Raw genomic sequence first — 230,686 nt, 5'->3', positions numbered from 1 at the left:
ACAGGCCATCGAAATATCGCTGCGTGCGGACACGCTCGCGCAGCGCGTCCTGTGGCAACCATTCCCATGTCACGCCATAGTGCTTTGCCAGCAACTCCTGGCGCTGGCGCAGCACGCGGGGATCGCGGAACCAATTGGCCCAGATCACGCCTTCATCCACCGCGTCGCATGGAATGTCGTAACGCGTTACCAATCGTCGAATGCGTTCCACTGCATCCGTCGTCAGGCGAAACAACGCCTGGGCGGCGCCTTCGCCTCGCTGATCGAGCAATGTTTGCTCGCCCAACGAATAGCCCGCGAAGACGAAACCGCCGTTGCGACCGGAAGCGCCAAACCCCACCTGTTCGCGTTCCAGCAATACGACGTCGCGGACACCCCGCTCGGCGAGGCCAAGAGCGGTATGCAAGCCTGCAAAGCCACCGCCGATGATGACCACACGTGCGTCCGTCTTTCCCTGTAACGGGGCGTACGGCGCATAGGGCGTTGCGGTAGCGCGATAGTAGGAGGATGCCGGTGACGGGGTCATGCGATGTGCGTACACGTCTCTCGGTGAAGATAGGCAAGTCTAGCGCAGCCCGCTCGCATCCCCGGGGCATGACGATTGGCAGGGCACGCACCTATTCGACCAGGCTGACGCCTAATGGCCGCACATCACTGCGGCCACGATCGTCCACCACGCGAATTTCGTAGTTGCCCGCGGCCGTGGGTTGCCAGAACATCGATTCACCCGGTGTACTGCGCCCGACATAAGCATCGTTGACGAACCAGTACATCTCGCGCACCGAGGCGTCGGCATTCGCGCTGAAAGCGATGCGATCGTCCCCTGTCCGTTTCAGGCGCATCGCATAAATGCTGCCGCGCAACGGGGACGTGATGGCCGGCGGCTCGCCATCGATACCGGTGTCGCTACAGGCATCGTTGCGTGGCGGCGTGCGGCGCGGAATGCCGGCCTGCACGAAAACGCGCTGTAATTCCGACGGCCAGAATTCGTAGATCTCTCTATGGGTGCGCTTGCCCACATAAGGTGGGCAGGCCGGCTGACCCGTTGCATCGTCGATCACCACCGGCCTATGCACCTGGCTGACTCTGATCGGCGACTTGCCCGGAATGAACCACGTCATGCCGCGCTGGGGACACCACTGGTTGGGCAGATCGCCACTGGCCAGGCAGATTTCCACGCGCCGCAAGTGGGCCGGCATGTGTCGCAGCGGTTCGCTCATCTGCGGTTGGGCGGCCCGTAAGGCATCGACGATCTGGAAAAACAGTGGTGCCGCCGCTTCCGCGCCGACGAATGCCTGGTTGCTGCTTCCGTCGAAATTGCCCACCCACACGACGAGCACATAGGGACCGAAGCTGCCGGCGGTCCAGGCATCGCGGAATCCCCACGACGTACCCGTTTTCCAGTACGCCGGAAGACGACTGGGCTGCGCGCCGGTGGTTTCGTCGGGGCGAGGATTTTGCCGCAACATGTCCATCACCATGAAGCTCGCCTCGTCACTGAGCACGCGGGTGCCGGACGTTGGTGGATCGCCCACGAGCAGACGCAACGGACGAAGCTCGCCGCGATTGGCGAGCATGGCATACAGGCCGGCTAGCTCCTGCATGGTCACTTCGCCACCGCCGAGCACCAGGGCAAGACCATAGTGCTTCTCACTGGCCATGCGGCTGATGCCGGCATCGCGAAGGAACTGGTAGAAGGTCGGCTGCTGAAGTTGCGAGGCCACCCACACCGCAGGGATGTTGCGGCTACGCACGAGCGCCTCGGTCGCGGTGACCGGCCCGAGGAAATGACCGTCGAAGTTCTCTGGCGTGTAGGGACCGAACGCCGTAGGAACATCGCGCAGCACCGTCTGTGGATGTAGTACGCCCTGGTCAAAACCCAGGCCATAGATGAAAGGCTTGAGAGTCGAACCTGGCGAACGCTTGGCCAACGTGCCATTCACTTGGCCCTGGATATCCGCGTTGCCGTAGTTGGCCGAGCCCACCAGCGCCTTCACTCCCATGTCCCGGGTGTCGACGAGGATGGCCGCCGCGTTGCGAATGCCCCGCCCTTCGTTGCGCTCGATATACCGACCGACCTGGCGCTCCAGCACATGCTGCATATCCATATCCAGCGTGGTGATGACGCGACTGTCCTCACTCTTGGATTCCATGCGCCGCAACGCCAGCACCTGGTCCACCGCATGCGGCGCTTCGAACGGTAGTTGCGAGAGCGGACGCAGACGCAACGGCAACGCGAACAACGGCTGCAACGAGGCATCCTGCGGATGACGGATCTTCCAGCGCCCGTAGAGCCGGTTGCGCGATGCACTCAATCGAGCGCCGATCACGTCCACCGCATCGATGCTTGCCTGCAGTCGTCTGGATGGATCCTGCGGAATCACCGCCAGCGTCAGCGCTTCCGGCAAGCTGAGCGCAACGGCAGGCTTGTCGAAGTAAGCCAAGCTGGCTGCACCGACACCCTCCACGTTGCGGCCGTAAGGCGCATCGTTGAGATAGGCCTCCAGTATCTGGTCCTTCGAATAGAACAGCTCCAGCTGCACGGCATGAGCCACCTGGCGCAATTTGCCGAGCGGCGTACGCGTATTGAGCCGCCAGAGCAGCCGCGCCAGCTGCATGGTGATGGTGGATCCGCCCTGGCGGTTGCCATGACTCACATAGGTGACCCAGGCACCGCGCGCCAAACCATACGGGTTGAAACCCGGATGCCAGCGATACCAACGGTCTTCGTGCAGCAGCACACCCTCGACCAACGATGGCGAAATGTCCTTGAGCGGCACCCACAGCCGATAGCGATCATCGCTGGCCAAAGTCAATCGCAGCAGGTGACCGTGCGCGTCATACACCGCGGTGGACGAAGGCAACCAGTCGCGCAGTGGCCGATGCGGCCACAGGCGAAAACCTGCCAGCACCGCAGTCACCAGCGCCAATCCCACCAGCCAGTTCTGCCAACGATAGAGCCAGCGCATGAGAGCGCGGACGCAATGGGTGATGGGTGATGGCGAGGTCATGCGGTGGCGGTGTCGGCGCGCCCTCCATGCGAGAGGGCGCGCCGCACTCCTCAGGGCTGACGTACTACGGTGAGCGTCGCTCCGCCGGCAGTACGTGCCTGCACGCGCCGGTCGTACAACGACTCGCCATAGGCCGGCGGAACGATGAACTTGCCGGCATTCGTCGCCTTGATGCGATAGACGAACTCACCTACATCCGGCAACACCGTGCCATAGAGCACAACGCGATCCTCGCGCACATCGGCGTATTCCAGACGCCAACTCGATTCGCCGACACCGATTGGCGAGCGCCACTCGCTGGCCTTCACCGTACTGTCGCCGCCGGTATCCTCTTGCGCGTTGCCGTCGCCCTGCCGGTCGGTGACTACAGGCGCCGGCTGAATGACCGGCTCGAAGCCACCCGGCAACAGATCCACGATCGCCACGTTGCCCATGCCGTCATTGCCAGTGGCACGGACCTTCAGATGAACGTCGATCTCCTGCCCGATGGTGACCTGGTCGATCGCCTTGCCATGAACGTCGGTGTAGTCGCGGGTGATCTCCAGGCCATTCTTTATGGCTTTGCCCGCGACATCACGGTCGTAACCACCTTGGCTGACGACGCGCCAAGCAGGCAACGTGCCTGCGTTGGTGAAGCGCAGGCGATTGACCGCGGCGTCCCAGCTGCCGGCCTGCAACAAGTTGCCTTGCAGGGCAGAGATCCCCTTCACGCTGCCGTCGGCGTGCACTTCGTCGATTCGCAGCTTGTCCAACTCGCCCCCCATCTGCGTCGAGTAGGTATCGAGCGCAAGCAGCGTCATGGACGAAGACAGCGTGTTGTACCAACCGTGCGCCAACGGCCAGGAAAGGTTCTCCATCACGCGGGGCGACAGAGTCTTGGTGCGCTCTGGGAAATGCTTGCCGAGCAGATACAGCGTGCTGGCATCGCGGATCAGCGAGTCGTAGTAGTAGCCGTAGGTGTAGTCCTTGTCTGCAGCAGTACGCTCCAAAAGCTTCTGCGGTCCCGCCATCAGCTGAGCCGCCTGCTTGTCCTGCTTAAGGAGCTGGTATGACGCGGCCAGCCACGCGGCCGCCAGGTCGTTCTTCCACTGTTCCGGATACGCCTCCTGCAGGCGCTTCTGCACGGCCGCCAGATCGTTGGTGGTGACATTGCCCTGGCGGGTCAGCAGATAGACGGCATAGGCCCGCTGGCGGAGCAGATCGAGCCCGTCCAGGCTGTCGTCGGCTGCAAGTTGATGCAGGTACTTGTTGCCGGCATCGAACATGTCGCGCGGCACGGTCACGCCGCGCTCGCGTGCCTCCAACATGAAATGCATGGCATAAGTGGATACGAACGGATTGGCATCAGGCGTGGCCGCCCACAAGCCGAAGCCACCCTGCCCGTTCTGGCGGGCATGCAGCACGTCGAGGAATTGTGCCAACGCTTCGTCGTTGCTGAGCTTCTTGCCCTCCAGCTTAGGTTGCAGGGCATCGGCGAACACCTTCACCTGCGGCCACTTGGATAGCACCAGCCGCGGCATCGCCGAGCTCACGATCTGCTCGCTGCAATAGTGCTGGTAGTTCACCAGGTAGGTCGTCAGCCCGCTTGAGAGTACGACCGGTACGTTGGAGATCGCTGCATCTCGCGATGCGTATTCGCCGAACATCCGGCGCAGGTCCGGCTGGTCCACCTTGCTATTGGTGTCCACGCGGCCCACGTCGACCTGGGTGCGATAGGCAGAAGCCGGGCGCACCGATACGTCGACGCTCTGCCGTGCAGACTTGTCGCCATAGCCGGCCACGAAACTCAGGTTGCCCGAGCCCAGCTTGTCGGTGGCCTTCACACGAAACATGACCACGCCTTCGCGCATTTCGCCGAGGCTCACGTTCTGCGTCGCCGCGCCAAGCACCTGCAGCTGCGGCCCCGTCTTGAGCGTGACTGCCACCGGCACTTGTTTGCCGCCCAAGCCGGTAAGGTTATTGGCCACACCCACGCTGACCTCCACTTCGTCACCCGGCGCCAGCGTAGTCGGCACATTCGGAGACAGCACGAAATCACCGCGCACCGTGGTAGACCCTTCAAACGTGCCGATACGGTCGGACGATACGGCCACCGCCATCACGCGCAGCTTGCCGTTGAAGTAGTCGGGCACCTGGTAACGCAGTTCCGTTTCGCCGTTCACATCGACGATGCCAGACCAATACGCTACCGGCTTGTCACGCTTGCGCTTGAACGGATTGAGCTGGCGACCGATGGCCGCATCCGCATCACCACCGGGCGCAGCCATCGCCATCAGTTTCTCGAAATCCGGCAGGATCAGGTCGAGGATCTGCGAGGTGCCCACTTCCAGCATGCGCTTGCGGAAGAAGAACTTCAGCGGATCGCCCAGCTTGTAGCGAGCCACCTGCAGGATGCCTTCGTCCACGGCGAACACCACCGCACGCGTAGGCTGCGGTGAGCTCAACTTGAGCGTGACCGTCTCGCCCGGCTTCACCAGCGCCGGCGACTCCACCTTGATGGCATTGCGTCGTGCATCCAGGTTCACCGAGAACGGCACGACGCCGTAGCTCAGCGGGCTCATGAAGATCTCATCCGAGGACGGATCGCGGATGTACTGCACGTTGATATAGCCGTTGCCCTCGAAGTCAGCCGGCACAGTGATGTGCTGCACCGAACTGGTGGTATCGGCATGGAACCAGGCGTGCGCATAGACCTTGTCGCGCTCGATGGTGATCAGGCCGCTGCCCGCGTAGGGCGCACGGATGGCCACGTCGACGGCTTCGCCCGGAGCGTAGTCCTGCTTGCTGAGATTGAGCTGCAGCTCGGCGTTGCGATCGAGCGAGCGCGACACGTTGGCGGCGCCAGCCACCGAGTACTCCACGCGGTTCACCTCGATACCATCGCTGCCGCGCAGGATGACAAGCGCGTAGTTGCCCGGCTTGTCGGTCGGCAGTGCGTAATCCATGCCGTCGGCCGGGATGGTCAGCGCCTGCTCGTTGACGGTAACTTCCTTGAGCTTGGACTGGTATTTGTAGACGCCTGAGTCCTGCCTGGTCAGCACCGAGATATAGCGACGATCGACCAGGCGCGCCTTCAGTTCCTTCAGTGGGATGGACTTGGCGGTGTGATCGATCGCCACCAGATGCACCTTGCGCGGTGCATCGCGGTTGACGTAGTCGAGGTTGTCCACTGACTTGTAGCCAACCAGCCAGTCGTTGCTTGACACCAACGTCTGCGCCGCGGCGGCCACGCTGCGTCCGCCTTCCGGTTCATAAGCCTTGGCCAGAAAATACAGCTGATAGGTAGCGTCGGCGTATTTCTTGAGATCGAGGTCGAACTCGGCATGGCCCTTGTCGTCAGTCTTGCCGTCTTGCAGCGATTCCTCGTAACCCTCCTTGGCGCGGCGCACGTCGTAGAAGTGGTAGTCAGGCCAGCTGCGGAATGCCGGCCATGCCGGACGCAGTGTGAGCGACGCTTCCACCCTGCGATCCGCCGCTGGCGTGCCAAACAGGTTCATCGCATCGACGATGCCCTTGACCTGATCGGGTTTCACCCAGCCTTCGGTCACCTGGCCGCTCAGCTTCGCCTCGACTTTCATGCGATCGGGCAGGAACTCCTTCACCTGCACCGTGGTGCTGCCGATCTGCGCACCTGCCTTGCCGTCCTTGACGATGTACAGGTTCACCGTCCAAGTGCCGGTGGGCGCTGTTTCAGCCGGCGCGTATGCGAGCTCGCCGAAACCCGACGCATCCATCGACATCGGCAGCTGTTTCACTGTCATGCCGCGCGGGTCGACAATTTCGGCTTGCAGCGGAATGCCGACTACGCTGCGCGTCCAACTGGCCGCTCGCACGATCAGGCCGACATGGAACGTATCGCCCGGGCGATAGATGCCACGATCTGAGAACAGGTACGCCGACAACTGCCCTTCGTTCTGCGCGTTGCGCTCGCCGCCCACGTCGAAGCGCGAAAAGTCGAGCTTGCGTTCGTTGCTGCTGTAGCCGCCGATGGGCAGGAACGACAGATCGTCGGCCTTCTTCACGACGTAGAGAGTCGGTTGCTTCTCGCGCTCCAGTCCCTTGAAGGTCGGGAAATGCACCATGCCATCCGCGGACGTGGTCTCGCTGTAAAGCGTTTGACCATTGACGGCGAGTACAGCGACATTGGCGCCGGCGACCGGTTGACCGCTGCGGATGGACTGCACGAACACGTCCTGGCTACCGTCCAGCGAACGCTTCACCAGCATGCCAAGGTCGGTGACCACGATCATGCGAGTGTCGGCGGGACGGGGCGTATTGTCGTCGGCATCGCCTTCTGACATGCCGCCCTCATCACCCTCCGACTCCGCATCGGATGTGTCATTACGCGGCGCGGCCTGCGGCTCGTTCTCCGCAGCCTTCCTGGCCTCTTCCTTCTTTTTCTCGGCGACAGCGTCGTAGCTCGACAGATGCAGCAGAAAAACGCCGCGCTTACCGTCTTTCAGATACTGGCCCAGATCCACGCCCTCGTAGTGAGCCTTGGCCGGATCGCCCTTTGGGAAACTACGCTTCTGCTCGAAGCGCTCAACGATGTGATCTTCGCTGAAGGCGTAACTCAATTCAGGGTGCGCGTAAGTACCTTGGTTGAGACTTACCAGATGCTGCAGTTGATCGGGCAACACGCGCCCGATTTCCATACGCATGCCGGGCAGGTTGCGCGACACGATGGAGATGCGCTTGCTGCCGGTGATCGACAACAGCGAACCGTCGGCCATGAAACGCAACAGTTTGGGATAATTTGGTACGGTGACCGCCGCTGCATGCGGTTTGCCAAGGATGTAGCCGCCGAACGACTTCAGCCCCTTGTCCACACGCACATAGATGCGCTGGCCAGGTTCGGCGTGATACTTGAAGCTCTGCACTGCTTCGAAATCATTCTCCGTCGGCACAAGTTCGAGCTTGAGTGGTTGCGACTGGCGCAACTGCGCCTCGCCTACTTCGGAGACATTCCAGCTGTAGGGTGGCTCGTCGTCGCCCTGCTCCACACCCGGCTTGCGTGCGGGCAGCACCCACGCCCTGGTCAGGCCGGCCAGCTCACTGTCTCGCACACTGCCGCCGACATTGAGCACCAACACCTGCTCAGGTTCGTATTTTTCGTTGTCTACCAGAGTGGGATCGATACCGTTGATGGACAGGCTGTAGAGACCCGGCACACGCACCTGGACCTTGATCTCGCTAGCAATGCCATCACCTCCGCGTACGCTACGCACGCCCTTGCCGATGCTGTAGCGCACGCTGCTCTCGTCGCGCGGCAGCGACAGCGGCTGCGAGTGAATCCATGCGTGCAGCTTGGTCTGATCGTAGGTGACGGTGTATTTGAGCGCCGCGTCGCGGCTGCCCTGTTGCCCGAGCTCGACTGCTATGCGCTTCTCGAAATCAGCGGTGTCGACCGGATAGTTGAAGGTCAGCGGCAGGATGGTCTTCTTGGCGGTAGCATCCTGCGGGTCCTGATAGAACTCGCCGTTTTCAACCTTTGCTTCGAAGGCTGGCGTATCGAAGCTGAAATGGTCATCGGCCATCAGCACATGACTGGCGAAGGCCTTGGACGTATCGAAGCGGACTTCATAATGGCGCCCTATTGGCCAGTCCTCGGCGGGTACGAAACGCAGGGTGTGGTCGTCGATCCAGGCCCACTGCCCTTTCGTCGCAGGCTGCATGACGATGCCGTTGGTCACCGGCTTGCCGACCAGTTCGATCGGCGCGGCTGACTGAGAGAACGTCACCGTCAGCGGATGGATGACGATCGGCTGTTGCGTGTAGTCCGTAATCGCCGGGCCCTCGGCGGCCAGCGTGATGCGCGAAGGCTCCACTGGCTGGGGCCGATTCTTGTACCACTGCCAGCCGAACCAGCCGCCAGCACCCAGGATCAGAACCGCTACCAGCAGACTGACGGCATGTATCGGGCGGCGGCGAATCCATCCGCCGGTGGCCGGCAACCATGATGGCTCCGACCAGCTGACTTGCCCCAACAAGGGACGCAGCAGCAGGCCTATGCCTGCGAACAGGCCGCGCAACAGACGCAACGGCAGTAAGAGCAGAAACCGCAACAGATCCATGATGCTTCCCTGGCTTTCATCCGATGAACACAAAGACGGCGTCGCGCCGGCCCTGGGCCAAGACCGGATGCGTCAAAACGCCCGCCTCTTGCGAAGCGGACCTCACGACTACCGGTGTACCCATCACCATGCTGCGCGCCGAACATGGCGGAACGCGGGAGGGATTCTGGCATGCGTCCGTCAAAGACGCATGGGGATATGTCTGACTCTTACAAGGCCGCCATCCCTCTGCCTTGCACAAGAGGGAATTAGCGGCTGACCGCCAATGGAGCCGGACCGGTAGTCCGGCTTTGCATCCACAGACCACGGACCCAGTGGGCCGATGGCCTGTGCAGGACCTTAGAGCGTGGCGGCCAACTCGTGCACCACCGGCGCAAGCTTGGGATCCTGCAGCGCCATGTGCATGGTGGCGCGAACCAGGCCAGCCTTGTTGCCGCAATCGAAGCGGGTGCCTTCAAAGCGATAGGCCAGCACCTTGCCCTGTTCCTTGAGCAGCGCTTCGATGGCGTCGGTGAGCTGGATCTCCCCACCTGCGCCCGGCGTGGTCTGTTCCAGCAGCTGGAAGATACGACCCGGCAATACATAGCGGCCGACCACGGCGAGGTTGGACGGCGCATCGGCCGGCTTGGGCTTCTCCACCATGTGGCGGATCTGCGCACTGCGCTCGTCGATCGGCGTGGCGTCGACGATGCCGTACTTGTCGGTGTCGTTGCGCGGTACTTCCTCGACAGCGATGACGCCGGCGTTCTGTGCCTCGGCCAGTTCTGCCATCTGGCGCAGAGCGCCCTTGCCCTTGTTCCAGATAAGGTCGTCCGGAAGGACCACACCAAACGGCTCATCGCCGACGACAGGCTTGGCGCAGAGCACCGCATGACCAAGACCCAACGCCTCGGGCTGGGTCACGAAAATAGCGCGCACATGCTTGGGCAACGTGCCCTGCACCAGCGCAAGCAGTTCGTCCTTGCCCTTTTCCTGCAGCTTCGCTTCCAGCTCGTAGGCCTTGTCGAAGTAGTCCGCGATGGCGTGCTTATAGCGATTGGTGACGAATATCAGGGTATCGGCACCCGCATCCACTGCTTCGTCCACGGCGTACTGGATCAGCGGGCGATCCAGCACCGGCAGCATCTCCTTGGCGACCACCTTGGTGGCGGGCAGGAAACGCGTGCCCAGACCGGCCACCGGAAACACCACCTTGCGCAACGGCTTGCTCACTTACTTTTCTCCTGATTCATTGCGGCGCAGCGCCACCACGTTGCCCGGCTGCACCGATTCGCTCCAGCGGAACGACGGCAGCAGGTTGGACACGCATTGGCGCAACACATCCTCGTCATAAGTGACCACGGCGTCGGCGGCCTTGGCCAGCTGTGCATTGAGTAGATCCCATTTCACCGGACGATATTGGGCGAGAAAAATCTTCGCGTGCGTCGTCTCGACATAGTTTTCAAGCGGGTGGAACAATTCCTCGAACAGTTTTTCGCCGGAACGCAGCCCCGTGTAGACAATAGGGATCTCGGTGCCCGGCTTGCGACCGGCCAGACGAATCATCTGTTCGGCCAGATCGCGGATCTTGATGGGCTCGCCCATGTCCAGGGCGAAGATCTCACCACCCTTGCCGATACTGGCCGCCTGCAGGATCAGCTGGCAAGCCTCGGGGATGGTCATGAAATAGCGCGAAATTTCGGGGTGCGTGATGGTCAGCGGGCCGCCATTGCGGATCTGCTGCCGGAACAACGGCACCACCGATCCTGCCGAGTCAAGCACGTTGCCAAATCGCACGGTGATGAAGTGCGTATCCGAATGCTCATTGAGGTTCTGACACCAGATTTCCGCCATGCGCTTGCAGGCACCCATAACGCTGGTCGGGTTCACTGCCTTGTCGGTGGAAATCAGCACAAAGCATTCAACGTGATGACGGTCGGCCAGGTCCGCGACATTGCGCGTCGCCAGCACGTTGTTGCGGAACGCGGAACGCAACTGCCCTTGCAGCATCGGCACATGCTTGTAAGCCGCCGCGTGGAACACGACCTGTGGCTGGTATTCGCCAAACAGCTTGCGCATGGCAGCCGGATCACCGCAATCGGCAAGGATGGCTTCGTAAATGAGCTCCGGATACTCCGCGCGCAGTTCCTGCGAAATCCGGTACAGATTGAACTCGCTGTTATCCACCACGCACAGCGACTGCGCCCCCAGGCGCGCCACCTGCCGGCAGAGCTCCGAACCGATCGAGCCACCGCCACCAGTCACCAGCACACGCCGGCCGGTGAGCGTGACTCGGATGGCCGTCCAGTCCAGTTCGACCGTATCGCGGCCGAGCAAGTCCTCGATGGCCACTTCCTTGATCTCGTTGAAATGCGCGCGGCCCGAGACAACGTCTTCGAGCTTCGGAACGGTGCGATAAGGCAGACCGCTCTGGTCGCACAATTCCACTACGCGACGCATTTCCTGAGTGGACGCACCCGGCATGGCGATCAGCAGCATCTGAGCCGCCACCTCGCGTGCCAACTCGGGGATCTGGTCCAGGCGACCAAGCACGGGGCGGCCATTGATGCTGGCACCACGCAGGCTTTCCTTGTCGTCTACGAAGCCCACCACCGTGTAGCCGTTGTCGCGATGCAAGTCTCGGGACAACGCCTCACCGGCGCGATCGGCGCCCACGATAAGCACGCGCTGCATGGGCTTGGCCTGAAACAAGTCCAGGCGACTGTCTTTCCAGAAGCGATAGGCCAGCCGGGGCGTACCCAGCAACACGGAAAGCACCACCGGATACAGCAACAGCACCGAACGAGGAACGTCTACCAGACGGTTGTAGAGCATCAAGGCTGCCGCGATCGCCAGCGCACCAAGCACAGCCGCGCGAAAAATGTTCCACAGGTCAGGCAGGCTCGCAAAACGCCACACGCCCTTGTACAGCCCGGTCCAGCTCAGCACGGCTCCCTGCACCAGCAACACGAGGGGAAACTCAAGCGTGTGAAAGCTGATCGCCGCGTTGTCGATAAGGGCGTAACGCAACGCCTTGGCGACCCACCAGGCCAGCGCAGCCATCAACAGATCGTGGAGCACCACGGCCGTTCGCGGATGGATGACACCGATCAGTTTACGAAGCGACATGACGACCCTTGTGCAAAATGCGCTGCAGACACCAGCGCTTCATGAGTATCCATACGACGATCGCTAGCAGGTACGTGCCGATAAACACCGGCACCGACCACGCTTGCCGGAACCACGCGAGCGCGGCAAGCGGTGCCGCGACCAGCAGATTCCAGGCCAGATAGCACGTTCCCCCCGCGGCATGCGTGTATCCACTGCGAACCAACCACTGATAAAGGTGTTCGCGATGCGCAGTGTACCAACGCCGGCCACCAGCCATACGGGCTAACAGGGTAAGGGTAGCGTCCGCTACAAAAGATGAACTGAGGGTCAAGGCCGGCCACAGCAGGCGCCAGTCTGCCCGCCACAGCAGGGCCGTGAGGGCAAACAGCAACAGCCCCATGGTGCCGCTGCCTACGTCCCCCATGAAGATGCTGGCTCGCGGCCGGTTGTAGTACCAGAAGCCCAACGCGGCAGACGCCAGGCAAGCGGCCGCCCACGCCAGCGCCGGTTGGGCGGCCGCCCACGCCAGCATGGCTAACCCGACTCCCACGAAGATCACCTGCTGCGCCAGCAGGCCATCGATGCCATCCATGAAGTTGTGCAGGTTGATGCTCCAAGCGCCGCCCAGTACCAGCGGCGGCACCCACCACCAGGACATGCCATACATGGCCAGTGCGATAGCGACCAGGGTCGCCGAAAGCAGTTGGATGCCCAATCGCGGCAACACCGGCAAGGAGCAATGGTCGTCCCACCACCCCACTGCGGCCACCAGCAATGTGGCCACGACCAGGGCACCCACGATCGGTGCGGGCCAGGATGCTGGCAACAGGCCCAATGCGGCCGGCATGGTGAGCAGCACCGCAATCACGATGCCGATGCCACCACCGCGCGGCGTGGGAATCACATGCGAACGGCGTTGCCCAGGCAGGTCCATCATGCCGCGACGATGGGCGTAAGCGATGGCTCCACGCACAACAGCCAAAGCGATCAACAGCGAAGCCAGCACCATCCCTATCGCCAGCGAAGTCGGGTTCATCCCTGCCTCATTCGTTGGCGACGCCGTGGATCGGGCGGATCGTGCTCCAGTTCTTGCAACTGGGGCATTGCCAATGGTGCGCCTTCGCACCGAAACCGCAGCGGCTGCAGCGATACATTGCCTGGCCTTCGAGCAGTTTCTTGGTGAGGTCACGCAGAATCAGGAAGTTCTCGCGAGCCTCGCCCTCAATCTTGTCCATGGTGGCATCGATCAGCGCCATCAGGCCACGGACCGAAGGCCGCTGGCGCAACTGCGAGGTGAGGAACTCGATCGCCATGCGCTCGCCATCACGCTGCTGGTAGAGCCGCGTCAGCGCGAGCACCGGCGATATGCCGTGGTACCTATCGAGAATATCGCGCAGAAAATGTTCGGCGTGCTCCATCTGCTGAGAGCGCGCGTAACTGTTGAGCAACGGAGGAAGGATCTCTGGCACGAAGGCAATATCCGCCTCCACCGCCTGCTCATAGACCTTGGCCGCTTCTGCATGCTGACCTTCTTCGGCATACAAACGGCCAGTCAGCATAAAGGCGCGCACGCAATCGGGTTGGCAAGCAAACGCCTGGCGCAGGTATTCGCGCGCCTCCTGACGAGCACCGTGTTGACGCGACTGTTCGGCTAGTTCGCAATAGAACTGCGCGATCATGCCGGCCTCATCTTCGCCAGTCATCGCCTCCAGGCGACGCGCGTGTTCAATCGCCTTGTGCCAGTCGCGCTCGTGCTGGTAGATCGCGATCAAATGGCGCAGTGCAGACGGAGCATGCGCGTCCATCGCCACGAGATCGGAGAACAGCGTTTCAGCACGATCCAGCAAGCCCGCACGCATGTAGTCCTCACCCAGCTCGAGCAAGGCCACGGTCTTCATTGCATCGGAAAGGCCCGGGCGCGACACCAGATGCTGGTGCAGACGGATCGCCCGATCCACCTCGCCACGGCGGCGGAACAGATTTCCCAGCGCCAGATGAGTCTCCACTGTGTCGCGGTTGTACTCGGCCAGCTTGAGGAACACCTCAATGGCTTTGTCCTGCTCCTCGTTGAGCAGGTAATTCAGGCCACGGAAGTAGTCTGAGGACAGCTCACTGACCTGCGCGCCCGAACGTCGCGCGCCCGCCTTCCGTGCGGTCCACCAGCCACTGGCAAATGCTGCGGGTACCAGCAGGATGAGTACGTACAGAAGCGCGCTCATGCACCAGCCGGGGAAGTCTTGGACTTGCGGCCCGCCTCGACGGATGTCTGACGGCGCTGGCGACGATGCCTGGTGCTCACACCCAGCCAGGCGGTAAGCCCGCCGAGTAGCCAGCCGATCACCAACGCCAGCAGCAGGGCTGCGCCTTTGGGCAACGCAAGCCGTACGAATCCCAAGTCATAGTCGACCAGGTCGGCGTTGAGCGCCCCCAGTGCGACACCGATGGCAATGAATAGCAGGAGGATCAGAGTCACGATCAATCGCATGTGGCGACTTTACCCGATTGCTGATGACCGTCACAGGCGCGCGTTCGCCCGTGCGTCTGAAAGCGGGCGAGATGCTCATTTCTTTGGGGGGGCACCGCTCGGGTTGCCGCCACCAAAAAAGAAGGCAGGACTGGCTTAACGCCACCTGCCTTCGCAATTTCCTGCCGTGACTCTCTAACCGGGAAATCAGTCCGTGAGCAGGTTGACGCGCTCGCGCAACTCTTTGCCCGGCTTGAAGTGCGGGACATGCTTGCCCGGCAGCGCCACCGCGTCGCCCGTCTTGGGATTGCGGCCCATACGCGGCGGACGGTAATGCAATGCGAAGCTGCCGAAACCGCGGACCTCGATGCGCTCGCCATTGGATAAGGCATAGCTCATCTGCTCGATCACGCTCTTGACCGCCAATTCCACATCGGCGAACGCGAGATGGGTCTGACGCCGTGCCAGCGCCTCAATCAATTCGGATTTGGTCATGGGTCCCCAATGTCCGTGACGTTAACCAAGCGGGGCGGCCGTGAGGCCGCCCCGCCCTTGCTTCCTCAACTAAGCTTAGTCGGCCTTGTTGAGCTGCTCCTTGAGCAGCGCACCGAGCTTCGTCGTACCGCTGGAGGCGTTCGAGTACTCGGCCATGGCGTCGTGCAGATCTTCTTCGTCCTTAGCGCGGATCGACAGCTGCAGCTGGCGGCCCTTGCGGTCCATGCCGGTGAACTTGGCTTCGACCTTGTCGCCCACCTTCAGATGCTGCGTGGCATCGTCAATGCGCTCCTTGGCGATGTCGTTGGCGCGGAGGTAACCCTCAACACCCTCGCCCAAGTCGATCACCGCACCCTTGGCGTCGACTTCCTTCACGGTACCGTTGACGATGGTGCCGCGCGGATTGGTCGCCATGAACTGGCCAAACGGATCTTGCTCCATCTGCTTGATGCCGAGGGAGATGCGCTCGCGCTCCGGATCAACTGCCAGCACCACGGCCTCGATCTCGTCGCCCTTCTTGAAGTTGCGAACGAGGTCTTCGCCGGACACCTGCCAGGAGATGTCGGACAGGTGGACCAGACCATCGATGCCGCCGTCCAGACCGATGAAGATGCCGAAGTCGGTGATCGACTTGATCTGACCGGACACCTTGTCGTTCTTCTTGTGCATCGCTGCGAAGGCTTCCCACGGGTTCGAGCGAGTCTGCTTGATACCCAGCGAGATGCGGCGACGCTCTTCATCCACGTCCAGGACCATGACCTCGGTCTCGTCACCGACCTGAACCACCTTGGCCGGGTTGACGTTCTTGTTGGTCCAATCCATTTCGGAAACGTGCACGAGGCCTTCGACGCCCGGCTCAATCTCAACGAAGCAACCGTAATCGGTGACGTTGGAGACCTTGCCGAACAGACGGCTGCCGACCGGGTAGCGGCGGGCGATGGCGACCCACGGATCGTCACCCAGCTGCTTCAGGCCCAGCGACACGCGGTTGCGCTCGCGGTCGTACTTCAGCACGCGGACGTCCAGCTCGTCGCCGACGTTGACGACTTCGGACGGATGACGCACGCGCTTCCACGCCATGTCGGTGATGTGCAGCAGGCCGTCGATACCGCCCAGGTCCACGAATGCGCCGTAGTCGGTGAGGTTCTTGACCGTACCCTTGACCACTGCGCCCTCGGTCAGGCGCTCAAGCAGCTTCTCGCGCTCCTCGGAGAACTCGGTCTCGACGACGGCACGGCGGCTGACCACAACGTTGTTGCGCTTGCGGTCGAGCTTGATGATCTTGAACTCGAGGTCCTTGCCTTCCAGGTAAACCGGATCGCGGACCGGACGCACATCGACCAGCGAGCCCGGCAGGAATGCGCGGACGTCCTTGATGTCGACGGTGAAACCGCCCTTGACCTTGCCGGAGATCTTGCCGGTGATGGTCTCTTCCTTGTCGAAGGCCTGCTCGAGGTCGTCCCAAACCATGGAACGCTTGGCCTTCTCACGGGAGAGCTTGGTCTCGCCGAAACCGTCTTCCAGTGCGTCGAGGGCAACCTTCACCTCGTCGCCCACCTGCACTTCCAGCTCTCCGTTCTCGTCCTTGAACTGCTCGATCGGGACGATACCTTCGCTCTTCAGGCCAGCGTTGATCACGACGACGTCGTTGCGGATTTCCACAACGATACCCGTGACGATCGCGCCCGGCTTCAGCTTGGAGATAGCCTGTTGGCTCTGTTCAAACAGTTCGGCAAAACTTTCAGTCATGTTGATTCCAGAAATGAGAAAAGGCTTTAGATCCTGCGCGTGCCATCGGATGGATAGCGCACGGATTGTTGGCCCACCGGCTATGGGTGACGCGGGACAGATCCCTTGGCACCGTTGACCAAAACCCCCAGCCGCAGCTAAGGGCACCAAAAGCCGCCGGCAGCCCCTTCAGGACTGCACGACAGCCAATACTTTCGCGACGACGTCGTCGATGCCCATGCCGGTGGTGTCGATGAAAACCGCATCCGCGGCCGGCTTGAGCGGCGCAACTGACCGCGATGCATCGCGGGCGTCACGCGCTTCGATCTCGCGCTGAAGGGTAGCAAGTGTAACGCTGAGTCCCTTTTCCTTCAACTGCTTATAGCGTCTTTTCGCGCGTTCGGCGGCACTTGCGGTCAGGAACACCTTAAAGGGGGCATCGGGGAAGATCACGGTACCCATGTCCCTGCCGTCAGCGACCAGACCGGGGGCCTTGCGGAAAGCCAGCTGCATGTCCACAAGTGCCTGACGCACCGAAGGAATCGAGGCGATGGCGGAGGCCGCCGCGCCGGCGGTTTCGGTTCGCAGTTCGTCCGTGGCGTCATGGCCGTTGACCAGTACCCGGGTGTCGCTGCCGTCGGTTGCGGCACGGAAACGGATCTTGGTGGTCTCGGCACAACGGGTCACCGCCTCGTTGTCGGACAAGTCCAACCCCTCCGCACCCGCCGCGTAACCCACGGCCCGGTACAACGCGCCCGAGTCCAGCAGCCGCCAGCCCAGCTTATCCGCCACCAGGCGGCTTATGGTGCCCTTGCCCGATCCCGACGGTCCGTCGATGGTAAGCACAGGGACGGACGACGATGGGTTCATGGGGGTTCCTGACGGGGGCGAGAGAAAACGCATATGCTATCGCGTTGGTCCTCGCACGGAACGCGGGAATTCCAGTTGCCCTTTTTCAATCCGTCAGGCCCATGCACGTCCCAACCATGAACGAACTGCGTCGCGAATTCGAACAAGCCGCCGAAGACATCCAGCAGCTTGGCCAGCGACCGGACAACGACACCTTGCTCAAGCTCTACGCCCTCTACAAGCAGGGTTCGGAGGGTGATGTCCACGGCGAGCAGCCAGGCTTCTTCGATTTCGTTGGCACCGCCAAATACGAGTCGTGGGCTCAGTTGCGCGGCATTTCCGGAGACGAAGCCATGCAGCGTTATATCGAACTGGTGCGCGACCTTCTGGCCTGACCAAGCACTCGGCAAGCCCACCTAGCGCACGCCCGCCTCACCGTCATCCCCGCGCAACCCGGTATGACGGTCTGAAGTCCCGACCCAGTCGAAATCGGGATGCGGACGAAATTCCTTGCTTTCAAACGGCCCCACCGGGCACATTCATACGACCGTTTGAACCACTCGGTCCGTATGAACTATCCACGCTTGTTCTCCCCGCTCGATCTTGAGCACACCACCCTGCCCAACCGCATCCTGATGGGTTCGATGCATACGGGCCTGGAGGACAAGTCCAGCGACTATGACAAGCTGGCCGCCTATTTCGCTGAGCGCGCCCGCGGCGGCGTAGGGCTGATGGTCACCGGAGGCATCGCGCCCAGCATTGAAGGCTGGCTGAAACCGTTCGGAGGCCGCCTGACCATGCCCTGGCATGTGGCCCGGCACCGAAAGCTCACCCGCGCAGTGCATGCCGAGGGCGGCAAGCTTTGCATGCAGATCCTGCACGCGGGGCGCTATGGGTATCACCCGCTGTCTGTGGCGCCGTCGAAGCTGAAGTCACCGATCACACCATTTACGCCACGCGCCCTTTCCGCGGGTGGCGTCGAACGCACCATTCGCGACTTCGTGCGCTGCGCCAAGCTTGCGCAGGATGCCGGCTATGACGGCATCGAGGTGATGGGTTCGGAAGGCTATTTGATCAACCAGTTCCTCACCGCTCGCACCAACGAGCGCAATGATGCGTGGGGCGGCGATGCCACCAAGCGCATGCGTTTTCCGCTGGAAATCGTGCGCCGCACGCGCGAGGCTGTGGGCCGCGACTTCATCATCATCTATCGCCTGTCGATGCTCGATCTCGTGGACAACGGGCAGGACTGGAACGAGATCGCCACGTTAGCCAAAGCCATCGAGAAGGCAGGCGCCAGCATCATCAACACAGGTATCGGCTGGCACGAGGCGCGTATTCCTACCATTGTCACCAGCGTGCCGCGTGCGGGCTTTGCGTGGGTCACCAAAAAGCTCAAAGGCGAGGTGACCATTCCGCTGATTACCACCAATCGCATCAACATGCCTGATGTGGCCGAGCAGATCCTCGCCAGCGGCGAGGCCGACATGGTGTCGATGGCGCGCCCATTGCTGGCCGATCCGGAATGGCCCAACAAGGCCAGGGCGGGTCGCAGCGAACGAATCAATACCTGCATCGCCTGCAATCAGGCCTGCCTGGACCATGTGTTCCAGAACCGTCGTGCAAGCTGCCTGCTTAATCCCCGTGCCTGCCACGAAACCGAACTTCGGATCGAGCCGTCTGCAAACCGCAAGCGCCTTGCAGTGATCGGCGCTGGGCCGGCGGGCCTCGCCTGTGCAAGTACGCTCGCGGAGCGCGGTCACGCCGTTACCTTGATGGACAAGGCCGGCGAGATCGGCGGCCAGTTCAATTACGCCAAACGCATCCCCGGCAAGGAGGAATTCCACGAGACGCTGCGCTTTTTCCGGCACCGCCTCGACGACACCGGCGTGACCGTGCAGCTCGGCCAGGTAGTCAATGCCGCTTCGCTGACAGCCGCAGGCTACGACGAGGTGGTGGTCGCCACCGGCATTACCCCGCGACGGGTGATTTTCCCCGGCAGCGACGACCCGCGCGTGCTGAGCTATCTGGACGTGCTCGCCCACAACAAGCCGGTGGGCCAGCGCGTTGCGATCATTGGCGCCGGCGGCATCGGCTTCGATGTGGCGGAATTCCTGGTCCAGCACGCGCCCTCGCCCACCCTCGATATTCCGCGCTGGTCACGCGAATGGGGCGTGGACATGCAGCTCGACACTCGCGGCGGCCTTGCCCAAGCGAGGCCAGAGGGTCCCGCACGGCAGGTATGGCTGCTCCAGCGCAGCGACGGGCGCCCCGGCGCGCGCCTGAACAAAACCACTGGCTGGGTACACCGCGCCACGCTCAAGGCCAAGCAAGTAGCCATGCTCGGTGGGGTCACCTACGAACGCTTCGACGACCAAGGCCTGCACATCACGATGGATGGCAAGCCACAGGTGCTGCCAGTGGACAACGTGATCATCTGCGCTGGCCAGGAACCGAACCGCAGCCTGGCTGATGCCCTTCAGGCGGCCGGCGTGAAGACTCACGTTATCGGTGGCGCCGACGTCGCCGCTGAGCTGGACGCCAAGCGCGCCATCGACCAGGGTACGCGCCTGGCGGCGACGATCTAAGTGCCTGTTCCCAAACGACAACGCCCGGCCAGAGGCCGGGCGTTGTCGTGAAAAAGAAAGCGCCCCGCTGGGCGACGCGTCGATATGGGTCAGGGGGGAGGGAGACCAGATATCGCGGGGGTAGCGTCGCAGCGGGGCGAGGGTCGCCGCCACCTGGGGGGAGGGGACGGTGGCGGGACGAAAGAGATAATATGATCGACGGGTTATAGAAACAAATATATATTTAGGTCGACACTTATTCGAAATCCATATTAAAGCCCCTCATATGTTCGACTTCCGTCAGCTTCGTTACTTCGTGACCGTGGCCGAAGAGCTCAGCTTCACCCGCGCTGCCCAGCGGCTGTACATCTCACAGCCCCCTCTTTCCCAGCAAATACAGGCTCTTGAGAACGATCTTGGGGTTCGTTTGCTGGAGAGAAACAAGCGCAACGTCGCCCTGACCGAGCCGGGCAAGCTGTTCCTGGAACAGGCCCGCCAGATCCTGGACAAGGCGGAAGAAGTCCGCGCCCAGATGGCCGATGCCGCCACCGGGTTCAGCGGCAAGTTGCGGCTGGCCTATACCGTGTCAGTGACCTTTCACCCCGCCCTGCCCCAGACCTTGCTGCGCTACCGCAGCTTCGCCCCGCAGGTGCGCCTGATCCTCAGCGAGATGTATACCGAAGCCCAGTACGCCGCCCTGCTGGCCGGTGAACTCGACGTGGGCTTCGTGCGCGACGAGCCACGCCATGAAGGCATCGCACGAGGCCTTCGCCTGGATGTCATCGACCACGAACCGCTATTGCTGGCCCTTCCCTCCAATCATCCGCTGGCCGGCAGGGAAAGCATCTGGCTGCGAGAGGTCGCCATGGAAGCCTTCGTGGTACAGCCGCGAGAGCTGGCGGCCACGTTGTTCGATCGCCTAACCCAGATTGCCGCCAAGGCCAACTTCCACCCACTGATCCGCCAGCATGCCCAGCAGATTAACGGCCTGCTGGTGCTGGTGGCCGCCGGCATGGGCCTGGCGCTGGTGCCCGCCTCGATGCGCACGGTGAGCCTGCCGGGGGTGAGCTATCTGCGGCTGGAGGATCCGGATGCCTACATGCTGCTCGCCCTGGCCAGCCGGGCCGATGATCCCTCGCCGGTAGTGCAGCGATTCCTGAGTGCCATGACTGAACCGGAATAATCGCGGACTTGTGCCAAGCCATTCCGGCGGTTACAATTCCGTTCTTGTCTTTTCTCTTTCTATTTGTTTCAGGAGCTGGCCGTGAAGGTGCTTTCCTCTTTGAAGTCCGCCAAGCAGCGGCACCGTGACTGCAAGGTTGTGCGCCGTCGCGGCAAAGTGTTCGTGATCTGCAAGAGCAATCCGCGTTTCAAGGCTCGTCAGCGCTAATCCATCAGCTGCGATGAGTGCAAAAAAGGCCGCGAAAGCGGCCTTTTTTATTGCCCACAACATACGACGGGCTATTCTTTTTGCAGGATCGCACCCTGTGCGCGACAAACCGGCAGGATGACCGGTTTGCACAGCGAAAGCTGCTGAAAAGCCTACGAAGCAGCAACGACGAAACTCTGCGGTCGCGCACAAGGTGCGCTCCTACAAAAGCCGCGCGTTACTCAACAGAAAGGGCCGTGAGCGGCCCTTTCTGTTACCTGCAAAAACACCAGGCCAATCAGGCGTAGCGCACACCGGTGATCTCGTAACGCTTCACACCATTGGGTGCCTTGAACTCGAAGCTGTCGCCTTCGCTCTTGCCGATCAAGGCACGCGCGATGGGCGAAGACACGGCGATCAAGCGTTGCTTGATGTCGGCTTCCAGGTCGCCAACGATCTGGTAGGTCACGGCCTCACCGCTTTCCTCTTCCTCCAGATCCACCGTGGCGCCGAACACCACGCGGGTGCCTGCAGCCAGGCGGCTGACGTCAATGACTTCGGCCGTGGATAGCGCCGCTTCCAGCTCGGCGATACGACCTTCGGCAAAGCTCTGCTGCTCACGCGCCGCGTGGTACTCGGCGTTCTCCTTGAGATCGCCATGGGCACGTGCTTCCGCGATGGCTGCGATGATGCGCGGACGATCGGTGAACTTCAGTTTTTCCAGCTCGCCGCGAAGACGCTCTGAACCCGTCTTGGTGATGGGAGCTCGACTCATGCTTTCAGTTCCTTATGCAGTTCCTGCAGGCTGTGCACCTGGCCGTCGCCGTGGTAATCGAGCGAATGCACCAGAGCGCGGGCACCTGCCACCGTGGTGGAGTACGTGACGCGCTGCTGCAAGGCCTCGCGCCGGATCGAGAACGAGTCGGCGATTGCCTGCTTACCCTCGGTCGTGTTGACGATATAGACGATTTCGCCGTTCTTGATCAGGTCGACGATGTGCGGGCGACCTTCGATCACCTTGTTGATGCGCTCGCAAGCCACGCCGTGCGCACCCAGATAGGCGGCCGTGCCTTCAGTGGCGACCAGGCTGAAGCCGCGCTCCAGCACTTCGCGTGCAACCGGCAGCAGGCGATCCTTGTCTGCATCGCGCACCGACACGAACACCTTGCCCTTCGGCGGTGTCTTGATCGCAGCGGCTTCGTGACCCCGCGCAAACGCCGCACCAAAGCTGCGGCCAACGCCCATGACTTCGCCGGTGGAACGCATCTCGGGGCCAAGGATCGGATCGACGTTCTGGAACTTCAGGAACGGGAAGATCGCTTCCTTCACCGAGTAGTACTCGGGAATCACTTCGCGCGTGGTGCCCTGCTCGATCAGCGAACGACCCGCCATGGCACGCGCGGCGATCTTGGCGAGCGGCACGCCGGTGGCCTTGGACACGAATGGCACCGTGCGCGAGGCGCGCGGGTTCACTTCGAGGATGAATACCGTGTCGCCCTGAATGGCGAACTGGGTGTTCATCAAGCCAATAACCTTCAGCTCCTTCGCCATCATGGTGACCTGACGACGCAGTTCATCCTGCACTTCGGCGGTAAGCGAGTACGGCGGCAGCGAGCAGGACGAGTCGCCCGAATGCACGCCAGCTTCCTCGATATGTTCCATGATGCCGCCGATCAGCACGTTGCCTTCGGCGTCGGCGATGATGTCCACGTCCACCTCAACCGCGTGGTCAAGGAAGCGGTCCAGCAGCACCGGCGAATCATTGGACACCTGCACCGCTTCGCGGATGTAGCGCGAGAGATCGGCATCGCTGTAGACGATTTCCATCGCACGACCACCGAGCACGTAGCTCGGACGCACCACCAGTGGATAGCCAATCTGGCCTGCCAGCGCGAGCGCCTCGTCCGCGCTGCGCGCGGTGCGGTTCGGCGGCTGCTTCAGGCCGATCTTCTCGATCATCTGCTGGAAGCGCTCGCGATCCTCAGCGAGGTCGATGCTGTCCGGGCTGGTGCCGATCACCGGCACGCCGGCAGCTTCAAGTGCGCGCGCAAGCTTGAGCGGGGTCTGGCCGCCGTATTGCACGATCACGCCCTTGGGCTTTTCCAGATCGACGATTTCCAGCACGTCCTCGAGCGTGAGCGGCTCGAAGTACAGGCGATCGGAGGTGTCGTAGTCGGTGGAAACGGTTTCCGGGTTGCAGTTGACCATGATGGTCTCGAACCCGTCCTCACGTAGCGCCAGCGCCGCATGCACGCAGCAGTAGTCGAACTCGATACCCTGGCCGATGCGGTTGGGACCACCGCCAAGCACGATGATCTTGTCGCGATCGGTCGGGTTCGCTTCGCACTCTTCCTCGTAGGTCGAGTACATGTAGGCGGTGGTGGTGGCGAATTCCGCCGCGCAGGAATCCACGCGCTTGTACACCGGGCGAACGCCCAGCGTGTGACGCAAATGACGCACGCCGTTCTCGTCCGAACCCAGCAGTTCTGCCAGGCGCGCATCCGCGAAGCCAAGGCGCTTGAGTTCGCGCATGCGTGCGGCGTTCAGCGCAGTGATGCCCTGGGCTTGCACTTCCTTTTCGGTCAGCACGATGTCTTCGAACGCGGCAAGGAACCAGGGGTCGACGCGGCTGAGGCCATAGACCTCCTCCAGCGACAGCCCGGCGCGGAAGGCATCGGCCAAGTGAAACACGCGATCCGGACGCGGCTCGCGCAGCTCGCGCTTGAGCGCATTCAAGCCATCGTCGGTGGTGAGATCCAGACCCGTCGGGTTAAGGCCAGTCTTGCCGATTTCCAGGCCACGCAGCGCTTTCTGCAGCGATTCGTGGAAGGTGCGGCCCATGGCCATCACTTCGCCCACCGACTTCATCTGCGTGGTGAGGCGTGCATCGGCCGACGGGAACTTCTCGAACGCAAAGCGCGGAATCTTGGTGACGACGTAATCGATGCTCGGCTCAAACGACGCCGGCGTGAGGCCGCCGGTGATGTCGTTCTTGAGCTCATCGAGCGTGTAGCCCACGGCAAGCTTGGCGGCGATCTTGGCGATCGGGAAGCCGGTGGCCTTGGAGGCCAGCGCCGACGAGCGCGACACGCGCGGATTCATCTCGATGACCACCACGCGGCCATTCTCGGCATTGATGCCGAACTGCACGTTGGAGCCGCCGGTATCCACACCGATCTTGCGCAGCACCGCGATGGAGGCATCGCGCAGGCGCTGATACTCCTTGTCGGTAAGCGTCTGTGCCGGCGCGACAGTAATCGAGTCGCCAGTGTGCACGCCCATCGGATCGAGGTTTTCGATCGAGCACACGATGATGCAGTTGTCCGCCTTGTCGCGGACCACTTCCATCTCGAATTCTTTCCAGCCGAGCACGGATTCCTCGACCAGCACCTCACCGACCGGCGAGAGGTCCAGACCGCGCTTGACGATCTCCTCGAACTCTTCGCGGTTGTAGGCGATGCCGCCACCCGAGCCACCGAGCGTGAAGCTGGGACGGATGATGGTCGGATAGCCCACCTTGACCTGGGTGAGCAGCGCCTGTTCAAAGGTGCGCACCACTTCCGCCTTCGGGCAGTCCAGGCCGATCTCGGCCATGGCCACGCGGAACAGCTCGCGGTCTTCGGCCATGCGGATGGCTTCGCGCGAGGCGCCAATCAGCTCGACGTTGTATTTGTCGAGTACGCCGTTGTCGGCCAGATCGAGTGCGCAATTGAGGCCGGTCTGGCCGCCCATCGTCGGCAGCACCGCATCCGGGCGCTCCTTGGCGATGATGCGCTCCACCGTCTGCCAGTTGATCGGCTCGATGTAGACGGCGTCAGCCGTCTCCGGGTCGGTCATGATGGTGGCGGGGTTGGAGTTCACCAGGATGACGCGGTAGCCCTCTTCCTTCAGCGCTTTGCAAGCCTGCGCGCCGGAGTAATCGAACTCACAGGCCTGACCGATGACGATCGGGCCGGCGCCGATGATGAGAATGCTCTTGATATCGGTACGCTTGGCCATCTCAGCGGGCCTCCTGCATCAGTGCGGCAAAACGGTCAAACAGATAACCGATGTCGTGCGGACCTGGACTTGCCTCAGGGTGACCCTGGAAGCAGAACGCCGGACGGTCGGTGAGCGCGAAGCCCTGCAACGAACCATCGAACAGCGACTGATGCGTGACGCGCACGTTCGCCGGCAGCGTGGCCGGGTCGACCGCGAAGCCGTGGTTCTGCGAGGTGATCAGCACGCGGCCGTCGTCCAGATCTTTCACCGGATGGTTCGCGCCGTGGTGGCCGAACTTCATCTTGAGGGTCTTGGCGCCCAACGCCAGACCCATGATCTGATGGCCCAGGCAGATGCCGAACAGCGGAATCTTGGCGTCGAGGAATTGCCTGGTCGCTTCGACGGCGTAATCGCAGGCTGCCGGGTCGCCGGGGCCGTTGGACAGGAACACGCCATCGGGCTTCATCGCCAGCACATCGGAAGCCGGCGTCTGCGCTGGCACCACGGTGATGTCGCAGCCCTGCTCGGCCAGCAGGCGCAGGATGTTGTACTTCACGCCATAGTCGTAAGCGACAACCTTGAATCGTTTGGACGGCTGATTGAATGCGGTGGAGTCGAGGTCGTACACACCCTCGTTCCACTTGTACGACTCACCTGCGCTGACCACCTTGGCCAGATCCATGCCGTTGAGGCCAGGGAAAGCGCGTGCCTTGGCCAGCGCGACTTCGGCATCCACCTGCTCGCCAGCCATGATGCAGCCGGACAGGGCGCCCTTGTCGCGCAGGATGCGGGTAAGCCGGCGGGTATCGATGCCAGCAATGGCCACGATGCCATGGCGGTTGAGGTAATCGGGCAGGCTTTCCGTGCTGCGCCAGTTACTGGCCCGACGCGGCACATCGCGCACGATCAGGCCGGCGGGGTGCACCGTATCGGACTCGGCGTCCTCGACATTGACGCCGGTATTGCCGATGTGCGGGTAAGTCAGTGTGACGATCTGTTTGGCGTACGAGGGATCGGTGAGGATCTCCTGGTAGCCGGTCATGGCGGTGTTGAAAACCACCTCGCCAACGGTTTCACCAGTCGAGCCCACGGCGTGACCGTGGAACACGCTGCCGTCTTCGAGGGCAAGCAGAGCGGGAATAGGCATGGGGAGGTCCGCCTTTTAGGTGCAGCAAAGTCCGCAAGCCGCAGCATTGCTGGCTTGTGGACCTCAGTCGAGGAATGTCTCAGGGCGGGTCGCAATGATAGGTGCAAGCCCCCTTGGTGTCCACCAAAAACAGCTGAACATCGCCCTCAAAAGGGCCTAACGACAGCCATCACGGGCGCTACACTAGCCGCGCCCAGCCCACGACCGGACCTTCATGAACGCAGCCGCACTGCTCGATCCCGCCCGCCTCGACCGACCGGATACGGATGTACGGCAGGAGCCGTTCCCGTTCCTGATCGCGCATGGGCAGCTGCCGGATGAGGCGCGCGGCGACCTGGAGCGTGACTTTCCGCGTTACGCGAGCGCCGGTTTCTTCCCCTACGACACCAGCGACTGCGGCCCATCGATCAATACCCTCGTGCATCGCCTGAGCTCGCCCGAGTTCGCCAGCGCCATTGGCCAACGGCTTGGTATTCCCGATCTCGGCCAATACCCAACGTTGATCACGCTGTGCCGCTCGCTGAACAAGCGCCACGGCACCATCCATACCGACAGCAAGTCCAAGGTGGCCACGGCCCTGCTCTATCTCAACAATCTGTGGCCGGACAGCAGCGATGGCTGCCTGCGATTCCTCAGCAGCATCGACAATATCGACAACATGGTGGCGCCAGAGCTCAAGCCGCTGTACGGCGAGTTTGCCGTGTTCAAGCGTTGCGACAACTCTTTCCACGGCCACTTGCCTTACGAGGGCGAGCGACGAGTCATCCAGGTGGCCTGGCTCACCAGCGAAGAAGAGAAGCTGCGCAAGACCAAGCGGGGCAAGTTCGCACGCTCGCTCAAGAACCTGTTCGGCTCGCTCGACCGCAAGTTGGGCGCCGGGCGCGACCGCAACGCCTCGCACAAGGACTGAGTGCCCGCGGCCCGAGAGATTCCTCCGGGCACCTGCGGTGACGTAGCATTCGTGGCTTCCGAGTGGTTGCATCCCAAGGAAAAGGCATGCCCTTCGTTTTCCTGTTGTCCATTGCCCTGCAGGTGGCCTGCGCCATCCATGTCGTGCGCAGCGGTCGTCCGCTGTACTGGATCTGGTTGATCCTGATCGGCTCGTACCTTGCCGTGCTGGTATATGTGCTGGTAGCGGTAATTCCCGACCTGCGACACGACCCTCGCGGGCGCAAGGCGGCCAGCACGGCCATGCAGGTCATCGACCCGCAGCGGCGGCGACGCGAGCTCCAACGCCAGATCGAGCTGAGCAATACGGTGGACAATCGCCGCCGCCTGGCCGAGGAAAGCCTGCGATTGGGCGACTACGGCAATGCGCAAGAGCTCTACCAGAGCCTGCTCACCGGCATGTACACCACCGAGCCGGACTTCATGCTTGGCCTTGCCCAGGCGCAGGCCGGCGACGGTAATCACGCCGCGGCACGGCAAACCCTGGAGGCGCTGATCAAGGCCAATCCTGGCTACAAGTCCAGCGACGGGCACCTGCTTTATGCGCGCTGCCTGGAAGAACTCGGCGAAACTGACGCCGCACTGGACGAATACCGCGTACTGGCCGACAGCTATCCGGGCGAGGAAGGACGCTTCCGCTATGGCCGCCTACTCGCCAGAACCCAGCGCCACGCCGAGGCGCGCGACATATGGCGGTCCCAGATCCGACGTGCCGAGCTGATGCCGGGTTACTACCGGCGCAAGGAGCAGCCCTGGCTTAAGGCAGCCAAATTAGAGCTGGCGCAACTGGGCGATCCCTGAGCGCCAGCTCGATCGGGGCAACCTGCCGCAGCATTAGCCCTGGCTACTGAAATGCCAGGCAACGTACGCCGCAAATACGCCATACAGCAGGCCCACCGGCAGCAACCAGCGTGCATCCACATTGCCGCGCCGGAAGAGACGCCACAGGAACATCACAGCCACGCCGGTAAGCACGCCAGCCACCATCAGCGGCGCATCGAACAGCCACGGTGTGGCGAACAGTGCCAGCGAGCTGGGAATGGTCGCCTGGATCATCATGGCGCCGGAGATGTTCGCCAGTGCGAGCCGCTCCTTGCCCTGACGCACCCAGATCAGCGCGTTTACCGTCTCCGGCAGCTCCGTGGCGACGGGGCTCAACACCAGCGCGACCAGATGCGGCGACAGTTGCAGTGCCACGCCAATCGCTTCGATCTGCTTGACGAAAGTATGCGAAGCAATCGCGATCACTACCAACGCCAGCACGCTCTGCAGGATCACCCGCGATAGCGCGGGGTTGGCCGAATGCGGTTGGAACTTCAGCGGCTCAAGCACTTCTTCTTCGGGCGCGGTGTCATCGCTGCGCAGCTCGCGCCAGACATAAAGCGCATAAGCCGCGAGAAACAGCACCCCAAGCCAGGGCTTGAACGCGAACGCCACCAGGCCCAGGCCACACTTGACTACGAAGATCGCCAGGAACCAGGCCTGATCGCGGGCCAGGCGGCCATGCTCGACACGCACCATGCTGTCTGTGCGCATCAGTCGTCGACGATTGGCCCACAGCGCCAGACCCACGACGGCGTAGGCAATGGTCGCCAGCACAAGCGGACCGCCCAGCGCCGCTCCCACGCCGATGTCCTTCTGCTCCGGTGTGCGCCCCAAGACCACAGCGACAAAGGTGACCGCGCTCTCCGGCAGCGCCGTGCCGAAAGCGGCCAGGATGGTGCCGGTGGCGGTGGCACCCAGGCCAAGCTTCTGGCCGAACCATTCCACGCCGTTGACGAAGTACTCGCAGGCGAAATAGATGGCACCAGCTGAAAGCAGAAACCACAATGCGATTAGCATGTTTATTTCCATAGCCGAGCGAGCGGAAACCCATTGGCGCAACGACGCACGCTCGCCCGGCATAGGTGAGCACGTCGTGGCCAAAGGTCTCGCCGGGCTGCCGGCACCGGTCGGTGTGCGGCGGCCATCCACGCCATGAAGCCGAAGCTTCAAGTCTGTTGACGTGGATTCCTCTGGAGTCGCAAACCGAAACGGCTCGCGAAGGGGGTGAGGATGGCTACTCCCCAATGACAATGGCGGGCATGTTAGCGGCCGCGACCAGGGTGAACAAGTGAACCCGTTGCCCAGCCGTCAACGCACAGCACGCTCGGCAAGCATGGCTTCGAGGTCGTAGCTGCCAGCAGGACACCCGGCGAGCCAGTGAGCAGATTCCAGCGCACCACGCGCGAAAATGGAGCGGTCGGTAGCGCGATGCGCCAGCTCCACCCGCTCGCCCCGCCCCATCAGCAGCGCAAGGTGTTCACCAACGATGTCACCACCGCGCACCACCGCAAAACCGATCGTGCCGTGCTCGCGCGGTCCGGTGCGGCCTTCACGTGTATAGACAGCGCTCTCCGCCAGCGTGATGCCACGCCCGCTGGCCGCGGCTTCGCCGAGTGCCAGGGCCGTGCCGGAGGGTGCGTCCTCCTTGCGGCCATGGTGCGCCTCGACGATGTCGAGATCCCAATCAGGCAGCGCCGCCGCCGCTTCGCGTAGCAACCGAGTCAGCACCGCGACACCGAGGCTGAAATTGGCAGCTCGCAATACCGGGATGGATTGCGCAGCGTCGCGCAGGCGTTCGTCCAACTCGACGCCGACACCGGTTGTCCCGGTTACCAGCGGCACGTGATGCGCAGTGCAGTAGTCAATCGCCTTGGACAATCCAACGGGTGTGCTGAAATCCACCACCACGTCCAACTGACCGGATTCGCCCCAGCTCGTGCCGAAAGTGAGTTTCTCCTGGGGATCCATGGGGAACACGGATTGCCCGATCAACCCGGAGCCATCACCTACCAAGGCCGCTCGAACGGCGAACCTCCGATCAGCACGCGCCAGATCGAGCACTGCGCGCCCCATGCGTCCGGATGCGCCATTCATCGCCAGTCGGATTGGAGAATCCATGAGGCTCCCATGCACCTGCTGTAAAGGAGCTCAAGATTAACGCACTGAACGCCGTATCGCCTCGGCTCGGCCATCGGCCAAAGCATTACCGAGAAGATACAAAAGGTCGTCATTCCAGCGAACGCTGGAATCCAGCGCCTTCAGCACCTTGCAAAGGCACTGGACTTAGCGTTCGCTGGGATGACGAACAAGGGCTAGTGAAGATTTCACCCGCGCACCGAGCGCGTTACTCCATTCCCAAAGTTATCCGCGCACCCCAGGTGCGCTGTGTGGCCCAGCTGTCATGGCCACACAACGCGGCCTGGAACGTTATGGGCTAATTCGGTAAATGCGAATCTCGACGCGCCGGTTGGGAGCCAGGCATGCGATCAACTCGTTGCGGTTTTGCTGGTCACATTGCACCCGCGGCTCACGCTTTCCTTCCCCCAGCGAACTGATCTGCACATGGGGAGCACCGCTTTCCTGCAAAGCGTGCTGCAGATAGTGCTGCACTGTGGTTGCGCGCATGGCTGACAGGCGATTGTTGTACGTATCGCTGCCCAAGCGATCCGTATAGCCCACGATCTCGATGTGCTGGATGTTTGCTTGGCGTCCCAGCTCTAGGGCCAGTGCACCGAGCGCCTCCTTGCCCCTGGACAACAATCCCGCCTCGTCGCCACGGTCAAACTGGAACAACGCATCCGCCTTGAGGGTGCGAATAACCGGAACAGGCGTCTCGACCACTCGCGCAGGGCATTGATCGATCTTCGCATCGATTTCCTGCATGGCGCCTGTTACGGCATCGACGCGCCTCTCCGCCTTATCGAAGCTGCGACGCCATGCTTCATGGCCCGCATGCATCAACTGCACCTCACTGCAGGCGAGCATGCGCTGCGCTTCGTCACAATCTTTCTTGCCGTCGACCTTATGTTTGGCCGACTTGATCTTTGCCCAGAGGTCTGGGCGCACTTCGGAGACCGTGCGCAGCTTGGGGTTGTCCGGGGTTAGTGCCTGCCTACGCTCCAATCCACGCAATAGCCGATCGGCCTCGCCCATCCCCTCTTGTACAAAACCCCACTGATTACCGAATGCGTATTCTTCCCTTGAAGCGGCGATCCAGCATTGCGCCTTGGAGCCGTAATAGCCCGAACCTTCGCTGCCGAGCGCGCCCAGGCGCTGCTCCAAGTTTGGCAACATGGCCTTGGGATCCATGTGCTGATAATTGGCAAACCATTCGTCAGTCGGAGCGCCGGCCTCGACACTCTGTTTCGCGTCCGCCCCGGCTTCCAGCACGGTCGGATCTTGCACATTCAGACGATCACGCGCCTGGTGACTGGCGCAGCCGGCCGTAAGGCCGGCAAGGGCCAGGAACATTGGATAACATTTCATGGGTCGTCTCCGGCCAACAAAGGGGCGGATACCCCGCCCCTCTACTGTTGGTGCTCTCCTTAGTCGCCGAGCACCATGCCCACGCCCACCCGGAACACAGGCTGGTCGTTGCGGGCGGCGGAGATACCCGCGTTGAAGTTCACACGACCGCTGGCGTTCCAGCGCGACACGCCCACACCCAGCGCGGTCTCGCCGCGATAGCTGGCCATACCGGCGTTGATCATCGTGCGACCCGGCATGTACGGCGTAGCATTCACCAAGGCCGAGGCCGCGGCGATACCGCGACTAGCTTGGCGGCTCGCCTGATTGATCTTGTTGTTCATCTGGCTGAAGTCGTCGTTTAGACGGCTATCCAGATTGGTGAGTGCATCGCCGACGTTGTTGTAGGTATTGCCACCCACGTGGTAGCTCGGACCCACGACGTCGCCATTGTTGTTGATCGTGGAACCACCACCTAGAGCATCGGTGACGCCCGTGAGCTGTGACACGTTCACGCCATCGGTCTGCTGCACGCCAGCCTGTACGTTGGTGATCTGGCGCTCCCTGCCCGTCGAACCGACCGACACCGTGTTCGCGCGGTCAGCCACCGAACTCTGACCAAGCGCCACCGCATTGGTGGCCTGCGACTGCACGGTTGCACCCTGACCAACCGCTGTGCCCGAAGCCGCGCTTACCTTCGAGTCGGCACCCACCGCCACCGCATTCGTGGCCGATGCGCTTGCGACCTGCGCGTTGGCGCCCACCGCTACGCTGCCGTCGGCATGGACTTTGGCATTGCCGCCCAGCGCCGTGTCATTCGCACCGGCCGCATACGAGTCGTTACCGACCGCCGTGCCGTAAGAGCCCAAGGCGGTGGCGTTCTGACCGACCACTGAGGAGTTGTCGCCCGAGGCGTCGGAGTTGTAGCCCAGGGCAACGCCGGCCGAATTGCCGACTGCTGCTTCGTGGTTGCTGTCACTACCGCTGTTGCCGCTGAGGTAGGGAATGTTCGTGCTACCGCCACCGTTGTTTTCGATGTTGGTGACACGGCCGTCTATGTTGGTCACCTGGCTCTGCAGCGCATTGAGCTGGTTCATGTTGACCGCATCCGTGCCCGCCAGGCCCGGCGCCACGTTATGCAAGATGACCGGCGTTGTCGAACCCATGCCGCCAAAGGTCACCGAGCCGCGATTCGTACCCGGGTCATACACCACGGCATCCAGTGAATTGCCGTTGTCGTCGATGATGCCCGATGCCTTCAACTGCGACATGTTCACCGCGTCGCTGTCGTCCACACCACGAGCCACGTTGGTGATCTTGGTGCCGCCCGTCTTTGTGGTCGCGTTGTAGGTGTCGCCGCCCAGCGTGATGCTGTTGTGGGTGCTGTCGTCGTACGACACCACATCGCCCAACGTTGTGTTGATTTTGGTGATGTCGGTGGTGTTCTGCGTGGTGCGGCTGTCGATGTTTTCGATGGCGTCGGTCACGTTGTTGAAGGTCTGGCCATTGTCCACCGTGATGGTCGGGGCGTTGATCGAACCATCCGGATTGATCGTCGACCCACCGCCAATGGCATCGGTTACGCCGCGGAGCTGGGAGACGTTGACTCCGTCGGTACCGGCCATGCCTGCGTCGAGGTTGACGATGCGGCGCTGCGTAGTGGCATTGCCCACCGAAACCGTATTGGCTTGATCGGCTACGGACTCGTAACCCAGGGCAACGGCATTTGCGCCTGTCGTGGAACTCCAGTCACCAATAGCAAGAGCGCCATCAACGGAGGCACTTGAGCGGCTGCCCACCGCGGTGGCATGAACGCCGGTAGCATGGGCGTATCCGCCGATGGCCGTGCTTGAATCGGCAGTGGCGGAACTGGAAACGCCAACACTTACGGCAGAGCGGTCGGTTGCTTTAGCACCACCACCTAGCGCCAAGGCCCATGCACCACCGGCGACCGAATAGTTTCCCATCGCAATACCGCCGGTAGATCCAACGGTCACGGATGCGTTGCCACCCAGCGCGACGGCACTCGCTGCTGACGCCTGCGAACTTTGTCCAATAGCGGTCGCCAAGTTGCCCGATGCGTGCGCATACATTCCAATGGCCATACTCTGCGGGCCATCGGCTATAGATCCATGGCCCACTGCCACCGCGTAGTTCGAAGTCGCGGCCGCACCGTATCCCACAGCGGTAGACCAGCCGCCGGATGCCGTGGCTTGCGTGCCGACAACCGTCGCCTGATCTCCAGCGGCCGATGCATTGTTGCCTACCGCAATACTGGTTGATCCCGATGCTTTGGCGAGATACCCGAATGCCGATGCGCCAGAGCCACTGGCAATGGCTTGCCAGCCGAGCGCCATGGACGAATCGCCCGATGCCGTCGCTCCATCGCCGCAAACCAGCGCGTTTGCGCCGGTAGCAGTGGGAATGGTTGTCCATGTGCCATCGACAAGACATACCTGTCCGGCCTGCGCTGTTCCGACGCCCCCCGCCAAAGCCAGTGTCGCAAGCAAGGCGAGCTTGGCCACGGAACCGCCCTTCTTACGGCCCTTAGCCATCTCGGAGGCCACGATCCAGGTGTTGAGGGTCTTGCTCCAAACGATTCGATAGCACTTGTTCATGAGACGTCGCTCTTCGATGAGAAATGTGGGCTGATCGAAGCGCAGCGATGCCGTCAGGCTGTCGTCCTGATGCATTCCGTAGCGGAGGGCGTGTTGGCCAACGAGCGTTGAAGCTGTCGCGGCCTGCCTGGCAAGGCGTACTTCGATCTGGCTGCTGGCACAAGCAGCACATTCACAAGGGTATGGAGCGAACCATACGCAACACATAAGACGAGTCTGAAAACCATGTCGCGGCGCAATGTTTCGCGCACCAAAAGCGATTTTCAGAACATTCTCAATCGCAGGCGAAACGCCAATGTCGTGGCGAAGGTTGTAAAGGTTGTACGCGCAGCAGGAGTGCTTCTACATAGTCCACGCTGGCCTTTTCAACACGAAGCCAATGCATACAAAAACGCCGCCCCGTTTCCAGGGCGACGTCTTGTGTATCTAACCGATGGAATCGCGTGTCAGGACGTGACGCGCGACCAGAAGTTCTTCACGCCGTCGAGCCAGGAGCTGGCTCGCGGCGAATGATGCGCCACACCTTCGTCACCGACGAAGGTAGCATCGAACTCGTCCAGAAGTTCGCGTTGGCGCTTGGTCAAACGCACGGGTGTTTCGATGACGACGCGGCAGATGAGGTCACCGGTGTGACGACTGCGCACCGACTTCACGCCACGACCGCGCAAACGAAATTGCTGACCCGACTGCGTTTCCGGCGGAATGTTGATGCTTGCTTCGCCATCCAGCGTCGGTACTTTCAGTTCGGCGCCGAGTGCGGCCTGGCCGAAGCGAATGGGCGCTTCGCAGTAAAGGTCATCGCTCTCGCGCTGGAAAATGGTGTGCTGGCGCACGCGCACCTCCACGTACAGATCACCGGCTTCCGAGCCCGCCGGGCCGGCTTCGCCCTGCCCGGAAAGGCGGATGCGGTCGCCGTTGTCCACGCCAGCAGGAATGTTCACTGACAGTGCGCGGGTTTCTTCCAGACGGCCTTCGCCGTCGCATGCCTTGCACGGCTTCTCGATCACCTGGCCGTTGCCGCCGCAATGCGGGCAGGCCTGTTGGATCGAGAAGATGCCGTTCTGCATGCGCACGCGACCGTGCCCCTGGCAGGTTTTGCACATGACCGTCTTGCCGTCGTCCGAACCCGAGCCATTGCAGTGATGGCAATTGACCTGGGTGGGAATCTCGAACTTCTTATCGACGCCGAACACGGCTTCTTCGAGATCCAGTTCCATGATGTAGCGAAGATCCGATCCACGACGCGCGCGGCCACCACGACCGCCGCCCATGCCGAAGATGTCGCCAAAGATGTCGCCGAAGATATCGCCCATGTCGCCGAAGCCGGCGCCACCGCGACCGCCCATGCCGTGCTCGAAGGCGGCATGACCGTGCTGGTCGTACATCGCGCGTTTCTGCGCGTCGGACAGCACTTCGTAGGCCTCCTTGGCCTCTTTGAATTTCTCCTGGGCGTGCGGATCGTCCGGGCAGCGGTCGGGATGGAACTTCATCGCCTGACGGCGAAAAGCCTTTTTCAGCTCGACCTCGGTCACCGTGCGTTCGACGCTCAGGACTTCGTAGTAATCACGCTTGCTCATTGTTGCATCCGACATGGACTGCTCTCTTCCACATGAATCGAGCGATCCATGTCTCCTCAGCAAACAGCCCGCGCCTGGGTCGAGTCCCGGGCGCGGGCTGCGTTAGATCGGCAGCGCCGACCGGCACATATTACTTCTTGTCGTCTTTGACTTCAGTGAACTCGGCATCGACCACGTCGTCGTTGCCGGCCGAGCTGCCCTGCGGGCCAGCCTGGTGCGCACCGGCATCCGGCTGGGCGCCGCCACCCTGGGCCGCGGCATACAGCGCCTGGGCGACCTGCTCGAGCTTTTCGATCTTGGACTCAATGGCTGCCTTGTCGTCGCCGTCCTTGACCTTCTCCAGGTCGGACAACGCGCCCTCGATGCTGCTGAGCTGATCGGCCGGCACCTTGCCGCCGTGATCCTTCAGCGCGCTACGGGTGGCGTGCACCAGCTGGTCGGCCTTGTTGCGGGTGCTGACCATCTCGTGGAACTTCTTGTCCTCTTCCTTGTTTGCCTCGGCGTCGGCCACCATGCGGTTGATCTCGTCCTCGGACAGGCCCGAACCGGCCTTGATCTCGATCTTCGTTTCCTTGCCGGTCTTCTTGTCCTTGGCCGACACATGCAGGATGCCGTTGGCGTCGATGTCGAAGGTGACCTCGATCTGCGGCATGCCACGCGGTGCAGCGTCGATACCCTGCAGATCAAACTTGCCCAGCGACTTGTTGGCGCTGGCGCGCTCGCGCTCACCCTGCAGCACGTGAACGGTCACGGCGGTCTGGTTGTCGTCGGCAGTGGAGAACACCTGCGAGGCCTTGGTCGGCACGGTGGTGTTCTTTTCGATCAGCTTGGTCATCACGCCACCCATCGTCTCGATACCAAGCGACAGCGGGGTGACGTCCAGCAGCAGTACGTCCTTGACGGTGCCGCCCAACACGCCGCCCTGAATGGCTGCGCCCACGGCGACGGCCTCGTCCGGGTTGACGTCCTTGCGCGGCTCCTTGCCGAAGAAGTCCTTCACCGACTCCTGCACCTTGGGCATGCGGGTCTGTCCACCGACGAGAATCACGTCGTTTATGTCGGACACGCGCAGGCCTGCGTCGTTGAGCGCGGTACGGCAAGGCTCGATGGTGCGCTTGACCAGGTCTTCCACCAGCGCTTCGAGCTTGGCGCGGGTGAGCTTGATGTTGAGGTGCTTGGGACCGGAAGCATCGGCCGTGATGTACGGCAGGTTCACTTCGGTCTGGTGGCTGGTCGACAGCTCGATCTTGGCGCGCTCGGCGGCGTCCTTCAGACGCTGCAACGCCAGCGGATCCTTGCGCAGATCCATGCCCTGGTCCTTCTTGAACTCCTCGACGAGATAGTCGATGACGCGCATGTCGAAGTCTTCGCCACCCAGGAAGGTGTCGCCGTTGGTGGCCAGCACTTCGAACTGCTTCTCGCCGTCGACTTCGGCGATCTCGATGATCGATACGTCGAAGGTGCCGCCGCCCAAGTCGTACACGGCGATCTTGCGGTCACCGCCCTTCTTGTCCAGGCCATAGGCCAGGGCAGCCGCGGTCGGCTCGTTGATGATGCGCTTGACGTCCAGGCCCGCGATGCGGCCGGCGTCCTTGGTGGCCTGGCGCTGGCTGTCGTTGAAGTAGGCCGGCACCGTGATCACGGCTTCCGTGACCGGCTCGCCGAGGTAATCCTCAGCGGTCTTCTTCATCTTCATCAGCACCTTGGCAGAGATCTCCTGCGGAGCCATCTTCTTGCCGTCGGCGGTCTCCACCCAGGCGTCGCCATTCTCATGCGCGACGATGCCGTAGGGCACGATGTGCAGGTCTTTCTGTACTTCGGCGTCAGTGAACTTGCGGCCGATAAGGCGCTTCACCGCGTAGAAGGTGTTCTTGGGGTTGGTCACGCTCTGGCGCTTGGCCGGCGCGCCCACGAGGACTTCGTTGTCCTTGGTGAAGGCGACGATCGACGGTGTGGTGCGATCGCCTTCCGAATTCTCGATGACCTTGGCTGTGTTGCCGTCCATCACGGCGACGCACGAGTTGGTCGTACCCAGGTCGATACCGATGATTTTGCCCATGTCTATTGCTCCCGAATTTTCTGTGCGACGTCTAGGCCGCGAATGGTTTTCAGATGGGGCCCTGTGGCTGGCATCTCAATGCCGACAAGACCTCCGATGCTTGCCGCCGGTGCCGGAAGGGGACGCTGTTCAGGCGTCCTCGACCGCCGACACGGCGGTTAATCCTTGGCGACCGCCACCAGCGCAGGGCGCAGCAGGCGATCGTTCAACACATAGCCCTTCTGCAACACGTTGACGACCGTGTTGGGGGCGGCGCCGGGAGCTTCCACCATGCTCACGGCGTGGTGCCTTTCCGGATCCAGTGGCTGGCCCAGCGGATCAACCTGGACCAGGCCGTTGTTCTCGGCAATCTTCAGCAGCGACTTGAGCGTGAGCGCGATGCCTTCGCGCACGCTGGCCACATCGCCGCTCTCCACCTGCAGGCCACGTTCGAGGCCGTCGTACACCGGCAGCAGTTCGTTCAAGAGCTTTTCGTTGGCGAAACGACGGGCCTGCTCCACATCGCGGTGCAAGCGGCGGCGCTGGTTCTCGATCTCGGCTTTTTCGCGCAGCACGGTTTCGCGCAGCTCGTTGTTGCCGGCCTCAAGCTCGGCAATGCGTGCCTTGAGTGCTTCCAGTTCGGCATTGGGCGAATCGCCCTGGCCGCTGCCCTGCGTCTCGTTGGACGCCGTCGGATCGTTGCTCTGCATGAATGACTCCAAGCCTCTTCCATGGCCGGCGCGAACGCGCCAGCCGTCAATACCTGCGGGCAAATCCCGCCTCCCGACCGCGTTATAGGGTCGTAGCGACGCGATTCAAGGCGTCGCTGAGCAATCCGGCCGTTGCCTGCACCACCGGGATCACCCGTTCATAGGCCATGCGGGTGGGGCCAATCACACCCACCGCCCCCAATACACGCCCCTGGGCGCCGTAGCTGGCGGTCACCACGCTGCAGCCATCCAGCGCGGCAAAACCCGATTCCTCGCCAATGAACAGCCGCACGCCGGGGGCCTTGGCACAGACCTCCATCAGCTGCAGCAGCTCGTTTTTCTTCTGGAACGCCTCGAACAGCTCGCGCAGGCGATCCAGGTTGGCCAGCTCCGAATACCCCATCAGATTGGTCTGGCCGCTGACCAGCACGTCGTCGCTATCGCTCTGTGGGGCGAATGAGGCCGCCGCGAGCTCCACGGCGCTGGACAGCAGCTGGTTGATCTCGCTTCCCGCTTCGCGCAACTCGCGCAGCAGGTGGACCCGGATGTCGTCCAGGCGCAGACCGGCAAACTGGCTGTTGAGGTAATTGGCAGCCTGCTCCAGCTCGCGGCCGTCCAGCGGCTTGGCCAGCTGCACAATGCGGTTCTGCACCTGGTTGTCGGAAAACACCAGGATCACCAGCACGCGGGCATCGGGCAGCGGTACGAAATCGATGTGGCGAAGCGGGAAGTCAGCTTGCCGCGGCACGGTTACGACGCCAGCGAAGCGGGTCATGGCCGACAACAGGGTCGAGACATTGCCCAGCAGGTCGCGAGTGGTGGTCGGCCCGGGTGGCAGCTCGCGGCGCAGTCGTGCCATCTCATCGAGCGGCAGCGGTTGCAGCTCGATCAGGCTGTCCACGAACAGGCGCAGACCTCGCGGCGTAGGCACGCGGCCCGCCGAGGTATGCGGCGAGGCAACCAGGCCAGCCTCTTCCAGGTCGGCCATGATGTTGCGGATGGTGGCAGGGCTCACATCCAGCCCGGAAGACCGCGATAGCGTGCGCGAGCCCACAGGCTCGCCATCGGCCAGATATTGGGCGATCAATGTGCGCAACAGACGACGTGCGCGGGCATCGAGTTCCGAAGTGGGCATGCTGTAGCAATCCGTGAGACACAAGAGAAATAAGGTCTAGGACAAAAGTTTGCAAGAAATGTCGAAGGGGGCATGGTCGCGGGGGCATCAAAACCGTTCAACGTCGCATTCCCGTGGTGCCCCACTATCCGTCCCCCATCCCCTGCCCCTTACAATCGACCGACTTCACCATACCTTCGCCCATGCTCACTTCGCTCTACGTTCGTCATTTCGCCGTCGTCGAAGAAGCCGAGATCGCTTTCGGTCAAGGCCTTACTGTGGTCAGCGGCGAGACCGGCGCCGGCAAGTCCCTGCTGGTCGATGCCTTGATGCTGCTGGCTGGCGCCCGCGCCGACAGTGGCATGGTGCGCGCCGGCAGCGACCGTGCCGAACTCACCGCCGAGTTTGACCTGACCGACCTGCCCGAGGCTCGCGACTGGCTGCGCCGCGAGGAACTGGACGAAGAGGACACGTGCCAGCTGCGCCGCGTGATCCGCGCCGAGGGCAGCTCGCGCGCCTGGATCAACGGCCGTCCGGCCAATGCCAGCCAACTGGGTGAACTGGCTACGCTGCTGGTCGAGATTCATGGTCAGCACGAGCACCAGGCCCTGCTATCTCGCGCCCATCAGCTCGAACTGCTCGATGCCTACGCAGGCAACGAAGGGTTGGTAGCGCAGATTCGCGAACTGGCCCAGCAATGGCACGAACTCGGCCAGCGCATCCGCAAGCTCAGTGGCGGTGACGACCGCGAACAGCGCATTGAACTGCTGCGCCATGAGCTGGGCGAGCTGGAGAAATGGGCGCTGCCTGCGACTGAACTCACCGAATTGGAAGCGAGCCACAAGCGCCTGGCCAATGCCGGCCGCCTCGCCGAAGGTGCGGGTGGCGTGGTCGAGCTGCTCGATGGCGAGAGCGAATTTGCACTGCGCCGAGCGCTGGGCCGCGCCCAGCTCGAGATGACCAAACTGGCCGCGCTGGACGACAAGCTGGCACCGATGCTGGAACTGCTGGACAACGCCTCGATTCAGCTCAGCGAAGCTGCCGATGGCCTCGGTCGCTATGCACTGGACGTCGACCTGGATCCGGGGCGCTATACCGAGGTGGATACCCACCTGGCCAGGCTGCATGAACTGTCGCGCCGCCATCGCGTAGCGACGACCGAATTGCACGACAAAGTCGGCGCGTTGCGCAGCGAGCTGGATGAACTGGAAGGCGCCGGCGATGCACTTGAGCAGCTCGCCCGCCAACGCCAGCAGCTGCAACAGCGTTACGACGAGAACGCCGCCAAGCTCAGCCAATCGCGCCATGCTGCCGCCACTCGGCTCGGCGAAGAGGTGAGCGTGCTCATGGCCGAACTGGGCATGAGCGGCGGCCGCCTCGTGGTCGAATTGGAAACCTCGGACGAAGGCGAGCCCGACGCTCAGGGTCGCGAGCGTTGCGAGCTGCTGGTCAGCGCCAACCCCGGCCAGCCGCCGCGCCCGCTGCGCAAAGTGGCTTCCGGTGGTGAGCTGGCTCGTATCAGCCTGGCGATCGAAGTGGCCACGCTGGGCAAGGACACTATTGGCACCATGGTGTTCGACGAAGTCGATACCGGTATCGGTGGCGCCGTGGCCGAAGTGGTCGGCCAGAAGCTGCGTTCGCTGGGCGGCCAGCGTCAGGTGTTGTGCGTCACGCACTTGCCACAGGTTGCTGCCCAAGGTCATGCACACTTGCGCGTCAGCAAGGCCAGTGACGGCGAATCCACCCGTACGCGCATCGAAAAACTCGATGCCAATGGTCGCCGCGATGAACTGGCCCGCATGCTGGGTGGCGTCGAGATCACCCGCGAGACGCGGGCGCATGCCAAGCAGATGCTGGAGCGGGCTCAGGCTTGAGGGTTGCTCCCTCTCCCTTCGGGCGACCCGAAGGAAGTCCCTGTGGGAGAGAGGGTTGGGGTGAGGGGACAACCTCGTTGTACCGTCTGGCAAAAGCGGGCTTTTTTGAATGTCCCCTCGAGCACCCGCCCTTTACCACCTTTAGGTGCCTCACGTCAGTCCTCTCCCCTGCGGGCAGAGGAAGCTAGTTCCGCTGCGGCAGCAGACCGCGTTCGGCCGCCATGCGATAGAGATCCAGCTCCGAACCCGCACCCAGCTTGCCCATCAAGCTCGCGCGGTGGATGTAAACCGTTTTCTGCCCGATGCCCAGCTCACCCGCCACCTGCTTGGGCGCACGCCCCGCCGCCAGCAACAGGAACACCTCCCGCTCGCGTGCAGTCAGGCGATGAATGGGATCGCGTGATTCGCTCGGCCTCTCGGCGCGTCGCTTGCGCAAGTCGGAACTGAGGAAGCACTCGCCCTGCATCACTGCGCGCAGGCCAGCCACCAGTTCCTCCGGCGCGACGCCCTTGGTCACGTAACCACTCGCGCCGCGACGCAACGCCTCGGATACATAGGGCTCACCGTCGTGCATGCTCAGCACGACGATGCGCGTATCGGCCGCCACGCTGCGCAGATGCTCGATCAACGGCAGCCCGCTGCCATCGGGCAGTGAGAGATCGAGCGCCACGAGATCAGGCCGTCGCAAGCCAACCGCTTCTACCGCATCGTCGGCGCTGCGGCACTCCGCAACGACCTCCAGATCCGGTTCCAGTTCGATCAGCCGCTTGAACCCCTCGCGTACGATGGCATGGTCATCGACCAGGACAATGCTGTACATGGCTGCATGTATAGCAGTCCTAGGGATGGCCGCCTATACCCCTCGACGCCGACATGTAACATCGGCCGCATGCCATCAAAATCTCCTGTGCTTTCTGGTACCGGTTTCCTGCTTGGGGTCGGTTATTTCCTGCTCTGGCTACTGCTCTGGCCGACTGAACAACCTTATTGGATGCTGCCCTACGGCCTGCGCTTTGGGGCCCTGCTGCTCGCGCCAATGCGGATGTGGCCCTGGCTGCTGGGCGCTGAGTTTGCCGCGACCGGGCTGATCGCCGCGGTCCACGGCCTGCCTCTGGGCTGGATCGGCTTTCTGTTTGGGGAACTGCCCGAGCCCACGGTGGTGGCGATTTGCCTGTGGTTGATGCGGCGCGCCAACCTCCATGCCAGCCTGCGAGACCCGGAGGACGTCGCACGCCTGCTCCTGTCGGCTGCATTTACCGTGGCCGCCACCACCGCGACCGACGCCGTGCTGCTTGCGCTGGTCCATGCCAGCCCGACCACCGACCTCATGGTGCAGGCGCTGGGCCAGGACCTGCTTGGAAACTACGTCGGCGTGCTGTTGGTGGTGCCATTACTGGTCATGCTGCTGCGGGCAAGGTTGGGCAAACGAGCGCTGGGCCGGCTGCTGATGGACGGCCTGCTGGTACTGATGCCTTCGCTGGCGATCCTGATGGTGCTTTCTTCGCACAGCGCCCCGCAGCCCCAATTCGCCCGCGTACTGTCGCTGGCGCCGGTCCTGTTCTTCGCGTTCCGCCATGGCTGGCGCGGCGCGAGCCTGTCCATGCTGATTTCCAGCCTGGGGATGACCCTGGTCGACCATATTTCGGGCCATGGCATCCCCGGCGCCGCCGGCGAACTGTTTCTGGCAGTGGCCGGTACCGGCGCCCTGATGCTTGGTTCAGCCACCGATGCGCTGCGCCGCAGCAGCGAGCGCGTGGCCGAACAGAATGTCTATCTCGCCGCCGTCAATCGCCGCCTGGACCACCTCGCGCGCCAACTCCGCGATGCGGCACGCGGCAACCTGCAAGCGGAAGAAAACCAGCGCCGGCACATGGCGGCTGAACTTCACGACGAGCTTGGGCAGAACCTCACTGCCATCCAGACGCATCTGAAACTGGCGCAGTCCCGGCTGGCCCAGGCCGGCATGGACGATATCGGCGTTTCGATCAACGCCATTCTTGGCCACATGAGGCGTGCCCTGCATCGCATGCTCGACGATCTGCGCCCTGCGGTGCTCGACGAGTTTGGCTTGTTGCGTGCCCTAGACGAAGGCCCGATCCGTGATTTGCTCAATGCTGCGGGTGTCGCGTATCGCACTGAATTGCGTGGCGATCCGCGCCTGCTCGACGACGACACCCGCACGGTGATCTATCGCCTGGTGCAAGAGAGCGCCACCAATGCGGTCAAGCACGCACATGCCGATGTCTTTCAGCTGCGCCTGCGCATCGGCGAGCGTCAGGGCGTGGCATTGGCCCTGCTTGATATTCGCGACAACGGCATCGGCCTGCCGGCGCGCATGCCACGCGGCGGTCGTGGCATGCAGGGCATGCGCGATCGAGTGACTGCACTGGGCGGCCTGTTTCGCGTGCGACCCGAGTCGCAAGGCGTGCACCTGCGCATTTTGTTGCGGAGCAGCATGCAAACTGGTGACGTGGCGCGCACTTAAGATCGTTACATAGGAAATTTTCCGATACCGGCCTTGTGAAGGGTTCGTTAGTCTCGTTCCATCGATGTGGGGGAGCCACCATCGCAAGATGGTGAGCCTTGCCAACCGTGGGGACGGTGGGCAAGAAGAGCGGCAGGATGCCGTTCCGCCGGAATCGGTGGCATACCCAGGCTGAGCGAGCAACTCGCCATCCTCTGGAGCCATCCGGTAACGGATCAGCCGCTGGGCGGACAGGAGTCCACCCGCGGCTTTTTTTATGGGCGAGTGTCAGCCCGGCCCAACAAAAAGGCCGGCAACGTTTCCGCCACCAGCCTTCAATACCTGCCCCGACAAGCTCTTACTTGGCGCGATGCTTCGGCCGCACGTACAGCACCAGGCTGTGATCCTCAATGACGTAACCGTGGCGCGCAGCGATTTCGTGCTGCAAGCGCTCGATCTCTTCGCTGACGAACTCGATGACCTTTCCGCTGTCCACATCAATCATGTGGTCATGATGCTTGCCGCGGTCCAGCTCGTAGACGGCCTGGCCACCCTCGAAGTTGTGCTTGACGACGATGCCGGCCGCCTCGAACTGGGTGAGCACCCGGTAGACCGTCGCAAGGCCGATGTCTTCCTGGTGGGCAAGCAGCTTTTTGTAGACGTCTTCGGCGGTGAGGTGGTGAGCCTCCTCGTCTTCGAAGATCTGCAGGATGCGCATGCGGGGGTGAGTGACCTTGAGCCCGGCTTTGCGCAGTTCTTTGGTTTCCTGTTCCATAGCAAGCTCCACGCACACGGCGCCATGAGGCCGTTAGTGTATCATCCGACACCTTTACGATCCGGACGCAACACGCATGCACAAGCTGATTCGCACGCTGGGTTTCGCCATGCTGGCCCTCTCGCTGGCCAGCTGCCGTCTCATCTACACCCCCGACGTGCAGCAGGGCAACCTGCTCGACAAGAAAACCGTGGATCAGCTGCAGCCAGGCATGACCAAGCGCCAGGTACTGGTACTGATGGGTTCACCCTCGGTGAACTCGCCTTTCAGCCAGAACGAGTGGAACTACGTCTCCACCCAGCAGCACCGTGGCGGCGACATCAAGATCCGCACGCTGACGCTCGCGTTCAACAATGACGTGCTGGTGCGCACCGATGGCGATTTCTTCGCTGAAGACGCGCAGAAGCTCGTGGACGACACCAAGAAGTACCACGCCAACTATCCGGTGGAAGAAACCAAGGGTGACAAGGCCACCGGCGGCTCGTCCGACGGCAAGGACGGCAAGGATGGCAAGGACGGCGGCGGTAACGACGGCCACTGATGCCGTCGCGCCGGCGTCAGCCCTCGTGGGCGCGGCGCCGGCGGGCTTCCTTCGGATCAAGCGTAAGCGGCCGGTAGATTTCCACCCGGTCGCCCTCGCCCACCACCTGGTCAGGCGCCACCTTGTGGGAGAAGACCCCCAGCCGCGTCGGATCGATGAGCAACCCGGGAACCATCTGGGCGATGCCTGAAGCTTCGATGGCCTGAATCACCGTGCTGCCCGCGGGCAGCGTCACGCGACACACGACCTGGCGCGACGGTTCGGCATAAACCACTTCGGCGGTGACCAGCTCAGTCATAGATGCGCTCCGCCTCGCGGCAGAAGTCGTCGACCATGCGCCCGGCCAACCCCTGGAAACCCAGCTTGAGCGTGGTGCCACCGAGCTTGCCCGCGTAGTCGAAGTCCAACGCAAACGATATCTTGCAGCCAGCGTCGCCCAGCGCGATGAACTCCCACAGCCCATCAAGGCTGCGGAACGGTCCATCGACCAGACTCATGTGCAGGCGCCGTGGACGAACCGTGGTATTGCGGGTGGTGAAGCTCTGGCGGAAGCCGGCGTACTTGAGATCCAACCGCGCCACCAGCACATCATCACTGCGTTCGAGAATGTCGGCGCCGACACACCAGGGGAAACGCTTTGGGTATGCTTCGACCTCATTGACCAGGTCGAACATCTGGGTCGGCGAATATCGCACCAGGGCGCTGCGGCGGATCTCGATCACATCAGCCTCTTATCAGAATCATCAGGATCCATGCCTGTGTGGCCGGATCATCATCAGGGCAAACAGCCCGAAGTTTAGCGGACATGGCCAAGGCTAAGGACAAAGACAAACACGCTGGCGGCACCATCGCGCTCAACAAGCGCGCGCGCCACGAGTACCACATCGACCAGCGCTTCGAAGCCGGCGTCGAGCTGCAAGGCTGGGAAGTGAAGTCGTTGCGCGCCGGCCGTATCAATTTCGGCGATAGCTACGCCATCGTCATCAAGAACGAGATCCAGCTGGTGGGCACATCCATCCCGCCGCTGATCAGCGCCTCCACCCATGTGGTGGCGAACGATCGCCGCACGCGCAAGCTGCTGTTGCATCGCGCGGAGATCGACACGCTCATCGGCGCCGTCGAGCGCAAGGGCTACACCCTCATCCCCATGGCCATGTACTGGAAGGGCAACAAGGTGAAGGTGGAAATCGGCCTGGCCAAGGGCAAGCAGGACCACGACAAGCGCGATGCCGAGAAGGAACGCGACTGGCAGCGCGAGAAGCAGCGCACCATGCGCGCGCACAACCGCTCGGCTTGAGCTACGGGTCGCGCTTCTCGCAGGAGCGCGACCATCGCCCTCATTCCAGCAGCATGCTCATCGCATCAACCGTGGTGCGGAAGCCAAAACGCTTGTAGAGACCATGCGCTGCGGCTGTCGAATGCAGGCTCAATGCATCCATGCCCTGCTCCCGCGCCGCGGCTCCCACCGCGGCCAGCAATGCAGCCGCAATACCTTGCCGTCGGCTGGCCGGTTTCACATAGACATTGAGCAGGTACCAACCCACGCCTGCCTTGAATTGTGCCGAAGGCAGATGGGGATACGGGTTGACCGCTGCGCATCCCGCTATGCGCCCTTCACGCTCGGCCAGCCAAAACAGCAGACGGCCATTCTGCACGGCCTCTTCTATCCAGCCTCGCAAGTGGTCGGCAAAGCCGTCGGGCAACTGCTGGCCCAACTCATCTTCCAAAAACGTGCAACGCAGTTCGGTCATCACACCCGCATCGGGCAGCCCCGCCTGTCGTATCCGCACCATATGCGCTCCCTTCGGTGGTCGCTGAGCCAACCATAGAGGCTGAAGCCCCACCGTGCGCGGCCTTGATGTATGTGGACATATCTCCATATACTGACTGACCAGCAATACGATCTTCCCCGGGGGTGTCATGGCTTCGACGGGGGTAGTGAGATGGCTTGGTGCATGCCGAGGGGGCAGCTTTCCTCGTTAATCCAGCAGCAAACTTATAGTTGCCAACGACGACAACTACGCTCCCACCGCTCTCGCAGCCTAATAATCTGCGATAACGGCATGGTCATCTAAGACCGAGCCCCAAACCTACTTGTGTCTGTGCTCGTAGCAATTTGGGTCACTATCACGGAATCGCCCGAAACTGCCGCCTGTCGGTTAGGGCTAAATCAAGCAGGCTGGTCCTTCGATGCGCTTCGCACATCGTGCTGTCGCGGGACGAGATTTAACGGTGAGCTAAGCATGTAGTACCGGGCGTCAAGCGCCTTCGGACGCGGGTTCGACTCCCGCCACCTCCACCAATACGGCCATCTAAGTTATTGATTAACTTAGGTGGCTTTTTTATGTGTTGGTCTGCATTGGTCGGTTTTGGTCGTGGTTTGGTCAGTTTTTGGAGCCAACGCGCCATGACAAAAACCGTTCGGTGGTTGTCGCAAGGATAACTAAGGATGCGAGATGACGATCAAGAGCATTCAAGATAACGAGACCCTCCGCCAACTATTAGCCGAGCTCGAGGAAGTACTTCGCACAGCTCCGCTCCGTGCAACCGCCAGGCATGAAACCCCGGATAATCTCGCCTGGCTGGGAAGGGCGGCGGCGGCCATAGGGCGCTGGAGTCCGGCTCGGGCTATAGCCTTCAATGGACATATCGCCCAATTAGGCCAAACCTTGGCCGCGCCAGCTGGTGAAGGCTACCGAGGAATAGTCACCATCCTTCACGAAGCGCAAAACGACCTGCGTTTCCGCGTCGTTGGCCCGAAGGGCGAAACATTCAATGTCGGCGCCGTTTTCGACTTCTTTGATTCAGTCCGGCAACGAATGGCCGAGGCGCGCACGGAACTGTTCTTCGTCGACCCGTATCTTCACCCCGATTTTCTCAGTCGGTTCCTACCGCATGTGCCGGATGGAGTTTCTGTGCGACTGCTCACTATGCAGAACGGAAAGTCGACCGAGGCGGCGCTGGCCGTCTTCAAATTGCAGAATCCGGTGATCGCAGAGCTTCGCCTAGCGGAGAAATTTCACGACCGTTACCTGTTCGTCGATCGTGGATCCGGGTGGCTGTCGTCGGCGTCGTTTAAAGACGCAGCCGGGAAATATCACTCGACCATTACTCCCCTGACCGACACCCTCAACGCTACGCTTGATACTTATGAAGGGCTTTGGGCGGGAGCTAGCGTCATCACATAGCTCGAAATCAGGCGTCCGTGTAAGCGTACCGTGGGTTCGAATCCCACTCTCTCCGACAAAGAATCCAGGGCTTGCAGCGATGAACTAACCGCCGGGGGTCAGTTGAATTGGTGGGACGCACCCTGGAATTTTCTTGCCTTTGGCATCAACGCAAGTCACTAGCTGCGCACTCTTCTCTTGGAAGCGAGGATCGACAAACTTAAGCTCAATACTGTTCTTGGCTGCAGAAGAGTTTGTCTGTTCCGCACCAAGCGAAACGATGTCCTTTATCCCAATGGTCCCGTTGGCCTTTTCCTCAGTGCTTGCGGAGATTTCAAGAGTTAAAGTCGCTTCCGACAGATACAGCCCGGATTCGCATTTCTTATCATCCGTCTGGCATTCCTGCCGAGCCTTCATCAACGAAGCACGAACTTTGGAAATCGCATCATCCAAGGTTACTGATGGCGACGTCTTTATCGGCGTCTGGCAGCAACCTGCAATAACCATGGTCGCCGCAACGACGATCAATCGATTCATGGCAGCGTCCCCATTGCGCGAAATGCGCTGGGGAAATGCTACGCCGCTTGAATCATAGAACCGTCAATCTCCGATATCCCAAAAGACCGATGGAAACTCTCGCAGTAGAATGCAAGGCGTGCATCGCCTGATGCAAAAAAGCCCCGCCAGGTGGCGGGGCTTTCTGTAGTGGGTCGTTTGACTAGGCGCGAGTATCCGGGAAAAAAGTCTGGATACAAGCCTTTCTCTTAAACGAGGTCCGACAAGAACGAGCCTCTAAAATGCAACTCTTGGCCGCCCCCACCAATGAGCTGCCCCTTGCCTGAGATTCCGTCGCCATAATTGGTTCCGGAAATGGCGAGCGTGACAGCTGCTGTTGTGCCAAACACATTGGTTCGACCAGGGCGCCACTGCTTGACCACCAGCTGGCCGGCGAAATCATTGCCATCAATCGTCAGCTTTCCCTGATAGAGAAAATTCATGTCACCGCCGTTGACCGCACCTTGACGAACGGTAATGAGACCGTCGCCAAAGTCCCCGGGGGCTTGAAAATCGAGCTTGTAAATGCCGTCTTTCATGAAACGTTCCTTGTGCTGATCGGGAGAGCCGAGCTCATCGGCCACGCCCATTACAACAGCCCCCAAAACGTTGTAAAGAGTTTGGCAATCAGCTGGCCATAGGCAATTCGACCGATGCAGAGATGCGCAGCCATGCCGCAACGTGCACCCGGGCAAGCCAGAGCTCGTCGTAGTACTTCGTGCACCCCATTGGCAGGCCGATGTGCCGTAGAGCTTGGAGTTTGTGGTCCTCGGCGGCCGACTTCATCCAATACTCAGCGCGCAGCACGCGCGCGGCCCGATAGCCGCCCTTCTGCTTTTCCAAGGCAACCACTGCCGCCTCTACTTCATCCGCCGGGGTCTTCGCGCTTGAGCTTCGGGGATTGAGCCCCTGCGGCGCTGGATCGTGATAGACGATCGCATTGTGTAGCCAAGACTTGGACGCGTAGCCGATGTTCTCGCATTTGCTACCGGCAAACTCATCCGCCCACGCCCGCAAACGACTCTCCAACTCACAGCTTCGACGCATATCACTCCAGTTGCCCCAGCAACGGAAGCGGTAGCTAACGTCCATTCGTCCAGCGGCGAGATCACTGCATAAGCGGAAATTGCTCGACGATCTTCCATCGTCGCCTCTCGCTCACCAGTAGCGTCACTTCCTCACACCAGCAGTACACGGGGCCATAGTCAGCCAACCTTGCCTTGAGCTCGTTGGTGATCGCCTCTTTCTCGCCATCGCGGACACTGCGCGCCGTGGTGAGGTGTGGGACGTATTCGGGGAATGCGCCGCCGCCCTTTGGGCAATCAGGGAAAGCAGCTTCCAGCGCCGTTGCGAGGCTGACGATCTGCCGGGAGGGCTCGGGAGCCAACCAGACGACCGATGGAAACGTACTTACCTGGGCAAGTCGGAACATCGGCGCGGGTTGGCCGGCAACGACCTGACGCAAACGAGTCAACGTCGCTGGGGATAGCCAATCGCTTTCGAGAAAGGGGTAGATCAGGGTGATATGAGCACCCAGGTCACGCTTGGCTGCAGAGTCGTATTGCTCGCGGAAACTTCCGACTACCGGCTCGGCCTCAGGGACCATGAGAGCGAGCAAGGTGCGGCTCACGCCTGCCTTTCCATATAGCCAGCATCTGCGTATCTCTCATAGCCGCACAGCACAGAGTGCCGGCCCGGAAAACCGAGACCGGACCTGATTTTCTCTGGTCTTGATGGGGCCGACATCGGGAATAACGGTACTCCGCCCGCCATTTCGATCCAATTTAGCATTGAAATTCGCCCTGCGGCCTCGTGCCACAGCTGGCCTCGCGGGCCACGGAAAGCCACAATTCTTCAAGCCGTTGGCTACGTGCATGTTGTCCTTATGGTTGAAACAACGGCAGGGCCGGTCTTGCGTCATGGTCGGGTCGATATAACATGCATTTACCGTACACATTAAAGGCCAGCGCGATGCGTTTGAACGTATTCACTGATTACTGCTTGCGCACCCTTATGTATGTCGGGCTCAACGAATCGACGCTGACGACACGCAGTGACATCGCCGCTGCATACGACATTTCGGACAACCACTTGATGAAGGTGGTGAACTGGCTCAGCCGCCAGGGCTATATCGAAACCGTGCGAGGCAAAGGGGGCGGTATGCAGCTGGCCCGCGAGCCTCGTGCCATTTCCATTGGGGAACTTGTTCGCGCCAGCGAAGCTTCCATCCCCTTGGTGGAGTGCTTCGACGCATCCACTTCCTGCTGCCGCATCGCTCCCGTCTGCCGCTTGAAGGGAATCTTCGACGAGGCGATGGAGGCCATGTACAAGGTGCTGGACAGCTACACGCTGGCCGACCTTCTGTTCAAGCCGCGCCCACTCGCGGCCGTGCTGCAAATCGCCTAAACAGCCTCCTCCTTCCCTTGCCCCTCTCTGTGGGGCGCCTCTGAGAGATCGTTAAAAGATGGATATCGAATACATCTACCTTATAAGTTGTATTTTTCATACATATTATTAATAGCAAAATCTATCTTCACGCAGGAGAAAGCAGATGCAATCAACGCGGAAACTGTGGCGCTGGCTCGCCATCATGTTCTTTGCGTCCTTCGCCATCCTGGGATGGCTAGGGCGGGAGATCTATCTGGCAGCGCCGCCTATTCCTCAGCAGGTCGTCACGCCCGACGGCCGGGTGATCTTCACCGGCGAGCAGATCGAGCGAGGCAAGGAGGCGTGGCTGCAAGCCGGCGGCCAGCAGCTGGGAACTGTATGGGGCCACGGCAGCTATATCGCACCCGACTGGTCTGCTGACTGGTTGCATCGCGAAGCGCTCACGCTGCGCGATCTATGGGCTCAACAGCGCTATCACCAGTCGTTCGACGTGCTCGATGCGGAGGAGCAAGGGGCACTCAGCTCGCGCCTGAAGTCTGTCTTGCGTGGCAATACCTATGACGGCGCCACCGGCACTCTCACCGTGAGTGCCGATCGCGCCGCAGCGATTGAAGCAGTGGCTCGTCACTACGAGGGACTGTTCGGCAATGATCCGGCTCTGGACCAGCTTCGCGAGCAATACGCGATGATGCCCAGCTCGTTGACCAAGACGCAGGATTTAAAAGCCTTGCCGGCCTTCTTCTTCTGGTCGGCATGGGCTGCGGCAACGAATCGGCCAGGCGAAACCCATTTGTCGTACACCAGCAACTGGCCACACGAACCGCTGGTCGACAATGTGCCCAGCACGGCGAATGGCCTATGGTCCATTGCCAGCATCATCGGTCTGATTGCCTGCATTGCAGGCATGGTCTGGTATCACGTGACCCACCATGAAGAAACCGATCCCACGGCGCCCAAGGCGGACCCCCTGTTCGATCTAAAGCCTACGCCCTCGATGCGCGCCACGATGAAGTACTTTTACGTCGTGATCGGGCTCATGCTGTTACAGATTTCCATGGGTGTGATTACCGCCCACTATGCGGTGGAAGGCCAAAGCTTCTTCGGCATCCCATTGGCATCAATCCTGCCCTTCGTCGTCAGCAGAACGATCCATACCCAGCTAGCGGTGCTGTGGATTGCTACGGCATGGCTGGCTACCGGCCTGTACATCAGCCCGGCGCTCTCGGGACATGAACCGAAGTACCAACGACTCGGCGTCAACGTGTTGTTGGGTGCGCTGGTCTTCGTCGTGGTGGGGTCGTTGCTTTGCGGCTGGATTGGCACCATGCAAAAGCTTGGCTTCCATTACGCCTTCTGGCTCGGCAATCAGGGTCTTGCGTATACCAGCATGGGGCGCGTGTGGCAGATCCTGTTGTTTATCGGCCTGATGTTCTGGCTGCTGCTGATGGGACGTGCGCTATGGCCCGCGCTCATGCGTCCTTCGGAAAGTCGCGGCCTGATCGCCATGGTGTTTGTCGCCGCCACCTGTATTGGCCTGTTCTACGCAACCTCCCTGGTGTGGGGAGAGCACACGCACTACTCCATGATCGAGTACTGGCGCTGGTGGCTGGTGCATTTGTGGGTGGAGGGTTTCTTCGAGGTATTCGCTACCGCGGTCATCGCACTTATCTTCTCGCGCCTTGGCCTGATACGCGCAGCGACCGCCAACACGGCCATCGTGCTTGAGACCATCGTGTTCCTGTTTGGCGGCATTCTCGGCACCTTGCACCATCTCTACTTCACCGGAACACCTACCGCGGTGATTGCTTTCGGTGCGATGTTCTCGGCGCTCGAAGTGGTACCGCTGGCTCTCGTGGGCTTTGAGGGATATCGCAACTACCAACGCAGCAAGGCGGCGCCGTGGGTCGCTTCGTATAAGTGGACCATTCTGTGTTTCATCGCCGTGGGCTTCTGGAACACGGTGGGTGCGGGCCTGCTTGGCTTCACCATCAATCCCCCGATTTCGCTGTACTACGTGCAGGGCTTGAACCTGACGCCAGCGCACGGTCATGCCGCTCTCTTCGGCGTCTACGGCATGCTTGGTATCGGTCTGACGCTGTTCTGTTTGCGCGGACTTGCCCCACGGGGAAATTGGTCCGACCAGTGGCTGAAGCCGATGTTCTGGTTGCTCAATATCGGCTTGGCCATGATGGTGTTCCTCTCACTGGTTCCATCGGGCATCTATCAGGCCTGGACCAGCGTCGAGTACGGCTTGTGGTACGCGCGATCGCCGGAAGTCGTGCATTCCTCGCTCATGCAGGCGCTCGTGTGGCTACGGGTTCCTGGTGACATCGTATTCACGCTCGGCGTTCTTTGCCTGGCCACTTTCGCGATGAAACTGCTCAGCCAGCGCCGCGGGCGGCTGAGCCATCTGGCTGCCCAGCAAAACTAGTTTTGCATGAGGGCCAGTTCGGCGTTGACGTTGAACTGGCTCTCCCCATCTGGCGGTGGCAGGGCAATATCATCGAGCTTGGCCAACGGCACTTCAGCGGTATCGATCACCAGGCAGCGCGGGGGGAGCCTTTGTGCCGTACCCCCTTCTCAGATCACTCCCGTCTTCCCGCCATCCATCGGGATCATTGCGCCGGTGACATAGCTGGCAAGCGGTGACGCCAGGAACACTGCAACGTTGGCGATTTCCTCTGGCTCCGCCATGCGTCCCATCGGAATTTCCGCCAACTGTTCTGCAAGCACTTCATCGGTGGTCCGGCCACTCGCGCGCGATGCAGCGTCGAGTCCTTCCTGCACGCGACCGGTGCGAGTGATGCCGGGATTGATCGCGTTCACGCGCACACCTTTTGCTGCGTACGCGCTGGCGTAGCCAACCGATGCAAGCATCAATGCTGCATTGGCAGCGCCACCGCCGATATGCACGGGATTGGCCTGTTTGCCGCCCTGCCCCACTACGTTGACGATGCTGCCGTGGCCGCGTGCGGCCATGCGGCGGATCACCGGGTCGATGATGTGCATATAGGTGAAGTATTTCGCCTGCATCGCTGCGTGCATGGCTTCGGCATGCAAATCAGCGATGGGTGTGCGCTTGGCGGCGCCGGCGCAGTTGACCAGCACGTCAATGGGGCCGAAGTCGTTCTCGATGTACTCGACCACCATTTGCGCGGCCACGCTGTCGCGAAGATCCGCAGCGGCCACATCCATGTGCAGGCCTTCGCGTTGCATGTCGTGTTGTGCGGCATGCAGATGCGAGATATCTCGCGATACGCCCACCACCTTCGCGCCTTCGCGCGCAAACGCAAACGCGCATGCCAGGCCCATGCCCTTGCTTGCACCGGTGATGACGACGACACGTCCGGCCAAACCGACATCCATGGTTCGAATCCTTTCTCAGTGATGGCGACATTGAACCATGGCCGTCACCCACGCGACGTGAGGTGATGCCTGTCACCTGCGATGGCTGATGACCGCTTCTGCCCCGAAGGCAGCCGTGAGCGGAGCATGCCTGTCAGCTTTCGGGCCCAGGCCGCCCCGAACACTCGTTCAGCTTTATAGGCCATCAGTCATGTTGCGAATTTTCGCCTTAGCTATTGACGATTTCGATTGTGGTGTTATAGTTCACTACAACACCGGTTCACGAGATCACTAAAGGAGCCTCGTCATGAAAGCGAACAACCTACTAGCTCTGACCGCCGCCGCCCTGTTCACCACGGTTGGCCTGGCCGCCATCAACTCCAACGTCAAGAGTCTCCCTGTCGGTGAGATCAACGGCGTCAAGGTCATCACCCTGGCTCCGATCGATGTCCGCCCGACAGCCGAGGACATGCGCGCCGCTGCCCTGTATGCCGACGCCAGCGTCGCCACCCTGACGGTGTCTCCGCTGCTTCGCCCGGAAGCTGTCGCCAGCCATGGCGTGCTCGGGGCACAGCTGGCCATGCCCTACTATTCGTTTGGCACGCAGTTCGGCCGTATCAGCAAGGATTAACCGTATGACCATTACCTGGAACGACAGCGTCCCGATCTACCGCCAGCTACGCGAACGCGTTGTGGCGATGATCCTGGACGGCGCCTTGAACGAGGGCGACCCGCTGCCGTCAGTACGCCAGGTCGCTGCGGATTTTCAAATCAATCCGCTGACTGTCTCCAAGGCGTATCAGGAACTGGTCGACGATCAACTGGTGGAAAAAAGGAGGGGGTTGGGCATGTTCGTGATCGATGGAGCCAGGGATGCACTGCTCAAGTCCGAGCGCGAGCGCTTCCTGAGTGAAGAATGGCCCGCGCTCTTCGCCAGGCTGCAGCGTCTCGGGCTGGATCTGAAGACCCTGATGCGTGAAGTGCCGGATTCGACGGGGAGCCAGCCATGAACGCTGTTGTGACCGCCACCCGCCTGTCCAAGCACTACAAGAACACCATGGCGCTGGATGAGGTGAATTTCCGCATCGAGTCCGGTCGCATCGTGGGGCTGATTGGCCCCAACGGTGCGGGCAAGACCACGGCGCTGAAGGCCATCCTGGGCCTCACCGATTTCCAGGGTGAACTGAACGTGCTGGGCTTTGACCCGCGCACGCAGCGCGACCGCCTGATGGAACAGGTGTGTTTCATCGCCGATGTAGCGGTGCTGCCGCGCTGGATTCGGGTACGCGAAGCCGTCGACTTCGTCGCCAACGTGCACCCGCGATTCAACCGAGCCAAGTGCGAGGCCTTCCTGGCGCGCACCAAGCTCACGCCGGACCAGCGCGTAAAACAGATGTCCAAAGGCATGATCGTGCAGCTGCACCTGGCGCTGGTAATGGCCATTGACGCTCGCCTGCTGGTGCTGGACGAACCCACGCTCGGCCTGGACATCCTCTACCGCAAGCAGTTCTACCAGAGCCTGCTGGAGGACTATTTCGACGAGAACAAAACCATCATCGTCACCACGCATCAGGTGGAAGAGATCGAACACATCCTCACCGACCTGATGTTCATCCGCGACGGCAAGATCGTGCTGGATGCCGACATGGATGCCGTAGGCGAGCGTTTCGCCGAAGTGATGGTCAGTGCCGACAAGGCCGAAGCCGTACGCAACCTCAAACCACTGGACGAACGTCAGGTGTTCGGCAAGAGCATCTTCCTGTTCGACGGCGCCGACCGCGCCGTGCTCGAAGGCATGGGTGAGGTGCGACGACCCACCGTCAGCGACCTGTTCGTCGCCACCATGAAGGGAACCTACGCATGAAAACCTTCTACTGGCTGGTCAAACGCGAATTCTGGGAGCACCGCGGAGGCTTCCTGTGGGCACCGGTGATCACGGGTGTGATCTTTCTGGTACTCAACATCATGGCCATCATCACCGCTGAAGTGCTTGGCGCACGCCATGGCATGGAAATCGGCGGCAGCAATCTGCACATGATGATCGCCAAGGCCGATCAAGGCGACCTCGCGCAGATCGGCACGGGCCTGGACATTGCCATGATGTCCTCGATGGGACTGATCAGCATCGTCATGGGCATCGTGGTGCTGTTCTACTGCCTCGGCACGCTGTACGACGATCGCCGCGATCGCAGCATCCTGTTCTGGAAATCGCTGCCGGTGTCCAACACGAGCACGGTGCTGTCCAAGGTGGTGAGTGCCACAGTGGTGGCTCCGGTCATTGCGGTCGCCGTGGGCATTGTCATCGGCATCGTGCAGTTGGTGATGTTCGCACTGGTACTGTCGATGCACGGCGTCAATGCCTGGCACCTGCTTAGCCTGGCTCATCCGTTCCGCGCCATCGCCACGCTGATCAGCAGTATCCCGCTGTACACCTTGTGGGCCATTCCGTCGGTGGGCTGGTTGATGTTCTGCTCGGCCTGGGCACGCACCAAACCGTTCCTGTGGGCTGTGGCAGTGCCGGCGGTGTTGGGTCTGCTGGTGAGCTGGTTCGGCATCATGGGTCTGTTCAACCTGCCCACGGTGTGGTTCTGGAAGAACATCGTGCAGCGCGCACTGCTCAGCGTGTTCCCCGGCTCCAGCATCGTCTACAACGACAGCGCGCTGGAAGCCACCGCTGACCTCGGCGACAGCCACAATCCGCTGAGCCTGCTTTCGCCGATGCACACGTACACCTTGCTGGGTTCGGCAAACCTGTGGCTTGGCTTGCTGGCCGGTGCGCTGCTGATCGCCGGCGCCATCTGGTACCGCCGCGTTCGCGACGACAGCTGACCGTTCTTGCCCCGCCTGCACCTTCCGCATGGATGCGGAGTGCAGGTGGGGCATCTCTTTATTCGTGGGGTTGGAAGAGCGATATTCCGCAGGATCACCCTGCACAGCCCTTCCATTTCCAATCCGAGGAGTCCGCACCATGAACCGTCGTCATTTGCCCTGGCTACTCGCACTGGCTGCCCTGACAACCGCATGCAGCGGTGGCTCAGGGAGTGATGTACAGGTGTTCGGCGGCAACACGGACATCATCAACAGTCGGATCACCTTGCATGACGGCAGCGTCACCATCAAGGCTGCCGGCGTACCGGATGCCACCGTCGATGCAACTGGCCAGCTGAGCATCGATGGGCACGCCGTCGCGACGAATGACGCGCAGCGCGCCCTGCTGCAACGCTACAACGCATCCGCACAGACCATGCGTGCGGATGCCATCGCGACCGGCAAGGCCGGCCTGGCGACGGCGACGCAGGCCATGGGCGCCGCGGCCGGCAAGATCACCGGTGCGGAGAGCGCCGATGCGGTGAAGGAAAAGGCGCAAGCGGCGGCCGATAACGTGAAGCAGGCTGCAGCGAAAATCTGTAACGACCTGGCAGACATGAAGTCCGCGCAGGACGAGTTGGCTACGCAACTGGACGCGTTCAAGCCGTACGCCGGAGCCCTGTCCGATACGAACGTCGAGAAGTGCCGGAAAGACACCGCGCACTGAGTGCCATTCTGTAGGAGCGCACCCTGTGCGCGACCGCGCAGCCACGGTGCCATCGCTCCGTTGGCTGGTCGCGCACTGGGTGCGCTCCTACAGAAAGCCGACCATGCGGCTCAACCGCCCCCGCCACCACCGCCATGGATGCCGCCGCGTGTGAGTGTCATCGGGTCGAGCAGCTTCTGCAGCTCGGCCTTCGAGAGTCCTGTGGTTTCCAGCGCCACGTCGAGAATTGGCCGCTTTTCCTTGTATGCCTGTTTGGCGGTCGCCGCGCCCTTCTCGTAGCCAATCACCGGATTGAGCGCGGTGACAAGAATCGGATTCTTCGCCAGCGCTTCCTTCACCCGTGCGGTGTTGACCTTGAAGCCGGCGATGGCCTTGTCGGCCAACAGCATGCTGACATTGGAGAGAAGGCCAATGGATTGCAGCAGGTTGTGCGCGACCAGCGGCAGCATCACGTTGAGCTGGAAGTTGCCAGACTGCCCTGCGATGGTGATGGACGCATCATTGCCAATCACTTGAGCGGCCACCATCGCCGTCGCCTCGGGAATCACCGGATTCACCTTGCCCGGCATGATCGAAGAACCCGGCTGCAGCGCAGGCAGTTCGATCTCGCCCAGACCGGCAAGCGGCCCGGAGTTCATCCAACGCAGATCGTTGGCGATTTTCATCAGCGCGACCGCCAGCGTCTTGAGTTGGCCTGACAGTTCCACCGACGCATCCTGCGAGGCCATGCCTTCGAAGAAGTTTTGCGCGGATTCGAAACGCACACCGGTCAGCTTCTTCAGCTCACGCGCCACCGTGGCACCGAACTTCGGATCGGCATTGATGCCAGTGCCTACTGCCGTACCACCCAGCGGCAACCGATGCATGCGCTTGAGGCTGTCTTCGATGCGCTCGATGGCCGACCCGATCTGCGCGGCCCAGCCCGACAGCTCCTGCCCGAACGTGACCGGCATGGCATCCATGAGGTGCGTGCGCCCTGTCTTGGGTACGTTGCGCAACTCGCGTGCGCGACGCTCGATGGTGCGCTTGAGATGCCTGAGCGCTGGCAGCAACTGCTGGCCCGTGGTCAGCGCGGCACTGACCTGGATGGTGGTGGGAATCACGTCGTTGGAACTTTGGCCGTAGTTGACGTGATCGTTGGGGTGGATCTTGCCGCCGGTCCGGCTGGCCACGTGCGCGATCACCTCATTGGCATTCATGTTGGTGCTGGTGCCCGAGCCGGTCTGGAACACATCGATGGGGAACTGGTCGTCGTACGCACCTTCCGCCACGGCCAGCGCGGCCGTGCGGATGGCGTGCGCCTGGCCTTTCTTCAGGTATCCCAGCAGAAAATTGGCGTCAGCCGCGGCGGCCTTGACCAGCCCCAGCGCACGAATGAAAGCGCGCGGCATGTGCAGGCCGGAAATGGGGAAATTGTCCACGGCACGCTGGGTCTGGGCGCCGTACAGCGCCTTGGTTGGCACCTTGAGTTCGCCCATGCTGTCGTGCTCGATGCGGAACTGGCTCATGTCCGTGCGATTCCTGGCCTGAAAGATGGCCACGACTATAGGACCGCTTTCGTTAGCGCGCCGCCAAGGCGTGCCGGAACGGAGCCGAGGGCGCCTGTTGTAAAATGGCGGCTTTCCCGTCTCTGGAACGCCCCCGATGTCCTCCCATGCCCTGACCGCCCTGTCGCCGCTGGACGGCCGCTACGCCAGCAAGGTCGAAGCGTTGCGTCCGATCTTCAGCGAATTCGGACTGATGCACCGCCGCGTGCACGTGGAGATCGAGTGGCTGCTCGCGCTGGCTGCCGACAAGGGCATCGCGGAGCTTCCGCCGTTCTCGCCGGCGCAGGTGGAAAAGCTCAAGGGCATCTCGGCCGACTTCAGTGTCGACGACGGCGCGCGCATCAAGACCATCGAGGCCACCACCAACCACGACGTGAAGGCGGTGGAGTACTTCATCAAGGAACGCATCGGCAACGACGCGTCGCTGGCCCAGGCCAAGGAATTCGTGCATTTCGCCTGCACCAGCGAAGACATCAACAACCTCTCCTACGCGCTGATGTTGCGTGACGCGCGCGACCAGGTGCTGCTGCCGACCATCGACGGCATCATCGCTCAGTTGCGCACGCTGGCACATACGAATGCCGCGCTGCCGATGCTCTCGCGCACGCACGGCCAGACCGCTTCGCCGAGCACGCTGGGCAAGGAACTGGCCAATGTCGTCGCTCGCCTGGAGCGCCAGCGCAAGCAGCTCGCCGCGGTGGAGGTTCCGGGCAAGATCAATGGCGCCGTGGGCAACTACAACGCCCATGCCATCACCTTCCCGGAGCTGGACTGGCGCGCGTTTTCGCAGCGCTTCGTGGAAAGCCTGGGCCTCGACTACAACGCCTACACCACGCAGATCGAGCCGCATGACGGCGTGGCCGAGTACTGCGATGTCGTGCGTCGCGCCAACATCATCCTGATCGACCTGGCACGCGACATCTGGGGCTACATCTCGCTGGGCTACTTCAAGCAGTCGTTGAAGGCCGGCGAAGTAGGTTCATCCACCATGCCGCACAAGGTCAATCCGATCGACTTCGAGAATGCCGAAGGCAACTTCGGTCTCGCCAACGCCCTGCTCGGCCACTTCGCCGAGAAGCTGCCGATCAGCCGCTGGCAGCGCGACCTCACCGATTCCACCGTGCTGCGCGCCCTGGGCACCGCGTTCGGCCACTCGCTGGTAGCGCTGGAATCGCTGAAGAAAGGCCTTGGCAAGCTCACCGTGAATGCTGACCGCCTCGCGGCCGACCTCGATGCGAGCTGGGAAGTGCTGGCCGAAGCCGTGCAGACAGTGATGCGCCGCTATGGCCTGCCGGAGCCGTACGAGCAGTTGAAGGCGCTGACGCGCGGCCAGGGCATCACCAAGGATTCGATGCGCACTTTCATTACCGGCCTCGATCTGCCGGCCGACGCGAAGCAGCGACTACTGGATCTCACGCCGGGCGGCTATATCGGGTTGGCGGAGCCGTTGGCGCGAGATATCTGACGCCACGCCACTTCTCCCTTTCCCCTGTCGGGCGACCCGAAGGTAGTCCCCGTGGGAGAGAGGGCCGGGGTAGGGGCCAGTCTTGCGACGACGTTGGATCCAAGCTCGCTTTGTAGAAACCTTGCCGCGAGCACCCGCCCCTCACCTCAATCCTCTCCCCCATGGGGGAGAGGAAGTTAGAGCGTCATTCCGCGACTTGGATGTGAGGCTCAGGCCGCCTTGATCAGGCCTTCAACCTCCATCGCCGCCTGCACTTTCGGCCGCGCTGCCACGCGCTTCTGAAATGACAGCAGCGCCGGGAACTCCGAAAGATCGAGTTCCACATGCTTGGCCCAGTTGGTAACGGTGAACAGATAAGCATCAGCCACGGTGAAGTGGTCGCCTACCAGCCATGGATGCTGCGCGAGGTGCTGGTCGAGCAAGGCATAACGCTTGCGCAAATACTCCTTGCGTTCCTGCCGCGTCACATCCGGGGTTTCTGGCTTGAACAGCGGTGAATAGGTCTTGTGCAATTCGGAATTGATGTAACCCAGCATTTCCTGCAACTGGTAGCGCGCCACCGTGCCGTTCGCGGGCGCCAACTGGGTTTCCGGCTTCAGGTCGGCCAGGTACTGCACGATGGCCGGGCCTTCGGTCAGCAGCTCGCCGCTGTCGAGCACCAGCGCCGGCACATAGCCCTTGGGGTTGATCGTCCAGTAATCCTCGCTGCTCGCAGTGCGCTTGGCCTTGGTATCGACCTTCTCCAGTTCCAGCGCGATACCGGCTTCCTGCGCGACGATGTGTGGGGAAAGCGAACAGGCGCCAGCTGCGTAGTAGAGCTTCATGGTGTTTCTCCAGGCGTGGTGAGGGACAAACCTTCGATGCGACAGTCCAGTCGTGAAGGAGACGCCATGCTAGCCAGACCCGGTTACTGTTGGATACCACCTAACTCCCAGTTGCACCTAAAATCCGGTAACCGTCCGGTTACCGGATCTTCTCGATGCGAGACGCCATGGGCTTGCCTGTTCGCAAAAGCAAAGTCGCCCCACCGCCGACCTGCCCGTTGAGCGAAGTGCTGGGCTTGTTGCGCGGCGCGTGGGCGCCCAACGTCGTTTGGCTATTGAGCGGCGAGCCACGCCGCTTCGGCGAATTGCGGCACGACTTGCCGCGCATCTCGGCGCGCGTGCTGAGCGCTCGCTTGCGCGAACTGGAATCGCGCGGACTGGTGACGCGGCGAGTGCTGCATACCTCGCCTCCATCAGCGGAATATGCGTTGACGCCACTGGGGCGCGAACTGCTACCGGCTATCAATGCGCTCGCTTCGGTGGGACAGAAGCTGATTGCGGAGTGGGAGACGTACGGTCAGCGTACCGCCGCACGATGAGGCACTGGTCGCGCACAGGGTGCGCTCCTACAGAGTCGCGTTCTTTCTAGGAGCGCACCCTGTGCGCGACCAGCCTATTCGCGAAGCGATTTACTCCACCTCGTCGGAACCCTCATTGACGCCCTCGAACAGGAACGTCGACAAATAACGCTCGCCGGTATCGGGCAACATGGCGAGCAGCACCGAACCTTCCGGCGCATCCTTCGCCACCTGCAACGCCGCCGCCACCGTGGCGCCCGCCGAGATGCCCACGAAAATACCTTCCTTCTGGGCCAGATCGCGTGATGTATCGCGCGCCACCACATCGTCGACCGGCACGATCTGGTGCACCACGTCGCGATTGAGCACGGCGGGCACGAAGTCGGGAGTCCAGCCCTGGATCTTGTGCGGTTGCCACTCCTTTCCCGAAAGCAATGAGGCACCAGCCGGCTCGCTGGCGATCAGCTTCACTTCCGGACGCGCCACCCTCAGCACCTCGCCCACGCCGGTGAGCGTGCCGCCCGTGCCCCAACCGGTGACGAAATAATCCAGTCGCTTGCCGGCGAAATCGCGCAGGATTTCCGGTGCCGTCGTGTTGCGGTGATAGGCCGGGTTGGCCTCGTTTTCAAACTGCCTTGCCAGAAACCAGCCGTGCTTGTCCGCCAGCTCCTTGGCCTTGCGCACCATGCCGCTGCCGCGCTCGGCCGCCGGCGTCAGCAGCACTTTGCCGCCATAGGCGCGGATCAGCTTGCGTCGTTCGATCGAAAAGGTTTCCGACATCACCGCAACGAACGGATAGCCGCGCGCCGCACATACCGCTGCAAGCGCCACGCCTGTATTGCCGGACGTGGCCTCCACCACGGTCTGCCCCGGCTTGAGCACGCCGCGCTGTTCGGCATCGATGATGATCGCGTAAGCCAGGCGGTCCTTCACCGAGCCGGCCGGATTGAACGCCTCCACCTTGGCATACAGCGTCACGTGCTTCGGCGCGAGCCGATGGATGCGCACAATGGGCGTGTTGCCGATGGTGTCGAGAATGCTGTCGTAGATCATGGGATCACTCCGTGGCACGGCATGGATGGAAACGGTGTCGCGCACGATGGTGCGCCCGTTGGGGACAAGGTTGTGTCAAGCCGCCGCGACCTGGGGCAAGGTCTGGCGAGCGGAAGCCACGGCATCCAGCGGCGGACGTCCGAACCAGGCCAACGTCGTAGCCAGCGCCGCTACCTCACCAATGATCAGCAGGGCCGGCGAGCGCACTTCCTGGGCATGGGCGTGCTCGACGAGGTTATCCAGCGTGCCGGTAATCACCCGCTGCTCGGGCCGGGAGCCATTCTCGACTATGGCAAATGGCGTGCTTCCCGCGCGGCCGTGGGCGATTAGTCGATGTTGCAGCACCGGCAGCTCGCTGGTTCCCATATAGACGGCCAAGGTCTGCCGTTCCTGCGCCAATGCGGGCCAGTCGAGCGTGTCGATCGAGTTCTGGCAATGCGCCGTTACCAGTCGAACCGACTGAGCATGATCGCGATGGGTAAGGGGCACGCCGGCATACGCTGCGCATGCCAGCGCAGCGGTAATGCCCGGTACCACTTCGTAGGGAACACTGTGTTGCCGCAGGAATTCCAGCTCCTCGCCACCACGTCCGAACACGAACGGATCGCCTCCCTTCAACCGCACCACCCGCTTGCCAGCCGCAGCGTGCTGCAGCATCAGCGCGTGAATCTGTGATTGCGTGGTGTGATGGTTTCCCGCCTGCTTGGCCACTTCGATGCGCTCGGCATCACGACGCGCCAGCGCAAGCACCTCTGTGCTCACCAGTCGGTCGTACAGGATCACTTCGGCCTCGTTGAGCGCGCGCAATCCGCGCAACGTGAGCAAGCCAGGATCGCCGGGGCCGGCACCCAGCAGCACAACCGAACCGTTCGATGCCACGTCGGTGGATTCGAGCAACCGTTCCGTGACCGCTTCGGCCAATGCCCGCTGTCCACGCCGCAACAGGCTCTGTACGGGACCGCTCAGCAGGCGCTCGTAGAATCGTCGACGCAGGGTCAGAACAGGCAAGGACGCGCGAATGCGACCGCGCATTTCCGCCAGTAACGTAGCGAGCGGCCCAATGACCGGGTCGATCAGCACCTCCAGCCGCTCACGCAGCAACCGCGCCAGCATGGGCGCGTGCCCGCCGCTGGAAATGGCAATGGTGACGGGTGCGCGGTCGATGACCGCCGGCACGTGGAAGCTCGACCGCTCCGCATCGTCCACCACGTTGACGAGCAGCTGCCGGGTCTCGGCGAGCAACGCGATGCGGTCGTGCAGTCCAGCGTCATCCGTTGCGGCAATGACCAGCCACATGCCATCCAGCCAGCCATCCTCGAAATGCCCGGGGCGCCAATGAATGCGTCCTTCGTCCGCCCAGTTACGCAGGGTGGGAGTGAGGTCGGGCGCACCCACCGTGACCTGTGCGCCCGCTTCCAGCAAACCTGCCGCCTTGCGTTCGCCGACCACGCCGCCACCTATCACCAGTACCCGGCGGCCGGAAATGTCGGCAAACAGTGGATACAGCTTCATCGAACCGCAGGCTCCCAGGAAAAGAAAACGACATCGGTACGATCCAAGCTAGGCAAGCGCCAGCAGCGGCACAAATGATTTGTACCGTCGGCGATATGCCCAGCGGTTATAAGAACCCGCCAACTCGCCTTGATCACCAAGTATTGACGCGCCGCAGCAACAGATGTATAGACGTCTAATTCACGGCCACTGCTGAATGTCATTTCATGGGTAACCATCGCCAACTGCTGGGTACCGAACCGATGTCCTGTGCACGCAGAGTATCGGCGGGCAAGGTCATGCGATGTATCCGCCCTGCGACCACGAGCACCCAACCTCTCGATCGCTTGCGGAACTTGAACCATGACCTTGACTCAACTGCGTTACCTGGTCGCCATCGCTGACGCTGGCCTCAACATCACGCTGGCAGCCGAACGGGTGCATGCCACCCAACCAGGCCTCAGCAAGTTGCTGCGTCAACTCGAAGACGAACTCGGATTCCAGCTGTTCCACCGGAAAGGGCGCAGCCTGCATGCCATCACGCATGCCGGCTCCCATGTGCTTGAGCGGGCGCGGACCATCCTCGCCGAAGCCGCCAACATCCGTTCCATAGCGGCCAACCTGCGTAACGAGTCGCATGGCACGCTGCGCATCGTCACCACCCACACGCAGGCGCGCTTTGCCCTGCCCAGCGCGGTGGCTTCGCTCAGCCGCAGCTATCCTCAGGTCAGCGTGCATCTCCAACCGGTAAGCGACGCGGACGTGATCTCCCTGCTGGAGGGCGGCCAGGTCGACATGGCCATTGTCAGTACCGCCGCCGGCGCACCACCGCCCAGCGGCATCGCCCTGCCTGCCTATCGCTGGAGCCGTATCGTCGTTGTTCCGCATGACCATCCATTGGCCCGACAAAAGCAGCCGCCCGCGCTGCAGCAATTGGCGGCCCACCCGTTGATCAGCTACGACTCCTCACTCAAGCCCGAGTCCTCGCTCGCACGCGCTTTCCAAGCCGCCAACCTACACCCGCAAATCGCGATGACGGCCAGCGATGCCGACCTCATCAAGACTTATGTGCGCGAAGGCATGGGCATCGGCATCCTGGCAGAAATGGCGTTTCAGCCTGATCTTGATACAGACCTGCGAGAACTGGAGGCCGACCATCTGTTCGAGCCCTGCACGACCTGGATCGTGCTGCGGCGTGAAAGTGTGCTGCGCGAATACGCGCTGGATTTCATCAGCGTGTTTGCGCCGCATCTGGAACGTCGCGCGGTGAGTCGTGCGCTCGCCAATGGCAGTGCTGGCCTATCGCAATGGCCCGGCGTGCCACATTGGCGCGAGCGGCAGGTGCCGCACAAAGTTCTGGATCAGGTGGCCGAGGCGCGTTGAGCGCGTCGGGACGCTTTTACAGTTTTTTTGCTCGTCATCCTAGCGAGGCGCTTCTCAACAACCGAAGCGCTGGTCAAGCTGAGATCCAATGACGTTCCGAACTGCTAAAGACGCTGGATTTCAGCCTTCGCTGGAATGACGAGCTGGGGCCGCAAAGCCGCGTTATACCTGCAGCAATCCACGCTGTTGCAATAGCGACACGATGTGCCGTGCCAGCACTACCGGTTCCGCGGCATTGCCATCCACACGCAACTCAGGTTGCTGAGGTTCCTCATACGGATCACTGATACCAGTGAAATGAGTGATCACGCCAGCACGCGCTTGCGCATACAGGCCCTTGCGATCGCGCGCCTCGCAGACCTCCAGCGCCGTGGCCACATGAATCTCGATGAAGTCGCCGTGCGTCTCGACCAGCGCACGGGCTTCGGCGCGCGCGTCGGCATAAGGCGCGATCGGTGCGCACACGGCAACACCACCGTGACGAACGATTTCGCTGGCAACGTAGCCAATACGCGTCACATTGGCGTTGCGGTCCTCACGCGAAAAACCGAGCCCGCGTGACAGATGCTTGCGCACTTCATCGCCATCGAGCACGGTCACAGAGCGGCTGGTGCGTTCCAGCAGCTGTGCCACCACCGCTTGCGCAATGGTTGACTTGCCGGCGCCGGACAGCCCGGTGAAGAACAGCGCGAAACCACGCGTCGCCTGTACCGGGTGGCGCTCGCGGAGAATCTCCACGACCTCGGGGAACGAGAACCACGACGGGATCTCACTGCCCTCCTGCAAATGCTGGCGCAGCTGAGTGCCGGAGACGTCACGCACTTCGTCCTCCGGCAGAACTTCCGTCGACGGCAGATAGGTATCGCGGTTGGCGACATACACCATCGCCGGGAACGGCACGATGCGGATGCCAAGTTCGTCCTGATGACGCTCCAGCAAGTGCTGCGCATCGAACGGGCCGTAGAAGGGCTTGCCGCTGGCATCCTTGCCCGGACCGGCATGATCGCGACCGACGATGAAATGGCTGGCCCCATAGTTCTTGCGGATGATGGCGTGCCACAACGCCTCGCGCGGACCACCCATGCGCATGGCCAGCGGCAGCAGCGACAACCTGGCGCTGTTGATCGGGTACTGCGGCAGCAATGCCTGGTAGCAACGCACACGCGTGTAGTGGTCGATATCGCCGGGTTTGGTGCGCCCCACCGATGGCTGCACCAGCAACTTCGCGCCGACTTGTTGCGCGGCTCGCAAGGTGAGTTCGCGGTGAGCGCGATGCATGGGGTTGCGCGTCTGGAACGCGACGATGCGATGCCAACCGTTCGCGGCAAACCACGCACGCAGGCTGCGCGGCGTATCGCGCAACGCGGTGAAGTCATAGTGCGCCGGCTCCTGGATGCCGCGTACACGGCCACCCAGGTTGACCGGGCGATAACGCTCCAGCAATTCGGCCGCGCCGGGATGGGTACGGTCGGTGGTACCGAACACCTGGCGCGCTTCATGCTCGCGGTCGGGACGATAGATGTCCTCCACTTCCAGCACCGCCAGCGGCACGCCCTGCGAATCGCGCAATGCCACTTCGCTGCCAGGGGCAAGCCGCGCGGCGAACTCCTCGCTCACATCGAGCGTGATGGGAATCGGCCACAGCGTGCCATCTGCCAGACGCAGCTCATCGACCACGCGGTCGTAATCGCGCTTTCCCAGGAAACCTTCCAGCGGAGAAAAGGCTCCGCTCAGCAGCAGCTCAAGATCGCATAGCTGGCGCGTGTCCAGATCGATACCTGGCAAACCCGCGCTGCGCTGCTTCAACAGCGCGGCGTCGACGGGCGGCAGGTACAGCTCCTTCAGCTCACCGCCATGGGGGGCGATCAGCGTGGATTCTTCAAATGTCTCGAGTTCGGAAAGATCGGCTTCGGCAATGGCAATCTGGCTCATCGTGGGCTTCTTGTTTTATCGGGGCTGTGGCCAGCGCATGGCACTGGGGTGAGTCTGTGCGTTCGGGTCAGGCCAATCCGTGCAGGCCGCATTCGCGCTTGAGACCGAAAAAGCGCGAGGCATCTCTGTCCGTGCCCGGTTCCCAGCGATGCGTGGTATGCACATCGCCGATGGAGATGTATCCCTGGTCCCACAACGGGTGATAAGGCAGCCCATGACGGCGCAGGTACATGCCCACGTCGCGGTCGGTCCAGTCGGCGATGGGGTGAAACTTCCAGCGACCGTCGCGCCGCTCCGCATAGGGAATGGCCGCACGCGTTCGTGCCTGGCTGCGGCGCAGCCCGGCAAACCACGAGCCGGCGTGCAGCTCCTTCAGTGCCTGCTGCATCGGTTCCACCTTGCGCAGCTGGTTGTAACGGTCGATACCCGCCACGCCACGCTCCCACAGGCGACCTTCGCGTGCCTCCATCCAGGCTGCGCTTTCGGTAGCGCTGTAGATCTTGAGGTTCAGCGCCAGCCGATCGCGCAGCTCTTCGATGAAGTGATACGTCTCGGGAAACAGGTAACCGGTATCGATCAGCACCACGGGCAGATCAGGCCGCTGCCGCGTGAGCAGATGCAGCGACACCGCCGCCTGTGCGCCGAAGCTCGACGACAACACATGCGTGCCGGGCGCATAGGCCAGCGCCCATACCACACGCTGCTCCGCGCCTAGCGTGCCGAGCCACTGGTTCAATGCGTCCAGCGCTCTGGAGTCGTGCTGCGCGTCCTCGAGCAGTGCCTGCTTCACGCCGACACCTCCGCTGCCACGCGTGGCGAAACTGGTGCGATCACACGGGTGCGCACGAGGAAATCACCGAAGTACTCACCCTGCTTGCGCTCTGCGGCGTAACGCGCGAACAACGGCGACAACGCATCAAGGATCGCCGCCTCGTCCACGTTTTCCCGATAAATCCGGTTGAGCCGCTGCCCGCGAAAATCCGCGCCCAGGCGCAAGTCATAGCGGCCTGGCCCGCGTCCGACCAAAGCGATCTCTCCAAGGTACGGCCGCGAGCAACCGTTAGGGCAGCCGGATATGCGCAGCAAAATCGGCGCATCGGCAAGGCCATGCGACTCCAGCAAGGCTTCCAGCTTCGGCAACAGCGCGGGCAAGTAACGCTCGCTTTCGGCCATCGCCAGACCGCAGGTAGGCAACGCCACGCACGCCACGGCGTGACGACGGATGCCGCTGTGCGCGCGATAGCCGTCCAGTCCGTGCGACGCAACGATGGTGTCGATGCGTTCGCGCTGGTCCGCCGGCACGTTGGCCACGATCACGTTCTGATTGCAGGTGAGGCGAAAATCGCCCTGATGCACTTTTGCCAGTTCACGCAGGCCTGTAAGCCAGCGACGCTCACCGACATCGGCAAGGCGCCCGGACTCGATATGCAACGTCAGATGCCAGCGGCCATCGACGCCTTCGATCCAGCCGTAGCGGTCGCCGTTGTGATCGAACTGGCAGGCGCGCTCCGGCTGCAGCGCAAAGCCCAGTCGCGTTTCCAGCTCAGCCTTGAAAGCGTCCAGGCCACGATGATCGATGGTGTACTTCAGCCGCGCGTGCTTGCGCTCACTGCGGTTGCCCCAGTCGCGTTGCACGGCCACCACCGCCTCGGCAACTGGCAGCAACTGTTCCGGCGTGACAAAACCGATGACGCTGGCCAGGCGCGGATACGTCGTGGCGTCGCCTTGCGTCGCGCCCATGCCGCCGCCAACGGCCACATTGAAACCTTGCAGCGTGCCCTGCTCGACGATGGCAATCAGGCCCAGATCCTGCGCGAATACGTCGACGTCGTTCAAGGGCGGGATCGCAAGGCCGATCTTGAATTTGCGCGGCAAGTACGTGGTGCCGTACAGCGGTTCCTCATCCTTCGGCTCGTCGACAAGCGGTTCGCCATCGAGCCAGATCTCGTGATAGGCGCGCGTCTTCGGCGCCAGCTCTGTGGAAAGCAGCGTGGCCCAGTTGTAGGCCAGCGCATGTGCGGAAGACTCCACCGGATTGGGTGTGCTCACCACATTGCGAACCACGTCGCCGCAAGCGGCGATGGTGGTGGCCAGCGCATCGTGGATGGCGGCAATGGTCGCCTTCAGGTTGTGCTTGATGATGCCGTGCCACTGGAAGGTCTGCCGCGTTGTGATGCGCAGCGTGCCGTTGGCGTGTTCAGTCGCCAACTGGTCGAACACCAGCCATTGCGCGGGCGACACCACACCGGAGGGCAAGCGTGCGCGCAGCATGAACGCATAGGCCGGCTCCAGTTTCTGCTTGCGACGCTCTTCGCGCAGATCGCGATCGTCCTGCAGATAGCTGCCATGAAACTTCAGCAGCTTGTTGTCGTCATCGCTGATCGCATTGGTGACCGCATCGCGCAAACCCTCGGCAATGCCGCCGCGCAGGTAGCGGCTGTTTGCCTTGATGCGCTCGAAGTCGGAAAGCGCGGGCTTGGAAGGTGATGTCGTCATCTCAGTACACGTCGCGGGCGTAACGGCCCTGTTGCAGGAGACCGGACAGCCATTCCCTCGCCTGGTCCGGTGTTTGGCCGCCGTGCGTAACGGCGATATCGATCAGTGCGGCGTGCACGTCCTTCGCCATGTGATTGGCATCACCGCAGACATAGAGATGCGCACCATCCTGCAGCCAGTCATACAGTTCGCGCCCCTGCTCTCGCAGCCGTTGCTGCACGTAGACCTTGGATGCGCCATCGCGCGAGAACGCAAGATCCAGGCGATGCAGCGAACCGTCGCGCAAGGCTGCCTGCCACTCCATCTGGTAGAGGAATTCGCTGCTGAAATGGCGATTGCCGAAGAACAGCCAGTTGCGGCCGCTTGCGCCCGTTTCGCGGCGCTCCTGCACAAAGGCGCGAAACGGCGCCACGCCGGTGCCCGGGCCGATCATGATGATGTCGCGCGCATCGTCCTGTGGCAGGCGGAAGCGCTCGTTCGACTCGATGTAGATCGGCAGACGCTGCTCGTCGCCCGCCTGGGCAATGAACGAAGAGGCAGCGCCCCAGTGACGCTCGCCATGTGCGTTGTAGTCCACCACGGCCACGGTGAGATGCACTTCGTCGCCGACGGTCTTCTGGCTGGAGGCAATCGAGTACAAGCGCGGCATCAGCGGCCGCAGCGCTGCGACCAGTTCCTCCGCCGACCAAATGCCGGGATAGCGCCGCCACAGGTCGATCGGCTGATGCTCAGCCAGTAGCGTCGCGAGGGCAGCGGATTGGTCGGGCCGCAGAAGGCGCGCCAGATCCTCTTCGCCGCTGACATCCGCCAACGCCGCAATCAGCGGGCGGCTGAGCCGGGTAAGTTCGCGTTCGTCGGCCAACCATTGCTGCAACGGCAGGCTGCGACCGGCATGGTTCACCGCCTGCTCGCCATCGAGCCGCAGCACTGATAGCCATTGCGCGACCAGCGCTGCCGGGTTCCGCGGCCATAGGCCCAAGGAGTCACCCGGCTGATAGCTCAGGCCCGATCCCTCCAGCGAAAGCTCCACGTGCCGTACATCGCGCTCGGCATTGCGCGCCACGATGACCTGATTGTCCAGGATGGCCGCCGTGAAAGGACGCTCGCGCGAATACGCAACACGACTCGGCACGGCCTGCAGTGTGGCGACACGGGTGACCGGCTGGATGGTTCCCAACGCCTGTTTCGCCAGATCCAGCGCCTGCTCTGACCACGGCGTCGCCACCGCATCAACGTCGACGTCTGCTTCGCCCAGCGGTGCCAGACGCGATGCACCGAGTTCTGCCAGCCGCGCATCGAGTTGGCGACCTATCGCGCAGAACTGCGGATAGCTCGAATCGCCCAACCCAAGCACGGCATAGCGCAGGCCCGGCAGCTTGGGCGCACGCTTGCCGAGCACGAACTCGACCAGGCCGCGCGCGTCGTCCGGCGGCTCGGCGTCACCCTGAGTGCTGATCACCACGACCAGATGCGTTTCCTTCGCCAGCTCACGCTGGGGATAGGCATCGGCACGCAGCAATCGCACCGACAAGCCAGCCGCCTCGGCTTGCGCGCTCAACTGAGACGCCACGCGCTTGGCCTGGCCAGTCTGGCTGCCATAAAGAACCGTCAGTTGCTCGCCTGGCGCCTGTGCGGCCACCAGCGCCGTGGGCAGACCGCGCTGCAATCGCTCGGCCCTGCTCGCGCTCCATGCGGCGATCCAGTAAAGCTCGGCGGGACCCAGACCATCAGCCAGACGCTCCAGCGCGGACAGTCGATCACCTTCGACGGATGACAGGCGATTTTCAGTCGCAATGACGGCGTTCACATCAACTTCCTTTGGACGTCCATACTTCTGGCCACCCAAATTAGTCATGACGTCATGTCATGTGAAAGGACGTGTTGGCATATGCACATGTCCGCACGCTTATTTCCAATAAGGAGTACGCACCCCTTAAACTGGCCCTACCCACCCTCGTTCATGGCCCATGCTTACGGATTTCCTTACGTCCGCCGTCATCGGCGCGCTGGCCCAACTCGTCGATGGTGCGCTGGGCATGGCCTATGGCGTCACGTCGGCGGCGCTGCTGCTCACGCTGGGCATGCCGCCGGCATTGGCCAGCGCCAGCGTGCATTACGCGGAAACCTTCACCTGCGGCGCCTCGGGCATCAGCCACCTGCTGGCAGGCAACGTGTTGCGCAAGCTGTTCTGGGCGCTGGTTATCCCCGGTGCCATCGGCGCCACGCTAGGCGCTTACGTGGTCAGCCATGTGCCACCGACGTGGATGAAGCTGGCTCTCGCTCCCTACTTGATTGGCATGGGCCTGTTCCTGTTGTTCCGTCCACTCCGACGCCAACGGCTCCATGACGACACACCGCGCCAGACCCGCCCGTTGGGTCTGGTCGCCGGTTTCGCCGATGCGGTTGCCGGCGGCGGCTGGAGCGCGCTTACCGTCACCACCCTGGTGGCGCGCGGCGTCAGGCCCCGCATGGCCATCGGCACGGTGCATCTGGCGAAGTGCCTGGTCAGCGCTGTCGCCAGCATCAGTTTTTTCGTCCAGGTAGGTTTGCCGCACGGCGCCTCGGTGCTCGGTCTGATCGCCGGCGGCGTGGTGGCCGCGCCCGTCAGTGCGCTGCTGGCGCGCAAGATGCCGCCCCGTGCGGCCACTGTGCTTGCCGCGCTTGCCGTGCTGGCCATCGGCCTCAACAACGTGGCCAGGGGCTTGTTCACGCACTGACCGCGATCAACGGGCCGTCACACGGCGTTCGCTTAGAATGGGCGGATGACTACATCACGCCCCCTCCCCCTCGAAGTCCGCGGCACCGCCAAGCAGCCATTGGGCATGAGCCCGACGCAGTTCCTGCGCGATTACTGGCAGAAGCGCCCATTGCTGATTCGCCAGGCCTTTCCTGACTTCGTCTCGCCGATCGAACCGGACGACCTCGCCGGCCTGGCATTGGAAGAGTCGGCCCTGTCGCGCCTCATCATTCATGACGAAAAGCGTGACCGCTGGCAGGTGAAGACCGGCCCGCTGACCGAGAAAGATTTCGCCAGCACACCCGACAGCAACTGGACCCTGCTGGTGCAGGACGTGGACAAGTGGGATGCGGATGTCGCCGGCCTGCTTGAACACTTTACGTTCCTGCCGAGCTGGCGCCTGGACGACATCATGATTTCCTATGCCGAACCGGGCGGCGGCGTGGGTCCGCACGTGGACCAGTACGACGTGTTCTTGCTGCAGGGCATTGGGCAGCGCCACTGGGCGATCAATACCGATCCGGATGCTCCGAAGGATTTCCGCCTCGACGTTGAGCTCAAGCAGCTGCAGCACTTCGAGCCTACCAACGAATGGCTGCTGGAACCGGGCGACATGCTTTACCTGCCGCCGGGCGTGCCGCATGACGGCATCGCCTTCGGCGGCCCCTGCATGACCATCTCCGTGGGCATGCGCGCGCCGTCCCAGGCCGAGCTTACGGGCGACTTGGCCGACTTCCTGGCCGAGCGTCTGCCGGACGAGTTGCGCTACAGCGACGCTGACCTTGCACCCGCCAAGGCTGCCGGCGAGATCGACCGGGCTGCCATCGCACGTCTGAAACAGTCGCTGCCGTTCGCGGCTGGTCTCGACGAAGCCACTCTGATCGACTGGTTCGGTCGCTTCATCACGCGCTATCGCAGCGCTCAGCTGCCCGTGCCGCCGGAGAAAGCAGTGACCGAGGCGGCGCTGCTCAAGCAACTCGACGGTGGCGCGCAGCTGCTGCGTCATCCGTGGGCACGCATGGCCTGGGCGCGCACTAAGCGTGGTGCCACTTTGTTCGTCAACGGCCACGCCTACCCCGCTTCCGTCGAGCTGGCGGAACGCATTTGCCGCGAGCGCGAACTGAATCCCGGCAAGAAGGTGCCGGCCGCCGAAACAACCCTGCTGCTGACACTGGTCAACGAGGGGCATCTGGTCGTCCACAAACAGCGCCAGCGATGAAACTGCAGGACTTCCATGTCGAACATGCCGACTGGGCCCGCGCCAGCGAGCGCGAGGCTCTGCGTGCCATCCGGCTGGAAGTTTTCGTGCGGGAACAGGGCGTGCCCGAGTCGCTCGAATCGGACGATCTGGACCCGCTCTCGTTCCACCTGCTGGCCCGTGACGGCAGCGGCGAGCCGGTTGGCTGTGCCCGTCTGACGCCGCACGGCAAGATCGGCCGGGTAGCAGTGCGCCAGCCCTGGCGTGGCCAGGGTATCGGTGTCGGATTATTGCGAGCCCTGGTGGTCCGGGCGCGCGCGCAGGGTCGCGCGGACGTCGCACTGGACGCCCACTTCGCAGCGGTGGCGTTCTATGAGCGCGAAGGTTTCGTGGCGCACGGCGACACTTTCGAAGAAGCCGGCATCATCCATCAAACGATGCGTCTGGATCTCAGTTCCAGCACCGAGGGCAATGTCCCGGCATCCGGGCGCGACGCGATCGCCCTGCCCGCTGGCAGCCGCAGCGAGATCGCCGCCAGTCGCCTCCAGTTGCTAGCTGAAGCAAACCACCGGCTCTCCATTTACCAGCCCTACCTGACCGACGATATCTACACCAGCGCTTTGGAACTGGCCGAACTGCGCCGCATTGCCACCTCGGGACGTGGCGCCGAGATCCGCATCCTGCTGCACGATCCAGTCACCGCCCTGCGGGACAGCCACCGCCTCATCGCCCTCTCCCAACGCCTGCCCAGCGTGTTGCGCGTTCGCATACCGGTCGAGGAACTGGACTTGTCCTACACGTCCTCCTACCTGCTCACGGACCGGGGCGGCTATCTGTTCCAGCCCGACGCGCGACGAGCGGACGCTCGCGCCGCCTGCCGCGACCGCGCGTCCCAGGCGCCACTGATGCAGCACTTCAATGAAGTGTGGGAGCGATCCACACCCGCCACCGCGCTGCAGCCGCTCGATCTTTAGCCGGCGGCTGAACGGTCAGCTGCTCACCTGCCACGGTGCGGGTTCGTCACAATTCGCGCTTATCCAGGTACAAAACAGCGCTCTACGACGATGGTCGGTACCCCGGGACTCGAAATATCGCGCATCAACCCCATTTCCCATGGGCTTGTTGGGTTGCCGCGTCGCAGCAGCCCAAGGCTATAATTAACGGGATTTTTCCCAGCCATCCGGCCAACCCCGGTCGGAACGGCTGCAAGCTTCCCTTCCTCACCGGTGGTGACGTGAGCACTAATCTGATCCGCGAGTTCTTCGATTCCTCCCAACTCGCCGGCGGTAACGCCGATTATGTCGAACAGCTCTATGAATCCTGGTTGGCAGACCCCTCGTCGGTCTCGGCCGACTGGAGCAAATATTTCGAAACCTTCAAAGGCCGCGAGTCTGGGGATGTGCCCCACTCTGCGGCCATTGCGCGTATAGAAGCCGCGCAAAAGCAGCCCCGCTCCGCCGTTGCTGCCGGTCCGATGGATGACGCCCACGCCCGCAAACAGGCCGGCGTGCTGCGCATCCTCACCGCCTACCGCTCGCGCGGCCATCTGGCCGCCAACCTCGATCCGCTGGGCCTGGCCGAAAAGCTGCCCGCCCCGGATCTGGAGCCCGCATTCCACGGCCTGAGCGACGCCGACCTCGACACCGAGTTCGACTGCGGCAACTTTGCCGGCGGTGGCCAGCGCATGAAGCTGCGTGACCTGATCGCACGTCTGAAGAAGGTGTACACCAACACGCTCGGCGTCGAGTTCATGCACATCAGCAACCATGAACAGCGCAACTGGCTCTACACCCACATGGAGCAGGCCAACGGCAGCGCGGGCCTGGACAAGGCCGGCAAGCAGCGCGTTCTGGCCGAGCTGACCGCGGCAGAAGGCCTGGAGCGCTACCTTCACACCAAGTACGTCGGCCAGAAGCGCTTCTCGCTGGAAGGCGGCGACAGCCTGATCCCGATGGTGGACGACGTGGTCCGCTTCGCAGGCGACAACGGCATCAAGGAAGTCGTGATCGGCATGGCCCACCGCGGCCGCCTCAACATGCTGGTCAACATCCTCGGCAAGCCGCCGCGCACGCTGTTCAACGAATTCGAAGGCAAGTTCGATCATCCAGATGATCCCGCGCACTCGGGCGACGTGAAGTACCACATGGGCTTCTCCGCCGACGTCAAGACGCCCAACGGCGGCACCCACGTCGCGCTGGCGTTCAACCCGTCGCACCTTGAGATCGTCAACCCGGTGGTCGCCGGTTCCGTGCACGCGCGCCAGACGCGCCGCCGCGACACCGAGCGCAAGCAGTCGCTGGCTGTGCTGGTGCACGGTGATGCGGCGCTGGCCGGCCAGGGCGTGAACATGGAATTGTTCAACATGTCGCAGGCCCGCGGCTTCAAGATCGGTGGCAGCCTGCACATCGTGGTGAACAACCAGGTGGGCTTCACCACCTCCAATCCGCAGGACGCCCGCTCCACGCTGTACTGCACCGACCTGGCCAAGATGGTCAATGCGCCGGTGTTCCACGTGAACGGCGACGACCCGGAAGCTGTGATCCAGGCCACCCGCCTGGCTTACGACTTCCGCAAGCAGTTCCGCAAGGACGTCGTGCTCGACCTGGTGTGCTACCGCCGCCACGGCCATAACGAGGCCGACGAGCCGGCAGCCACCCAGCCGGTGATGTACCAGATCATCCGCAAGCGCCCGACCACCCGCGACCTGTACGCACAGCAGCTGGTGAAGGAAGGCGTCATCGCCGACGGCGACGCGCAGAAGATGTTCGACGAGTACCGCGCCCGCCTTGAGGCCGGCGAATCGATGACCGAGCTGACCACCGCGCTCATCAAGGACATCGAGGTCGATTGGGACCAGTTCATCGGTGGCAAGCTGTCGACCCAGACCCCTACCGGCGTATCCAAGCAGCGCCTGGTCGAGCTGGCCAACCAGATCCTGAAGTTCCCCAAGGACCTGACCCTGCAGTCGCGCGTTGCCAAGATCTACGACGACCGCGCCAAGATGGCCAGAGGCGAGCAGCCGGGCGACTGGGGCTTTGCCGAAAATCTCGCCTACGCCACGCTCATCGACGAGAACTACAACCTGCGCCTAGTTGGCCAGGACTGCGGTCGCGGCACGTTCTTCCATCGCCACGCGGTGCTGCATGACCAGAGCACCGGCTACACCTATATGCCGCTGGCCAATATCCGCGATGGTGCCGATGTCGAAGTGATCGACTCGCTGCTCAGCGAAGAGGCGGTGATGGCGTTCGAGTACGGCAGCTCCACCACCGACCCCTACACGCTGCATATCTGGGAAGGCCAGTTCGGCGACTTCGCCAATGGCGCGCAGGTGGTGATCGACCAGTTCATCAGCTCGGGCGAATCGAAGTGGAACCGCCTCTGCGGCCTGGCGCTGTTCCTGCCGCATGGCTATGAAGGTCAGGGTCCGGAGCACTCTTCGGCTCGCCTGGAGCGCTTCCTGCAGCTGTGCGCGCTGGACAACATGCAGGTCTGCGTGCCCACCACGCCGGCCCAGGCGTTCCACATGATCCGCCGCCAGATGGTGCGCCCGGCGCGCAAGCCGCTGATCGTGATGACACCCAAGTCGCTGCTGCGTCACAAGCTGGCTGTTTCCACGCTGGACGAACTGGCCACCGGCAGCTTCCAGCTGGTGATTCCGGAGCATCGCGAACTGACCGCCAAAAAGGTCAAGCGCGTGGTGCTGTGCTCGGGCAAGGTCTATTACGACCTGCTGGAAGACGCAGAGAAGCGCGGTCTCACCGACGTGGCCATCATGCGCGTGGAACAGCTCTATCCGTTCCCGCGCCCGGAAGTCACCGCCGAGCTTGAGAAGTACCCGGCCGCCAAGGAAGTCATCTGGTGTCAGGAAGAGCCAATGAACCAGGGTGCGTGGTTCCAGATTCGCCACCACCTGCAGGCCTGTGTCAGCAGCAAGCAGAGTCTCTCCTACGCGGGACGCTCCCGCTCGCCGGCTCCGGCCGCGGGCCACCTCAATACCCATGTCGCTGAACAGGCGGCGCTCGTCGGGCAGGCACTGGTCGCGCCGATCGGCACCGACCACGCGGCAGAATAAAGAAACTTAAAAGTGCGGCCATGGATGGCCGCTTTTTGACCTTAGCGTTCAGGGATGAACGCACTCATTAAGGAAAACACATGTCTATCGAAGTCAAAGTTCCCGTCCTGCCCGAGTCTGTCTCCGACGCTACCATCGCCACCTGGCACAAGAAGGCCGGTGATGCAGTTAAGCGCGATGAGAACCTGGTCGACCTGGAAACCGACAAGGTGGTGCTGGAAGTACCCTCCCCGGTCGACGGCGTGATCAAGGAACTGAAGTTCCAGACTGGCGACACCGTAAACAGCCAGCAGGTCATCGCGGTGATCGAGGAAAGCGCCGTCGCTGCTGCCGCCCCGGCCGCTGCACCCGTTGCTGCCGCTCCGACTCCGGCCGCTGCCGCCCCCGCTGCTCCGCAAGCCGCCGCCAAGGGCACTGAAGGCCTTTCCCCGGCAGGCCTGCGCGTTGCCACCGAACAGCAGATCGATCCCTCCAAGGTCTCCGGCACCGGCCGCGATGGCCGCGTGACCAAGGAAGACCTGGTCAACTACGGCAAGGGTGGCTCGACTCCGGCCGTCGCTGCGGCAGCCGCCAAGCCGACCCCGGGCGCTCGTCCGGAAGAGCGCGTGCCGATGACGCGCATGCGTGCTCGTATCGCCGAACGCCTGATGCAGTCGAAGAACTCCATCGCCATGCTGACCTCGTTCAACGAGGTGAACCTGGCCGAAGTGGTGAAGATGCGTAAGACGCTGGGCGAGCAGTTCGAGAAGGCCAACGGCGTGAAGCTGGGCTTCATGAGCTTCTTCGTGAAAGCCGCCGCGGAGGCACTGAAGCGTTACCCGGTGGTCAATGCCTCGGTCGACGGCAACGACATCATCTATCACGGCTACCAGGACATCTCCATTGCCGTGTCCACCGAGAAGGGTCTGGTGACACCGGTGCTGCGCGACGTGCAGGACATGGGCTTCGCCGATGTCGAGAAGGGCATTCTCAACTACGCCAAGAAGGCGCGCGACGGCAAGCTCGGTCTCGATGACCTGCAGGGCGGCACCTTCACCATCACCAACGGCGGCACCTTCGGTTCGCTGCTGTCCACGCCGATCGTCAACCCGCCGCAGAGCGCCATCCTTGGCATGCACGCCATCAAGGAGCGCGCCATCGTCGAGAACGGCCAGGTGATCGCCGCGCCGATGATGTACATCGCGCTCAGCTACGACCACCGCATCATCGACGGCAAGGACGCGGTGCTGTTCCTGGTCGACATCAAGAACCAGCTCGAGAACCCGCAGCGCATGCTGCTGGGCATTTGAGCGTCCCGCTCAAATGCCAAATAGGTAACGAAGCTCTGGCGGCGAGACGTGCGATCTCATCCACGCTCGCCGCACAAAATCCCCCGCTCCACCCCGCCGCGCTCCTAAGGCACGGTCGATAGCCAGGAAAAACCATGAGCGAAAAATTCGACGTCATCGTCATCGGCGCCGGCCCTGCCGGTTATGTGGCCGCGATCCGCGCCGCGCAGCTGGGCCTGAAGACCGCCTGCGTGGACGCCTTTGTCGGCAAGGATGGCAAGCAGGCCCTCGGCGGTACCTGCCTCAATGTGGGCTGCATCCCGTCCAAGGCGCTGCTCGACTCGTCCAAGCAGTTCTACAACATCGCGCACAATCTGCCGGTGCACGGCATCACCGTGGAAGGCGCCAAAGTCGACCTGGGCACGTTCATTGGCCGCAAGGACAAGATCGTCAAGCAGTTCACCGGCGGCATCGGTCAGCTGTTCAAGGCCAACAAGGTCACGCCGTTCTTCGGTACCGGCAAGCTGCTCAAGGGTAACGACGTCGAGATCACCGGCAACGACGGTTCCAAGCAGACCATCAGCGCCACCAACGTGATCCTCGCTTCCGGCTCGGTGCCGATCGAGCTGCCGTTCGCGAAGTTCGACAACAAGTTCATCGTCGACAACGCCGGCGCGCTGGATTTCACCGAAGTGCCGAAGCGCCTGGGCGTGATCGGTGCCGGCGTGATCGGCCTGGAACTGGGCAGCGTGTGGAAGCGCCTGGGTTCGGACACGACCGTGCTCGAAGCGCTGCCGGACTTCCTCAGCGTCGCGGATGCGGACATCGCCAAGATCGCCGCGAAGGAATTCGCCAAGCTGGGCCTGAACATCAAGCTGGGCGCCAAGCTCACCAAGGCCGAGATCAAGGGCAACGAAGTCGCCCTGACCTATGAAGACAAGGACGGCGCGCACGAGCTCACCGTCGACAAGCTGCTGGTGGCCGTGGGCCGCCGAGCCTACACCGACGGCCTGCTGGCCGCCGACACTGGCGTGAAGCTGGACGAGCGCGGCCGCATCGTGGTCGACGAGCACAACCACACTGGCGTCGACGGCGTGTGGGCTATCGGTGACGCCGTGCGCGGCCCGATGCTGGCGCACAAGGGTTCCGAGGAAGGCGTGGCGGTGGCCGAGTGGATCGCCGGCAAGGCTGGCCACATCAACCTCGACACCGTGCCGTGGGTGATCTACACCGAGCCGGAAATCGCCTGGGCTGGCAAGACCGAGAAGGAACTGAAGGACGCTGGTGTGCCGTACAAGGTCGGCACCTTCCCGTTCGCCGCCATCGGCCGCGCTGTGGCCATGAACGAAGCCATCGGCCAGGTGAAGATGATCGCCCACGCCGAAACTGACCGTATCCTCGGCGTGCACATGGTTGGCCCCGGTGTGTCCGAGCTGATCGCCGAGTGCGTGGTGGCGATGGAGTTCAAGGGCTCGTCCGAAGACCTGGCCCGCATCGTCCATGCCCACCCGACGCTGTCGGAAGCCGTACACGAAGCCGCCCTATCGGTCGACAAGCGCGCGATCCACAAGGGTAACTAAGCCCTGCGGCAAGGCCAACGCGGCCCGCTCGTGGCGACATGGGCGGGCCGTTGGTTTTTGTGGCATATATCAAGGCATAGCCTTCACCTCACGTCATTCCGGCGAAAGCCGGAATTCAGTGCCTTCGGCTTCGGACATTAAAGACGCTGGATGACCAGCTTCACCGTTTTAAAACACCTCCGGCTTTCGCCGGAATGACGAACTCAACTTTTCTGCGCACTACAAAGCATCCCATGCCCCAACCCAAAGCCCTTTGCGTCTACTGCGGCTCCAGCAGCGGAAGTCATCCCGACTATGTCGAGCAAGCTCGCGCCTTTGGCGCTGAGATGGCGCGGCGCGGCATCGCCCTAGTTTATGGCGGAGGGAAGGTCGGGCTGATGGGCACGGTGGCGGACGCCGTGCTCGCTGGTGGCGGCCAGGTGATCGGCGTCATTCCGCGTCAGCTGGTTGACCTGGAAGTGGCGCACGCCGGCCTTACCGAGCTGGTTGTGGTGGAAACCATGCACCAGCGCAAAACACGCATGTTCGAACTGTCCGACGCTTATGTGGCACTGCCCGGTGGCTTCGGCACGATGGACGAAATGTTCGAGATGCTGACATGGTCGCAGCTCGGATTGCATCGCTATCCGTGTGCCTTCCTCGATGTGCGCGGCTACTACACACAGCTGCGCGCGATGATGGATCACATGGTGACCGAACGTTTCGTGCGCCCCGAGCAGCGCGAAAGTGTATGGTTTGGTGAGGACATGCAGCATCTTTTCGACTGGATGGAAAGCTTCGAGGGCGTCTATACGCCCAAATGGATCGACCGCAGCAGCGTCAAGGCCTGAGCGAAGACCCGGCGCGTATCACCACAGGATTGGCCATGAGCACACCCAGCGCCTTTCGCGCCTTTCGCATTCACAATGACGCCTCGGGCTACCGTGGCGGTATCGAGACGATCAGTGCCGATGACCTGAGTGCAGGGGAAGTCCTGATCCAGGTGGCCTACTCCTCCGTCAACTACAAGGACGCGCTGGCCGGCACCGGCAAGGGCAAGATCCTTCGCCAATACCCGCTCATTGGTGGCATCGACGCGGCGGGCACGGTTGTTGCGTCCACCAACCCGGCCTTCAAGGAAGGCGATGCCGTGCTCTGTACCGGTAGCGGGCTTTCGGAAGTCCGCGATGGTGGCTACGGCGAGTTCATCCGCCTGCCTTCGGCCTGGACCATTCCGCTACCGAAGGGGCTTAGCCTGCGCGAAAGCATGATCATCGGTACGGCCGGCTTTACGGCCGCACTGTCGCTGCTGCGCATGCTGGACAACCGCCAGACCCAGACGCTGGGCCCGATCGCCGTTACGGGCGCCACCGGCGGCGTGGGCATGCTGGCCATCGATATCTTTACCCGCGCCGGCTACGCCGTGCACGCCATCAGCGGCAAGGCTTCGCATTTCGATTTCCTGCGTGACCTGGGTGCCGCCGAGTGCATCGACCGACACCAACTGGCCTTCAGTGGCAAGCCAATGGATACGGCCCGCTTCGGCGGTGCGCTCGACAACGTCGGCGGCGCCATGCTGGCCGGCCTGCTGCCGCTGATCGCGCCCTACGGTAATGTCGCCATCTGCGGCAATGCGGGTGGCATCGGCTTCGAAAGCACCGTCATGCCTTTCATCATCCGTGGCGCCAGCCTGCTCGGCATTGCTTCTGCCGGCACGGCGCGCGACATCCGCGACAGCGTGTGGCAGCACCTCGCCACCGACTGGAAGCCGCAACATCTTGAGCGCATTGCCACGCGCGAGGTCACGCTGGAGCAATTGCCCGAAGTATTCGATCGCATGCTCTCCGGCGAATCATTCGGGCGTACTCTGGTACGCGTTGGCGCGGCCGTATGAGCGCCGCGCTTGGAAGCTTGGCGACAGCGTCTTAGAATCCATCGAAACAACAAGGGGAATTCCACCTTATGGCACGCATCCTGATCGTCGACGATTCGCCGTCGCAGTTGCTGGGCATCAAGCGCATCGTCGAAAAGCTCGGGCACGAGGCGCTTACCGCAGAAGACGGCGCAGCGGGTGTCGAAGCGGCCAAGCGTGAGCGTCCCGACCTGATCCTGATGGACGTGGTGATGCCCAACCTCAACGGGTTCCAGGCCACCCGCACGATCAGCAAGGATCCTGAAACCTCGCACATCCCGGTCGTGTTGGTCACCACCAAGGATCAGGAAACCGACAAGGTGTGGGGGCTGCGCCAGGGCGCGAAAGCCTACGTCACCAAGCCGATCAAGGAAGAAGAATTGGTAAGCACGCTCAAGGAACTGCTGCCCGTCTGACCGGGCGCGCTCCACGAAAAAAAACGGCGCCATAGGCGCCGCTTTTTTTGGCTGCCCAACCAGGCTCACTGGCGCGGGTTGTAGTCGGCGAACTGTTCGCGCAAGGCCTCGTAGGCCACTCGCTGCGCGTCGGTATCGGCCACCGGCGCCCTGATCGACAATTCCACCAACTGGTCGCCCGGATGCGCCCCCGGCAAGCCGCGCCCCTTCAGACGCAACTTGCGTCCCGTCTGGGAGCCCGCCGGAATGCGCAAGTCCACCGTGCCCGCCAGCGTCGGCACCGGCAGCGTGGCACCCAGGGCAGCTTCCCACGGCGCGATCGGTAATACATGCAGTACATTCCGGCCATCCAGGCGGAAGCGCGCATCGTCGCGAATACCTACTTCTAGCAGCAGGTCGCCGTTTGGAGCGCCACCCATGCCGCCATGACCCTGACCAGCCAGGCGGATGACCTGCCCCGGCTGGATACCGGCCGGGATCTTCACTTCCAGCACCCGCTCTCCGCCGCGCCCGTCCTGCAAGGCCAGTCGTGTTTTGCCACCGTCGAACGCTGTCTGCAGATCGATCTGCACATGTGCATGCACATCGCCACCACGGCGCGCGTGAGGTGCCCCACGTGAACCGGCGCCGCGCCCGAACAGGCTCTCGAAGAAATCGCTGAAATCGCCACCGCCATCGCCACCGAAATCAAAGCCATGGCTCTGGCCCCAGCCCGGCGGCGGACGGAACTGCTCGCCGCCGCGATATCCGCCTGCGCGCAGCTCGTCATAGGCACGGCGCTTTTCGGCGTCACGAAGCACTTCGTTGGCTTCATTGATCGCCTTGAACTTGTCTTCGGCTCCGGCGTCCTTGTTCTTGTCCGGGTGATACTTCCTGGCCAGCTTTCGATAGGCGACCTTGATCTCGGCCTCCGTGGCCTCCGGCTTTACACCCAAGATGTCGTAATAATCTTTGAATTCCACTGCCACTCCCCGGCGATCAATCCGCTCAGCCCGGTGCGAAGGAAATCATGGTCCCCCGCCAACCGGCCGGCAACGCAACACTCGCCCGACTCGTATGGGTGATACATGGCGATGTCTCGCCACCCTCTCTATGGTTGGGCAAATGGGTGCGAAAGTCGCGTGATTCAAGGCGACAAGCCGCCTGCATGGCGCTAGCATCCCGCTCCTATCCCATCACCACAGGCATCCCCTCATGAGCATCCAGGTCGGCCAGACGTTGCCCGACGTCGAGATTCGCGCCATCGGCGCAAAGATCGAGCAAGCCCAAACCGGTCCACTGTTTGCCGGCCGCAAGGTGGTGATGTTCGCGGTGCCAGGCGCCTTCACTCCGACCTGCTCCAATCGTCACTTGCCAGGTTATGTGCAGCAATTTGCCCAGTTCCAGGCACGCGGCATCGATGTGATGTGCCTGGCGGTCAACGATGCCTACGTCATGCAGGCCTGGGCCACCTCGCAGAATGTTCCGCACGAACTGCTGATGCTGGCCGACGGCAATGGCAGCTTCGCCAGCGCACTTGGCCTTGAGCTGGATGGCAGTGGCTACGGAATGGGCCTGCGCTCCAAGCGCTTTGCGCTGTATGCCGAAGACGGCGTAGTGAAGCTGTTGCAAGTCGAAGCGCCGGGCGAATTCCGCGTATCGACGGCTGAAGCGATGCTGGAAGCAATCGGTTGATGGGACTCGGCCAAGCTCGCCAGACGGACGGCTATCTGAATGAGCCGCCTGGCGCGCCCCTGACAGAAAAAGGGAGTAGCCTCGTTACTCCCCATTCCGCGAAACCGATGCCATGACCAGCAAAGAGCGGCGGATACCTGGACCAGACCATCCCATCGGCATCACGCCCAATCCTGCCCATATCGTGGTCCGCGTGTCAGGGCGTGTCGTGGCCGATACGCGCTCAGCGCTGAGCCTGCGCGAAGCCTCGTATCCGGTGGTGCAATACATTCCGCGCAAGGACGTGGACATGTCGCTGCTTGTACGCACCGATCGACACACCTACTGTCCCTACAAGGGCGACTGCTCGTACTACAGCATCCCGTCGGGTGGCGAGCGCACCATCGATGCTGTCTGGACGTATGAGGATCCTTATCCGGCTGTCGCCGCGATCAAGGAATATCTGGCGTTCTATCCCGAACGCGTCGATATGATCGAAGAATCCGCGGATTGAAGACCGCGCTCCTTAAAAAAAGAAACCCGGCGATGCCGGGTTCTTTTTTTACATGAAGCGATGAATCACTCGGCGTCGTTGGGCGCATCCGCAACAGGTTCAGCCTGACCTTCCTCGCCTTCACCGTTCTCGACTTCCGCATCAAGACGAACCACGCTTACCAGCGATTCTTCGGTGGGCAGACGGATCAGCGTGACACCCTGAGTATTACGGCTGAGCTGCGAGATTTCGGCCACGCGCGTGCGCACCAACGTGCCCTGATCGGAGATCAGCATCAGCTCGTGCGCCTCGGTAACCTGCGTGGCGGCGACCAACGCACCGTTACGCTCGGAACACTGGATACCGATCACACCCTGCGTACCGCGGCCCTTCTTCGGGAACTCGTCGAGTGCAGTGCGCTTGCCATAGCCACGTTCAGTCGCCGTAAGGACGTCCCCCTCGGCGGCCACGATCAGCGACACCACATTCGCCTCGTCGGCCAACTTCATGCCGCGCACACCCGTTGCGGTACGTCCCATCGAACGGACTTCCGACTCATCGAAGCGTACGGTTTTGCCGTTGGAGGCAAACAGCAGCACGTCGCTGTTGCCATCGGTGAGTTCCACACCGATCAGCGCATCGCCCTCATCGAGGTTGATCGCGATCTTGCCCTTCTGCAGCTGGAACGCGAACTCGGTGAGCGGCGTCTTCTTCACCGTACCCCGCTTGGTGGCAAAGAACACGAAGCGGTCGTCGGTGTATTCGCGCACCGGCAATACAGCCTGCACCTTTTCACCCTCGCCTAGCGGCAACAGATTCACCATTGGTTTGCCACGCGCGTTCGGTCCTGACTCCGGCATCTGGTACACCTTGAGCCAGTACACGCGACCGATGCTGGTGAAGGCCAGCAGCGTGTCATGCGTGTTGACCACCCAAAGCTGCTCGACGAAATCCTCGTCCTTCAACGCGGAGGCCGAGCGGCCCTTGCCGCCACGACGCTGCGCACGATACGTGCTGGCCGGTTGGCGCTTCACGTAACCGGTATGCGACAGCGTAACGACCACGTCTTCCGGCGCGATCAGGTCGAGTACGTTGAGATCTTCCTGCGAATGCTGGATCTCGGTGCGACGTTCGTCGCCGAACTCTTCCTTGATGACTTCCAGTTCGCCGCGGATCACCGTAAGCAGGCGCGCGGGGTCTTCGAGGATTTCGATCAAGCCGCGGATCGTCTCGAGAATCTGGCGGTATTCGTCGGAAAGCTTGTCCTGCTCCAAGCCGGTGAGGCGGTGCAGGCGCATGGCCAGGATTTCCTGGGCCTGCACTTCGGACAACTGATAGCCATCGCTCTTGAGGCCATCGCGCGGATCCATGTCTTCCGGTCGCGAGGCTTCGGCACCGGCGGCGCCAAGCAACGCGCTCACCATGCCCGGCTGCCACTTGCGCGCGAGCATGCGCTCGCGTGCTTCCTGCGGCGAGGCCGAGTTACGGATCAGCTCGATCATCTCATCGATGTTGGCGAGCGCAACAGTGAGACCTTCCAGAATATGCGCGCGGGCACGGGCCTTGCGCAGCTCGAAGATAGTCCGGCGCGTCACCACTTCACGGCGGTGACGAATAAACGCCTCGAGGATGTCCTTGAGGTTGAGCAGGCGCGGTTGGCCGTCCAAAAGGGCGACCATGTTGATGCCGAAGGTGACCTGCAGCTGCGTCTGCTGGAACAGGTTGTTGAGCACCACGTCGGCCATCGCATCGCGACGGATCTCGATCACCACGCGCATGCCGTCTTTGTCGGACTCGTCGCGCAGCTCGCTGATGCCCTCGAGCTTCTTTTCCTTGACCAGCTCGGCGATCTTCTCGATCAGGCGAGCCTTGTTCACCTGGTACGGCAGCTCGTGAACGATGATCGTCTCGCGACCGTTCGACTCAGTCTCGATCTCCGCCCGCGCACGCACGAGGATGCGGCCTCGGCCGGTACGGTAGGCCTCGATGATGCCGGAGGAACCGTTGATGATGCCCGCGGTCGGGAAATCCGGACCCGGGATGTACTGCATCAGGTCCTCGATCGACAACGTGGGATCGTCGATCAGGCCAATAGTGGCGGCGACAACTTCGTTGAGATTGTGCGGTGGCACGTTCGTGGCCATGCCCACCGCGATGCCCGCCGAACCATTGATCAGCAGGTTCGGTACGCGCGTGGGCAGCACCAGCGGCTCGTGCTCGCTCTCGTCGTAGTTGGGGCCGAAATCAACGGTGTCCTTGTCGATGTCGGCCAGCAGCTCCTGCGTAAGGCGCGACATGCGCACCTCGGTGTATCGCATGGCAGCGGCGTTGTCGCCGTCCACCGAACCGAAGTTACCCTGGCCATCGACGAGCATGTAGCGCAGCGAGAACGGCTGGGCCATGCGCACGATCGCGTCGTAAACCGAGGCGTCGCCGTGCGGGTGGTATTTACCGATGACGTCACCGACCACGCGGGCCGATTTCTTGTAAGCCTTGTTCCAGGCGTTGCCTAGTTCGTTCATGGCAAACAGCACGCGGCGGTGTACCGGCTTCAGACCATCGCGGGCATCTGGAAGGGCGCGGCCCACGATCACGCTCATGGCGTAATCGAGGTAGCTTTGACGCATCTCGTCTTCGATGTTGACGCGAATGACTTCTTTGGCGAGTTCTGCCATCAATCGGCTTCCCTGATGATGAAAAAGGCCGCAGTGAGCGCAGCTCGGATGAGTGCGCTAGCGGCCCGAAAGGCAACTCCGAAAGTGTAACACGTTTGTCGCTGAATTCACAGTATTTTCACATTGAAAATCAATGGCTTACGTTGACGTCTTGGCGCTCTTGAAAAGCACTCCGCGAGCTGTCGCGAAATTGACCAGCGAAGCTGCGGCCGAACTCGCCGCCACCGCCACGGCCGGCCAACGATGCAGCCACGGATACACCATGAGAATCGCAGCGTAAGCACCGTAGTTGACCACCGCGCCCACGCTCATCAGCGCGATCCAATGCAGCCATTCGGCACGCAGCGAGCGGCCACTGTCCCGATGTGCAAACGTGTACCGACGGTTCCACAGCCAGGTTGCCGTGGCTGCGGAAAGGAAAGAGACCACGCGGGCGACATAGGGATTCCAATGCCCCCAACTAACCAATGCCTGCACCACACCGGCATCGACTATCAGGCCGATGGTGCCGCCTATACCGAACAGCAGCACCTGACGACGCAGGCTCATCGACCGAACATGGCCTGCATGGCGAGCGTGGTCGGGCGTTCGATCACGCCGCGCTCGGTGACGATGGCGTCGATCAGGTCGGCCGGCGTGACGTCGAATACGGGATTCCACGCCTGTGCGCCCTCGACCACGGTGCGACGACCGGCTACCGAAAGCAGTTCCGCCGAATCGCGCAGCTCGATCTCGATGTCTTCGCCTGACGCGGTGGCCATGTCGACCGTGGACGATGGCGCCGCCACCATGAACTTCACCCCGTGGTGGCGCGCGGCGATGGCCAGCTGATAGGTACCGATCTTGTTGGCGGTATCGCCGTTGGCGGCAATGCGGTCAGCACCGACGATGACCCATTGCACCGCACCCGAGCGCATCAGGTGGGACGCGGCCGAATCGGCGATGAGCTTGGCGGGGATGCCGTCGCGCACCAATTCCCACATGGTCAGGCGTGCGCCCTGCTGCCACGGCCGCGTCTCGCCGGCATAAACCTGTTCGATGTGTCCGCTTGCCACACCGGCGCGTATCACGCCCAGCGCCGTGCCGAAGCCCGCCGTTGCCAGCGACCCGGTATTGCAGTGGGTAAGCACGCCCGAATGCGGTGCAATCAGGGCTGCTCCCAAACTACCCATATGGCGGTTGGCAGCCAGATCCTCGTCCTGGATCGCCTGTGCCTCACGCTCCAGCGCCGACGCATCGGCGCCGGCGGCAATGCGTGCCTTCATGCGATCAAGCGCCCACATCAGGTTGACCGCCGTGGGACGCGCCGCGCGCAGTGCGGTCAGCGCCGCGTCGAGCGGTTCACCCTGCTTGGCTGCCAGCACTACGCCCCAAGCTGCAGCGATGCCGATGGCCGGCGCACCGCGAACGGCGAGATCCTTGATGGCCTGCGTCACCTGGCCAGCCGTGTTGCAGTCGATCCAGCGCTCCTCCTGCGGCAACAGGCGCTGATCGAGCAATCGTAGGTGGTCACCCTGCCATTGCACGGCACGGATGCGGTCGTAGCGGTCGAAATCCATAAACGGTCTTGCCAATCGAAGTAAACGGAAAGCGGGCGTTATGCCCGCAACGGGAAATCAGGGACCGTCGGGCATCAGCAGCCACAGCACCAGATAGGCCACGATGCCCGAACCTCCAAGAAACGTGAGGAGCACCCACAGCACGCGGACCAAGGTCGGATCCCAGCCCAGATAATCGGCGATGCCACCGCAGACGCCGGCAACCTTTCTGTCGGTGAGCGAACGGTGCAGACGCTTTTCCATGATCGATGCCCTCTCCCTTGGTGTGAACTCAGTTTCGCGTACTGAGCCACTGATGGATAGCCGGCGGCACTTCGCGCTGTGCGCGCCCGGAAACATAGATCCCGATGTGCCCGCCCTTGAATGCCAGCTGCGTGTAGTCGGTAGTGCCCACATGACGACCCAACGCACGTGAAGCGTCCGGCGGCACGAGATGATCCTGCTCGGCAAAGATGTTCAATACAGGCTGCGTGATCATGCCCAGGTCCACCGGCTTGCCGCCAATCACCAGTTCGCCCTTGACCAGCTTGTTCTGCTGATAGAACTCCTTGATGAATTCGCGGAATGCTTCGCCTGCCTGGTCCGGCGAATCAAAGATCCACCGTTCCATGCGAAGGAAGTTCTGCAGCTCCTTGGGGTTGTCGAGAATGTCGACCAGGCCCACATACTTTTGCTGGTTAAGTCGCACCGGCTTGAGCGTGAGATACACCCAGTTGAGCAGCTCCGCGGGAATGTTGCCCATGGTGTCGACAAAGCGGTCGATATCCAGCTCACGCGACCAGTGCGAGAGCATGTTGTCCGGCGTCTGAAAATCCACCGGCGTAACCATGGTGATCAGGTTCTTGACCTTCTCTGCATGGGTGGCCGCATAGCACAGCGAGAACGTACCGCCCTGGCAAATGCCGAGCAGGTTGATCGCATCGACACCGGCGTCGCGGCTCACGGCATCCACGCAGCGATCGAGGTAGCCGTTGATGTAGTCATCCAATGTCAGCCAGCGATCGGCGCCATCGGGATAACCCCAATCCAGCAGATAGACGTCCTCACCCTGCTCCAGCAGGTTGCGAACCATCGAGCGGTCGTCCTGCAGGTCGGTCATCCATACCGTGTTGACCAGTGCATAGACGATCAGCGTCGGCGTTTTCGCCGTAGGCGCGCCCTGCCCCTTCATATGCCATACGGTGAGCTTGTCTTCGCGATAGACAGCTTCGCGCGGGGTATTGGCGTATTCGGGCTCGGTCTGGTGCGCAAGATTGCCCAGCCCACTGGCCAGCTTGCGCTGGAAGGCTGAGATCTCACCCAACAGTGCGGCCGGATCGAGGCGTAGCGGCGGAAACATCGGCACTCCTTACTTGCGTGTGCGCGTGGTGCCGCGCACGACAGACTTGCGGGCGACCACCGCGGCGGCCGGCTTGGCGCGTTGCACGACGGCCTCTTCCTCTGACGCGCGCTTACCCCCGCGCGCGGAGGGTTTCTTTGCAGGAGCCTTCTCTGCCCCGGGCTTGGCGGAGAGCTGGCGCTTGAGCGCAGCCACTTCCGCGCGCAAGGTTGTGACATCTTCCGAGTCCGTGGACGAAGCACTGGCGCGCAACTCGCGACGCAGCTCATGCAGGCGCTTGCCCAAGGCAGTGACCTCGCTGCGCGTAGGTATGCCCAGTTCACGGCAGAGCGATTCAAGTTGCTGTTGCTGCAACTCGCGAACGCGGCTTTGCGCGTTGACCATCAGGCCATAGACATGGCGAAATTCGTCAGAAAGCGCGATCTGTGCGTACGCTTCCTCCGCACCATCCACCCACAGGTCGTATAGCGCCTTGAGCGATTCCACCGGCTTGGACGAAGGACCGAGCGCGACGAGCTTCGCGTGCAAGCGCTCGAATCCTTCCTTGTTGGCGCGCTGGATGAGTGCCTGATACTTGTTGTAGCTGTCCACATACTCGCGCATGGCGGCAGCCAGCGCCTGCTGATGCAACTGGCGCTCTCGGGTGTAGCCAAAGGCAGCGAGATGCTCGACGTCGAACGAGAATCCACCAGCGCCCAGCGGGCTCTGACTCGCCTGCAACCAGCCCTGCCACTGCTGCGCAAAGCTGCGCGCGGCCTCGCTGTCGAGACTGGCAAAGGCATGGCCAAAGGGTTGGCCGCCGAGGCTTGAAAACAGCTGCTGCAGCTGCTGCGGCCAATCGGTACCACCCTGCCCCAGCCCACTGCTGGCTGCGCCCTGTAGCCACTCACCGTAACCCTTGAGAGCGGTCATGCTGCGCGAGAGCAGATCGTCGCCTGCGCCTGCATGAAACATAGGCGAGACCGACGCAAAAGGGTTGGCCGTGGTCGTCGTTTGCTGTTGCAGATAACGGGTCCAGGCGTCCCAGGATTGCTGCGCGAGCGCCTGGTAATCCTTCAGAAAATCACTTGCCTGGTCAGCCATGCCCACATCCTCATCGCATTGTCGGCATCCTAGCAAAAGCGTGTTGCAGCGGACGCAAAAACCCCATTAGGAACGGAGTGTTTGGCTCACCTCCGGCGCAGCAAGAAATTTCGCAGCGCACCAAAACGCAAAAGCCCGGCACGAGGCCGGGCTTTTGCTTGTTACTGCGAGGCAGCGACTTAGGCGTTGGCGCCTTCGTCCTCGGCCACGGCCTTCATGGACAGGCGGATACGGCCTTGCTTATCCACTTCCAGCACCTTGACCTTGACGATATCGCCTTCCTTCAGCTTGTCGGAGACCTTCTCCACGCGCTCGCTGGAAATCTGCGAGACGTGAACCAGACCGTCCTTGCCCGGCATGATGGTGACGAATGCACCAAAGTCCATCAGCTTGGCGACCTTGCCCTCGTAGATGCGACCCGGCTCGACGTCGGACACGATCTGCTCGATGCGCGCCTTGGCGGCGTTGGCAGCCTCACGGTTGACCGAAGCGATGATCACGGTGCCGTCATCGCTGATATCGATGGTGGTGCCGGTCTCTTCGGTGATCGAGCGGATGGTGGCGCCGCCCTTGCCGATGACTTCGCGGATCTTGTCCGGATGGATCTTGATGGTGAGCAGGCGCGGGGCGTACTCGCTCATCTCCGAACGGGCGGTGGTGATGACCTTGGCCATCTCGCCGAGGATATGCAGGCGACCCTGCTTGGCCTGGGCCAGCGCGGTACGCATGATCTCTTCGGTGATACCGTCGATCTTGATGTCCATCTGCAGCGCAGAAATACCCTCAGCACTACCAGCCACCTTGAAGTCCATGTCACCGAGGTGATCTTCATCACCCAGGATGTCAGAGAGCACGACGAAGTCGTCGCCTTCCTTGACCAGACCCATGGCAATACCGGCCACCGGCGACTTGAGCGGCACGCCGGCGTCCATCATGGCCAGCGAGGAACCGCACACCGAAGCCATCGACGAGGAGCCGTTGGACTCGGTGATTTCCGAGACCACGCGGATCACGTACGGGAACTCTTCGATGGACGGCTTAACAGCCTGCACGCCGCGCTTGGCGAGACGGCCATGGCCGATCTCACGACGTTTCGGCGCGCCGAAACGGCCAGCCTCACCCACCGAGAACGGCGGGAAGTTGTAATGGAACAGGAAGGGGTCCTTCGACTCGCCTTCCGGCGCGTCGATGATCTGCGCATCGCGGGTGGTGCCCAGCGTGGTCACGACCAGCGCCTGCGTTTCACCGCGGGTGAACAGCGCCGAACCGTGGGTACGCGGCAACACACCGACGCGCACGGTGATCGGGCGGACGTCGTCCAGGTTACGACCGTCGATGCGCACCTTGGTCTTCAGCACGCCGTCGCGCATGGTGTGGTACTCGAGCTCGGCGAATTCCTTCACCAGCTCGGCGCCAGCCCAGCCCTTCGCCTCGGCGTCAGCCTTGAGCGAAGCGAGCACGTCGGACTTGATCGCGGCGATGGCGTCGCGACGCTGCAGCTTGTCGCGCACCTGGAACGCTTCGTCCAGCTTGCTGCCGACGGCGCCCTTGAGGGCTGCGACCAGCGACTCGTTGCGGGCCGGCGGCTGCCAGTCCCACGACGGCTTGGCGGCCTCGGTGGCCAGCTCAGCGATCGCACGGATGGCGGTCTGCATCTGCTGGTGACCGAACACGACGGCGCCGAGCATGACATCCTCGGACAGCAGCTTGGCTTCGGATTCCACCATCAGCACGGCGTTGGAGGTACCGGCAACAACCAGGTCCAGCGATGAGGTCTTCAGCTCGGTCGCGGTCGGGTTCAGCAGGTACTTACCGTCGACGTAACCGACGCGGGCAGCGGCGATCGGGCCCTTGAACGGGATGCCGGCGAGGCTCAACGCGGCGGACGCACCCAGCATGGCCGGGATGTCACCGTCGATCTCCGGGTTCATCGAGACGACCTGTGCGATGACCTGCACTTCGTTCTTGAACTCTTCCGGGAACAGCGGGCGCACCGGGCGATCGATCAGACGCGAGGTGAGCGTCTCCTTCTCGGTCGGACGGCCTTCGCGCTTGAAGAAGCCACCCGGGATACGACCGGCGGAGTAGAACTTCTCGACGTAGTCAACGGTGAGGGGAAAGAAATCCTGCCCCTCTTTCGCCTTGGATGCAGCTACCACAGTGACGAGCACCACGGTGCCGCCCATGCTGACCATAACGGCACCGGAAGCTTGGCGGGCGATTTCGCCCGTCTCCAGTGTGACTTCGTGATTACCGTACTGGAATGACTTGGTTACTTTCGCCACGTGTTTTGTCCTTGTCCGGTTAACGGCGCAGGCCGAGGCGCTCAATCAGGGTCTGATAGCGAGCGAGGTCGCGATCCTTGAGGTACGAGAGCAGGCTCTTGCGGCGGTTTACCAGCTGCAACAGACCGCGGCGGGAATGATGATCCTGCTTGTGCTCTTTGAAATGACCGGTGAGGTGGTCGATGCGGGCCGACAGCAGGGCAACCTGGACTTCCGGCGAGCCTGTGTCGTTCGGCACGCGGCCGAAATCAGCAATGATCTTGCTGGTCTGTTCTACGGTGAGGGACATGAGTATCTCTTCCTTAAAAGCCGATGCGAAGCTTGCGCAACATCACGGGATGACGTTGCGCAAGCTTCGCCTTGATGAATGAAAATTCTGAAACAAGCTGCGTATTGTAGCGACCGGAGCCCTATGACAACAAGACCGTCATGGTTGACGGCCATTACTCGGCAGATACCGGCAGGTTGAAACCACGCACGATGCGCAGCTTTCCGTCTACCGCATCGCCCAGGACCAGCAGGCGACCGTCCTCGGCGAATACCGCCAGCGGCCCGGTCATCAAGGGATCCAGCGGAATCTGCTGCCCCTGTGAGACGGCTGCGGTGCGCTCCGCATCCAGATGCAGCACGGGCAACCCCGCCAGGCCAGCCGACACCGGCAGCAACAGGGCCAGCAAGACATCGTCGCCCTGCTCCGCCGCGGCTTGAAGCTGCTCGACCGTCACCATGGTCGGCTCTCTGAACGGTTCCACCCACAGGCGACGCAGTCCAGTCAGATGCGCGCCGCAGCCCAAGTCCTCGCCCAGATCCACGGCGAGGCTGCGCACGTAGGTGCCTGAGCCGCATTCGACGTACAGGGTGAAGCTGTCGTCCGTGCGGGAGAGCAGGTCCAGCCGATACACATCTACTTCGCGTGAGGGCACTTCCACTGCCTCACCACGCCGCGCCTTGACGTATAGCGGCTCACCATCGCGCTTGATCGCCGAATAGACGGGCGGCACCTGGGTGATGCGCCCGCGCAGCTTGGCCAGCGACGTCTCGATGGCCGCGTCGGTCAGCGCTGGCACCGGCCGCTCTTGCACAATCTCGCCTTCGAGGTCGGCCGTGGTGGTAGTGGCGCCAAGCTTGCACTCGGCCAGATAGGCCTTGCGCGAGCCCAGCAACATGCCGGCGAGCTTGGTGGCCTCGCCGAAGCACAGCGGCAGCAGGCCGGTAGCCAGCGGATCGAGCGCGCCGGTGTGACCGCCCTTCTCGGCCCGAAAAATGCCCCTGCGAACAACCTGCAAGGCCTCGTTGGAGCTCAGCCCCAACGGCTTGTCCAACAGCACGATGCCGTGCAGTTCGCGAAAACGAATGCGGCGCTTCATGCGGGCGTGTTCACCCTAACCAAGCGGCCCGCGCCGGGAGCTGTTCTCCCGCAGACCAAAGAAGAACGAGGGAGCGTACGTCGGTACACCACCGAGTGATGACGCAGGCATGAGGGCAAACAGACCCGGCCCTCTGGGTTGCCTTGCCCAGCCCGCCATGCGGCAGCGCGCTGCTTGACCAAACGGCCAGCCTGCCCTGCGCGACGCACTTCCATCTGACGGCTTGGGCAAGGTAACGCTGGCCATTTGGTTAGGGTGAACACGCCCTTAGTCCTCGGTGCTTTCCTCGTCCGAGGCCGGGGTGCGCGCAGCTTCCTGCCGCAACAGGCTTTCGATGCGCTCGCCCTTGTCGACCGAGTCGTCGTACTTGAAGCGCAGCTCCGGCACACGACGCAGGCGCATGGTACGCGACAGCTCGCGGCGGAATTCGATTGCCAGCTCCTTGAGCCCCTTCATGGCCTCGACGGAACGCTCCGGTTGCAGCGCGGTGACCCACACCGTGGCCCAGTCGAGATCACGAGTGACCTCCACGTCCGACACGCTGACCGAAGGCAGGCCATGGTCGCGCACGGCGGCATGGACCAGCAGGGCCAGTTCGCGGCGCAGTTCGGCACCGACGCGGTCGGTACGCTTGAAATCGCGTGAAGGCATGTCGCACTCCTTTCAACCAAGGGCCTGCCGGCATGGCCGGCCCCGAAAAACGAAGCGAGCGATGTGGATGCCACACCGCCCGCCTGGGAAACATCACTGAAGATGCAGGCCCGCATGGAGCGGACCAGCCACCGTTACAGCGTGCGGGCCACCTCGATACGCTCGAAGCATTCGATCTGGTCACCGACCTTCACGTCGTTGTATTGCTTCACGGCGATACCGCATTCCATGCCGTTGCGCACTTCGTCGACCAGGTCCTTGAAGCGACGCAGCGATTCCAGTTCGCCCTGGAAGACCACGGTGTTGTCACGCAACACGCGGATCGGTTTGCTGCGCTTGACCGTTCCTTCGATGATCATGCAACCGGCCACCGCGCCGAACTTGGAGCTGCGGAACACTTCGCGCACCTGCGCGACGCCGATGATCTCCTCGCGCACTTCCTTGCCCAGCAGACCCGAAGCGGCCTGCTTCACCTGGTCGATCACGTCATAGATGATCGAGAAGTAACGGACATCGAGGCCGGAGGTATCAATCACCTTGCGTGCCGAAGCGTCGGCACGCACGTTGAAACCGATGACCAGCGCCTTCGATGCCGCTGCGAGCGTGGCGTCGGACTCGGTGATGCCGCCGACGCCGGCTGCGATCACGTTGACCTTCACGTTCTCGTTGCCGATTTGGCTGAGCGACTCGCGCAGCGCCTGCACCGAACCCTGCACGTCTGCCTTGACCAGAATGTTGAGCGTCTGCTGCTCGACACCCTGGCTCATCAGCGCCATGATGTCCTCAAGGCGGTTGGCCTTGCTGACCATGCGCGTCTCGCGACGCTTGAGGTGACGCTCTGCAGCCACTTCGCGGGCGAGGCGCTCGTCGGCCACCACGACGAAGTCGTCACCGGACTCCGGCACGCCGGACAGACCCAGCACCTGCACCGGAATCGACGGGCCGGCTTCCTGCACCGTCTTGCCGCCCTCGTCGATCAGAGCACGCATGCGGCCATACTCGATACCGCAGACGACGAAGTCGCCGCGCTTGAGCGTGCCCTGCTGCACCAACACCGTCGCCACCGGACCGCGACCGCGATCCAGGCTGGACTCGATCACCACGCCGGAGGCGGGGCCATCTTCCACGGCCGTCAGCTCCATCACTTCAGCCTGCACCGAAATGGCGTCAAGCAGAGCGTCGATGCCCATGCCCGTCTTGGCCGAGACCGGCACGAACGGCGTGTCACCACCCCACTCTTCCGGAATCACTTCCAGATTGCCGAGGCCCTGCTTGACGTGGTCCGGATTGGCGTCGGACTTGTCCATCTTATTGAGCGCAACGATCAGCGGCACCTTGGCGGCACGCGCGTGCTGCACGGCTTCCGCCGTCTGCGGCATCACGCCGTCGTCGGCCGCGACCACCAGCACCACGATGTCGGTGGACTGGGCGCCGCGTGCGCGCATCGAGGTGAACGCCGCGTGGCCCGGGGTGTCCAGGAACGTGATGACGCCCTTGGGCGTTTCCACGTGATAGGCACCGATGTGCTGGGTAATGCCACCCGCTTCGCCCGAGGCGACCTTGGTGCGACGGATGAAGTCCAGCAGCGAGGTCTTGCCGTGGTCGACGTGGCCCATGATGGTGACCACCGGCGGACGCGGCTTCTTCTCGCCTTCCAGCTCGGCGTTCTGGGTATGTGCGGCCAGCGTGGCTTCGGCGTTGTTCTCGCTCACGGCCACGGCATTGTGGCCGAGTTCCTCGACCACCAGCACGGCGGTGTCATGATCGATGGCCTGGTTGATCGTGGCCATCACGCCCATCTTGAATAGGGCCTTGACCACTTCCGAAACCTTGACCGCCATCTTCTGGGCGAGATCGGCGACCACGTTGTTGTCGCCCACCATCACGTCACGCACGACCGGTGCCGTGGGGCGCGAGAAACCATGCGCACCACCGGCGCCTGCAGACGCACTGCCCCGCGACACGTCGCGGTTCGGACCCCTGCCCGGCTTACCGCGCTTGTTGGAGCGACGAGCGCGATCGGCATCGCTCAGATGCAGCTCTCCGCCGGCAAAACGCTTGCCACCCGGTGTGTCGTCGCGTTCGCGACCGTGACGGGACTTGTTGCGATTGTCGCCAGCACCGGCACCAGCCGTGGCACCAGCAGGCGCAGCGGCACCCGCGACGGCGGGACCCGGGCGGGTTGCTGCGGGACCCGGGCGGGTTGTTGTTGCAGCAGGCGCGGCGGCTGGAGCAGGTTTCGGCGCCGGGGCAGCCGGCGTAATGACGACCTTCTTCTCGCGGCGACGCGGCTCATGGATGGTCGGCACGATCATGCCGAACAGGCTGTGATCGACGCGCTGTGGCGAAGCGACTTCGGCAACCGGAGCCTTCTCCGTCGACTCGACCACGGCCGGTGCGGCGACAGGTTCTGCTGCGGGCGTCGCGGTGTGGCTGGGATCGGCCGTCTGCTGCGCCTTGGCGCGCGCGGCAACTTCAGCCTCGGCCTGCTGACGGCGATGTTCCTCTTCTGCCTCGCGCTGGCGCTGGGCTTCCTCAGCACGCTGCTGCGCTTCTTCCTGGCGACGGCGATCGGCCTCGACGCGCTCGCTTTCTTCATGCTCGCGCTGCTGATGCGACTCCTGCAGCTTGCGCACGGCGTCCTCACGCTCGACGTCACTGCTAGCTTCTTCGGCGATAACGCTGCGCTTGACGTAGGTGCGCTTGGCGCGCACTTCCACGTTCACCGTCTTGGCGCCGCCAGTGGCCCCGCGGCCGCCTGGCGTGGCGACTTTCAGTTCGCTGACCTTGCGGCGCTTGAGCGTGATCTGGCGCGGCGAGCTGTCATCCGTCTCGGTGGTGCTGACTTCGGCCTTGCCGTGCGTACGGCGCAGGAAACCGAGCAGTTTCACCTTTTCGGTGCTGCTGATGATCTGCTCCGGATCGGAGAATTTCATACCGGCCTCGCCAAGCTGACCAAGCAGCTTGTCCACCGGCATGCCAAGTACCTTGGCGAGTTGTTTGATTGTTACGTCCGACATCGTGTTCTTTCTCCGCCGTTCCCGCGCTAAGTCCGTGAGGCATCGCCTGCACGTCCAACCCCATCCCTGGTGGAGAGCATTTCAGCTCTCCTCGGCGCGCCCATCCAGGGCGCTGCCGCCCGCGGTTAGCCACCCTTCTCCAGACGCGCGATCATCGGCGCACGTGCAGCCATGATCAGCGCGGCAGCGCGATCCTCGTCCATGCCTTCGATATCGATCAGGTCGTCAACCGCTAGGTCGGCCAGATCGTCTACGGTCACCACTTCGCGCGAAGCCAGCGCAAACGCGGTGGCTTCGTCCATACCCGGCAGGGAGAGCAGCTCTTCCGACGGCTGATGCTCGTCGATGCCCTCTTCCACGGCCAGTGCCTCGGTCAGCAGCGCATCGCGGGCACGGGCGCGGAGTTCCTCGACGATATCTTCGTCGAAGCCTTCCACGGCCAGCAGCTCGGCGCTGGGCACATAGGCGATTTCTTCCACGCTGGAGAAGCCTTCCTGCACCAGGATGTTGGCGATCTCCTGATCCACTTCCAGCTTGTCCATGAACAACTGGCGAGCGCTTTCCTGCTCGGCTTCGCTCTTGGCGGCAACCTGGTCCTGCGTCATCACGTTGAGCTGCCAGCCGGTGAGCTTGCTGGCGAGGCGCACGTTCTGGCCACCGCGACCGATAGCCTGGGACAGCTTGTCCTCAGCCACGGCGATGTCCATGGAGTGCTTCTCTTCGTCCATGATGATGGACTGCACTTCGGCCGGCGCCATCGCATTGATGACGTACTGGGCTTGGTTCTCGTGCCACAGGATGATGTCCACGCGCTCGCCATTGAGTTCGTTGGACACCGCCTGCACGCGCGAACCACGCATGCCGATGCATGCGCCGATGGGATCGGTGCGAGTGTCGTGCGCGACCACGGCGATCTTGGCGCGGTCGCCCGGATCACGGGCACAGCCCTTGATCTCGACCAGGCCCTGCCCTACTTCCGGCACTTCGAGCTTGAACAGCTCGATCATGAATTCTGGCGCGGCGCGCGAGACGAACAGCTGCGGGCCACGGGCTTCCGAACGCACTTCGTAGAGGTAGCCGCGGACGCGGTCACCGACGCGGGCCGACTCGCGCGGAATCGTCTTGTCGCGCGGAATGAAGGCCTCGGCGTTGCTGCCCAGGTCCAGATAGACGTTGCCGCGCTCGACGCGCTTGACGATGCCGGTGACCAGCTCGCCCACGCGCTCTTGGAACGCATCGACTACCTGCTGGCGCTCGGCTTCGCGTACGCGCTGCACGATTACCTGTTTGGCGGCCTGCGCGGCGATGCGGCCGAACTCGGCGTTCTCGATCTGCGCCTCGATGTACTCGCCAACCTCGGAGTCTTCGCGCTCATCGAGGGCGTCCATCAGGCGCACTTGGTGGAACGGGGATTCCATCTCGCCGTCGTCGGCGATGATTTCCCAGCGGCGGAAGGTCTCGTAGTCACCGGTGTGGCGATCGATGGACACGCGAATATCCGGATCTTCGTCCGGATAACGCTTTTTGGCCGCGGAAGCGAGTGCCGCTTCCATGGCCAGGAAAATCACTTCGCGCGGCACGCCCTTTTCATTGGCAACCGCGTCAACCACCAGCAAAAGTTCTTTGCTCATTGCAGCAACTCCGTAGACGCCATCAGCGCCCGATCGCTTTCGATTGATTTACTTTGTGGTCTTCTTGCCCGGCTTTCCGCCTAGCTTGGGCTGCGGCACATAACCGAGCGCCACCCAATCAGGCACAACGCGCGCACTTTCCACTGCGTCATGGTCGAACTCGAAGGTCTTGCCTTCGGCTTCCAGCGAGATCCGCTCGCCATCGACCGATACCACCTTGCCGCGCAAGCGGCGACGTCCTTCCAGGGGCGCCTTCAGCAAAATCTTCACTTCCCCACCGGCCACCTTGGCAAACTGCGCCGCCGTGAACAGCGGACGGTCAATGCCCGGAGAGGAGACCTCAAGCACGTAATGGCCCGGGATCGGGTCCTCCACGTCCAACAGCGCCGATATCTCGCGACTGGCCGTCTCGCAGTCTTCGAGGCCAACCTCGCGACCTTCCGTATCCAGATAAACCCGCAGGGTACTCTGCCCCTGCGACGGGGTGAACTCCACGCCGATGCATTCCAGCCCCAAATCAGCCAGAACTTCGGTGAAGCGTTGAGCCAGTGCCTGCGTATCCATAGTTCGCCTACCGTTAACAGTCGCCAGAAACAAAAAATGGGCTCAAGCGGCCCATTCCCTTATCTCGCCGATGTCCCGACCCATCCAGACTCTTTCCGGGGCACCTGCTCATGCAGCATCTAAGCGGCATGTGACGCACGTGCGACGCTTCCATGCGCCCAACAAAAAAGCCTCCCGAGGAGGCTTTCTTGTTCTAAGAAAGATCTGGTAGCGGGGGCAGGATTCGAACCTGCGACCTTCGGGTTATGAGCCCGACGAGCTGCCAGACTGCTCCACCCCGCATCAGAGTCCGAGAATATTAGCGAGATGGCCGAATTCTTGCAAGCCTTTTCGCTAATTAATTTCACATTTCCGCAAAAACCATCGTGGCGGAAACAGCCCACCGCGATCGGCGTCAGCCCACGAACACTCGCTGACACCATCCGAACAACGGGCCCCAGGCAACGCCGAGCACCAACAGCGCCAACACGTTCAATGACAGCACCAGACGTACCGAAATGTCGCTTTGCAGACGGATCTCCGTACCTTCGACCGGCTTGTCGAAGTACATGACCTTGACCACGCGCAGGTAGTAGTACAAACCGATGATTGCAAACACGGCACCTACGATGGCCAACCACATGAAGCCTGCGTGGATCGCGGCCTGCAACACAAGCAACTTGGCGAAGAAGCCGAACATCGGTGGCACGCCAGCCAGCGAGAACATCACCAGCATCATCAGGAAGGCCGCCCACGGCGAACGCTGGTTGAGGCCCTTGAGGTCGTCAATCTCCTCGCACTCAAAACCTGCACGAGCCAGCGCCAGGATCATACCGAAGGCCGCCGCACTCATCAGCGAGTAACTGATGGCGTAGAACAGTGCCGAGGCATAACCTTCCGGACCGGCGTTGACCAGGCCCAGCAGCAGGTAACCCATGTGCGAGATGGTCGAATAGGCCAGCAGGCGCTTCAAGTTGCTCTGCACGATGGCCACGAGGTTGCCGATTGCCAGCGACAGTACGGCCAGGCAAGCCAGCATCAGCTGCCAATGCTGCGACAGGTCACCCAGGCCGGACGCCAGCAGGCGATAAGCCATGCCGAATGCGGCTAACTTCGACGCCGAACCGATGAAGATCGTCACCGCCGTGGGCGAACCTTGATAGACGTCCGGGATCCACATGTGGAACGGCGCCGCACCAAGCTTGAAGGCGATACCTACGATCATGAAGATCAGGCCGAACACCAGCAGGTGCGGCATGGCCGTGTGCGTGCTAGCCATGTGCAGGTGCACCAGATCCAGCGTGCCGGTGGCGCCGTAGACCATCGACATGCCGTACAACAGCATGCCCGACGACAGCGCGCCCAGCACGAAGTACTTGATGGCTGCTTCCGAGGACAACCGAGAGTCGCGATTGAGTGCAACCAACGCATATGACGAAAGCGTAAGCAGCTCCAGGCCCAGATACACAGTGAGCAAGTTTCCGGCCGACACCAGCAGCATGATGCCGATCACCGCGAAGATGGTCAGCGTGTAGAACTCGCCGACGAACAGTTTGCGGTCCATCAGGTAAGGCTTCGCGTAGACGAACACCAGCGCCGTACTTAGCAGTGCAAAGACCTTGAGGACTTCGGCCACGCCGTCACGCACGAACATGCCGTTGAACGCAGTCACCGGCTGACTGGGCTGGCCGCCCACCACCAGATAGATGGCCACCAGCAGCACGGCAATGGAGAGCCAGTGCAGCAGCGGACGCTGCTCGGCCTTCATGAAGGCATCCAGCAACAGCAGCAAGCACGCCGCCGCCACCAGATACAGCTCTGGCAACAGGATCAAAATGTCATTGAAATTCGGCATGATCACTTAAACCTTGTGGTTGCCAAGCTGCGTTACCAGCTGCGTCACGGACACATCCATCAGATGGATCAGCGGTTGCGGCCAGATGCCAAGGGCCAGCACGGCGGCGGCAAAGGAGCCCAGCACAAACCATTCGCGACCATTGATGTCTTTCATCTCAGCCACGTGCGGATTGGTGATATCGCCCCACAGCACGCGCTTGACCATGTACAGCGTGTAGGCGGCGCCGATGATCAGGGTGAAAGCGGCGAAGAGCGCGATCCACGGGTTAGCCTGGAAGCTGGCCAGGATCACCTGGAACTCACCCACGAAACCGCTGGTACCCGGCAGACCACTGTTGGCCATGGCAAACAGCACGTAGAAGAAGCCAAACCACGGCATCACGTTGATGACGCCACCGTAGTCCTTGATCTGGCGGGTGTGCATGCGGTCATACAGCACGCCGATGCACGAGAACATCGCGCCCGACACGAAGCCGTGCGAGATCATCTGCACCATTGCGCCCTGCATGCCGAGCTTGGCTGCGTCCAGATTGTTGGCACCGCGCACCAGCATGAAGGCAATGAAGATGCCGAGGGTGACGAAGCCCATGTGCGCCACGGACGAGTACGCCACCAGCTTCTTCATGTCCTCCTGCACCAGCGCGATGTAACCGATGTAGACCACCGCGATCAGGCTCAGGCCGATCACCACCCAGGCATAGGCCTCGGAGGCGTCAGGCGTAATCGGCAGCGAGAAGCGCAGGAAACCGTAGCCACCGATCTTCAGCATCACCGCCGCCAGCACCACCGAACCACCAGTGGGCGCTTCCACGTGAGCATCCGGCAACCATGTGTGCACCGGTACCATCGGCACCTTCACCGCAAACGCGATGAGGAAAGCGAAGAACAGCCAGCTCTGTTCCTTCATCGTCAACGGCAGCGCCGCCAGCGTGTTCAGATCGAACGAGCCTGCCTTCAGGTACAGGTAGATCAGGCCGACCAACATGAAGATGGAGCCGAAGAACGTGTAGATGAAGAACTTCAGCGTGGCGTACACACGACGCGGACCACCCCAGACACCGATGAGGATGAACATCGGGATCAGCATGGCCTCGAAGAACACGTAGAAGAGCAACGCGTCGGTGGCACAGAACACGCCGATCATCAGGCCCTCAAGCACCAGCATGGCAGCCATGTACTGATGTGGGTTGACCTGGATGACGTCCCAGGCACCGACAATCACAAGGATGCCGACGAAGCTGGTGAGCAGGATCAGCGCAATGGAGATGCCGTCGACCGCCAGGCTGTAGTGCACCCCAAGCGAGGCAATCCACAGATGGTCTTCGGCCAGCTGCTTGGCGCTATCGGCTGCGTTGTACTGCGACAGCAGATAGAGGCTGAGCACGAAGGTAGCAATGGCGACAAGCAACGCGATCCAGCGTGCGCCGTTGGGCCGACCGGAGCCGGCGAGCAATACCGGGATGGCCCCCACGACGGGAAGCCAGATCAGCAGGCTGAGCAAATGATTGAACATGGAGCAGGTTCCCTTATTGCCCGACCAGCCAATACCCGCCAAGCAGCAGGATCAGGCCGAGAATCATCGCGAAGGCGTAGTGATAGAGGTAGCCGGACTGCAGGCGGCGAACGCCACCCGCAACCCGGTCCACAAGAGCCGCCGAACCATTGACCAGCACACCGTCGATCACGGCTGCGTCACCACCCTTCCACAGGGCACGACCCAGCGCGATGCCGCCACGCGCGAAGACGATGTAGTACACCGCGTCGAACCAGTACTTGTGGTTCAGCACGTTGTAGATCGGCTTGAGTGCATTCTTGATGCGATCGGCCACGGCCGGGTTGAACAGATAGATGTAGGTCTGGATAGCGAATGCCGTCGCCACCAGCCAGAACGGCAGCTGCGTAAATCCATGCAGCGCCATCGACGCCGCGCCGTGAAACTCCTTGCCGAGCTCGCCCAGTACGTTGTTCGCCTCGTGCACCTGGATGGCGCCACCGAACCACTCGCCAAACAGCAGCGGCTGGATCGTGAAGAAACCGACCAGCAACGACGGGATCGCCAGCAACACCAACGGCAACGTCACCACCCACGGCGATTCCTTCGGCGTCTCGTGCATGATGCCTTGGTCGTGATGACCGTGGTCATCCTTGTGCGAGACATGGTGATGCTCGTCATGACCATGTCCGTGATCATGGACCACCGTGAAGCGCTCCTTGCCATGGAAGGTCAGGTACATCTGGCGGAAGGTGTAAAGCGCCGTCACGAAAGCGCCAGTCATCACGCAGAAGTAGGCGTAGTTGGCGCCCCAGCGGTGCGACTCACCCACTGCCTCGATGATCGCGTCCTTCGAGTAGAAGCCCGCGAAGAACGGCACGCCGCACAGCGCAAGCGAACCGATCCACATCGTGATCCAGGTGATCGGCATATATTTGCGCAGGCCGCCCATGTAGCGCATGTCTTGCTCATGGTGCATGGCAATGATCACCGAGCCCGCACCGAGGAACAGCAGCGCCTTGAAGAAAGCATGCGTCATCAGGTGGAACACCGCGCCTGAGTAGGCGGATACACCCAGCGCCACCGTCATGTAGCCAAGCTGCGACAGTGTCGAGTACGCCACCACACGCTTGATGTCGTTCTGCACGATGCCGATCAGGCCGGTAAACAGCGCACCGGTGGCACCGATCACCATCACGAAACTCAGCGCGCTCTCCGACAACTCGAAGAGGGGCGACATTCGCGCCACCATGAAGATGCCGGCGGTCACCATCGTCGCCGCATGGATCAGCGCCGAGATCGGGGTCGGGCCTTCCATGGAGTCCGGCAGCCACACATGCAACGGCACCTGGGCAGACTTGCCCATCGCACCGATGAACAGCAACACGCCGATCACCGTGGCGGCGTCCCAATGAGTGTTCTGGGTGATCTGCAGCGTCTTGCCGACAAGGCCGTTGGCGTTGCCGAAAGCCGTGGCGTAATCCAGCGTTCCAAGGAAATACAGGATCGCGGCAATACCGAGTAGGAAGCCAAAATCGCCCACGCGGTTGACCAGAAACGCCTTGAGGTTGGCGAAGATCGCCGTCGGGCGCTTGTACCAGAAGCCGATCAGCAGGTACGACACCAGGCCCACCGCCTCCCAGCCGAAGAACAGCTGCATGAAGTTGTTGCTCATCACGAGCATCAACATCGAGAAGGTGAACAGCGAGATATAGCTGAAGAAGCGCTGGTAGCCCGAATCCTCGTGCATGTAGCCGATGGTGTAGATGTGCACCAGCAGCGACACGAAGGTCACCACCACCATCATCATGGCGGTCAGGCGGTCGATCAGGAAACCAACGTGCGCGCTGTAGTTTCCGATCTCAAACCAGGTGTAGATGTTCTGGTTATAGATCGGGGCGCCGCCAGCGGTGAGCTGATACAGCACGTAGAACGACAGGCCACAGGAGATCGCCACGCCAAGAATGGTCGCGGTGTGCGAGCCGGCACGGCCGATGATGCGACCGAGAAAACCCGCCAGCAGGCAACCGACAAGCGGAGCCAGCGCGATGGTCAGCAAAATGGATGTAGACAGTTCCATCGGCTCAGCCCTTCATGCTGTCGATTTCGGCGACGTTGATGGTGCTTCGGTTGCGGAACAGCAACACCAGGATCGCCAGGCCGATGGCGGTTTCCGCCGCAGCCACGGTAAGGATGAAGAACACGAACACCTGCCCTGCTACGTCGCCCAGGAATCGAGAGAACGCCACGAAATTGATGTTCACCGCGAGCAACATCAGCTCGATCGACATCAGGAGCACGATCACGTTCTTGCGGTTGATGAAGAGGCTGGCCAGAGCGATGCAGAACAGCACCGCGCCTAGCACGATGAAATGCGCGAGCGTGATCATGGGGTGGTCTCCTTGCCCGGTGCCGGCTGGGGTGCGGCGGGAACTTCCGCTGCCATCTTCACCAGGCGAACGCGGTCACGCGGATTGACGCGTACCTGTTGCGAGGCTTGCTGGTGACGCGTACCGGTGCGATGACGCAAGGTCAGCACCACTGCGGCTACTACGCCGACGGTGAGGATCAGCGCTGCAATCTCGAATGGCAGCAAAAACTGCGTGTAGAGCGCATTGCCCAGCCACTCGGTATTGGACATGCCGGCAGCGGCGGCTGGGTCGGCGCCCATCACGGCTTGGTGCATGGCACGCACTCCAATCAGCGCGAGCATCTCGCCCAGCATGACCAGAGCCACGATGATGCCCACCGGCAGATACTTGATGAAGCCTTCGCGCACCCGCTCCTGGTTGATGTCCAGCATCATCACCACGAACAGGAACAACACCATCACCGCACCCACGTAGACCACGATGAGGGCGATGGCGAGGAACTCGGCCTCGGCCAACAGCCAGATGCAGGCAGTGCTGAAGAATGTCAGCACCAGCGACAGCACAGCCTGCACCGTGTTGCGCAAGGTGATTACGCCCAGCGCAGCCACCACGGTCACCGCGGCAAACGCGTAGAAGCAGACGAGTTGGAACATTTGCGAATCGATCATGATGTCCCGTCCTCAGCGATACGCGGCGTCTTGAGCGCGGGCAGCCGCGATGTCCTGCTCGAAGCGGTCACCAATGGCGAGCAGCTGCGGCTTGGTCACCACATTCTCGCCACGCTGCTCGAAGTGATACTCATGGATATGGGTCTCGACGATCGAGTCGACCGGGCAGCTCTCTTCGCAAAAACCGCAGAAGATGCACTTGAACAGGTCAATGTCGTAGCGCGTGGTCCGGCGCTGGCCGTCGCTCTCGCGCGGCGCCGAGTCGATGGTGATGGCCAGGGCCGGGCACACCGCCTCGCAGAGCTTGCACGCGATGCAACGTTCTTCACCGTTGGCGTAACGGCGCAGCGCGTGCAAACCGCGGAAACGGTTCGACTTGGGGATGTGCTCCATCGGGTAGCGCATCGTGTACTTCGGGCTGAACATGTAGCGCATGGTCAGGCCCATGCCCTTGAACAGCTCGATGAGCAGCAGGCTCTTGAAATAGTGAGTAACTCGGGACATGTTCTTCTTCAGCCTCCCGTGCCGACGGTGACCCAGCCGTAATACTTCATGCAGCCGGCGACGAGGACCCAGATGATGGTGATGGGAATGAATACCTTCCAACCGAGCCGCATGATCTGGTCATAGCGGTAGCGCGGGAAGCTGGCGCGGAACCAGAGAAACAGGAAGGCGAACATGAAGGCCTTCGCAAACAACCAGAAGAAGCTGCCCTGCCCGATGAAGCCCCAGGTGGCCGGGAACGGCGACAGCCAGCCCCCCATGAACAACACCGCGGCCAGGAAGCTGACCAAAATCATGTTGGCGTATTCGGCCAGGAAGAACAGCGCGAAGGCCGACCCCGAGTACTCCACGTGGAAGCCGGCGACGATTTCCGACTCGCCCTCCGCCACGTCGAACGGCGCGCGGTTGGTTTCGGCCACACCCGAGATGAAGTAGATGATGAAAACCGGCAGCAGCGGCCACATGAACCAGTCAAGGAAGCCCTTATGGCCGCCCTGCGCATGCACGATGTCGGTGAGGTTCAACGAACCCGCCAGCACCAGCACGCAGACCAGACACAGGCCCATGGCCAGCTCGTACGAGATCACCTGCGCGGCGGAACGCATTGCGCCCAGCAAGGCGTAACGCGAGTTAGATGCCCAACCGGCGAGGATGATGCCGTACACGCCCAGCGAGGTCATCGCCAGCAGGTAGAGCACGCCGGCATTGACGTTCGCCAGCACCATCTTGTCGTTGAACGGAATCACCGCCCACGCTGCGAGTGCGGGAATCAAGGCCAGCATCGGCGCCAGGTAGTAGAGCACCTTGTTTGCACTGGTCGGAAGGATCACTTCCTTCAGCAACAACTTGACCACGTCCGCGAAGGCCTGCAGCAATCCAAAAGGACCGATCTTGTTGGGCCCCATGCGCACGTGCATCCAGCCAATGACCTTGCGCTCCCAGTACACGAACATCGCGACCGCAATGACCAGCGGAAGGATGATGGCCAAGATGTAGAGCACCGGCCAAATGATCAGGTTGAGAATCTGTTCGCCCATGTGCTTATGCCTTGCTCAGGGTGAGAGCCGCGCCGTACGGCGGCAGCGTGACAGTGTCGTCGTGTGCGGCTTCGATCCAGGCGGCGCCATCAGGCACGGCCGTGTCGATCACCAGCGGCAGCACCGTGTCGGCGACGCGAACCACCGCGCCCTCGCTCAGGCCCAGACGCTGTGCTTCGCTTCCGTTCACACGCACGGCGGGTGCGCGATTGAGCGGATGCTTGCTCAGCGCGGTGGCTCGGCGCAGAACGGCGTCCGTGCGATAGATTGGCCAAGTGGCCAGGCGACTCAAACCACCAGCCGCCGCACGCGGTGCCAGCTCGGCGCGAGCCTGATGGCCACGCTCACTGATGCCCTCGCGCAAACCGGCCAGGTCGTCGAATTCGAAGCCGGCGACCTTCAGTACACCGCCAAGTGCACGCAACACCTTCCAGCCCGGCCGTGTTTCGCCCGGTGCCTTCGCACCGGCGGCCACGCTCTGCGACAGCCCATCGACATTCATGAGCGTGCCGTCGATCTCCGGCAGCAGCGCGATCGGCAGAATAACGTCGGCCACTTCGCGCAGCGCCGCACCGGCATAGGCCGAGAATGCGATCACGCGCTCGGCACCCTTCAGCGCCTTGAGGAAAGCAGCGCCATCGGCCACATCCAGCGCCTCGACGCCATACAGCACATAGGCTTTGCGTGGCTGCGCGAGCATTGCCTGCGCATCGAGACCGCCGTTGCCCGGCAGCACACCTACGCGAGCCAGGCCAATGGCATTCGCGCCCACCGGCAGTTCGTTGTAACTGGCACCGGTGGCTTCCGCGATAAAGCGGGCCACGGCACGCAGCCACGAAGCCTGCGGATGCGTCACTGCCGCTTCGCCGAGGATGACCGCAGCGCTGCCACTCTTGAGCTCGGCGATAGCGTCCTTGTCGCCCTGGTCGGATGACGCGCCATTGATCGCGGCAGCCAGCGCGGACGGGGCAGTTGCACCCGCTTCGACAGCAGCCTTTGCCAGCGACAGCAGTGCATCAACCAGCGCCTGCGGCGCCACGATGGCTTCGCCGGCCAGCTTGTAATTGAAGTTGAAGCTCGCCGGATTGACGGCGTAAACCTTGGCGCCCTTCTTCACCGCCTGGTGGATGCGGTGATTGACCAGCGGCATCTCGTGACGCAGATCCGAGCCGACCAGCAGCGCCGCCTTGACCTTGTCCAGTTCGGCCACCGGCTTGGCGAAGGTCGTCGCCACTGCATTGTCGGCAAAGTCGAGCTGGCGCACGCGATGATCGATGTGGGCGCTACCCAGACCACGGGCCAGACGAACCAGCAGATCGCCTTCCTCGTTGGTCGTGGCTGGATGAACCAACACACCCAAATCGCTGCCCGGCACAGCCTTGAGCGATTCGACGGCGGCACCCAGCGCGTCTTCCCACGTGGTGGTCTGCCACTGGCCGTTGCGCTTGACCTGCGGTGCGCTCACGCGATCTTCGGCGTACAGGCCCTGATGGCTGTAGCGGTCGCGGTCGGACAACCAACATTCGTTGATCGATTCGTTATCGCGCGGCACCGTGCGCAGCACTTCGCCGCGGCGTGTGTGCAGCCACAGGTTGGAACCGAGCGCATCGTGGTAGGCAATGGACGGCTTCGCCACCAGCTCCCAGGCGCGTGCCTGGAACTGGAACGGCTTGTTAGTGAGCGCACCCACCGGGCAGACGTCGATGATGTTGCCCGACAGCTCCGTCTCGATGGTCTTGCCGATGTAGGTACCGATCTGCAGGTTGTCGCCGCGGCTCATGCTGCCGAGCTCGTAGGTGCCGGCGATCTCGCTGGTGAAGCGCACGCAACGCGTGCACTGGATGCAGCGGGTCATCTCGGTGGCGACCAGTGGACCGAGGTTCTCGTCGGCGATGGTGCGTTTGCGCTCGGTGTAGCGCGATACGCTGCGGCCATAGCCCAGCGCGACGTCCTGCAGTTCGCACTCGCCGCCCTGATCGCAGATCGGGCAGTCGAGCGGATGGTTGATCAGCAGGAACTCCATGACGTCCTTCTGATACTTCAGGGCGACGTCAGTACGGGTTTTCACCTTCATGCCTTCGGCCACCGGCGTGGCGCAGGCCGGCTGGGGCTTGGGCATGGGCTTGCCACCCATCTCTACCTCGACCAGACACATGCGGCAGTTCGCGGCGATGGGCAACTTGCGGTGATAGCAGAAACGCGGGATGGCGATGCCGATGGCGTCGGCCGCCTCGATGATCATCGCGCCCTTGCGGATCTGCGTGGGCTTGCCGTCGATCTCGATGTTCAGCAGATCAAGGGCGGGTGTAGCGGGCTGCGCACTCATGCGGCGGCTCCAAGCTTGTCGTCGACGATCGAGCGGCCATTGACGATGTAGTACTCAAATTCATCCCAGAACTGGCGCAGGAAGCCCTGCACTGGCCACGCAGCGGCTTCGCCGAACGCGCAGATGGTGTGGCCTTCGATCTGGCCGGCAATGGCCTTCAGGCGATGCAGGTCTTCCATGGTGCCCTGCCCGTCCACGATGCGCGTCAGCACGCGGTGCATCCAGCCGGTGCCCTCGCGGCACGGAGTGCACTGTCCACAGGATTCCTTGTGGAAGAACTGCGAAATGCGGCGGGTGAAACGTACGGTGCAGACGGTGTCGTCCAGCACCACGATGGCGCCCGAACCCAGGCCAGTCTTGAGGTCGCGCAAGGTGTCGTAGTCGAACGGCAGGCCCTTCAACTGCTCGGCGCGCAGCACCGGCATCGACACGCCGCCAGGAATCGCACCCTTCAAGGTACGGCCCGGACGCAGACCGCCGGCCATTTCCAGCAGTTCGTCGAAGGTGGTGCCCAGCGGCACTTCAAAGTTGCCGCCCTTCTGCACACAACCGGAGACCGAGAAGATCTTCGGGCCACCGTTCTTGGTCTTGCTCTGCGCCAGGAACCAGTCGGCACCCTTGCGCAGGATGGCCGGCACCGAAGCGTAGGTTTCGGTGTTGTTGATGGTGCTGGGCTTGCCATACAGGCCGAAGTTGGCCGGGAACGGCGGCTTGAAGCGCGGCTGGCCCTTCTTGCCTTCCAGCGACTCCATCAGCGCGGTTTCTTCGCCGCAGATATAGGCACCGGCGCCGAGTGCGCCATAGATGTCGACATCAAGGCCGGTGCCCTGAATGTTCTTACCCAGCAGACCCGCCGCATACGCTTCCTTCAGAGCCTCTTCGAAATGCTCGAACGGCTCGTGATGGAACTCGCCACGCAGGTAGTTGTAGGCAACGGTGGAACCGGTGCAATAGCACGCGATGGCCATGCCTTCGATCACCGAGTGCGGGTTGAAACGCAGGATGTCGCGGTCTTTGCAGGTGCCGGGCTCGGATTCGTCCGAATTGCAGAGGATGTACTTCTGCATATTGCCCTTCGGCATGAAGGACCACTTCAAGCCGGTCGGGAAACCTGCGCCGCCGCGGCCGCGCAGGTTGCTCTTCTTGATCTCTTCGATCAGTGCGTTCGGGTCGGGCTTCTCGGCGAGGATTTTCTTCCACGCTTCATAACCACCGACCTGGGTATAGCTGTCCATCGCCCACGGCTTGTCGAAATGCAGCGTGGTGTAGACAACCTGGTGTTCCTGGGGTGCGGGTCCGTAAGTCATTGCGCCCTGCCCTTACTTGAGACCGTCGAGAATCTGATCGATCGATGCGATCGACAGCTTCTCGTGGTAGTGACCATTGACGGTCATCGCCGGCGCACTGGCGCAGGCGGCGATGCATTCTTCTTCGCGCTTCAGATACACGCGACCATCGGCCGTGCTTTCGCCCAGCTTGATGCCCAGCTTCTTCTCAGCATGAGCCACCAACTCCTCGGCGCCATTGAGCCAGCACGAGACGTTGGTGCAAATGGCGACGTTGTTGCGGCCGACGGGCTTGGTTTCCAGCATCGAGTAGAAGCTGGCCACCTCATACGCCCACACCGCGGGCAGTTCTAGATACTTCGCAACGGCAGTGATCAGTTCGTCGGTGAGGAAGCCGTGGTTCTGCTCCTGTGCGACGAACAGCGCCTGGATCACCGCCGAACGCTTGCGATCCGGCGGAAAGCGGGCAACCCACTCGTCAATGTGATGACGGGTGTGGTCGTTGAGTTCGACGAGCGGGTCGACGTTCTTGACCTGCTCGTAATTTCCGGTGGCTTTCATGTGTGCTTTCCTCCGGGCTCAGCGATCGACTTCGCCGAACACGAGGTCATAAGTACCGATCATCGCTACCACGTCGGCCAGCATGTGGCCGCTCGTGGTGGCGTCCATCGACGACAGATGGGCGAAGCCCGGTGCGCGCAAATGCACGCGGAACGGCTTGTTGGCGCCATCGGAGACCAGATAGCAGCCGAACTCGCCCTTGGGCGCCTCGACCGCGGCGTAGGTTTCGCCGGCTGGCACGCCGTACCCTTCGGTAAACAGCTTGAAGTGATGAATGAGGGCTTCCATGTCCTCCTTCATGCCTTCGCGGCTGGGCGGCGCGACCTTGTAGTTCTGCACGATCACCGGGCCCGAGTTCGCCTTCAGCCACTTCACGCATTGCTGGATGATGCGGTTGGACTGGCGCATCTCCTCGACGCGCACCAGGTAACGGTCGTAGCAGTCGCCGCCCACGCCCACCGGGATGTCGAAATCCACTTCGGCATATTTGGCGTACGGCTGCTTCTTGCGCAGATCCCACTCGATACCCGAACCGCGCAGCATCACGCCAGTCATGCCCCAGGCCTGCGCCTTTTCGGGCGGGATGACGCCGATGCCGACCGTGCGCTGCTTCCAGATACGGTTGTTGGTGAGCAGCTCTTCGTACTCGTCTACCTTCGACGGGAAGTCGTTGGTAAACGCCTCGATGAAGTCGAGCATCGAACCTTCGCGCCAGCTGTTGAGGCGCTTCAGGTCCTTGCCCTTATGCCAAGGCGACTCGCGGTACTGCGACATGTGATCGGGCAGATCGCGATAGACGCCGCCAGGACGGTAGTAGGTCGCGTGCATGCGCGCGCCCGATACGGCCTCATAGACGTCCATCAGCTCTTCGCGCTCACGGAACGCGTACAGGAACACGGCCATTGCGCCCAGGTCGAGCGCGTTGGAGCCGATCCACATCAGATGATTCAGGATGCGGGTGATTTCGTCGAACATGGTGCGGATGTACTGCGCACGCTCAGGCACCTCGATACCCATGAGGGTTTCGATGGAGCGCACGTAGGCATGCTCGTTGCACATCATCGACACGTAGTCGAGACGATCCATATAGCCGATGGACTGGTTGAACGGCTTGGACTCGGCCAGCTTCTCGGTGCCGCGATGAAGCAGACCAATGTGCGGATCGGCGCGAACGACAGTTTCGCCATCCATCTCCAGCACCAGGCGCAGCACGCCGTGCGCAGCGGGATGCTGCGGGCCGAAGTTCATCGTGTAATTGCGGATCTCTTGCACGGATTAGTTCCTCCGCCAGTCGTCGGCGGCTTCGGCCTTGGCCTGCACCAGGTCGGCGTCGTCACGGATGACACGCGGCACCAGCACGCGCGGTTCGATCGACACGGGTTCGTACACCACACGCTTCTGCTCGGGGTCGTAGCGCACTTCGACGTTGCCGATCAGCGGGAAGTCCTTGCGGAACGGATGACCCACGAAACCGTAGTCGGTGAGGATGCGGCGCAGGTCCGGGTGGCCTTCGTAGACGATGCCGAACAGGTCGAACGACTCGCGCTCGAACCAGTTCACGCCCGGCCAGATACCCGTCAGCGACGGCACGATCGGCAGCAAGTCGTCTTCGCAGAACACGCGTAGGCGCAAGCGATGGTTGTTTTCCAGCGACAGCAGGTGCACCACGGAGGCGAAGCGGCGCGGCAGGGCTTCGGGACGCGGACGATCAGCCCACTTGAAGCGGCCCATGGCCTCGCCTTCCACGCCGCGCGAGAAGCCGGTGCCGGTGACGGTTTCCGTATCCCACTCGGTCTGGCCGTAGCCGAGGTAGTCGATGCCACACACGTCGATCGGCACGCCAAAGCGGAACGGTGCTTCGTCGCGCAGCGCGGTGGCCACCGCGAGCAGGTCGGTGGCAGCCACTTCGGCGGTCACTTCGTTGCGGACGATGCCGATCGACAGCGTGTCGCCGAATCGCGCGGACAGACGCTCGACCAGCGAGTTCGATTGCGTATCAGTCATGACTGGGCTGCGCCTTTCAGGAACGCGCGATGGTGTTGGTGCGACGGATCTTCTTCTGCAACTGCAGGATGCCGTGGATCAACGCTTCGGCCGTAGGCGGGCAGCCCGGCACGTAGATGTCCACCGGCACGATGCGATCGCAGCCACGCACTACGGAATACGAATAGTGGTAGTAACCACCGCCATTGGCGCAGCTACCCATCGAGATGACCCACTTGGGATCCGGCATCTGGTCATAGACCTTGCGCAGCGCCGGGGCCATCTTGTTGACCAGCGTGCCGGCCACGATCATCACGTCGGACTGGCGCGGACTCGGACGGAAGATCACGCCGTAGCGGTCCAGGTCCAGGCGCGCGGCGCCGGCGTGCATCATTTCCACGGCGCAGCAGGCCAGACCAAAGGTCATCGGCCACATCGAGCCCGTGCGCGCCCAGTTCATCAGCGCATCAACGCTGGTGGTGGCAAAACCACGCTGGACGATGGGGTTGTCTTCGGCCGGACGCAGAATGTCGTCCACCAGATTCAACGGCTGCGGGTTGTGCATCACCCGGTCGATGGACGAGATCACTCCCATTCCAGTGCTCCCTTCTTCCAAACGTAAGCGAAACCAATGACCAGCAACAGCAGGAACAGCGCCATCTCGACCAGCGCGATGATGCCGATCTTCTGGAACACCACCGCCCACGGAAACAGGAAGGCGATTTCCAGATCGAAGATGATGAAGAGAATCGCCAGCAGGTAATAGCGCACGTCAAAGCGCATGCGGGCGTCTTCGAACGCTTCGAAGCCGCACTCGTAAGGCGAGAGCTTTTCCGATTCGGGACGACGGGGGCCGGCCAGCAGGCCAATGGCCAGCAGCACCACGCCAAGGCCGGCGGCAACGCCGATGAACAGCAGAATGGGCCAATATTCGGCAAGCACGGTGAAACGTACCTCCGCGCCTTCATTGGCGCATCAGTGACCGTTGGGGGAAACGGTCCGGAACCGGGTTCGGCAGGCCAATGAAGGCCATGGGCTATTCGCCACGATCACATGCGTTTGCAGCCGCGAGCGTCCGACTTTTCACGATCTGAGTCGGGAATCGCGACATTGTATCAGTGCGATTAACAACAACAAGCCTTGACGGGTATTCCGAAGGCAATTTGCACACGCTCACGAGCGCCTCACGGCGAATGGGCGCAAGGTATTACTACGAAGGTCTTACATGGTATGCGTCGGACGCTCGGACGATGTCATGCCGACCAGCAGGTTCTCGATGCGGGTGCGAGCCACCTCGCCATCGGCGGACTCATTGAACTGCACGCCGATTCCGGCAGTGCGATTGCCCTGCGCGCCCACCGGGGTGACCCAGACCACCTTGCCGGCCACCGAAAGGCGCTCGCCCTCGTCAGTGAGGTTGATGAGCAACACCACCTCGTCCCCCAGTGCGTAGCGCTGTGCCGTCGGCGCGAACAAGCCGCCGTGCTTCAGATAAGGCATATAGGCGTTGTAGAGCGACGCCGTGTCCTTGATCTTCAACGAAATGATGCCCTGTCGGGCGGCAATGGCCGGGTTCATGACTGCTCCTGCAAACCACACTGGGGCCGGCGGCCCCATGAGGCTCATCCTAGCGACCGCCTGGGCCAAGCGACAAGCGATGCGTCGCCGGAATGTGACGAGGCGAACCGCTCAGAGCTCGTACCAGCCCCAGCGGTCAAAGATCCAGGGCGATGGCAAGTTCATGTAGAGCTTGGCAAAGCCGGGGCCGGCGGACCCTTCGGCATTCGCGTGAAGTACATAACGCCCTTGGCCATCGTGGACGAGCGGCGCTCTGGACCAAGGCCAGCTGCGTACACCATTACCGTCCGCAATCATCAGATGAAGCCAGGGCTGCAACGCCGCGGGAGGCTGCCAAGGCAACAGGGGGGGCACTTCTTGATCGCCCAGAGCCCGTACGGCTTGATAACGTTCGGCGCGACCCGCCAATCGCCGCATGCGCTTGCCGCTCAACGCCATCTGGCTGCGATGGCAGGCCAGGGCGGCCAATTTGTTGGCGTGCAGCTCCACCGATGAATCGAGCTTCACCCGTCCTGTCACCTCGCCTTCACGGCCATGGACCAGATAGGCAAGCAATTCCGGCGACTCGCCCTGCCATTGGGCCAAGGCCAGGCGCGTGAGTACGTGGGCAGCGCCATGGTCGGGATGGTGGTCTCCCAGTGCTGGCAGCACCAGGAGGTTTGGCTGGCAGGCATCCAGACAGTCGATGATGGCCAACAACGTGGAGGCCAGGTCTTCGCGCAACCTGTCGGTGAGCCCCATGTCCGGCCAGCCCAAAGCCTGCATGGCCGAAGGCTCCACACCCAGTTGCGCCAGCGCCTGCCCCACCTCGCCACGGCGCCGCTCGCCCCATCGATGCCGATCGTCGGCACCGATACGCAGGCGGCGCTCCATCCAGCGCTGGGGCCACGGGTTGTTGTCGCCATTGGTCAACAGAAGAATCCGCACGTCGCCGCCGGACTGGCGTACCTGCTGGATCAGTTCACCGGTGGCGATCGACTCGTCGTCAGGATGTGGCGACACCACCAGCAGGCGCGTCCCGGCATTGAGACTAAATGCCATGTCAGTTCCCCTGTCCCGGCTCGGACATGGGACGCCAACCGCGATCGAACGCCTGACTCCACACAAGGGCCACTGGCGTACCGGTGGTGGCCTTGAGATGGTGGACACCGCGCTCCAATTGCCAATGGTCGGTAGCTGGCGCACCGTCCAGGCTTGCGTTCAAACGCCGGAATCCGTCCGTCAGCACATAGTTCCCGGGCACCTTCACATCAATGGCCTGGTCGGGCCCATCCTGGGGAAGCATGCGGCCGGCGATCCACACGTCACGCCCCGCGGGCACGTAATTGAGCATCACGAAGCGGGCGCTGTCGTACGGCAGGCGGCGCAGCATGACCAGCATGGTGCGGTGATTCACCAGTTCATCGGCGACGGTATCCGTCATCAACCCCTTGCGCAGCCGTCGCATGGCCAGGCTTTCGAGCACGGGGTAATAGGGGCGCATGCGGAAAATGGTATCGCCCTTGGGATCCATCACGGTGTCGGTCTTGTCCGCATATCGGAGCATCAAACCCAGTTCCGCGCGCTGGGCCGCCAACTCGTCCTGCCAAGGCGGCGCGTATGCGACCACGGTGGCCAGCTCGGCACCCAGCACCAGCAGCAGCAAAGTTCCCCGCAGCCGCGGACGCAAGCTCAGCCAGTGCCAGTGCGAGGCCCAACCCGCCGCCGCAAGCACAAGCGTGGGCAGTATGGGCAGAAAATCCTGCTTGGTGATCAGTGGCCAGATGAACCAGATCAGCAGCAGGTACAACCCGCCCTGCATGGCAAAGAAAATGGTCCAGTCGAATTCACCGAGCGCGCGACGCCGCAATTCTCGCAAGGTCACTGCCAGCACGACCGCCCCGCTGATCAGAAACCAGAGCAGCTGCTGTGCGGCATGGCGCTTGTTTGCTCCGCCCAGGTTGTAGAGCGCCAGCCCATACCAGGCATCACCCAACACGCCGTGCGCCGCCAGCCAGACAGTGAAAACAACCGGGACCAGCAACAATCCGCCGCACGCCGCCATCCAGCATCGGGCGTTGGCGCGCGGAGCGCCTGTCGGGAGCATCACGCGAAGCACGATGACCGTCACTAGCGTGGTCGCGAGCAGTACCAGCGTTTTCTGTGATACCGAAAATGCGCAACCGACCAGCAGGCCCGCCATGAAAAAGCGCCAGGCACGAGGCGGAGTCCCCACCACAAAGGCAAGTCCGGCGAGCCACATGGCCATCCACATATCGTCGGTGCGGAACTGCCCGCTCACGATGAAAAACCGGGGAAAGAGTCCCGCGACCAACACAGCTACCAGCGCCACGCGCCAGCCAAACAGGCGACGCGCCATCCAACCCGTTGCACCGAGCGCCACGACGTACCAGGCCTGCATGGCCAGGCGCAGCCAGGTCAGCACGTCGGCGCGATCATCGAGCAGCTTCAGCAGTGGCGAATGCAGCCAGCCGAACAGGGGGCCGTGGTTGTCGAAAACATCGCGATAAGGCAACAGGCCTTGTGTCCACGCCCACGCCACATGCGCGTGCTGGGACTCGTCGGAGTTCAACGTATACGCATTGAGCCATGCCAGTCGAAGAACCAGCAATAGCAGCAGGGAAATCCAGGGCCAGATGGGAAGGTGTTGTTGCAGCGGGGACTTCATGCCGACAGCCTAGGCAGAGGGCCTGTCACTGGGCTTTCCCATAGATGGCGGCCGCATGACACGGGTATCGCCCCTACTCAACGCCAACGCGCGAGCAACTCCAGCAGCAGCAAGTCACCTCGCAGCGGACCGCGCAACGACTCCCGCGTGCGGTTGGCTGACATGTACCACTGATCCAACGCCTCAGCATCCAATTGGCTGGCCAATGGTCCCGACGCGGCGGAGGCGCGCGCTTTCACTTCATCAGCTACCGCCTGGGCGGCAAACCACAGGCGTTGCTGGGGTTCGTTGTCCAACCAGCGCCGGGCGACCTCCATCGCTTCGCCACGGCCGCCAGCAAGTGCACCCAGGTCCTTGCGAACTTCCAGTCGGCGTGCGAGTGCGCCCTCTTCCGCCCAGGCGCGCGCCAGTCCCGGGTTGCCTCCGGCCGCATCAAGCGCTGCGGCCGCATCCTTGACGCCCATCTCTTGCAACCAGGCAAGTGCGGTCGCATGCGACGGCAAATGAAATTCAATGCGCTGGCAGCGGCTGCGGATGGTTTGCGGCAAGCGCCACGGAGCGTCGGCCACCAGCAGCAGCAGTGTCTGCGAAGAAGGTTCTTCCAGCGTCTTGAGCAATGCGTTGGCCGCCGCCGCATTCATGGCGTCGGCCGGGTTGATGCAGACGATCTGCCAGCCGCCAAACTGGCTGGCCATGGCAAGGCGTGCCGAGAGTTCACGGATCTGGTCGACCACGATCTCGCTGCGCTGCACACCATCCTTGCGCAGGCCGAAACTCAACGCGGCGAAATCGGGATGGGTGCCCGCCACGAACAACAGGCAGCTGCGGCACTGACCACAGGGTTCGCCATCTTGTGCTTGCGAGCAGAGTAGACCCTGCGCGAAGCGGCGCATGAAGTCGCGCTTGCCCAGCCCAGCCGGACCGCACAAGAGCAAAGCGTGCGGCATGGCATTGCGGGTGCGACGTGCCTGCAGGCGCGCCCAGTGTTCTGCGTGCCAGGGCATGGCGTTCACGCCACGGCTCCGAAAAGGTGACGAGTGGCATCCACGGCGGCCGCGAGCACGTGGTCAGGCGCGAGGTTAGCGTCGATAACGCGGAAGCGTCCCGGCTGCTCGGCCGCTCGCGCGCGGTAAGCGGCGCGTACACGCTCGAAGAAAACGTCGGCCTCAACTTCGATGCGATCAGCTTCGCCACGGCCGGCAGCACGCGCACGCCCAGTTGCCACCGGCAGGTCGAGCAGCAAGGTGAGGTCGGGCGTAAGACCTTCGGTGGCCCACTGTTCAAGCAGGGCGATGTGTTCCACCGGTACGCCACGGCCGCCGCCCTGATAGGCGTAGCTGGCATCGGTAAAGCGATCGCACAACACCCACTTGCCGGCAGCCAGTGCGGGCTCGATGCACTCACGCACCAGCTGCGCGCGCGAAGCGAACATCAGCAACAGCTCCGCTTCCGCACACATGTCACGCCGTGCAGGGTCGAGCACGATGGCGCGCACTGCTTCTCCCAGCGGCGTGCCGCCGGGTTCACGCGTCAGCACCAGCGCTACGCCCTGCCCAACCAGATGCTTCTCCAGGCCGGCGAGCAAAGTGCTCTTGCCGGCGCCTTCACCACCTTCGAGCGAAATGAATTTGCCGCGTAATGTCATGGGCAGCGCTTCAACTGGTAGCAGGCGACATTGCGATTGTGTTCGTCCAGCGTACTGGAGAACACATGCGTACCGTCGCCACGCGAGACGAAATAGAGTTCCGTGCCGGCCACCGGATGCAACGCCGCGTCGATGGCTGGCTTGCCGGGCATGGCGATTGGCGTGGGCGGCAGCCCCGGACGCGTATACGTATTGTAGGGCGTATCGTTGGTGAGGTCGGTCTTGTGGATATTGCCGGCATAAGCATCGCCCATGCCGTAGATCACCGTGGGATCGGTCTGCAGCAACATGTGGGTTTGCAGGCGGCGTACGAATACACCAGCAATGCGCGCACGCTCATCGCCCCGACCGGTCTCTTTCTCCACGATGGAGGCAAGAATCAGCGCATCGTAGGGCGTGGCCAGCGGCAAATCCTTGTCGCGCTGCGTCCAGAGCGTATCGAGCATCTTCGTCATGGCGACGTGCGCACGGCGCAGGATGTCCAGGTCGCTGTCGCCTTTCACATAGGCGTAGGTTTCGGGAAGGAAACGGCCTTCCGGCATTTCGCCGGGCACGCCGATCTTCGCCATCAACTCGTCATCGCCCAGGCTGGCACCGTCCTGGCGCAGCTTGTCAGCCTTGGCCAGTGCCTGACGCAACTCGCGGAAGTTCCAGCCGTCGACGATGGTGAAATTACGCTGCACGACCTTGCCCGCTGCCATGTTGAGCAACAGGTCACGCGGTGTCATGCCCGCCGTGAGTGCGTATTCACCGGCGTGCAAACGGCCAGCCACGCGCAACTGTTCGGCCAGCACTCGCCAATACAGCGGCCCTGTGCTGGTGACGTGCTGCTCGCGCAACTGCCCTACTACGTCGCGAAGACTGTTGCCGCGGGCAACGTCGATGCCTTGGGCTTGCGCAGCCACGGCCAATGGCGTGTGCACGAAACGCTGATAGTCCAGCCAGCCGTAGACCAAACTACCGGCCACAGCCAGCAATACCAGTACGACCAAGCCACGCCAGAACGCACGCCCCTGCATCTTGTATCGACTCATGCCTGCTCCATCGGAAAACCCAGCCCACGCCAGTGCTGCTGCAAGGCGCGGGTAACTGGGCCGGAAACATACACGGTATCGCCCACGGCCTGAACCGGCAGAATGCCTCGGACGCTCGAACTGAGAAAGACCTCACTGGCCTGCTGCAGGTTCTTTGGGCTCAGCGTCACAACCTGTGTCTCAGGCCGAACCGCCAGTATCTCGGCACGGGCCACACCGGCCACGCCACAGCAGTCCATGGCTGGCGTGGCGAGCACGCCATCGATCACGGCGAACACGTTGGCCATGGTGGCTGACGCCACGTTGCCATCCGTGTCCAGCAGCAAACCCTCTGCCATGGCGGTGTCGCTCCATTCCGCCCGCGCCAACACCTGTTCCAAACGATTGAGATGCTTCATCCCGGCAAGTTGTGGTTGCAAAGCCAACCGCGTTTCGCACCAGCGAACGCGCACGCCTCGCGTGTACGCATCGCCAGTCATCGCCGGAGCATCAAAAGCGGCCACGATGCGAGTAGGACTTGGTGATGTTGGCGGTGCGTAACCACGCTCACCGATGCCGCGTGTCACGGTAATGCGCACTACCGCATGTTCGAAACCGTGAGAAACAACCAAGGCTTCCTGCAGCAATTGGCCCGCATCGGGAGACTGCATTCGCAATCGCGCGCAACTGTTTTCAAGTCGCAGCATATGGCGTGCCCAGAGCGGCGCGCGGCCATGGACGAAACGGATCGTCTCGAACAAACCGTCGCCGTAGGACAAACCGCGATCAAACACCGATACCGTGTCCGACGCGACGCCATCGACCAGTACGCGCGCGGCAGTAGACATCAGCCCTGCACTCCCAGCGCCCGCAACAAGCCGCGCGCCTTGGCGCGGGTCTCGTCCAACTCCTTCTCTGCCACTGAATCGGCGACGATGCCCGCACCGGCCCGCAAAGTGACTTGTGAATCGCCCAGCATGAAGGTCCGGATGAGAATGTTGAGATCCAGATCGCCATTACGATCGAGATAGCCGAGCGCACCTGTATAGGCGCCACGCGACGCATTCTCCAGCGCCGCGATGATTTCCATGCAGCGCACCTTGGGGCAACCGGTGATCGTGCCACCGGGAAATGTCGCAGCAATAACCTCGCCCGGTGTCACCTCGGCGCGCAACCGCCCGCGCACGTTGGAGACGATATGATGCACATGCGTGTAGCTCTCCACCACCATGAGCTCGTTGACCTCGACCGTGCCTGGCACGCAGACACGCCCCAGATCGTTGCGCTCCAGATCGATCAGCATGACGTGCTCGGCGCGCTCCTTCGGATGCGTACTGAGTTCACGGATGCGAGCCAACTCATCGTCGCCGGGTGTGCGAGGGCGCGTCCCTGCGATAGGCCGTGTCTGGGCAAGACCGTCGCGCACCTCCACCAGGCGCTCCGGCGAGGAACTCACCACTGCCCAACCAGGCTGCTGCAGCATGCCGGCAAACGGCGCGGGATTGGCCTGCCTCAGCGCGGCATACAGCGAAGCGGGTTGCGGCGGCGTCGCGTAGTGCGCGTGCCACGCGCGGGAAAGGTTGACCTGGAAGATATCGCCAGCGTGCAGATGTTCATGGATTTGCGCGACGCCATCGAGGAATAGCGTTGGGTCGTCCTCGCCACAGTCATCAGGCACGCCCAGCGCAGGAATCGCAATGGCGACCTGCAGGTCCGCCTCCATCGCATCGAGCAGCGATTCGTGACCTGCCTCCGCGACCAGCACCGTGCGGTTGCGCTCATGGTCAACTACCATGGCCGCCGGACAACGCAGTGCCAACGCAATCGGCAACGGATCGGGAGCACGCAGACGCAAGCGTGGCTCGATCTCGCCGGCCAGCTCATAGGCAAGTAGTAGCAACCAGCCACCGTGGAATGGCAACTCATCCGCCGCGTCGCGCGGCAACCGTTCGGCCTGCCATGCGGCATCAAGCGCATCAAGAAAACGTCCGGAATGTTCAGCACCCTGCCCGTCGTTCAATCGCCCGTTGGCATGCAGCGTCAAACGATCCTTGGGAAAGGCGAACAGAATGTCGTAGCGAGCTTGCGGCGTGCCGTGCGTGACACTTTGCAAAAGCCCGGGATAGCGCTCCGGAAATGCAGCGGCCGGCGCGAGTAGATCGCGCCGGCCGTGAAAGGTACGGCGATGGAGCTGGGGTTGCGTTGAGCCGTTCAACAAGGGTGTCACCGTTTCCGTTTGCCCGCAGATATGTGTTGCGTCAGCGAAGGCAGGCTGGTGGCCTGTCGAGATGGCGCGACGCGCAGCTGCGGGCAAACAGAAGCGGCCCTTCGGGTGATGCCCAGCCTGCGCGCAGGCTGGGCATCATGCCACTCTTGTTGAACGGCTCAAGGCACTCCACACACCGCTCAAACGCGACGGAACGCCAGCGTGCCGTTGGTGCCGCCGAAACCGAACGAGTTGGAGATAGCCACGTCGATCTTCGCTTCGCGCGCCATGTGAGGCACGAAGTCGAGATCACAGCCTTCACTTGGCTCATCCAGGTTGACGGTAGGCGGCAACATCTGGTCACGCAACGCAAGGATGGTGAAGATCGCCTCCACGCCACCGGCCGCACCGAGCAGGTGACCAGTCACCGACTTGGTCGAACTCATCGCCAGCTTGTAGGCGTGATCGCCAAACACCCGCTTGGCGGCCAGCACTTCGCCCAAATCGCCCAACGGCGTCGAGGTGCCATGTGCGTTGACGTACTGCACTTCGGTCGGGTTGATGCCAGCGTCCTTGAGCGCGCTTTCCATGCAGCGCGCCGCACCCTCGCCGCCCTCGCTGGGCGCGGTGATGTGAAAGGCGTCGCCACTCATGCCGAAACCAACCAGCTCGGCGTAGATCCTCGCACCACGCGCCTTGGCGTGCTCGTACTCTTCCAGCACCAGCACACCAGCGCCATCGGACAGCACGAAGCCGTCACGGTTCTTGTCCCACGGACGGCTGGCCTTGGTAGGTTCGTCGTTGCGGGTGGACATGGCCTTGGCCGAGCAGAAGCCCGCCATTGCCGTGCCGGTGGTAGCGAATTCGGCGCCGCCAGCGATCATCACATCGGCATCGCCGTACTGGATCATGCGCGTGGCCAGGCCGATGTTGTGCGTACCGGTGGTGCAAGCCGTGACGCAAGCGATGTTCGGGCCTTTCAGGCCGTACATGATCGACAGGTGGCCAGAAACCATGTTGATGATCGAACTGGGCACGAAGAACGGCGACACGCGACGCGGCCCCTTGTCGTGCAGTTCGATAGAAGTGTGCTCGATGGTATGCAGGCCGCCGATGCCGGCCGCCACCGCCACGCCGATACGAGGCGCATTGGCTTCCGTCACTTCCAGACCGGAATCTCGCAGGGCCTGGGTGCCCGCGGCGATGCCGTAGTGGATGAACGGATCCATCTTCTTGATCTCTTTCGGCGCAATCCACTCTGCCGGGTCGAAACCACGCACCTGACCGGCAATGCGCGTGGCATAGCCGGTAGCGTCGAAATGGGTAACTTCACCGATGCCGCTGACGCCCTTGAGGATGTTGTCCCAGGCGGTGGCGACATCGTTGCCGACCGGCGAAATAATGCCGAGGCCGGTTACAACCACACGTCGTTTGCTCATGCTGATCTTTCCTCATGGTCCCGTGGCGCTGCCTCAACGGCAGCCTTTCCGCGCAATCGCGGCCACGTCACATCCGGGCCGCGCAGTACGCATCGGCGCACCATACGGGATCGGACGTTGCAAAATGCAGAAACGAAAACTGCGCCAATGTGGCGCAGCTTCCGGTATCGCCAGTGGGCGGACGCATCGTGTGACGCGCCTGCCGCAACGGAGCGATCACTCCTTGGTGTGGGCCTTGATGTAGTCAACAGCCTGCTGCACCGTGGTGATCTTCTCGGCTTCCTCGTCCGGAATCTCGGTCTCGAATTCTTCCTCGAGGGCCATGACCAGCTCGACGGTGTCCAGCGAATCAGCGCCCAGATCGTCCACGAACGAAGCGTTCGCCGTGACTTCATCCTCCTTCACGCCCAGCTGCTCGATGACGATTTTCTTGACGCGCTCTTCGATGGTGCTCATGTTGCCAATACCTCCCAAGGAGTAGTTACCTGTCAACGTCGGGCTCTGGCCCGACATGGCCGGCGGATTGTAGTGGTTAAGCCGTATGGCCGCCACGATCCTCCAGCAATAGTGATACGCAGGCCACGGGACCGGCGCGAAAGAAGCAATTGTCGCCTAAAACGAGGTCGCTTGCGACAACTCCTTGTTAAACCGGCCCGTGCCGGCGCACCGGGCCACCCTCCAGCGAGGCTGGAAATGGCTCGACCGTTTCAAACAATAAGCTGGTAGCGGCGATGGTTGCCGCTGTTTCCTCACGCCTTACGGCATGTACATGCCGCCGTTGACGTGCAGTGTTTCGCCAGTGATGTAAGCCGCCGCCGGGGATGCCAGGAAGGCCACCGCCTTCGCGATATCACTGGACTCGCCGAGGCGACCCAGCGCGATCTGACCCAGCAACGCCTGCTTGGATTCCTCCGGCAGCGCGCGCGTCATATCGGTGTCGATGAAGCCAGGCGCCACCACATTGACGGTGATACCGCGCGACCCGATTTCGCGGGCCAGCGACTTGGAGAACGCGATGATGCCGGCCTTCGCCGCTGCGTAGTTGGATTGCCCAGGATTGCCGGTCAAGCCGATCACCGAAGCGATGGAAATGATGCGGCCCTTGCGTGCCTTCATCATGCCGCGCATTACCGCTTTGGATGTGCGATAGACCGAAGTGAGGTTGGTGTCGAGGATCGCCTGCCAGTCATCCTCGGGCATGCGCATCAGCAGCTGGTCGCGGGTGATACCGGCATTGTTGACCAGGATGGAGACGGCACCGAATTCCTTGGTGATGCCGGCGATCAGCGCATCGACCGCTGCACCGTCCGTTACGTTGAGCAAGCGGCCGTGACCACCGTGCGGAGCCAGGCGCTCGCCAATGGCGGCGGCGCCGCTTTCGCTGGTAGCCGTACCGACCACCGTGGCGCCCAGTGCGGCCAGTTCATCGGCAATGGCCGCGCCAATACCGCGACTGGCACCCGTGACGAGGACGATCTCACCTTGCAGTGTCTTGCTCATCTGTCGTTTTCCTTTGGATGGCTGGACGTCGATCCGTCCAGCCGCATGATTCGTGCGAAATCGCGACAACGTTACCGCTTCAGACCCATTCGGCTCGAGCTGCATCGAGTTCTGCCGGCGCACCGATGGCACGCGCCTCGACGTTCTTGTCGATGCGCTTGATGAGGCCCGCCAACACCTTGCCCGGACCTGCCTCAGCCATGCGCGTGGCGCCACCGGCAACCAGCACCTGCACGCATTCCGTCCAGCGAACCGGGAGATAGAGCTGACGCTGCAGCGCGCCGCGAATGTCCTCGACCGTGGCGTAACTGCGCGCCTCGGCGTTCTGCACTACCGGAATGGTCGGCAACGCCCACTGGATCGAGCTCATGCGCTCACCCAGCCGATCAGCTGCGTCGCGCATCAATGCACAGTGCGAGGGCACCGACACTGCCAGCTTGATGGCCTTCTTCACACCTTGCTCGGCGAGCTTCGCAAGCGCGCGATCGACGGCTTCCGCGTTACCGGCGATCACCAGCTGCCCCGGCGAATTGAAGTTGGCGGGCGATACCACCTGGCCCTGCGCTACTTCTTCGCAGACCGCAGCAATCTGGGCATCGTCACCACCAAGGATAGCGGCCATCGCGCCCACGCCTGGCGGCACCGCAACCTGCATGAGGCGACCACGTTCGGCCACCAAGGCCGCCGCATCGTGCAGCGAAATGGCGGCAGCACAGACGAGCGCGCTGTATTCACCGAGACTGTGACCAGACAACTGTGCCGGCTGCGCGCCACCGAGCTTCTGCCATACGCGCCATACCGCCACGCTCGCGGCCAGCAGTGCCGGCTGCGTGTTCTCCGTGCGATTGAGGCTTTCTTCCGGACCTTGTTGGCTCAGCGCCCACAGATCGACGCCCGCGCCCTGCGAGGCCTCAGCGAAAGTGGCCTTCACTTCCGGATGAACAGCGGCGAGTTCGGCCAGCATGCCAACCGATTGCGAGCCCTGGCCCGGGAATACGAAAGCGAGCGAAGCGGCGGTCTGAGTCATGGAGCGCGGGTTTTCCGGAAACGAAAAGCGGAATGGTGCCAGCATTAGCCGCCATACGCAGCTGTATATGGGCAAGGACGGTTGAATTGGGCACGTTTTGGGGACCGGATCACTTCCCATCGCCCGATATACATCAACGTCGTTCCAGCGAAAGCAGGGGTCCAGTGCTTATGAAGCATGTGGCGACAGCGGAAGGCACTGGATCCCTGCTTTCGCACGGATGACTAGCTAAAGAGAATGAGCCCGCAAGGCATAAGGCATAAAGAACAATGCCGCCCCGAAGGCGGCATTGCGAAACAACAAGCAACGGCGAGGATCAGTAGCGCAGCAGTGCCGACGCCCAGGTAAAGCCGCCGCCAAACGCCTCCAGCAGCAGGTTCTGACCGCGCTGCACCTTGCCCGAGCGCACGGCGTAGTCGAGCGCCAGCGGCACCGAGCCGGAGGAGGTGTTGGCATGCTCTTGAACGGTCACGACAACCTGCTCCATCGGCATGTTCAGACGCTTGGCCGTGGCCTCGATGATGCGCAGGTTGGCCTGGTGCGGAATCAGCCAATCGATCTGCGAAGCCTCCATGCCGGCAGCCTGCAGGGTTTCGTCGACCAGTGAATCCAGCGTCTTCACCGCGACCTTGAACACTTCGCGGCCGGACATGTTGATGCGCACACCGTGGTTGGGCTCGTCCTTGAAGCCGACCGAGACGCCCACCGGGTTGTACAGCAGATGCTTGAAGCCGCCGTCGGCGTGCAGGCAGGTGGCGTAGATGCCCGGCTCTTCCGAAGCTTCCAGCACCACAGCGCCGGCGCCATCACCGAACAGCACGCAGGTTTCGCGCTCGCTCCAGTCGACCATGCGGGTCAGCGTTTCCGCACCAATCACCAACACCTTCTTGGATTGGCCGCTGCGGATGAACTTGTCGGCCACACCCATCGCATAGACGAAGCCCGAGCACGCGGCGTTGACGTCGAACGCGGCGCAGCCGTTAGCGCCAAGGCGATGCTGAACCAGGCAGGCGGTGGACGGAAAAATGATGTCGGGCGTGGTGGTGCCCAGCACGATCAGGTCCAGTTCGGACGCCTTGACGCCTGCCGCCTCGAGGGCGCGCTGCGCGGCCAGGGTGGCCAAATCGCCGGTAGTTTCGCCGTCCGCGGCGATGTGACGCTTCTGGATGCCGGTGCGGGTACGAATCCATTCGTCAGTGGTGTCGACGATCTTTTCGAGATCGGCGTTGGTCACCACGCGTTCGGGCAGCGCGCTGCCGGTACCGGTGATGCGGGCGTAAATCTGGGCCATTAACTTTCCATGGAGCTGGTTGGGACGAATGGACTGCGCGGGGGCGCTGCAGCCGGCTTCCAAACCCCCAACGTTACGTGGGTGATCGCACAAACGCAAAGCGGCGCGAAATCGCGCCGCCATGCGAAACCGTATCCCTTTCGGGAACGATCAATCCTCTTCGACCACCGCAGTGTTGGTGTCGATGACCTTCTTGCCGCGGTAGTAGCCATCCTTGGTGACGTGGTGGCGCAGATGCACCTCGCCACTGGTCGGATCGGTGGCCAGCTGCACGGTCTTGAGCGCATCGTGCGAACGACGCATGCCGCGGGTGGACGGGGTCTTGCGGCTCTTGGCAACGGCCATGGCGAATCTCCAGCTAAATCAACGTTTCTTGAGTTCGCGCAAAATCGCGAACGGGTTATCGGAACGCCCTTCGCCCGAGGAGGATTCCTCTGGCTCGTGGCCTACTACTTCTTCGGGCAGCGTGCTGTCCGGATTCACCGGGATCAGCGGCAGCGCCAACAACAATTCGTCTTCAATCACATCCGCCAGGTTCAGCTTGCCGTCCTCGTCCACGAGCAATGGCTCGCAACCCGGCGGCAAGGCCGATTCCTCGCGTTCGAAGCGGATCAGTCCGAGACGGCTATCCACCGTCACCGGCAGCACAAAAGGCTCCAGGGTACGCTGGCAGATCAACGAGAGTGGCGCCTGGACGCGGACGTCGAGGTACGCAGTACCGAACTCGTCGCGGCCAAAATCCAGCTCGTATTGCGTCGTTCCTTCCGCACTCGCAAGAACCTCGCCCAGCCGCTTTAAAGCGGCTACGGGCAATTCTCCCTGGAACGAACGCCGCGCCGAGACCATGCGCCAAGCGTCCACGGACTCTGGCAGTGTCACGGACATAGACATGAAATCTTAGGATTACAACACCTTGAAGTCAACGGGTTGACCATCAACGGACAGCAGTCCGGGGCCATTTTGCCTGAACGCTTCCAGTACGGCAGACTGCGGGCACCTTCGCAGCGAGCCGGCCGGTACCGTGAATTCCTATCTGATGCTCGGTCTGGCGGCCTTGGCGATACTGGTCCTGGCTGCGGTTGGCGTGGCCCTGGTGACCTCTCGGCGACGCGCCGATCGTCGTACCGGCAGCCTGCACCGGCTGCTGGAACTGGCCGACCGACTGGAAACGGATCTCAAGACCTGCCGAGCGGGCTTGCAGCAGGCCCACGCGGTAATGTCGCTCAATCCGGACCTGCCGGCCAGCGGTGAGCAGGAGGCGCGTCACGCCATCGATGCCGGCCTGCGTTCGCTATTGCAGCAGCGTATCTGGATCCGCGACCAGGCGCCCCGCGCCAGCCAGCAGCAGCTGGATCAGGCCGTCACCGCCATGAACGCCACCCGCGACAAGCTACAGCCGCTGCTGGCCGCGCTTGACCGCGCCCAGCACGACCTGGACAGCGCCATGCGCGAACACTTGCGCCGGGAGCACGACGCGTGAGCCTTCCCACCCTCGTGCTCGGCTCCACCTCACGCTACCGGGCCGAACTGTTGAGGCGGTTGTATCCGGCGTTCGAACAGCGCTCGCCCGGCACCGATGAAAGTCCGCTGCCTGGGGAACGTCCTCGCGATCGTGCCCTGCGCCTGGCCATCGCCAAGGCGCATGCCGCCGCGGAAGGGCTGGAAGACGCCCTTGTCATCGGCTCAGACCAGGTCGCCGAGCTCGAAGGCACCATGCTGGACAAGCCCGGCACTGTTGAACGCGCCCGCGCTCAGCTAACCGCGAGCTCGGGTCGCGAAGTGCATTTCCACACGGCACTGTGCCTACATGACACACGCAACGGACAGGATCTGGTGCACATCGATCATACGCAGGTGCATTTCCGCAGCCTCAGCGCGGATGAAATCGCCCGTTATGTTGACCGCGAACAGCCGTTCGACTGCGCCGGCAGTTTCAAATGCGAAGGGTTGGGCATCAGCCTGTTCGAACGGATCGACAACGAAGACCCCAGCGCGCTGATCGGCCTGCCCCTGATCGCCTTGGCAAGACTGCTGCGCGAAGCAGGCATCGCCCTGCCCTGATCAACTCCCTTCAATGCCGCGCCGACTCGGCCTCGTTCGCGAGTCGCCACGGCAAACACTGGTCATCGCCGCTCGCCGTAACCGGCAATGCTGTGGGAATTTTTCCCTCGTAGAAGGCGATACGCCGCCGCCCATCGAAAAGATCGAGCCGGCGCAGCGGCTGTGGCTGGTCGATGTGGCTGCACAACATGCGCAACCAAACCGGACGTACATGCACCCGCAAGGCCTTCTCGTCCACCGCCAGCAACATTGATTGGCCTCCATGCATGCGGCGCAGCGCAGTTTCGTCGCGTTGCCAGATGGCCAATTGCGGCGCACGCCCGTGCTTGGTGTTGAGCGGGCTGTCCAACGAATAGACCGGCACGCTGCCACCGAGCTGGAAGTCGATTTCCGCGGCAAGCATGAAATTGTCCGCGACCAGCACGACGGCATGCTGCGATAGCAATTCGCGAGCGACGTCGCCGCTTTCGCGCCATCCAACAAAACGTGCGGGAAACGCCTTCACTCCCGCCAGCGCCTGTGCACCGCCTTCGTGTGCAGCCATGCCCAGGTACAGCAGGCCACCGAGCTGTCCCGCCACGGCGAGCACAAAAGCGGCAACGCGCCCCCCCTTCCGCCACACCGGACGTTCTCGCAGCAGCACCGGCAAAGCCGCAAGCAAGGGCAGATAGGCCGGCAAGGGCCAATGCGCGCGGAAGCGCAGGCCATCAGCAAACAGGCCCAGCGCAAAGTAAAGAACAATGAAACTCAGCGAGACGATACCGATGATGTCCCACGGCGCCCCTGCTTCACGACAACGCTGCCAGCTGCGCCATGCCGCCCACAGCAGCAGCAGGTAAAGCAGCGGCGTGCAGGCGATGGCTTGTTCCAGCGGTTGCACCAGCGCGTCGGCATGGAATTGCCAGGTGTTGCGCTCCACCAACTGGAAAGCGATGCCGGCACCGTGCTGCTGCCAGTTGGAAATGATCAGCGGAACCAGCCCCAGCGCCGCCACGCCCATCGCGAGCCAGAATCCGCCGCGACGCCATTGCCGGCGTCCGCGCGGCGTGAGCACGAACAACAACAGCCCCGCCAGCATCGGCATCGCGGCGCGGTAATGAGTCAGCCAGCACACACCCAGGGCCAGGCCCAGCCACAACCAGTCACACAGCCGGTCGCCATCCATCGCCCTGGCCAATGCCACCAGGGCTGCCATGATCGCCACGGTCAGCGGCACATCCGGCACAGCCAATACACCCAGGCTACCGGCCAGCGGAAGCGCCAGGCAAAGCGCGCCAGCCTGCCAGCCCGTAAGTTCATCAAATGCGTCACGCGCAAATGCACGCACCAGCCAGGGCAAGGTGCTGCCCAGCAACAGGAACGGCCAACGCATGCCGAGCAGCCCGTGTCCGGCCACGCTTTCGCCAAGCCGGATCAGCCATGCGGTGAATGGTGGCAGGTCGCTGTAGCCCCAGGCGAGATGCCGGCTCTCCTGCCAGTAGAACGCCTCGTCACCAAACGGCGACAGGGAAGCGGCAAGCATGAGCTTGACCAGGAACAGCACCACGAAACCGGCCAGGAACACTGCTCGCCAGCGCGCAAGGCCGACGGCTACACTGGCCGTGTCACGCATGGACCTTGCTCCGCGTCGTCCTTCCCCACTGCCAGAAACCCATGTCCGCCATCACTCCGTTGCACGATGAAACGCTGCGCACGCGCCTGGATGCCGCCATCGCCCAGGTCAATCGCGTGTTACTGGGCAAGCCGCGCCAGGTCAAGCTCGCCTTTACCTGCCTGATCGCCGGTGGACACCTGTTGCTGGAAGACGTGCCCGGTGTAGGCAAGACCACACTGGCACATGCGCTGGCCGCCAGCTTCGACCTGGACTTCCAGCGCGTGCAGTTCACCAGTGACCTGCTGCCTTCGGACATTATCGGGGTGAGTGTTTACGAGCGCGAGACCGGCCAGTTCCGCTTTCATCCCGGCCCGATCTTCACCGGACTGTTGCTGGCCGACGAGATCAATCGCGCCACGCCGAAGACGCAGAGCGCCCTGCTTGAATCCATGGCCGAAGGCCAGGTCACCGTGGATGGGCAGACGCATATGCTGCCGCAGCCGTTCTACGTGGTCGCGACGCAGAACCCTCTCGACCTCGCCGGCACCTTCCCGCTGCCCGACTCGCAGCTGGACCGCTTCATGTTGCGCGTGTCGCTCGACTATCCCGATGCCGCCGCGGAACGCGCCCTGCTGACCGGCAGCGACCGTCGCGATGTGCTGGCCCAACTCACGCCCCAACTCGATGGTGCCGGCCTGGCCGAACTTTCGCGTCGGGCACAGGCGATCACGGCCAGCAGCGCACTGCTGGATTACCTGCAGGCCCTGCTGGCTGCCAGCCGCCGCCACGCGGACATCCGCGTCGGGTTGTCGCCGCGCGCGGGTCTTGCCTTGCTTAGCGCAGCCCGCGCCTGGGCGCTGCTCAGCGGGCGGCAACATGTACTGCCGGAAGATCTGCAGGCGTTGTTTGTGCCACTTGCTGCCCATCGATTGGTCACCACACGCGGCGCCAGCGGCGACAGCCTCGCGCGCAGCCTGCTGGCCGACGTCGCGGTGGATTGATGTTGGCGGCATTCCGTCGCTTGCAGGCATGGGCCGAACGACGCCTGCCTGCGCTTACCCGTTACAAGCGGCCCGAGAGCCTGCCCATCGTGCTCCACCGCCGGCGCATCTATATCGTGCCGACCCCATTTGGCGGGGCTTTCACCATCCTGTTGCTGGTGATGTTGATCGGTGCACTCAACTACAGCAACAACGCAGCACTGCTGCTGACCTGCATGCTCGGGTCCGCGTGCTGCACGAGCATGCTGGTAGCGTTTCGCAGCCTCAATGGCCTGCGCCTGAGCGCCATTCGCCCGGGACAGGCCATCGCTGGCGAACCGATGGTGCTGCAGTTGGTCTTTGCTGGCAGCGACCATGCACACCCCTCGGTGCATGCTGATATGGAAGGCCAAACCGAAGCGTTCGCGCTGGCCACCCGTGGCGAGATTCAGGTATCGCTGAACCTCGTCACGTCCAGACGCGGATGGCAGCCCCTGCCCCGAATCAAGTTGTGGACCAACTGGCCGCTAGGCTTGTTTCATGCGTGGAGCTGGATTCATCCGGACCAGGCTGTGCTGGTCTGGCCTCGCCCGGAAACCGGCGGCCCACCGCCGATGCTGCCTGGCGATCAGGGCCATCGGCAGCGTTTGCACCAGGGCGAAGACATCGCCGCGCTGCGCGAGTACCGCATCGGCGATCCGCAACGGCACATCGCCTGGAAGCACAGCGCTCGCCACGAGAACCTGCTGGTCAAGGATTTCGAACAGCCCGAATCGCAGGAAGAATGGCGGCTGGACTGGCGCCATCTGTCGCAGCTTTCCCCCGAGGCGCGCATCGCACGGCTGGCCCGATGGCTCGGCGAAGCCGAATCGGTCGGACGTGCGACGAGCCTATGGTTGCCCGGTGACGAAATCGGTCTGGGCCACGGCCGCAACCACTATGCGCGCTGCATGAGCGCGCTGGCCCGGCTGCCATGATCCGGTTCACCCTGTTTCACCGCAAACCCAAGGTCCGGCTCGGCGCGCGACCATTTGACCTGCTCTGCCTCACGGTGGCCGTGGTGCTTGGCGCGCACGCGCCGCACATGCCGATATGGCTGAGCGCCGCGCTCGCTGCCATATTGGCCCTGCGTTGGTGGCAGCGGCGCCGACGCGAAGGTCGCGCACCGTTGACCCTGAAGTTGCCGTTGGTGGCGTTGCTGTCCGGTGCCGTGATTTTCCATTACGGCAGCCTGTTCGGACGCGAGCCAGGTGCCGCGCTCGCGGTGGGTCTGCTCGTGCTCAAGCTGTTGGAAACGGAGACGCCACGCGATGCGCGGGTAGGCGCCGCGTTCGCCTGCTTCACGCTCATGACGGCGCTGCTGTTTGATCAGGGCATGGTGGCCACCGTACTGGTGGCGCTGGGCCTGCTGCCCGCGCTGGCCACCTTGCGCGCATTGGAACCTGCGCATGCCGTGACCACCCTGCCGCGTGAACTTTTGCCCGCGCTTGGCCTGCTCAGCGTGTCGCTACCGCTGGCCCTGCTTGCCTTTGTGCTGGTGCCACGCCTGAGCTCACCGCTATGGGGCGCTCCCAACACGTCGCAGGCGCGGACTGGCCTGAGCGAAGAGATGTCGCCCGGCGACCTTTCCGAATTGCTGACCGATGATCGCCCCGCGATGCGCGTGGGCTTCGATGGCGCGCCACCTCCCAATGCACAGCGCTATTTCCGCGCCTACGTGATGTGGAGTTACGACGGGCGACGCTGGAGCCATGTGGACGTGGGCGGTACGCCGACCCCGGTCGAACACGGTGCACTGCTCACCCACTACGTCGTCACCCTCGAAGCCAGCGGCCAGCGCGTGCTTCCCGCGCTGGATGTGCCGGTGGAAGCACCCGACCAGGCACAGCTGAGCGCCGATCACGAAGTGCTCTCAGACAAACCGGTGAACGACGTCCTCATCTACGACATGCGCTCGGCACCCACCTATCGACTGCAGCCCATGCTCGACGAGCGGGAGCGACGTCGCGGCCTCCGCCTTCCAGGTAATTTCAATCCGCGAGCGATAGCGCTGGCCGGTCGCTGGCGCCAACAGTTCGGCACCAATGATGCGGCGATCATCAAGGCAGCGCTGAACCTGTTCCATGATGGTGGCTTCAATTACACCTTGGCGCCTGCGCCTCTGGGCCGCGATGCGGTTGACGACTTCCTGTTCTCCACCCACGAAGGTTTCTGTGAACACTATGCGTCCGCGTTCACCGTGCTGATGCGCGCTGCGGGCATTCCTGCGCGAGTAGTCACGGGTTACCAGGGCGGCTACTGGAACACCCTCGGCAGCTATTTGCTGGTGCGTCAGTCCGATGCCCACGCGTGGAGCGAAGTCTGGCTGCCCGGACGTGGATGGCAGCGCGTAGACCCCACGGCGGCGGTGCGTCCCGAACGGGTCAGTCTTGGCGCCGCGGCCGTATCCAGCGTGGGGACCGACTGGTCACCCAATCAATGGTGGCTTGGGATGCGCAACCATTGGGACATCGTCAACCGCTGGTGGAACCAAGGCGTTATCGGCTTCGACACGCTTCGACAGCATGGACTGCTGACGCCGTTTGGGCTGCCCAACATCGACCCGGGCATGCTGGGTCTGCTGTTGGCCATCGGCAGTTCGCTATTGGCGACACTGGGTCTATCGTGGGCCATATGGAAGCGCCCATCGACCGATCTGGCGCGTGCGTCGATGCAGTTGCTGGAACGGCGGTTGGCCACGGCAGGCGTGGCCCGCCATCACAGCGAAGGACCGCAGCACTACTTTATCCGCGCGGCACGGGCACTCCCCACCCATCGCGCGGAGCTTGAGCGATTGATGAGAACGTATCTGGAACTGCGCTACGCCTACGAAGAACCGCCGGCGGATTTGTTGAAGATCTTTCGACAGGCCGCGCGGGACTTTCGACCGCGTCGCATGGTCAAATGATATTGAACCGTGGATGCCCCGCATCCACCACACGATGGAGAAAGCGTCATGTCCATGTACAAGCCGTTGATTCTCGCGACCGCCATCGCCACGCTGGCCGCCTGCGCAACGGTGCCGCAGCCGTTGCAAGGCACGTTCACCGACGTCACCTCGGTCGCCGCCCAGCAGGGTGGCGCCGGTGGCGTTCAGGTGCGCTGGGGTGGCCAGATCATCAAGACCGAACCGGGCCCGCAGGAAACCTGCTTCTACGTGCTGCAGCGTCCGCTCGACGACGAGGCGCGACCAAAGACATCCAGCCACAGCGACAGCGAAACCCAGGGTCGCTTCGTAGCCTGCCGTGCCGGCTTCTATGATCCGGAAGTGTTCGCCCGCGATCGCGACATCACGGTGACCGGCGTGCTGCATGGCACGGTGTCGGAAAAGGTGGGCGAGTACAGCTATCCCTATCCGCGCATCGAAGCCAGCGTGGTCTACCTTTGGCCCGAGCGCGTTTACAACTATGGGCCGGGCTACTACGACCCGTTCTGGGGCCCGTATTGGGGGCCGTACTGGGGTGGCCCGTGGGGCTGGGGTGGCTATGGCTATTGGGGTGGCTATGGCTATCGGGGCGGCTATTACCCGTCGCGCGTGATCGTCCGCCCGGCACCGCATCCGGTGCACCGCTGATCACACCAACGAAAAACGCCGGCGCGATGCCGGCGTTTTTCTATATTGAAACCCTTGTCTGCCCGACAGCGAACGCCGGTGGCATCAGCCCGGCGGCCAATGCATGTGACGACCAGCCAGCAGATGCACATGCAGGTGGAATACCGTCTGCCCGCCGTGTTCGTTGCAGTTGATCACCGCACGATAGCCCTGCTCCGCCACCCCTTCGCGCCTTGCGTAGGCAGCGGCGGCAAGCAGCAGCTTGCCTAGCAGCTCCGCATCGCCTGGCGTCGCTTCATCCAATGAGGCGATGGCTCGCTTCGGCACGAACAGCACGTGCAATGGAGCCTGCGGATTGAGGTCACGGAACGCCAGTACGTCGTCGTCCTCATAGACGATGTCGGCGGGAATTTCGCGGCGAATGATCTTGCCGAAGATGGTGTCGCCCATGTGCAGACTCCCTCAATTCAAAGACGCAGCAGCATACCGTGCGCCGCCGGCGCCACGAGCTTGAACCCGAACTGCTCATAGAGGCGATGGGCGGTGCCGTCGGCGATCAGGCCAACCATCGTCCGCGCCGGGGCGCGGCTGTGAACCTGATCCATCAATGCCTGCATGATGCGCCGTCCCAGACCCTGCCCTTGCCAGGCAGGTGAAACAGCGATGTCCACCACGAACAGGAACAGGCCGCCGTCACCCACGACACGGCCCATGCCGATCAACTCGTCGCCGTTGCGCACACAGACCGAGCACCAACTCGAAGGCAGGCCCATATCGGCGCCCTCGGCTGTCATGGCACTCAGGCCGGCGGCGCTACGCAAGGCGCGATATTCGTCACTGGCGGGAATCTCGAGCGCGAGCCTGGGTGATACGGTCATGTCATTCATTCCACCGACTGCCTGCTGCCGAACGCATGTGCCAGGGTGCCGCGATCCACGTACTCAAGCTCGCCGCCCAGCGGCACACCATGCGCCAAGCGGGTGGGACGGACGTTCGCCGCGCGCGCCAGCTGCGCGAGATAGTGGGCGGTCGCCTCGCCTTCCACGGTCGGATTGGTGGCGATGATCATCTCCTCGATCTCACCTTCGCCCAATCGCTCCGTGAGCAAATCCAGCCCCAGCTCCTGCGGACCGAGGCCATCGAGTGGCGACAGCCGACCCAGCAGCACGAAGTACTGCCCGCGATATCCCGTGGCCTGTTCGATGGCGGCAAGCTCGGTGGGAGATTCCACGACGCACAGCACATTGCGGTCGCGCCCGTTGCTGGCGCACAGCGAACACACCGGCGTCTCGCTGAAATTGCGGCAGCGCGAGCAGTTGCCGATATCGCGCATGGCCTGATCGAGCACCTGTGCCAGCCGCAGGCCACGCTCGCGATCACGCTCCAGCAGATGGAAGGCCATTCGCTGCGCGCTCTTGCCGCCCACGCCGGGGAGGCAACGGAGCGCTTCGATAAGGTCAGTTAGGAGTTTGCTCATGTATCGAGGTTTAGCTGTAGGAGCGCACCCAGTGCGCGACCGCGGAGATACGGCGTCGCCGTTCCATAGGCTTGTCGCACACTTGGTGCGCTCCTACAGAAGGGCTTCAAAACGGCATCTTGAAGCCGGGCGGAAGATTCAGGCCCGAGGTCACACCGCCGAGCTTGTTCTTGCTGACCTCAGCCACCTTGTTCACTGCGTCGTTGACCGCCGCCGCCACCAGATCCTCGGCCATTTCCGGGTCATCGGCGAACAACTGGCGGTCGATCTGCACGCGGCGTACTTCGTGCGCGCCCGTCATCAACACGGTCACCAGGCCACCGCCGGCACTGCCGGTCACTTCCAGCTTGGCGATCTCTTCCTGCGCGCGCTTCATGTCTTCCTGCATGCGCTGGGCCTGCTGCATCAGCTGACCGATCTGTCCTCTCATGGCGTCACTCCGCTATCTCTTCAGTTCTCAAATGGCTTGACCGACCGGGGCACCACGCGCGCGCCGAACTCGCGCTTGAGCGACTGCACCAGCGGATCTTCTTCAATGGCTTGCTCGGCGGCCGACTGGGCGGCCGAGCGTGCGTTGGCGGCACGGGCCGCCGGTGTTTCGGCAGCAGCGCCGCGCTCTTCAACGAAACGCAGACGTATACGCTCGCCCAGCGTCTGGCTGATGCGATCTTCCATCTGACTCACCATCGGCTCGACAGCCAGATGCATGTGCGCCGGCTGCAGGGCGAGCACCAGCGTATTGCCTTCGCGATCACGCAAAGCAGCATTCTGGGCAAGCTGACCCAAGGGACCGCGCAGGTTTGCCTGTTCGATCAGCCTGTCCCATTGCGGCAAGCCGCGAGCGTCGACAGCTACGGGCGCGCGCTGTGCTGCAGCCGCAGGCGGCGCAACGGGTGCGGGTGCGGGTGCCGGTGCCGAAATCGGTGCGACGCGAGGCGATGGCGGTTCGGTCACGCTGGCCACGTGCATCCGCTCGTTCGCTGCGGGTGCTGATGCACGCGACGGAGAGGCTGGTGCGCGGGCCGCGGAATTTGCACCAGGGCGCTCGATCTGCGTCGTACCGCTGCCATCCGACGGGCGGAACGCCAGCATGCGCAGCAGCGTCATTTCAAATCCGGTGCGCGCATCCGGCGCCAGCGCCAGGTCGCGGCGACCGGTGGTGGCTATCTGGTAGTAGAGCTGTACGTCTTCCGGCACCAGCTGCTGCGCCAATGCCACCAGGGCGCTGTCATCGCTGTCGTCCATGTCTGGACGGTAGCCGGGAACCAGCTGGATCAGCTGGATGCGATGCAGCACGCTGGCCAGGTCGTCCAGCACGCCGCCGAAATCGGGCGAGAAGGACGCAATGCGCGTGCACTCGGCCATCAGCGCCTCGCCGTCGCCAGCAGCCAGCGCATCGAGCAGGCCCAGCACCTGGCCGCGCGCGACGCTACCGAGCATGGCCCGCACGTCGTCCACGCGCAGCGAGCCGCCACCGTAGGCGATCGCCTGGTCCAGCAACGACAGTCCATCGCGCAACGAACCGTCGGCGCCACGCGCCAGTTCGGCGATGGCTGCGTCTTCGTAAGGGATGTTTTCCGCGCCCAGGATATGCCGCATCTGGCCCGAGATCTGTTCGGGCAGCAGCCGCTTGAGGTTGAACTTCAGGCAGCGCGACAACACCGTTACCGGCAGCTTCTGCGGATCCGTGGTGGCCAGCAGGAACTTCACATGCGGCGGCGGCTCTTCCAGCGTCTTCAGCAACGCATTGAACGCCGGCTTGGAAAGCATGTGCACCTCGTCGACCAGGTACACCTTGAAGCGGCCGCGCGCAGGAGCGTACTGGGCGTTCTCGATCACCTCGCGCACGTCGTCCACGCCGGTGTTGCTGGCCGCATCGATCTCCAGAAGGTCCACAAAACGGCCGGCATCGACCGCGGTGCAGACGGCGCACTCACCGCACGGATCAGCCGATTCGCCACGCTCGCAGTTCAGCGACTTGGCGAAGATGCGAGCGATGGTGGTCTTGCCCACGCCACGGGTGCCGGTGAACAGATAGGCGTGGTGCATGCGACCGGTGTCGAGCGCATTGGTGAGCGCGCGCACGACGTGCTCCTGCCCGACCAGTTCGGCGAACTTGCGGGGGCGCCACTTACGTGCGAGTACCTGATAAGACATGCGTGGCCTGATCTTGGGGCGAAGTCCGATTGTGCCAAGTCGGCGCCGGCAAGTCAGTAACGGCTGAACAAGGTTTCAGGTCGCCGAAAAGGCGGCGGCCCTGCCAGCCACACCCCGGCACCCGAATCATTCGCTACCGTTGCTCCCTTCCGGGCCTGGCGGAATTTACGAACTATCGTCGCGGGGGGACCGACAGGGCCACCATAGAGACGTTCTTTAGTGCGGCGGCTTAACGCCGTCGCCCGGTTTCACTCACTGGCGGAGAGGGCGGGATTCGAACCCGCGATACGGGGATAAGCCGTATACACACTTTCCAGGCGTGCTCCTTCAACCACTCGGACACCTCTCCGCAATGGTGAAACCTGCTTGCAGGGCACTCGGGCCCGGCAAAGAGGCGAAAGGATAGCGGCACGGGGCCAATCACACAAGATAGCGCAGCCGGGCTCAGACCGCTTCCTGCGGCACGTCGCGCAGGAACACCGGCAGATCCGTAGCCGGCGGCTTGACGGGTACCTGATAGAACATGTCGGCCACGAAGCCTCGATGATAGGTGGCGTGATTAACCACGTGCAGGATGATTTCCTCGCGGCTCATTCGCCCTTCCCCGCCGCCAATGAACTGGAACGCCACCACCTCGGCAGCCTGCACCGGCGACAGCGCCGCGGCATAGTCCAGGTACCAGTCGTTCATCGCCAGCTGGCGTCGCCACAGTTCATCGAAAGGCAGCGGCTCGGGCGTGTTGCGACTGGTGTAGCCGTGCGTGCGCCCCTGCAAATGGGCCTGGAAAATGTCATCGACCACCCAGGTATGACTGAGCGTGCGCAGCATGCTGCCGAAAATGGTGAGCCGGGGCGCTGTCGCAGCCCCTTCGGGCAAGGCGGCGACGGCCGCGTAGGTGAGACGATCGGCCCAGGCACGGTAACGAAGCATTTTGCGAAGATGGCTGGCAGACATGGCGTAGTTCGCAGCTAGAAGAAAAGAGGGTGTTCAGCCAGCTTCCGCATGTGTCGGGGCCGGCGCAGGCAACACGATACGCTCGCCCGGTCTCGCGATCGCATAACCGCGCGCGATGAGCGCCGCACCATCTGCCTCGCTGCCGTAGTGGTATAGCCGCAGCCGCTGGCGCAGGGCTTCCGGATACTCACGTTCGATGTCATCAATGCCGGTATGCGAGGGGTTGCCCACCAGCCCGCAGTCGTGAGCGACAAGTTCCGTGCCGCCTGCCACTCGCATCAGCACCTCGGGAATCGGCCGCGTATCGCCGGTGTAGGCAAAACTTCCAGCCAGAGCCACGCCATACGACGTGCCCGCCATGTGATGGCGCGTAGCAAACACATCAAACCACTGACCATCCAGCCAGAAACCCCGCGTACATGGCACCAGCTGAAAGGCTTCCCAGAAGTTCACGCCGCCTTCGGCCAGCACATTCGGATAGTCCGCGACACGCCCTTGCAGCCAGGTCATCAGGCCAGCGTGAATGAACACGCGGGTGCGCCCGCGCCACTGCTCGTCGAACCACAGGCGGAAGAACAGCCGCTCCATGCCGCCCACGTGGTCCATGTGCGTATGCGTGATGTAGAGCGCGCGCGGCGGTTCGCCGTAGGCAGCCAGGTATCGGTCCAGCGTGTCGGGGCCGCAATCGATCAGCAGCACCGGCGCGCCATCGCACTCCAGCACCACGGCCGAGGAGCCCAGCTCCACGGCATGCGCCGCGCCGACACCAAGAAAATGCAGAGTCCAGTTCATGCGCGAAGGGTACGCTCGTAACGATAGACCAAGGGCTTCCACAACTGCTCCTCGAATACCTGTTCACCCTGCTTCGCTGCGCCCAGTTTCAACAGGGAGCGACGCAGGCGTTGCAGGTTGGCCCGCTGCCAGCCTTCGGCCGGCGGGCGCTGGCGGCCACGATCGAAGTCAATCAGGTACAGCTCTTCGGCCGCCACCAGCACATTGTGGGCATTGAGGTCGGCATGCCAGATGCCAGCACGATGGAATCGGGCGACCAGCGCGCCGACGAGTTCAGCCATCTCGCCATCCAGCCGTCCCTCGGCGAGGCACTCGGCCAGGGTCGTTGCCCCGGGAATGCGCAGCGTGATGAGGTCAGCCGTATAGAACAGGCCCTCCCGGCGGTAACGGCAAGCTATCGCCTTCGGTCCCGGCAGCCCGAGCGATGCGATCACCACGAGCAACCGGAATTCTGCAAAGCTGCGCGTGCGGTCGGCGCCGGTCCAGAGGTAACGGTCACCCATGACCTTGGCCACGAGACCGCCACGCCGGTAGTGCCTGAGTACGCATTCGCCGGCCGGCGTATCGATGATGGCGACGCCGCCGCGACCGCCTTCTTGATGGCGCAACGCACCTAGCACTCGCCAGGTCGCCGGCTCGAACCAGTCAACGTCGACTTGTGGCGACACCGTGGCGTCGAACAGAATCGCTCCGGCGGCGTCCTCGCGGATTCGTTCCTGCATCGCCATGCCCGTTATCGACGCCCACTCAGCCCCAAGTTCAGCGATTCTAGCCTAATGACTGATCCTGCCTCGATCTGCGTGCTCCGCACCTCCGCCATCGGCGATGTCACCCATGTCGTGCCGTTGGTGCGCACCCTGCAGGCCGCGTGGCCACAAACCCAGCTGACCTGGATTGTGGGCAAGCTGGAGCGCCGCCTGGTCGGCGACCTGCCAGGCGTGAACTTCGTGACCTTCGATAAGGGCGCCGGCTGGGCCGGCATGCGTGCCGTGGGCGAAGCGCTCCGCGGCCAGCGTTTTGACGCCATGCTGCAAATGCAGGTGGCCATGCGCTCCAACCTGCTCAGTCTTTTCATCAAGGCCCGCCGTCGTGTCGGCTATGACCGGGCTCGCTCGAAAGACGGCCACGGCCTAGTGGTCAACGAACGCATTCCTGCGCGTACCGGAGAACATGTATTGGACGCCATCGGCAGTTTCTGCGAGCCGCTGGGCATCAAGCAGACCGAGGTGCGCTGGGACATCCCTATTCCTGACGAAGCGCATGGCTGGGCAGCCGAACAGCTGCCGGGCGATACACCGACGCTGCTCGTCAGCCCCACGTCCAGCCACACACTGCGCAACTGGCGGCCCGAACGCTATGCCGCGGTGATGGATCACGTCAGCGCGAGGGGCTGGCGCGTGGTGCTGGTGGGCGGGCCATCGCCGCTGGAGCGCAACATGGCTGATGCGGTGCTGGCAGCTTGCCGGCATGCACCCATCGACCTCACGGGCAAGGACACACTCAAACAGCTGATGGCCATGCTCTCTCGCGCGCCTATCCTGCTGACGCCGGACTCCGGACCGATGCACATGGCCAACACCGTCGGCTGCAAGGTGTTAGGCCTGCACGCCGCGAGCAACCCGAATCGCTCAGGCCCCTACTCCGACCGCCGCTGGTGCGTGGACAAGTACGACGAGGCTTCCCGCAAGTACTTCGGCAAGCCCGCCAGCGAGATTCCCTGGGGCAGCAAGATCGAAAAACCGGGCGTGATGGACCTGATCGCCGTGGACGAAGTGATCGAACGGTTCGAGGCGTGCGCCGCACACCTCGGCTTGGCATGACCGCCGCGCTTACGGCGCGCGGTAATCCTGGTACGACTTCTCTTCTACCAGCTGCGAACCCAACTTGAGATTGATCTCGCGCTTGAACGCCGCGCGCTCGTCATTGCGGAAGTAGACGGAACGGGCCAGCTCGATGAACTCCGCATCGAACGCCTGTACCTTTTCCTTCATGCGAATGCGGTCTTCGATGTCCCACAGCACTTCGTTCACTGCCAGCAGACGCGCCCGCTCATCGCTGATATCGGTACGTGAAGCCGGCGCAGCGGACCAGGTCTGGTTGAGCAGATCCAGCTCGGTGCGTACGTTGGCAACCTTGGCGGGGTCGGTGATCTGCTTGGACTTGATCTCGAGAATGGTGATCTTGTCAATCAGCTCGCCATAGGAAACCGGAACTTGGATGAGGCTCATGGGAACTCCGCAGATGACCTTCGAGCCGTGACGGGTTTATCACGGCATCTGACCAATAAACCGTACATGATAAGCGGCGTCTTGTCCGATGGTTCAGTCTGTCTTATTAGACTAATGCCGCACCCAATCCCAAGGAGAGAGAGAGTCCATGTTTAACCCCCGTATTCTCGTGCTGTCGCTGGCCGCCCTGCTTGCGGTTGGCCCGCTGGCCGCCAACGCCCAGTCCAACCAGTCCGCCCGCAGCGGCGGCAACGTGCTGGTGCGCAACGACGGCATCTTCATCCGCTGCGACCAATGCGGCACCGTGGAATCCATTGACCAGAACATCAGCCAGGGCAGCGACCACAGCATGGCCGGCACCATCATCGGCGGCATTGCCGGCGGCGTGTTGGGCAACCAGGTCGGCAAGGGCAAGGGCAATACGCTGGCCACCGTGGCCGGTGCCGTCGGCGGCGGCTACGCAGGCAACCGCATCGGCGCCAATAGCGGCGGTGGACACCAGAGCTTCAGCCTGCGCATCCGCATGGGCAATGGCAGCTCCGCCAACGTCAGCGTGCCCGACGCCAGCGCCATCCGCGTGGGCGACCTCGTGCAGATCGACCAGAGCGGCAATATCACCCGCATCCAGTAATCGCTCGAATTGCCGAAACGAAAAACCGACCCGCAAGGGTCGGTTTTTTTGTGCCCGGCCCGGCAGTCAGCGCGAGCGCCGCAAGCGGCCTTCCAGATCGTCGAAAAAGGTTTGGGGCAACACCGCACGCACCGGCACGGACCACCAATGCGGCTGCGCAAAAGTCCGGCATTTCACGGCATCCTTTTCCGTCATCAGCACGGGGTTGCTGTCAAGGAAAGCCAAATCCGAAGCCTTGAACGCATGGTGATCGGGAAACGCGTGCTCGATCACCTGCAGGCCCTGCGCCCTAAGGCTGGCGAAAAAGCGCTGTGGATGTCCGATAGCTGCTACGGCGTGCACGGTTTGCCCCGCAAAATCCGCAAGTGGTTTGACGTGGTCGTCGGCGAGCGCACGCACCAAGCCACCCTGCAATTGCATGGGTACATCGCCGGGCGTGACCACGCCGCCATTGCAGATGCGGAAATCCAATCCCTGCAAGCGCGACAGCGGCTCGCGCAACGGACCGGCCGGCAGCAGGCGTCCATTACCGAAGCGGCGCACACCATCGATCACGCAGATCTCCACATCCCGCGCCAACGCATAATGCTGCAGGCCATCGTCCGCGATCACCACGTCGCAACCCGCATCGATCAGCAGCTTCGCGGCTTCCGGACGATTGCGCCCCACAGCCACGGCGACGCCGCTGGCGTGAATCAGGCAGGGCTCGTCGCCCACCCTGGATGGATCGGGCGTCGTGCCGAGCAATAGTGGTTCCACCTGCGTGCCGCCGTAGCCGCGACTCACGACACCGGGCGTGTAGCCGCGCCGACGCAACGCGTCGGCCACCGCGATGGTCACGGGTGTCTTGCCCGTACCGCCAACACTAAGATTGCCGATCACCGCCACCGGCACGGGCAGGCGCACGCTGCGCAACACACCCAACCGATACAACCCGCGACGCAGGCCCGCCAGCAAGCCGTAAAGCCAAGAGAGTGGCCCGGTCCACCAGGGCACACGCCCGACGCCGTACCAGGCCGATTCAAGACGTTCGGCCAGCGTCATGGCCTGTCCTCAGTCTGCAGCGACTTCATGGAACTGCATGCGGTGTAAGGCAGCATAGTGGCCGCCAAGCGCCAGCAGTTCGGTGTGGGTGCCGCGCTCGACGATGCGCCCCTGATCCATCACCGCGATCTGGTCGGCATGCTCGATGGTCGAAAGCCGGTGCGCAATCACGAGCGTGGTTCGGTCGCGCATCAGGCGTTGCAGTGCCTGCTGGATCAGTCGTTCCGATTCCGTATCGAGTGCGCTGGTCGCCTCGTCCAGTACCAGGATCGGCGCATTCTTGAGAATGGCGCGCGCGATGGCGATGCGCTGGCGCTGACCGCCGGAGAGCATGTTGCCGCCCTGCCCGATCTCACTGTGAAGACCCTTGGGCATGTTCTGAATGAACTCCCAGGCATTGGCGGCCTGCGCTGCAGCGATGATGTTGGCTTCACTGGTACCGGCGAGCTCGCCATAGGCGATGTTCTCGGCCACCGTGCCGTCGAACAGCACGACGCTCTGCCCCACCCACGCAATTTGCCGGCGCAGGGAAGGCAAGGTGAACGCCTCGTAGTCGAAGCCATCGAGCAGGATGTGGCCTTCAGTCGGCGCGTTGAAGCGCGGCAGCAGGCTGACCAGGCTGCTTTTGCCGCTGCCGGAACGCCCGACCAGCGCAGTCACCGTACCCGGCGCGCAATACAGGTTGACGCCGCGCAGAGCCTCGAACGCATTGCGTGAATAAACCAGTCGCACGTCCTCGAAACGCAGGTCGCCTTGCGCGCGCTCCAGGACCTTCGTCCCGGTATCGACCTCCGGAGAAAGATCGATGATCTCGAACAGATTCTCGGCGGCGGAGATACCACTCTGGATATTCGCCTGGACATTCGCCAGGCGCTTGAGCGACGGCATCATGCCGCCCATCGCCGTGAGCACGGCAATGAACACACCCGCGGAGATCTTCTCGATTTCTCCCGGCCGAGTCGCCAGAAATATCATCACCGCTAGCGCCAACGCCGCGACCGTTTGGATGGCTGAACTCGCGGTGGCGTTCGTGGCTGAAACTTTGAGATTAAGCCGACGCGTGCGATTGGTTACTTCATCAAAGCGCGACGAGGCTTGTTGCTGCCCACCATAGATGCGTATTTCCCGATTCGCTGCGACCGACTCTTCCACCGTGCCGGTGACCGAACCCATCATGCCCTGGATACGTCGGCTGATCGATCGATAGCGACGGCTCACGACAGCGGCGATCAGCATGATCAGGGGCACCATGATGAACAACACCAGCGTCAGGTAAGCGCTGGTGCTGATCATCACGTAAATCATGCCGATCACGGTGACGCCTTCGGTCACCACGACTTTGATCGCGTCAGTGGACGCCGAGGCGACCTGCTCGCTGGTGTAAGTAATGCGCGAGACCTGGTGGCCGGAGTGTTCCTCGCCGAAGAACGTAGCCGGGAGGCGCAGGTAGGACGCAAACACATCCCGCTGAATCGACTGCACCACATTGCGGCCGATGTAGGAAATGCCGTAACTGCTCGCAAAGGTGCCCAGGCCGCGCACCAGGAAGATCAGGATGATCCAGATCGGCATCCAGAAGATCAGGAAAGCATCCTTCTCTCCGAACAACTTGTCGATCATCCGCGGCAGCAGCTTGGTGAAAGCTGCCAGACCACCGCCGTCGATCGCCATGCCGATGATGGCAATGACGCCAACCACCCAGAAACGCTTGGTGTATCCCAGCAGGCGCTTGTAGATCCGGAGCGTGTACGCGTCCCAGATCGCGACTTTCCCGTCGCTCATTGGCCCTTGTCCACCTGGGTCGGCGTCGTGGCTATGGAAAGTCGCGTAAAGCCGAGCTGGCCCAGCGCGTCCATTGCCGTCACCACGTTCTGGTGTTGGGTCATCGCGTCTGCGCGAATGGTCACCTGGCGCTCACGGTCATCACCGGCGACATTGGCGATGGCCTGCTTCAGCGGTTCAATGCCCTCGCCCAACACCTCGTCGCTGCCGACGAAGAAATGGCCGTCGCGATCCACCACCACGGTGAGCGCAGGTGCTTGCATGTCACGTTCTTCGGCGCTGGCTTTGGGCAGCGTCACCTCCATCCGCGAATGCTGGATGAAGGTGGTGGTGAGCACGAAGAACATCAGCAGGGTGAGCAGCACGTCGATCAGCGAAATAACATTGATCTCGAAATCGTCCTGCCGGCGGTCGTTGCCGATACGCATGCGTCAGCCCGCACTCGACTCGGTGGCGCGAGCCGTACGCGTACGCGCCGCGGCCTGCTGGTTGAAGGTCAACTCATCGAGAAGCTCGGTAGCCTGCTTCTCCATATCCACGCAGTAGCCCGCCACCCTGGAGCGGAAATAGCGATGCAGCACGTAGGCCGGAATGGCTACGATCAAGCCTGTGGCGGTGCAGATCAGCGCCTCGCCAATGCCACCCGCCATCTTCATCGGGTCGCCCACGCCGCCCTTCATCACATCCATGAACATGCGGATCAGACCAATCACGGTACCCAGCAGGCCGAGCAGCGGGCCGATCAGCGCGATGGTGCCGAGCGTGTTGAGGTAACGCTCCATGCGATGCACCACATGGCGACCGGTGTCCTCGATGCGCTCCTTGATCAGCTCGCGCGGACGGTTGCGCACAGCCAACGCCGAGGCAAGCAGCTCGCCCAACGGAGAACCATTGGCCAACACCGCCAGGTGATTGGGATCCAGCTGGCCCGCACGTGCCCAGTTACGCACTTCCTCGCCCAGCCCGGGCGGTAGCACCGAACGACGACGCAAGGTCCAGCAACGCTCAAGTACGATCGCCAGCGCGACCGCCGAACAGATCAGGATGGGCAGCATCGCCCAGCCACCAGCCATCAGAATTTCCAGCACAACGACTCCGCGCCACTTCGATCGTTTAGGAAGGCCGCATCATAACAGTCTCGCCCGGCCGTTCCGCGGCACCGGTGGCAGTTGCGCGAGGCACCCAATTCCGGGCATCGGTGGCCCTGTTCATGTTGGCCTGTCCCAGGTTTATTCGCGCCAGTAGCGAGACTGGCGCTGCCGCCAACAGGCGGCCACGTAGGGTGGCGCATCCGGCGGGAATTCCACCTGGATGGCCCCGCTGGTCGCCGTGTTCAGCCAGGGCACGCCGGCCTCCTCATAGCGCTGGACGATCAGGGGATGCGGATGGTGGAACTTGTTGCGCCAGCCCGAGGAGATGAGCGCCAATACGGGCCGCGTGGCCTCGATGAAGGAGACACCGGAAGATGTGCGGCTCCCATGGTGCGGCACCGACATCACCAGCGGCGGCCCAGACGCTATCGCAGCGGCCACCTTGGGCTCGATGCGGGTGGTGATGTCACCGGTGAGCAAGGCACGCCCGCTGCGCCCCTCGATCAGCAGCACGCAGGAACGGTCGTTGGCCGGGCCCGACGCACCCCCTGATGGCAGCACGCTGACGGTCACGCCGTCCCACGACCATGATTGGCCGGCCACGCAGGAGGCCATCGGTAGCGGCAGGCGCTCCGGCTCCCCTGAATAGCGCTCAGCCTGTGGAAATTCGGTCGCCACCGCAGGCACGCCACCGGCATGGTCGTTGTCGGCGTGGCTGGCCACGAGCAGATCGAGATGACGGATGCCCAGCGCGTGCATGGATGGCAAGACGGCCGCCTCCCCCAGATCGAAATCCGACGGATAGCGTGCACCGGCGTCATAAACCAGCGCATGGTGTTGCGTGCGCACCAGCACCGACAATCCCTGCCCCACATCCAGCATCCACAACTGGAAGCCACCCGGCGCAGGCAAGGCACGGTCCGGCAGCAGCAAGGGCAGGAACAGCAGCCCACCCAGCCAACGCAAGGGCACGCCGCGCGGCACGAACAACCACAGTGCGCCCAGCATCGCCAGCAGCAGCGCCCACAGGCGCACTTCTGGCAGATACCAGTGGGCGCCGGGCCAGGCTGCCATCTTTTCGAGCAACCACCACTGCACATGGGCGAGCTGCCCCGCCAGCCACAACACGGGTGACGCCAAAGGAGGGCATGCCCCGAGCAGCAACGTGCCGATCAGGGTGCACGGCACGATCACGAAACTGACGAATGGCACCGCAATCAGGTTGGACAATGCACCGACTAGCGAAGCCTGCCCGAAGAACCACATCGTCAGCGGCAGCAACGCCACGGTCATCGCCAGCTGGGCTGACGAAAGTTCGTGGAGGAAGGCGCGCAGTCCCCGTCCGCGCGCGGTGAGGCACAGCATAAGGAAGCCCACGCCGACAAAGGACAGCCAGAAGCCGGCCGACAGCACGCATGACGGATCGAACAGCACCACCACGACGAGTGCCAGCGACAGCGACTGCAATCCATCGGACTGACGTCGCAGGCAGCGAGCAAATGCCACCACCGCGATCATCAGCAGCGTGCGTACTGTCGGCAGGCCGAACCCTGCCAATGCGCAGTAGATGAAGGCCACAAGCAGGGCCATCGACGATTGCACCTGGAGCCTGGGCACGCGCAAGGCCAGCAGAGGCAACATCGCGTAGATGAATCGCGTCAGCCACACGCCAAACACGGCCGCCACGCCCACATGGAAACCCGAGATCGCCAGGAGATGCGGAATGCCATTGGCGCGTGCCACTTCCCAATCGTGCTGACTGAAACCCCGCGTATCGCCGACCGCGAACGCCTGCAAAAGGGCAACGTCCCGGTTTCCATCGACACGCAACGCAATGGCTCGGCTGATCGAATCGCGCACGCCATCGATGCAGAAACCCACCGTGCCTAGCAACTCATTGCCGGCATCATCCCGCACGTATCCCGTCGCGATGATGCCGTGCTCCAGCGCGCCGCGCTCACTGTCGCTACCGCCGGGGTTGATGAGGCCGCGAGGGCGTTTCAGACGCAGTGTCAGCCGCCAGCGGCTGCATGGCGCCACAGGCAGTGCGCCGTGGTACCAGTTCACACGCAATCGTCCGTGGAGATCGACAGGCGCGCCATTCAGCGTCGCGTGCTCCACCATCAGCAGAAAGCCGGTGGCATCTTCCTGCACCGTCGGCAAGTCGATGACCTTGCCAGTGACATGCATGTCCTGCCCTTCCAGCTCATGAGGCAGGCGCGCATCCATCGCCATGCCGCCACGCAAGCAAGCCCATGCGATACCAAACAGGCACCATGCAAGCCAACGCAGGCGCTTTCGGATCCAACCCAGCCCGAATGCAATCGCCACCAAAGCCACGCCTGACCAACGCGGTGGCAATGCTGGCAACCACTGCACCGCCAGCACACCGATCAACAGCATCACCGCTGGCGCGATCGCTCCGTCCCTGCGCACCTTCGCCCCCTTTCCGTGGAAGGCGACAGATTAGTGCGCAGCTATCCACACCGAGGCGGAAATACGTGTAGGCGTACGCGAAGTCGACCGCATAGGCGGTCGAGACGATCAGGCGTAGATCTTGTCGAGCAACATGCCGTTATGCAATTCCAGCGTGCGATCCATGCGCTTGGCCAAACGGCTGTCGTGGGTGACCAGAATGAAACTGGTACCGATCTCGCGATTGAGTTCCAGCATCAGGTCGTAGACGTGTGCGGCGTTGCCTTCATCGAGATTGCCAGTGGGCTCGTCACCGAGGACAACCGCCGGCCGCGCCACCAGCGCGCGCGCCACCGCACAGCGCTGACGTTCGCCGCCGGACAGTTCAGCCGGCTTGTGCTGCAAGCGTTCACTCAGCCCGACTCGGCCCAGCAGCACGCTCGCCTGGCGCTCCGCTTCCGCAATAGTCACGCCGCGAATCAGCAGCGGCATGCACACGTTCTCCAGCGCGGTGAACTCGGGCAGCAGGTGATGGAACTGGTAGATGAACCCCATCGAGCGATTGCGAACGCGACCACGGTCGGCATCCGAAAGGCGAGAGAGATTCTTCCCCTCCACTTCCACTTCGCCGCGCGTGAGAGTGTCCAGGCCGCCGATGATGTGCAGCAGCGTACTCTTGCCCGAGCCAGAGGCGCCGACGATGGCCAGCGTCTCTCCGCGTTTCAGCGTGAAACTGACGTCGGCGAGCACATCCGTCTTCAGGTCGCCTTCCTCGTAGATCTTGGCGATGTGGCTGGCACGCAGCACGATGTCGTTGTTATTCGGGCTCATGGAGTTACTCATAGCGCAGCGCCTGCGCCGGCTGCGTGCGCGATGCGCGCCACGCGGGATAAAGGGTTGCCAGCAGCGAGAACAGGAAGGTGATCAGCGCCACCCAACCCACATCGCTGGCCAACAATTTGCTCGGCAGCTCGCTGATGTAATAGACATCTGGCGAAAGGAAGGTGACGCCAGTGACGTGCTCGATCCACTTCACGATGCCCGGCAGCTTCCACGACAGCAACGAACCCAGGCCTACGCCGAAGCCGATGCCGACAAAGCCCACCAGCACGCCCTGCACCATGAACATGCCCATGATGCTGCGAGGTGTGGAGCCAAGCGTGCGCAGGATGGCGATATCAGCCTGCTTGTCCGTCACCAGCATCATCAGCATCGAGATGAGGTTGATTACCGCGACCAGGATGATCAGCGAGAGGATGATGAACATCACCTTCTTTTCCATCGAGATGGCGGAGAAGAAGTTCGCGTGGCTGTCCATCCACGTATCCACGCGATAGACCTGTCCCAGCTGGTCGGCCAGCTCGTGCGCCACCTCGCGCGCATTGAACATGTCGTCCAGGCGCAGTCGGATGCCGGTGGGGCCATCAAGGCCATTGAGCTTCTCCGCATCGGTCATGTTGACCAGCGCGAGGCCCGAATCGAATTCCTGCATGCCCACTTCGAAGACACCGACCACCTTGAAACCACGCAGGTTCGGCACGCTGCCGGTAATCGGCGACGAATGGAATGCCGGCACCGCCATGATGACCTTGTCGCCCACGGCCACGCCCAGCGTCATCGCCAGCTCACGACCCAGCACGACATTCCAGCTGCCCGGCGTCAGGTCGCTGAGCTTGCCTTCGACCATGTGCTGGCCGATGTCCGACACCTTCGGCTCCTGCACCGGCTCGATGCCACGCACCACCGCGCCGCTGGGACGACGGGCCTGAAGGAACGCCTCGGTTTCTACATAGGGCGCGGCGCCCAGCACGTGGCGGTTGGCATCGGCGATCTTCACCGCACGCGGCCAATCCTGCACGCTCTGACCGGGCATGCCCGACACGGTGGCGTGCGAGATCGCGCCAAGGATGCGCGAGCGCAGCTCGTCGTCAAAACCATTCATCACCGACATCACCGTGATCAGCGCGGTCACGCTGATGGCGATGCACACGATGGAAACAGTGGATATGAAGGAGATGAACTGGTTGCGACGCTTGGCGCGGGTGTAACGCAGGCCGATGAAAAGCTCGAGCGGTCGGAACATTGGGCGGTCGCTTGTGGGAGTCGAAAGGGCTGGCCGCCCGAATGGCGCTGATTATCGCCTGATATGCGGCTAAACCGTAGGACCGCGTTCATCGGCAAGAGTGCCCGACGCCAGAGATGCCTTGGAAGCCACCAGTGCCAGGCGCATGCACAGACGCCGGCGGATATCCGTATCGCTGTTGTCTGGGGCGAGCAGCAAGGGAATATGGCCGGCCCCTGGCGCACGCAGATATAGCCAGACCATCCGTCCACTGACGACGCGGGATGCACTGAGCGTGGCCGGCACGTCCTCACCATCGATCATCCGAAGGCTCCATCCTCCATCCCGACTCCAGCCAGCCGCCGCTACCCGAGGATGGGCGAAACGCGCCAGTACACGCCACGTGACCATGACCACGGCGACAGTCAGGAGCATCTTCAATACGAACGGGATCGCGCTGAGCCAGCCGGCCAACACGGCCAGTGTCGACACCGGCAGGAGTACACGGCTCAACCAGCGGGAAGGCCGATACTCAAAGCCGATGGCGGGCGCGGATGTCATCGATGATCGCCTGCCAATCCGGGCGCGATGCCTTGGCATGCCCCATCACCCAATCCCACAGGTCTGGGTCCTGCGCATCGAGCAATTCGTCGAAGGCCTGACGCTGCGCCTCGTCGGCACTGACGAAGCGCTCGTCCAGCCAGCCGCCGAACAGGGCGTCCAGCTCGCGGGTACCGCGGCGGGTGCGCCAGCGGAGGCGTTTGATGCGGGCTTCGTCCATAAATGCGCGATGCGCCTCCTTGAGTACTTCCTCTCCCCGAAGGGGAGAGGATTGAGGTGAGGGGTCAATCTTGCCTTAGTTCCCCCAAGCGCGAACTCGGGAGCCTTTCCGCAAGCACCCGCCCCTCACCCTACCCTCTCCCAGAAGGGAGAGGGAAAAAGCGAGCGTTTACGCCCGACGCTCGACGATCAGCTTTTTGATCTCCGCGATCGCCTTGGCCGGGTTCAGACCCTTCGGACAGGTGCGTGCGCAGTTCATGATCGTGTGGCAGCGGTACAGCTTGAACGGATCTTCCAGGTCGTCCAGGCGGGCGCCGGTGTCCTCATCGCGACTGTCGACGATCCAGCGATAGGCCTGCAGCAGGATGGCCGGGCCGAGGTAGCGGTCACCGTTCCACCAGTAGCTCGGGCAGCTGGTCGAGCAGCAGGCGCACAGAATGCACTCGTAGAGACCGTCGAGCTTCTTGCGGTCTTCCGGCGACTGCAGGCGCTCCTTGTCGGCCGGCGCCGGGCTCTGCGTACGCAGCCACGGCTTGATCGACGCGAACTGCGCGTAGAAGTGCGTGAGGTCCGGCACCAGGTCCTTCACCACCGGCATGTGCGGCAGCGGGTAGATCTTCACGTCACCGGAGGCGCAATCCTCGGTGGCCTTGGTGCAAGCCAAAGTATTGGTGCCGTCGATGTTCATCGCACATGAGCCGCAGATGCCCTCACGGCACGAACGGCGCAACGTCAACGTCGGATCGATTTCGTTCTTGATCTTCAGCAACGCGTCCAGAACCATCGGGCCGCACGAGGCCATGTCGACCTCGTAGCTATCGATGCGCGGATTCTGGCCGTCATCCGGCGACCAGCGATAGATGCGGAACGTACGCGGGTTCTTGGCGTCCTTCGCGGGATAGTGCTTGCCCGGCTGGACCTTGGAATTCTTGGGTAGCGAAAACTCTGCCACAGTGGCTCTCCAGTCCGGTAATTAGTAGACGCGCTTCTTCGGCGGCACGACTTCGACTTCCGACGTCATGGTGTACATGTGCACCGGACGGAAATCGAAGTTGGTCTTGCCCGCCTCGTCGACGGACACCAACGTGTGCTTCTGCCAGGTGTGATCGTCGCGATCGGGGAAGTCCTCACGGGCATGTGCGCCACGGCTCTCATGACGCTGGGCCGCCGAGTACATGGTCGCTACGGCCTGATCCAGCAAGTTGGCCAGTTCCAGCGTCTCGATCAGGTCGGAATTCCACACCATCGAACGATCGCTGACGCCCACGTCCTTGAACGAATCGCGGACCTTGGAGATCTTCTCGCAGCCGTCTTGCAGCGACTCGCCGGTGCGGAATACCGCGGCGTCGGACTGCATGGTGCGCTGCATTTCGGCGCGGATCTTGGCGGTCGGCTGGCTGCCCTTGGCGTTGCGCAGGTTGTCAAAGCGGGTCAGTGCCTTGTCCAGCACGCTGGCCGGCAAATCCTTATGCGGCGTTTCCGGCTTGATGAGCTCGGCGCAACGATGCGACACCGCGCGGCCGAACACCACCAGATCGAGCAGCGAATTGGAGCCCAGGCGGTTAGCGCCATGCACCGACACGCAAGCCGCCTCGCCGATGGCGAACAGGCCCGGCACGATGGCATCGACGTCATCGCCCTTCTTCTGCACGACTTCGCCGTGGTAGTTGGTCGGGATGCCGCCCATGTTGTAGTGCACGGTGGGGATGACCGGAATCGGCTCCTTGGTCACGTCCACGCCGGCGAAGATGCGCGCCGACTCGGCGATGCCCGGCAGGCGCTCGTGGATCACGTCCGCGCCCAGGTGCATCAGGTTGATGTGGATGTGATCCTTGTGCTCGCCCACACCACGACCTTCGCGGATCTCCATCGTCATGGCGCGGCTGACCACGTCACGCGAAGCGAGATCCTTCGCGTTGGGGGCATAACGCTCCATGAAACGCTCGCCGTTGGAGTTGGTGAGGTAGCCACCTTCGCCACGCACGCCTTCGGTGATCAGGCAGCCCGAACCATAGATGCCGGTCGGATGGAACTGCACGAACTCCATGTCCTGCAGCGCGAGACCCGCGCGCAGCACCATGCCGCCACCGTCACCGGTGCAGGTATGGGCCGAGGTGGCGCTGAAGTAGGCGCGACCGTAGCCGCCCGTGGCCAGCACCACCGCGTGGCCGCGGAAGAAATGCAAGGTGCCTTCGTTCATGTCCAGTGCGAGCACGCCGCGGCATACGCCCTCTTCGTCGAAGACGAGGTCGATGGCGAAGTATTCGATGAAGAACGTGGCGTCATGCGCCAGCGCCTGCTGGTACAGCGTGTGCAGGATGGCGTGACCGGTACGGTCGGCCGCGGCGCAGGTGCGCTGCGCGGTGCCCTTGCCGTAGTGCGTCGTCATGCCGCCGAACGGGCGCTGGTAGATCTTGCCTTCCTCGGTACGCGAGAACGGTACACCGTAGTGCTCCAGCTCGATGATGGCCGGAATCGCCTCGCGGCACATGTACTCGATCGCGTCCTGGTCACCGAGCCAGTCGGAACCCTTGATCGTGTCGTAGAAGTGGAAGCGCCAGTCGTCTTCACCCATGTTGCCGAGCGCAGCGGAGATACCGCCCTGCGCCGCCACTGTGTGCGAGCGGGTCGGGAACACCTTGGTGATGCACGCTGCCTTGAGGCCCTTCTCGGCCAGGCCGAAAGTGGCGCGCAAACCTGCGCCGCCGGCACCGACCACGATCACGTCGTACTTATGCTGTTGGATCTTGTAGCTTTCCATCGAATCAGGCTCCCAGCGCCACGCGCAGCACGGCCATCAGCGTCGCCAATGTGCCCAACACCGCAATGAACTTGACCAGCACCAGGAGGGCTACCTCCTTCCAGCGGGTATGCACGTAATCCTCGATGACGACCTGCAAGCCCAGCACCGCGTGCCAGCAGGTGGCGAGCACGAAGGCCACCAGCAGCAGTGCGTTCCACGGCTTGGCAACGATGCTGTGCGCCCTGGCGTAATCGGCGTGCAGTGCACACAGCACCGTCAGGACGAACCAAATGGAGAGGAAGACCAATGCCGTTGCGGTGATGCGCTGCGTCCACCAATGACCGACACCGGACTGCGCCGAGCCAAGGCCGCGGGCGCGCTTGAGGGGGTTGCGCAGCTGTGTACGCACGTCGTGCTGCTGACCGTTCGCGCTCATGCGGCACCTCCGGAGGTCAGTACATAGGCCCACACGACGATGGCCAGCACGATGCTGACAATGATCGACAGCCAGCTGGAGCGGATGAACTGCGGAATCTCATAGCCCATGCCGCCATCCTGGAACAGGTGACGGATGCCATTGCACAGGTGATAGAACAGCGACCAGGTCCAGCCAAACATCAGGATCAGACCGATCGGACTGCCGATGCAGGTTTTGAACTGGTTGTAGCTGTCTTCGCCGCTGGCGAGGGAGAACACGCCCCAGAGTACGATGAGGGTTCCAACGGAAAGGGCAATGCCGGTAGCGCGATGCACGATGGATGTCACCATCTGCACCTGCCACTTATATATGCCCATGTGGGGAGAGAGCGGTCGTTGCGTGTCTGCCATGGCGGCTATCCTGGGTGGAATCGCTGATGCCCTTTACCGCCCTTCCTTATCTCCGACCACGCCGACGCAATGAGCCGGCGCGGCGAATCAGAAGTCGATACAGCGCCCGTTCTTTTCCCAATCGCCATAGCGAGTAGGATCCGGGGCCGGCCGCTCCACCAATGTCTTTCCCGTAGCCGGAACGGCAGGCACGGTCGCTTGCTCCGAAGGAACGGAAGCCGGCGTGGACTTTGGTAGGGAGGACGTATCGGACATGGTATGTGAAAGCTGCAAAAGCGTAATACTTGCGTAAATTCTGCACAACCTTGACGGCAGCGCGATCGTCTGACAGTAGGTCGGTCACACTTGCATGACCGCAGCTTCGCCCCTACCTGGTCCGCTTATGACTACAGACTACTCCGCACAGACATTGCTGATCGAGGGCGCCGACGCCACCGCGTTCGCGCAAGCCCAGTTCAGCAGCAACGTCCAGTCACTGGCCGTTGGACAATGGCAATTCAGTGCATGGCTGGATGCGCAAGGACGCGTACTCGCGTTGTTCCACCTGGCACGCATTGCCGACGACACCTTACTTTTGATGCTACGCGGTGGTGAAGCCGCATCGATGGCGCAGTCACTGCAGCGCTTCGTGTTTCGCTCCAAGCTCAAGCTAACCGCCCTCGAACCCCGCGCTCTTGCCACTGCCCCTGCTCGGGACACTTACGCCGTCTATCGTGAAGGTGATGCCTACATCGTCGGCTGCGGTGACCATAGCCTGATGATTGGCGCGCCTCACAACGATGATGCATGGCGGCTGCCGCAAATTCGCGCGGGCTGGCCATGGCTGCCTGACAACGTGCTTGGCGACCTACTGCCGCCAGCCCTTTCGCTGGAGCGCCTGCAGGCTGTTGCGCTCGACAAGGGTTGCTACCCAGGCCAGGAAATCGTTGCCCGACTGCACTACCGGAGTGCACACAAGCGGCATATGCATTGCGTCGTATTGTCGCAGCGTTTGCCCGGGGGCACCGTGCTGCGCCAAGACGGCAAGGTAGTGACTCAACTGCTTGATGTTGTCGCTGACCAACCCAATATCGTGGCGCTCGCGGTCATTGATGATGACAGCGTCAACTTGTTCGAGAACGAGACAACGCACATCACTGACGAAGGTGTTGCGATGCACATCGCACAGAGCTGGCCTGCATGACGCAAGCAACTGCGCAAGGATTCACGATCACTACACCTCAATGTGAGCGTGACGTGAACCTGAACCGCCGGGCACTTGCCAGATCCAGGAGTGGCCACTAGTCTCGCCAACCAATTCGACGACACCCATTGCCCACGGGTGTCGACATACGCGACGAACCGGAAGAGTCCGGATCAGCGCGACCCGACAGATGATGTCGGTGTATCCATCGCCCTATGCGCGATAGCAGTTGCAGGCAACGTGGTCGTCAGTACCCGAGCAATGCCTATGCAGCACCACAAATGATGAGTGGCACCGGATCAGCCGCTCGACTGGCCACAATCCCGTGGCAAACCGCCTGACCACAAGTTTCGGTCGAGGCGATCAATCCAGATGGAACGGCCTGCCCGCCCGTCCATCGCAACGGCGCATGAAGTCAGCAGTACCGACCGCATGCGTACAGCACGTTGGAGGCAGACAATGAAACTTTCTATGCTGTTGTGGCTGGCGTCCGTGCTACCTCAACCCCTCGCGGACCAGACCTGCCTGGCCACGACGGTGTATCTCGAGGCACGCAGTGAGTCGACCATCGGCCAATACGCCGTGGCCGAAGTGGCTCTTCGTCGTCGCGACCGCGGCACGTGGGGCGGCAGTGTTTGCCAGGTGGTCACCTCGCCACGTCAGTTTGCACTGACGACCACCGCGAGCACTTTCGAAGTCACCGATCTCAATTCATGGACCAAGGCGTGGAAGATCGCCGGTGACTCCATCAGCAACTGGAGCCTGCCAAAAGGTGAGCGCACGGTATACGTGCCACAGGCAGACCATTTCGCCACGCTCGCTGTTTCGCCCGCATGGTCAACCAGCCGCATCGTAAAAACCATCGGCGACCACGCTTTCTACGCGGTCAACTAAATAAACATACAGACATAAAAAAGGCCCTCGCAAGAGGGCCTTTTCATTTGGACGCCTATACGCCTAATTCGTTACAACCTGTAAACCAGATTGTTGCGAATCTGCACGTAATCACCTTGCCTAACCTGCGGATCAGCAGCTTGGGTGATGGTGGCATAGCGCCCATCGTCAAGCTTGACCGTAACCTGCCACGCCACATCCGGGCCGCCAGAGTTCTTGCCAACCTGATTGCCGATGGCGCCACCGGCCACTGCGCCAGCCACTGTCGCCAGCGTCTTGCCTGCGCCACCGCCCACCTGATTACCAAGCACGCCACCGGCGATGCCACCGATGACCATGCCAAGCGGGGACGAGCCCTTCTGAGTCTCGACCTGCCGTACGTCACTCACCACACCACACTGCTCGCAACGATTGGAACTGCCGCTGTAAACCACTTGACGCTGCGGTGGCGTCTCACAGCCTGAAAGGAGCGAAAGAGCGGAAATCAATCCAACGACAGCCAAATGTCTAGGCAATGTATGCATGGCGTGAATCCTTAGTGAGCGTCGGAAACGGCTACCACACCTTCCTGTATCTGGAGCCTGTCACCCGGATCGTGATCCATTCGTACAGTGCGAGTGACGCCGTTGTATTCGTAACTCACGTCGTACGCCACCACCTTGTCACCGCCGTTACCGGGGACAGTGGTGCAGCGCCGCTGCGTGCTACTGACAGTGGCATTCTTCTGGTGGTTTGCCTGGATTTCATGGCCTGCATAACCACCACCAACGGCACCGGCCACGGTAGCCAGGGTGCGCCCCTTGCCGCCGCCAACCTGATTGCCCAATAGCCCGCCTGCAACCGCACCAATGGCCGTACCGGCAATCTGGTGCGTATCCTGCACCGGCTTCTGCTGAGTGACGACCTCGTCATGGCATACCTGCTGCGGCGCACTGGCGGCCTCGTGCACCGGCGTCACACTCACCACACGTGCGTACTTAGCGCCATCCTGCCCTGCCTGCTGCTGCGCCGTGGCACCCACGCCACCATCGGCGTTAGCTTCACGGTTGCAGGCCGAAAGACCGAAAACCAACGCAGCGCCGATACTCACGTGCAGCGCTGAAGCGACCAACCTGTTCATAATGCTCTCCTGTCTGGATCGGCGGAGCACCCCGCATCCGCCTGATTCGATCCTTACGTGCGCCCATTGAACCCGCAATTCACTGAATGCTCGCTTAGACCGAATCCAGCCATTTTCACGGTACAGGAACCAGTAATCTGTGCTCGAACTCACCGACAGCCACGCGCATATCGACGATGCCAGTTTCGACGCCGATAGAGACGCCATGTTTATCCGCGCGCACGACGCAGGCGTCCGTCATATCGTCGTGCCTGCTATTGACAAAGCGTCATGGCCGCGCATTACCTCGATCTGCGCAAGCCATCCGCAAGTGCATCCGGCGTACGGCCTGCATCCGATCTATCTCGATCAACACCAGCCCGCACATATTGACGACCTAGTCACACAGCTACGGATGCATCGCGCCGTAGCCGTGGGCGAAATCGGGCTCGATTTCTTCCTGCCGGAACTGGACCCGCAACGACAGCGCGACTATTTCCATAGGCAATTGCTCGTCGCGCGCGATTTCGACCTGCCAGTGATCGTCCATGCGCGCCGCGCGATGGACGAGGTGACTTCCACCATGAAACGCATCGGTGGCCTGCGCGGCGTCGTGCACAGCTTTTCCGGGAGCCTGCAGCAGGCGCAGCGGCTGTGGGACATCGGTTTCCACCTTGGCATCGGTGGCCCGGTGACCTATGAACGTGCGCAACGCCTTCGCCATATCGTCGCAACGATGCCCATCGAACGATTGCTACTGGAGACAGATGCCCCTGACCAGCCCGGCGCGGGTCATCGCGGGCAGCGCAACGAACCCGCTCATCTGGCCTCGATATTGCGCGAGATCGCACAGCTTCGCGGCGAAAGCGAAGAAGCCGTGGCAACAGCCACCACCGCCAACGCGCGCAGCCTGTTCCGGTTCACCTAGGAACCATTCGACTCCAGCGCGCGCTCGTTATTCCGGCAGCTGTTAACGGTCGCCATGACAGGTTGGTCACTGTCTCACTGGAGACTTGCGAGTGCCTTCGCCTGAGTGCTAGCCTAATACTTCACTAGCGAACTATCCTTTGATGAAATGAGTAGCTTGAGTGAAGGGCTGAGCCACATGGATGCCGGAATTGCCCGTGTGGGCAAGATGATTCCGGATGTTCCGCAACAGGAAGTAAGGCTGACACGCCTACTGCTGCTGGTGGGCGGCACGTTGCTGAGCGAGCTGGAGAGCAGCCTTAAGCCGTATGGGTTAAATGACAGCGATTTCCGCACGCTGATGATTCTCTATAGCAGCCCGGATGGCGCGACGCCCAGCGAGTTGTGCGGATTTGCGCAACAAGGCGCCACCAACATGACGCGCATAGGGAATGCCTTGGTGAAGGCTGACCTGATTACCCGCTCGCCAAGTGCCGAAGACCGTCGGCGGATCGTTCTCAACATCACGCCTGCGGGCAAGCGCATGGTGCGCAAGATTCTTCCGCCGCTTTTCCCGCGGGTACTGAGCGCCTTCGCAACCCTGAGCACCAGCGACAAACGCACGCTCGAACGCCTGCTTCGCCTGGTCGCTCTCAACATCGACTCTCTTCAATCTCCGGACTCCAGTCCATGACTTCACGTGTCTCGATTCGCCGCGGCATGGCACGGCGCGCGGCTCTCGCCTGCGCGATCGCCCTGGCCGTGGCAGGCTGTTCGATCCCTGCAAAGTTGAACCATCCGGCCATTCGCGACGATGTACCGTTGGCGGGGCTGGATGTCGGCGCGCACGCCGGCTGGCCTGAGGCCGAATGGTGGCGGCAGTACAACGATCCTCAACTGGATACGTTGATCACGATGGCCATGAAGGGCTCGCCGGATATCGAGCAGGCGCGCTCGCGTGTGGAGTCGGCGCAGCAATCGATCCGCGCGGCTACGGCGCAGGCTGGACTCAGCGTCAATGGCAGCGCACAGGTTGAACGCCAACGTTTGAGCAACACGGGATTGATCCCGCCGAAATTCCTCGGATTCACCTGGTACAACCAGGGTGACATCGGCGTGCAAGCGCAATACGACTTTGACTGGTGGGGCAAGAAGCGCGCCTCCATCGAAGCGGCTGTGGACCAGGCGCATGCCGCCGAGGCACAGCACAGCGCTGCGGCACTGGCCATACAAAGCACCGTAGCCGATACCTATTTCAGCTGGCTGGCGGATGAGGCACGCATCGACATCGCGCAGCAGGCGGTGCAGACGCAGGAGCAGTTGCTGCACGTGGCCGAACTGCGCGTGCGTCAGGGTGTGGACCGTCCCGACACGGCGCAGTCGGCCAAAGCGCAACTCGCCGCCACGCGACAAATGCTGGTTGCGCTCGAAAGCTCGGCGAAGATTCGCCAGGCCGCACTGGCAAGCCTGGTGGGCGTCGCGCCTGCGCAACTGCCGCCACTGCAGCCTCGTCCGTTGCCCGCCGTCAACAGCGGCCTACCCGACAATGTAGGCGTGGACCTGATGGCGCGTCGCCCTGATATCGCTGCCAGTCGCTGGCAGGTAGAGTCGGCGCTGCGCCAGACCGACGTGGCGCGTGCCGAGTTCTATCCCGACATCAGCATCACCGCCATGGCGGGGCTCTCCACCATCGACCTCGACAAGATGTTCAACGCCGGTAGCCGCGTGTTCTCGCTGGCGCCTGCCCTGCACTTGCCGATCTTCACCGGCGGTCTTCTCCAAGCCAATTACGGCGTGAGCAAGGCGCAACTCGACACCGCCGTCGCGCAATACAACAGCGCCGTGCTCGGCGCCGCTCGTGATGTCGCCACGCAGAGCCTCACCGCGCAGCAGCTGGAGAAGCGCCGCAAGGAGCAGGTGCTTGAAATCAGCGCCAACGAAGCGTTGCTTGCCAATGCACAGGCCCGCGCACATCGCGGCGTGAGTGATGTGCGCGAAACCCTCGCCGCGCAGGCGCAACTGCTGCAGCAACGGGACGACGACGTCACCCTGCATGCGCAGGCAGTGTCTACCGATATCTCGCTGATCAAGGCATTGGGTGGCGGCTATCGCGCCACGTCCCCTGAGCAGGCCGCGAGCGACAGCTCCCCTTCCCCTTCAAACCTTGCCGGAGACGCCACCCGTGAGCGCCACTGATACCGCCGCCAAACCGCAGGACAACGACAGCGGCATGGCCGCGAAAGATCCGGCCAAGCGTCGTCGCGCCCTGCTGATCATGGCGTCGATCTTCATCCTTGGCGCGGCAGCGTGGGTGCTGTTGTGGCTGTTCGTGTTCTCCACCCGCGAGAAGACCGACAACGCCTACGTGGGTGGCAACCAGGTAGCGATCTCGGCCCAGGTGCCAGGCACGGTGGTCGCCATTCTCGCTGACGATACGCAGCGCGTCGAAGCTGGCCAGGTGATGGTGAAACTCGACAACACGGATGCCGACGTGCGCCTTCAGCAGGCCAGTAGCGCACTTGCTCAGGCTGTGCGTCAGGTACGCCAGCAGACCGACTCCGCAACCAGCGCCGATGCCCAGGCAGCCAAGGCCAAGGTTGATCTGAAGAAGGCGCAGGCCGATCTGGCCCGTCGCCAGCCTCTGATCGCCGAACAGGCCGAAGCGCCCGAAGTGGTCCAGCACCTTCGCGATGGCGTCGACCAGGCACAGGCGTCACTCGATGCCGCCCAGGCTCAAGCTGCTGCTGCGCATGCGGCCATCGAGGGCACGATGGTGGCCAACAACCCGGCGGTGGAACAGGCGCGGGCGAACTTCCGCGCTGCGTGGATTGCCGCCCAGCGCAACAGCATCTACGCGCCCGTGACCGGCTATGTCGCCCAGCGCAGCGTGCAGCTCGGCAACAGCGTGCAGCCGGGACAGCAGTTGATGACTGTGGTGCCGCTGCATGACCTGTGGGTAGACGCGAACTTCAAGGAAAACCAGCTGCGCCACATCCGCGTTGGCCAGCCAGTGAAGATCGAGACGGACGTGTACGGCGGCGGCGTCGATTTCCACGGCAAGGTGATCGGCCTGGGCGCCGGCACCGGCAGCGTGTTCTCGCTGCTGCCAGCGCAAAACGCCACCGGCAATTGGATCAAGGTGATCCAGCGCGTGCCTGTGCGCATTGCGCTGGACGACAAGGAACTCGATCAGCATCCCCTGCGCGTGGGTCTGTCCAGCGATGTGACTGTGGACATCACCGATGACAAGGGCGCGATGATGGCGCCCGCCGGCAACGGCCAGCCGATCGCGCAGACCGATGTCTACGAGCAGATGGCAAGCAAGGCGGACCAGGAAGCCGAGAAGATCATCCAGGCCAACCTGAGCCAGCGCAGCGCGAACTGACCGGCGACCCGAGCCCGACATGGCCACCACACCCGACGACGCCAAGCCGCTGCCGCCGCTCCAAGGCACGGCGCTGGTCCTGCTGACCATCGCGGTCGCGTTCAGCACCTTCATGGAAGTGCTGGACATGACCATCGTCAACGTCGCCGTGCCGCACATCGCTGGCAGCCTCGGCGTCAGCGCGAGCGAAGGCACCTGGACGATCAGTTCCTACTCACTAGCCAGCGCGATCATGCAGCCACTCACCGGCTGGATTGCGCGGCGATTTGGCGAGGTAAAAACCTTCGTCGTCTCCGTGATTCTGTTTGTGCTGTTCTCCATGATGTGCGGCCTCGCCACGTCAATGCCGATGCTGGTTATTGCACGACTGATGCAGGGTGCCGGTTCCGGGCCGATGGTGGCGCTGTCGCTGACCCTCCTGCTGGCTAGCTATCCGAAGACCAAGCAGGGTATGGCGCTCGCGCTGTGGGCGATGACGGTGGTAGTGGCGCCGATCTTCGGCCCGATCCTGGGTGGTTACCTCACCGATAACTTCTCGTGGCCGTGGATCTTCTACATCAACCTGCCCGTGGGCCTGGCCGCCGCGGTGATCACCTGGACCCTGCTGCACAAGCGCGAGACCAAGACCTTCGATACGCCAATCGATGTGATCGGCCTGGTGCTGCTGGTGGCCGGCGTTGGCTGCCTGCAGTTCATGCTGGATAACGGCAACGACAACGACTGGTTCTCTTCGCCGATGATCGCCACGCTCGGTCTGGTCGCGCTGATCTGCCTGACCTTCCTGGTGGTATGGGAACTCCACGCCAAGCATCCGGTGGTCGACCTCAGCCTGTTCCGCCAGCGCAATTTCACCGTGGGCGTGACCGCACTGTCGCTGGGCATGTTTGCGTTCTTCGGCATCAACGTGGTGTTCCCGTTGTGGCTGCAGACGACGCTGGGCTACACGGCCACCTGGGCAGGCCTGGCAACGGCACCGGTGGGCATCCTCGCCTTCCTGCTGGCACCCGTGCTGGGACGCAACCTGCATCGGCTGGAGTTGCGAGGCGTGGTGACCTTCGCGTTCATTGTGTTCGCGGCCACCTCTTACTGGTTTTCCACATTCGATAGTTCGGCTTCGTTCGGTTCGCTGGCGCTGCCCCGCTTCGTCATGGGCATTGCGATTCCGTGCTTCTTCATCCCGCTGAACCAGATCTACCTCGCAGGCCTGCCAGCCAACCAGATCGCCAGCGCCTCGGGCCTGGCCAACTTCTTCCGCACCCTGGGGTCCAGCGTCTCCACTGCCGTGACGGTCACGCTGTGGCAGCACCGCGGCATCTGGCATCACGCCACGCTTACCGAATATGTTTCGCCCTCCAGCCCGGCCGCCAACCAGGTGCTTCAGGGGCTGCGCCATGCTGGATTCGGCCAGACCCAGGCGCTAGGCATCGCCGACCAACTGGTGAACCGTGAGGCCCTGACCCTGGCGGTGAACGACGTCTTCTGGATGTGCGCCGTGCTGTTTGTGCTGCTGATTCCGGTGCTTTGGTTTGCCCGGCCGCCATTTGGCAGTGCTGGCGGCGCGGTAGGTCACTGATCTTTAACGATTGCTGCACTCGCGAGTGCAGCATGATCTATGTCACGTGCGACTGGTGCGGCGCAATACCTTCTGCTAGCTTGTGTCGCATGGCACAAGCGATCCGCATCATCAAGAAGTATCCGAACCGCCGGCTCTACGACACGGAGATCTCCAGCTATATCACGCTGGAAGAGGTCCGCCAGTTGGTGCTGGACTGCGAAACTTTCGAGGTCCGGGACGCCAAGAGCGGTGAGGATCTGACCCGCTCGGTGTTGCTGCAGATCATCTCTGAGCACGAGGATAAGGGGCAGCCGATGCTGTCCCCGCAGCTGCTCAGCCAGATCATCCGCTTCTACGGTGACTCGCTGCAGGGCTTCATGGGCCCATACCTGGAGCGGAGCCTGCAGGTTTTCCTGGACCAGCAGCAGCAGTTTCGCACCCAGCTCAACAGCCTGCTTGGCCAAACGCCCTGGTCCATGCTCAACGACCTGACCGAGCGCAACATGGATGCCTGGCGCAACATGCAGCGCGGCTTGATTGACGCCGCCACCCAGGCACAGACGCCGCCCCGCGGCGGCAAAAAGCCCGGCTGACCTTTCCTGCCGGCGCGAGTCGCGCCGGCTCACTCCCGTCCCATCCACCGCTGCAGCACAGCACGTGCTGCCCTGCGGCATGCGCACGAGTCCTTCACATGATTCCATCCGCCCGCGCTCCTCGTGTTGCCATCGTGACAGGAGGCATCGGCGGCCTTGGCACCGAGATCTGCCGCCAGTTGGCGCAGGCCGGTCGCCAGGTGATTGCCGTGGATCTGCCCACACGCGAGGAGCGGCTGCATGCTTTCCAGCGTGAATTGGCCGATCTGGATGGTGCGGTGAGGTTCGAGCCGGTGGACGTAAGCCAGTTTGATAGCTGCGCCGCGCTGGTCGAACGCGTGGAGCAGCAGCATGGCAACGTGGACATCCTGGTCAACGCGGCCGGCATTACCCGCGACACCAGCCTGCGCAAGATGACTCCGCAGCAATGGCACGAGCTGATGCGCGTCAACCTCGATGGCGTGTTCAACATGTGCCGCAATGTGGTCGAGGGCATGAGCGGCCGCAGCTTCGGTCGCATCGTCAACCTGAGCTCGGTGAACGGCCAGACCGGCCAGTTCGGCCAGACCAACTACTCCGCCGCCAAGGCCGGTGTGCACGGCTTCGGCATGGCGTTGGCGCGCGAGACGGCACGCAAGGGCATTACGGTGAACACGGTCTCGCCCGGTTATTGCGATACCGCACTGGTGGCCGCCGTGCCGGCCGATATCCGCGCGCAAATCGTTGCGGACATTCCGGTGGGCCGGCTGGGTTCTCCGGGCGACATCGCTCGCGCCGTCGCTTTTCTTACCGCCGACGATGCCGGCTACATCACCGGGGCAAATCTACCGGTGAACGGCGGGTACTTCATGAGCTTCTGAGCCGGGTCAAGGTCGGGTCGCGCACCGCGCGCTCCAACCGGAACCGCGACCCGCTACTCTTGCCGTCCAACGCGTTGCCCACTTCATAGCGGAGCCCCATGGCGCAGCAAATCACCCTTATCGGCGGCGGCCTGGTTGGCGCGCTGCTTGCCCAGCAGTTGGCCAGACGTGGGTTCGCGGTGGATGTGTACGAGAAGCGCCCCGACCCGCGCGTAGCGGGTTTCCTCGGTGGCCGCTCAATCAACCTGGCGCTGGCCGAACGCGGATTGCACGCGCTACGCCAGGCCGGCCTCGCCGACGATGTGCTGCAGCGTGCCGTAATGATGCGTGGCCGCATGGTGCACACGCGCGATGGACGCTCCGGCCTGCAGCGCTACGGCGTAGACGACAGCGAGGTGATCTGGTCGGTCTCGCGCGGCGCGCTCAACATGCTGCTGCTGGATGCCGCTGAAACTGCTGGGGTGCGTTTCCATTTCGGTCAATCGTTGGTCGACGCGGATTTCCAGGCGGGGCGCATTCGGCTTGCCGATGAAGAGGGTGTCGAGCGCGATATCGACGCCCCCGTGGTGGTCGGCGCGGACGGCGCAGGCTCCGCGTTGCGCGCCGCCATGAACCAGCACGAGGCACTGGGCGAGCGCGTGGAAGCGCTGGGCCATGCCTACAAGGAGCTGGAGATTCCGTCGGCTGGCACCTTGTCTTCCGAACTGGTCGACCGCAGCGGCGGCCACGACCAGTTCGCGCTGGAACCGCACGCCCTGCATATCTGGCCGCGCGGCGGTTACATGTGCATCGCCCTGCCCAACACCGAAGGCAGTTTCACCGTCACGATGTTCCTGCCGGCGCAGGGAGCGCATCCAAGCTTTGCCACCCTGCCGGATGCCGCCGCGGCGCGGGCGTTCTTCCAGGACGATTTCCCGGACCTCCTGCCGCTCATTCCCGATTTCGCGACGGATTACGACAGTCACCCGGTGGGCACGCTGTCCACGCTTTACTTGCAACGCTGGCACCTGGATGGGCGCGCACTGCTGGTGGGCGACGCCGCGCATGCGATCGTGCCGTTCCACGGCCAGGGCATGAACTGCGGCTTCGAAGACACTGTGGTGCTGGCTTCGCTGCTCGCTGCCTCGCCAAACGACACCAGCGAGGTGTTCGCCGAATTCCAGCGCATCCGCCAGCCAAACAGCGACGCCATTGCGGCGATGGCACTGGAGAATTACGTGGAGATGCGCGACTCGGTGGCCGACCCGCACTATCTCGCCAAGCGCGAACTCGGCGCCCTGCTGGCCGAGCGCGCGCCGCAGCATTTCATGGCGCGCTACCGCATGGTCACCTTCACGCACCTCCCGTATGCGTATGCCTATGAGCGCGGTCGTGCGCAGGATGTGCTGCTGGAACAACTGCTGCGCGGCTCCACACAAGCCACCTCGGTCGATCTTGGCGCCGCCATCAACGCGCTCAAAGCCACCCTGCCGCCCCTACCCCACCGCTGACATGGATGAGGCGCTGCTTGCCGCCTATCTGGCCACCGATTACCGGGTGCGCCTGGGAGGCGGCGGCTGGGCCAGCATCCATATCGACCAAAAGCTGCCTGCTGAGATCCGACCGCTTGTCGGCCCACGCGCCTGGGGATTCATCACCGCATGGAATCCGCGCTCCCAACCCTTGCCGCGGCAGCAGAACCGTCTGGCCCAGCGCGCGCTTTTGCGAGCCTTGCACACGCAGGCCGGCGTAGAGGCTATCCACCCTGCCGTAGGGGTGGGCAGGGGCCGTCGCTGGAAAGAACCCAGCCTGTTCGTGATCGGCCTCGGAACCGAAGCACTCGATCGGCTGTCCCAGCAATTCGGACAACGTGCATACCTGCACGGCAACGGCGATTCACCAGCCCGCCTCCACCTGATACCAACGGATTGAATGCCAGTCGCCTCTGATCTCACACGGCAAGATCCGCACGCACAGGCGGCCGGATTCCTTGGCGTCACCCCGCCGCATGGACAAGCCTGTCAGCCATTGCGGACAATCGCGTGATGACTAACCTGTTTGCCGCCGCCCCCGTCCTGTTGGAAGCACGGGCGCTCTCCTTCTATCGCCAGGACGAACCCGTGTTCGGCCCGCTGGACTTTCGCCTGCACGAAGGCGAGGTAGCCCTGGTCGAAGGTGACAACGGCAGCGGCAAAACGACTTTGCTGCGCATCCTGGCGGGCTTGCTGCATATCGACGAGGGCGAACTTCGGTGGCGCGGGCAACCATGGCGGCGCATTGAACACCTGGGCGATACGCTGTTCCTCGGTCATCACCTCGGCCTGAAATCCGATCTCAGCGCCCGAGAGAATCTTGCCGTGGCCGCAGGCATGTATGGCACGCGCGACGGCCACGATGTGGCCAGCGTACTGGTCAGCATTGGCCTGGCCGGCTACGAAGACGAACCCGTGCGCCGCCTTTCCGCCGGTCAGAAGAAGCGCGCCGCGCTGGCCCGACTGCTGCTGCTGCCGTCCACCCTGTGGCTGCTGGACGAGCCCTACGCCAACCTCGACCGTACCGGCATCGAGCTCGTCAATCGCCTGCTGTCGGAACATGCAACAAGCGGCGGTGCCGCGCTGGTCACCAGCCACGGTGCGGTGAGCTTCCTCAACGGTGAGCCCAAACGGGTGCGCATGCACGCATGAGTCACGCGCCGCTCGCCTCCGCCTGCGCCGCCGTGTTGCGCCGCGACCTCACCCTGGCCTGGCGTCGCCGCGGCGACATCGTCATGCCGGTGCTCTATGCACTGATCGTCATCACGCTGTTCCCGTTCGCACTGGGGCCGGAAGATGCGCTGCTGCAGCGCATCGCCAGCGGCGTGGTGCTGGTGACCATGCTGCTGGCCATGCTGCTGGCGCTGGATGCCATGTTCCGCAGCGATATCGAGGACGGTTCGCTGGAGCAGCTGATGCTCTCGCCGCAACCACTGGCGCTGATGCTGGGCATGAAGATCCTGGCGCACTGGATCACCACCGCGTTGCCATTGATCATGATCGCGCCCCTGCTGGCCGGCATGCTGCACCTGCCGACCGAGGTGATGCCGGTACTGGTCTATGCGCTGCTGCTTGCTACGCCGCTGCTCAGCCTGCTTGGCGCCGTCATGGTGGCGCTCACGGCCGGCACCCGGCGCTCTGGTATGCTGCTTGCCTTGATGCTGCTGCCGCTATGCGTGCCAGTGGTGATCTTCGCCGCTGGCGCCGTCGCCGCGGCACAACAGGGGCTGCCGTGGCTCGCACCCATCGCTTGGCTGGGGGCCGCGCTGGTCATGGCCTTGGTGCTGGCACCGATGGCTTGCGCCGCCGCCCTTCGAATCGCTCTGGATGCTTGAGATGGCCAACTGGATCCCGCTCTGGGTGCACAAGCTCAGCTCGCCGCCGAACTTCTACCGTTTCGCCGGCACGCTACGCCCCTGGGCACTGAGCCTGGCTTTATTGCTGGGAGCCGTCGCGCTCTACGGCGGTTTGGTGCTCGCGCCGGCCGATTACCAGCAGGGCGACGCCTATCGCATCATTTTCATCCACGTGCCCTGTGCGTGGATGAGCCTGTTCATCTACGGCCTGATGGCCGTCGCCTCGTTTATCTCGCTGGTGTGGCGCATCAAGCTGGCTGAAGTCGTGGCGATGGAATCGGCGCCAATCGGCGCAGCCTTCACCTTCATCACACTGGTCACAGGCTCCCTGTGGGGCAAGCCGATGTGGGGCACCTGGTGGACCTGGGACGCTCGACTCACGTCCGAGCTGGTGCTGCTGTTTCTGTACCTGGGCGTGATCGGCTTGTACCACTCGTTCGAGGATCGTCGCCAGGGCGCCCGCGCCGCTGCGTTCCTCGCCATCATCGGCATCATCAACGTGCCGATCGTGCATTTCTCGGTGAACTGGTGGAACACGCTGCACCAGGGTTCCACCGTGCGCATTCTTGGTCCGTCGAAAATGAGCATCGACATGCTGTGGCCGCTGCTCACCATGATGGCAGCCACCAAGTTCTATTACATCGCGAGCCTGTTCGGCCGCGTGCGCACCGACCTGTTGTCGATGGAAAGCGGCAAGGACTGGGTGCGCCAGATCGCCGAAGCACAAGGAGGTGCGAGTGCCGCAGGTGCGGGACGCACAGGAGCGGCAGAGCAGGAGGGCCGCCGATGAGCCCGTTCTCCTGGGAGCATTTCCTCGCCATGGGTGGCTATGCCACTTACGTGTGGCCGGCGTTCGCGGTGTTCTTCATCGTGCTGATCGCCGACTACGTGAGCCCCGGCCTGCGCCGTCGCCGCGACCTGCGCGAACTGCGTGCCCGCATGGCGCGGCAAAGCGCGCGCCAGCAACGCAACCCTTCATAGCCCTGAGCGGCACTCACTGAGTCATCATGAATCCCACTCGCAAGCGCAGGCTCACCATCGTTCTTCTCGTGATTGCTGCGGCCGTCGTAGCGGTCGGGCTGATCGTGTTCGCCCTGCAGCAGAACATGAACTACCTGTTCACGCCGAGCCAGGTGCAGTCGGGCGAAGCGCGTAGCTACAAGAATTTCCGTCTCGGCGGCATGGTCAAGGCCAGATCGATCCAGCGCAGCAGCGATTCGCTCAAGGTGACTTTCACCGTGGTCGATGCGAGTGGCTCGATGCCGGTCGAATACACCGGCATCCTCCCCGACCTGTTCCGCGACAACCAGTCGGTGATCGCTACGGGCCACATGGACAACGCACGATTCATCGCCACCGAAGTGCTCGCCAAGCATGACGAGACCTACATGCCCAAGGAGCTGAAGGACGCCATGGCCAAGGCACACGAGGGCAAGCAGGTGAACGAGGCCGCCGGCCAGGACAAGCCACAATGACACCTGAACTCGGCCAGCTTGCGCTGATCCTCGCCCTGCTGCTGGCGTTCGTGCAGGGTGCGTTGCCACTCATCGGCGCCTGGCGCGGCAATCGCGCGCTGATGGCGGTGGCCCGCCCGGCCGCGGCAGGCCAGGCCGTGTTCGTGATGCTCGCCTTCTCACTGCTGGTTTGGGCTTTCCTGAAGTTCGACTTCTCGGTGCAATACGTCGCCGATAACTCCAACCTCGCCCTGCCCTGGTATTACCGCGTTGCCGCGGTGTGGGGCGCGCACGAAGGCTCGCTGCTGTTGTGGATCTTCATCCTCAACCTGTGGACGCTGGCGCTGGCCACGTTGAGCCGTCGCCTGCCCGAGGTGTTCGTGGCACGCGTGCTCGGCGTACTCGGCTTGGTCGCGGTGGGCTTTCTTGCCTTCATCATCTTCACCTCCAATCCGTTCGCACGCCTGTTGCCTATGCCAGCCGACGGTGGCGACCTGAATCCTGTGCTGCAAGACCCGGGCATGACCTTCCATCCGCCCGTGCTCTACATGGGCTATGTGGGTTTCTCGGTCGCGTTTGCGTTCTCGATCGCAGCATTGCTCGGCGGCGAGCTTGAGCAGGCCTGGGTGCGCTGGGCGCGTCCGTGGACCAACGTGGCGTGGGCTTTTCTCTCAGCCGGCATCGTTGCCGGCAGTTGGTGGGCCTATGCGGAACTGGGCTGGGGCGGCTGGTGGTTCTGGGATCCGGTGGAGAACGCCAGCTTCATGCCGTGGCTGGTGGGTGCGGCGCTGATCCACGCGCAAGCGGTGACGGAAAAACGCGGCGGCCTTCGCGCGTGGACCATCCTGCTATCGATCTTCGCGTTCTCGCTGTCGTTGCTGGGCACGTTCCTGGTGCGTTCGGGCGTGCTCACCTCGGTGCACGCATTCGCTTCGGATCCAAGGCGCGGTCTGTTCATCCTGTGCTTCCTTGCGGTCGTCGTCGGCGGCTCGCTGTTGCTGTACGCACTGCGCGCACCGAAGGTGGCAGGCGGCAGGCCGTTCAGCGTGGTATCGCGTGAGACAGCCATCCTCATCGGCAACCTGATGTTTACGGTCGCCGCGGCGATGGTGCTGCTGGGCACGTTGTTCCCGCTGCTCGGCGATGCGTTGAACCTGGGCAAGATCTCGGTGGGCCCGCCGTACTTCGGCTTTCTGTTCACCCTGCTGATGTTGCCGGTGGTGCTGTTGCTGCCGTTCGGCCCGTACCTGCGTTGGGGCAAAAGCGAGACGCCGCTGCTCAAGCGTGTGATGTGGCGTGCGGGCCTCGCCGCCGTGGCCTGCGCCATCGTCGCTGGTTTCCTCACGGATGGCGAAACCAAGGCGATCGCAGGTACCGCTGCCGCCGTATGGTGTGGCTTCGGTACCCTGCTTTACGTGTTCAAGCGCTGGCGCGAAATGCCAGCGGGTCGCCGCTATCCGGCTGAGATGGCCGGCATGTTGTTGGCACATTTTGGCGCAGGCGTATTCCTGGCCGGCGTGATGCTGACCAATGCGCTGAGCGTCGAGCGCGACGTACGCATGGCGCCGGGCCAGACGGAAAGCATCGGCGGCTACGAGTTTCGATTCGATGGCGTGCAGCAGACGCAAGGCCCGAATTGGCGAGGCGACCAGGGTACGGTCACCGTGACGCGCAACGGCCGCGAAATTGCGGTGATGCATCCCCAAAAGCGCACTTATCTGCGTGGACAGGTACAGACGGAGTCGGCGATCGATCCAGGCGTCACGCGTGACCTGTACGTGGCGCTGGGTGAACCGATGGACCGCAATCAACCCGAAGGTGCCTGGGCGCTGCGCCTCTACGACAAGCCGTTCGTGCGCTGGATCTGGGCTGGCGGCCTGTTCATGATGCTTGGCGGCTTCTTTGCCGCAGCCGATCGTCGCTTCCGCACCAAGCGCGTGGCCGAAACGGAAGCCGTGCCGGCTGCAGCTCTGCAAGAGTCGCGCGCATGAGCCGCCTGCTACCGTTCTTCGGTTTTCTGCTGCTGGTGGTGCTGTTCGGTTTCGGTATCTGGTGGAACACGCAGCACGACCAGCGCGAAGTGCCCTCGCCACTGATCAACAAGCCGGCTCCCGCGTTCGTGCTTCCCAAGCTGGACGATCCGAGCCAGACGGTGAGCCGCGATGTGCTGCTGGGCAAGCCGTATCTCATCAACGTGTTCGCCAGCTGGTGCATCGCCTGCGGCGAGGAACACCCGGTACTGATGACGCAAGGCAAGACCATTGGCGTGCCGATCATCGGCTACAACTACAAGGACGCCCCGGACGACGCGAAGGCGTGGCTGATGCAGCACGGCAACCCGTATGACCTGGTCATTGTGGATCAGCAGGGCCGCACTGCGATCGACTTCGGCGTCTACGGCGCACCGGAGAGCTTTCTGGTCGATGGCAAAGGCGTGATCCGCTACAAGCGCATCGGGCCGCTGACGCCGGAAGTGATCGAGAAGGAACTCAAGCCTGCCATCGCCGCGCTTCGCAAGGATGCCCCGTGATGCTCGCCCTGCTGCGTTCCCTGCTGGTCGCCACGTTGCTGATCGCCGGCTCTGTCGCGGCCCAGGCCATCGATCCTCTGCCCTTCAAGGATCACGCGCAGGAAGTGCGCTTCCAGAACCTCTCGCGCGAATTGCGCTGCCTGGTATGCCAGAACGAGAACCTCGCCGACTCCAACGCTGACCTGGCTCGCGACCTGCGCCACGAAGTGTTTGACCTTATGCAGCAGGGCAAGAGCGATGACGAGATCAAGCAGTACCTGGTCGATCGCTATTCGGATTTTGTGCTGTACGACCCGCCAGTGAAATCCAGCACGCTGCTGCTGTGGTTCGGTCCACTGGCGATCCTGCTGGCAGGTGCCGTGGTGGTGGTGATCACGGTACGCCGACGCGGCCGCGTCGCGCCTGCAGCCTCCGTGGATGACAGACCGAACGACGAAGGGGACGACTGGTGAGGCTGGCTTTCTATCTGATCGCCGCGGTGATGATCGCCGCGGCGCTGTTCCTGTTGCTGCTGCCGTTGGTGCGTCATGGTCGCCAGCAAGGTCGGCCGCGCGCCATCTTCATGCTGGCGTTGGCGTTGGCCTTCGCGCTGCCGCTCGCGGCTGTCGGCCTCTATCTTGTTGTGGGCACGCCAGTGGCGCTGGAAGGCGTGCAGCGTCCTGACAAGGGCATGAGCATCGACCAGGCCGTCGATGAGCTGAAGACCCACCTGGCCCAACAGCCGGACGACGCGCAAGGCTGGATGTTGCTGGCGCAGACCTATAGCGTCATGCACCGCGCGACCGATGCGCGCGACGCGTACGACCAGGCGCTGCGCATCGACGCCAACAACAGCGTGGCGATGGTGGGCTGGGCCGAAGCCGACTCGCTGCTGCGCGAGGATCACCGCATCGAAGGGCGTGCGCTCCAACTGCTGGAGCGTGCCGTGAAGCTGGATCCGCAAAGCCAGCGCGGCATGTGGCTGCTCGGCATCAGCCAGTTCCAGCATGACCACTACGCCGAAGCCGCCGCCACGTGGCGCCAGTTGCAGCCGCAACTCGAGCCCGGCTCCACGGTTGCCAAGGCCGTGGCAGAGCAGATCGCCGTGGCAGAGTCTCGTGCTAGCGGAGGCGGCAAGCTGGCACCTGAAACCCCGGCATCCGCTGCCGCTGAAGGCCCTGCCCTGCAGGTGCAAGTGACCCTGTCGCCAACCCTGAAAAGCAAGCTGGCGCCCGGCGACACCCTGTTCGTCTACGCGCGCGCCGAACGTGGGCCGCCGATGCCGTTGGCCGTGGCGAAGCTGGACGCAACCACCTTGCCGGCCATGGTCACGCTCACCGACGCTATGGGCATGACGCCTCAGCTCAAACTATCCTCCGTGCCACGTGTGTTTGTCGGCGCACGCATCAGCAAGAGCGGCCAGGCCATTGCCCAGGTGGGCGACCTGGAAGGCGATGCGGGAGTGGTCGACGTCAACACGCACACTCCCATCAAGATCAGCATCGACAAGGTTCATTGATGAGTCGCGACGCGCGCCGATACTTCGCCCTTCCTTCGCCCTTTGCGATGAAGCGTGGCGGCGAACTTCACGGTGCCCGCGTCGCCTTCGAAACCTGGGGCGCGCTGAGCCAGGCGCGCGACAACGCCGTACTGATATTCACCGGCCTTTCTCCCAGCGCGCACGCGGCATCCAATGCCGAAGACCCGTCGCCTGGCTGGTGGGAACCGATGATCGGCCCGGGCAAGGCCATCGATACCTCGCGCTGGTTCGTGATCTGCGTGAACTCGCTGGGCAGCGACAAGGGTTCCACCTGCGCCGCGTCGATCAATCCCGCCACCGGCGAACCGTATCGGCTGGACTTCCCCGAGCTGTCGCTGGAAGACGTCGCCAATGCCGCGCACGCCGCAGTCAGCAGCCTGGGTATCGAGCAACTGGCCTGCCTGATCGGTTGCTCCATGGGTGGCATGAGTGCGCTGGCCTACATGGTGTTGCATCCAGACAGCGTGCGCGCCCACATCAGCGTGGACACGGCACCACAGGCGCAGCCCTTCGCCATCGCCATCCGTTCGTTGCAGCGCGAAGCCATCCGTCTGGATCCGCACTGGAACAACGGGCGCTACGACGACGACCACTACCCTGAGGCAGGCATGAGCATCGCGCGCAAGCTCGGTGTCATCACCTATCGCTCGGCGATGGAATGGAATGGTCGCTTCGCGCGCATCCGTCTGGATCCCGAGCAACGCGACGACAATCCGTTCGGCCTGGAATTCGAGGTGGAGTCGTACCTGGAAGGTCATGCGCAACGCTTCGTGCACACGTTCGATCCCAACAGCTACCTCTACCTTTCGCGCGCCAGCGACTGGTTCGATATCGCCGAGTACGGCGAAGGCAGCGTGCTAGAAGGGCTCAAGCGCATTCGCATCGAGAAAGCCATGGTGATCGGCGTGAGCACCGACATCCTGTTTCCGCTGGAACAGCAGGAGCAGATCGCCGAAGGCTTGCAAGCTGCAGGCGCGGAAGTGGATTTCGTCGCGCTGAACTCGCCACAAGGCCACGACGCCTTCCTGGTCGACATTCCCAACTACAGCCGTGCCATAGGCGGTTTTCTTGGCCAACTCTGAACGGCCGTCTGCAGCCCCTACCGCACACTGTTAAGATGACCCGGTAGCACCGCAACCCGAGACCGACATGCTCACCCTGGATTTCCCCGGTTCCCGCAAGCTGATCGACGCCATCGACCACGCTGTCTCCCAAGATTCCACTCGCGCCGTCACCGACAGCCTGCGAAATAGCCTCTGCAGCCTGATCCGCGGCATGGAAGTGAAGTTGCCCGACTGCGTGTTCGAAACCGCCGAAGGCCGCTACGCGCGCCGCGAGCTCTATCGCAGTGAGGAACACGGCTACTGCGTGGTGGCCATGACCTGGGGGCCCGGTCAAGGCACACCCATTCACGACCACTGCGGCATGTGGTGCGTGGAAGGCGTCTGGAGCGGCTCGCTGGAAGTGGTGCAGTACGAGCGCCTGGCCGACGAAGACGGTCACTACCGCTTCCAGCCGGTGGGCTCCATCCAGGCCGGCCCTGGCTCTGCCGGTAGCCTGATCCCGCCGCACGAATACCACACGATTCGCAACGCCAGCGACGATGGCGTTGCGGTGAGCTTGCACATCTACTCCGGCCAGATGACCCACTGCGCGGTCTTCCAGCCGCTGGGCCACGACCAGTACCAGCGCACCGATCGCCAACTGGGGCTCGACCCGGTCCACTGAACCCGGCATAATTGGTGCTTGTTGTGCCGGTGTGGCGGAATGGTAGACGCGGTGGACTCAAAATCCACTGGCAGCGATGTCGTGTAGGTTCGAGTCCTATCACCGGTACCAAGAATTCAGGCCCCTTTCGGGGCCTTTATTTTTTTTGTCGTTCGGCGGATCACGTTTCTGACTATCGGCCCGATTCGAGGCGCCGGCAGCACCTGATCCGTCTCGCCCAGACCAAAACCGTCGTGACGCCCGGGAATCACCCCGTCGGTTGCGTCCCCGTGACCGGGCTGCGATCGAGTCCGGCGATCACGACCTCAAGTGCCTCCAACTGGTGCTCAATGTGCTGTCGCTGCGTCACGGCATCAGCGTCAGTCGAAGGGAAAGCTTCTTCGCCCAGCAGGCGCAGGGCACCGTGGATGCGGTGAAGGATGTCGTGTTGTTGCTGCATGTCACCGTCGCGCAAGGCTTGGTCCAGCACGGTGAGATCTTGCCTGGCACTATCGACAAGACTGCGCAATACGTTGCCCACTTGCTGCCGCGAACCAAACACCTCCATCAACATGCGCAACCGGGCATCGCCATCCATGTCGATGTGCGCTTCATTTTCGACGCGTCCGGGCTGCGCGTTTGCCAGGCAGCTGGCCAGCATGGAGTCCAGCGTGGCGAGCTGCACCGGTTTCGCAAGAAACTCATCCATGCCGGCTTCGCGACAACGCACGACTTCCTCCGGCAACGCACTGGCCGACAACGCCAGAATAGGAAGGTGGCGACCACTGCCCTTTTCCGCCTCGCGAATACGCCGTGCCAACGCATAGCCATCCAGCACGGGCATATGGCAGTCGGAAATGAGCAGGTCGTAGTGGGTGCTCGCTAGCGCACGCAGCGCTTCTTCACCGTTGTCGACCATCGTGTGCGGATAACCGAGTCGTTCGAGCTGACGACTGATCACGGCTCGGTTGATGGGGTGATCTTCCGCCACAAGGATGCGTTGCGTGTGCCTGATGGCAACGCTGGTTACTGCTTCTTTCGAAGGTACATCGAGACCAAACACGGCGTGACAGGCCTCGGATGCCGAACGCCAGAGCAAGGGATAGCCCGACAGCATGACCTGGCCATCGTCCATGTAGAAACTACGGGGATCAGGAACTGCAAGCAGGTGGATGACCCGTGCGCCGTGCACTTGCCATCCGTTGCCCGGCAGATTGGCGTCAATGGCATAGACGTCGACGTCTTCGTTCTCGTAGTCGCTCAGATCGCGCGCGTCTGCACCGATCACGGACATGCCGAGTGCCGACAGCGCATTGGAGAGCCCTCGCTCGAGCATGATGTCTCGTGTGCACAGCAACGCCCGCTTGCCACTCAGCGCTGGTCGCGGACGCAATGCGCGCGCAATGGGAAGCGTCACTTCGAATATCGCCTGCGTGCCGAAGCCTGGCGTGCTGGAGAGTCGGACTTCACCGCCCATCATCTGCGCGAGATGACGGCAGATGCTCAGGCCTAGCCCGGTGCCGCCATAGCGTCGCGACGTCGACGCTTCAGCCTGCACGAAAGGCTTGAACAGGCGTTCGAGCTGCTCCCCGGAAATGCCGGTACCCGTATCCGTCACGTTGATGCGCAGGCGCTGGGTGCCCGATGCATCATCGAGCAGTTCGATGTGAAGCTCGACATATCCCTTCTCGGTGAACTTGAGCGCATTGCTCAGCAGATTGATGATCACCTGCCGGATTCGCACCCTATCACCGCGGTGTTCCGCTGCCAGCCGCCAGTCCAGCGTGCCGTAAAGCCGCACGCCCTTTTCCTGCGCCAGGGCAGCAAACAGGCCCAGGGCGCCATCAGCTAGCGCGCGCAGATCGAACGGATGATCTTCGAGGCGCAAGCGCCCCGCTTCGATACGAGAGAAATCCAGGATGTCGTCCAGAATCTGCAGCAATGCACTTGCGGAGTCGCCTACCAAATCGAGCATATGCAACTGCTCACGATCGAGCGGAGTCTTGCCGAGCAGTTCGATCATGCCCAGCACGCCGGCCATGGGCGTGCGGATTTCGTGGCTCATCATGGCCAGGAAAGCACTCTTTGCCGCCACGGCGGCGTCGGCCGCCGCCTTGGCCTCGGCGAGCGCCTGTGCTTGTGCTTTTTCCACAGAAACATCCACTGAGAAGATGCTGCAGGACACGGTACCGTCAGACTCGCTGCGCGGCTGTCCGAAGGAGGAGCGCACCCAGTGCTTACCGGTGTGGGTGATGATGCGGAACTCGACGTTAGGTGCGCTGCGACCCTCAAGCAGATTGCCAATGGCCTGCTCAACCGCTGGCTTATCCTCGGCCTGCATCACGTCGAACGGACGCCGCCGTCCCTGCATGAGTTCGTCATGCGACATACCGTAGAGCGTGTCGGTCGGGCCGCTGACGTAGTCGAAGCTGCTCAGCCCTTCCGCCGTATAGCGCACGCGCATGACGACGCCCGGCAGACTCTCGTTGGTATCGATCAGCCGCTGCTCTGAAGCAAGTGCACGTGCCTCCGCTTCGCGCAGGTCCGTGACGTCGACCAGAGTGCCTAGCAGGCCGATACCGAGACCGTCACCTTGTGCGAACCGGTGCAGCCACAACAGCACGTCGCGCGCTGGGCCGTCCTCAACCATGGGACCGATATGCAGTTCTCGCCGGACATCTTGCCCGTGGCTGAGGACATCAAGATCTATCTGATGCAATGCATCCGCATCGAGCCCGCGTAGATGCCGGGCATCGGCCAACGTACGTCCGAGCAATTCGCCGCGAGAGCAGCCGAACATCGCCTCGTAGGCGCGGTTGATGGCCAGGTAACGCCCTTCCGCGTCCTTCACGAAAACCGGATAGGGGATGGTCTCGAGCAACGCTTGCTGGAAGCGCAATTGCGCATCGAGCTTGAGCTCGGCCGAGCGTTGCGCCCGCAACGCCCGGCGCAAGCGGTTGTACGCGAACCCGATCGCACCGACGATCGTGGCAGCCACGAACAGGCCGATCAGCACCCACGCCCAAGGCACGCCGTAGCGGTATTGCGCCGTCAACCAATGACTGCGAATCGCTTGTCGCCGCCCTTCTGTGACGCCGACCAACACGCGGTTGATCATTGGCATCAGACGCTGGTATTTGCTCGTCACGCCGATCGCCAGATCCTGGTCCAAGCCGGCAGGACCGACGACCCTCAATGTGGCGACGTAGCGGTCGCGTATCAGTGGATCGATGGTGGGCAGCGTGCCGATATAGGCGTCCGCTTTCCCGGAAGCGACCATCTCCAGACCTTCCGCGTTGCTGCCCACCGGCATCAGCTGGCTGCGCGGCAGCAGCATCCTCAGGCGGGGCAGCAGCCCGGCCTGCTCGCGCGCGGCGATCTTGCGACCAACCAGGTCTTCTGGTCCGGCGATCGCCGGACCGTGCATGTGCGTCACGATCACCTCGGGAAAGTGCTCGTACGTCCGGCTGAAAATTATGTCCTGCGCAGGGAGATCGTCCGGCGATGCCGCCGCGACCATGTCGATCTCCCCTGAGCGGACCATCTTCCGCAGGCTGTTCCAGTCATTGGCTGGCACCAGCTGCACGCGCAGACCAAGCTCTTTCTGCAGAATCTCCACATAGTCCGCGGCAAGACCATCGAACTGGCCCTGACTATCGAGGAATGTGTAAGGCTGGCGGTCAACCTCGAAACCTAGCCGCAAGGGCGCCAGACTGCGTAGCCACTCGCGCTCGTCAGGAGCGAGCTCGCGTGAAGGTGGTGGGGCACCGCCATCGCTAAGCAGACCCCAGCGCGTGCGCAACCGCGCGAACTCGTCGGCCGTAACCGTGTTTTCAGCCTTGCGCAGCAGCTGCAGCAGCATCGGGTGGCCGTGCGGCATGGCGAGACCAACGACAACGGGGGGAAGATCCAATGTCTCCAGCACGACCAGATCATCGCTGCGTCGCCCGAGAAGCAGCATTTGTGTTCGTGAGCTGGTGACTCCGATGTAAGCATCAGCCTGGCCCTTGGCGACCATGTCCATGGCCTGGCGGCCGTCGTCGGCAAACAGCAGAGTGGCCGTCGGGAAACGCGACGCCAGCGTGGTGATGACATGGTGAAAGCTGCGCTCAACCACGATGCGTGCATGCTGCAAATCGCTTGCCGAGCGTATTTGCTCGTCGCCCTTGCGACCTACCAACAACAGCTTTCCGCTCCCGTAGGGCCTCAGAAAATCAAACCTGACGTTGTGCTCATCGGTGACTGACACGGCAAGCAACAGATCGTATGGCGCCCCCTTCCCTTGCGCGGCGCCCTCGACGACAGCATCCAGATCCGAGAATGGATGGAACACCAATTGCAGGCCGACCCGTCCGGCCAGCAGGCGGGCGTAGTCCACCGCGAAACCCTCCGGCCTTCCAGCCGCCCATGTCTCGGCCGGCAGGTGATCCCCCGCGAATACTCCTACCTGAACGACTGGATGCGCACGAAGCCAGGCCTCCTCATCCGGCGTCAGTGCCGCTGGCGTCGGGTCGCGCTCACTGACAGTTGAGACCGTACCTTCTTGTGTGGATCTGCCTTGCACAGCGAAGGCCCGTGCCTGGTTCCAGGGTGTCCACAGCACGAGCAGCAGCGCCAGCCAGCATGTGGCTCGCCAAGTTGGCCAGGAGCGACGGCCCTCATCACGGATCGTTGATGTGTCGTAAAAGCCGTTGGTTGCGTCCGTGGAGGCGTCCATGATTCCAGCCCATCCGAAAGGACTCAGCGTAATAAGCCGCCTACATGATGCACCATGAGAATCGTCTGAAGACTACCCGGCTAAAGGTAGGGCTTTGACTCACCTGCCTGCACTTTCGAATCGGCTACCCTTAAGGCGTGTACTTGCATCCGGCAGGGAAACCCGTGCCCCTTCGCATCATCCTCGCTGACGATCACCCCATCATCCGCAGCGGCGTGCGTTCGCTGCTGGAAAACAGTGTCCGTGCCGACATCGTAGCTGAGGTCGGCTCGCCCACCGAGCTGATTCATGCCATCGACAAGCACCCGTGCGACCTGGTGCTCACGGATTTCAGCATGCCTGGTGGACAGATCGCCGACGGCCTTCACATGCTGGGGTTGATCAGTCGTCGCTGGCCTACCCTGCCGATAGTCGTGCTGACCATGGTGAACAACGGCGGCGTGCTGAACGCCATCCTCGCCACCGGAGTGCGTGGTCTGCTCAGCAAATCCGATGCACTGACCGAACTGGGGCTTGCCATACAGGCCGTATCGCACGACCGCAACTATCTCAGCATGGGTGTCCGCAAGGCGCTGGAGACCGCAGGAGGGGCCGCTGCCGCGTCGCAAACGGCATTGTCCAAGCGCGAAGCGGAAGTGCTGCGCCTATTCGCCTCCGGCCTCACCGTGTCCGAAATTGCGAGCCAACTCAACCGCAGCGTGAAGACCATCAGCCGGCAGAAAATGGATGCAATGGCCAAGCTCAGTCTGAAGAACGATCTGGATGTCTATGCCTATGCGCGCGAGCACGGCTTGCTAGCCTGACTTTGTGGACCTGGGGCAATGGAATGGCCGTCCATATCGGGGGATAAAAATCCTGGGGCGAGAGAAGGCGCCGATCTACTCCATTGTCGGCCCATCGATGGGAGACATCGTGCGCGACCTCTGTACCAACGATTGCTGCGCCAAGAAGATGGATGCCATTCTGCACGGCATTGACTGGTCAGACATACTGCGCGATTCGCCGGGCCACGGCTAACGGTCTAGGCGAAGTAAATGGGCGGCGTGTCGCTTCGCCCGGAAGTGAAAGATCGACACATTCGGTCTTCATCATGTCAACGCCGCTCTTCTCGGCCTCGCATTGGCGCTGCTGATGCTCATGGCCGTCTATGCAGGCGCGCGCTTTGCACGACGCACTGGCGCGGCGCCGTCATCAGGCATGACATCCGTGGAAACGGGCCTGCTTGGATTATTGGGTCTTTTGCTGGCTTTCACCTTTTCGGGTGCAGCTTCGCGTTTCTACGCGCGTGGCGATGCGATGGTGGATATGGCCAATGCCATTCGAGGCGTCACGCTGCGAGCAGATATTTACCTGGCGCCGCAAGGTGAGGCGTTACGCGTTGACTTGCGCGACTACCTTGCGACCCAGGTGGAGTTGTATCGCACCGAACGCGACAGCGTAGATGTCGAGCGTGTATCGCACGCTTGAATGCCATCGAGAGGCGCCCCTGGTCCCTGGTCAGTGCCCGGGCCGGCGATCCGTCGCTCAATCTCGCTTCCGCCCAGATGATGAACAACCTTGACCGCCTGTTTAACCTTGCGCATAGCCGGGAAATCTCATTGCGCGTGCATATGCCTGACGCAATCGCTTCGCTGCTGTTCGTGCTTACCGTGGCAACCGCATTCGCCAGTGGCTATTGCGTGGGTAGTGAAGGAAAACTTCATGGCCCCGGCTACGCCAGCTTCGCGTTGCTGACGGCATGGGTCATCTACGTGACGCTCGATCTCGATCAACCAGGTCGCGGCCTCATCCGTCGTGACACCCACGAGAGGGCTCTGGTCGAGCTGATGCCCTTGCTCCAGTGAATACCGCTGTCATGGCACGCTGAATACTTCAGCGCCTTTGTCGCTGAAGAACACCAGTCCGTTACCGAGCGTGGCATATCGAAATAAAAAGCAGGCGGCCGAATAGTTCGGCCGCCGGGCCCAACTCCCCAACGAGAATGCGCTCGCGGCGGAAAGGCCTTGTGCAGGCGCAGCATCCGTCGCGAGCCCATACCCTGCGCGCGGCCAATCCCAACGCAAAAAGGGCCGGCATGGCGCCAGCCCCTTTGCTTCTCGCGAATGATGGTGCCCCCGATACGATTCGAACGTACGACCTTCCCCTTAGGAGGGGGACGCTCTATCCAGCTGAGCTACGGGGGCAATGGTTAAATTCTGGCATGGATCGTGCGCCAGCGCGATCCGGGTCCGGGGGGCCTGCTAGAATAGCGGTTTTCTTCCAGGCGCCTTTCCCGCGCCACGCTCCAGGAGCAGGCATGTCCCACGAAATCCTCACCGCACTCGGTCTCGGCGCTACTCAGTCCGGTACGTATCTGGGCAATGGCGAATGGTCCAAGACCACCGACGCCGGCGCGCTGCAGCCGGTCAACCCGGCGACGGGCGAGGTGATCGCCACGGTGCACGCGTCGAGCGCGGCGGACTATGAACTCATCGTCAAGCGCGCGCAGGAATCGTTCAAGGTGTGGCGCAACACACCAGCACCGCGCCGTGGCGAGGCGGTGCGCCTGTGTGGCGAGGCGCTGCGCAAGCACAAGCATGCACTCGGTTCACTGGTTGCGCTTGAGATGGGCAAGATCAAGCCCGAAGGCGACGGCGAAGTGCAGGAGATGATCGACATCGCCGACTTCGCAGTGGGCCAGAGCCGCATGCTCTACGGCTACACCATGCATTCGGAGCGCCCGGGCCACCGCATGTACGAGCAGTACCAGGCGCTGGGACTGGTCGGCATCATCAGCGCGTTCAACTTCCCGGTGGCGGTGTGGGCATGGAATGCGTTCCTTGCAGCCATTTGCGGCGACATCTGCATCTGGAAGCCGTCGCCGAAGACACCGCTCTCGGCCATCGCGTCGATGCGGATCTGCAACGAGGCGCTGAACGCCGCCGGCTTCCCGGACATCTTCTTCCTGTTCAACGATGCCGCCACCGAGCTGTCGCAGAAGTTCGTGGACGACCACCGCATTCCGCTGATCAGCTTCACCGGCTCGACCAAGGTCGGTCGCCAGGTCGGCGAGCGCGTGGCCAAGCGCATGGGTCGTTCGCTGCTGGAGCTGGGCGGCAACAACGCCATCATCCTGGACGAGAGCGCTGACCTGAAGCTGGCGATTCCCGCCATCGTGTTCGGCGCGGTCGGCACCGCCGGTCAGCGTTGCACCTCCACGCGCCGCCTGTTCGTGCATGAGTCGATCATCGACGACGTCACTGCCAAGCTGTTGACCGCCTACAAGCAGGTGGAAGGCAAGATCGGCGACCCGACCCTGGCTACCACCCTGATGGGTCCGCTCAACAGCAAGGACGCCGTGCAGGCTTACCTCGCCGCAATCGAGAGGGCCAAGGCCACCGGTGGCACGGTGCGTACCGGCGGCGCCGCGCTCAGCGACCGCCCGGGTAACTTCGTGCTGCCGGCCATCGTCACCGGCGTAAAGAACAGCGACGAAGTCGTGCAGACGGAGACCTTCGCTCCGATCCTCTACGTGATGCCGTTCAAGACGCTGGACGAAGCCATCGAGCTGCAGAACAGTGTGCCGCAGGGCCTGTCCTCGGCCATCTTCACGCAGAACCTCAAGTCGGCCGAGCAGTATCTGTCGGCAGCCGGCTCCGATTGCGGCATCGCCAACGTCAACATCGGCACTTCCGGTGCGGAGATCGGCGGCGCGTTCGGTGGCGAGAAGGAAACCGGCGGTGGTCGCGAATCGGGTTCGGATGCGTGGAAGGTTTACATGCGTCGCCAGACCAACACTATCAACTACTCCAACTCGCTGCCGCTGGCGCAGGGCATCAAGTTCGACCTGTAAAAATCAGGGCGCATCCCGGTTTTCGCCGGGATGCGCGTGCCGCTGAAGTGTCCGTAAGCGCACCAACGTCAACGACAGGAGTTGTAACGATGGAATACGCACGACCGGTCCAAGACACACCTTCCGTCAGCATGCTGGCTATCTTCAGCCTGATCTTCGGCATCCTGGCCTGGACGGTTTTGCCTCTGATGGGTTTGGCAATGGCGTGGCTGAACCTGTTCAACTTCATCGCGTTGCCACTGGCCGGCTCGGTGATCGCTTCAGTAACCGGTCGCATGGCGCTGAAAAAAATCCGCTCTTCCGAAGGCGCCTTGTACGGCGCGGGCCTGGCCAAAGCGGCCCTGGTCCTGACATATACGCAGTACAGCCTGTTTGGCCTGATCCTTCTGTTTGCCCTGCTGCAAATGTTTTTTCGCTCGCACTAGCCGATCGACCCTATCGAGCCAAGATGACTCTTCCAGTGCACCCCAGCTTCGATTTCCACGGGTACCGCGTCATCATTGCGGGGGGAAGCAAGGGCATTGGCCGTAGCATCGCGCTCGCCTTCGCCGAAGCCGGTGCCTCGGTATCGGTCTGTGCGCGTGGCGAGGAGGCATTGGCTGAAGTACGCCACGCCATTGCTTCCTTCGGCGTCACCGCACATACGCGCAGCTGCGATCTGGCCGATGCCGCTGCCATCAACACCTATATCCAGGAAGCTACCGAGGTGCTCGGCGGTATCGACGTGTTGGTGAACAATGCCAGCGGCTACGGTTTCAACAACGACGATGCGAGCTGGCTGGCTGGTTTCAATATCGACCTGATGGCCGCCGTGCGCGCCTCGCACGCCGCCCTGCCGCACCTGAAGACATCGCCGCACGCGTGCATACTGCATACGTCATCCATCGCCGCGTTTCACCCCAGTGCACGGAGTGCGCCTTATGCGGCAGCCAAAGCGGCGCTCAACCAATACACCACCTCGCAAGCGCTTTCGCTGGCGAAACACCGCATTCGCGTCAACGCCATTGCGCCGGGGTCCATCGAGTTTCCGGACGGTTTGTGGGACCGCCGCAAGGCCGAGGCACCGGAGCTCTATCAACAGACACTGGCCAAGATTCCCTTCGGCCGTTACGGCAAGCCGGAGGAAATCGCCCATGCCGCGCTGTTCCTCGCCTCGCCGTTCGCCAGCTGGATCACTGGCCAGACACTGTGCGTCGATGGCGGCCAATTGCTGACGGGCTGATACCGATATGAGCGAGCTCCGATCCACCGAGCGTTTCAGCGATCGCGTCGCCGATTACGTGCGCTATCGACCCGACTATCCCGTCGCCATGCTGGAGTGGCTGCAGCGCGAGCACGGCGTCAGTCCGCACTGGCTGGTGGCCGACGTGGGCGCGGGCACAGGCATTTCCAGCAAGTTGTTCCTGGACGGCGGCTATCGCGTCATTGCAGTGGAGCCAAACGAGCCCATGCGAAACGCCGCCACGCAATGGCTGGGTGACAACGAACGCTTCAGCACCATCGATGGTCATGCCACCGATACCGGACTTCAGGACGGCAGCGTTGACCTCGTCATCGTGGCGCAGGCCTTTCATTGGTTCGACCAGGATGCTGCTCATCGCGAGTTCCATCGCGTCCTCAAGTCGAGTGGCCTGGCCGCCATCATCTGGAATTCGCGTCGCCTCGTGGGTACGCCATTCCTGGAAGGCTACGAGGCTTTACTCAAGGAATACGGCACCGACTACACCAGCGTGGCCGAACGCTATGGCGACGAGCCTCGGATGCGCGCGTGGTTTGGCGAGGGTTATCGCGGCATGGGCCGCTTCGATCATGGCCAGCTGTTGGATTTCGACGCGCTGAGAGGCCGGCTGATGTCCTCCTCCTATGCGCCACGCGCCGGTCACGCCTCGCATGAGCCGATGATGCACGCGCTGCGCGAACTGTTCGACAGCTGCAACGTGGACGGCCACATCAGCTTCGATTACGACACAGTCATTTACGTGGGCAAGGTGTCCTGAGCATGTACGACTTCATTCGCCCCCTGTTATTCAAGCTCGATGCGGAAACCGCCCATCGCGTGACGCTGTATGGCCTCGGCGTCGCCCAGCGCAGCAACTTTGCTCACCTGGTGGCGAAGCCACCCGCCGACTTGCCGACCACGGCGTTCGGCATCCGGTTTCCGAACCCGGTCGGTCTCGCTGCCGGCCTCGACAAGAACGCCGATCATCTCGATGCACTGGGCGTGCTTGGTTTCGGTTTCGTGGAAGTTGGCACGACCACGCCGCGTCCACAGCTTGGCAATGACAAGCCGCGCATGTTCCGCTTGCCGCAACATGAGGCCATCATCAACCGTCTCGGCTTCAACAATGACGGCGTGGATGCACTGGTGCGCAACGTGCAGCAGTCAAGTTATCGCGGCGTGATTGGCATCAATATTGGCAAGAACAAGGACACGCCGAACGAGAAGGCGGTGGACGACTACCTGTTCTGCCTGGAGCGCGTCTACGCGTCGGCGAGCTACATCACGGTCAACATCTCCTCGCCGAACACGCAGGGTCTGCGCGACCTCCAGGAGGAGGCCACGCTACGCCGTTTCATCGAAACGCTGCGCGAGGCGCAGGAGCGGCTTGGCTCGCAAAGCGGTGCGCGCAAGCCCATGCTGCTGAAAATTGCTCCGGACCTGAGCGAGTCGGAACTGGACGCCATTGCCGAAGTGCTGCTCGCTGCGAAGGTGGACGGCGTGATCTGCACCAACACCACCATTGATCACTCAGCTGTTGCCAGCGATCCGTTTGGCAACGAGACGGGCGGCCTTTCCGGCAAGCCGCTGTTCGCCCGCTCCACCGCGGTGCTGCGCGGCATGCGCAAGCGCGTCGGAGACCGGCTCGGCATCATCGGCGTGGGTGGCATCCTCGACGGCAGCGATGCGGCGGAAAAGATCGACGCTGGCGCTTCGCTCGTGCAGATTTACTCGGGCATGATCTATCGCGGCCCCGCGTTGATTACCGAATGCGTAGACGAGATCCGCCGCCAGCGTGAGGATTCTCATGGTGGCTGAACGCATCGATATGGGCGGCTACACGCTGATCGAAAATGCTTCGCTCGTCACGCGCAACACGCTGCGCATCGACGCGCGTGCAAAGCTGCTGGCCGAAGTGCGCGATGCCTCCAAGCTGCCTGAGCTGCTGGACTTCTCCGTGGTACGTAACAGCAGGCTATTGGTGCTTGGCGAAGGCAGCAACCTGCTGTTCACCGGCGACTTCGACGGCACCGTGCTGGCAATGGCCACGCGTGGCGTGCAGGTCGAACAGGACGGCGACGTCGCACGCATCGCCGTGGCGGCGGGCGAGCGCTGGGACGACTTCGTGCGCTGGACGCTGGGCCAGGGCTTCGCCGGGCTGGAGAATCTCATCCTGATTCCCGGCACGGTTGGCGCGGCACCGATCCAGAATATCGGTGCGTATGGCACCGAGGTGGCCGAGTTCATCGAGAGCGTCGAGGCGTGGGACACGCAAGAACGCCGCGTGACCATGCTCGATAAAGTGGCCTGCGCATTTGCCTATCGCGATTCCGTGTTCAAGCACCAGCCTGACCGTTACATCGTCACTGCGGTACGCTTCGCCCTGCCCCGTTCGCGCGCGCTGCGCCTGGACTATGCAGGCATCCGCGAGGAGCTGGCTCGCATGGGCGTGGACAAGCCCGCGCCATTCCATGTGGCCGAGGCGGTCGTGCACCTGCGCACGAAGAAACTCCCCGATCCTGGCGTGATCGGCAATGCGGGCAGTTTTTTCAAGAATCCCATCGTCGATGCCGCTACCGGTGAAGCGCTCAAGCGCGAGTATCCGGAACTGGTGTCGTGGGTCGGCGGCGATGGTCGCTGGAAGCTGTCCGCCGCGTGGCTGATCGAAACCAGCGGCTTCAAGGGCATGCGCGAAGGCGATGCCGGCATCTCCAACCGGCATGCGCTGGTGCTGGTGAATCACGGCCATGCGACTGGCGCGGAGTTGTGGGCGTTTGCACGAAAGGTTATAGACGGCGTGCAGGCGAGGTTTGGCGTGCGGCTGGAGCCCGAACCGGTAGTGGTCAGCACCTAACGCAACACTCCACCCGCCTGTAGGAGCGCACCCAGTGCGCGACCGCAGAGCCACGTCGTTGCCGCATCGCTGATTTATCACGCAACCGCCGCGCGCGCGAGAAACCAACCTGACAGCACACCGACGCGTAGCGGTCGCGCACTGGGTGCGCTCCTACACGGGACGCATGATCATGCTTTTGCCTTCACCTCAAGGTTGGGCAGAAACGCCGTGATGATGCCGATCAGCGGCAGATAAGCGCACAAGCCATAGACGTATTCGATGCCACGCGCATCGGCGACCTGCCCCAGCACGGCGGCGCCAATACCACCCATGCCGAACGCAAAACCAAAGAACAGGCCCGAGATCATGCCCACACGGCCAGGGATTAGTTCCTGCGCATAGACCAGGATGGCCGAGAACGCTGAGGCGAGGATCAGTCCAATCACCACCGTGAGCGCGCCTGTCCAGAACAGATTGACGTGCGGCAACAGCAAGGTGAATGGAGCAACGCCCAGGATCGACGCCCAGATCACCCACTTGCGACCGATACGATCGCCGATAGGGCCACCGATCAGCGAGCCAGCCGCCACGGCGAACAGGAACACGAACAGGTGTGTCTGCGCATTGGGCACCGACACTCCAAACCGGTGAATCAGATAGAAGGTGTAGTAGCTGCTGATGCTGGCCAGATAGAAATATTTGGAGAAGATCAGCATGCCGAGAATCAGCAGCGACCACGCCACCTTCGCGCGCGTCAGCCGCACCAGCGATGCATGCCGAGCCTTGGCCTTGCCACGCTCCCTGTGGTGGTCGCGATACCAGCGGCTCACCTGCAGCAGCACAACGATGGCAAGCAGTGCTGCGAGCGAAAACCACGCCACACTACCGCGCCCGTGCGGCACGATGATCCAAGCGGCAAGCAACGGACCCAGCGATGCGCCGGCGTTGCCACCCACCTGGAACAGCGATTGCGCCAGCCCGTGGCGGCCACCCGATGCCATGCGCGCCACGCGTGACGATTCCGGATGGAACACCGACGAGCCGGTACCCACGAGCGCCGCGGCCAATAACAGCATCGCAAAGTTCGGCGCGGTAGCGAGCAGCAACAGGCCGCACAAAGTGAAGCCCATGCCGATAGGCAAGGAATACGGCATCGGCTTCTTGTCGGTGACCATGCCCACCGCAGGCTGCAGCAGCGAGGCGGTGAGTTGATAGGTGAGCGTGATCAGGCCGATCTGGCCAAAGCTGAGATCGAAGCCGCTTTTGAGGATGGGATAGATGGCCAGGATCAACGACTGGATCATGTCGTTGATCAGGTGCGAGAAGCTGATGGCACCCAGGATGCGAAACTCGGTGCTGTGCTCGGCGCGCTCGGCCTGGGCGGCCGGCAGGGGCATGACTTCGACGCGGGTTTGCATGGGGACTCGTTGGCTGCGGTGTGACGTCGCAGGTTGCTTCGCCAAGGGCGCCACCTTAGAGTGGGCACGGCCGGCCCGCACACGTCAGTGGGTCAACTTCTATAGAATTTGGGCCAAGATCGTGCGTAACGCCCGTGCCGATGCCTACGAGAACACGCCGCGCGACATCGTCGCCACCGGCAATGAGTACCCGACGCACTATGTGCTGCCGGCCCATTCGCATCGGCGCGGCCAGCTGCTTTACGCCTCCACCGGTGTATTGACCACCATCACCAGCGTGGGCAGCTGGGTAGTGCCGCCGCGCCGGGCGTTGTGGATTCCTCCCGGCGTCACCCACGAAGTACACATGGATGGCCCGGTTTCCACGCGCAGCGTCTATGTCGAACCGAAGGCAGCAGAGGCAGTGGGCCTGCCCATGCATTGCCAGGTCATCGCAGTGTCGCCCCTACTCCATGAGCTGCTGCTGGAAGCGGTGGATCTTCCCGCTGAGTACGACCTGCAAGGACGGGACGGGCGCGTCATGACCCTGTTGCTGGACGAGATCCGGCGCATGCCCAAGTTGCCGCTGAGTGCGCCGCTGCCGCACGAAAAGCGCCTGGCCGCGCTTTGCCGCGAACTGCTGGCGCACCCAACACAAGAGACGAAGATCGACGACATGGCGCATCGTGCCGGCATGAGCCGTCGCCATTTCACGCGAACCTTCCGCGACGAGACCGGCATGAGCTTCACCGCCTGGCGTCAGCAAGCTTGCCTGTTGGCCGCGCTGACGCGGCTGGGCAACGGCCAGCCCATCACACAGGTGGCATTGGATCTTGGTTACAGTGACCCAAGTGCATTCACCGCGGCGTTCCGGCGTGTGCTCGGCGTGGCACCAAGCCGTTATCTCACCGCACCGGCGGCGTGAAGGGGCGCATCACGATGTCGTGACGCTGCCGCGAGCATTGTCACGAACGTGTCAAATGCGATGCGCAACATGTCCGTCATGTGACAGTGCCGACCGCGTACTGCACTGCCATGGCCCGGTCTCAATCGGCGCCGTACTATGTTTCTTTGCGGACCCGCGCGACCACCGCGCATCCGCCCATCGAACGGTGAGCCGATGAGTACTGATGTCGTCCGTCCCAACGCAGTTCGCGACACCGAACCTACGGAGACTGCAAGCGACGCAGCCACGGCCAGCCCAGCGGCGGCACCGGCAGCCGCCCCGGACCTGAGCGACTCGAATCTCTACATCAACCGCGAACTCTCGCAGTTGCAGTTCAACATCCGCGTGCTCGATCAGGCGATGGATGAAAGCAAGCCGATCCTCGAACGGTTGAAGTTCCTGCTGATCTTTTCCAGCAACATGGACGAGTTCTTCGAGATCCGCGTGGCGGGACTCAAGAGCCAGATCGCCTTCGACCACGAGATCGTCGGCCTCGACGGCATCGCGCCACGCAGGGCGTTGGCCGAGATCAGCGAGATCACGCACAAGCAGATCGAACGCCAGTACGCGATCCTCAACGATCACATCCTGCCCGAACTGGCCCGCCACGGCATTCGCATCGTGCGCCGCAACGAGTGGTCGCACAAACAGAAACTGTGGGTGCGCCGCTATTTCCGTCACGAAGTGGCGCCTTTGATCACGCCCATCGGGCTGGATCCGACGCATCCTTTCCCGCTGCTGGTCAACAAGAGCCTCAACTTCATCGTGCAGCTGGAGGGCGTCGATGCGTTCGGGCGCGATTCGGGCCTGGCCATCGTGCCGGCACCGCGCGTGCTGCCGCGTTTGATCCGCCTGCCCGAGGATGTGAGCGAAGGTGGCGAAAACTTCGTGCTGTTGTCGTCGATCATCCATGCACACACCGAGGAGCTGTTTCCCGGCATGTCGGTGCGCGGCTGCTATCAGTTCCGGCTGACCCGCAACGCTGACCTTACGATAGACCCCGAAGACGTCGAGGATCTCGCACGCGCGCTTCGTGGCGAGTTGTATTCGCGCCGCTTCGGCGATGCCGTGCGCCTGGAGGTGGCCGACAACTGCCCGCCGGAACTTACCGGTTACCTGCTGCGCCAGTTCGGCCTTGCCGCCGCCGAGATGTACGAGGTGAACGGCCCGGTGAATCTGGCGCGCCTGTTCGGCCTGGCCAGCAAGACGCAGCACCCGGACCTGGAATATCCGCCGTTCACGCCGTCCATTCCCAAGGCACTGAAGAAAGCCGAGGACTTGTTCCAGGTGATCGGCCGGCAGGACGTGCTGCTGCTGCACCCCTACGAGTCGTTCGCACCGGTGGTGGATCTGCTGCACCAGGCGGCGAAAGATCCCAGCGTACTGGCGATCAAGCAGACGCTTTATCGCAGCGGCGCTACCTCCGAGATCGTCGATGCGCTGGTGGATGCGGCGCGCGCGGGCAAGGAAGTGACGGTGGTGATCGAACTGCGTGCGCGTTTCGATGAGGAATCGAATCTGTCGCTCGCCTCGCGTCTGCAGCAGGCTGGCGCGATGGTGATCTACGGCGTGGTGGGTGTGAAGACGCACGCCAAACTCATGCTGATCCAGCGACGCGAGGGTGCAGAGCTGGTGCGTTATGCGCACCTTGGCACCGGCAACTATCACACCGGCAACGCGCGCCTCTATACCGATTACAGCCTGCTCACCTCCGACCAGGCGCTGTGCGAGGACGTGCACAAGCTTTTCAGCCAGCTTACGGGCATGGGCAAGCTGCTGCAGATGAAGAAACTGCTGCATGCGCCGTTCACGCTGAAGAAGACGTTGCTGGAGATGATCGCGCGCGAAACTGCGCACGCCGCTGCAGGTCGGCCGGCGCAAATCATCATCAAGGTGAACTCCATTACCGACACCAAGATGATCCGCGCGCTCTACAAGGCCAGCATGGCCGGCGTGAAAATCGACCTGATCGTGCGCGGCATGTGCTGCCTGCGGCCCAGCGTGCCGGGTGTGTCGCACAACATCCGCGTCCGCTCCATCGTGGGCCGCTTCCTCGAGCACAGCCGCGTGTACTGGTTCTCCAACAACGGCGACGAACAGCTCTACCTCGCCAGCGCCGACCTGATGGAGCGCAACCTGGATCGCCGTGTGGAAACCGGCTTCCCCATCGAAGGCAAGAAGCTACAAAGCCGCCTGAAGAAGGAGCTGGAGCTTTACCTGTCCGACAATTCCAGCGCGTGGATCCTGAAGCCGGACGGGCGCTATACGCGCGCGCAACCCGGCGCGAACCAGGCGGTGCGCAATGTCCAGGCGCAGATGCTGGAGAAGTTGTGCGGCTCGGGCGCTGCGACTGAAACCTGAGCTCTACGCCGCCCCTGCAGGAACGCACGAGGTGCGTTCCTGCAGGGTGGGCCGCCTATTTCTTCAGATGCAACTTTACCCACGCAACATACCGATCAACGAAGCCTTGCAGAAATTTCTGCGTGCCCTCGCTGGCAATCTTGTCCTGGGCGTCGAACAGACCTTCCTTGTAGTGGACGAACACCTCCGGCTGCCCCAGCGTCGGCACGTCCAGATACGCCAATACGTTGCGCAGATGCTGCTGCGCCAGAGCCGAGCTGGTGGCGCCGACCGAGATGCCGATGACCGCGCCGGGCTTGCCGGCGAAAGAATTGGTGCCCCATGGACGCGAAGCGATATCGATAGCGTTCTTCAGCACACCCGGAATCGAACGGTTGTACTCAGGCGTGACGAAAAGCAGCGCATCGGCGGCAGAAACCTCCTGCTTGAGGCGCTCGCACTCGGCCGGGTAGTTGCCGTCGAAGTCCTGGTTATATAGCGGCAGGTTGTCGATGCGCAGATGCTCGAAGCTGAAATCGGCGGGAAACAACTGCTCCACTGCCCGGGCAAGCTGACGGTTATGGGAATCCTTGCGTAGGCTGCCTACCAGTACGGCCACACGGATCTTGCTCATGCCAATTTGCTCCTCGGGTGGGGGAAAGGCCGGAAAATGGCGGGCACAAAGCATGGCAGCGAAGGCAGTTAACCCCTCGTGATCGTCCAGTCGCACCACCCGGCACACCGCGAGGCGCGCCATCTGCATAGACGTCTATGCCTTTTGACGTAGATAAACCAACACGCATGCTGCGCCTGCGCACGGTACCCTAGGGCCCAGGCCACCCCCTGCACTTCCCGTGCAGCCGGGGATCGCGCGCAGGGACGACTGGACATGCCAGGGATGTACGTACGACCTCCTGGACGGAGGTTGTGCCGAAATCAGGGGAACGGCGAATGGGCGGAGGGGTCGCGTCGACAGTGAGGCGTTGCCGATGGCGGATGCTGTGCATCCTTGCCATGGTTCTGCTTGCGTCGCTCGCACACGCCAACACCGCCCTGACTGGCGCCTCCCGCGAGGTAAGGCCTGGCGACACGCCACAGACCGTGCTGGATGCCTTTCGCCGTGGCGAGCTGACCAGCTTTGATGCGAACCTGCTGCAGCGCTTTCCGCCGCAGGGGCTGGGAACCTGGGTGGTACTGCAGCCGCAACCGCCACTGGTCAGCGAAGAGCGCGTATTCACCATCTACCCGCCCCCGCTTGCCCCGGTAACGATGTTCGGCCCGTCAACCATAACCGTCACGCAGTCGCTGGATGATTTCACCGCGACCGCACACGGCAACGGACGCCTCGCCTACCGCATCACCGCGGACATACCGGCGTCTACTCCCATCCTGTTGCGCTTCGATCCGGCGCCCGTGCGCACTACGCCGGTAAGTTTTCAATTGCAGTCGTGGACTGAATATCTTCAGAGCGATGCGCACTGGCTGGTATTCGCCAGCGCCTGTTTCGCCGTGATGCTTGCGATGTCACTGATGGCGTTGTGCCTGGCGATGATGCTGCGCGACACCACGTTCGCCTGGTACGCCGGTTACGTTCTTTGCTACGCGCTGATCCAGTGCACCCAGACCGGCTACCTGTTTCACCCGCTTGAGGTCACCTGGCTCGCGGGAACTGCCGCGCTGATCAGTTCATCGGCCATGGCACTGTCGTTGGCGTTCGCCGCGATGTTCATGGCGCGCTTTTGCGAACTACCCCACTACGCGCCCTTGTTGCATACCCCGACGCTCACTCTGGCGGTGGGCATGCCGCTGGTGGTGTTGCTGCGTATTTGCCAGATCCCGTTACTGGAGCAGACGGCTCAGGTGCTGATTGGCCCGCTGCTGATCATCGGCACGCTGTTGCTGTTGATGGCGGCTGTGGTGGCCGCCGTGCGCGGTGCGAGGCCGGCTTGGTTCTTCCTGGTTGGCTGGACGCCGCTGCTGGCGCTCACGGCACTTTCGAACAGTCAGGCGAACGGCATGCTGGCCGACGTCTTCTGGCTCAGCGATGCCTGCCTTGCAGCAGGCGCTTTCGAGGCCGTCGTGCTGTCTCTGGGCCTGGCCGATCGCGCCCTCATCATGCGTCGCGACCGTGACCTGGTACAGGGCCTTGCCGACAACGACGCACTGACCAACGTACTCAACCGCCGCGCCTGGACCGAAGGCATCAGCAAGGTGCTGGCCAGCGGCACGACGCAGCCGGTTGCGCTGCTGTTCCTGGATCTTGACCACTTCAAGTTGCTCAACGACCGTCAGGGCCACGCCGCAGGCGATCGCGCACTGATCGCCGTGGCCGATGCGCTGCGACACGAACTGCGCCCGCACGACCTGCTGGGTCGTTATGGTGGCGAGGAGTTTGTCGCCATGCTCTATGGCGTCGAACAGGTGCAGGCCATGCAGGTGGCCACGCGCCTGTGCCGTCGCGTGCACCGGCTGGACATTCCGGTCAACGACGACGGACTGGTGCTCAGTGTGAGCATCGGCATCGCCATGCGCATGCCGGAAGACACCGTGGAATCGCTGGTGGAACGGTCCGACCACGCCATGTACCGCGCCAAGCTCGCCGGCCGTAACCGGGCTCGCCTCGACGAGAAGCTGGAAACCCCGGCACGGAGCAACTGGCCACGCGCCGTCGAAGGCGACCGCAGCGCATGAACCATGTACGCACGGACCACTCGGAAAATTGACAGGCCCATGCCGCCCGCACGGCCAATGTCGTGGGGACTAGTGCAATTCGTTCAAACCGAAGCCACTTCGCGGCTCGGCTTAATCCAGGCATCAGACCTCACCAAATAGGCAGCATCGCCGCGGCGCACATCAGCGCGCCGACATATTCGAAGTTTCTCGCATAGGGGACGCGCAGATGAATGCAACAGCTACCGAGGTCAACGGGGTGCGGGCCGAGAGCCGGTACTTTTACGTGTGGATGGCGGGCGCGTTCATCCTGATCGCCTTTGGCGGCTTCGTGCCGACCTTCTGGGCGCCCGTGGTGGTCGGCACCTTTCATGCACCGCCGATCATCTACATTCATGGCGCACTGATGTTTACCTGGACCTGTTTTTATTTTGTCCAGACGACGCTTGTTGCCTCAGGGCGGACGATCGACCATCGCTCCTGGGGATTGGCCGGCATTGCACTGTTCAGCGTCATCGCTTGCGCCATCCTCGTCGGCGAGATGGCCGTGATCAAGCGTGACGAGGCGATCGGCATGGGCGATGCGGCGCGCCGCTTTGCTGCCGTTACGTTGTGCGCATGGCCCTTGCTGGTCGGCATGTTTGCCCTGGCCATCGTCAACATCCGGCGCCCGCAGGTACACAAGCGCCTGATGACGCTACTGATGATCGGCATGATGACTCCGGCCATCGCACGCGTGTTCCTGACGTTTCTCGCTCCGGCAGGCGCTGTGGGCGCCGGTCCGCCGCCGCCCTTTGTGTCGATACCGCCTGCACTGGTCGCAGATCTCCTCATTGTCGTCGCCATCGTGCGCGACTGGCGCACCCGCGGGAGACCGCATCCGGTTTATCTCTATGGCGGCGCGGTGACACTGGCTCAGCAAATGCTCACTGTTCCGTTTGCCGCAACGTCGACCTGGATGGGCATTGCCAGGGCATTTGAGAGTCTCGCCGGATAGCGTGTGAGCGCCTTCAGGACCCTCTCGTCGACGGTGGCTGCCCACGGGGTCATACTTCGGCCGGTCAGCTACACCCGCTGATAAGGTTAAGTATCCCCGACAACCAAGCTGGATATCTCCCATCCAGAGGGACACTGCCCATGACATCCCTGACTGTTTCCGGCAGCACCATCATTCCTTGCCTGCGCTACCGCGATGCGCACGCCGCCATCGACTGGCTGTGCAAAGCGTTCGGCTTCGAGAAACAGGCCGTCTATGACGACGAGGAAGGCGGCGTGGCCCACGCGCAGCTCGTCCATGGCAACGGCATGCTGATGATCGGCTCGGTGCGCGACAACGATTTCGGCCGCCGCATGGTGCAGCCCGACCAGGTAGGCGGAAGCGAAACGCAATGCCCCTGCGTGATCGTCAAGGACTGCAAGGCGCATTACGAACAGGCCAAGGCGGCCGGTGCCGTAATCATCGACGACTATGCCGAGAAGGACTACGGCGGCGCCGGCTACAGCTGCCGCGACCCCGAAGGCCACCTGTGGTGGTTCGGCAGCTATGACCCGTGGACGCCAGAAGCTGGCGGCTGACGGGCAGCCATGATGTCGGATCACCCCAGATAGGCAGGAAGTCATGGTGGGCTGGATGCAGCCGGTCGCTTACAGTCGAGCGCAGCACCGCCACCATCACAACCAGCCCAGGTCCGCCGCCGCATCGGCGGGCCTGTCCGGAGGATCCATGCGCAATCGCCGAACCCTGCTTGCCGTCGCCACGCTCGCCGCATTCTCCACCGGTCTCACTTGCGCGCAGACTGCGCCGCTGACGCCGGACGTCCCGCAAGCCAAGTTCGTCCCGTCGACCGCCAGCTACGACTACGTGAAGCGCGAAGTGATGATCCCGATGCGCGACGGCGTGAAGCTGCACACGGTGATCGTGATACCCAAGGGCGCAAAGCATGCGCCGATCCTGCTCACACGCACGCCCTATGACGCTGACGGTCGCACCTCGCGCTTTGAATCACCACACATGCAGGCCGAACTGCCGCAGGGTGACGAGGTATTCGTGCGCGGCGGCTATATCCGCGTGTTCCAGGACGTGCGCGGAAAATATGGCTCCGAGGGCGCCTACGTGATGACGCGCCCGCTGCGTGGCCCACTCAATTCCAGCGAGGTCGATCACTCCACCGATGCGTACGACACCATCGACTGGCTGGTGAAGAACCTTCCCGAGTCGAACGGCAAGGTTGGCATGCTCGGTTCTTCGTATGAAGGCTTCACCGTGGTGATGGCGCTGATCCATCCACACCCGGCGTTGAAGGTGGCCGCGCCGGAAAGCCCGATGGTGGACGGCTGGATGGGCGACGACTGGTTCCACTACGGCGCCTATCGACAGACCAATTTCGACTACATCCGCGGCCAGACCGCGCAGAAGGGCAAGGGCGAAGGCGTGCCGCGTGCAGGTTATGACGACTACAGCAACTTCCTCGCGGCAGGTTCGGCAGGCGATTACGCACGCGCGAATGGATTCGAGCAGCTCGCCTTCTGGCGCAAGCTCGATGAGCACCCGGCCTACGATGCGTTCTGGCAGAACCAGGCGCTCGACAAGGTCATGGCCGAGCAGCCGCTCACGGTGCCGACCATGTGGCTGCAGGGCCTGTGGGACCAGGAAGACATGTGGGGCGCCATCCACAGCTACGCAGCCACCGAGGCCAAGGACAAGGGCAACGACAAGAACTTTTTGGTGATGGGCCCGTGGCGACACAGCCAGGTGAACTACGACGGCACGTCGCTCGGTCCGCTGCAATGGGATGGCGATACGTCGCTGCAATTTCGCCGCGATGTGCTCAAGCCGTTCTTCGACCAGTACCTGGTGGATGGCGCATCCAAGGCGAATACGCCACCGGTGCTGATCTACAACACCGGCGAGAACCACTGGGACCGCTTCAAGTCGTGGCCGCTGAGCTGTGACAAGGGCTGCGCCAGCAAGCCCAAGACGCTGTACCTGGGTGCCAAGGGTGAACTGTCGTTCAATGCGCCAGGGACGGACGCGGTGAAATACGACGAATACGTCTCCGATCCCGCCAAGCCGGTGCCCTACCAGCCGCGCCCGGTGCACTTCGCCGATCACGACGCCTGGACCCGCTGGTTGGTGAATGACCAGCGCTTTGTGGATGGACGTCCAGACGTCCTCACCTATATGAGTGAACCACTGACCGCTCCGGTGCACATCGGCGGCGCACCCCAGGTGAACCTGTACGCCTCCACCAGCGGCACCGACAGCGACTGGGTGGTGAAGCTGATCGACGTCTATCCGGACGTGGTGCCGTCGAATCCGTCGATGGGTGGCTACGAGCTGGCGGTATCGCTGGACATCTTCCGCGGTCGCTATCGCACCAGCTTCGAGCACCCGCAGGCCCTCACGGCGGACCAGCCGCTGCTGTACAGCTTCGGCCTGCCCACCACCAACCACGTGTTCCAGCCGGGCCATCGCATCATGGTGCAGGTGCAGTCCAGCCTGTTCCCGCTGTACGACCGCAATCCGCAGACCTTCGTGCCGAACATCTTCGACGCGAAGCCGGCGGACTATCAGAAGGCCACGCAGCGCGTGTGGCATACGCCGGGCACGGCCAGCTTCATCAGTTTGCCGGTGGTACCAAACGGCTGACGACCATCCTCCCTCTCCCCTGTGGGCGCCCCGTAGGGGAGAGGAAGTCATACGTCGCATATCCGAGGGTCGACAGTCATGTCGGCCCTTTTTGTTGTGACAAAACGCCCGTATACCAGTCACTTGCAATTAATTATATGTGGAATTAATTTATAGCCATGAGTACTGGCAAACCATCCAACCCTCGCCACCACGGCCCCACCCGTCGCTCGCCTGGCCGTCCCGTTACGGACAGCCCCGAGTTACGCCCCAGGCTGATCGACGCAGCGCTAACCTGCTTCGTGCGCGACGGCATCGGAGCTACGTCGCTGCGCAGCATCGCGTCCCACGCTGGCGTGACGCCTGCGCTTCTCAACTACTACTTCGGCAGCAAGCAGGCGTTACGCGATGCCTTATTCGAGGAGCGCCTGATGCCAGCCGTGCTGACGCTACGCGAGCACGTCGCCAGCGCCGGTGACGATTTGCATGCGATAACGGAAGGCTTCGTCCGCGGCGTGTTTGGCCTGGTCGATGCCTATCCCTGGTTTCCTTCGCTATGGGTGCGCGAAGTGCTATGCGAAGGTGGCGCGCTGCGCGAATTGTTGCTCGCGCGCATCGGCCCTGAATTGCCGCAGTTGCTCGCCGCACGCTTTGCCGATGCCCAACGACGCGGCCAGCTCAATCCTGCACTCGACCCTCGCCTGATGGTGGTGTCCATGATCGGACTCACCTTGTTTCCCGCTGCCAGCGCGCCGATCTGGCGGCAGATATTCCAGGCCGACCTCGGCACCGATGTGCTGGCCAATCACGCGCTGGCCCTGCTTCGGCACGGCATGGACATCAAGCATGAAGACTGACCACCCATCGCGATGGCTGCGCCCGACGCCATTGGCTTTGCTATCGGCGTTGATCTTGCTCGCCGGCTGCCATCCCACGCCGCCGCAGGCGCTGGGCACGATCGAGTTCGATCGCATCACGCTCCCCGCGCCTGCCGCCGAACATATCGTGCAGATCGACGTTCGCGAAGGGGAGTTCGTGCCTGCCGGCAAGCGCATCATGCAGCTTGAAACCACGCGTACCCAGGCTGCGCTGGAATCGTCCCGCGCAGATCTGCAGCAACAGCAGCAGGCGCTGCTTGAATTGGTCCGTGGCCCGCGTGAGGAACAGATTCGCCAGGCACGTGCCAATCTGGTCGGTGCGCAAGCGCAGGCCCGCGACGCCAATGCCTACTATCAACGGCTATCCGCGCTGGCCATGCAGCAGTTCGTAGCGGCCGCCGACCTCGATCGCGCCAAGGCATCGGCGGGCAATGCGGATGCTGCCGTCGCCGCGGATCGCGCCACGCTCGATCAATTGGTCAATGGCTCGCGTGCGGAAGATATCGCACAGGCGCGTGCTGCCGTCGCGGCGGCAACGGCAACGGCTGCCTCGCGCGCCGTCGACCTGGAAAAGCTCGACCTCACCACGCCGCGCGACGTACGCGTGGACAGCCTGCCCTACAAGCTGGGCGATCAGGCCCAACCCGGTACGCCACTTGTGATCTTGTTGGCCAGCGACACGCCCTACGCCCGCGTGTATGTGCCAGCGCGCCTGCGCCCATCGGTGAAGGTAGGCGATGCCGCCCTGGTGACGCTGCATGATGGCAAGCACACGTTCCGCGGCACCGTGCGCATGATCCGCAGCGAGCCCACGTTCACGCCCTACTTCGCCCTGAGTGGCGACGATGCCACGCGCCTGAGCTATCTGGCCGAGATTGTTCTGGGGCAGGACGCTAGGGATCTTCCACAGGGTTTTCCCGTCGCGGTCGAGTTCCCCGGAAAAGACGGCCATGACTGAAATGGCCATCCACGCGCGTCGCTTGACCAAGCGCTTCGGCGCGCTGGTGGCGGTCAATGGTGTCAACCTCGATGTGCCGCACGCATGCGTCTACGGCTTCCTTGGCCCCAACGGCTCGGGCAAGTCCACCACGATCCGCATGCTTTGCGGCCTGCTTACGCCGAGCGACGGAGAGATCGAAGTGCTCGGCCTGTCCATTCCCCGGCAAGCAGAGGAACTCAAGCGGCGCATCGGCTACATGACGCAAAAGTTTTCATTGTTCGACGATCTGTCGGTGCGACAGAACCTTGAGTTCCTCGCCACCGTGCAAGGTCTTTCGCGCAGCGACGCGCGGGCGCGTGTGGACGACCTGCTGCACCGCTATCACCTGGACGACCGCCAGGAGCAGCTCGCCGGCACGCTCAGCGGCGGCCAGAAGCAGCGACTGGCCCTGGCGGGCGCCATCGTGCACAAACCGGAACTGTTGTTTCTGGACGAACCCACCAGTGCGGTCGATCCGGAATCGCGCCGTGATTTCTGGGAGAAACTTTTCGAGCTGGCCGACGAAGGCACCACCATCCTGGTGTCCACGCACTACATGGACGAGGCCGAGCGGTGCCATCGCCTTGCCATCCTCGACACCGGCAATCTGGTCGCCGACGGTACACCCGGCGAGCTCACCGCGAAGCTGCATGGCCGCACTTTCCTGATTCGGGCAGGTTCGCCGCGCAAGGTGAAACAGGCACTGGATGACCAGCCCGATGTGCTGAGCGTGGCGCAGATCGGCACCGAACTGCGCGTACTCATGCGCGACGACAGCGAAGGCGTCGAAGCACTGCGTGCCAGGCTGACCGGAGTGGATAGTGATATGGACGTCCAAAGCGTCACTCCGAACCTGGAGGACGTCTTCGTCGTCGCTACCCACAGGCACCATCGCCAGGAGCAGCCCGCGTGAACCTGCGCCGCCTCTGGGCCATCATGATCAAGGAGCTGCGCCAGATACGCCGGGACCGCGTGACCCTCGCCATGATCATGGCGATGCCGATCCTGCAGCTGGTGCTGTTCGGCTACGCCATCAATCTCAATCTGCGCAATTTGCCGGCCGCCGTGGTCGATCAGGCGCAAACCGCAGGCTCCCGCGCCGCTATCCAGGACCTGCTCGCAAGCGGCGTGATCAAACTCGATGCCACGGCCCAGAGCCCGCAGCAACTGATCGACCTGCTTCGCCAGGGGCGCGTCAGCGTGGGCATTGCCGTGCCGCCCGATTTCGAGCGACGCAAGCTCGATGGCCGCGAGGCCATCCAGGTGATGGTCGATGGCAGCGACAACGTCGTGCAGTCGGCGGCCGGACAACTGGCGCAGTATCCACTCAACCAGCCCGACAATTTCCACGCGATCGTGGAAACGCCGATCAGCGTGGTGAGCTTCTACAACCCGGAGCGACGCTCGCCTGTGAATATCGTGCCGGGACTGGTGGGTGTCATCCTCACCATGACCATGGTGCTGTTCACGGCCGTGGCCATCGTGCGCGAAACCGAGCGCGGCAACATGGAGTTGCTCATCACCACGCCGGTGAGCCGCACCGAACTGATGATCGGCAAGGTACTGCCCTATGCGGCCATCGGCCTGGTGCAGACCAGCGTGGTGCTGCTGCTGGGCGTGTGGTTGTTCCAGGTGCCTATCCGCGGCAGCCTGTGGGACGTCTATATGGCCGCCAGCTTGCTGATCGTTGCCAATCTCTCGCTGGGCCTGTTGATCTCCACGCGTGCCAGGTCGCAGTTCCAGGCGATGCAGATGACGTTCTTCGTATTTCTGCCTTCGATCCTGCTGTCTGGCTTCATGTTTCCCTATGCCGGCATGCCGGTTCCCGCGCAGTGGATTTCCGAACTATTGCCGCTCACCCATTTCATGCGCCTGATACGCGGCATCATGTTGCGTGGTGCCGACCTGGGCGACCTATGGCCCGACAGCCTCGCCCTCGCGGCGTTCATCGCGATCATGCTCACGCTGGCCATCCGGTTGTTCCACAAGCGGCTGGACTAAACCTCGCACTTCGCAACAAAAAAAGGCCGGCATATGCCGGCCTTTTTTTTCCGATGTGGGGTCAGCCGTACGTTACGGCGTGCAGGCCTTGCCATGATCGGCATGAAAACCCTTGGCCTTGGCGTCTGCTTCGCTCATGTATGCACCGGACTTGGTCTTGCCGTACCACTTGTCGCTCGGACAGTGATAGACCTTGCTGCTGGCATTGGCCCAGACCATGCCAGGGCCGCCACCCGGCGCCGCCGTGGCCGGAGGCTGCGAAGCGGACTTGCTGCTCGGCGCCGGCGCCGCCGTCTTGGCGGGTGCGCTGGGTGCGGGCGCTGCGGCAGGTGTTGCAGGCGTGGCCGCTGCCGCTGCAGGTGCTGCCGCAGCTGGCGTGGCGGCACTGGCCGTGCTGTACCACTCCTTCACGCCTTTATGGCCCGAGCAGGCTCCCTTCTTGGTTGCATTAGTGGTGTAACTGCCATCCTTGCACTGCCCGGTGGAACCGGCAGGAGCGGATGCTTGCTGCGCATAGACAGCGGGACCTGCCAGAAGACCCGCGAGCAAGACTGCGATCAAACCATACGATTTCATCTTCGATCCCTCCAGCGTGAACTCGACTGTTCCATGGAGACGCCGTCTTGCGTGGCGGACGTGCTCCCCTCTTTTGCATCACACCGCATGACGCGAGTGATACGCGGCGCGAGACCCACAAGCGCTACCGGCGCTTGTGCGAGTGACTATGCACCAAGGGCGCCGCGCCCCATCGGCCTTTGCGACAGCGCGTTCATGCGCCGTGAGGTTGCATCGAAATTTCATGCGAGGCATCACCAAGAACATGCGGCGATGCCAGGGCAATGAGTGGCCGCATCGCGACATCGCGCGATGCGGCCCGGTGCTCAATGATTGATGATGATGTCGGCAATCACACCTGTGGCGACCGCCACCAGCAGGAACTCGCCGTTGTCACTGCGCACCCACTGGTGATCGCGCGGCGGCGGCTGCAGGCGGTATTCCTGCCAGTTCTCCACGACGTAGCGGTGATCGCGGTATTCGACGGGAACGTACCCGCCCCGGCGGTACCAGCCTTCATGCGCGCCGCGGTCGTGCACGATCACGTAATCGTGGCGCTCATGATCGCGATCGTAGTCGCGGTGATCGTAGTCGCGGCGATCATGATCGCGATCACGGTCGTGGTCGCGATCGTGGTCGTGATCGCGGTCATGGTCGTGATCATGGCCACGGTCATGATCGGAATGATCATGATGATCATCGTCCTGGAACGGCGCGGCGGTGGCAGTGCTGCACACCATGACAGCGCCCAGGGCCAGGGCGAGCAGTAACTTCTTCATCGGGCTCTCTCTCCGTCGGGGTAACGTCGCCTGCCTTGTCTGGACGGCCAGCAGGTTCGACAGCGCCATGATGAGGCGCGCGGCGGAGTGTGATGGGTGAAACCGGTCGCAGGATAGTAGGGAAGCATCACGCAAGATATTGCGTTGAAGCGGGATTTGGTTTGGCGCGGCGCAAAAGCGAACGCCCCGACGTATCGGGGCGTTCGCGAAGAGCCTGCGCGCTATAGGTGCGCGCGCCGGGGCTGGCTCAAGGGGCAGCCGCAACCTTGGATTTCAGGGTCGATTGCGGACGCGCCACCTCATACATCTCCCAGGCAATCTGTTTGAGCAAGGCCGTGCGGTCACTGCCGACCACGTAGAGGTCGAAGTGGGTCTTGTTGGGCAGGAAACGGATGTCCGACTGCGCATGCAGGTCGTCCAGCACCGCTTTCAGGCGATGCGCCGCGCCATCCAGATAAAACGTATCGGCCGTGCCCACGATAAGGTGGATCTTGCCGTCCAGATCCGGCTTGAGCTCGGGCCACTGCGTTTGCAGGCGGTGCGCGATGTCGTAATGGTCACGCCAGTAGGCCACGACATTGGCGTCCACTTTGCCCGTATCGCGATTGAAGAACGGTTCTGGACGTCCATCCTGGCCGCGCGGCGAGAACACCCAGTCGAACGAGGCGATCTGTCCGCCATAACTGCCGAGCGTGCCCTCCAGCGTGGCGAACTGTTCGAAGCTGGCGATCACCTTGCCCTGGTCGCGGATCAACGGATAGGTAGAGCCGTCGGCTTTGCGGTAGACGTTGGCATCGGGTGCATAAAGATCGACGCCCGTGAAATCATGGAAATCACTGGGATCGGGCGAGGTGGACCAGGTGCCGCCGAACACTTTCGGGTAGCGCGTCTGCAGCCACAACGTGGCCCAACCGCCCGACGAGTGGCCATTGAGGAAACGACCCGTGACCTTCGCGTCCATGTGGTACTTCGATTCCAATGCCGGAATCAGTTCCTCCGTGAGTGCCTGCCCCCAGGGACCGTTGTTCACCGAATCGGCGAACTCATGCGTGCCGGTGGGACTGGATTCGTCCAGGTACACCCAGATCATCGGCGGCATGTCCCCCTTGGACATGGACAGCCAGGTATTGGTGATACCCGCTGCGAAGTGATCCAGTCCGCCACCAAAGCCGTGGGTGAAATACACCACTGGATACGTCGCGGCGTCTTTCGCGTCATAGCCAGGTGGCAGCAATACGAAACCGCGCATATGAATCGAACGCCCCCAGAAGGCCGACAACGCAGGGCTGACGAAATCCAGATCCTCGGTATGACGGCGAGCTTCCGGCAAGGCGTCTCGAACGGCCTGCGTCGCCGAATGCGGCAGCGCCCAAACGTCCTTCACCGGCACTTCCGTGGCCAGCTTCAACATCGGTGAAGACGTTACGGGAAGGTGGACTTTCACCACCTCGCTGACCAGATCACCCGCACCACGACCACCGTAGTTGTAGTTGTGGTTGGTATCTAGCACCGCCTGCACGTAGTAGTCACCTGGCGGCAGCTTGGCGAATGCGGCCGGATAGGTTTGGCCGTCCGTATCGATATCGACACCCTGCCCTGGCACCAACTGGCTCACTTCACGCGCAGCCACGCTGACCTGGTCGGGTGCCAGCGGATTGACGTCCACTTCATCGACCTTGCCATCTTTTGCACCTGCCTCGGCGGCCTTCGCGTCTTCGGCAAACACCAGCAGCCGTCCGGACTTCGCCTCGTTGTTGGCCAAGGCGATATCGACATGGAAACGGTGCGACGACGCTGTGGGTGCCTCAATGCGCGAGCACCCGGCAGCCAGGGTCAGTTCAAGGCAAAGCAGTACCGCAAGCTTCAGTCGGTGCGACGACATCACATTCCCCCTGGTGGGAGTTCCCGAAAAGTCGGGAACGTTCGATGCAGTCTAAGTGTTTTCCAGCTGCCCGTGAGGGCTGCACGCTGGCAGCGCGCTCGGGGGCCGATTCGATCATTTCGCCTTTCCGCCCTCGTTCTCTCTCCGGTATCAGTGGATACGCTCGCCGCTTCCGTAGGGCGGACGATCCTGCTGCCGGATCCAGTCAGCGAGCAGACGGAAATAGCCGTCCGTGATTCGCGTCACGTGGCGCGTACCGTCCGCATCCTGCACGAATTCATTCATGCCATGTCCGGTATGCGGGAAGACGTAGATGTCGATCGGCTTGCCTTGGTGCTTGAGCGCGCTGAGCCGCTCGCGGGTGACCGCGCCGGGCGCATCCCGGTCCTCGCCGGCAATCACCCACAGCTGCGGGATGGCCAGCGCGCGGATAACCGCAACCGCATCGTAGTTCCACAAGATATTGAGGTTGTCGTAACGCGCCGCACCCGTGCGCCGCATGTCTGCTTCGTTTTCGGCCAGCAGCTCACCGGTGAACTCGCCCTCGATCTTGTGCAGCCACGGTTCGTTTGCGTAGCGTCGCTTGACGGCGGCAAGCTGCTCATATCCTGTCGTGAAATGGGAGGCCATCACGGCCTCGGTAGCGTCAGTGACCTCGCGCGCATGACTGATGCTGGCCGCGTCATAGCCTTTCTCCTGCATCTCCACCACGACCTGCTGCTGATCTTCCTCCAGCGGCGACATCACCAGGCCGAAGCCGACCGCCACGTAATCGGCATGCGCGAGCTTGGCCGCCAATGGCGCTATCCAACCGCCCTGGCTGCCTCCGAAGAAGCCTGCGCGTGAATAACGACCCGCAGCCAGCCGTCGCGCTTCATCCAGCGCCGCAGCGGCGTCATCCGCCAACAGTTCGAAATTCTGGGTGTAGTCACCCTCGGAGGTACCGGTGCCGCGCTTGTCATAGGCGAACACACTAAATCCTTCGGCGGCGAGCACGTAAGCGTAGTAGCTGCCGGTGCCCGGCGTCTTCTCCGATCCATGCACAAACACGACGAGCGGCGGCTTGCCATCAGCATGCGCCGGCTCGATCAGCACACCGGCCAACTTTGTGCCGTGGCTGCTGAAGTGCGTGGGCGTCTCGCGCAGTGGCAGCAGCGGTTGCGCAAGGTAGCGACCATCGGCAGCGCGCACGCTGATCTGTCCGTCAACGCAACGCACCAACGCATCCACGCCATTGACGTCGCCACGGTGGCCATCGAGGAAAGTGTAGCGCTCGGGCGCATCCGCGCCGCTGGCTGTGGGATTGGAGATCGCTACTGGCGGCTTGCCCGTCTCGCCGTACACGCCGTAGCGACACGACGCTGATGCAGCACTGGCAACACCGACAAGGGAAAGGCCAATCAGGCCTGCGATTAGGCGCTTCATGCGATGGTTCCTACTCGTTCGTGGGGACGCGGCCACTATAGGCAGCGCCCCATTCACGACGCCCCTGCCATTGGTCAGGACAGGAGAGGCATCACCGCGATGCAGCACCCTTGACGTCCGTCACTGGCGAAAGCCGCAAATCCTGAAAGTCGAAACTGAAGTCGGTAAGCGGCGAGACCGGCTGCATGCGCACTTCACGCACCTTGCCGTCCGCATCCAGCGCGTAGTTGACGAAGGCATCGGCGTTGAGCGAGCGATCGTCCCAGCGCACGATGAAGGTGTCGTGTTGCCACGGCTCCATGGTGCCTGCCAACTGCGCGGTCTTGCTGAACTTCAGGCGCAACTTGCCACTCTGCTGGGTCACTACGATGTCGCCGTACCACGGATCGCGGAAGGTGCCGGCGTAGCCGGTCAGCGACAACGAAGGCTTGCCATTCTTCCCGCGTGCCGCCTCGTGCTTTTTCCAGCTGTCGTCGGCATTGCCTTCGGACTTCTTTACGGCCGCGGCATAGGCGGCGACCCAGTCCTTCTTGTCCTTGCCGAGATAGGCGTCAAGCACGCGATAGGTCACCGCGTTGAACGCTGCGCCAGACTCCTGATTGGTGAGCACGACAACGCCAAGCTTGAGCTCCGGCACCAGGGTTACGCGCGACACCATGCCCGGCCAGCCACCCGTGTGCCAGACCAGCCGCTGACCGCGATAGTCGGTGAGAAACCAGCCTTCGCCATAACCAGCGAAGTTGGGCCGAGCGTCTTTCAATTCCGGCACCGGCGGTTCGGAAATTTTCATCGGGGTCAGCATCGACCACATCTGCTTCTGACTGTCCTCGGAGAACAGCGACTTGCCGTTGGGCAGCCTGCCGCCTGCGAGCTGCACGTTCATCCACTTGGCGATGTCGTGCACGCTGGCATAGATACCGCCCGCACCCGAGTTGTTGGACCAGGCCATTGGCGGTACCGGCTTGAGTTCGGTGAAGTTGAACTCGGCGTGGCCCATGGCGGTATCCATGCTGGGCTTGAGCGCAGTCATGTCCACCAGCGACTCGTCCATGCCGACCGGCTTGAAGATGCGGCTCTGGATGAATTCGGCATAGCTCTGCCCCGACACCTGCTCGATCACCAGCGTGGCCACGGCGAACAGGATGTTGTCGTAGGCATACGCGCTACGGAAGCTGTTGGCCAACGGCACGTTGCGCAGGCGCTCCACTACTTCCTTGGTCGAGTAGGACGTCGGCGGCCAATACAACAAATCGCCCGCACCCAAGCCCAGGCCGCTGCGATGTGCCAGCAGGTCACGAACGCGCATTTCGCGCGTCACATACGGATCGGACATCTGAAACCACGGTAGATGATCGATCACCCGATCGTCCATGTTGAGCTTGCCTTCCTCGGCCAGCATCTGCAGCGCAGCCGCAGTGAAAGCCTTGGTGTTGGACGCGATGGCGAACAAGGTATGCGCATCCACCGCCTCGGGCTTGCCCAGTTCGCGCTGACCGAAGCCCTGCTCCAGCACCACCTGCCCGTCCTTGACGATGGCGACCGCGATGCCCGGCACGTCGAACTGCTTGCGGGCGCTATCTACATAGGCCGTGAAATCCTGCAGCTGGGCCGGCACCGCCGGCTGTGTGCTGCTGGATACCGCCGCGGCCGGCGTCGATGCAAGCGGAGTGGTCTGCGCCCAGAGCGGCGCGGCAAGGACCAGCAGGGCGCAACAGCCCGCCAGGCGCGGGGACAGGACTCGCAGGGACATCGATCGACTCCATGACGGCAAAGCGCATCACTATCGCGGCAAAGCGGCTCCGGAGCCAGCACTGAAAGTCATGACCGGAGCCACTCTCGACGGGGCCTCGCGCAATGAGGATCATGCCGGGTCAGCTTCGAGGAGTTTTGATGAACGACCTGGTCGAATGGATCGCCGATCACGCCTTGCCACTCTGGGCCATCTTGCTGGTGTTGGCCTTGCTTGCAGGTGACCTGGCCTGGCAGTGGAACCGTCGCCAGCGCGATACCGCCATTGCCAACGGACGCGAGCCGGTGGTGATCCGCGGAGCTACCGCTTTGATGCTGCTGGTCGCCATGTCGCTGTTGTTTGGCGCGATTGCCATCGCCCTGAAGGAAGAAGCCACCACTTGGTTGCCGGGCTTCGACGCGGCGCTCGCCGAAAACCTGCGCGGACACATGCGACCGGCAGTGTTGCGCGTGGTCGCAGCAGTCTCTCACCTCGGCGACCTTGGCTACGTCGCTGCAGCGACGGTACTGATCCTGGCCGTCCTGTTGCTACGCCGCCAGCTTGCCCTGGCCACCTTCTGGACCATCGCGATGGCGGGCGTCGAGCCGCTAAACAGTGGTCTCAAGGCCGTGTTCCAGCGACCGCGACCGCTGCACGACCATGGTTTCATCATCGAGCACAGCTGGAGTTTTCCCAGCGGCCACGCGTTTGGCGCGATGGTGTTCTACGGCATGCTGGCCTATGTGCTGCTGCGCCTGCTGCCGCATCGCAGGCACAGGCTGGTGATCGCCTGTGCCGTGGGAATGGTGACGGTGATCGGGGTGAGCCGTATCGTGCTGCAGGTACATTACTTCAGCGACGTCATGGCCGGTTATGCGAGCGGCTTGGTGTGGCTGGTGCTGTGCATCGCGGGCGCGGAGTGGTGGCGACTGCGCCACAAGGTGTGAGCTATTGCGCACCCTGTGCGCGACCGCGGAGTAGCAGTGTCTTCGCTCCGTAGGCTTGTCGCGCACTGGGTGCGCTCCTAAAGAAAGCAACACACCGGCATTATTCCGGTGAATACAATTTCTTCTGCAATAATCGCTTCGCGTCTTCATCCGGCGATCCCAGCCAGGTCTGATCGTCATTCGCCGGGTCGTTGCTATCGATATCGTTCGAAGCGCCTGCCTTGCGCCGCGCAAACAATCCGGACATGGCGTGCGAGTCCACGTCATACAGCACCAGGATGCGTTCAGAAGGACAGTCATGTGGCTTGCAGGCTGCCGCCAGCAACTGCGGACGTCCGTGCAGTTCCAGATGCTGCGCCGGCGTCGAGGTACCGCCTTGACGGGTCCAGGCGGGCAATGCGTTGGCGCCCGACAATGCGGCAAAAGCGCTGGCGAAATCGGCGCGTTGCAGCAGATCGTAGAAGTACAGCGGTTTGCTGTCGTCCATGCGTGTCGCGGCTGATGTGCTTGCTGCCGGCGATGCGGGTGCGGCTTGCTCGCGCTGCGAAGAGCAGGCCGCACAGGCGATGGACAGCACCAGGGCAATGATGAAACGGTGATGCATGAGGATCTCCTTGCGTTGCGATGGCGCCCGCGCCTGATCGCGATGAAGGAGGCGTAGCGCGCCGGGCTGGCCGACGCGCTACGCGCTTTCGATCAGGCCAGCTTGCGAGCCGCCGCGACGACGTCCGCCTCGCCCGGCAACACCAGCAGTGCAGCGCCGGCAAGCGGCGTGTAGGTGTCGGCGCCCACCACGCGCTGCAACGGCGTGGCGCCGCTACCGCCTTCCACGATGGCGGTGATGATGCCCTCGCCCACGCCTGCGCTGCGCCGGCCTTCGTCCAGCACGATGATGCGCTTGGCCGACTTTGCCTGCGCGGCGATGAAGGCATTGTTGAGAGGCGCCAGCCAGCGCAGATCCACCACGCGAATCTTCCAGTCGAGTTCGGCCTCGATGGTGCGCACCGCACGCAAGGCCATCGGCACGCCATTGCCGAAGGTAAACACCACCAGGTCGTTCGCACCTTCGTTGTATACACGCCCTTCGCCCAACGACATCGCTTCGCCCGGTGCGGGATAGGCGAACTGCCACTGGCCGTCACCGGCCTCGTACAAATCCTTGGTCATGTACAGCGCGATGGGTTCCAGGTACGCGCAGACGCGACCGTCCACCTTGGCGAGAGCCGCCAGCGTGCGCAGCATGTTCGCCGCGTCGTCGCCACGGCTGGCACAACCCACGATCAGGCCCGGAATATCACGCAGCGCAGTGATTGAGTTGTCGTTATGGAAGTGCCCGCCAAAGCCCTTCTGGTAACCCAGACTGGCCACGCGCATCACCATCGGATTGCGGTACTGGTCGTTGGAGAAAAACTGTAGCGAGGCCGCCTCGCCGCGGATCTGGTCGCAGGCGTTATGGAAATATGCCAGGTACTGGATCTCCGGGATCGGCAACATGCCCATGTTGGCGTAACCCTGCGCTAGACCCAGGATGATGGTCTCGTCCAGCAGCGTATTGAACACGCGGGTGTTCTTGAATGCCTTGTGCAGGCCCTTGGTGACGGTATACACGCCGCCCTTCTGCGCCACGTCCTCACCGAACAGCAGTGACTCGGGATATTTCGCCATGATGTCGTGCAACGCCTGGCCGATCTGGATGGCCAAATGACGTGGCGGCTGCTTCTCGGGTAGCTTGTCCTCGCTACCGAAAGCGGCGATGCGACGATGCTGGTAGTCCGTGCGCTCGGCCTCTGCCTTCACTGCCGCCGGGGTGTAAGGCGCCAGCGGTTTCATCACCTCTTCGAGCGACGTCAGGCGCGGACGGCGGTCGGCATCCTCGGCGGCCTCGAAGCAGCGCTTGCGTGTGGCTTCGTACAAGGCGAGCAACGATTCTTTCGTGTACAGGCCCGATGACAACGCGATCTCGGCCGAACGCAGCAGTGGATCGCCTGCTTCCACTGCAAACAATTCCTCCACGCTGCGCCACTCGATCTCGAAATCGGTGCCGGCGTGTCCCATCACGCGCGTCGTCCTCAGATGCAGGAAGGTGGGACGGCGCGTGTGGCGGCAATGCTCCACCGCCTGTTGCACCTGCGCGTAGCCCTCGGCCAGGTCGAGACCATCAGCGTAGAAATAATCGAGGTCGGCACGATGGCGGAAGTTGTTCGCTACCCAGCCGTTAGGTGTCTTCACCGAGATGCCGATGCCGTTGTCTTCGCACACGTAGAGCACGGGTGCCGGCAGTTTCTGGTAGGCCGTCCATGCGGCAGCGTTGAACGCGGTCTGCGCGGTGGCATGGTTGGACGAAGCATCGCCGAACGAGCACACCGTGATGCTGTCGTCGGGAATCGGCAGCTTGTGTCCGATGCGACGCGCTTGCTCGATGGCGATGGCCGTGCCCAGTGCCTTGGGCAAATGCGAAGCGATGGTGGACGTCTGCGGCAATACCCAAAGCGGCTTGCTGCCCCATACCTTGTGGCGGCCGCCGGAAGCCGGGTCGTCCATGCTTGCGGCGAACGACAGCGCCGAATCCATCACCGGGTCCATGCCCGGCAACTTGCGGAAGCGTTCGGCCATAAAGCCGCCAGAGCGGTAATGCAGGAAGGCTGGATCGGTATGACGCGTGAGTCGCGCCACCATCGCGTTGCCTTCGTGGCCGCTGGAGCCGATGGTATAGAACACCTTGTTCTGCACGCGCAGCACACGCGCCATCAGATCCAGGTGGCGGCTGATCAGCTGGGATTCGAGCAGCTCGCGAAAGCCACACGCGTCGAGCGTGCTGCCCGGCAGCACCGGCGAATGATCGCCATGCGGCTCTTGCATGTCGCCCTGCCACAACTGCACGAATTCGGTGAAGTTCTGGTCGACGATCTCGGCGCGGTTGAAACCTTTGTGGCGTGCCGTGAGGGAGTACGGAATGGCGGTCATGGTGGCTACAGGTCTCGTCAACGAACGGCCGCGACAAGCGGCAATTTAGGGATTATCGAGTTGGGTACGGCGCACGCGCCAGTACGGAGCTCGTGCTCCCTCTCCCCGGAGGGGAGAGGGTTGGGGTGAGGGGCCAATCTTGCGAAAAGGCCAGTTCGAAGCACGCTTCGTGGACACATCATCGCGAGCACCCGCCCTTTACCACCTTCAGGTGGCTCACCTCAGTCCTCTTCCCGGAGGGGAGAGGAAGGAAGAGCCTGCAGCAAGCTTGCACGCAATCGATCCTTCTCGCGTCCAAAACTTTCGAGTATGCGGATCTGTTCGGAAATGGCCGGCACAGGCACCGCCATACCGTCCAGGCCAACCAACGTGAGTCGCCCTGCCTGCACCGGCTGCCAGCTGTCGCCAGCGTTGAGCTCAAGGCCGCCCATCACTTCAACCGGCATGCCTGGAAAATCAAAACGTGCGAAATGCGAACGGAAACGTTCGGCACCAGCGGGTTCATAGACGTGTTCGCGCTGCGAAGCCCACAGCGCCATCAGGCGTTCGGCATCGTCGCGCGATACCAGCACATCCACATCGGCCACGCTTACGTCGGCGCCTGCCAACAGTGCTGCGGCGCTGCCAATCAGGCACCACGGATCGAGGCAATGCACGTACAGATCGGGAACGATCCGCGCCAGCGTTCGATACAGCGTGGGCGATACATGACTCATGCGCGTCGACGCTGCCATTCGTCGCGGGTCTGCCCCCAAATTTCCACGGACAGATGCTCGAACGGCGCTGGTAGCTGCCCAGGGTCTCGCAAAGTCGAGCCCAGCTTGCGCGCCACTACTTGTGAGGCGGTATTGTCGGGAGCGATGGTGTGGATCACATCGGTCCAACCGAGTTCGTCGAAAGCCCAGTCGATCGCTGCCACGGCACCTTCGGTGGCATAGCCCTTGCCCCACGCTTCGCGCAGGATGCCCCAGCCCACCTCGGTGCCCGGCCAACCTTCCGGAACCCACGGACCCAAGCGCCCTACCCAGCGGCCACTGGCCTTCTCGATGACCGAGAACATGGCAAACCCCTGGATGGTCCAGGCGCCTGCCATGGAGAGAAAACTCCGCCACGCGGTGGCGCGCGGCTGTGGGCCGCCAATATGGCGCGAGTTTTCCTCGTCCCCCATCAGCGCCGCCCAGCCTTCGAAATCCTCCGCCATGGTCGGCCGCAGGATCAGGCGATCGGTTTCGATACGAATGTCTTGCCAGCTCATTCCGCGCAGCCTCTCAACGACGCTGGTGAATCCTGGTCGTCGTCCCGACGAAAGCCGGGCGACGACCATGACAATCAGAACGCGTTGATACCCGTCAGCTCGCGACCCACCACCAGCTGATGCACCGTCTCGGTGCCTTCATAGGTGATGACCGATTCCAGGTTGAGCGCATGGCGGATCGCCACATGCTCGGTAGTGATACCAGCGCCGCCGAGGATGTCGCGGCATTCACGCGCGATGTCGATGGCCATGCGGCAGTTGTTCCACTTGGCCAGCGACACCTGCGTCGGCTGCATCTTGCCGGCGTCCTTGAGACGACCCAGCTGCAGCGACAGCAGCTGCGCCATGGTGATGCGGCGAGCCATCTCGGCCAACTTCAGCTGCACGGCCTGGTTGGATGCCAGCGGGCGACCGAACAGGATGCGCTCCTGCGTGTAGTCGAGCACTTCCTTCAGGCAGGCCTGCGCGGCGCCAATCGGGCCCCAGGCGATGCCGTAGCGCGCCTGCGTGAGGCAGCCGAGCGGGCCCTTGAGGCCCTTCACGTTCGGCAGGCGATTGGCTTCGGGCACGCGCACGTTGTCGAAGAACAGCGCGGAGGTGACCGACGCGCGCAGGCTCATCTTCTTGTGCACTTCCTGCGCGGTGAAACCCTTGGTGTCGGTGGGCACGATAAAGCCCTGGATGCCGTCCTCGGTCTGCGCCCACACGATGGCGATCTGCGCGACGTTGCCGTTGGTGATCCACATCTTGGCGCCATTGATGACCCAGTCGCCGCCGTCTTTCTTGGCGTGGGTTTTCATGTTGGCCGGGTCCGAACCGCCGTGCGGCTCGGTGAGGCCGAAGCAGCCGATGATCTCGCCCGCCGCCATCTTCGGCAGGTAGTGCATCTTCTGCTCTTCGGTGCCGTAGGCGTAGATGGGATACATGCATAGCGAGCTCTGCACCGAAGCGAAGCTGCGCAGGCCCGAATCACCGCGCTCAAGCTCCTGACAGATCAGGCCGTAGCTCACGCCGTTCATGCCGGCGCAGCCGTACTTCTCAGGCAGGGTGGCGCCCAGCAAGCCCAGGTTGGCGATCTCGGGCACCAGCTCCTTCGGAAAGCGACCCTGATCGAAGCAATCGCCGATGATCGGCAGCACTTTCTCATCGACAAAGCGACCTACGGTGTCCTGCACCATGCGCTCCTCGTCGGAAAGCAGCGAGCGGACGTCGTAGAGATCTAGGGGATTCAGGCGAGCGGACATGCTTGAGTTCCGTGACTGGGGGCAAACCTTCATTCTAGCGGGCCTGCCCGGGCGGGTCACGGCGGAGTGCAGCAGGGCCCGGGTAGGCGACCAGGGCGCGCTGTGGGACCATGCGCCTTCCCGTCGTCCCAGCGAAGGCTGGGACTCAGCGTCTTTCCGCTCCGTCGCCAAGGCCTTCGATCCCGGCGAGCGCCGGATGACGAGCAAGCCCGCTCCCCCGCCGGACCCTCCATGTTCAAAGGTGTACTCCTCGGCTTCGCCTGCTACGCGGCTTATGCGATCAGCGACGCGTTCGTCAAATCGCTGCACGGCAGCTTGCCTGCCTATGAGGCGGTGTTCTTCGGCGCGGTGCTGATGCTCAGCGCCCTGCCCTTCATCCGCAAACCGGACGACAGCTACCTCGACGTGTTCCACGCGCGCAAGCCGCGACTGTGGTGGATTCGCGCCATCACCGGTGCCATCTGCAACATCTCCGCGGTGATGGCGTTCACCGCGCTGCCGATGGCCGAGGCATTTGCACTGATCTTCCTGCTGCCGATCTTCGTGACGCTGCTGTCCGTGATTTTTCTGAAGGAACACGTGGGCTGGCGACGTTGGTCAGCGGTGATCGTCGGCTTCATCGGCGTGCTGGTGGTACTGCGGCCAGGCTTTCGCGTGCTTGGCGCAGGGCATTTCGCGGCGATGGCCTGTGGCCTCTCCGGCGCGGTGTCAGTGGTGGCGCTGCGCATGGCGGGGCCGCATGAGAAGCGCATCAGCCTCTATGGCGCGGGCGTGATCGGACCGCTGGCAAGCGGCGGGCTACTGATGCTTTCGAATTTCATCTGGCCGGATCTGCACCAATGGTTCCTGCTTGCAGGTTACGGGCTGTTGGCTGGCCTGGCCGGTGTGCTGCTGATGCTGGCCACCCATCACGCGCCCGCCAATCGCGTCGCCCCCACCCAGTACAGCCAGATGTTGTGGGCCATCGGCTTCGGCTACTGGTTGTTCGGCGATGGGCTCGACTGGCCGATGCTTATCGGCATTGCGCTCATTCTGGGCTCGGGCTTGTTTACGTTGGTGCGCGAGGAGAAGGTCACCTCGTGGTGGCGGCGGACCAAGATGGTGTGATCTCGCCACCTGCACGACTGGCACTCGCAACCGCCGCTCGGCAAACTCCCCATCCATTTCGGTGCCCGCTTCCGCCATGACATCCCCATTCGTTTCCAACACCGGCTTTGCCATGTCTCCCATCGTCGCCGGCCTGTGGCGCATTACCGCCTGGAATCTCAGCGTGGCCGAGCGTGTGCGCTGGATCGAGCAGGCGCTCGAACTGGGCATCACCTCGTTCGATCATGCGGACATCTATGGCGACTATCAGGCCGAGGCCCAGTTTGGCGAGGCCCTGAAGGCAGCGCCCGCGTTGCGCGATCGCCTGCAACTGATCACCAAGTGCGGTATCCGCCTGCGTTCGGCGCAGCGTCCGTACCGGATCAACTACTACGACAGCTCGGCTGCCTACGTGCGCACGCAGGTGGAACAGTCACTGCGCAACCTGCATACCGAACAGCTCGACCTGGTGCTGATCCACCGCCCCGATTACCTGATGGACGCGGCCGCTCTCGCCGAAACATTTGCCATGCTCACCCGCGAGGGCAAGGTGGCGCACTGGGGCGTGTCCAATCACAGCGCCAGCCAGTTCGGGTTGCTTCATCAGCAGCATCCGCTGGTCACCAACCAGTTGGAACTATCACCGTTGCAGATGGATGCGCTGGATGACGGCACGCTCGACCAGGCGCAACAGCATGGGTTACGTCCGATGATCTGGTCGCCGCTCAGCGGCGGGCGTCTGTTCACGGGAAACGACCAGCAAGCCCTGCGCGTGCGTGCCGAAATGACCATCATCGCGGAGCGCTGCGGCATCAGCCTGACCACCCTCGCTTTCGCCTGGGTGCTGCGGCACCCCTCGCGCCCTCATCCGATCACCGGCACTGGCCGCATCGAAGGGCTGCGCGATGCCGTCGCTGCATTGGACGTAGAACTGGATGCGGAAGACTGGTACGCGATCTGGACGGCCAGCAAGGGCCACTCGGTGCCGTAATCGCGATCAGCGGTTGCTCACACCATGCGGCACATGGCCCGTCGCCACATGCTGGCGTGCCGACTCCACGTTGGCCGGTGAGTCATCGAAGAAGATGTCGGCGCCAAAAGCGTCGAGGAACGGCCCCTTGTCGCGTCCACCCAGAAACAGTGCCTCGTCGATACGCACGCCCCAGCGGCGCAAGGTGAGGATCACGCGCTTATGTGCCGGAGCGGAGCGCGCCGTGACGAGGGCCGTGCGAATTGGTGAATCCTCTGCCGGAAACGCTGCCTGCAGGCGATGCACAGCAGTGAGGAAGCCACGGAACGGTCCGACCGACAGCGGCTCGTCGGCCAGCTCGCGCTCGCTGCGATGGAACGCCTCCAAGCCTTCCTCGCGCGACACGCGCTCACCCTCGTCACCGAAGATAACGGCGTCACCGTCGAAAGCGATGCGCAGTTGTTCGGTGGCACGCGGCGGCGCCACCGAAGGAAGGATGGTGGCGGCGGCTACGCCGGCCACCAATGCACGCCCTACGTCCTCGGCATTGGCGGACAGGAACAGATCTGCCTTGAATGGCGCAATGTAATCGGAAGTCGGCGCGCCACTGGTGAAGGCTGCGCGACTGATTTCCAGCCCGTAATGCTGAATTGCGTTGAAAATGCGCAGGCCCGTGTCACCCGAATTGCGCGACAACAGGATCACTTCCACCGGCGGCACGTCGCCGGCAAGCTTGTTCAGTCCAAGCAGCTTCTGCACCAGCGGAAACGCCACGCCCGGTTTTAGGATCTCGTTCTCGTGCTCGATCTGGAACGTGCGATAGGCATCGAGTCCATCGCGTTCGAACAGCGAATGGCTGTCGCCCAGGTCGAATAGGGCACGCGAGGAAATGGCCACCACCAGCCGGTTGTCACCGGCCGAAGAAGGATCGTGGACGTCGTGGGCGGGGCGGTTCATGACGGTCAATCTAGCGCAAAAGGCGAGTAGCGCGTGAAGATGAGTCGAGCGGCGGGGCTCGAGCTCGTCATCCCGGCGAAAGCTGTGATCCCGTGCGGTTTGTTGCGCAAAAGAAGACGCTGTGTGACCAGCCCTTCGGCTGTTGTAGAGCGCCTCCAACTTTCGCTGGGATGACGAACAAAACCAACATGACCCACTCAATCCGGTGCGAACTGTTCGTCCAGGATGCGCTGCTCCAGGTTGTGCTCCGGGTCGAACAGCAGGCGCACGCCTTGCCCTTCGGACTGGCGGATCTGCACTTCACGAATGTCTCGCACCTCGTGGAAGTCAGCAGTGGCGCTGACCGGACGCTTGCCCGGGTCGAGCACACGCATGGTCACCAGGGTGCGATGCGGCAGGATCGCTCCACGCCAACGACGTGGCCGGAACGGGCTAATCGGAGTGAGCGCCAGCACGTTGGCATCCAGCGGCAGGATCGGCCCATGTGCGGACAAGTTGTAAGCTGTGGAACCCGCCGGCGTGGATACCAGAATGCCGTCGCATACGAGGGTAGTGAGCTTCACCGTATCGTTGAGCTTCACTTCCAGATGCGCGGCCTGGTTGCTCTGGCGCAGCAACGAGACTTCGTTGAACGCCAGGGCGTGATGTACCTGCCCCTCGGCATCGATGGTCCGCATCTCCAGCGGATAGAGCACGGCGGCATGCGCCCGCGCGATGCGCGGCCCCAGCTCATCCAGCCGATGCTTGTTCATCAGAAAGCCGACGCGCCCCAGTTTCATGCCGTACACCGGTGCCGGCAGCGCGCGATACGCATGCAACGTGCGCAGCATGAAGCCATCACCACCCAGCGCGATGATGACATCGGCTTGTTCGGGCGGATCGTCGCCGTAGCGATCGGTGAACTTGCGCCGGGCCTGCTGGGCAACGTTGGTGTCGCTGGCGACGAAGGCAAAGCGCATAGGGCCTGACATCGGTGGAAAGATGAGGCCCTCAGTTGAACTTAGATGGACGAAGGGCGCAAGACCGTCGCCGGTTTGCGCCCTTCGTTCATCATTACAGCTTCGCCGGGGTTACTGTGTCACCGGCACCTGCGCCAGCTGGGCCAGGCGGCGGACGGCGACCGAGGCAATCGGGTAGTCCGCGTTCTGGGTGAGGATCTCCGCCAGCATGTTGCGGGTGTACTTGAGCGTGGCATCGTCACGCTGCAGCCATGCCTGAACCGGCGAGACATCCTTTGCGCCACCGGTCATGGATAGCACTTGCAGCGCCAGCGCGCGATGCTGGTGGTTGAGCTCGTCCAGCAGCGAACCGCGGGCCTGCGCGTGCCAGGCACCCTCGACCGGCAGTGCCTCGATCTGGCTGCGCAGCCATTCCAGGTCCAGCGCCTCGCCCAACTCATAGAACACGCTGGCCACCTTGCCGATCGGCTGGCCGCTCTGCTGTGCCACCTCGACGATGTCGAGCATGGCACGCAGCTCGGGGATGCGAGCCAGGCGCAGCGCGAGTTCCGGCGGCAGGCCGAGACCTTCCCACTTCTCCTGACTGGTGGTGAAGTCCGCCTTGCCGGTTTCGGTCAGTGCGTCCGGCAATGCCGCGCGCAACTCCACGACGCCGGTCTGGTAGCGCTCCACGTTGGCGTTGATGTCCAGCGTGCCGCCTGGGCGATTGAGCAGCCAGCGCGTCATGTGACGCAGCAGCGACCAGATCTGCAGGATCGCATCGATCTGCGTGCCCTCGGCCACCTTGCTGTCCAGCGCTTCGATGTCCGACCACAGCTCGCGAGCACCGAGGATTTCGCGTGCCGCCGTATACGCCTTGGCGATGGCTGCCGGACCCTGCCCCGTGTCTTCCTGCATGCGCAGCATGAAGGTAGCGCCCATGCGGTTGATGGTGGAATTGGTCACGGCCGTGGCGATGATTTCGCGCTTCAGGCGATGACGCTGCATGTGGTCGGCGTATTTGTCGTGCAGCGGCTCTGGGAAGTAGCGCACGAGCTCCTTGGAGAGATACGGATCTTCCGGCACGTCCGAGTCGAGCAGCTGCTGGTACAGCTTGATCTTGTCGTACGAGAGAAGCACCGACAATTCCGGACGCGTCATGCCAACGCCACGCTTTTTGCGTTCGGTCAGCTCGGACTCACCCGGCAAATTCTCCACCTGGCGATCGAGCAGGCCTTCGGATTCCAGCATGCGGATGAAGTGCGCCATCGAGCCGATGCGGTGCACCGACTGGTGCTCCATCAACGTGATCGCCTGGTTCTGGCGGTAGTTGTCCCACAGCACCAGCTGGCCGACCTCGTCGGTCATGCTGGCCAGCAGCGTGTTGCGCTGCTCCGTGGTCAACTCGTTGCGCTGTACCGCATCGCCGAGCAGGATCTTGATGTTCACCTCGTGGTCGGAGGTGTCCACGCCGGCCGAGTTGTCGATGAAGTCGGTATTGAGCAGCACGCCATGCTGGGCGGCTTCGATGCGGCCCTTCTGGGTGAAGCCCAGATTGCCGCCTTCGCCCACTACCTTGCAGCGCAGTTCGGTACCGTTGACGCGCAGCGCATTGTTGGCGCGATCACCCACGTCGGCATGCGTCTCGGCGCTGGACTTCACATAGGTGCCGATGCCGCCATTCCACAACAGGTCCACTGGCGCCTTGAGAATGGCGCTGAGCAGGTCGTTGGGGGCCAGCTGCGTCACCTCGGGCTTGAGGCCCAGCACGGCACGCACTTCCGGCGAAATCGGCAGCGACTTCAGCGTGCGCGGGTATACGCCACCGCCGGCCGAAATCAGCGATTTGTCGTAGTCGTCCCAGCTCGAACGCGGCAGCTTGAACAGGCGCTCGCGCTCGGCAAAGGAGCGTGCGGTATCCGGGTTCGGGTCGAGGAAGATGTGGCGATGGTCGAACGCCGCCAGCAGGCGGATGTGACGCGACAACAGCATGCCGTTGCCAAACACGTCACCCGACATGTCGCCAATACCCACGCAAGTAAAGTCCTGGCTCTGGCTGTCACGGCCCAGTGCACGGAAGTGGCGCTTCACCGACTCCCACGCGCCCTTGGCGGTGATGGCCATGCCCTTGTGGTCGTAACCGTTGGAACCGCCCGAAGCGAACGCGTCGCCCAGCCAGAAACCATGCTCGACGGAAATGGCATTGGCGATATCGGAGAACGTCGCCGTGCCCTTGTCGGCCGCCACCACCAGGTACGGATCGTCGTTGTCGTGGCGCACCACGTCATGCGGCGGCACCATCTTGCCTTCGATCAGGTTGTCGGTGATGTCGAGCAGGCCGCTGATGAACATGCGGTAGCAGGCGATGCCTTCAGCCAGCTGCGCGTCGCGATCACCATTCACCGGCGGACGCTTCACGAAGAAGCCACCCTTCGAACCGACCGGCACGATCACGGTGTTCTTCACCATCTGCGCCTTCACCAGGCCCAGCACCTCGGTGCGAAAATCCTCGCGGCGGTCGGACCAGCGCAGGCCACCACGCGCCACCGAGCCGAAGCGCAGGTGGATGCCCTCCACGCGCGGCGCACTGACAAAGATTTCGCGATACGGCACCGGCTTGGGCAGCTCGGGCACGCGGTGCGAATCGAACTTGTAGCTGATGTAGCTGCGGTAGGCGCCCTGCCACTGCTGGAAGAAGCTGGTGCGCAGGGTGGAACGGATCAGCGACATGAAGCTGCGCAGGATACGGTCGTCGTCCAGGCTGGAGACAGTCTCCAGCAACGTGCCGATGACTTCTTCCACCACGGCGACCTGCTGGTCACGCGGCTTGGACAGCGAGCCGATAAGGCCGTCGATGAGACCCGGATGCGCGGCACGTACCGATTCGGGAATCAGTGCCTGCATCTCGCCCGCCAACAGAGAGCCGGCGCGCTTGAGCTCGTCGGTCGACAACTGCTCGCGGCGCGGATCGAACTTGGCCAGGAACATTTCCACCAGCAAGCCGGCAATGGCCGGATAGTGATTGAACGCATCCTCCATGTAGCTCTGAGAGAACGCCACGCCCGTCTGCAACAGGTACTTGCAGTAGCCGCGCAGCATGGCAATCTGGCGCCAGCTCAGCTTGGCGCCGAGCACCAGACGGTTGAAGCCGTCGTTCTCGGCATTGCCGCGCCAGATCTGCTCGAAGGCATCCTCGAACAGCGTACCAACCTGCTCCACGCTGAAAGTCAGGCTACCGGTGGTCTGCACCTCGAAGTCCTGGATGCACAGCGTAGTGCCGTCGACGTCCACTTCGTACAGATGCTCGGTCCGCACGCGCAGGCCGAGGTTCTCCAGCTGAGGCAGCACTTCGGACAGCGCGATGTCGCCGCCGCTGAGGTAGATCTTGAAGCGCAGTTCTTCCGGGCGTGCCGCCGGGTGATAGAACGACATGCGTACCGCATCGGCACCCTTGAGCAACGAAAGCTGGCAGATGTCCTCCGCGGCAGCCGACGGCGTGACATCTTCCATGTAGCCGGCAGGCATAGCCTTGGCAAAGCGATTGGCCAGCACCACACCATCGTGATCGCCCAGCGTGCGCACGAGTTCATCGCGCACGTCGTCGTACCAGTTGCGCACAATGGACGCCACGCCCTTTTCGAGCTCGGCCGCGTCGTACTGCACCTGGTCGCCGATCTTGGGGCGCACCACGACATGCAGGCGCACCAGCGCAGCCTCGCCCATAAGCACGGACGAGTCGAGGTGCTCGCCACGCATGGCATCACGCAGCAGCGCCTCGATGCGCTCGCGCACCGACGTGTTGAAACGATCGCGCGGCACGTAAACCATGCAGGTGACGAATCGACCATAGCGGTCACGACGGATGAACAGGCGCGTGCGTGCGCGCTGGCGCAATTCAAGCGTGCCCATCGCGGTGGTGTAGAGCTCGTCCTCGCTGCTCTGGAACAGCTCATCGCGCGGTAGCGTTTCCAGAATGTGGCGAAGTGCCTTGCCCGAGTGAGAATCGCGCTTCAGACCCGAGCGGGCCATCGCCGACTCATACTTCTGACGCACCAGCGGCACGTCTTGCGGGCGTGCCATATAGGCATTGGAGGAGAACAAACCCAGAAAACGCTGCTCGGCAACGGGCTTGCCGTTGGCGTCGAACTTGAGCACGCCCACGTAATCCATATAGCCCGAACGATGCGCATGCGAGCGCGCGTTGGTCTTGGTCAGGATGATCGCGTCGGTGGAGCCGGACTGCGGCAGCTCATGCGCCACCAGCGTGCGCAATGAACGCGGAGCCAGCGAGCGCTCGCTCCTGTGCAGTATGCCCATGCCCGAGGGCTCGATCGCGCGCAGCACTTCCTCGCCATCGGTTTCGGTGACTTCGTATTCGCGATAGCCAAGGAAGGTGAAGTTGTCGTCGGCGAGCCAGCGAAGGAATTCCGCAGCCTCTTTCACCGAGGCCGCGTCGATCGGCAACTGCCGCAGCGGTAGGTCGGCGGCAATGGCCAATGCCTTGTCGCGCATCTTTCCCCAGTCGCTGACGGCCGTGCGCACGTCTTCCAGCGCTGCCTCGATCTTCGACTTCAGCGCGACCTGCTCGGCCTCGCCTGCGACGCGATCAACTTCAAAGTGCATCACCGACTCGGGGTGAACGTCTTCGGCGCCGAGCTTGAGCAGCTTGCCCGTGGCATCGCGCGTTACATCGACCACCGGATGAATCACGGCATGGATCTGCAACTGCTCGGCCGCCACCATGGAAACCGTATCCACCAGGAACGGCATGTCGTCGGTGACAACCTGGATGTAGCTGCGACCGGCATGGCCTGTGGCCGGATTGATCACGCGAACGGAGGCACGCCCCGCCTGACGTTGTTGTATGAATTGCAGCAGGTCGGCAATCAACGCGGCCCATTCGGCGGCG

At 62.7% G+C, this 230,686-nt stretch carries 209 protein-coding genes, 4 tRNA genes, 2 other RNA genes, 3 pseudogenes and 1 riboswitch (2 of these 219 running past the window's edge); of the genes and pseudogenes, 87 read left to right on the top strand and 131 right to left on the bottom strand.

Going from position 1 to position 230,686, the window contains the following annotated elements; genetic code table 11:
* From AC3CBN_RS12865 to cmk, 11 genes are all read right to left on the bottom strand, one after another.
* Positions 1–526, bottom strand: partial view of an NAD(P)/FAD-dependent oxidoreductase gene (locus AC3CBN_RS12865; RefSeq protein ID WP_488633409.1) — the 5' end (the start) only. Its footprint begins 764 nt before the window's first position; the window shows 526 of its 1,290 coding nt (coding positions 1–526); the start codon lies at positions 524–526; its stop codon lies beyond the left edge, outside the window.
* Between the two features lie 91 nt (positions 527–617).
* Positions 618–2,969 (bottom strand): penicillin-binding protein 1C, encoded by a 2,352-nt coding sequence (pbpC, locus tag AC3CBN_RS12860; protein WP_488633408.1) that lies wholly within the window; start codon positions 2,967–2,969, stop codon positions 618–620.
* Positions 2,970–3,061: 92 nt separating this feature from the next.
* The gene (locus AC3CBN_RS12855) at positions 3,062–9,085 is read right to left on the bottom strand and encodes an alpha-2-macroglobulin family protein (RefSeq protein WP_488633407.1); all 6,024 of its coding nucleotides are present in this window, start codon (positions 9,083–9,085) and stop codon (positions 3,062–3,064) included.
* 339 nt (positions 9,086–9,424) lie between these two features.
* The gene (galU, locus tag AC3CBN_RS12850; protein WP_488633406.1) at positions 9,425–10,297 is read right to left on the bottom strand and encodes a UTP--glucose-1-phosphate uridylyltransferase GalU; all 873 of its coding nucleotides are present in this window, start codon (positions 10,295–10,297) and stop codon (positions 9,425–9,427) included.
* The gene (locus tag AC3CBN_RS12845; RefSeq protein WP_488633405.1) at positions 10,298–12,193 is read right to left on the bottom strand and encodes a polysaccharide biosynthesis protein; all 1,896 of its coding nucleotides are present in this window, start codon (positions 12,191–12,193) and stop codon (positions 10,298–10,300) included.
* Positions 12,180–13,211 (bottom strand): MraY family glycosyltransferase, encoded by a 1,032-nt coding sequence (locus AC3CBN_RS12840; RefSeq protein WP_488633404.1) that lies wholly within the window; start codon positions 13,209–13,211, stop codon positions 12,180–12,182. Before AC3CBN_RS12840 ends, AC3CBN_RS12845 begins: the two co-directional genes overlap by 14 nt.
* A gap of 7 nt (positions 13,212–13,218) precedes the next feature.
* The gene (gene lapB, locus AC3CBN_RS12835; RefSeq protein WP_488633403.1) at positions 13,219–14,394 is read right to left on the bottom strand and encodes a lipopolysaccharide assembly protein LapB; all 1,176 of its coding nucleotides are present in this window, start codon (positions 14,392–14,394) and stop codon (positions 13,219–13,221) included.
* Positions 14,391–14,660, bottom strand: coding sequence for a LapA family protein (locus tag AC3CBN_RS12830; protein WP_488633402.1), 270 nt, complete (start codon positions 14,658–14,660; stop codon positions 14,391–14,393). The genes lapB and AC3CBN_RS12830 overlap by 4 nt, the downstream gene beginning before the upstream one ends.
* Positions 14,661–14,846: 186 nt before the next feature.
* Positions 14,847–15,134 (bottom strand): integration host factor subunit beta, encoded by a 288-nt coding sequence (locus tag AC3CBN_RS12825; RefSeq protein ID WP_488633401.1) that lies wholly within the window; start codon positions 15,132–15,134, stop codon positions 14,847–14,849.
* Between the two features lie 75 nt (positions 15,135–15,209).
* Complete coding sequence (gene rpsA / locus AC3CBN_RS12820; RefSeq protein WP_488633400.1) at positions 15,210–16,883, bottom strand: 30S ribosomal protein S1; 1,674 nt, start codon at positions 16,881–16,883, stop codon at positions 15,210–15,212.
* Between the two features lie 168 nt (positions 16,884–17,051).
* On the bottom strand, positions 17,052–17,732 hold the full coding sequence (gene cmk / locus AC3CBN_RS12815) for a (d)CMP kinase (RefSeq protein WP_488636727.1): 681 nt from the start codon (positions 17,730–17,732) through the stop codon (positions 17,052–17,054).
* A 116-nt stretch (positions 17,733–17,848) separates the two neighbouring features.
* Between cmk and AC3CBN_RS12810 the strand changes: the two genes are divergently transcribed.
* From AC3CBN_RS12810 to ykgO, 4 genes are all read left to right on the top strand, one after another.
* On the top strand, positions 17,849–18,106 hold the full coding sequence (locus AC3CBN_RS12810; RefSeq protein ID WP_488633399.1) for an acyl-CoA-binding protein: 258 nt from the start codon (positions 17,849–17,851) through the stop codon (positions 18,104–18,106).
* 174 nt (positions 18,107–18,280) lie between these two features.
* A complete protein-coding gene (locus tag AC3CBN_RS12805) occupies positions 18,281–20,299 on the top strand; it encodes an oxidoreductase (protein ID WP_488633398.1) in 2,019 nt (672 codons plus the stop codon).
* 265 nt (positions 20,300–20,564) lie between these two features.
* Positions 20,565–21,461, top strand: a complete 897-nt coding sequence (locus tag AC3CBN_RS12800; RefSeq protein WP_488633397.1) for a LysR family transcriptional regulator — start codon at positions 20,565–20,567, stop codon at positions 21,459–21,461.
* 81 nt (positions 21,462–21,542) lie between these two features.
* Complete coding sequence (ykgO, locus tag AC3CBN_RS12795; RefSeq protein WP_008215056.1) at positions 21,543–21,668, top strand: type B 50S ribosomal protein L36; 126 nt, start codon at positions 21,543–21,545, stop codon at positions 21,666–21,668.
* Positions 21,669–21,945: 277 nt separating this feature from the next.
* On the opposite strand, the gene greA is transcribed toward ykgO, so the two are convergent.
* The 3 genes from greA to carA are packed head-to-tail and all read right to left on the bottom strand — an operon-like array spanning position 21,946 to position 26,775.
* The gene (gene greA / locus AC3CBN_RS12790) at positions 21,946–22,422 is read right to left on the bottom strand and encodes a transcription elongation factor GreA (RefSeq protein WP_488633396.1); all 477 of its coding nucleotides are present in this window, start codon (positions 22,420–22,422) and stop codon (positions 21,946–21,948) included.
* A complete protein-coding gene (gene carB, locus AC3CBN_RS12785) occupies positions 22,419–25,646 on the bottom strand; it encodes a carbamoyl-phosphate synthase large subunit (RefSeq protein ID WP_488633395.1) in 3,228 nt (1,075 codons plus the stop codon). The genes greA and carB overlap by 4 nt, the downstream gene beginning before the upstream one ends.
* A 1-nt stretch (position 25,647) precedes the next feature.
* A complete protein-coding gene (gene carA, locus AC3CBN_RS12780) occupies positions 25,648–26,775 on the bottom strand; it encodes a glutamine-hydrolyzing carbamoyl-phosphate synthase small subunit (protein WP_488633394.1) in 1,128 nt (375 codons plus the stop codon).
* 214 nt (positions 26,776–26,989) lie between these two features.
* Between carA and AC3CBN_RS12775 the strand changes: the two genes are divergently transcribed.
* Positions 26,990–27,685 carry a 2OG-Fe(II) oxygenase gene (locus tag AC3CBN_RS12775; RefSeq protein WP_488633393.1) on the top strand — a complete coding sequence of 232 codons (696 nt, stop codon included), beginning with the start codon at positions 26,990–26,992 and terminating at the stop codon, positions 27,683–27,685.
* 86 nt (positions 27,686–27,771) lie between these two features.
* Positions 27,772–28,524: a tetratricopeptide repeat protein gene (locus tag AC3CBN_RS12770; RefSeq protein WP_488633392.1), complete on the top strand. Its 753-nt coding sequence runs from the start codon at positions 27,772–27,774 to the stop codon at positions 28,522–28,524.
* 33 nt (positions 28,525–28,557) lie between these two features.
* On the opposite strand, the gene AC3CBN_RS12765 is transcribed toward AC3CBN_RS12770, so the two are convergent.
* Positions 28,558–29,565: a sodium:calcium antiporter gene (locus AC3CBN_RS12765; RefSeq protein WP_488633391.1), complete on the bottom strand. Its 1,008-nt coding sequence runs from the start codon at positions 29,563–29,565 to the stop codon at positions 28,558–28,560.
* On the opposite strand from AC3CBN_RS12765, the gene AC3CBN_RS12760 reads away from it, so the two are divergent.
* A complete protein-coding gene (locus AC3CBN_RS12760) occupies positions 29,564–29,704 on the top strand; it encodes a hypothetical protein (RefSeq protein ID WP_488633390.1) in 141 nt (46 codons plus the stop codon). The genes AC3CBN_RS12765 and AC3CBN_RS12760 overlap by 2 nt on opposite strands.
* Positions 29,660–29,805, bottom strand: a riboswitch (yybP-ykoY riboswitch). It overlaps the preceding gene by 45 nt.
* A gap of 51 nt (positions 29,806–29,856) precedes the next feature.
* Here AC3CBN_RS12760 and dapB read toward each other — a convergent pair.
* The 9 genes and pseudogenes from dapB to hrcA form a co-directional block, all read right to left on the bottom strand.
* Positions 29,857–30,666 carry a 4-hydroxy-tetrahydrodipicolinate reductase gene (gene dapB, locus AC3CBN_RS12755; protein WP_488633389.1) on the bottom strand — a complete coding sequence of 270 codons (810 nt, stop codon included), beginning with the start codon at positions 30,664–30,666 and terminating at the stop codon, positions 29,857–29,859.
* A 309-nt stretch (positions 30,667–30,975) separates the two neighbouring features.
* Complete coding sequence (locus AC3CBN_RS12750; protein WP_488633388.1) at positions 30,976–32,019, bottom strand: OmpA family protein; 1,044 nt, start codon at positions 32,017–32,019, stop codon at positions 30,976–30,978.
* 74 nt (positions 32,020–32,093) lie between these two features.
* Positions 32,094–32,219: pseudogene (locus tag AC3CBN_RS12745) on the bottom strand (YadA-like family protein); the annotation flags it as partial.
* Between the two features lie 273 nt (positions 32,220–32,492).
* Positions 32,493–32,912 (bottom strand): annotated as a pseudogene (locus AC3CBN_RS12740) (YadA family autotransporter adhesin); the annotation flags it as partial.
* A gap of 3 nt (positions 32,913–32,915) precedes the next feature.
* Positions 32,916–34,631: pseudogene (locus tag AC3CBN_RS12735) on the bottom strand (ESPR-type extended signal peptide-containing protein); the annotation flags it as partial.
* Positions 34,632–35,077: 446 nt separating this feature from the next.
* On the bottom strand, positions 35,078–36,208 hold the full coding sequence (gene dnaJ, locus AC3CBN_RS12730) for a molecular chaperone DnaJ (RefSeq protein WP_488633387.1): 1,131 nt from the start codon (positions 36,206–36,208) through the stop codon (positions 35,078–35,080).
* Between the two features lie 130 nt (positions 36,209–36,338).
* The gene (gene dnaK / locus AC3CBN_RS12725) at positions 36,339–38,267 is read right to left on the bottom strand and encodes a molecular chaperone DnaK (protein WP_488633386.1); all 1,929 of its coding nucleotides are present in this window, start codon (positions 38,265–38,267) and stop codon (positions 36,339–36,341) included.
* A gap of 158 nt (positions 38,268–38,425) precedes the next feature.
* Positions 38,426–38,956, bottom strand: coding sequence for a nucleotide exchange factor GrpE (grpE, locus tag AC3CBN_RS12720; protein WP_488633385.1), 531 nt, complete (start codon positions 38,954–38,956; stop codon positions 38,426–38,428).
* 82 nt (positions 38,957–39,038) lie between these two features.
* Positions 39,039–40,091 carry a heat-inducible transcriptional repressor HrcA gene (hrcA, locus tag AC3CBN_RS12715; RefSeq protein ID WP_488633384.1) on the bottom strand — a complete coding sequence of 351 codons (1,053 nt, stop codon included), beginning with the start codon at positions 40,089–40,091 and terminating at the stop codon, positions 39,039–39,041.
* Positions 40,092–40,273: 182 nt separating this feature from the next.
* Here hrcA and recN point away from each other — a divergent pair, with 182 nt between their 5' ends.
* Positions 40,274–41,944: a DNA repair protein RecN gene (gene recN, locus AC3CBN_RS12710; RefSeq protein WP_488633383.1), complete on the top strand. Its 1,671-nt coding sequence runs from the start codon at positions 40,274–40,276 to the stop codon at positions 41,942–41,944.
* 184 nt (positions 41,945–42,128) lie between these two features.
* On the opposite strand, the gene AC3CBN_RS12705 is transcribed toward recN, so the two are convergent.
* The gene (locus tag AC3CBN_RS12705; RefSeq protein WP_488633382.1) at positions 42,129–42,764 is read right to left on the bottom strand and encodes a response regulator; all 636 of its coding nucleotides are present in this window, start codon (positions 42,762–42,764) and stop codon (positions 42,129–42,131) included.
* A gap of 69 nt (positions 42,765–42,833) precedes the next feature.
* On the opposite strand from AC3CBN_RS12705, the gene AC3CBN_RS12700 reads away from it, so the two are divergent.
* Positions 42,834–44,429 carry an MASE1 domain-containing sensor histidine kinase gene (locus tag AC3CBN_RS12700; protein ID WP_488633381.1) on the top strand — a complete coding sequence of 532 codons (1,596 nt, stop codon included), beginning with the start codon at positions 42,834–42,836 and terminating at the stop codon, positions 44,427–44,429.
* Positions 44,430–44,766: 337 nt separating this feature from the next.
* Here AC3CBN_RS12700 and fur read toward each other — a convergent pair whose 3' ends face one another.
* Positions 44,767–45,183: a ferric iron uptake transcriptional regulator gene (gene fur, locus AC3CBN_RS12695; protein WP_488633380.1), complete on the bottom strand. Its 417-nt coding sequence runs from the start codon at positions 45,181–45,183 to the stop codon at positions 44,767–44,769.
* A gap of 76 nt (positions 45,184–45,259) precedes the next feature.
* Here fur and AC3CBN_RS12690 point away from each other — a divergent pair, with 76 nt between their 5' ends.
* Complete coding sequence (locus AC3CBN_RS12690) at positions 45,260–45,724, top strand: outer membrane protein assembly factor BamE (protein WP_488633379.1); 465 nt, start codon at positions 45,260–45,262, stop codon at positions 45,722–45,724.
* A gap of 16 nt (positions 45,725–45,740) precedes the next feature.
* Here AC3CBN_RS12690 and AC3CBN_RS12685 read toward each other — a convergent pair whose 3' ends face one another.
* Both AC3CBN_RS12685 and AC3CBN_RS12680 read right to left on the bottom strand, forming a co-directional pair.
* The gene (locus AC3CBN_RS12685) at positions 45,741–46,022 is read right to left on the bottom strand and encodes an RnfH family protein (protein WP_488633378.1); all 282 of its coding nucleotides are present in this window, start codon (positions 46,020–46,022) and stop codon (positions 45,741–45,743) included.
* Complete coding sequence (locus tag AC3CBN_RS12680; protein ID WP_488633377.1) at positions 46,015–46,446, bottom strand: type II toxin-antitoxin system RatA family toxin; 432 nt, start codon at positions 46,444–46,446, stop codon at positions 46,015–46,017. Before AC3CBN_RS12680 ends, AC3CBN_RS12685 begins: the two co-directional genes overlap by 8 nt.
* A gap of 83 nt (positions 46,447–46,529) precedes the next feature.
* Here AC3CBN_RS12680 and smpB point away from each other — a divergent pair, with 83 nt between their 5' ends.
* The gene (gene smpB / locus AC3CBN_RS12675; protein ID WP_488633376.1) at positions 46,530–47,021 is read left to right on the top strand and encodes an SsrA-binding protein SmpB; all 492 of its coding nucleotides are present in this window, start codon (positions 46,530–46,532) and stop codon (positions 47,019–47,021) included.
* 40 nt (positions 47,022–47,061) lie between these two features.
* Here smpB and AC3CBN_RS12670 read toward each other — a convergent pair whose 3' ends face one another.
* Complete coding sequence (locus AC3CBN_RS12670) at positions 47,062–47,517, bottom strand: GNAT family N-acetyltransferase (RefSeq protein ID WP_488633375.1); 456 nt, start codon at positions 47,515–47,517, stop codon at positions 47,062–47,064.
* Between the two features lie 118 nt (positions 47,518–47,635).
* Here AC3CBN_RS12670 and ssrA point away from each other — a divergent pair.
* Together ssrA and AC3CBN_RS12660 are read left to right on the top strand one after the other, a co-directional pair.
* Positions 47,636–48,026: a transfer-messenger RNA gene (ssrA, locus tag AC3CBN_RS12665) on the top strand.
* Positions 48,027–48,180: 154 nt separating this feature from the next.
* Positions 48,181–48,912 (top strand): hypothetical protein, encoded by a 732-nt coding sequence (locus AC3CBN_RS12660; RefSeq protein WP_488633374.1) that lies wholly within the window; start codon positions 48,181–48,183, stop codon positions 48,910–48,912.
* An 84-nt stretch (positions 48,913–48,996) separates the two neighbouring features.
* Here AC3CBN_RS12660 and AC3CBN_RS12655 read toward each other — a convergent pair whose 3' ends face one another.
* The 4 genes from AC3CBN_RS12655 to AC3CBN_RS12640 all read right to left on the bottom strand — a co-directional run bounded on the left by AC3CBN_RS12655 (position 48,997) and on the right by AC3CBN_RS12640 (position 51,076).
* Positions 48,997–49,428: a trypco2 family protein gene (locus AC3CBN_RS12655; RefSeq protein WP_488633373.1), complete on the bottom strand. Its 432-nt coding sequence runs from the start codon at positions 49,426–49,428 to the stop codon at positions 48,997–48,999.
* A 227-nt stretch (positions 49,429–49,655) separates the two neighbouring features.
* Positions 49,656–49,985 carry a GrlR family regulatory protein gene (locus tag AC3CBN_RS12650; RefSeq protein WP_488633372.1) on the bottom strand — a complete coding sequence of 110 codons (330 nt, stop codon included), beginning with the start codon at positions 49,983–49,985 and terminating at the stop codon, positions 49,656–49,658.
* A gap of 88 nt (positions 49,986–50,073) precedes the next feature.
* Complete coding sequence (locus AC3CBN_RS12645) at positions 50,074–50,538, bottom strand: hypothetical protein (protein ID WP_488633371.1); 465 nt, start codon at positions 50,536–50,538, stop codon at positions 50,074–50,076.
* 16 nt (positions 50,539–50,554) lie between these two features.
* Entirely contained in the window at positions 50,555–51,076 is a 522-nt protein-coding gene (locus tag AC3CBN_RS12640; RefSeq protein ID WP_488633370.1) for a 2'-5' RNA ligase family protein, read from the bottom strand.
* 371 nt (positions 51,077–51,447) lie between these two features.
* On the opposite strand from AC3CBN_RS12640, the gene AC3CBN_RS12635 reads away from it, so the two are divergent.
* Positions 51,448–51,852, top strand: coding sequence for an RrF2 family transcriptional regulator (locus tag AC3CBN_RS12635; protein WP_488633369.1), 405 nt, complete (start codon positions 51,448–51,450; stop codon positions 51,850–51,852).
* Positions 51,853–51,997: 145 nt separating this feature from the next.
* Positions 51,998–54,265: a nitric-oxide reductase large subunit gene (locus AC3CBN_RS12630; protein ID WP_488633368.1), complete on the top strand. Its 2,268-nt coding sequence runs from the start codon at positions 51,998–52,000 to the stop codon at positions 54,263–54,265.
* A gap of 149 nt (positions 54,266–54,414) precedes the next feature.
* Here AC3CBN_RS12630 and AC3CBN_RS12625 read toward each other — a convergent pair whose 3' ends face one another.
* Positions 54,415–55,200 carry an SDR family oxidoreductase gene (locus tag AC3CBN_RS12625; protein ID WP_488633367.1) on the bottom strand — a complete coding sequence of 262 codons (786 nt, stop codon included), beginning with the start codon at positions 55,198–55,200 and terminating at the stop codon, positions 54,415–54,417.
* A gap of 286 nt (positions 55,201–55,486) precedes the next feature.
* On the opposite strand from AC3CBN_RS12625, the gene AC3CBN_RS12620 reads away from it, so the two are divergent.
* The 5 genes from AC3CBN_RS12620 to AC3CBN_RS12600 all read left to right on the top strand — a co-directional run bounded on the left by AC3CBN_RS12620 (position 55,487) and on the right by AC3CBN_RS12600 (position 58,714).
* A complete protein-coding gene (locus AC3CBN_RS12620; RefSeq protein ID WP_488633366.1) occupies positions 55,487–55,810 on the top strand; it encodes a hypothetical protein in 324 nt (107 codons plus the stop codon).
* Positions 55,811–55,814: 4 nt separating this feature from the next.
* Positions 55,815–56,189: a GntR family transcriptional regulator gene (locus AC3CBN_RS12615; RefSeq protein ID WP_488633365.1), complete on the top strand. Its 375-nt coding sequence runs from the start codon at positions 55,815–55,817 to the stop codon at positions 56,187–56,189.
* Positions 56,186–57,043 (top strand): ABC transporter ATP-binding protein, encoded by an 858-nt coding sequence (locus AC3CBN_RS12610; protein WP_488633364.1) that lies wholly within the window; start codon positions 56,186–56,188, stop codon positions 57,041–57,043. The genes AC3CBN_RS12615 and AC3CBN_RS12610 overlap by 4 nt, the downstream gene beginning before the upstream one ends.
* Complete coding sequence (locus AC3CBN_RS12605) at positions 57,040–58,008, top strand: hypothetical protein (protein WP_488633363.1); 969 nt, start codon at positions 57,040–57,042, stop codon at positions 58,006–58,008. Before AC3CBN_RS12610 ends, AC3CBN_RS12605 begins: the two co-directional genes overlap by 4 nt.
* A gap of 139 nt (positions 58,009–58,147) precedes the next feature.
* Positions 58,148–58,714: a DUF2884 family protein gene (locus AC3CBN_RS12600; protein WP_488633362.1), complete on the top strand. Its 567-nt coding sequence runs from the start codon at positions 58,148–58,150 to the stop codon at positions 58,712–58,714.
* Between the two features lie 110 nt (positions 58,715–58,824).
* Here AC3CBN_RS12600 and AC3CBN_RS12595 read toward each other — a convergent pair whose 3' ends face one another.
* A complete protein-coding gene (locus tag AC3CBN_RS12595; protein ID WP_488633361.1) occupies positions 58,825–60,222 on the bottom strand; it encodes a class II fumarate hydratase in 1,398 nt (465 codons plus the stop codon).
* A gap of 136 nt (positions 60,223–60,358) precedes the next feature.
* On the opposite strand from AC3CBN_RS12595, the gene purB reads away from it, so the two are divergent.
* Positions 60,359–61,726 (top strand): adenylosuccinate lyase, encoded by a 1,368-nt coding sequence (gene purB / locus AC3CBN_RS12590; RefSeq protein ID WP_488633360.1) that lies wholly within the window; start codon positions 60,359–60,361, stop codon positions 61,724–61,726.
* Between the two features lie 209 nt (positions 61,727–61,935).
* Here the strand turns inward: purB and gstA are convergent, their stop codons facing one another.
* A complete protein-coding gene (gene gstA / locus AC3CBN_RS12585; protein WP_488633359.1) occupies positions 61,936–62,550 on the bottom strand; it encodes a glutathione transferase GstA in 615 nt (204 codons plus the stop codon).
* A gap of 167 nt (positions 62,551–62,717) precedes the next feature.
* Between gstA and AC3CBN_RS12580 the strand changes: the two genes are divergently transcribed.
* Positions 62,718–63,089, top strand: a complete 372-nt coding sequence (locus tag AC3CBN_RS12580) for a winged helix-turn-helix transcriptional regulator (RefSeq protein ID WP_488636726.1) — start codon at positions 62,718–62,720, stop codon at positions 63,087–63,089.
* 90 nt (positions 63,090–63,179) lie between these two features.
* Here AC3CBN_RS12580 and cysK read toward each other — a convergent pair whose 3' ends face one another.
* The gene (cysK, locus tag AC3CBN_RS12575) at positions 63,180–64,121 is read right to left on the bottom strand and encodes a cysteine synthase A (RefSeq protein ID WP_488633358.1); all 942 of its coding nucleotides are present in this window, start codon (positions 64,119–64,121) and stop codon (positions 63,180–63,182) included.
* Between the two features lie 75 nt (positions 64,122–64,196).
* Positions 64,197–65,633 carry a siroheme synthase CysG gene (cysG, locus tag AC3CBN_RS12570; protein ID WP_488633357.1) on the bottom strand — a complete coding sequence of 479 codons (1,437 nt, stop codon included), beginning with the start codon at positions 65,631–65,633 and terminating at the stop codon, positions 64,197–64,199.
* 342 nt (positions 65,634–65,975) lie between these two features.
* On the opposite strand from cysG, the gene AC3CBN_RS12565 reads away from it, so the two are divergent.
* Complete coding sequence (locus AC3CBN_RS12565; protein ID WP_488633356.1) at positions 65,976–66,995, top strand: LysR substrate-binding domain-containing protein; 1,020 nt, start codon at positions 65,976–65,978, stop codon at positions 66,993–66,995.
* Between the two features lie 162 nt (positions 66,996–67,157).
* Here the strand turns inward: AC3CBN_RS12565 and AC3CBN_RS12560 are convergent, their stop codons facing one another.
* From AC3CBN_RS12560 to AC3CBN_RS12545, 4 genes are all read right to left on the bottom strand, one after another.
* Positions 67,158–68,927 (bottom strand): bifunctional sulfate adenylyltransferase/adenylylsulfate kinase, encoded by a 1,770-nt coding sequence (locus AC3CBN_RS12560; RefSeq protein WP_488633355.1) that lies wholly within the window; start codon positions 68,925–68,927, stop codon positions 67,158–67,160.
* Positions 68,928–68,994: 67 nt separating this feature from the next.
* Positions 68,995–69,717 carry a phosphoadenylyl-sulfate reductase gene (locus AC3CBN_RS12555; protein WP_488633354.1) on the bottom strand — a complete coding sequence of 241 codons (723 nt, stop codon included), beginning with the start codon at positions 69,715–69,717 and terminating at the stop codon, positions 68,995–68,997.
* Positions 69,714–71,423, bottom strand: coding sequence for an assimilatory sulfite reductase (NADPH) hemoprotein subunit (cysI, locus tag AC3CBN_RS12550; RefSeq protein WP_488633353.1), 1,710 nt, complete (start codon positions 71,421–71,423; stop codon positions 69,714–69,716). The genes AC3CBN_RS12555 and cysI overlap by 4 nt, the downstream gene beginning before the upstream one ends.
* A 1-nt stretch (position 71,424) precedes the next feature.
* On the bottom strand, positions 71,425–73,230 hold the full coding sequence (locus tag AC3CBN_RS12545) for an assimilatory sulfite reductase (NADPH) flavoprotein subunit (RefSeq protein ID WP_488633352.1): 1,806 nt from the start codon (positions 73,228–73,230) through the stop codon (positions 71,425–71,427).
* 160 nt (positions 73,231–73,390) lie between these two features.
* Here AC3CBN_RS12545 and AC3CBN_RS12540 point away from each other — a divergent pair, with 160 nt between their 5' ends.
* The 9 genes from AC3CBN_RS12540 (at position 73,391) to pilH (ending at position 84,588) form a co-directional block, all read left to right on the top strand.
* Entirely contained in the window at positions 73,391–74,140 is a 750-nt protein-coding gene (locus tag AC3CBN_RS12540; protein ID WP_488633351.1) for a sulfite exporter TauE/SafE family protein, read from the top strand.
* A gap of 45 nt (positions 74,141–74,185) precedes the next feature.
* Positions 74,186–75,379: a JmjC domain-containing protein gene (locus AC3CBN_RS12535; protein WP_488633350.1), complete on the top strand. Its 1,194-nt coding sequence runs from the start codon at positions 74,186–74,188 to the stop codon at positions 75,377–75,379.
* Positions 75,376–76,332 (top strand): GNAT family N-acetyltransferase, encoded by a 957-nt coding sequence (locus AC3CBN_RS12530; RefSeq protein WP_488633349.1) that lies wholly within the window; start codon positions 75,376–75,378, stop codon positions 76,330–76,332. The genes AC3CBN_RS12535 and AC3CBN_RS12530 overlap by 4 nt, the downstream gene beginning before the upstream one ends.
* Before the next feature lie 260 nt (positions 76,333–76,592).
* Positions 76,593–79,433, top strand: a complete 2,841-nt coding sequence (locus AC3CBN_RS12525; RefSeq protein ID WP_488633348.1) for a 2-oxoglutarate dehydrogenase E1 component — start codon at positions 76,593–76,595, stop codon at positions 79,431–79,433.
* An 80-nt stretch (positions 79,434–79,513) separates the two neighbouring features.
* Positions 79,514–80,722, top strand: a complete 1,209-nt coding sequence (gene sucB / locus AC3CBN_RS12520) for a dihydrolipoyllysine-residue succinyltransferase (RefSeq protein WP_488633347.1) — start codon at positions 79,514–79,516, stop codon at positions 80,720–80,722.
* 134 nt (positions 80,723–80,856) lie between these two features.
* Positions 80,857–82,281 carry a dihydrolipoyl dehydrogenase gene (gene lpdA / locus AC3CBN_RS12515; RefSeq protein ID WP_488633346.1) on the top strand — a complete coding sequence of 475 codons (1,425 nt, stop codon included), beginning with the start codon at positions 80,857–80,859 and terminating at the stop codon, positions 82,279–82,281.
* A gap of 233 nt (positions 82,282–82,514) precedes the next feature.
* Positions 82,515–83,111 (top strand): LOG family protein, encoded by a 597-nt coding sequence (locus tag AC3CBN_RS12510; RefSeq protein WP_488633345.1) that lies wholly within the window; start codon positions 82,515–82,517, stop codon positions 83,109–83,111.
* A gap of 35 nt (positions 83,112–83,146) precedes the next feature.
* A complete protein-coding gene (locus AC3CBN_RS12505) occupies positions 83,147–84,154 on the top strand; it encodes a YhdH/YhfP family quinone oxidoreductase (RefSeq protein ID WP_488633344.1) in 1,008 nt (335 codons plus the stop codon).
* 68 nt (positions 84,155–84,222) lie between these two features.
* On the top strand, positions 84,223–84,588 hold the full coding sequence (gene pilH / locus AC3CBN_RS12500) for a twitching motility response regulator PilH (RefSeq protein WP_488633343.1): 366 nt from the start codon (positions 84,223–84,225) through the stop codon (positions 84,586–84,588).
* Positions 84,589–84,653: 65 nt separating this feature from the next.
* Here pilH and AC3CBN_RS12495 read toward each other — a convergent pair whose 3' ends face one another.
* Entirely contained in the window at positions 84,654–85,550 is an 897-nt protein-coding gene (locus AC3CBN_RS12495) for a DnaJ C-terminal domain-containing protein (RefSeq protein WP_488633342.1), read from the bottom strand.
* Between the two features lie 232 nt (positions 85,551–85,782).
* Here AC3CBN_RS12495 and AC3CBN_RS12490 point away from each other — a divergent pair, with 232 nt between their 5' ends.
* Together AC3CBN_RS12490 and AC3CBN_RS12485 are read left to right on the top strand one after the other, a co-directional pair.
* Complete coding sequence (locus AC3CBN_RS12490; RefSeq protein WP_488633341.1) at positions 85,783–86,262, top strand: redoxin family protein; 480 nt, start codon at positions 85,783–85,785, stop codon at positions 86,260–86,262.
* A 112-nt stretch (positions 86,263–86,374) separates the two neighbouring features.
* A complete protein-coding gene (locus AC3CBN_RS12485; RefSeq protein ID WP_488633340.1) occupies positions 86,375–86,755 on the top strand; it encodes a DUF427 domain-containing protein in 381 nt (126 codons plus the stop codon).
* A gap of 65 nt (positions 86,756–86,820) precedes the next feature.
* Here AC3CBN_RS12485 and gyrA read toward each other — a convergent pair whose 3' ends face one another.
* From gyrA to AC3CBN_RS12270, 43 genes are all read right to left on the bottom strand, one after another.
* Positions 86,821–89,409, bottom strand: a complete 2,589-nt coding sequence (gene gyrA, locus AC3CBN_RS12480; RefSeq protein WP_488633339.1) for a DNA gyrase subunit A — start codon at positions 89,407–89,409, stop codon at positions 86,821–86,823.
* Between the two features lie 138 nt (positions 89,410–89,547).
* Complete coding sequence (locus AC3CBN_RS12475; RefSeq protein WP_488633338.1) at positions 89,548–89,958, bottom strand: GtrA family protein; 411 nt, start codon at positions 89,956–89,958, stop codon at positions 89,548–89,550.
* Positions 89,955–90,968 carry an S-methyl-5-thioribose-1-phosphate isomerase gene (gene mtnA / locus AC3CBN_RS12470; RefSeq protein ID WP_488633337.1) on the bottom strand — a complete coding sequence of 338 codons (1,014 nt, stop codon included), beginning with the start codon at positions 90,966–90,968 and terminating at the stop codon, positions 89,955–89,957. Before mtnA ends, AC3CBN_RS12475 begins: the two co-directional genes overlap by 4 nt.
* 57 nt (positions 90,969–91,025) lie before the next feature.
* Positions 91,026–91,211, bottom strand: a complete 186-nt coding sequence (locus AC3CBN_RS12465; RefSeq protein WP_488633336.1) for a PspC domain-containing protein — start codon at positions 91,209–91,211, stop codon at positions 91,026–91,028.
* Positions 91,212–91,239: 28 nt separating this feature from the next.
* The gene (locus AC3CBN_RS12460; protein WP_488633335.1) at positions 91,240–92,307 is read right to left on the bottom strand and encodes a class III poly(R)-hydroxyalkanoic acid synthase subunit PhaC; all 1,068 of its coding nucleotides are present in this window, start codon (positions 92,305–92,307) and stop codon (positions 91,240–91,242) included.
* Positions 92,308–92,316: 9 nt separating this feature from the next.
* Positions 92,317–93,390, bottom strand: a complete 1,074-nt coding sequence (locus AC3CBN_RS12455) for a poly(R)-hydroxyalkanoic acid synthase subunit PhaE (protein ID WP_488633334.1) — start codon at positions 93,388–93,390, stop codon at positions 92,317–92,319.
* A gap of 179 nt (positions 93,391–93,569) precedes the next feature.
* Positions 93,570–95,675 carry a polyribonucleotide nucleotidyltransferase gene (gene pnp, locus AC3CBN_RS12450; protein WP_488633333.1) on the bottom strand — a complete coding sequence of 702 codons (2,106 nt, stop codon included), beginning with the start codon at positions 95,673–95,675 and terminating at the stop codon, positions 93,570–93,572.
* A gap of 19 nt (positions 95,676–95,694) precedes the next feature.
* Positions 95,695–95,964 carry a 30S ribosomal protein S15 gene (gene rpsO / locus AC3CBN_RS12445; RefSeq protein ID WP_266151271.1) on the bottom strand — a complete coding sequence of 90 codons (270 nt, stop codon included), beginning with the start codon at positions 95,962–95,964 and terminating at the stop codon, positions 95,695–95,697.
* Positions 95,965–96,118: 154 nt separating this feature from the next.
* On the bottom strand, positions 96,119–97,042 hold the full coding sequence (truB, locus tag AC3CBN_RS12440; RefSeq protein WP_488633332.1) for a tRNA pseudouridine(55) synthase TruB: 924 nt from the start codon (positions 97,040–97,042) through the stop codon (positions 96,119–96,121).
* 267 nt (positions 97,043–97,309) lie between these two features.
* On the bottom strand, positions 97,310–97,693 hold the full coding sequence (rbfA, locus tag AC3CBN_RS12435) for a 30S ribosome-binding factor RbfA (RefSeq protein WP_488633331.1): 384 nt from the start codon (positions 97,691–97,693) through the stop codon (positions 97,310–97,312).
* Between the two features lie 134 nt (positions 97,694–97,827).
* A complete protein-coding gene (gene infB / locus AC3CBN_RS12430) occupies positions 97,828–100,713 on the bottom strand; it encodes a translation initiation factor IF-2 (protein ID WP_488633330.1) in 2,886 nt (961 codons plus the stop codon).
* Positions 100,714–100,838: 125 nt separating this feature from the next.
* Positions 100,839–102,344, bottom strand: coding sequence for a transcription termination factor NusA (gene nusA, locus AC3CBN_RS12425; RefSeq protein ID WP_488633329.1), 1,506 nt, complete (start codon positions 102,342–102,344; stop codon positions 100,839–100,841).
* Positions 102,345–102,392: 48 nt separating this feature from the next.
* Complete coding sequence (locus tag AC3CBN_RS12420) at positions 102,393–102,908, bottom strand: ribosome maturation factor RimP (protein WP_488633328.1); 516 nt, start codon at positions 102,906–102,908, stop codon at positions 102,393–102,395.
* A gap of 205 nt (positions 102,909–103,113) precedes the next feature.
* A tRNA-Met gene (locus AC3CBN_RS12415) sits at positions 103,114–103,190 on the bottom strand.
* 112 nt (positions 103,191–103,302) lie between these two features.
* A complete protein-coding gene (gene nuoN / locus AC3CBN_RS12410) occupies positions 103,303–104,742 on the bottom strand; it encodes an NADH-quinone oxidoreductase subunit NuoN (RefSeq protein ID WP_488633327.1) in 1,440 nt (479 codons plus the stop codon).
* A 6-nt stretch (positions 104,743–104,748) separates the two neighbouring features.
* On the bottom strand, positions 104,749–106,257 hold the full coding sequence (locus tag AC3CBN_RS12405) for an NADH-quinone oxidoreductase subunit M (RefSeq protein ID WP_488633326.1): 1,509 nt from the start codon (positions 106,255–106,257) through the stop codon (positions 104,749–104,751).
* A gap of 13 nt (positions 106,258–106,270) precedes the next feature.
* Positions 106,271–108,316 (bottom strand): NADH-quinone oxidoreductase subunit L, encoded by a 2,046-nt coding sequence (gene nuoL, locus AC3CBN_RS12400; RefSeq protein ID WP_488633325.1) that lies wholly within the window; start codon positions 108,314–108,316, stop codon positions 106,271–106,273.
* A 4-nt stretch (positions 108,317–108,320) separates the two neighbouring features.
* Complete coding sequence (nuoK, locus tag AC3CBN_RS12395) at positions 108,321–108,626, bottom strand: NADH-quinone oxidoreductase subunit NuoK (RefSeq protein ID WP_267224279.1); 306 nt, start codon at positions 108,624–108,626, stop codon at positions 108,321–108,323.
* Positions 108,623–109,276 carry an NADH-quinone oxidoreductase subunit J gene (locus tag AC3CBN_RS12390; RefSeq protein ID WP_488633324.1) on the bottom strand — a complete coding sequence of 218 codons (654 nt, stop codon included), beginning with the start codon at positions 109,274–109,276 and terminating at the stop codon, positions 108,623–108,625. Before AC3CBN_RS12390 ends, nuoK begins: the two co-directional genes overlap by 4 nt.
* 12 nt (positions 109,277–109,288) lie before the next feature.
* Positions 109,289–109,780, bottom strand: coding sequence for an NADH-quinone oxidoreductase subunit NuoI (gene nuoI / locus AC3CBN_RS12385; protein WP_430389507.1), 492 nt, complete (start codon positions 109,778–109,780; stop codon positions 109,289–109,291).
* Positions 109,781–109,788: 8 nt separating this feature from the next.
* On the bottom strand, positions 109,789–110,817 hold the full coding sequence (gene nuoH, locus AC3CBN_RS12380; RefSeq protein ID WP_488633323.1) for an NADH-quinone oxidoreductase subunit NuoH: 1,029 nt from the start codon (positions 110,815–110,817) through the stop codon (positions 109,789–109,791).
* A 4-nt stretch (positions 110,818–110,821) separates the two neighbouring features.
* Positions 110,822–113,143: an NADH-quinone oxidoreductase subunit NuoG gene (gene nuoG / locus AC3CBN_RS12375; protein WP_488633322.1), complete on the bottom strand. Its 2,322-nt coding sequence runs from the start codon at positions 113,141–113,143 to the stop codon at positions 110,822–110,824.
* The gene (gene nuoF, locus AC3CBN_RS12370; protein WP_488633321.1) at positions 113,140–114,450 is read right to left on the bottom strand and encodes an NADH-quinone oxidoreductase subunit NuoF; all 1,311 of its coding nucleotides are present in this window, start codon (positions 114,448–114,450) and stop codon (positions 113,140–113,142) included. The genes nuoG and nuoF overlap by 4 nt, the downstream gene beginning before the upstream one ends.
* Positions 114,451–114,462: 12 nt before the next feature.
* Complete coding sequence (gene nuoE / locus AC3CBN_RS12365) at positions 114,463–114,990, bottom strand: NADH-quinone oxidoreductase subunit NuoE (RefSeq protein ID WP_488633320.1); 528 nt, start codon at positions 114,988–114,990, stop codon at positions 114,463–114,465.
* Positions 114,991–115,008: 18 nt separating this feature from the next.
* Positions 115,009–116,238, bottom strand: coding sequence for an NADH-quinone oxidoreductase subunit D (locus tag AC3CBN_RS12360; RefSeq protein WP_488636725.1), 1,230 nt, complete (start codon positions 116,236–116,238; stop codon positions 115,009–115,011).
* A 27-nt stretch (positions 116,239–116,265) separates the two neighbouring features.
* Entirely contained in the window at positions 116,266–116,994 is a 729-nt protein-coding gene (locus tag AC3CBN_RS12355; protein ID WP_488633319.1) for an NADH-quinone oxidoreductase subunit C, read from the bottom strand.
* Positions 116,995–117,010: 16 nt separating this feature from the next.
* Positions 117,011–117,568 (bottom strand): NuoB/complex I 20 kDa subunit family protein, encoded by a 558-nt coding sequence (locus AC3CBN_RS12350; RefSeq protein ID WP_488633318.1) that lies wholly within the window; start codon positions 117,566–117,568, stop codon positions 117,011–117,013.
* Positions 117,559–117,915: an NADH-quinone oxidoreductase subunit A gene (locus AC3CBN_RS12345; RefSeq protein WP_488633317.1), complete on the bottom strand. Its 357-nt coding sequence runs from the start codon at positions 117,913–117,915 to the stop codon at positions 117,559–117,561. The genes AC3CBN_RS12350 and AC3CBN_RS12345 overlap by 10 nt, the downstream gene beginning before the upstream one ends.
* A gap of 279 nt (positions 117,916–118,194) precedes the next feature.
* Positions 118,195–118,551 (bottom strand): PilZ domain-containing protein, encoded by a 357-nt coding sequence (locus AC3CBN_RS12340; protein ID WP_488633316.1) that lies wholly within the window; start codon positions 118,549–118,551, stop codon positions 118,195–118,197.
* A gap of 111 nt (positions 118,552–118,662) precedes the next feature.
* Complete coding sequence (locus AC3CBN_RS12335) at positions 118,663–119,592, bottom strand: PIG-L deacetylase family protein (RefSeq protein WP_488633315.1); 930 nt, start codon at positions 119,590–119,592, stop codon at positions 118,663–118,665.
* Between the two features lies 1 nt (position 119,593).
* Complete coding sequence (locus AC3CBN_RS12330; protein WP_488633314.1) at positions 119,594–121,219, bottom strand: ArnT family glycosyltransferase; 1,626 nt, start codon at positions 121,217–121,219, stop codon at positions 119,594–119,596.
* Positions 121,220–121,296: 77 nt separating this feature from the next.
* A complete protein-coding gene (holB, locus tag AC3CBN_RS12325; protein WP_488633313.1) occupies positions 121,297–122,232 on the bottom strand; it encodes a DNA polymerase III subunit delta' in 936 nt (311 codons plus the stop codon).
* On the bottom strand, positions 122,229–122,864 hold the full coding sequence (gene tmk, locus AC3CBN_RS12320) for a dTMP kinase (RefSeq protein WP_488633312.1): 636 nt from the start codon (positions 122,862–122,864) through the stop codon (positions 122,229–122,231). Before tmk ends, holB begins: the two co-directional genes overlap by 4 nt.
* Positions 122,861–123,898, bottom strand: coding sequence for an endolytic transglycosylase MltG (gene mltG / locus AC3CBN_RS12315; protein ID WP_488633311.1), 1,038 nt, complete (start codon positions 123,896–123,898; stop codon positions 122,861–122,863). Before mltG ends, tmk begins: the two co-directional genes overlap by 4 nt.
* Positions 123,895–124,725 carry an aminodeoxychorismate lyase gene (pabC, locus tag AC3CBN_RS12310; RefSeq protein WP_488633310.1) on the bottom strand — a complete coding sequence of 277 codons (831 nt, stop codon included), beginning with the start codon at positions 124,723–124,725 and terminating at the stop codon, positions 123,895–123,897. Before pabC ends, mltG begins: the two co-directional genes overlap by 4 nt.
* Positions 124,725–126,095 carry an aminodeoxychorismate synthase component I gene (locus AC3CBN_RS12305; protein WP_488633309.1) on the bottom strand — a complete coding sequence of 457 codons (1,371 nt, stop codon included), beginning with the start codon at positions 126,093–126,095 and terminating at the stop codon, positions 124,725–124,727. The genes pabC and AC3CBN_RS12305 overlap by 1 nt, the downstream gene beginning before the upstream one ends.
* A gap of 188 nt (positions 126,096–126,283) precedes the next feature.
* A complete protein-coding gene (gene fabF / locus AC3CBN_RS12300; protein WP_488633308.1) occupies positions 126,284–127,522 on the bottom strand; it encodes a beta-ketoacyl-ACP synthase II in 1,239 nt (412 codons plus the stop codon).
* A gap of 216 nt (positions 127,523–127,738) precedes the next feature.
* Positions 127,739–127,978 (bottom strand): acyl carrier protein, encoded by a 240-nt coding sequence (gene acpP / locus AC3CBN_RS12295; protein WP_114823364.1) that lies wholly within the window; start codon positions 127,976–127,978, stop codon positions 127,739–127,741.
* 300 nt (positions 127,979–128,278) lie between these two features.
* On the bottom strand, positions 128,279–129,022 hold the full coding sequence (gene fabG, locus AC3CBN_RS12290) for a 3-oxoacyl-ACP reductase FabG (RefSeq protein WP_488633307.1): 744 nt from the start codon (positions 129,020–129,022) through the stop codon (positions 128,279–128,281).
* Between the two features lie 79 nt (positions 129,023–129,101).
* The gene (fabD, locus tag AC3CBN_RS12285) at positions 129,102–130,049 is read right to left on the bottom strand and encodes an ACP S-malonyltransferase (protein ID WP_488633306.1); all 948 of its coding nucleotides are present in this window, start codon (positions 130,047–130,049) and stop codon (positions 129,102–129,104) included.
* Between the two features lie 316 nt (positions 130,050–130,365).
* Positions 130,366–131,340 carry a beta-ketoacyl-ACP synthase III gene (locus AC3CBN_RS12280; RefSeq protein WP_488633305.1) on the bottom strand — a complete coding sequence of 325 codons (975 nt, stop codon included), beginning with the start codon at positions 131,338–131,340 and terminating at the stop codon, positions 130,366–130,368.
* A 150-nt stretch (positions 131,341–131,490) separates the two neighbouring features.
* A complete protein-coding gene (gene rpmF, locus AC3CBN_RS12275) occupies positions 131,491–131,685 on the bottom strand; it encodes a 50S ribosomal protein L32 (protein WP_130620520.1) in 195 nt (64 codons plus the stop codon).
* Positions 131,686–131,703: 18 nt separating this feature from the next.
* A complete protein-coding gene (locus AC3CBN_RS12270) occupies positions 131,704–132,186 on the bottom strand; it encodes a YceD family protein (RefSeq protein WP_488636724.1) in 483 nt (160 codons plus the stop codon).
* Positions 132,187–132,361: 175 nt separating this feature from the next.
* Here AC3CBN_RS12270 and AC3CBN_RS12265 point away from each other — a divergent pair, with 175 nt between their 5' ends.
* Entirely contained in the window at positions 132,362–132,820 is a 459-nt protein-coding gene (locus AC3CBN_RS12265; RefSeq protein ID WP_488633304.1) for a hypothetical protein, read from the top strand.
* Positions 132,817–133,401: a Maf family protein gene (locus AC3CBN_RS12260; protein ID WP_488633303.1), complete on the top strand. Its 585-nt coding sequence runs from the start codon at positions 132,817–132,819 to the stop codon at positions 133,399–133,401. Before AC3CBN_RS12265 ends, AC3CBN_RS12260 begins: the two co-directional genes overlap by 4 nt.
* A gap of 10 nt (positions 133,402–133,411) precedes the next feature.
* Here AC3CBN_RS12260 and AC3CBN_RS12255 read toward each other — a convergent pair whose 3' ends face one another.
* Positions 133,412–135,013 (bottom strand): ArnT family glycosyltransferase, encoded by a 1,602-nt coding sequence (locus tag AC3CBN_RS12255; protein WP_488633302.1) that lies wholly within the window; start codon positions 135,011–135,013, stop codon positions 133,412–133,414.
* A gap of 41 nt (positions 135,014–135,054) precedes the next feature.
* On the opposite strand from AC3CBN_RS12255, the gene AC3CBN_RS12250 reads away from it, so the two are divergent.
* Genes AC3CBN_RS12250 through AC3CBN_RS12235 form a run of 4 tightly spaced genes read left to right on the top strand, consistent with a single transcriptional unit; the run spans position 135,055 to position 139,588 of the window.
* Positions 135,055–135,996, top strand: a complete 942-nt coding sequence (locus tag AC3CBN_RS12250) for an AAA family ATPase (RefSeq protein ID WP_488633301.1) — start codon at positions 135,055–135,057, stop codon at positions 135,994–135,996.
* On the top strand, positions 135,996–136,952 hold the full coding sequence (locus AC3CBN_RS12245; RefSeq protein ID WP_488633300.1) for a DUF58 domain-containing protein: 957 nt from the start codon (positions 135,996–135,998) through the stop codon (positions 136,950–136,952). Before AC3CBN_RS12250 ends, AC3CBN_RS12245 begins: the two co-directional genes overlap by 1 nt.
* Positions 136,949–138,922 (top strand): transglutaminase TgpA family protein, encoded by a 1,974-nt coding sequence (locus AC3CBN_RS12240; RefSeq protein ID WP_488633299.1) that lies wholly within the window; start codon positions 136,949–136,951, stop codon positions 138,920–138,922. The genes AC3CBN_RS12245 and AC3CBN_RS12240 overlap by 4 nt, the downstream gene beginning before the upstream one ends.
* A 48-nt stretch (positions 138,923–138,970) precedes the next feature.
* Positions 138,971–139,588: a Slp family lipoprotein gene (locus tag AC3CBN_RS12235; RefSeq protein ID WP_488633298.1), complete on the top strand. Its 618-nt coding sequence runs from the start codon at positions 138,971–138,973 to the stop codon at positions 139,586–139,588.
* A gap of 84 nt (positions 139,589–139,672) precedes the next feature.
* Here the strand turns inward: AC3CBN_RS12235 and AC3CBN_RS12230 are convergent, their stop codons facing one another.
* From AC3CBN_RS12230 to AC3CBN_RS12185, 10 genes are all read right to left on the bottom strand, one after another.
* Positions 139,673–140,017: a histidine triad nucleotide-binding protein gene (locus AC3CBN_RS12230; RefSeq protein WP_488633297.1), complete on the bottom strand. Its 345-nt coding sequence runs from the start codon at positions 140,015–140,017 to the stop codon at positions 139,673–139,675.
* 17 nt (positions 140,018–140,034) lie between these two features.
* On the bottom strand, positions 140,035–140,445 hold the full coding sequence (locus AC3CBN_RS12225; protein ID WP_488633296.1) for a GNAT family N-acetyltransferase: 411 nt from the start codon (positions 140,443–140,445) through the stop codon (positions 140,035–140,037).
* Positions 140,446–140,450: 5 nt separating this feature from the next.
* The gene (recR, locus tag AC3CBN_RS12220; RefSeq protein WP_488633295.1) at positions 140,451–141,044 is read right to left on the bottom strand and encodes a recombination mediator RecR; all 594 of its coding nucleotides are present in this window, start codon (positions 141,042–141,044) and stop codon (positions 140,451–140,453) included.
* 106 nt (positions 141,045–141,150) lie between these two features.
* On the bottom strand, positions 141,151–141,474 hold the full coding sequence (locus AC3CBN_RS12215) for a YbaB/EbfC family nucleoid-associated protein (protein WP_488633294.1): 324 nt from the start codon (positions 141,472–141,474) through the stop codon (positions 141,151–141,153).
* 20 nt (positions 141,475–141,494) lie between these two features.
* Positions 141,495–143,201, bottom strand: a complete 1,707-nt coding sequence (dnaX, locus tag AC3CBN_RS12210) for a DNA polymerase III subunit gamma/tau (RefSeq protein ID WP_488633293.1) — start codon at positions 143,199–143,201, stop codon at positions 141,495–141,497.
* A gap of 98 nt (positions 143,202–143,299) precedes the next feature.
* An RNA gene (gene ffs / locus AC3CBN_RS12205) (signal recognition particle sRNA small type) lies at positions 143,300–143,396 on the bottom strand.
* A gap of 61 nt (positions 143,397–143,457) precedes the next feature.
* Positions 143,458–143,550: transfer RNA gene (locus tag AC3CBN_RS12200), tRNA-Ser, on the bottom strand.
* Positions 143,551–143,645: 95 nt separating this feature from the next.
* A complete protein-coding gene (locus tag AC3CBN_RS12195) occupies positions 143,646–144,155 on the bottom strand; it encodes a DinB family protein (protein WP_488633292.1) in 510 nt (169 codons plus the stop codon).
* Positions 144,156–144,188: 33 nt separating this feature from the next.
* Positions 144,189–144,947, bottom strand: a complete 759-nt coding sequence (locus tag AC3CBN_RS12190; protein WP_488633291.1) for an MBL fold metallo-hydrolase — start codon at positions 144,945–144,947, stop codon at positions 144,189–144,191.
* Positions 144,944–145,675 (bottom strand): 3-deoxy-D-manno-octulosonic acid kinase, encoded by a 732-nt coding sequence (locus tag AC3CBN_RS12185; RefSeq protein ID WP_488633290.1) that lies wholly within the window; start codon positions 145,673–145,675, stop codon positions 144,944–144,946. The genes AC3CBN_RS12190 and AC3CBN_RS12185 overlap by 4 nt, the downstream gene beginning before the upstream one ends.
* A gap of 48 nt (positions 145,676–145,723) precedes the next feature.
* On the opposite strand from AC3CBN_RS12185, the gene AC3CBN_RS12180 reads away from it, so the two are divergent.
* Positions 145,724–146,767, top strand: coding sequence for a glycosyltransferase family 9 protein (locus AC3CBN_RS12180; protein ID WP_488633289.1), 1,044 nt, complete (start codon positions 145,724–145,726; stop codon positions 146,765–146,767).
* Positions 146,768–146,776: 9 nt separating this feature from the next.
* On the opposite strand, the gene AC3CBN_RS12175 is transcribed toward AC3CBN_RS12180, so the two are convergent.
* Positions 146,777–147,175: a DUF6165 family protein gene (locus AC3CBN_RS12175; RefSeq protein ID WP_488633288.1), complete on the bottom strand. Its 399-nt coding sequence runs from the start codon at positions 147,173–147,175 to the stop codon at positions 146,777–146,779.
* 148 nt (positions 147,176–147,323) lie between these two features.
* Between AC3CBN_RS12175 and AC3CBN_RS12170 the strand changes: the two genes are divergently transcribed.
* Entirely contained in the window at positions 147,324–147,806 is a 483-nt protein-coding gene (locus AC3CBN_RS12170; RefSeq protein ID WP_488633287.1) for a glycine zipper 2TM domain-containing protein, read from the top strand.
* Positions 147,807–147,872: 66 nt separating this feature from the next.
* Here AC3CBN_RS12170 and lpxK read toward each other — a convergent pair whose 3' ends face one another.
* From lpxK to AC3CBN_RS12100, 14 genes are all read right to left on the bottom strand, one after another.
* Positions 147,873–148,850, bottom strand: coding sequence for a tetraacyldisaccharide 4'-kinase (gene lpxK / locus AC3CBN_RS12165; protein ID WP_488633286.1), 978 nt, complete (start codon positions 148,848–148,850; stop codon positions 147,873–147,875).
* Positions 148,851–148,859: 9 nt separating this feature from the next.
* The gene (gene msbA / locus AC3CBN_RS12160) at positions 148,860–150,632 is read right to left on the bottom strand and encodes a lipid A export permease/ATP-binding protein MsbA (protein WP_488633285.1); all 1,773 of its coding nucleotides are present in this window, start codon (positions 150,630–150,632) and stop codon (positions 148,860–148,862) included.
* Positions 150,629–151,060 carry an ExbD/TolR family protein gene (locus tag AC3CBN_RS12155; protein WP_488633284.1) on the bottom strand — a complete coding sequence of 144 codons (432 nt, stop codon included), beginning with the start codon at positions 151,058–151,060 and terminating at the stop codon, positions 150,629–150,631. The genes msbA and AC3CBN_RS12155 overlap by 4 nt, the downstream gene beginning before the upstream one ends.
* A gap of 3 nt (positions 151,061–151,063) precedes the next feature.
* Positions 151,064–151,705 (bottom strand): MotA/TolQ/ExbB proton channel family protein, encoded by a 642-nt coding sequence (locus tag AC3CBN_RS12150; protein ID WP_488636723.1) that lies wholly within the window; start codon positions 151,703–151,705, stop codon positions 151,064–151,066.
* A gap of 156 nt (positions 151,706–151,861) precedes the next feature.
* On the bottom strand, positions 151,862–154,159 hold the full coding sequence (locus AC3CBN_RS12145) for a DNA internalization-related competence protein ComEC/Rec2 (RefSeq protein ID WP_488633283.1): 2,298 nt from the start codon (positions 154,157–154,159) through the stop codon (positions 151,862–151,864).
* 108 nt (positions 154,160–154,267) lie between these two features.
* Positions 154,268–154,969, bottom strand: a complete 702-nt coding sequence (gene lolD / locus AC3CBN_RS12140) for a lipoprotein-releasing ABC transporter ATP-binding protein LolD (RefSeq protein WP_488633282.1) — start codon at positions 154,967–154,969, stop codon at positions 154,268–154,270.
* Positions 154,970–154,973: 4 nt separating this feature from the next.
* Entirely contained in the window at positions 154,974–156,221 is a 1,248-nt protein-coding gene (locus tag AC3CBN_RS12135) for a lipoprotein-releasing ABC transporter permease subunit (RefSeq protein WP_488633281.1), read from the bottom strand.
* A gap of 69 nt (positions 156,222–156,290) precedes the next feature.
* Positions 156,291–156,761, bottom strand: a complete 471-nt coding sequence (locus AC3CBN_RS12130) for a YgfX family protein (protein ID WP_488633280.1) — start codon at positions 156,759–156,761, stop codon at positions 156,291–156,293.
* Positions 156,733–156,981, bottom strand: a complete 249-nt coding sequence (locus AC3CBN_RS12125) for an FAD assembly factor SdhE (protein ID WP_488633279.1) — start codon at positions 156,979–156,981, stop codon at positions 156,733–156,735. Before AC3CBN_RS12125 ends, AC3CBN_RS12130 begins: the two co-directional genes overlap by 29 nt.
* Positions 156,982–157,149: 168 nt before the next feature.
* Entirely contained in the window at positions 157,150–157,932 is a 783-nt protein-coding gene (locus tag AC3CBN_RS12120) for a succinate dehydrogenase iron-sulfur subunit (protein ID WP_488633278.1), read from the bottom strand.
* 21 nt (positions 157,933–157,953) lie between these two features.
* Entirely contained in the window at positions 157,954–159,741 is a 1,788-nt protein-coding gene (gene sdhA, locus AC3CBN_RS12115; RefSeq protein WP_488633277.1) for a succinate dehydrogenase flavoprotein subunit, read from the bottom strand.
* A 4-nt stretch (positions 159,742–159,745) separates the two neighbouring features.
* The gene (gene sdhD, locus AC3CBN_RS12110) at positions 159,746–160,159 is read right to left on the bottom strand and encodes a succinate dehydrogenase, hydrophobic membrane anchor protein (RefSeq protein WP_488633276.1); all 414 of its coding nucleotides are present in this window, start codon (positions 160,157–160,159) and stop codon (positions 159,746–159,748) included.
* Positions 160,156–160,551 carry a succinate dehydrogenase, cytochrome b556 subunit gene (gene sdhC, locus AC3CBN_RS12105; protein ID WP_488633275.1) on the bottom strand — a complete coding sequence of 132 codons (396 nt, stop codon included), beginning with the start codon at positions 160,549–160,551 and terminating at the stop codon, positions 160,156–160,158. Before sdhC ends, sdhD begins: the two co-directional genes overlap by 4 nt.
* An 87-nt stretch (positions 160,552–160,638) precedes the next feature.
* Positions 160,639–160,806, bottom strand: coding sequence for a DUF1674 domain-containing protein (locus tag AC3CBN_RS12100; protein ID WP_488633274.1), 168 nt, complete (start codon positions 160,804–160,806; stop codon positions 160,639–160,641).
* A 127-nt stretch (positions 160,807–160,933) separates the two neighbouring features.
* Here AC3CBN_RS12100 and ygfZ point away from each other — a divergent pair, with 127 nt between their 5' ends.
* Together ygfZ and AC3CBN_RS12090 are read left to right on the top strand one after the other, a co-directional pair.
* Positions 160,934–161,734: a CAF17-like 4Fe-4S cluster assembly/insertion protein YgfZ gene (gene ygfZ, locus AC3CBN_RS12095; RefSeq protein ID WP_488633273.1), complete on the top strand. Its 801-nt coding sequence runs from the start codon at positions 160,934–160,936 to the stop codon at positions 161,732–161,734.
* A 459-nt stretch (positions 161,735–162,193) separates the two neighbouring features.
* Positions 162,194–162,628 (top strand): cell wall hydrolase, encoded by a 435-nt coding sequence (locus tag AC3CBN_RS12090; RefSeq protein ID WP_488633272.1) that lies wholly within the window; start codon positions 162,194–162,196, stop codon positions 162,626–162,628.
* A gap of 71 nt (positions 162,629–162,699) precedes the next feature.
* Here the strand turns inward: AC3CBN_RS12090 and AC3CBN_RS12085 are convergent, their stop codons facing one another.
* Entirely contained in the window at positions 162,700–163,017 is a 318-nt protein-coding gene (locus AC3CBN_RS12085; protein WP_488633271.1) for an outer membrane lipoprotein, read from the bottom strand.
* 146 nt (positions 163,018–163,163) lie between these two features.
* Positions 163,164–163,748, bottom strand: a complete 585-nt coding sequence (locus tag AC3CBN_RS12080) for a glycine zipper 2TM domain-containing protein (protein WP_488633270.1) — start codon at positions 163,746–163,748, stop codon at positions 163,164–163,166.
* Positions 163,749–163,887: 139 nt separating this feature from the next.
* Here AC3CBN_RS12080 and AC3CBN_RS12075 point away from each other — a divergent pair, with 139 nt between their 5' ends.
* From AC3CBN_RS12075 to AC3CBN_RS11975, 21 genes are all read left to right on the top strand, one after another.
* Entirely contained in the window at positions 163,888–164,655 is a 768-nt protein-coding gene (locus AC3CBN_RS12075; protein ID WP_488633269.1) for a TatD family hydrolase, read from the top strand.
* A gap of 147 nt (positions 164,656–164,802) precedes the next feature.
* Entirely contained in the window at positions 164,803–165,327 is a 525-nt protein-coding gene (locus tag AC3CBN_RS12070) for a MarR family winged helix-turn-helix transcriptional regulator (RefSeq protein ID WP_488633268.1), read from the top strand.
* Positions 165,324–166,829 (top strand): efflux transporter outer membrane subunit, encoded by a 1,506-nt coding sequence (locus AC3CBN_RS12065; protein ID WP_488633267.1) that lies wholly within the window; start codon positions 165,324–165,326, stop codon positions 166,827–166,829. The genes AC3CBN_RS12070 and AC3CBN_RS12065 overlap by 4 nt, the downstream gene beginning before the upstream one ends.
* On the top strand, positions 166,816–168,018 hold the full coding sequence (locus AC3CBN_RS12060; RefSeq protein WP_488633266.1) for an EmrA/EmrK family multidrug efflux transporter periplasmic adaptor subunit: 1,203 nt from the start codon (positions 166,816–166,818) through the stop codon (positions 168,016–168,018). The genes AC3CBN_RS12065 and AC3CBN_RS12060 overlap by 14 nt, the downstream gene beginning before the upstream one ends.
* A 19-nt stretch (positions 168,019–168,037) precedes the next feature.
* Complete coding sequence (locus AC3CBN_RS12055; RefSeq protein WP_488633265.1) at positions 168,038–169,591, top strand: DHA2 family efflux MFS transporter permease subunit; 1,554 nt, start codon at positions 168,038–168,040, stop codon at positions 169,589–169,591.
* Positions 169,592–169,680: 89 nt separating this feature from the next.
* The gene (gene phaR / locus AC3CBN_RS12050; protein ID WP_488633264.1) at positions 169,681–170,166 is read left to right on the top strand and encodes a polyhydroxyalkanoate synthesis repressor PhaR; all 486 of its coding nucleotides are present in this window, start codon (positions 169,681–169,683) and stop codon (positions 170,164–170,166) included.
* 98 nt (positions 170,167–170,264) lie between these two features.
* Positions 170,265–171,026, top strand: a complete 762-nt coding sequence (gene phbB / locus AC3CBN_RS12045; protein WP_488633263.1) for an acetoacetyl-CoA reductase — start codon at positions 170,265–170,267, stop codon at positions 171,024–171,026.
* Between the two features lie 98 nt (positions 171,027–171,124).
* Entirely contained in the window at positions 171,125–172,516 is a 1,392-nt protein-coding gene (locus AC3CBN_RS12040; protein ID WP_488633262.1) for an FAD-dependent oxidoreductase, read from the top strand.
* 1 nt (position 172,517) lies between these two features.
* The gene (locus AC3CBN_RS12035; RefSeq protein ID WP_488633261.1) at positions 172,518–172,937 is read left to right on the top strand and encodes a DUF3293 domain-containing protein; all 420 of its coding nucleotides are present in this window, start codon (positions 172,518–172,520) and stop codon (positions 172,935–172,937) included.
* Positions 172,938–173,050: 113 nt separating this feature from the next.
* Positions 173,051–173,689 carry a cytochrome c biogenesis heme-transporting ATPase CcmA gene (gene ccmA / locus AC3CBN_RS12030; protein ID WP_488633260.1) on the top strand — a complete coding sequence of 213 codons (639 nt, stop codon included), beginning with the start codon at positions 173,051–173,053 and terminating at the stop codon, positions 173,687–173,689.
* Entirely contained in the window at positions 173,686–174,372 is a 687-nt protein-coding gene (gene ccmB, locus AC3CBN_RS12025) for a heme exporter protein CcmB (RefSeq protein WP_488633259.1), read from the top strand. Before ccmA ends, ccmB begins: the two co-directional genes overlap by 4 nt.
* 1 nt (position 174,373) lies before the next feature.
* On the top strand, positions 174,374–175,183 hold the full coding sequence (locus AC3CBN_RS12020; protein WP_488633258.1) for a heme ABC transporter permease: 810 nt from the start codon (positions 174,374–174,376) through the stop codon (positions 175,181–175,183).
* Positions 175,180–175,374 carry a heme exporter protein CcmD gene (gene ccmD, locus AC3CBN_RS12015; protein WP_488633257.1) on the top strand — a complete coding sequence of 65 codons (195 nt, stop codon included), beginning with the start codon at positions 175,180–175,182 and terminating at the stop codon, positions 175,372–175,374. The genes AC3CBN_RS12020 and ccmD overlap by 4 nt, the downstream gene beginning before the upstream one ends.
* Positions 175,375–175,400: 26 nt before the next feature.
* Complete coding sequence (gene ccmE, locus AC3CBN_RS12010) at positions 175,401–175,868, top strand: cytochrome c maturation protein CcmE (RefSeq protein WP_488633256.1); 468 nt, start codon at positions 175,401–175,403, stop codon at positions 175,866–175,868.
* A complete protein-coding gene (locus tag AC3CBN_RS12005) occupies positions 175,865–177,838 on the top strand; it encodes a heme lyase CcmF/NrfE family subunit (RefSeq protein ID WP_488633255.1) in 1,974 nt (657 codons plus the stop codon). The genes ccmE and AC3CBN_RS12005 overlap by 4 nt, the downstream gene beginning before the upstream one ends.
* Positions 177,835–178,377 carry a DsbE family thiol:disulfide interchange protein gene (locus tag AC3CBN_RS12000; RefSeq protein WP_488633254.1) on the top strand — a complete coding sequence of 181 codons (543 nt, stop codon included), beginning with the start codon at positions 177,835–177,837 and terminating at the stop codon, positions 178,375–178,377. The genes AC3CBN_RS12005 and AC3CBN_RS12000 overlap by 4 nt, the downstream gene beginning before the upstream one ends.
* On the top strand, positions 178,377–178,829 hold the full coding sequence (locus AC3CBN_RS11995; RefSeq protein WP_488633253.1) for a cytochrome c-type biogenesis protein: 453 nt from the start codon (positions 178,377–178,379) through the stop codon (positions 178,827–178,829). Before AC3CBN_RS12000 ends, AC3CBN_RS11995 begins: the two co-directional genes overlap by 1 nt.
* Positions 178,826–179,875 (top strand): tetratricopeptide repeat protein, encoded by a 1,050-nt coding sequence (locus AC3CBN_RS11990; protein WP_488633252.1) that lies wholly within the window; start codon positions 178,826–178,828, stop codon positions 179,873–179,875. The genes AC3CBN_RS11995 and AC3CBN_RS11990 overlap by 4 nt, the downstream gene beginning before the upstream one ends.
* Positions 179,875–180,978: a homoserine O-acetyltransferase MetX gene (gene metX, locus AC3CBN_RS11985; RefSeq protein WP_488633251.1), complete on the top strand. Its 1,104-nt coding sequence runs from the start codon at positions 179,875–179,877 to the stop codon at positions 180,976–180,978. The genes AC3CBN_RS11990 and metX overlap by 1 nt, the downstream gene beginning before the upstream one ends.
* Before the next feature lie 67 nt (positions 180,979–181,045).
* The gene (locus AC3CBN_RS11980) at positions 181,046–181,624 is read left to right on the top strand and encodes a cysteine dioxygenase family protein (protein WP_488633250.1); all 579 of its coding nucleotides are present in this window, start codon (positions 181,046–181,048) and stop codon (positions 181,622–181,624) included.
* A 25-nt stretch (positions 181,625–181,649) separates the two neighbouring features.
* Positions 181,650–181,735: transfer RNA gene (locus AC3CBN_RS11975), tRNA-Leu, on the top strand.
* Between the two features lie 136 nt (positions 181,736–181,871).
* Here the strand turns inward: AC3CBN_RS11975 and AC3CBN_RS11970 are convergent.
* On the bottom strand, positions 181,872–186,320 hold the full coding sequence (locus AC3CBN_RS11970) for an ATP-binding protein (protein ID WP_488633249.1): 4,449 nt from the start codon (positions 186,318–186,320) through the stop codon (positions 181,872–181,874).
* A 164-nt stretch (positions 186,321–186,484) separates the two neighbouring features.
* Here AC3CBN_RS11970 and AC3CBN_RS11965 point away from each other — a divergent pair, with 164 nt between their 5' ends.
* The 3 genes from AC3CBN_RS11965 (at position 186,485) to AC3CBN_RS11955 (ending at position 188,164) form a co-directional block, all read left to right on the top strand.
* Positions 186,485–187,123: a response regulator gene (locus tag AC3CBN_RS11965; RefSeq protein ID WP_488633248.1), complete on the top strand. Its 639-nt coding sequence runs from the start codon at positions 186,485–186,487 to the stop codon at positions 187,121–187,123.
* A gap of 328 nt (positions 187,124–187,451) precedes the next feature.
* A complete protein-coding gene (locus tag AC3CBN_RS11960; RefSeq protein ID WP_488633247.1) occupies positions 187,452–187,787 on the top strand; it encodes a hypothetical protein in 336 nt (111 codons plus the stop codon).
* The gene (locus AC3CBN_RS11955) at positions 187,784–188,164 is read left to right on the top strand and encodes a hypothetical protein (protein WP_488633246.1); all 381 of its coding nucleotides are present in this window, start codon (positions 187,784–187,786) and stop codon (positions 188,162–188,164) included. Before AC3CBN_RS11960 ends, AC3CBN_RS11955 begins: the two co-directional genes overlap by 4 nt.
* Positions 188,165–188,426: 262 nt before the next feature.
* On the opposite strand, the gene AC3CBN_RS11950 is transcribed toward AC3CBN_RS11955, so the two are convergent.
* A tRNA-Arg gene (locus tag AC3CBN_RS11950) sits at positions 188,427–188,503 on the bottom strand.
* Between the two features lie 113 nt (positions 188,504–188,616).
* Here AC3CBN_RS11950 and amaB point away from each other — a divergent pair.
* The 6 genes from amaB to murB all read left to right on the top strand — a co-directional run bounded on the left by amaB (position 188,617) and on the right by murB (position 194,225).
* Complete coding sequence (gene amaB, locus AC3CBN_RS11945; RefSeq protein ID WP_488633245.1) at positions 188,617–190,152, top strand: L-piperidine-6-carboxylate dehydrogenase; 1,536 nt, start codon at positions 188,617–188,619, stop codon at positions 190,150–190,152.
* Positions 190,153–190,283: 131 nt separating this feature from the next.
* Positions 190,284–190,577: a hypothetical protein gene (locus AC3CBN_RS11940; protein WP_488633244.1), complete on the top strand. Its 294-nt coding sequence runs from the start codon at positions 190,284–190,286 to the stop codon at positions 190,575–190,577.
* A gap of 23 nt (positions 190,578–190,600) precedes the next feature.
* A complete protein-coding gene (locus AC3CBN_RS11935) occupies positions 190,601–191,374 on the top strand; it encodes an SDR family NAD(P)-dependent oxidoreductase (RefSeq protein ID WP_488633243.1) in 774 nt (257 codons plus the stop codon).
* Between the two features lie 7 nt (positions 191,375–191,381).
* Positions 191,382–192,149, top strand: coding sequence for a class I SAM-dependent methyltransferase (locus AC3CBN_RS11930; protein WP_488633242.1), 768 nt, complete (start codon positions 191,382–191,384; stop codon positions 192,147–192,149).
* A 2-nt stretch (positions 192,150–192,151) separates the two neighbouring features.
* The gene (locus AC3CBN_RS11925; protein WP_488633241.1) at positions 192,152–193,189 is read left to right on the top strand and encodes a quinone-dependent dihydroorotate dehydrogenase; all 1,038 of its coding nucleotides are present in this window, start codon (positions 192,152–192,154) and stop codon (positions 193,187–193,189) included.
* A gap of 10 nt (positions 193,190–193,199) precedes the next feature.
* Positions 193,200–194,225 carry a UDP-N-acetylmuramate dehydrogenase gene (gene murB, locus AC3CBN_RS11920; protein ID WP_488636722.1) on the top strand — a complete coding sequence of 342 codons (1,026 nt, stop codon included), beginning with the start codon at positions 193,200–193,202 and terminating at the stop codon, positions 194,223–194,225.
* 170 nt (positions 194,226–194,395) lie between these two features.
* Here the strand turns inward: murB and AC3CBN_RS11915 are convergent, their stop codons facing one another.
* The gene (locus AC3CBN_RS11915) at positions 194,396–195,625 is read right to left on the bottom strand and encodes an MFS transporter (RefSeq protein WP_488633240.1); all 1,230 of its coding nucleotides are present in this window, start codon (positions 195,623–195,625) and stop codon (positions 194,396–194,398) included.
* A 121-nt stretch (positions 195,626–195,746) separates the two neighbouring features.
* On the opposite strand from AC3CBN_RS11915, the gene AC3CBN_RS11910 reads away from it, so the two are divergent.
* Both AC3CBN_RS11910 and ppk1 read left to right on the top strand, forming a co-directional pair.
* A complete protein-coding gene (locus AC3CBN_RS11910; protein ID WP_488633239.1) occupies positions 195,747–196,529 on the top strand; it encodes an AraC family transcriptional regulator in 783 nt (260 codons plus the stop codon).
* Positions 196,530–196,724: 195 nt separating this feature from the next.
* Positions 196,725–198,911, top strand: a complete 2,187-nt coding sequence (ppk1, locus tag AC3CBN_RS11905) for a polyphosphate kinase 1 (RefSeq protein ID WP_488633238.1) — start codon at positions 196,725–196,727, stop codon at positions 198,909–198,911.
* A gap of 55 nt (positions 198,912–198,966) precedes the next feature.
* Here ppk1 and AC3CBN_RS11900 read toward each other — a convergent pair whose 3' ends face one another.
* On the bottom strand, positions 198,967–199,524 hold the full coding sequence (locus AC3CBN_RS11900) for an NADPH-dependent FMN reductase (protein ID WP_488633237.1): 558 nt from the start codon (positions 199,522–199,524) through the stop codon (positions 198,967–198,969).
* 380 nt (positions 199,525–199,904) lie between these two features.
* Here AC3CBN_RS11900 and AC3CBN_RS11895 point away from each other — a divergent pair, with 380 nt between their 5' ends.
* The 8 genes from AC3CBN_RS11895 (at position 199,905) to AC3CBN_RS11860 (ending at position 209,046) form a co-directional block, all read left to right on the top strand.
* Entirely contained in the window at positions 199,905–201,581 is a 1,677-nt protein-coding gene (locus AC3CBN_RS11895; RefSeq protein WP_488633236.1) for a GGDEF domain-containing protein, read from the top strand.
* Positions 201,582–201,789: 208 nt separating this feature from the next.
* The gene (locus AC3CBN_RS11890) at positions 201,790–202,557 is read left to right on the top strand and encodes a hypothetical protein (protein ID WP_488633235.1); all 768 of its coding nucleotides are present in this window, start codon (positions 201,790–201,792) and stop codon (positions 202,555–202,557) included.
* A gap of 140 nt (positions 202,558–202,697) precedes the next feature.
* Positions 202,698–203,135, top strand: coding sequence for a VOC family protein (locus AC3CBN_RS11885; protein ID WP_488633234.1), 438 nt, complete (start codon positions 202,698–202,700; stop codon positions 203,133–203,135).
* Positions 203,136–203,283: 148 nt separating this feature from the next.
* Entirely contained in the window at positions 203,284–205,209 is a 1,926-nt protein-coding gene (locus AC3CBN_RS11880; RefSeq protein WP_488633233.1) for a CocE/NonD family hydrolase, read from the top strand.
* A gap of 158 nt (positions 205,210–205,367) precedes the next feature.
* The gene (locus AC3CBN_RS11875) at positions 205,368–206,045 is read left to right on the top strand and encodes a TetR/AcrR family transcriptional regulator (RefSeq protein ID WP_488633232.1); all 678 of its coding nucleotides are present in this window, start codon (positions 205,368–205,370) and stop codon (positions 206,043–206,045) included.
* Positions 206,035–207,024 carry an HlyD family secretion protein gene (locus AC3CBN_RS11870; protein WP_488633231.1) on the top strand — a complete coding sequence of 330 codons (990 nt, stop codon included), beginning with the start codon at positions 206,035–206,037 and terminating at the stop codon, positions 207,022–207,024. The genes AC3CBN_RS11875 and AC3CBN_RS11870 overlap by 11 nt, the downstream gene beginning before the upstream one ends.
* 7 nt (positions 207,025–207,031) lie before the next feature.
* Positions 207,032–207,958 (top strand): ABC transporter ATP-binding protein, encoded by a 927-nt coding sequence (locus AC3CBN_RS11865; protein ID WP_488636721.1) that lies wholly within the window; start codon positions 207,032–207,034, stop codon positions 207,956–207,958.
* Positions 207,955–209,046: an ABC transporter permease gene (locus AC3CBN_RS11860; RefSeq protein WP_488633230.1), complete on the top strand. Its 1,092-nt coding sequence runs from the start codon at positions 207,955–207,957 to the stop codon at positions 209,044–209,046. The genes AC3CBN_RS11865 and AC3CBN_RS11860 overlap by 4 nt, the downstream gene beginning before the upstream one ends.
* Before the next feature lie 72 nt (positions 209,047–209,118).
* Here AC3CBN_RS11860 and AC3CBN_RS11855 read toward each other — a convergent pair whose 3' ends face one another.
* The 5 genes from AC3CBN_RS11855 to AC3CBN_RS11835 form a co-directional block, all read right to left on the bottom strand.
* A complete protein-coding gene (locus AC3CBN_RS11855; protein ID WP_488633229.1) occupies positions 209,119–209,622 on the bottom strand; it encodes a DUF3761 domain-containing protein in 504 nt (167 codons plus the stop codon).
* Between the two features lie 305 nt (positions 209,623–209,927).
* Positions 209,928–210,449, bottom strand: a complete 522-nt coding sequence (locus tag AC3CBN_RS11850; RefSeq protein ID WP_488633228.1) for an RcnB family protein — start codon at positions 210,447–210,449, stop codon at positions 209,928–209,930.
* 178 nt (positions 210,450–210,627) lie between these two features.
* Positions 210,628–212,262 carry an alpha/beta hydrolase gene (locus tag AC3CBN_RS11845; protein WP_488633227.1) on the bottom strand — a complete coding sequence of 545 codons (1,635 nt, stop codon included), beginning with the start codon at positions 212,260–212,262 and terminating at the stop codon, positions 210,628–210,630.
* Between the two features lie 150 nt (positions 212,263–212,412).
* A complete protein-coding gene (locus AC3CBN_RS11840; RefSeq protein WP_488633226.1) occupies positions 212,413–213,687 on the bottom strand; it encodes an alpha/beta hydrolase family protein in 1,275 nt (424 codons plus the stop codon).
* 91 nt (positions 213,688–213,778) lie between these two features.
* Positions 213,779–215,437, bottom strand: coding sequence for a serine hydrolase (locus tag AC3CBN_RS11835; RefSeq protein WP_488633225.1), 1,659 nt, complete (start codon positions 215,435–215,437; stop codon positions 213,779–213,781).
* Between the two features lie 140 nt (positions 215,438–215,577).
* On the opposite strand from AC3CBN_RS11835, the gene AC3CBN_RS11830 reads away from it, so the two are divergent.
* Entirely contained in the window at positions 215,578–216,363 is a 786-nt protein-coding gene (locus AC3CBN_RS11830; protein ID WP_488633224.1) for a phosphatase PAP2 family protein, read from the top strand.
* Positions 216,364–216,463: 100 nt separating this feature from the next.
* Here AC3CBN_RS11830 and AC3CBN_RS11825 read toward each other — a convergent pair whose 3' ends face one another.
* From AC3CBN_RS11825 to AC3CBN_RS11805, 5 genes are all read right to left on the bottom strand, one after another.
* Positions 216,464–216,967, bottom strand: coding sequence for an Ivy family c-type lysozyme inhibitor (locus tag AC3CBN_RS11825; RefSeq protein ID WP_488633223.1), 504 nt, complete (start codon positions 216,965–216,967; stop codon positions 216,464–216,466).
* Positions 216,968–217,059: 92 nt separating this feature from the next.
* Positions 217,060–219,327 (bottom strand): thiamine pyrophosphate-dependent enzyme, encoded by a 2,268-nt coding sequence (locus AC3CBN_RS11820; protein ID WP_488633222.1) that lies wholly within the window; start codon positions 219,325–219,327, stop codon positions 217,060–217,062.
* 221 nt (positions 219,328–219,548) lie between these two features.
* Positions 219,549–220,043 carry a nucleotidyltransferase family protein gene (locus AC3CBN_RS11815; RefSeq protein WP_488633221.1) on the bottom strand — a complete coding sequence of 165 codons (495 nt, stop codon included), beginning with the start codon at positions 220,041–220,043 and terminating at the stop codon, positions 219,549–219,551.
* A complete protein-coding gene (locus AC3CBN_RS11810) occupies positions 220,040–220,582 on the bottom strand; it encodes a GNAT family N-acetyltransferase (protein WP_488633220.1) in 543 nt (180 codons plus the stop codon). The genes AC3CBN_RS11815 and AC3CBN_RS11810 overlap by 4 nt, the downstream gene beginning before the upstream one ends.
* Positions 220,583–220,656: 74 nt before the next feature.
* Complete coding sequence (locus AC3CBN_RS11805; protein ID WP_488633219.1) at positions 220,657–221,826, bottom strand: acyl-CoA dehydrogenase family protein; 1,170 nt, start codon at positions 221,824–221,826, stop codon at positions 220,657–220,659.
* A gap of 231 nt (positions 221,827–222,057) precedes the next feature.
* Here AC3CBN_RS11805 and AC3CBN_RS11800 point away from each other — a divergent pair, with 231 nt between their 5' ends.
* Together AC3CBN_RS11800 and AC3CBN_RS11795 are read left to right on the top strand one after the other, a co-directional pair.
* The gene (locus tag AC3CBN_RS11800) at positions 222,058–222,933 is read left to right on the top strand and encodes a DMT family transporter (protein WP_488633218.1); all 876 of its coding nucleotides are present in this window, start codon (positions 222,058–222,060) and stop codon (positions 222,931–222,933) included.
* Positions 222,934–223,009: 76 nt separating this feature from the next.
* On the top strand, positions 223,010–223,903 hold the full coding sequence (locus tag AC3CBN_RS11795; RefSeq protein WP_488633217.1) for an aldo/keto reductase: 894 nt from the start codon (positions 223,010–223,012) through the stop codon (positions 223,901–223,903).
* A 6-nt stretch (positions 223,904–223,909) separates the two neighbouring features.
* Here AC3CBN_RS11795 and AC3CBN_RS11790 read toward each other — a convergent pair whose 3' ends face one another.
* The 3 genes from AC3CBN_RS11790 to AC3CBN_RS11780 form a co-directional block, all read right to left on the bottom strand.
* Positions 223,910–224,839: a 5'-nucleotidase gene (locus AC3CBN_RS11790; protein ID WP_488633216.1), complete on the bottom strand. Its 930-nt coding sequence runs from the start codon at positions 224,837–224,839 to the stop codon at positions 223,910–223,912.
* A 197-nt stretch (positions 224,840–225,036) separates the two neighbouring features.
* Positions 225,037–225,798 (bottom strand): NAD kinase, encoded by a 762-nt coding sequence (locus tag AC3CBN_RS11785; protein WP_488633215.1) that lies wholly within the window; start codon positions 225,796–225,798, stop codon positions 225,037–225,039.
* A 111-nt stretch (positions 225,799–225,909) separates the two neighbouring features.
* Positions 225,910–230,686 carry the 3' portion of an NAD-glutamate dehydrogenase gene (locus AC3CBN_RS11780; protein ID WP_488633214.1) on the bottom strand. 158 nt of this gene lie beyond the right edge of the window, so 4,777 of the gene's 4,935 nt are visible here — the last part of the coding sequence; its start codon lies off the right edge, out of view — the gene reads right to left on this strand; it ends in the stop codon at positions 225,910–225,912.

It is taken from the genome of Dyella sp. OK584 (assembly GCF_057787755.1).
This window is presented reverse-complemented; position numbering and strand designations above follow the sequence as displayed.

Coding starts and splice junctions, on each gene's coding strand:
- cysK (WP_488633358.1), bottom strand. CDS start 64,121: ATGATCTACGACAGCATTCTCGACACCATCGGCAACACGCCCATTGTG.
- greA (WP_488633396.1), bottom strand. CDS start 22,422: ATGAGTCGAGCTCCCATCACCAAGACGGGTTCAGAGCGTCTTCGCGGC.
- hrcA (WP_488633384.1), bottom strand. CDS start 40,091: ATGCCCACTTCGGAACTCGATGCCCGCGCACGTCGTCTGTTGCGCACA.
- AC3CBN_RS12405 (WP_488633326.1), bottom strand. CDS start 106,257: ATGTTCAATCATTTGCTCAGCCTGCTGATCTGGCTTCCCGTCGTGGGG.
- AC3CBN_RS12455 (WP_488633334.1), bottom strand. CDS start 93,390: ATGGCTGACCAGGCAAGTGATTTTCTGAAGGATTACCAGGCGCTCGCG.
- phbB (WP_488633263.1), top strand. CDS start 170,265: ATGATTCCATCCGCCCGCGCTCCTCGTGTTGCCATCGTGACAGGAGGC.
- tmk (WP_488633312.1), bottom strand. CDS start 122,864: ATGACATTACGCGGCAAATTCATTTCGCTCGAAGGTGGTGAAGGCGCC.
- AC3CBN_RS11960 (WP_488633247.1), top strand. CDS start 187,452: ATGCTCATGGCCGTCTATGCAGGCGCGCGCTTTGCACGACGCACTGGC.
- fabG (WP_488633307.1), bottom strand. CDS start 129,022: ATGAGCAAGACACTGCAAGGTGAGATCGTCCTCGTCACGGGTGCCAGT.
- AC3CBN_RS12360 (WP_488636725.1), bottom strand. CDS start 116,238: ATGAACTTCGGCCCGCAGCATCCCGCTGCGCACGGCGTGCTGCGCCTG.
- rbfA (WP_488633331.1), bottom strand. CDS start 97,693: ATGCCTTCACGCGATTTCAAGCGTACCGACCGCGTCGGTGCCGAACTG.
- AC3CBN_RS12705 (WP_488633382.1), bottom strand. CDS start 42,764: ATGTACAGCATTGTCCTGGTCGATGACCATGCCATCGTACGCGAGGGG.
- AC3CBN_RS12235 (WP_488633298.1), top strand. CDS start 138,971: ATGTCCATGTACAAGCCGTTGATTCTCGCGACCGCCATCGCCACGCTG.
- AC3CBN_RS12610 (WP_488633364.1), top strand. CDS start 56,186: ATGAACGCTGTTGTGACCGCCACCCGCCTGTCCAAGCACTACAAGAAC.
- AC3CBN_RS12080 (WP_488633270.1), bottom strand. CDS start 163,748: ATGAACAGGTTGGTCGCTTCAGCGCTGCACGTGAGTATCGGCGCTGCG.
- recN (WP_488633383.1), top strand. CDS start 40,274: ATGCTCACTTCGCTCTACGTTCGTCATTTCGCCGTCGTCGAAGAAGCC.
- gyrA (WP_488633339.1), bottom strand. CDS start 89,409: ATGGCAGAACTCGCCAAAGAAGTCATTCGCGTCAACATCGAAGACGAG.
- amaB (WP_488633245.1), top strand. CDS start 188,617: ATGTCCCACGAAATCCTCACCGCACTCGGTCTCGGCGCTACTCAGTCC.
- AC3CBN_RS12340 (WP_488633316.1), bottom strand. CDS start 118,551: ATGAACCCGGCCATTGCCGCCCGACAGGGCATCATTTCGTTGAAGATC.
- AC3CBN_RS12685 (WP_488633378.1), bottom strand. CDS start 46,022: ATGACTGAGCTGGTCACCGCCGAAGTGGTTTATGCCGAACCGTCGCGC.
- AC3CBN_RS12805 (WP_488633398.1), top strand. CDS start 18,281: ATGAACTATCCACGCTTGTTCTCCCCGCTCGATCTTGAGCACACCACC.
- AC3CBN_RS12100 (WP_488633274.1), bottom strand. CDS start 160,806: ATGTCCGATACGTCCTCCCTACCAAAGTCCACGCCGGCTTCCGTTCCT.
- ygfZ (WP_488633273.1), top strand. CDS start 160,934: ATGACTACAGACTACTCCGCACAGACATTGCTGATCGAGGGCGCCGAC.
- nuoN (WP_488633327.1), bottom strand. CDS start 104,742: ATGCCGAATTTCAATGACATTTTGATCCTGTTGCCAGAGCTGTATCTG.
- AC3CBN_RS12355 (WP_488633319.1), bottom strand. CDS start 116,994: ATGACTGATACGCAATCGAACTCGCTGGTCGAGCGTCTGTCCGCGCGA.
- AC3CBN_RS12855 (WP_488633407.1), bottom strand. CDS start 9,085: ATGGATCTGTTGCGGTTTCTGCTCTTACTGCCGTTGCGTCTGTTGCGC.
- AC3CBN_RS12630 (WP_488633368.1), top strand. CDS start 51,998: ATGCAATCAACGCGGAAACTGTGGCGCTGGCTCGCCATCATGTTCTTT.
- nuoK (WP_267224279.1), bottom strand. CDS start 108,626: ATGATCACGCTCGCGCATTTCATCGTGCTAGGCGCGGTGCTGTTCTGC.
- AC3CBN_RS12390 (WP_488633324.1), bottom strand. CDS start 109,276: ATGATCGATTCGCAAATGTTCCAACTCGTCTGCTTCTACGCGTTTGCC.
- AC3CBN_RS12750 (WP_488633388.1), bottom strand. CDS start 32,019: ATGTTCCTGGCCCTTGCCGGCCTTACGGCCGGCTGCGCCAGTCACCAG.
- AC3CBN_RS12600 (WP_488633362.1), top strand. CDS start 58,148: ATGAACCGTCGTCATTTGCCCTGGCTACTCGCACTGGCTGCCCTGACA.
- fabF (WP_488633308.1), bottom strand. CDS start 127,522: ATGAGCAAACGACGTGTGGTTGTAACCGGCCTCGGCATTATTTCGCCG.
- AC3CBN_RS12180 (WP_488633289.1), top strand. CDS start 145,724: ATGACTGATCCTGCCTCGATCTGCGTGCTCCGCACCTCCGCCATCGGC.
- AC3CBN_RS11930 (WP_488633242.1), top strand. CDS start 191,382: ATGAGCGAGCTCCGATCCACCGAGCGTTTCAGCGATCGCGTCGCCGAT.
- AC3CBN_RS11915 (WP_488633240.1), bottom strand. CDS start 195,625: ATGCAAACCCGCGTCGAAGTCATGCCCCTGCCGGCCGCCCAGGCCGAG.
- AC3CBN_RS12035 (WP_488633261.1), top strand. CDS start 172,518: ATGGATGAGGCGCTGCTTGCCGCCTATCTGGCCACCGATTACCGGGTG.
- pilH (WP_488633343.1), top strand. CDS start 84,223: ATGGCACGCATCCTGATCGTCGACGATTCGCCGTCGCAGTTGCTGGGC.
- ppk1 (WP_488633238.1), top strand. CDS start 196,725: ATGAGTACTGATGTCGTCCGTCCCAACGCAGTTCGCGACACCGAACCT.
- AC3CBN_RS12090 (WP_488633272.1), top strand. CDS start 162,194: ATGAAACTTTCTATGCTGTTGTGGCTGGCGTCCGTGCTACCTCAACCC.
- ccmE (WP_488633256.1), top strand. CDS start 175,401: ATGAATCCCACTCGCAAGCGCAGGCTCACCATCGTTCTTCTCGTGATT.
- AC3CBN_RS12765 (WP_488633391.1), bottom strand. CDS start 29,565: ATGCTAATCGCATTGTGGTTTCTGCTTTCAGCTGGTGCCATCTATTTC.
- nuoE (WP_488633320.1), bottom strand. CDS start 114,990: ATGAAAGCCACCGGAAATTACGAGCAGGTCAAGAACGTCGACCCGCTC.
- AC3CBN_RS12130 (WP_488633280.1), bottom strand. CDS start 156,761: ATGACATCCGCGCCCGCCATCGGCTTTGAGTATCGGCCTTCCCGCTGG.
- AC3CBN_RS12280 (WP_488633305.1), bottom strand. CDS start 131,340: ATGGCCCAGATTTACGCCCGCATCACCGGTACCGGCAGCGCGCTGCCC.
- mtnA (WP_488633337.1), bottom strand. CDS start 90,968: ATGGATTTCGACCGCTACGACCGCATCCGTGCCGTGCAATGGCAGGGT.
- AC3CBN_RS12565 (WP_488633356.1), top strand. CDS start 65,976: ATGACCTTGACTCAACTGCGTTACCTGGTCGCCATCGCTGACGCTGGC.
- AC3CBN_RS12335 (WP_488633315.1), bottom strand. CDS start 119,592: ATGGCATTTAGTCTCAATGCCGGGACGCGCCTGCTGGTGGTGTCGCCA.
- AC3CBN_RS12195 (WP_488633292.1), bottom strand. CDS start 144,155: ATGTCTGCCAGCCATCTTCGCAAAATGCTTCGTTACCGTGCCTGGGCC.
- grpE (WP_488633385.1), bottom strand. CDS start 38,956: ATGCAGAGCAACGATCCGACGGCGTCCAACGAGACGCAGGGCAGCGGC.
- AC3CBN_RS11820 (WP_488633222.1), bottom strand. CDS start 219,327: ATGACCGCCATTCCGTACTCCCTCACGGCACGCCACAAAGGTTTCAAC.
- AC3CBN_RS11885 (WP_488633234.1), top strand. CDS start 202,698: ATGACATCCCTGACTGTTTCCGGCAGCACCATCATTCCTTGCCTGCGC.
- msbA (WP_488633285.1), bottom strand. CDS start 150,632: ATGAGCGACGGGAAAGTCGCGATCTGGGACGCGTACACGCTCCGGATC.
- AC3CBN_RS12535 (WP_488633350.1), top strand. CDS start 74,186: ATGACTACATCACGCCCCCTCCCCCTCGAAGTCCGCGGCACCGCCAAG.
- truB (WP_488633332.1), bottom strand. CDS start 97,042: ATGAAGCGCCGCATTCGTTTTCGCGAACTGCACGGCATCGTGCTGTTG.
- AC3CBN_RS12460 (WP_488633335.1), bottom strand. CDS start 92,307: ATGTTTCCGCCGCTACGCCTCGATCCGGCCGCACTGTTGGGTGAGATC.
- fur (WP_488633380.1), bottom strand. CDS start 45,183: ATGGAACAGGAAACCAAAGAACTGCGCAAAGCCGGGCTCAAGGTCACT.
- acpP (WP_114823364.1), bottom strand. CDS start 127,978: ATGAGCACCATCGAAGAGCGCGTCAAGAAAATCGTCATCGAGCAGCTG.
- rpsA (WP_488633400.1), bottom strand. CDS start 16,883: ATGACTGAAAGTTTTGCCGAACTGTTTGAACAGAGCCAACAGGCTATC.
- pabC (WP_488633310.1), bottom strand. CDS start 124,725: ATGTCTACTGCCGCGCGCGTACTGGTCGATGGCGTCGCGTCGGACACG.
- AC3CBN_RS12065 (WP_488633267.1), top strand. CDS start 165,324: ATGACTTCACGTGTCTCGATTCGCCGCGGCATGGCACGGCGCGCGGCT.
- AC3CBN_RS12840 (WP_488633404.1), bottom strand. CDS start 13,211: ATGAACCCGACTTCGCTGGCGATAGGGATGGTGCTGGCTTCGCTGTTG.
- smpB (WP_488633376.1), top strand. CDS start 46,530: ATGGCCAAGGCTAAGGACAAAGACAAACACGCTGGCGGCACCATCGCG.
- AC3CBN_RS12760 (WP_488633390.1), top strand. CDS start 29,564: ATGTTTATTTCCATAGCCGAGCGAGCGGAAACCCATTGGCGCAACGAC.
- AC3CBN_RS12255 (WP_488633302.1), bottom strand. CDS start 135,013: ATGCGTGACACGGCCAGTGTAGCCGTCGGCCTTGCGCGCTGGCGAGCA.
- carA (WP_488633394.1), bottom strand. CDS start 26,775: ATGCCTATTCCCGCTCTGCTTGCCCTCGAAGACGGCAGCGTGTTCCAC.
- AC3CBN_RS12615 (WP_488633365.1), top strand. CDS start 55,815: ATGACCATTACCTGGAACGACAGCGTCCCGATCTACCGCCAGCTACGC.
- AC3CBN_RS11815 (WP_488633221.1), bottom strand. CDS start 220,043: ATGAGTCATGTATCGCCCACGCTGTATCGAACGCTGGCGCGGATCGTT.
- nusA (WP_488633329.1), bottom strand. CDS start 102,344: ATGAGCAAAGAACTTTTGCTGGTGGTTGACGCGGTTGCCAATGAAAAG.
- AC3CBN_RS11980 (WP_488633250.1), top strand. CDS start 181,046: ATGCTCACCCTGGATTTCCCCGGTTCCCGCAAGCTGATCGACGCCATC.
- lapB (WP_488633403.1), bottom strand. CDS start 14,394: ATGAGCGCGCTTCTGTACGTACTCATCCTGCTGGTACCCGCAGCATTT.
- AC3CBN_RS12330 (WP_488633314.1), bottom strand. CDS start 121,219: ATGAAGTCCCCGCTGCAACAACACCTTCCCATCTGGCCCTGGATTTCC.
- AC3CBN_RS12475 (WP_488633338.1), bottom strand. CDS start 89,958: ATGAGCCTGCGTCGTCAGGTGCTGCTGTTCGGTATAGGCGGCACCATC.
- AC3CBN_RS12465 (WP_488633336.1), bottom strand. CDS start 91,211: ATGGAAAAGCGTCTGCACCGTTCGCTCACCGACAGAAAGGTTGCCGGC.
- murB (WP_488636722.1), top strand. CDS start 193,200: ATGGGCGGCTACACGCTGATCGAAAATGCTTCGCTCGTCACGCGCAAC.
- AC3CBN_RS11825 (WP_488633223.1), bottom strand. CDS start 216,967: ATGCATCACCGTTTCATCATTGCCCTGGTGCTGTCCATCGCCTGTGCG.
- AC3CBN_RS12800 (WP_488633397.1), top strand. CDS start 20,565: ATGTTCGACTTCCGTCAGCTTCGTTACTTCGTGACCGTGGCCGAAGAG.
- AC3CBN_RS12170 (WP_488633287.1), top strand. CDS start 147,324: ATGTTTAACCCCCGTATTCTCGTGCTGTCGCTGGCCGCCCTGCTTGCG.
- sdhC (WP_488633275.1), bottom strand. CDS start 160,551: ATGGCAGACACGCAACGACCGCTCTCTCCCCACATGGGCATATATAAG.
- AC3CBN_RS11850 (WP_488633228.1), bottom strand. CDS start 210,449: ATGGCGCTGTCGAACCTGCTGGCCGTCCAGACAAGGCAGGCGACGTTA.
- nuoL (WP_488633325.1), bottom strand. CDS start 108,316: ATGGAACTGTCTACATCCATTTTGCTGACCATCGCGCTGGCTCCGCTT.
- AC3CBN_RS12485 (WP_488633340.1), top strand. CDS start 86,375: ATGACCAGCAAAGAGCGGCGGATACCTGGACCAGACCATCCCATCGGC.
- rpmF (WP_130620520.1), bottom strand. CDS start 131,685: ATGGCCGTTGCCAAGAGCCGCAAGACCCCGTCCACCCGCGGCATGCGT.
- pbpC (WP_488633408.1), bottom strand. CDS start 2,969: ATGCGCTGGCTCTATCGTTGGCAGAACTGGCTGGTGGGATTGGCGCTG.
- AC3CBN_RS11830 (WP_488633224.1), top strand. CDS start 215,578: ATGAACGACCTGGTCGAATGGATCGCCGATCACGCCTTGCCACTCTGG.
- fabD (WP_488633306.1), bottom strand. CDS start 130,049: ATGACTCAGACCGCCGCTTCGCTCGCTTTCGTATTCCCGGGCCAGGGC.
- AC3CBN_RS11810 (WP_488633220.1), bottom strand. CDS start 220,582: ATGAGCTGGCAAGACATTCGTATCGAAACCGATCGCCTGATCCTGCGG.
- AC3CBN_RS12055 (WP_488633265.1), top strand. CDS start 168,038: ATGGCCACCACACCCGACGACGCCAAGCCGCTGCCGCCGCTCCAAGGC.
- AC3CBN_RS12150 (WP_488636723.1), bottom strand. CDS start 151,705: ATGGCTGGTGGCTGGGCGATGCTGCCCATCCTGATCTGTTCGGCGGTC.
- AC3CBN_RS12670 (WP_488633375.1), bottom strand. CDS start 47,517: ATGGTGCGGATACGACAGGCGGGGCTGCCCGATGCGGGTGTGATGACC.
- AC3CBN_RS11900 (WP_488633237.1), bottom strand. CDS start 199,524: ATGAGCAAGATCCGTGTGGCCGTACTGGTAGGCAGCCTACGCAAGGAT.
- AC3CBN_RS12005 (WP_488633255.1), top strand. CDS start 175,865: ATGACACCTGAACTCGGCCAGCTTGCGCTGATCCTCGCCCTGCTGCTG.
- metX (WP_488633251.1), top strand. CDS start 179,875: ATGAGTCGCGACGCGCGCCGATACTTCGCCCTTCCTTCGCCCTTTGCG.
- lpdA (WP_488633346.1), top strand. CDS start 80,857: ATGAGCGAAAAATTCGACGTCATCGTCATCGGCGCCGGCCCTGCCGGT.
- AC3CBN_RS12040 (WP_488633262.1), top strand. CDS start 171,125: ATGGCGCAGCAAATCACCCTTATCGGCGGCGGCCTGGTTGGCGCGCTG.
- gstA (WP_488633359.1), bottom strand. CDS start 62,550: ATGAAGCTCTACTACGCAGCTGGCGCCTGTTCGCTTTCCCCACACATC.
- AC3CBN_RS12490 (WP_488633341.1), top strand. CDS start 85,783: ATGAGCATCCAGGTCGGCCAGACGTTGCCCGACGTCGAGATTCGCGCC.
- AC3CBN_RS12595 (WP_488633361.1), bottom strand. CDS start 60,222: ATGAGCCAGTTCCGCATCGAGCACGACAGCATGGGCGAACTCAAGGTG.
- AC3CBN_RS12620 (WP_488633366.1), top strand. CDS start 55,487: ATGAAAGCGAACAACCTACTAGCTCTGACCGCCGCCGCCCTGTTCACC.
- AC3CBN_RS12000 (WP_488633254.1), top strand. CDS start 177,835: ATGAGCCGCCTGCTACCGTTCTTCGGTTTTCTGCTGCTGGTGGTGCTG.
- carB (WP_488633395.1), bottom strand. CDS start 25,646: ATGGCCAAGCGTACCGATATCAAGAGCATTCTCATCATCGGCGCCGGC.
- AC3CBN_RS11880 (WP_488633233.1), top strand. CDS start 203,284: ATGCGCAATCGCCGAACCCTGCTTGCCGTCGCCACGCTCGCCGCATTC.
- AC3CBN_RS12580 (WP_488636726.1), top strand. CDS start 62,718: ATGGGCTTGCCTGTTCGCAAAAGCAAAGTCGCCCCACCGCCGACCTGC.
- nuoI (WP_430389507.1), bottom strand. CDS start 109,780: ATGTCCCGAGTTACTCACTATTTCAAGAGCCTGCTGCTCATCGAGCTG.
- lolD (WP_488633282.1), bottom strand. CDS start 154,969: ATGAGCCCGAATAACAACGACATCGTGCTGCGTGCCAGCCACATCGCC.
- AC3CBN_RS12775 (WP_488633393.1), top strand. CDS start 26,990: ATGAACGCAGCCGCACTGCTCGATCCCGCCCGCCTCGACCGACCGGAT.
- AC3CBN_RS12845 (WP_488633405.1), bottom strand. CDS start 12,193: ATGTCGCTTCGTAAACTGATCGGTGTCATCCATCCGCGAACGGCCGTG.
- AC3CBN_RS12625 (WP_488633367.1), bottom strand. CDS start 55,200: ATGGATGTCGGTTTGGCCGGACGTGTCGTCGTCATCACCGGTGCAAGC.
- AC3CBN_RS12350 (WP_488633318.1), bottom strand. CDS start 117,568: ATGGGAGTGATCTCGTCCATCGACCGGGTGATGCACAACCCGCAGCCG.
- dnaK (WP_488633386.1), bottom strand. CDS start 38,267: ATGGGCAAAATCATCGGTATCGACCTGGGTACGACCAACTCGTGCGTC.
- cysG (WP_488633357.1), bottom strand. CDS start 65,633: ATGAAGCTGTATCCACTGTTTGCCGACATTTCCGGCCGCCGGGTACTG.
- AC3CBN_RS11890 (WP_488633235.1), top strand. CDS start 201,790: ATGAATGCAACAGCTACCGAGGTCAACGGGGTGCGGGCCGAGAGCCGG.
- dnaJ (WP_488633387.1), bottom strand. CDS start 36,208: ATGAGCAAGCGTGATTACTACGAAGTCCTGAGCGTCGAACGCACGGTG.
- AC3CBN_RS12245 (WP_488633300.1), top strand. CDS start 135,996: ATGTTGGCGGCATTCCGTCGCTTGCAGGCATGGGCCGAACGACGCCTG.
- sucB (WP_488633347.1), top strand. CDS start 79,514: ATGTCTATCGAAGTCAAAGTTCCCGTCCTGCCCGAGTCTGTCTCCGAC.
- phaR (WP_488633264.1), top strand. CDS start 169,681: ATGGCACAAGCGATCCGCATCATCAAGAAGTATCCGAACCGCCGGCTC.
- AC3CBN_RS12605 (WP_488633363.1), top strand. CDS start 57,040: ATGAAAACCTTCTACTGGCTGGTCAAACGCGAATTCTGGGAGCACCGC.
- AC3CBN_RS12660 (WP_488633374.1), top strand. CDS start 48,181: ATGACGATCAAGAGCATTCAAGATAACGAGACCCTCCGCCAACTATTA.
- AC3CBN_RS12070 (WP_488633268.1), top strand. CDS start 164,803: ATGAGTAGCTTGAGTGAAGGGCTGAGCCACATGGATGCCGGAATTGCC.
- AC3CBN_RS12505 (WP_488633344.1), top strand. CDS start 83,147: ATGAGCACACCCAGCGCCTTTCGCGCCTTTCGCATTCACAATGACGCC.
- AC3CBN_RS12830 (WP_488633402.1), bottom strand. CDS start 14,660: ATGCGATTGATCGTGACTCTGATCCTCCTGCTATTCATTGCCATCGGT.
- AC3CBN_RS12810 (WP_488633399.1), top strand. CDS start 17,849: ATGAACGAACTGCGTCGCGAATTCGAACAAGCCGCCGAAGACATCCAG.
- AC3CBN_RS12650 (WP_488633372.1), bottom strand. CDS start 49,985: ATGAAAGACGGCATTTACAAGCTCGATTTTCAAGCCCCCGGGGACTTT.
- AC3CBN_RS11925 (WP_488633241.1), top strand. CDS start 192,152: ATGTACGACTTCATTCGCCCCCTGTTATTCAAGCTCGATGCGGAAACC.
- AC3CBN_RS11855 (WP_488633229.1), bottom strand. CDS start 209,622: ATGAAATCGTATGGTTTGATCGCAGTCTTGCTCGCGGGTCTTCTGGCA.
- AC3CBN_RS11835 (WP_488633225.1), bottom strand. CDS start 215,437: ATGTCCCTGCGAGTCCTGTCCCCGCGCCTGGCGGGCTGTTGCGCCCTG.
- sdhD (WP_488633276.1), bottom strand. CDS start 160,159: ATGAGCGCGAACGGTCAGCAGCACGACGTGCGTACACAGCTGCGCAAC.
- AC3CBN_RS12190 (WP_488633291.1), bottom strand. CDS start 144,947: ATGAACTGGACTCTGCATTTTCTTGGTGTCGGCGCGGCGCATGCCGTG.
- AC3CBN_RS12690 (WP_488633379.1), top strand. CDS start 45,260: ATGCACAAGCTGATTCGCACGCTGGGTTTCGCCATGCTGGCCCTCTCG.
- AC3CBN_RS12230 (WP_488633297.1), bottom strand. CDS start 140,017: ATGGGCGACACCATCTTCGGCAAGATCATTCGCCGCGAAATTCCCGCC.
- AC3CBN_RS12240 (WP_488633299.1), top strand. CDS start 136,949: ATGATCCGGTTCACCCTGTTTCACCGCAAACCCAAGGTCCGGCTCGGC.
- mltG (WP_488633311.1), bottom strand. CDS start 123,898: ATGAGTCGATACAAGATGCAGGGGCGTGCGTTCTGGCGTGGCTTGGTC.
- AC3CBN_RS11895 (WP_488633236.1), top strand. CDS start 199,905: ATGGTTCTGCTTGCGTCGCTCGCACACGCCAACACCGCCCTGACTGGC.
- recR (WP_488633295.1), bottom strand. CDS start 141,044: ATGAGCAAACTCCTAACTGACCTTATCGAAGCGCTCCGTTGCCTCCCC.
- AC3CBN_RS11970 (WP_488633249.1), bottom strand. CDS start 186,320: ATGGACGCCTCCACGGACGCAACCAACGGCTTTTACGACACATCAACG.
- infB (WP_488633330.1), bottom strand. CDS start 100,713: ATGTCGGACGTAACAATCAAACAACTCGCCAAGGTACTTGGCATGCCG.
- AC3CBN_RS12420 (WP_488633328.1), bottom strand. CDS start 102,908: ATGGATACGCAGGCACTGGCTCAACGCTTCACCGAAGTTCTGGCTGAT.
- AC3CBN_RS12185 (WP_488633290.1), bottom strand. CDS start 145,675: ATGGCGATGCAGGAACGAATCCGCGAGGACGCCGCCGGAGCGATTCTG.
- dnaX (WP_488633293.1), bottom strand. CDS start 143,201: ATGTCTTATCAGGTACTCGCACGTAAGTGGCGCCCCCGCAAGTTCGCC.
- cmk (WP_488636727.1), bottom strand. CDS start 17,732: ATGAACCCATCGTCGTCCGTCCCTGTGCTTACCATCGACGGACCGTCG.
- AC3CBN_RS11840 (WP_488633226.1), bottom strand. CDS start 213,687: ATGAAGCGCCTAATCGCAGGCCTGATTGGCCTTTCCCTTGTCGGTGTT.
- AC3CBN_RS11875 (WP_488633232.1), top strand. CDS start 205,368: ATGAGTACTGGCAAACCATCCAACCCTCGCCACCACGGCCCCACCCGT.
- AC3CBN_RS12825 (WP_488633401.1), bottom strand. CDS start 15,134: ATGACCAAATCCGAATTGATTGAGGCGCTGGCACGGCGTCAGACCCAT.
- AC3CBN_RS12530 (WP_488633349.1), top strand. CDS start 75,376: ATGAAACTGCAGGACTTCCATGTCGAACATGCCGACTGGGCCCGCGCC.
- AC3CBN_RS11870 (WP_488633231.1), top strand. CDS start 206,035: ATGAAGACTGACCACCCATCGCGATGGCTGCGCCCGACGCCATTGGCT.
- AC3CBN_RS12155 (WP_488633284.1), bottom strand. CDS start 151,060: ATGCGTATCGGCAACGACCGCCGGCAGGACGATTTCGAGATCAATGTT.
- AC3CBN_RS11940 (WP_488633244.1), top strand. CDS start 190,284: ATGCTGGCTATCTTCAGCCTGATCTTCGGCATCCTGGCCTGGACGGTT.
- nuoF (WP_488633321.1), bottom strand. CDS start 114,450: ATGACTTACGGACCCGCACCCCAGGAACACCAGGTTGTCTACACCACG.
- nuoG (WP_488633322.1), bottom strand. CDS start 113,143: ATGAGTGCGCAGCCCGCTACACCCGCCCTTGATCTGCTGAACATCGAG.
- AC3CBN_RS11800 (WP_488633218.1), top strand. CDS start 222,058: ATGTTCAAAGGTGTACTCCTCGGCTTCGCCTGCTACGCGGCTTATGCG.
- AC3CBN_RS12510 (WP_488633345.1), top strand. CDS start 82,515: ATGCCCCAACCCAAAGCCCTTTGCGTCTACTGCGGCTCCAGCAGCGGA.
- AC3CBN_RS12560 (WP_488633355.1), bottom strand. CDS start 68,927: ATGAGCCAGATTGCCATTGCCGAAGCCGATCTTTCCGAACTCGAGACA.
- ccmB (WP_488633259.1), top strand. CDS start 173,686: ATGAGTCACGCGCCGCTCGCCTCCGCCTGCGCCGCCGTGTTGCGCCGC.
- AC3CBN_RS12770 (WP_488633392.1), top strand. CDS start 27,772: ATGCCCTTCGTTTTCCTGTTGTCCATTGCCCTGCAGGTGGCCTGCGCC.
- AC3CBN_RS11935 (WP_488633243.1), top strand. CDS start 190,601: ATGACTCTTCCAGTGCACCCCAGCTTCGATTTCCACGGGTACCGCGTC.
- AC3CBN_RS12250 (WP_488633301.1), top strand. CDS start 135,055: ATGTCCGCCATCACTCCGTTGCACGATGAAACGCTGCGCACGCGCCTG.
- AC3CBN_RS12020 (WP_488633258.1), top strand. CDS start 174,374: ATGGCCAACTGGATCCCGCTCTGGGTGCACAAGCTCAGCTCGCCGCCG.
- AC3CBN_RS12540 (WP_488633351.1), top strand. CDS start 73,391: ATGCTTACGGATTTCCTTACGTCCGCCGTCATCGGCGCGCTGGCCCAA.
- sdhA (WP_488633277.1), bottom strand. CDS start 159,741: ATGGAAAGCTACAAGATCCAACAGCATAAGTACGACGTGATCGTGGTC.
- AC3CBN_RS12125 (WP_488633279.1), bottom strand. CDS start 156,981: ATGGACGAAGCCCGCATCAAACGCCTCCGCTGGCGCACCCGCCGCGGT.
- purB (WP_488633360.1), top strand. CDS start 60,359: ATGTCCTCCCATGCCCTGACCGCCCTGTCGCCGCTGGACGGCCGCTAC.
- nuoH (WP_488633323.1), bottom strand. CDS start 110,817: ATGGGCGAACAGATTCTCAACCTGATCATTTGGCCGGTGCTCTACATC.
- ccmD (WP_488633257.1), top strand. CDS start 175,180: ATGAGCCCGTTCTCCTGGGAGCATTTCCTCGCCATGGGTGGCTATGCC.
- AC3CBN_RS11845 (WP_488633227.1), bottom strand. CDS start 212,262: ATGTCGTCGCACCGACTGAAGCTTGCGGTACTGCTTTGCCTTGAACTG.
- cysI (WP_488633353.1), bottom strand. CDS start 71,423: ATGACGACATCACCTTCCAAGCCCGCGCTTTCCGACTTCGAGCGCATC.
- AC3CBN_RS12225 (WP_488633296.1), bottom strand. CDS start 140,445: ATGACCGTATCACCCAGGCTCGCGCTCGAGATTCCCGCCAGTGACGAA.
- lpxK (WP_488633286.1), bottom strand. CDS start 148,850: ATGACGCTGGCCGAACGTCTTGAATCGGCCTGGTACGGCGTCGGGCGT.
- AC3CBN_RS12215 (WP_488633294.1), bottom strand. CDS start 141,474: ATGAGAGGACAGATCGGTCAGCTGATGCAGCAGGCCCAGCGCATGCAG.
- AC3CBN_RS12270 (WP_488636724.1), bottom strand. CDS start 132,186: ATGGTCTCGGCGCGGCGTTCGTTCCAGGGAGAATTGCCCGTAGCCGCT.
- AC3CBN_RS11790 (WP_488633216.1), bottom strand. CDS start 224,839: ATGAACCGCCCCGCCCACGACGTCCACGATCCTTCTTCGGCCGGTGAC.
- AC3CBN_RS12135 (WP_488633281.1), bottom strand. CDS start 156,221: ATGTTCCGACCGCTCGAGCTTTTCATCGGCCTGCGTTACACCCGCGCC.
- AC3CBN_RS12700 (WP_488633381.1), top strand. CDS start 42,834: ATGCCATCAAAATCTCCTGTGCTTTCTGGTACCGGTTTCCTGCTTGGG.
- AC3CBN_RS12655 (WP_488633373.1), bottom strand. CDS start 49,428: ATGAATCGATTGATCGTCGTTGCGGCGACCATGGTTATTGCAGGTTGC.
- rpsO (WP_266151271.1), bottom strand. CDS start 95,964: ATGTCCCTCACCGTAGAACAGACCAGCAAGATCATTGCTGATTTCGGC.
- ccmA (WP_488633260.1), top strand. CDS start 173,051: ATGACTAACCTGTTTGCCGCCGCCCCCGTCCTGTTGGAAGCACGGGCG.
- AC3CBN_RS11795 (WP_488633217.1), top strand. CDS start 223,010: ATGACATCCCCATTCGTTTCCAACACCGGCTTTGCCATGTCTCCCATC.
- AC3CBN_RS11785 (WP_488633215.1), bottom strand. CDS start 225,798: ATGCGCTTTGCCTTCGTCGCCAGCGACACCAACGTTGCCCAGCAGGCC.
- AC3CBN_RS12175 (WP_488633288.1), bottom strand. CDS start 147,175: ATGAGCCTCATCCAAGTTCCGGTTTCCTATGGCGAGCTGATTGACAAG.
- AC3CBN_RS11805 (WP_488633219.1), bottom strand. CDS start 221,826: ATGTCCGCTCGCCTGAATCCCCTAGATCTCTACGACGTCCGCTCGCTG.
- dapB (WP_488633389.1), bottom strand. CDS start 30,666: ATGGATTCTCCAATCCGACTGGCGATGAATGGCGCATCCGGACGCATG.
- AC3CBN_RS12645 (WP_488633371.1), bottom strand. CDS start 50,538: ATGGACGTTAGCTACCGCTTCCGTTGCTGGGGCAACTGGAGTGATATG.
- AC3CBN_RS11995 (WP_488633253.1), top strand. CDS start 178,377: ATGCTCGCCCTGCTGCGTTCCCTGCTGGTCGCCACGTTGCTGATCGCC.